This is a genomic window from Bradyrhizobium sp. 45, from assembly GCF_023073155.1.
In the GTDB taxonomy this organism is placed as follows: domain Bacteria; phylum Pseudomonadota; class Alphaproteobacteria; order Rhizobiales; family Xanthobacteraceae; genus Bradyrhizobium; species Bradyrhizobium canariense_D.
The window spans coordinates 684,475-906,940 of record NZ_JADPIX010000122.1 but is presented as its reverse complement, the minus strand read 5'-3'; the positions used below and the strand labels follow the sequence as shown (position 1 = coordinate 906,940).

Sequence of the window (222,466 nt, the reverse complement as noted above, 5' to 3'; positions counted from 1 at the left end):
AACGCGGCGAAGCTCGACGCGTTACGCGCACGCGCTACGTCACTGCCGCTGGAGCAGTTCGATCCGGGCGACCCAGAGCTGTTCAGGACCGATACGTTCTGGCCCTATTTCGATCGCCTGCGCCGCGAAGATCCCGTGCACTATTGCAAGGACTCGATGTTCGGGCCGTATTGGTCGGTGACGCGCTACAACGACATCATGGAGATCGAGACCAATCATTCGGTATTCTCCTCGGCCTCCTCGCTCGGCGGCATCACCATCCGCGACATCGATCCGGAACTGCGCCGCGAGAGCTTCATCTCGATGGACCCGCCGCGCCATGCGGCGCAGCGCAAGACCGTGGCGCCGATGTTCACGCCGACGCATCTGGACAATCTCGCGCTCAGCATCCGCCAGCGCTCGGCCGAGTGCCTGGACAATCTGCCCCGCGGCGAGGTGTTCGACTGGGTCGACCATGTCTCGATCGAGCTCACCACGCAGATGCTCGCGGTGCTGTTCGACTTTCCCTGGGAGGATCGCCGCAAGCTGACGCGCTGGTCGGACATCGCGACCACCATTCCCGGCCCCGACGGCCTCGTCGCCACCGAAGACGAGCGTCAGGCCGAGCTGACGGAATGCGCGGGCTATTTCACGCGACTGTGGAAGGAACGCATCGAACAGCCGCCGAAGAGCGACCTGTTGTCGATGATGGCGCATGGCGCCGCGACGCGCGACATGGACGCGAAGAACTTCCTCGGCAATCTCATCCTTCTGATCGTCGGCGGCAACGACACCACCCGCAACACCATGTCGGGCTCGCTCCACGCGCTGAGCCAGCACCCGGAGCAATATCGCAAGCTGCGCGAAAACCCAGCGCTTCTCGACAGCTTCGTGCCGGAAGTGATCCGCTGGCAGACGCCGCTGGCCCATATGCGGCGCACAGCGCTTGCGGACTTCGAGTTCCGCGGCAAGCAGATCAAGAAAGGTGACAAGGTCGTGATGTGGTACGTCTCGGGCAACCGCGACGCCGATGCGATCGAAAAGCCTTACGAATTCATCATTGACCGCGCGCGGCCGCGCACGCATCTCTCGTTCGGCTTCGGCATCCACCGCTGCGTCGGCTTGCGGCTTGCCGAACTCCAGCTCAAGATTATCTGGGAAGAGATCCTCAAGCGATTCGACCATATCGAGGTGGTCGGCGAACCCAAGCGGGTCTATTCGAGTTTCGTGAAGGGTCTTGAAACCTTGCCGGTGAAGATCGCGGCTTAGATTCGCAAAGATGAGTTCGACACGTCCACAAGGAAGCTGTGCCCCCTCTCCCGCACGCGGGAGAGGTCAAGCAAGCAACTGGAGCAAACCACCATGAACATCCAAGCGCCGGTTCAAGTGGACAAGGCCGAACGCATGCGCAGGGCGCGCGAGGAGGCCTATGCGACGCCGCTGGCGCAATTCCACCCGGGCGCGCCCAGGCTGTTCCAGGACGACACCCTGTGGCCGTGGTTCGAGCGGCTGCGCAAGGAAGAGCCGGTGCATTACTGCACCAATGCGCCGATCGAGCCGTATTGGTCGGTGGTGAAGTACAACGACATCATGCATGTCGACACCAATCACGGCCTGTTCTCCTCGGATTCAACGCTCGGCGGCATCGGGATCCGCGACGTGCCGGAAGGCTATGACTGGCCGAGCTTCATCGCCATGGACCAGCCGCGTCATTCGTCGCAGCGCAAGACGGTGTCGCCGATGTTCACGCCGACGCATCTGGACGAACTGGCAAAACTGATCCGCCAGCGCTCGCAGACCGTGCTCGACAATCTGCCGCGCAACGAGACCTTCAATTTCGTCGAGCGCGTCTCGATCGAGCTGACGACGCAGATGCTAGCCACCCTGTTCGACTTCCCCTGGGAAGAACGGCGCAAGCTGACGCGCTGGTCCGATGTCGCGACCGCGCTGCCCAAGAGCGGCATCGTGGCCTCGGCCGAAGAGCGCCGCCGCGAGATGGACGAATGCTACGCCTACATGTCCAAGCTCTGGAACGAGCGCGTCAACTCCGCGCCGCGCAACGACCTGCTGTCGCTGATGGCGCACAACGACGCCACGCGCTTCATGGACCCCGATAATCTCATGGGCAACATCATCCTGCTCATCGTCGGCGGCAACGACACCACGCGCAACACCATGACCGGCTCGGTGCTGGCATTGAACGAGAATCCGGAGCAGTACGACAGGCTGCGCGCCAACCCGGAACTGATCGATTCCATGGTGCCCGAAGTGATCCGCTGGCAGACCCCGCTCGCGCATATGCGGCGCACCGCGCTGCAGGACACTGAAGTTGGCGGCAAGCACATCAAGAAGGGCGACCGCGTCGTGATGTGGTACGTCTCCGGCAATCGCGACGAGGAGATGTTCGAAAAGCCGAACGAGTTCATCATCGACCGCCCGCGGCCGCGGACCCATCTCTCCTTCGGCTTCGGCATCCACCGCTGCGTCGGCATGCGCCTCGCCGAACTCCAGCTCAAGATCGTCTGGGAAGAGATGCTGAAGCGCTTCGACCGCATCGAGGTAGTCGGCGAGCCCAAGCGGATCTATTCGAGCTTCATCAAGGGGTACGAGTCGCTGCCGGTGAGGATTCCGGGGTAGAGTGCTCGCTATACGGCAGGTGTTTCTCAACCTCAGCTGTCATGCTCCGCGACCCGGCTACGCCAAGGCTTCGCCGGGCTGAGGTCCAGGGGCGCCGAAGCTTTAGCGTAGGCGGCAAGCGGGGCATCCAGTACGCCGCGGCTTCTCGGCTCAAGCACTGCGGGCTCTGGAATACTGGATTTGCCCACCTTCGCGGGCAATGACACGCGGGGGTGGATTGAGAGCGGGCGACTCCACCCCAGCTATAAAATTCCGGCATGACAGCTCGCGCAACATGCGATGGGTCGCATACGGCCTTCTGTCCTAAACCGCACCGCCACATCTAACTCAACTTGATGTCCCACACGCCGTCCTTGCGGCAGGCGGCGACTTCCTCGCGCAGGAGGGCGGTGACGGCAAGCGAGGCCGTCGAGACCGGACGGTCGATCGGAGAGGCGAATATGAGTTCGCGCGTCATCGGCTTCGAGACGACAGCCGTTTCCAGCCGCCCGTCCGCGACCTCGCCGTGGACCGACGAGGGCGGCAGCAGCGCGAAGCCGAGGCCTTCCTCGACGAGGCTCGTGAGCACGCGGAACGAATCCGCCTCGAGCTGGACGTTGAGCTTGATCTTGCGCTGGGCCGCCGCATGCTCGATCAGCGCACGGAGACCGTGGGAATGACTGGGCAGCACCAGCCGTTGCCGCAGCAGCCAGCCGACATCGACGCTCTTCTTGCGCGCGAGGCCACAACCGCGCGGACCAACCGCGACGATGTTGTCGCGCCCCAAGCTCTCCACGTTGAGATGCAGATCGGCGGAGCGGCCGTAGAGGATGGCGAGATCCATCTCGCCGCGATGCAGCCATTCGACGAGATGGCCGCTGTAGCTCTCGACGATGCGCAGCGAAATGCCGGGAAATTTTTCGACGCAGCGCCGCGCGAAGCGCGCCGACAGCACGCAGCTCACGGTCGGGACCAGGCCGAGCACGACCTGGCCCGATGGCGGCCCCTTGGACGACTGGATGTCGTCGCGGATCTGGTCGATCTGCCGCACGATACCGGAGGTGCGCGCCAGCAAGAGGCGGCCGGCATCCGTGAGCACCATGCCGCGGCCGTTGCGGGTGAACAATTCCGTGCGCAGCTCGTGTTCCAGGAGCTTGATCTGCCTGGAGAGCGCCGGCTGCGCCACGCGCAACGTATCGGACGCCTTGGAGAGGCTGCCGAGCTCCGCCACGCAACTGAAGGTCCTGAGCTGACGGAAATCCATGCTTGCCAATCCTGGAAGGCTACTCCATACGCTATAGCAAATGAGCATAGGGGGCTGGCAGTGTTTTCACAACGCCAGAGGATCGGCCGGCGTTATCTTAACTGCCGCACATACGGGAAACCCCATGAGTGAAGAACACCACACCGAAGATCACGCCGACATCCGCGAAGCCGTCGCAAAGCTCTGCGCGCAGTTTCCCGGCGAATACTGGCGCAAGCTCGACCGTGAGATGGCCTACCCGAAGGCCTTCGTCGACGCGCTGACCGAGGCCGGCTATCTCTCGGTGCTGATCCCCGAGGAATATGGCGGCGCGGGCTTGAAGCTTTCAGCGGCCGCGGCGATCCTCGAAGAGATCCAGCGCGCGGGCTGCAACGGCGGCGGCTGCCACGCCCAGATGTACACGATGGGCACCGTGCTGCGGCACGGCAATGACGAGCAGAAGGCAAAATATCTGCCGAAGGTCGCGAGCGGCGAATTACGGCTGCAGGCCTTCGGCGTCACCGAGCCGACCAGCGGCACCGACACCACTTCGCTGAAGACCTTCGCGCGCAAGGACGGCAACGCCGGCTACGTCGTCAACGGCCAGAAGATCTGGACCAGCCGCGCCGAACATTCCGACCTGATGCTCCTGCTGGCGCGCACCACGCCGAAGGACCAGGTCAAGAAGCGCACGGATGGACTTTCGGTGTTCATCGTCGACATGCGCGAGGCCAAGAACAAGGGCCTCGAGATCCGCCCGATCCGCACCATGATGAACCATGCCACCACCGAAGTGTTCTTTACCGACATGAAGGTGCCGGCGGAAAATCTGATCGGCGAAGAGGGCAAGGGCTTTCGCTACATCCTCTCCGGCATGAATGCCGAGCGCATTTTGATTGCTGCCGAATGCGTCGGCGACGCCAAATGGTTCATCGCCAAGGCCACCAGCTACGCCAAGGAGCGCAGCGTTTTCGGCCGGCCGATCGGCCAGAACCAAGGCATCCAGTTCCCGATCGCCAAGGCCTACGCCGCGATGCGCGCGGCCGAACTGATGGTGAAGGAAGCGACGCGCAAATACGAGGCCGGGCTCGACTGCGGCGCGGAGGCCAACATGGCCAAGATGCTCGCGGCCGATGCGTCGTGGGAAGCGGCGAATGCCTGCGTCCAGACCCATGGCGGCTTCGGCTTCGCCGAGGAGTACGACGTCGAGCGCAAATTCCGTGAGACGCGGCTCTATCAGGTCGCGCCGATCTCGACCAACCTCGTGCTGTCCTTCATCGCCGAGCACGTCCTCGGCATGCCCCGCTCGTACTGAGGCAGCCATCATGGGAGCACTTGACGGGATCAGGGTGATTGCGGTCGAGCAGGCGGTGGCGGCACCGTTCTGCTCGTCGCGGCTGGCGGATGCCGGCGCGGAAGTCATCAAGATCGAGCGGCCCGAGGGCGATTTTGCCCGCGGCTATGACGCGGCGGCCAAGGGCCAGAGCAGCTACTTCGTGTGGCTCAACCGCGGCAAGCAATCGGCGGTGGTCGATCTCGCCACCAGGGAAGGCTGCGCCGAACTGGAGCGACTGATCGCGAGCGCCGACGTGCTGATCCAGAATCTCAAGCCCGGCTCGATGGACAAGCTCGGCTTTTCGCGGGAGCGGCTCTTGAAGGATTATCCCAGGCTGATTTCATGCACGATCACCGGCTATGGCGACGACGGCCCCTATGCGCACCGCAAGGCCTATGATCTCCTGATCCAGGCCGAGAGCGGCCTTGCCTCGATCACCGGCAATCCCGACGGCGCCTCGCGCGTCGGCATGTCCATCGTCGACGTCGCGACCGGTGCCACCGCGCATGCGGCGATCCTGGAGGCGCTGATCGGGCGCGGACGCACCGGCAAGGGCGCCGACATCCGCATCTCTATGTTCGACGTGATGGCGGACTGGTGCACCGTGCCGCTGCTCAATTCCGAAGCCGGTAATCCGCCCAAGCGCATGGGGCTGCGCCATCCCTCGATCGCGCCCTATGGCGTGTTCACGTCTAGCGACGGCAAGGACATCCTGATTTCGATCCAAAGCGAGCGCGAGTGGAAGACGCTTTGCGCAAAAGTGCTGGACCAGCCCGATCTGCCCGCCGATCCGCGCGTGGCCAACATGGTCGAGCGCGTGCGCAACCGCGACTTCACCGACAAGACGGTCGCGGATGCCTTCGGCAAGATGACGCGCGATGAGCTATTGAAGCGGCTGTCCGAGGCCGACATCGCCTTTGCCGAGGTCAACACCATGGCGGACCTCACCAAGCATCCGCATCTGCGCCGCATCGAGGTGGACACGCCGCAGGGACGCGTCAGCTATCCCGCGCCGGCGCCGATCATTGTCGGCGAGACGCGCAGCTATGGTGCTGTACCGGCGATCGGCGAAAATCCCCAATCCAAGAAATAACAAGAGCGAGGCGTCATGACCGAGAAGCTCGACATCGATCATCTCAGGCAATGGATCGGCCGCAGCGAAGAGGCCACCGACACCGTCACCGCGCAGCTCGTGAAGGGCCTGCGTGCGACGCTGTTCCAGGAGGTCGGCGCGCCCAAGCCGGGCGACGCGGCGCCGTTCACGGTGCATTGGTGCCTGGCGCAGCCGGTGTTTCCGATGTCGATGCTCGGCCCCGACGGCCACCCCACCCGCGGCGGCTTCCTGCCTCCGGTGCCGCTGCCGCGCCGGATGTGGGCCGGCGGCGAGATCGAGTTCCTGCAGCCGCTGCGCGTCGGCGACGAATCGACGCGGAGCTCGCGCATCGCGGACGTACAGGTGAAGACCGGCTCGACCGGCACGCTGTGCTTCGTCTCGGTCGAGCACAGCATCTCCTCGCCGCGCGGCATCGCCATCCGCGAGCGGCAGGACATCGTCTATCGCGAGATGACGACGACGTCCGCGCCGGCAAAGGCGCCGCCTCCGCCGCCGAAGGCGCAGCATCGCCAGACGCATGTCTCCGATCCCGTGCTGCTGTTTCGTTATTCCGCGCTGACCTTCAACGGCCACCGCATCCATTACGACCGCGACTACGTCACCAAGGTCGAGGGATATCCGGGCCTGATCTTCCACGGGCCGTTGCAGGCAACCTTCATCATCGAGATGGCGGCGAAGCTGCGCGGCGGCAAGCCGCCGAAGAAGTTCACCTATCGCGGCCTCCAGCCGCTGTTCGAGGGCTCGGAGTTCTCCATCAACGCCAACGAGACCGCTGATGGCATGGAGCTGTGGACCGCGAACGCGGAGGGGCAGCCGACGATGAAGGGGACCGCGGTGTGGTGATGGTCTCTCCTCGTAATTGCGAGGAGCGAAGCGACGAAGCAATCCAGACTGTCGCCGCGGCGGCATTCTGGATTGCTTCGCTGCGCTCGCAATGACGGGTGAGGTAGCAGCGCCGATGGACAACAGGGAACGGCAACCATGGTGAAGAACGGCAAAGCCACAACCAAATCCGTCACCGTCAAGCAGGCGACGCTCGACCTGCTACGCTCCTTCGGCATCAAGAAGGTATTCGGCAATCCCGGCTCGACCGAGCTGCCGTTCCTGAGCGACTGGCCCGACGACATCGACTACGTGCTCGCGCTTCAGGAAGCCTCCGCCGTCGGCATGGCCGACGGCTATGCGCAGGCGACGCGCAATGCCGGCTTCGTCAATCTGCATTCGGCCGCCGGCGTCGGCAACGCGCTCGGCAACATCTATACCGCGCATCGCAACCAGACGCCGCTGGTGATCACCGCGGGCCAGCAGGCACGCTCGATCCTCCCCTTGCAGGCGTTCCTCTATGCCGAGCGTGCGTCCGAATTCCCGCGGCCTTATGTGAAGTACAGCGTGGAGCCGGCGCGGCCCGAGGACGTTCCGGCCGCCATCGCGCGCGCCTATTACACCGCGATGCAGCCGCCATGCGGGCCGACCTTCGTCTCGATCCCGGTCGACGACTGGGCGCATGCGGCCGCTCCCATCGAAGCACGCAAGGTCAGCCGCGAGATCGGGCCCGAAGCTGACGCGATGAAGGCGCTGGTCACCGCATTCAATTCAGCCAAGCACCCTGCCCTCGTCGTCGGCCCCGGCGTCGATCGCGCCGGCGCGGTCGACCTGATGGTGCGCGTGGCCGAGAAGGCCAGGGCCAGCGTCTGGGTCAGCCCGTTTTCGGCGCGCTGCTCGTTCCCGGAACGTCATCCCCAATTCGCGGGTTTCCTGCATGCCTCGCCGGCGCAATTGTCGGACGCGCTGCGCGAGCACGACCTCGTCGTCGTGATCGGCGCGCCGGTGTTCACCTTCCACGTCGAGGGCCATGCCGCGATCTTCGACGGCGGCGCGACGATCTTCCAGATCACCGATGACCCGGATGCCGCGGCGGTGACGCCGGTCGGCACCAGCATCATCGCGACGATGAAGCCGGCGCTCGCAATGCTGCTCGACCTCTTGCCGGAGAGCAAGCGCGCGGCACCGAAGGGGCGAACGCTGCCGCCGGCCCTGCTAGCCGGCGATCCGTTGCCGGTCGAATTCCTGCTGCATTCGCTGTCGCAGGCGATGCCGGACGGCGCGTCGCTGGTCGAGGAAATCCCCTCGCACCGGCCGGCCATGCAAAAGTTCATGCCGATGCGCGGCCAGGACAGTTTTTACACCATGGCGAGCGGAGGCCTCGGCTACTCGCTGCCGGCCGCGGTCGGCATGGCGCTCGGCAAGCCGACGAGCCGCACGGTGTGCCTGATCGGTGACGGCTCGGCGATGTATTCGATCCAGGCGCTGTGGACCGCCGCGCAGCGCAAGCTGCCGCTCACCATCATCGTCATCAACAATTCCGGCTACGGCGCGATGCGCTCGTTCAGCCAGGTGATGCAGGTGAGGAACGTGCCGGGACTCGAGTTGCCGGGGATCGATTTCGTGCGGCTGGCCGAGGGCATGGGCTGCCATGCGGTGCGGGTGAGCAAGGCGGCCGAACTGGGCGAGGCGCTCAAGCGCGGGATGGCATTCGAAGGGACGAGCCTGGTGGAGGTGGTCGTGGATTCGGCGGTGCCGGTGCTGTACGGGCAGAAGCATTGAGGGCCGACCGTCGTCCTGGCGAAAGCCAGGACGACACCGGAGGTCGTGGCAGGCCCCTTCCTACGTCCCGAAATCTTCCCGCATCTTAGCCTGGATCTTGGCCATGCCGCCGATCCAACGGTCGTAATTCTCGGTCTTCTTGCGCATGTAGCCGAGCACCTGCGGGTGCGGCAGGATCAGGAACGTCTCCTGATCGAGACCGGCGAGCACGTCCTTGGCGACCTGCTCGGGCGAGAGGTCGCCGTCGCCGGATTGCGGGCCTTTGGGGATCGAACGCAGCATGTTGGTGTCCACGCCCTGCGGGCAGAGGATCGAGACACGGATGTTGTGCGCCTTGTGCGAGATCGCGAGATTTTCGGCAAAGCCGACCGCGGCATGCTTGGTGGTGGAGTAAGCCGGGCTGCCGACCTGCGACAGCAGGCCGGCGGCCGAGATCGTGTTAAGGAAATAGCCGCCGCCGCGCGCCTTCATGCGCGGGATCAGATGCCGCGCCGCATAGACATGCGCCATGACGTGGATCGCCCAGCTGCGCTGCCAGGGCTCATCCGAGGCGCCGCCGGCATTGACCGACATCGGGTCGAAGCCGCCGCCGATGCCGGCATTGGAGCAGAACAATTCGATCGGGCCGAACTGACGCTCGGTCTTCTCGATGACGTGGGAAATATCCTTTTCCTGCGCGACATCGCATTTGAAGGCCGCGCCATCCACCGTGGCCGCGACCGCCCGCGCGTTGTCCGCGTCCATGTCGGCGACGACGACCTTGGCCGCACCCGCCTTGTGAAAGGCTTCGCACAGCGCCTTGCCGATGCCGTTGGCGCCGCCCGTGACGACCACGACCTTGCCGGTCACCTGCATGCGACGTCTCCTCTTGTCTTGTACCGTTTTGGCTTATTGCGCTTCGCGGAGCTTGCTCAGCTCAACACGAGGTCGAGCACCGCGGTATAATGGCACGCCGCGCCGGCCAAGACAAAGCCGTGCCAGATCGCATTCTGGAAGCGCAGCCGCCGCCAGGCATGAAAGATCACGCCGAAGCTGTAGAGCAGTCCACCCGCAAGGACGAAGCCCAGCACCAGCGCAGGCAGCGCCTTGACCACGGAATCGTAGAGCATGATGCCGCTCCAGCCCATCGCTAGGTAGATCCCGACCGCAACGCGGTCGAACCGGCCGGGGTAGAGAAGTTTCAGCACGATGCCGAGGAGCGCCACGCACCAGACGCCGGCGAGCAGCACCAGCGCGAACCCACTGTCCTTCACCTCCAGGATGAACGGCGTGTAGGTCGCCGCGATCAGGAGATAGATCGCCGAATGGTCGAAGCGCCGCAGCAGCCATTTGGCCGGCGAGACTGGCCACAGATTATAGGTCGCCGACAACACCAGCATCGAAAGCAGGCCGGCGACGTAGATCGAGACGCCGACGATGTCGGTCGCGTCGGCAAAGAGCACCGTCAGCACCACCAGCACGGTCGCGGCAATGATGCCGCAGAGCACGCCGATCGCGTGGATCACGCCGTCGGCGATCAACTCGGCGCGGTCGTAATGCCAGCCGACCGCGTCGGCGGCTGCGTGGACGGAGGAGGATGCGAGCTGTTTCAATTGGAAGACGGTCATGGCAATCCGCAAGGTGAGTTAATACCCTCTTGTATGGGTGTTTCGGGATCGGCGCGTCGTTCAAACGGCTGATTTGCCGACAAAGACGGTGGAAGTATGAAGCTTGATTTTCCTCAGGCAGTTGCCACTTTTGTGATTAGTCCTTTTTGCCTATCCGCCCTCGCCCGGGATTCCCAACGTTCATATGGCATTTAGTTTCCAGGATATGATCGAGGAGGCGCGCCTGTCGGCTCGGGCGCTGATCGACTACGGCGAGCATTTCTTCAATCCGACGGTACGATTGGGGGTTACCGGCCTGTCCCGGGCCGGCAAGACGGTGTTCATTACCGCGCTGATCCACGGCCTCACCCGTGGCGGCCGGTTTCCGGTGTTCGAGGCCTATTCATCCGGGCGGATCGCGCGGGCGCATCTGGCGCCGCAGCCGGACGACGCGGTGCCGCGCTTTGCCTATGAGAGCCATCTGCGCGCGCTGATCGAGGAGCGGCGCTGGCCGAACTCGACTGTCGACATCAGCGAGCTCAGGCTCGTCATCGACTACCAGCGCCAGAACGGCGCCGACCGCACGCTGACGCTCGACATCGTCGACTATCCCGGCGAGTGGCTGCTCGACCTGCCGCTGCTTCAGAAGAGTTTTGAGCAATGGTCGGCCGAAAGTCTCGCCTTGTCACGCGAGGCGCCGCGCGTCCATCTTGCCGCGGATTGGCACGCGCATCTCGCAACGCTCAAGCCCGAGGCGCGCGAGGACGAGCAGGCGACGCTGACGGCCGCAAAGCTCTTCAGGGGCTATTTGCAAGGCTGCCGCGACGAGCGGTTTGCGATGAGCCTGCTGCCGCCCGGCCGCTTCCTGATGCCGGGCAATCTCGCCGACACACCGGCGCTGACCTTTGCGCCGCTCGACGTACCCGCGGGTGGCCAGGCGCCGGAGGGATCGCTGTGGGCGATGATGGTGCGCCGCTATGAGGCCTACAAGGACGTCGTGGTGCGGCCGTTCTTCCGCGATCATTTTGCTCGGCTCGATCGCCAGATCGTACTGGCCGACGCGCTCGCCGCGTTCAACGCCGGCCCCGAAGCGCTGCACGATCTCGAAGCCGCACTCGCGGGCATTCTCGACTGCTTCAACATCGGCCGCAGCACATTCCTCTCCGGCCTGTTCCGGCCGCGGATCGACCGCGTGCTGTTCGCGGCGACCAAGGCGGATCATCTGCATCATTCCAGCCATGACCGGCTCGAGGCCGTGCTGCGCCGCGCGGTCACCCGCGCCGTTGCGCGCGCGGAAAATACCGGTGCGGCGATCGACGTCGTCGCGCTCGCCGCCGTCCGCGCCACGCGCGAGGCGCAGGTCGCGCATGGCCGTGACAAATTGCCGTCGATCTTGGGAACGCCCGCCGCGGGAGAAAGCGCCGGCGGCGAATTCTTCGACGGCAGCACCGAGGTGGCAACCTTTCCGGGCGACCTGCCCTTGGATCCCGAGCCGTTGTTCAACGGCACCGACGCATTCCGCGGCCTCTCGACCGAGGCCGCCGGGAAGAGCGATTTTCGCTTCCTGCGCTTCCGTCCGCCGAAGCTCGAACGTGAGGGGGCCGACCACCCGGCGCTGCCTCACATCCGCCTCGACCGTGCCTTGCAGTTCCTGATCGGAGACAAATTGTCATGAACGACCGATCGAAGCCACGGCGACCGGCGACGTTCCGGCTCGACGACCCCGGCGTCGTCGTCACCGAGGCCGACGAGACGACCCGGCTCGGCCGTACCACCATCCAGATCACGCCGGAGCCCGATCCGGCGAATTTGCCGGTGCCAATCGCAGCGACGCTTCCGGCGCGGCGCGGCTTTCCCTGGGGCCCAATGTTCTGGTCCGGCGTTGCCGGGCTGACGCTGCTCGGGGTCGGACTCGGCGTCGTCCGTCTGATCGAGGATCTGTTTGCGCGCAGCGACAGCCTCGGCTTCGTCGGAGTGGCCCTTGCCTTCATCACCGCGCTTGCGCTCGCGGTGGTGACCGGACGCGAGGCTTTCGGGCTGGCGCGGCTAGCAACCATCGAAAAGCTGCATCAGCGCGCAGCCGCTGTTCTTGCCAGCGACGATCGCAAGGAGAGCCGCATCATCGTGCAGGATCTGCTCAAGATAGCGCATCAGAACCCGCAGCTCGCGCGCGCCCGTGCCGCCCTGGAGAGCCACGCCGGCGAGATCATCGACGGCGCCGACATGATCCGGCTCGCCGAGCGCGAATTGATGTCGCCGCTGGACATCGAGGCGCGGCGGCTGGTGTCGTCAGCCGCGCAAAAAGTCTCAATCGTCACGGCGGTGAGCCCGCGAGCGGCGATCGACGTGATGTTTGTGTTCATCGTGTCGCTGCGCCTGATCCGCCAGCTCGCTTTCCTCTATGGCGGCCGGCCTGGCGCGCTGGGCATGATCCGCCTGCTCCGCCATGTCATCGCCCATCTCGCCATCACCGGCGGCATGGCGGCGAGCGACAGCCTGGTGCAGCAGATGCTCGGCCACGGCATTGCGGCGAAGCTGTCGCAGCGGCTGGGCGAAGGCATGCTGAATGGATTACTGACGGCGCGGCTCGGCCTCGCCGCAATCGACGTCACACGGCCGTTGCCGTTCGCCGCACTGCCGCCGCCGAAGCTGTCGGACCTCGCGACGGATCTGCTGCGGAAGAAGGACGAGGAAGAGTAGAACGCCATCTTGCGCGGCGGACTCGTTTTCCCCTCTCCCCTTGCGGGAGAGGGTGGCTCGCCGCAGAGCGGCGAGACGGGTGAGGGGTTCTCTCCGCGCGCGCCTCTCGCAGTCGTCTTAGCGGATAGAGACCCCTCATCCGGCGCTTCGCGCCACCTTCTCCCGCAAGGGGAGAAGGAAGAAGGCCGCCTTGCTAGGCGAGCGTACGCCGCTCAAACTCGCCCGCCAGCACGCGCCACCGGAACAGCGGCGAGTCTTTCGGCGGCGACAGCTCTGGGGTCCAGCCGGTGAGCTTTTCCAGCGTGTACGTGTCCATCACGAGACCGCGCCAGCGGCGCTCGACCTGACCGAGCGGCTCGCGCTTGGCGGGGATGTTCTCCCACAGTGATGAGCGATTGTCCGGCTCGCGCCCGACATAGATGCCGACGTGGCCCTTGATCCGGTCCATGCCCGGATCGCGAAAGTCCTGGAAGCGGCCGCGCTCGTTGATCTCGATCACCGGCACCCGGCCCCTGAACAGCCAGCGCATCATGGCATAGGTGCGGTAGTCCGTGGTGGCGATCCAGGTCGCGCCAGTCTCGTCCAATGCGGCCTGTGCGCGCGCGGCGACCTGCTCGTAACCGGACTCGGCACCGATCGGATCGATCTTGCCAAGTAAATTCCAGGGCGCGGCGACGTAGTAGAGGAACACGATGACGACAAAGGCGGTGCCGGAGACCACCGCCGTGTTGACCCAGAACAGCGACGATCTGATCATCCGCGCCGACCATTTTTCACGCGACAGCATGGTGAGGTTGACAGCGGCGGCGGCGAAACCGACCGGCCACATGAACATCGGCCAGGTGTCGCCGACGCGGAGGGTCAGCGATTTCGCCAGGAAATAGAGAAACGGCACCAGGACCGCGGTCGACAGCAAAATCGCGACCGGCTCGCGCGTGCTATAGCCGCGCCACGCCGTCAGCACCACCCCCGTCAGTACCACCGGCAGCATGACGAAGCCGACCAGTCCGAATTGCAGGCCGATGTAGTCGCCGAATGTGCGGAGCGAGATGCCGTAGCTGGTGGTGGCGCGCACACCCTGGAAGCGAATCGCGGCCCAGTCGTGCTGCACGTTCCAGATCAGGACCGGCGAGAACACGGCGATTGCGATCAGGACCGCGAGATAAGGATAGGGGCTGCGCAACCAGCGCCAGCGCCAATCCGGCACCAGCAGAAAGGCGGCAACCGCCGGTGCGAACATGATCACGGTAAATTTCGACAGCATCGCGAGCCCGGCGAACAGGCCGGCCGCGAGCCACCAGCGGCCGTCGCCGCCCTGCGCGAGCCGCACCAGGCACCACATCATTGCCACCGCAAACGGGATCATGGCGACATCGGGCGCGACCTTGGCCATCAGCAGTCCGTAATAGAGCGCGGCCTCCGGCATCAGCACCGCGAGCACGACGGCGCGCACATCATGAGTGAGGCGGCGGACGATGTCCGCGAGCAGGAGCTGCGTCACCAGCATCGCGACGATGCCGCCGAAGCGCACACCGAGTGTGGTGTCGCCGAAGATCGCAGTACCGAACCGGATCAGCCAGGCGATGCCGGGGGGATGATCCAGGAAGCTGAGCGCCGTCTCCTGCGACCAGGTCCAGTAATAGGCCTCGTCCGTGCGCAGCTCGATGACCGAGGCGTAGACGATGCGCAGCAGCGTCATCGCGGCGATGATCGCCGCGGCCATGACGAGCGGCCGGCGCGCCGCGCCGGCGGGGAGCATCGTGATGTCGGGAGCTGTCCTCACGGCGGCGCTTTTCGCCAACCTGGGAGGGGGAGTCAATGTTGGGTACCGTCGTCCCGGATCCGCGTGCGCCCCCGGGGGTGCTTGTCCAGGACGACACGGAGATTGCGGCCGCTTGCCGCGCATGTGATCGGGCGCGCTATCCACCCCCGGAATTAAACGCGACGCTGGCTGTTCTCCTTCATGAACTGATACAACAGAATCATGGCCGCAACCGCATCCACACGATTTTCCGATCTTTCCCGCGCCATCAGCGTACGCCAGGTGCGGCTGGTTTGCGGTGTCATCCTGTTCGCCTATGTGGTCAGCCATTTCCTCAACCATGCGCTCGGCAACATCTCGGTCGATGCCATGGAGATCGGGGTCTACTACCACATGCTGTTCTGGCAGTTCCTGCCGGTTGCGATCGTGTTCTACACGGCGGCGCTCACGCATATGGGGCTCGGCATCTACGCGTTGTATCAGCGCCGGCAGTTCCGTTGGCGGACGGTCGAGCCGCTGCAGCTCGTGCTGGGCTTGAGCATCCCCGCGCTGGTCATGGCGCATGTGATCGGGGTGCGGCTCGGTCAGACGCTTTACGGACACCAAAAACTCTATCCGCAGGAACTCTATCTGTTCTTCGTCGCGTCGAACCGTATCTGGACCATGACGATCCTGCTTCTCATCGCCTGGGTGCACGGCTGCATCGGCATCTATTTCTGGCTTCGCCTCAAACCGTTCTTCACGCGCGCGGCGCCCTATCTGCTCGCGGCTGCCGTGCTGATCCCGACGCTGTCGCTGCTGGGTGTCTACCAGGGTGGCCGCAGCGTCGAGGTCGAGGCCGACGACGGGGAATGGCGGACGCACAATCTCACGCGCCGCCAGCTGGGCACCACGGCAGAGGCCGCGATGCTCGACCGCATCACCGGCGGCCTCACCGCCGGCTATCTCGGACTGCTCGCTTTGGCGCTGCTGGCGCGTGGCGCGCGCGCCCTGTGCGAGCGGCGCGGCGGCATGATCGCGCTGTCCTACGGCAACGGCAAGACGGTGCGCGTCCCCAAGGGCCTCTCCGTGCTGGAAGCGAGCCTGCGCCACAATGTGCCGCATGCCAGCGTCTGCGGCGGCCGCGCCCGCTGCTCGACCTGCCGCATCCGCATCATCGGCGATCATGGCGCCCTGCCCGAGCCGTCGCAGCGCGAGGCGTTCGTGCTCACCCGTGTCGGCACCAGTGACCCCTCGATCAGGCTGGCCTGCCAGCTGCGGCCGACGTCGGATCTCTCCTTCTTCCAGCTCTTCACCGCGCATACGCTTTCGGCGAACACACAGGCCTCGACGCCTGCCAGAATCGGCCAGGAGCGCTATCTCGTCAGCCTGTTCGTGGATATGCGCGGCTCGACGCAGCTGGCCGAGAAGCGGCTGCCGTTCGACACCGTGTTCATCGTCAACCGCTTCCTCGGCGCCGTCTCGCAGGCTGTGATCGAGAATGGCGGCCAGCCGAACCAATTTGTCGGCGACGGCATGCTGGCGCTGTTCGGACTGAGCGCCGATCCGCAAACCGCCTGCCGGCAGGCGCTGAAGGCCGCCGCCGGCATCGCCAGGCATATCGATGAGCTCAACGAGCTCCTGTCCCACGATCTACGCCAGCCGATCCGCTTCGGCATCGGCATCCATGGCGGCGAGGTCATCATCGGTGACATCGGGTATCGCGATCACATCGTCTTCACGGCGCTGGGCGATGCTGTCAACGTCGCGGCCCGCCTCCAGGACATGACCAAGACGCTGGCCTGCGAAGCGATCGTCTCGGAGGAAGTCCGCCGGACCGCCGGCCTTGCCGACGATGCGCTGCCGCAGCAGGAGGTCGCGATCCGCGGCCGCGACGAACCGATGGCCGTGCGTGTGGTTGCGGACGCGAGGGAGCTGTCGGCGCTCGTCGATCCCGGCGAACGCGTCGCGGCGTAACACCGGCTTGCTGCAACGCAGCGGCATGGGCCTGCTGCGAAAGCACGAATTGACTTCATCTGAGTCGTTGCGACAGATGAGTGAGAGATCGCGGTGATGACCGTGATCCAACGAAAAGCTCCGGGAGGAGACCACATGTTCGATCGACGCGACCTGCTCAAAGGAGCGGGCCTTGCCGCTGTTGCGACTGCACTGAACTCGACCAAAGCGCTGGCACTCGACACCGTCGCCCTGCCCTTTGCCAATGGCGAACGGCCTTTGGTGAAATATCCGCAGAAGCGGCCGATGATCGGCCTGACCAGCCGCCCGCCGCAGCTCGAGACGCCGTTCGCGGTGTTCAACGACGGCCCGATCACGCCGAATAACGCGTTCTTCGTGCGCTATCACCTTTCCGACCTGCCCTACAGTCTCGACCCCGACAAGTTCACGCTCGAGGTCAAGGGCAAGGTCGACAAGCCGCTCAAGCTGTCGCTGAAGGATATAAGGAAGATGAAGGCGACCGAGATCGTCGCCGTCAACCAGTGCTCCGGCAACAGCCGCGGCTTCCTGGATCCGCGCGTGGCCGGCGGTCAGCTCGCCAACGGCGCGATGGGCAATGCGCGCTGGCGCGGCGTGCCGCTGAAGGCCGTGCTGGCGATGGCGGGCGTGCAGAGCGGCGCCAAGCAGGTCACCTTCAACGGCATGGACGGTCCGGTCAGCGACAAAACGCCCGATTTCGTCAAGGCGCTCGATATCGATCACGCCAACGACGGTGAGGTGATGCTGGCCTATGGCATGAACGGCGAAGACCTGCCGTTCCTCAACGGCTTTCCGCTGCGCCTGATCGTGCCCGGCTATTTCGGCACCTATTGGGTCAAGCACCTCAACGAGATCACCGTCGTCGACAATGTCTATGACGGGTTCTGGATGAAGTCGGCCTATCGCATTCCGGACACGCCGAACAATGCGGTCGAGCCGGGCACCGCGCCGAAGGCGACGATCCCGATCAACCGCTTCACCATCCGTTCCTTCATCACCAGCGTCCCGGACGGAGCCAAGCTGAAAGCAGGCGGCACGACGCTGCGCGGCATCGCCTTCGACGGCGGCAAGGGTATCAAGGAGGTCGCGGTCTCCACCGACGGCGGGAAGACCTGGACCAACGCCAGGCTCGGCAAGGATCTCGGCAAATACTCATTCCGTGAATGGACGCTGCCGGTGAAGCTCGCGGCGGGCTCCCACGAGCTCAAGGTGCGCGCCACCGGCAATGGCGGCGAAACCCAGCCGGATACGCCGCGCTGGAATCCGGCGGGTTACTTGCGCAACGTCGTCGAAACCGTCCGCGTTACCGTGGCTTGAGGGGAATGATCATGCAGCGCACCGTTTTCCTCGCCATCACGCTCGCCCTCGCCGCCGTGGTGGGTTCGGCACTTGCAGCACCGGTCAATTACAAGACCCCCGATGAGGTCGCGGCGTTCAAGCTCGGGCCCAATCTCGAAGTCGTGCAGGGCAATTGCAGCGCCTGCCACTCCGCCGACTACATCAACACGCAGCCGCCGATGAAGGACAAGAAAGGTTTCTGGCAGGCCGAGGTGACCAAGATGATCAAGGTCTATGGCGCCCCCATCGACGATGCCGATGTCAGCAAGATCGTCGATTATCTGGCCGCGACTTATTGACGGATGGCGCGCGGCGCGCCGACCAAGTGACCGCGAAAAGGGCAAATCCGGCAAAAACGCCGCGAAGTTGAGCGGAATTCGCCGAAATGCCGATGTGGTTTGAGCTACCAAGCCAGCCACATTCCGCGTATCGTATTAGGACCGAACCGGCCGGTTGGCGGGGACTGGCGGTTCGAGATCTCGGAGGAAGACCCGCGGAGAAGTCGTGATGGCTAAAGGTACGGTCAAGTGGTTCAACCCGACGAAGGGTTATGGATTTATCCAGCCTGCGTCGGGCGGCAAGGATGTGTTCGTGCATATCTCGGCAGTGCAGAAAGCCGGTCTGTCGTCCCTGAACGAAGGACAGACGGTTGAATATGAAGAGATCGCAAACCGAGGCAAAAGCTCCGCAGAGAACCTCAAAGTATAAGCCCGCCGGCTTTTGCTAACTCCCGGATCGATCCGGGAGCCGGGCCAAGAAATTTTAGAAACGGTCAGTGCACTCGACGACAGGCGTTGCGATTGCACAGGGAGAACTATTTGCCCGCGAAGACCGCCCATTGGACGCCACAGCAATGACAATCGCGACGGCACTTCGTTAGTCCACCGGCAATGGTGCGTCGCGCTTGATCTCCTCCATCACCGCATAGGTTCGCGTTTCGCGCACGCCGGGCATCGACAGCAAGGTCTCGCCGAGGAAGCGCCGATACGCAGCCATGTCTGCCAGCCGCGCCTTCACAAGATAGTCGAAGCCGCCGGCGACCATGTGACACTCCAGCACCTCGGGCGCCAGCTTCACCGCGCGGGCAAAACGCTCGAAATTGTCGGGCGTGGTCTTGTCGAGCAGCACTTCGACAAACACCAGGAGGCCGAGGCCGAGCCGGTGCGGGTTTAGCCGCGCGCCATAGCCCTCGATAAAGCCCTCTCGCTGCAAACGCTTCAGCCGTTCGCCGATCGAGGTCGGCGACAGCCCAATGCGCTCCGCGAGCTCGACATTGGCGATTCGCCCGTCCTGCTGCAAAATCGAGAGGATCTTCCGGTCGGTTCGATCTAATTCCATATTCCGTAAGGTCAAATGACTGGGCGACTTCATTTTCTAAGCCGAATGAGCTAAATTGTCTATCGAGCTAAGGTAGCGTGGGCATTATCCTGAATTGAAGCCACAGGACACGCCATGCCGAACATTCCGCCTCCCTTCTCCGCCGCCTACGCGCCCGATGACGCCGATATCGCCGCGCGCCTTTTGCCATCTGTGCATCTCGGCCCGCCGCAGGAGGCGCGGATCGATCGCACCGCGACGCGGCTGATCGAAGCCATCCGCAAGCGCGACGACCGGCTTGGTGGAGTCGAGGATATGCTGCGGGAATTTGCGCTCTCGACCAAGGAAGGGCTGGCCTTGATGGTGCTGGCCGAGGCCCTGTTGCGCGTGCCGGACGCGCGCACCGCCGACCAGTTCATCGAGGACAAGCTCGGCGAGGGCGACTTCATCCACCACGAGACCAAGTCCACCGCCTTCCTGGTCAACGCCTCGGCCTGGGCATTGGGCCTCTCGGCGCGGGTGATCCAGCCCGGCGAGACGCCCGATGGCACCATCGGCCGGCTGGTGAAGCGGCTGGGCGCACCCGCCGTGCGCACCGCCACGCGCCAGGCGATGCGGCTGATGGGAAATCATTTCGTGCTGGGGGAGACCATCGCGCAGGCCTTGGAGCGGGCCCGGCCGCGCTCCGGCGAGAGGCAGCGCTATTCCTTCGACATGCTCGGCGAAGGCGCCCGCACCGCCACCGACGCAAGGCGATATTTCGACGCCTATGCCAGCGCGATTCTGACTATCGGCAAGGCGGCGGGCAGCCATCCCCTGCCCGATCGGCCCGGCATCTCCGTCAAGCTGTCGGCGCTGCATCCGCGCTTCGAGGCAATCAGCCGCGACGGTGTGATGGCCGAGCTGGTGCCGCAACTGCTGGACCTGGCGCAGCGCGCCAAGGTCCATGATCTCAACTTCACCGTCGACGCCGAGGAAGCCGACCGGCTGGAATTGTCCCTCGACGTGATTGCGGCAACGCTCGCCGATCCCTCGCTTGCCGGTTGGGACGGATTTGGCCTCGCGATCCAGGCCTATCAGAAGCGCGCCGGCGACGTGATCGACTATGTCGATGCGCTCGCCCGGGCGCACGACCGCAAGCTGATGGTGCGGCTGGTCAAGGGCGCCTATTGGGACACCGAGATCAAGCGCGCGCAGGAGCGCGGGCTCGACGGCTATCCCGTGTTCACCCGCAAGGCGATGACGGATCTGAACTACGTCGCCTGCGCTCAAAAGCTGTTGAGTCTGCGGCCACGCATCTTCCCGCAATTCGCCACCCATAACGCGCTGAGCGTCGCGACCGTGCTGGAGCTTGCCGGTGCGAACGGCGGCTTCGAATTCCAGCGCCTGCACGGCATGGGCGAGGCGCTCTACGAGCAGCTCGCCAAGGATCACCCGGACATCGCCTACCGCACCTACGCCCCGGTCGGCAGCCATCGCGACCTGCTCGCCTATCTGGTGCGGCGACTGTTGGAGAACGGCGCCAACTCCTCCTTCGTGGCGCAAGCGTCCGATTATCGCGTGCCGGTTACGGCGCTGTTGCAGCGCCCGGCGGATGCCATCGTCCGGCCGCAGCACGCGGCCCATCCCAAGATTCCGTTGCCGGGCGACCTGTTCGCGCCCGAGCGGCGCAATTCGCGCGGCGTCGAATTCGGCGCGCGCGCCGCGCTCGACCGGTTGCTGACGGAGGTCAAAGCCGAGACGATCGACCTCAAGCCGATCGCGGACGCAACGCCGGATCAGGCCAATGCGGCAGTGGCTGCGGCGCGCGCCGGCTTTGCCGCCTGGAGCCGGACACCCGCAGCCACGCGCGCGGCGGCGCTGGAGCAGGCCGCGCATCTTCTGGAGAACCGCGCGCCCCATTTCATAGCGCTGCTGCAACGCGAGGGCGGCAAGACGCTCGACGATGCGCTGTCGGAGCTGCGCGAGGCCACCGACTTCTGCCGCTATTATGCCGCGCAGGGTCGCAAGCTGTTCGGCAACGATGTGGCGATGCCGGGCCCGACCGGCGAGAGCAATGCGCTGGCCATGCGCGGCCGCGGCGTCTTCGTGGCAATCTCGCCATGGAATTTTCCGCTGGCGATCTTCCTCGGCCAGGTCACGGCGGCGCTGATGGCCGGCAACAGCGTGGTGGCCAAGCCCGCAGAGCAGACCCCGCGCATCGCGGTCGAGGCGGTGCGGCTGCTGCACGAGGCCGGCATCCCCGCAAGCGCATTGCACCTCGTCACTGGCGACGGCCGCATCGGCGCCGCACTGGCCGCGCACCCCGATATCGGTGGAATCGTCTTCACCGGATCGACCGAGGTCGCGCGCAGCATCAACCGGGCGCTGGCAGCCAAGGACGGGCCGATCGTGCCGCTGATCGCGGAGACCGGCGGCATCAACACCATGATCGCGGATGCGACCGCGTTGCCAGAGCAGGTCGCGGACGACGTCGTCACCTCGGCGTTTCGTTCCGCCGGCCAGCGCTGCTCGGCGCTGCGGCTGCTGTTCGTGCAGGAGGACGTAGCCGACCGCATGATCGAGATGATCGCGGGCGCGGCGCGCGAGTTGAAGATCGGCGATCCAAGCGACGTCGCGACCCATATCGGGCCGGTGATCGATGTCGAGGCCAAGCAGCGCCTCGATGCGCACATCGCACGCATGAAGAGAGAGGCGCGGCTGCACTTTGCCGGCACCGCGCCGGAGGGCTGCTTCGTGGCGCCGCACATCTTCGAGCTTGGGGATGCCGGCCAGCTCACCGAGGAGGTGTTCGGCCCGATCCTCCACGTCGTGCGCTATCGTGCGGAAAATCTCGAACGCGTCCTGCAAGCGATCGAGCGCACCGGCTACGGGCTGACGCTCGGCATCCACTCCCGCATTGACGATACGATCGAGGCGATCGTCGACCGCGTCCAGATCGGCAACATCTACGTCAACCGCAACATGATCGGTGCCGTGGTTGGCGTGCAGCCGTTCGGCGGCAACGGCCTGTCCGGAACCGGCCCGAAAGCCGGCGGCCCGCACTACCTCGCGCGCTTTGCGACCGAGCAGACCGTGACGATCAACACCGCAGCAGCCGGCGGCAATGCTGCCCTGCTCGCAGGGGATGAGTGAGGCGCGGCGAGGAGCGTTGCATCCCGCCGAAACATCGGTCTAATGCTGCCGTGACGTGGCCCTCGCCAATTCCAGCGCGCGGGATACAACACGAGTGAGGGAGCAACGCCGCAATGGAAAAGGGCATTTTTGCAGGGCTCAAGGTGCTGGATTGCGCGAGTTTCATCGCAGCACCAGCGGCCGCGACCGTGCTGTCGGATTTCGGCGCCGAAGTCGTCAAGATCGAGCCGCCCGGCGCCGGCGATCCCTACCGCAATCTGCCCAACATTCCGGGCTATCCGACCAGCGAGCACAATTTCGCCTGGCTGCTGGAGGCCCGCAACAAGAAGAGCATCGCGCTCGACCTCGCAAAGCCCGAGGCGCAGGCCGTGCTCTACAAGCTGGTCGAAGAGGCCGACGTCTTCATCACCAACATGCCGCCGCCGGTGCGCACCAAGCTCGGCATCACCTATGACCATCTCGCCCATCTCAATGATCGCCTGATCTACGCCTCGTTCACCGGTTATGGCGAGAAAGGCGAAGAGGCCAACAAGCCCGGCTTCGACAGCAACGCCTATTGGGCGCGCTCCGGCCTGATGGACCTCGTCCGCGCCGACACCGACACGACGCCAGCCCGCTCGGTCGCCGGCATGGGCGACCATCCCTGCGCCATGGCATTCTACGGCGCGATCGTCACCGCGCTGTACCAGCGCGAGAAGACCGGCAAGGGCTCGCACGTCGCCTCCAATCTGATGGCGAACGGCGTGTGGGCTGCGAGCGTGCTGGCGCAGGCAAAGCTCTGCGGCGCCAAGTTCGCCGAGCGGCGGCCGCGCGAACGCGCGTTGAACGCGGTCGCCAACCACTACCAGTGCAAGGACGGCCGCTGGCTGATCCTGTCACTGCTGAGCGAAGAGAAACAGTTTCCGACGCTGGCCAGGTGTCTCGGCCGCGAAGATCTCATCACCGACCCGCGCTTTGCCACCAAGCCCGACCGCCACGCCCGCTCCGTCGAGCTGATCAAGATCTTTGACGAGACCTTTGCGACCAAGGATCTCGCCGAATGGCGCAAGATCCTCGACGGCAACGGTCTCGTGTTCGGCATCGTCGGCATCCTGGACGACATCCCGAACGACAAGCAGATGCTTGACAACGAAGTTCTAGTGCCATTCGAAAACGACACCATGCTCACCATCTCCAGCCCGATCTGGATCGACGGCGCCAAGAAAGTGCAGCCGCGCAAGCCGCCCGACGTCGGCGAGCACAGTGACGAAATTTTGCGCGGCGCGGGATACGATGACGCCGCGATCAAGCAGCTGCGGTCGCAGGGGGCTGTGGGGTAAGGAGCCGACAGCGGTCATACATCCACGCTGTCGTCCCGGCGAAGGCCGGGACCCATATCCCAGAGAGGAAGAGGTCGAACGAAGCTGATAACTCCAAATCTTCGCCAAACTGCGTTCGGTGGTTATGGGTCCCGGCCTTCGCCGGGACGACGACGTAGATCGCTTCAACAATCACAGTCATCGCGAGGTCCCATGCCCAGCTACCGCCTGCACTACTTCCCCGAATCCGGCAACAGCTACAAGCTGGGGCTGATGCTGACGCTTTGCGGCGAGAGGTTCGAGCCGGTCTGGACCGATTTTGGCGGCGGCGTCACGCGCACGCCGGAATGGCGCAAGAGCGTGAACGAGATGGGTGAGATTCCCGTGCTCGAAGTCGACGGTGTGAAGATGACGCAGACCGCGCCTCTCCTGCTCAAGCTTGCCGAGCAGCACGGGCGTTTCGGCGCCGAGACCGAGGAGGAAAAGTTCGAGCTGCTGCGCTGGCTGTTCTGGGACAACCACAAGCTCACCGGCTACATGGCGACCTACCGCTTCATGCGCGCCTTCACGCAAAGCAACGATCCGCAGGTGCTGAAACATTTTCGCAGGCGGCTCGAAGACTTTCTCGGCATTCTCGACGGTCATCTCCAGCACAACGAATTCGCGATCGGAACCAGGCCGACCGTCGCCGATATCTCGATGATGGCCTATCTGCATTATCCGAGCGACGAGCACGGCTTCGACTTCGCGGAAAGCTATCCCGCCATTCACGCCTGGCTTGGCCGCATGGCCACACTGCCCGGCTGGCAGCCGGCCTACGAGCTGCTGCCCGGCAAGCGGATGACGAATTACGCGAAGTGAGGGCGCGGCTACTTCAGCGCCAGCCAGCCGAGCGTGAACAGGATTCCGCCGATGATGACGACGACCGCGACCGCCCAGGTGCTGACGCGGATGCTGCCGGTAACCTGCTTGGCCTCTTCATTCTGCGCGATCTCGCGATTGCGCTCCTTGTTGGCTTCGCTGGAGTCCGTCATGGGTCATCCAAACCGGTTCGAGACAGCCTAACGCGTCTTGATGAAGCACATGCCGATGCGGCGCGAAGCCGCGGCAGCCTGACAGGTCAATCCTTTAGCACAGCTCCATGACGTAAAACTCCTGTCGGTCGATCGCGATCCCGCATTTTCCAGGGAACAATGCGCGCCCCAGCCGTCCTGATATTCGGTCCCCGCCAGCTCAGTGCTGCCGCGGGTCTGCGGCCGGCTGGCAAATCCACGTGAGAAATCAGGACGTTTGCCTGCGGCCATCGCGGTCAGGATGTCACGGCGGCGGACCTGGTCGCCAAGAAAATGCGGCGAGGCCGGCACGATGGTCAAGTTGGACGGCTTGTCCGCAAGCCAATCAACGCCCGGGAAGTGAAAGCCGCCGATGCCGCGGGTCTGGTGGCAGCCGGCGCAGGTGACGTCATTGAGGCGGCGCTGGAAGCCCGCGACCGAGCGGACGTTCTGGATGTCCCCGCGCGCAGCAGCTTGCTTCAACGCACCAACCACATCGTTGTCGGAGAAGACCGGCTCGCCCTGTCCCTCTCCGTTGCGCTCCCCTTGCACCATCCCGAACTCCGGCTGCAACGGAGAAGCATCGAGGCCGGCTGGCGTCGGCACGATTGCAGCCTTGGCCAGGAATTTCTCGGGGATCAGCACCGTACCGCGATCGAAGTCGCGAAGATGATCGGGCGCGAGCAGCCAATCCCTGAAGTCGCGCCGGAGATCATTGTCAGCGAGAATGCGGTCGCGGTCGATCTGGTTCTCCAGCGTCGATTCCTCGAACGTCTTCGAGGCGGCGTCGTACTTGAACACCTTGAGCAGATAGTCGGAGCGGAAATCGTGCAGCGCCGATTTCGCCGCAACTGAGATCTGAATGTTGGTCTCGATGCGATCGAGCATCGCATCGTAAGGGAAGAAGTCGCTGCCGATCAGCCCCTGCCAGTCGCCATTGCCGAGCCAGCGTCGCGCGACCTCGGCGCAGGTGATCGGCTTGCCGTTCCCGTCCATCTGGCGCACGTCGCGCGCCTTCATCACCAGATTGAGCGTCATCGGCAGCCGCGTGGCTGTCCTGCCGCCATCCGGTTTGGTCTCGAAACGCACAAGACGATAGATCAGCCTGATCTCGCCGCAGGAGTCTTCCGAGACATAGGCCCGGTCCATGCGGTTGACGATGCCGGCCAGCACGAAACGGGTGTCGCGGGATTTCAGATTGGCGCGATCGAACAATTGTACGTCGAAGCCCTCGCCGACGCCGATGGTCTCGGTCGGATATGCCGCCTTCTGCTGGGCGACGTAGCGATCGATCTCCGCCTCGATCGCGGGAGGAATCTCCTTGAGCTGCGACAACCACGAAAACATCAGATCGGTCGTCAGCGGAAAGTTCGCGTTCCGCTCCGGCCACAACAGGCGCGAGATCGTGAGCGCATCGTGCTGGTCGAGCTCGCGCAGGAGATCGGGATCGGTGATCGCCGTGCCGCGTGCCAGTTGCGCGTTCTCCGCGGCCAACAACGACACGATGCCGCCGAAAAATACGGCGGCGGCAACGAGAATTCGCAAGGCGCGGCTCATGCCTCAGGTAACACCGCGCAGGGACGGCTATTCAAGCAAAAAGGCGCTTCACATCGTGGTGAAGCGCCTTTTCGGAAATCGGATATGGGCCGCTCAGCGCGCGACGATCAGCCCCTTGCTGGTGACGACGACCCAGCGGCCGTCCTGACGGCGGATCGCATCGACACGGCCAACCCCTGGGATGGGGTCACCGGCATACACCTCGTAGAGGCCACCGCGGCCCTCGACCAGTGCGCCGCCGTTGGAGACGTCGCGCAGCACCCAGCCTTCGACCGTCGGCAACCGGCCGACCTCGGTCTTGGGTGCGACGGGAGCCGGCGCAGCTGCGGCGGTTGCAACCTGGGTCGGTGCGATCGAACCAGTGGTCTCCTTGGCGGGCACGGCGGCTGCGGCCTGGACGGGCGCCGCGGGCGGGGTGGCGCGGAGCTTGTCGACCGTCTCGGACAGCTTTGCGATCTTGGCCATTGGCTCGGCCTGCGCCTTCTCGAGCTTGTCGAGGCGGTCGTTGGTCCGGTTGAACTGGCCGAGGCCGGTCTTGGAGGTATGCTCGACGTTGGCTTTGAGCGCGACGACATCGGCATCAATCCGGGCGACCGAGGATTCCAGCGCGCTGGTGTCGGCAACCTGTGCCGGCGCGGAGCTTGCGAAGTGCATCATCCCTGCGGTCGCGAGCGCGCCGCTGATGGCGCCGACACTGGCTGCAATCGCCACTACCGCGGCCATCGCCGACAGGCGGCGCGCGCCGCCGCTCTCGCGCGGCTCGTCCGCCTTCACATGCGGCGCAAACTCCTCACGGTCCCAGGACCGCTCTGCGGGTGCCATGACGATGAGCTTGCCGGGCTTTGGCTCGGACTTGGTCTCGGCTTTGGGCTCAACCTGGGCCTCGAACTTCGGCACCTCGATCCGCGGCGGCTCAATCTCGATCGGATCAGGCTTGGGCGGCGCCTCGTGGTCAGGGGCAATCGAAGGGGCCTCGATTCCCGCAGACTCGACGGCCTGCGGCGCGGTCGCGGCGGCTTCGACGACGCTCGTCTGCTCACCGGTCGTTTGGGCAGCCTGCTCAGCCATTGGTTCGCTCACAGCTCAAATACTCCACTCTGGATTGACCTTTTGGTAACTTTCATTGCTTGCGAAATCCTTACTTCGGGACCCGCTTACCGAAATTTTAGGGAGTCATCCGGGGCCGAATTGGGCCGGGAACGTGGAACCGGTGTGGCGGGTATGAAGCAATTTGTAACCGGGCGAAGATGAACGGCCGCGCAACGGACAGGGTCTGCCGCCCCCACGTGGTCAACGACGGGAGTGGATGACGCCCGCTCTGTCCACATCACTGTCCGTCACATCAGCACCGGTGCATCCGGCAGCTCGTTGGGGTGCGGGCCGCTTGACGGAAAGTGCTTTGTCAGCTCCCGGGACACCGCCTCGATGCCGCCGATCACGCCGCGCTCGAACTGCCCCGACCTGAACTCGACTTCCATGGCGCGGCAGATGCTCTCCCAACGCTCGCCACCAACCTTCGCATCGATACCGCGGTCGGCGATGATCTCGACATCGCGGTCGGCGAGCAGGAGATAGATCAGGACACCATTGTTGTGCGCGGTGTCCCAGATGCGCAGTTGCGAGAACACGTCAAGCGCGCGCTCGCGCGCCGGCTGGTTGCGAAACAGCGGGCCGCCGTCGAGCGCGCCTTCCACCACGAAGCGGAGCTGGCCGGAATGGCTGGCTTCGCCGCGCTTGATCGCCTGCTCGATGCGGCCGAGCACGCCCTTCGGGAACACCTGCTTGGCACGCCAATGGTGCTGGAGCAGATGCCGGGTGATGCGCCTGATGCTCATGACCTACCAGCTCCCCGAGGCGCCGCCGCCGCCAAAACTGCCGCCACCACCGCTGAAGCCGCCGCTCGACGACGACCCGCTGCTCCAGCCGCCGGATGACGAGCCGCTCGACCACGAGCCACGACGCGAGGACCCCGTGCCCGATCCCGCCCCAAACAGATCGGCGATAAACGTCAGGACAGCGCCGAGCACACCGACGCCCAGTCCGATGACCGCTGAGCCGATCACGAACCAGGCGAGGACACCAACGATCGCTCCCGTTATTCCCGAACCGAACAGCCGCCCGAACATGGAGCGCAGGATGCCTCCGATGACCAGCGGGCCGAACAGCAGGAAGTAGAAAAGCGGCTCGACGTCGTTCCAATCGCCGAAATTCACGCTGCGCGAGGGCGTCGGCAGCGGCTCGCCGTCGATGACGCGGATCATGCGGTCGACGCCCGCCGTGATGCCGCCGGCGAAATCGCCGCTCCTGAATTTCGGCGTGATGGCTTCATCGATGATGCGCCGCGACGTGACGTCGGTGAGCGCGCCCTCGAGGCCGTAACCGACCTCGATGCGCAAATGCCGGTCGTTCTTGGCCACAACGAGGATGGCGCCGTCGTCGACCTTCTTGCGTCCGATCTTCCAGGCCTCCGCGACGCGGATCGCGAATTGCTCGATGGTCTCCGGGTCCGTCGTCGGCACGATCAGGACGGCGATCTGGCTGCCCTTGCGCATCTCGAAGTCCTGCAGCTTTTGCGACAGCGCGGCGATGTCGCCGCTGGAGAGCGTGCCGGTCTGATCGACCACGCGGCCGGTCAGTTGCGGCACGGCGACATCGGCTGAGGCGGGGAGCGCAAAGGTGAACAGGAGCGCGAAGACGAGGACGAATGCTGAGAAGCCCAAAACGGCACGCCACAACATCGTTGTCATCGCCCGCGAAGGCGGGCGATCCAGTATTCCAGAGGCAGCAGTGATTGAACCGTGAAGCCGCGGCGTACTGGATTCCCCGCTTTCGCGGGGAATGACGGTGGTGGGTGGGGCATGCATCGGGGTCGAAGGCACTTACTTCGACGGCGCGGGCGCCGGATTGAAATCGACCTTCGGCGCGGTCGAGATTTCCTTCTCGTTCGCGACCGTGAAGTTCGGCTTTTCCTTGTAGCCGAACATCATCGCCGTGACGTTGCTCGGGAACGAACGGATGGTGACGTTATAGTCCTGCACCGCCTTGATGTAGCGGTTGCGCGCCACCGTGATGCGGTTCTCGGTGCCTTCGAGCTGCGACATCAAATCCTTGAACAGCGCATCCGACTTGAGCTGGGGGTAGTTCTCGGTGACCACGAGCAGCCGCGACAGCGCGCCGGAGAGTTCGCCCTGGGCGGCCTGGAATTTCTGGAATGCGGCGGGATCGTTCAGCACCTCGGGCGTCGCCTGGATGCTGCCGACCTTGGCGCGGGCATTGGTGACGCCGAGCAGCACGTCCTTCTCCTGCTGCGCAAAACCCTTCACCGAGTTGACGAGGTTGGGCACGAGATCGGCGCGACGCTGATACTGGTTCACGACCTCGGACCAATTGGCCTTGATCTGCTCGTCCTCGCTCTGGATCGCGTTATAGCCGCAATTGGTGAGGCTCAACGAGGCCAGCGCCGCCAGCACGGTCAGGATCTTGCGCATCAAATTTCTCCCGGTGGAATCGGGCGCAAGCTACCAGATTGCGCGCGCGAGATGCCAGACATCTTGCGTCCCGGCCGTGGCCTGTGAAAAGCAGCCGATGTACGCAAGCCTCTTGCTTAATCCTGGCTGTAATAGTCAACTTGAGGGAACAATAATGCCAGGTCGGGAACGCCAGGGGAACGCGATGAGCTCGTTCGAGACCATCCTCGTGGAGAGGCCGGAGCCGGCGATTGCCCGGGTCGTGATGAACCGGCCCGACGCGCGCAACGCGCAGAACCTGCAAATGACCTACGATCTCAACGCCGCCTTCGACGAGGCGGTGCAGGACGACGCGGTCAAGGTGATCATTCTCGCCGGCAATGGTCCGCACTTCTCCTCAGGCCATGACCTGCGACCCGGCAGCAAGAATGAAGCGGGCGTGGATTTTCCGCCGATCGGAAATTGGGGCGGCTTCGCCGAAGCAAACGCCCATGGCCGCTTCGCGCGCGAGCAGGAGATCTATCTCCAGATCACCCGGCGCTGGCGCAACCTCGCCAAGCCGACCATTGCAGAGGTTCACGGCAAGTGCATCGCCGGCGGCCTGATGCTGGCCTGGGCCTGCGATCTCATCATCGCGAGTGGCGATGCGCAGTTCTGCGATCCCGTGGTCACCATGGGTGTCTGCGGCGTCGAATGGTTCGTGCATCCCTGGGAGCTCGGCCCGCGCAAGGCCAAGGAATTTCTGTTCACGGCCGACGCATGGAGCGCGCAGGAGGCGCATCAACTCGGGATGGTCAACCGGGTCGTGCCGCGCGCAGAGCTGTCATCCGCCGTGCTGGCGCTGGCGCGCAAAATCGCGTCAAAACCGTCCTTTGCGCTGAAGCTGACCAAGGAAGCCGTGAATCGTTCGGTTGACGTGATGGGCCAACCGGCTGCAATCGACCAGGCCTTTGCGCTGCATCAGCTCTGTCACGCGCATAATCTTCAGGAATTCGGCATGATCGTCGATCCATCGGGCCTACACCCCTCCGTCCGCAAGCCGCCGGCCGCCGCGGAGTAGACGGATGGATCTCAATCTCAGCGACGAGCAACGCCTGCTGCGCGAAAGCGCGGAGCGCTTCGTGGCCGAAAGCTACGATGCCGATCACCGCCGCAAGATGGCGAACGATCCGCTCGGCTTCAGTCCGGCGGTGTGGAAACAATTCGCAGAACTGGGCTGGCTGGCGCTGCCGATCGCGGAGGAGTGTGGCGGGCTCGGCGGCAGCGCGGTCGAGATCGGCATTTTGATGGAAGCCTTCGGCCGCGGGCTTGTGTCGGAGCCGTATATCGCGTCGGTCGTGCTTGGCGCCGCGTTGATCGAGCGATGCGGCAGCATGGCGCAGAAGCAGGCCATCCTGCCGAAGATCGCGGACGGATCGTTGAAGCTCGCGCTCGCGCATTCCGAGCGCGCGGCGCGGTTCGATCTTGCCAAGGTCGCAACCACCGCCCACAGCACGGCGCAAGGCTGGCGCCTGGCCGGTCGCAAGATTGCCGTGCTCGATGGCCACGCCGCCGACGAGATCATCGTCTCCGCGCATATCCATGATCATCAGGGCTCCTCCGGCCGCATCGGCCTGTTCCTGGTGCAGGCGACAACTCCGAGTGTTGCGATCTCCGACTACGAGCGCCTCGGCGGCGGGCGGGCCTGCAACATCGAGCTGTCGGACGTGCAACTGCCGGAGGATGCCTTGCTCGGCAACGGGCATGACGCGCTGCCGGCAATCGAATGGGCTGTTGATCGCGCCATGGCTGCGCTTGGCGCCGAGACCGTCGGCATCATGCAGGTACTGCTGGATACTACGCTGGAGTACACAAAAATCCGGAAGCAATTCGGCCGGCCGCTCGCCGCCAACCAGGTGATCCGCCACCGCCTTGCCGACATGGCGGTGCAGGTCGACGAAGCGCGCTCGATGGCGTTGCGCGCCGCGCTGAAGCTCGACGCCGATCCGGTCGAGCGCGCGCGGGCCGCGTCGGGCGCGAAGGCGAAGATCGGCAGATCTGCGCGCTTCGTCGGCGAGCAGTCGATCCAGCTTCACGGCGGCATGGGCGTCACCGAGGAGCTCGAGGTCGGCGCCTATTTCAAGCGGCTGGTCGCGTTCGACACGCTGTTCGGCGGCAGCGCCCACCATTATGGCCGCCACGCCCGGCTTGGCCGCGCCAGCGTGCCGGCCTGATACAAGGAGCGCATCATGGACCTGTCGTTCAATGCCGAGGAGCGCGCCTTCCAGGACGAGGTGCGCGGCTTCATTGCCAGAAACCTCACCGAGGAGATGAAGCGCGCGACGGCGCTGACGCCGTCGGTGTTCTCCGATCCCGATATCGGCATGGCCTGGCAGCGCACGCTGCACAAGCAAGGCTGGGGCGCGCCGGGCTGGCCGGTCGAGCATGGCGGGCCGGATTGGACCCCGGCGCAGCGCTGGATCTTCGAGACTGAAAGCGCGCGGGCCGGCGTGCCCAATGTCAATGTGATGGGCGTGAAGATGGTCGGGCCCGTCATCATCGGCTTCGGCTCGGCGGAGCAGAAGAACTTCTACCTGCCGCGCATTCTGTCCGGTGAGGATTATTGGTGCCAAGGCTATTCCGAGCCGGGCTCCGGCTCCGATCTCTCCTCGCTGAAGACGCGCGCGGTGCGCGATGGCGACGACTACGTCATCAACGGCACCAAGATCTGGACCACGCATGCCCACCACGCCAATCGCATGTTCGCGCTGGTGCGCACCAGCGACGGGCCACGGCAGCAGGACGGCATCAGCTTCATCCTGATCGACATGAAGACACCGGGCATCACGACGCGTCCTATCCTCACCATCGGCGGCGACCACGAGGTTAACCAGGTATTCTTCGACGACGTGCGCGTTCCCGTGGCGAACCGCGTCGGCGAGGAAGGCAAGGGCTGGACCTACGGCAAGTATCTGCTCGAGTTCGAGCGCGGCTCCGGCATCGCCTCGGCGAAGCTGCGCGAGGGGCTGAAGGCGATCGCGGAGCTTGCCGAGTCCGATCTGACGGGCCGCGCGATCGACAGTCCCGACATCGCGACGCGCATCTCCGAAGTCGAGGTCGACATCGACGCGCTGGAGATGACCGAGCTGCGCGTGCTGTCGGCGCTGCAGACCGGACAGAATCCCGGTGCGGTGTCGTCGATCCTGAAGCTGCGCAACAGCGAGATCCGCCAGGCCGTGACCCGGCTCGGCGCCGACGTGATCGGCCATGACGCCCTCGCGGTCGAGCCGATGCGCCCGCTCTACAAGCTCAACCACGAGCCGGCGATGCCGGAGGAGATGCTGACGGTGATGCCGGAATATCTCAACGGCCGCGCCTATACGATCTTCGGCGGCACCTCGGAGATCCAGCGCGATATTATTGCGAAGATGATGTTGGGGATCTGAGGGGCACTGGCGCTACATTCTCACTGTCGTCCCGGTCTCACTGTCGTCCCGGCGAAGGCCGGGACGACGAGTTGGATTTGTGGCGACAGCCAGCACGACAATGGCCGCTAACCGCCCACCTTCGCATCCCGGATCGCCTGCCAGATCTTCTGCGGCGTCAGGGGCGTGTTGAGCTGGGTGATGCCGAGCTCGGCGAGCGCATCCATCACGCCGTTGGTGACGCAAGGGGGGCCACCGATGGCGCCGGATTCGCCGCAGCCCTTGGCGCCGAGCGGATTGGTGCGACAGGGCGCGGAATCGTCGAGCGTCACCACGATCGGCGGAACGTCGTCGGCGCGCGGGATGCAATAGTCCTGGTAGCTCGCGGTGAGCAGCTGGCCGTCGGCATCATAGGACACCCCCTCATACAGCGCCTGGCCGATACCCTGCGCCACACCGCCATGGATCTGTCCCGTCACCAGCATCGGGTTCACCGCGACACCGACGTCGTCGACCGTGGTGTAGCGCACGACCTTGGAGACGCCGGTCTCGGGATCGATTTCGACCTCGCAGATATGGGTGCCGTTCGGCCAGCTCGGACCGTCCACCTCGCCTTCGGAATCGACGCTGAGCTTTGCGCCGCCTTCTTTCTCGGCAATGTCGAACAGGCTGATGCGGCGGTCGGTGCCGACCACGGTGAGCATGCCGCCCTGATATTCAATGTCCTCGATCGAGGTCTCCAGCACGTTCGCCGCCTTCTCGCGCGCCTTCTGGATCAGATCGTTGGATGAGACCGCGACCGCCGTGCCGCCGACGAACAGCGAACGCGAGCCGACGCTGCCGAAGCCCGTCGCCAGATCGGTGTCGCCCTGGACCACGTCGATCTTGTCCATGGGGATGCCGAGCGTGTCGGAGATCATCTGGGTGTAGGTGGTCTGCAACCCCTGCCCCATCGCCATGGTGCCGGAATGCAGGACGACGCGGCCCTGCGCGGTCGCATGCAGGCTGACCTTCTCGGTGTGGGCGCGGCCGCCGGTCCATTCGATATAGGAGGTGAGCCCGCGGCCGTAGAGCAGGCCCTTCTTCTTCGCCGCCTTCTTGCGCGCGGCAAAGCCGTCCCAATCCGCAAGCTTCACGGCACGATCGAGCATGTGCGCGAAGGCGCCGGAATCGTAAACCTGCCCTGCAGCGTTGGTGTAGGGCAGTTGCGCCGGCTTGATGTAGTTGGCTTTCCGGATCGCGCGCGGGTCCATGCCGATTTTTCGCGCGGCCGCGTCGAACAGGCGCTCGACGATGAACACGGCCTCCGGGCGGCCCGCACCGCGATAAGCGCCGACCGGCGCGGTGTGGGTCATCACCGACTTCACCTCGAAATGTACCAGCGGCAAATCGTAGACGCCGGTCTGCACGAACGGCCCCAGCACCAGCGGGATGATGTTGGCCGCGCCTGAGGAATATGCGCCGGTGCAGCCGATCGAGCTGACGCGGTAGGCCAGCACCTTGCCCTTCTCGTCGAGCGCGAAGGAAGCTGTCGAGGTAAGATCGCGGCCGTGGGTGCCACCGACGAATTCGTCGGTGCGGTCGCCGCGCCAGCGGATCTTCCTGTTCAGCTTGGTTGCGGCATAGGCGACGATGCCGTCCTCGGGATAGAGGTTGGTCTTCTGGCCAAAGCCGCCGCCGATATCGCCGACCAGCACGCGAACGCTGTCCTTCGGACGCTTCAGCACGGCCTCGGCCAGCACGTCGCGGGTCGAGGCAGGCGTCTGCGACTGCACATGCAGCAGGAGGCGGCCGGACGTCTTGTCGATCTCGGCAATGGTCGAGCGCGGCTCCATCGCCGACGGCACCAGGCGCTGGCTGACGAGATCGAGCTCGACGGTATGCGCCGCCCTGGCAAAAGCCTCGTCCACCTTGGCGGCATCGCCGTAAGCCATCGCGCCGACGATGTTGTCGGGGGCCTCCGGCCACACCACGGGCGCGCCGGGCCTGACCGCCTCGACCGGATCGACCACCGCCGGCTGCACGTCATATTCGACCACGATCGCTTCGGCCGCGCCCTGCGCGTCGGCACGCGAGGAGGCCACCACGGCGGCCACGGCCTCGCCGGCATAGCGCACGACTTCGTGCGCCAGCAGGCGGCGTGGCGGCACCGTCATCGGCTTGCCGTCGGGGCGCTTGAAGATGCTCAAGGTCGGGATGACGCCGATGTCGTCCTTGACGAGGTCGGCGCCGGTATAGACCGCGGTCACGCCGGGCATCGCCGTGGCGGCGCTGGTGTCGATCGAGACGATCTTCGCATGGGCATGCGGCGAGCGCAGCAGGTACAACCACAGCGCGCCATCTTCCGGCTTGTCGTCGATGAACTGCCCCTTCCCGGTGAGCAGTCGCTGGTCTTCCAAACGCTTGACGGGCTGCCCCGCTCCGAAACGCAAATTGCCGGGAAGAATGTTCATTCCACCATGTCCTTGAAACCCAGAAAACGACCGCGGGGGTTTTAGCCGATTTTGCGGTCGATACAACCGAGCCGCGGCACATCTGCATTGCGTGTCACGCCCGCTTTGGCCGCAGATTGCCGGGTCAGGAGCGCTCTATGTCGATGATGCCCACATTGATATCACGGGTGTCCGAATCCCGCTTTACCGTGAGGCGAACGGTCTTACCGGCACCGGCCTGCTCGAGCGCATCAGTCAGGTCGGAGAGCCGCCGCACCGGCTTGCCTTCCACCGCGGTGATGATGTCTCCGACCGTTCCAGTCGACAAGTTGACACCGCGAATCCCCGCCTGTTCCGCAGGGCTGCCGGGGGCTGTCCGGACCACGATCACCCCTTGGACGCCAAGCCGCGTCGACACATCCTCGCTGGCGGCGACGATGCCGATGCCGGGCGTCGGCACGCGGCCATTGCGAATGAGCTCGGGGACAATCCGGTTCACGACGTCCACCGGCACCGCGAAACCGATGCCTGCATTCGAGCCGGACGGCGATATGATCGCAGTCGTGACGCCGATCAGCCGGCCGGCGGAGTCCAGCAGCGGCCCGCCTGAATTGCCCGGGTTGATTGCGGCATCCGTCTGGATGACATTGGCAATCTCCCGGCCGCCATGGGTCGGAAGCCTCCGCTTGAGGGCACTGATGATGCCGCTCGTCATCGACTGATCTAGCCCGAAAGGATTGCCGATCGCAAACGCGGATTGCCCGACTTTCAGGTCGGTCGAGCTGCCGAGAGCCACCTGCGGTGGAAGCTCGCGCACGCTGCGGATCCGCAGGACCGCAAGATCGTAATTGGGGGCGGTGCCGATCAGATCAACCCGAGCCACCTCTCCCGACGCAAAGCGCACCGCGAGCTCGCCGCCATTGGCCACGACATGGTTGTTCGTGACGAGATGCCCGTCGCGGTCCCAGACAAATCCCGTGCCGGAAGCGCCGCCCTGCCCCTCCTCTCCCATGACAGGAGTAGCGGCCGATCTCACCGCAACCTGGACAACCGAGGGCGACACTCGTTCGAAGATGTCGATGGTGGCCCTTTCGGCCTCGGACAGCGGACCACGTTGCTCGACGGCGCGCGCGGAGGGGGTTGTCCATGGCGCATGCTGGACCTTCACGGCAGTTACCACGAGCAGCAGGGCGGCAAAAGCCGCCGCAATGATTGCGTAGCGACGATTCATCAGTGATCACCGTGTCGTATGCTGAAGACGATCTCTCGAATGCACATGCCGGGAGGTGACAGAGCCAGCTCACGCAGCAACGTCGAAAATGAATGGAAGTTTCTCGAATCGGGCAGCTAAGGACGGTTCCGCTGCCCGTGCCGGGGCCCATTGCCGCGTGACAAACCGCTACGCCAGCTCCCGCAATGCCGCTTCTACGACCTTGCGCGCATCGGCGGTGAGAGCGGCCTGCGGCGGGACAGGATCGCCGACGTCGTACCCCTGGATGGCCAAGCCGGCCTTGATGCAGGCCGCCAGGTTGAAGCGGGCAAAAGCTTCGTTGATGCGCCACAGCCTGCGCTGGAGCGCCATCGCCTCGTCCCAGCGGCCGGCCTTGCAGAGGTCGTAGAGCGCGACGCTCTGGCGCGGAATGATGCAGGCGGGGCCCGCCATCCAGCCGAGGCCGCCGATCAGCATCACCGCGGCCGGGATATGGGCGGAGGCGGAGAACACCCGCAAGGCATCGCCGCAGCGGTTCATGATCGAGAGCAGCCGGCCGGTGTTGGTCGAGGCGTCCTTGATGTAGCCGATGCGCGGATGTTCGGCGAGGCGCGCGATGATTTCGAGGGTGAGATCGGAGCGCTGGAATTGCGGATTGGTATAGATGACGACGGGGATGTCCACGGCATCCGCGATGGCGCGGAAATAGGATTCGATCTGGGCGTCGGCGAGCGGGAAATACGCTTCCAGGATCGCCAGAATGCCGTCGGCGCCGAGCTTCTGATACGCCTTCGCCTGCGCCACCGCATCTGCCGTCGAGGTGGAGGCGACGCCCGCGACAACAGGCACACGTCCCCTTGCCGCCTCGATCGTGGTCTGCACGACCGCGGTGCGTTGGGCGGCGTTGAGATAGGCGAACTCGCCGGTCGAGCCGAGCGGGGTCAGACCGTGGACGCCCGCGCCGATCAGATCGTCGCAGAGCTTTGCGAGGACGTTCGTCCGCACCGCGCCATCGGCAGCGACGGGAGAGACGAGATAAGGGAAGACGCCGCGAAAATCGGACATGTCAGGTGTGAATCCCGGAAACTGGCTAGCGCCTGACGGTCTTACCAACGCTCGTGCCGGCGATCAAATCCTGATCAGCCGCACCCGCGTGCCCCAGGGATCGATCGCCTCAACGCCGTCCGCTAGCGCCGTGACTTTCGCGCCGCCCTTGCGCAGGCGCTCTTCCTGTGCGGCGAGCAGATCCTGCTTAGCTGTCACCAGCGAGAACCAGGCGAGCCCCGTTGTCTGATCGTCGCGTTGGCCGGCGCCCTCGCTCTGCCACACGTTTATGCCGAGATGATGATGGTAGCGTCCCGACGACAGGAACGCGGCGCCGTTGCGGCTGCGGGTCGGGTCGAGTCCGATCGTGCCGTGGTAGAAATTCTGCGCCTGCGCGAGGTCGCCGACGCGCAGATGCATGTGGCCGATGCGCATTCCGTCCGGTGCCTTGGCATAATCAGGCACGCGCGTATTGGTCAGCGACAGCAGGTCGGGAATGTCGAGCTCGTCGGCCGCCATCTTCACGCTGCCTTCGCTCCACTGCCATTGCGAGGGATCGCGGTCGGCATAGACCTCGATGCCGTTACCTTCGGGATCGTCGAGATAGACGGATTCGCTGACGAGATGATCGGCAAAGCCCGACAGCGGCACGCGATGCGAAGCGGCTGCTACCAGCCAGCGGGCCAAGTCCTTGCGGGTCGGCATCAGGAAGGCGGTGTGATAGAGGCCGGCGGCGTTGCGCGGCTCGATCTCGGCATCAGGACGGGCCTCCAGCACCAGCAGCGCGATGCCGGCCGTGCCGAGCTTGGCGGCGCTCGCCGAGCGTTCCATCACGGTGAGCCCGATCACGTCGCGGTAGTAGTTCGCAACCTTGTCGAGATTCTTCACCCGGAGCGTCACCATGCCGACGCGCATCGGCGTGCGGCTGGCATAGGTCGGACCGCCGCCCTGCGGTGTGCCCTCGGCGCGCGCCGCGCCCGCAGCCGCCATTGCGAGCGAGCTGGCGCCGGCGAGTTGAAGCAGGGTGCGGCGGGTAAGGTCGATGGTCATCAATCAGGGCTCGCAAAAAGGCTTGAGGCCGTACGGCACAAGGTCGAGCCGATTGCTACACGTTCCCGTGAGCGGCTCCAATCACATGTTCGTCGGCCGTGCTCTTACGGACCAGCTTCCCTGCTTATTTCCTGGCCATGCGGCCAGTTACGCGATCGCCCGCGACATCCCAGATTGAGGACAGCTTTACAGGAGCCTGCCATGACCGACTCAACTCCCCTGACTTCGCTGTCGTCCGCGCTCGCGGATATGGTGTCCCGCACCGCGCCGTCCGTCGTCGCCGTCCATTCGCATCGTTCCCGCGCCACCGGCTTCGTCTGGAAACCCGGCCTGATCGTCACCGCCGACGAGGCGCTGGCCGACGAGGGCGACGTCGAGATCGGCCTCCCCGACGGCAGCACCGCGGCCGCCACGATCGCCGGCCGCGACCATACGACGGATATCGCACTGCTGCGCGCCGATACGGCGATTGCCCCGGTCAAGCTGGCCACAATTGTGCCGCCCCTTGGCGCGTTGTCGGTCGTCGTCGCCACCAACCGCGATACGCCGAGCGCCGCGCTCGCGATGGTGTCGCAGTCCGGCAAGAGCTGGCGCTCCCTGCGCGGCGGCGACATCGACGCGCGGATCGAGCTCGACGTCCGCTTGCGCTCCAGCCAGCAGGGCGGCCTCGCGCTCGACGCATCGGGCGAAGCCTTCGGCATGGCCGTGCTCGGCCCGAGGCGTGTGCTGGTGATCCCGACAGCGACGATCGAGCGGGTCGCGGCCCAGTTAGAGGCGCGCGGCCGCATCGCACGCGGATATCTCGGCCTCGGGCTGCAGCCGGTCCGGCTCGACGACGGCGTCGGCGCGATGGTGATGAATGTCGACAAGGCCGGCCCTTCGGCGGCGGCCGGCATCCGCCAGGGCGACGTCATCGTCGCGGTCAACGACCAGAAGCTGTCCGGCGTGCGCGCGCTGTCGCGGACGCTGGGTCCGGCGAGCGTGGGCGCGGTGGTCGATATCGCGGCGCGCCGCGGCGGCGAGCCGGTCAGCTTCAAGGTCACGATCGGCGAGAGGCCGGCGGCGTGAGCGAGGACATCGCGCCCGAGATCGTGTTGGCTTTGGAGATCGACGATCCCGCCCTCGCCGATCGCCTGGCTGCTCTGCTCGGCAATATCGCCGGGCTTCGCCTCGCCGAACCCGGCGAGAAAGCCGCCGCGACGATTGTCACTCGCGATCCGCGCATCATGCCTGAGGACATTGCGCTGACGCAACGTGAGCTCGACGTGCTGGCGTTGATGGCGGAAGGCGGCTCCAACAAGATGATCGCGCGTCAGCTCGGCATTTCCGTCCACACGGTGAAATTCCATGTCGGCTCGCTGCTCGACAAGCTCGACGCTACCGGCCGCACCGATGCGGTGGCACATGCGGCCCGCCGCGGCGTGATCGAGCTCTAGGTCGGGTGCGGCGGGAAGCTGAGCTGGACCGTCAGGCCCGGCGCGTTGTCGTGCAGGGCAATCTCGGCACCATGGAGGCGAGCGACCGCGGCGACCAGGCTTAAGCCAAGGCCGTTACCCGGGGTGTAGCGGCTCTGCTCGAGCCGGTAGAAGCGTTTGAACACGTGATCGCGCTGATCCGCCGGAATGCCCGGGCCGTCGTCGGCGATCGCGATCGTCGCACCGCCGTCGGTGCTGCTGCAGGTGACGGTCACCTGCCCGCCTTTGCAGCCGTGCTTGATCGCGTTGTCGACGAGATTGGCGATAGCGTCGAACAGCAGGTCGCGATCGCCAATAATCGCCACCTCGCGATCGCCGCCGAGGCTGAGCCGCGTCGCAACCTGTTCGGCGGCGGCATCGTAGAGCTCGACGACCTCGCCGGCGATTTCGGCGAGATTGAGGGTGCGAAACGCACTACGGCGGGCGCGGGTCTCGATCTCCGAGATGCGCGTGATGGAGGCGAACATGCCGAGCACGGCGTCGAGATCGGCGATGGTGTCACCGATCAGCGCCGCGTCGGCCTCGCCATTGCGCGAGGCGTGATAAGCCTTTTCCAGCCGACCCCGCATGCGCGTCAGCGGCGTACGCAAATCATGGGCGACGTTGTCGCTGACCTGCTTGACCTCTCCCATCAAAGTCTCGATGCGGTCGAGCATCTGGTTGAGGTTTTCGGCGACCCGGTCCCATTCGTCGTGACTGCCGCGCAAGGGAATGCGCTGGTCGAGGCCCGACATCATGATGGCGCGGCTGGTGGCGTTGATCTCCTCGATCCGCCCGACCGTGCGGCGCGTCACCAGCACCGCGGCGAGCCCGGCGAGCACCAGCATCAGCACGGCGACAGCGGCCATTGCGAGCTCGATCATCGCGGTGAAGCCGCTGTGGTCGCCGGCATCGCCGACACGGCTCTGCACATAGGCGATCGTGCCGAAATAGACATAGGCCATGATCGCCGCGACGATCAGCCCGAACGCCGCGATCGCGATCAGCGCAAGGCGGAAGGTCGAGGAGCGGAGCGTTTTAGCCAGGAGCACGGAGACAATATCCGATGCCGCGGATGGTGTGGATCAGCGGATAGGCCTGGGCATCATCGACCTTGCGACGGACGCGTCCGACATAGACGTCGATGATGTTGGTGGAGGGATCGAAATGCAGATCCCAGACATGCTGGAGCAGCATCGCACGCGAGACGACGCGGCCCTCGTTGCGGACCAGATATTCGAGTAATTGGAATTCCCGCGGCAACAGCGGAATCTTCCGGCCGCGGCGGCTCGCGCTGCGTGCGATCAGGTCGATGGCGAGATCGCCGACCCGCAGGATCGTCTCCTTGGCGACGGTGTCGCTGCGCCGGCCGAGTGCCTCCAGCCGCGCCAGCAATTCGGTGAAGGAGAACGGCTTGACGAGATAATCGTCGCCGCCGGCCCGCAAGCCGCGCACGCGGTCGTCGACCTCGCCAAGTGCGGAAATGATTAGGAACGGCGCGGCGATGCCGTCGTCGCGCAACTGGCGCATCACGCTGATGCCGTCGATATCGGGCAGCATGCGGTCGATGGTGATCACGGCATAGTCGCGCGCGGCGCCATGGCTGAGCGCTTCGCGCCCGGTGGCGGCGAGATCGACGTCGTAGCCGGAAGTCGTCAGCTCCTCGACGAGCTGGCCTGCGGTTTCCGCGTCGTCCTCGACGACCAGAATGCGGCGGTGAGCTTCGGTCATGACAAACTCCGCGCGACGATCGCCACCAGACTATCCCGTTCCGGGGCTGAGCGGAACCGTCCGATGACGATCGCGACAATGGTGCGGTACGGCGATGCTAGTACCAAGAGTCTCCGCACACATTGACCCATTGCCACCCATAGGGCGTCAAGCTCCTGCGCCAGCAGCCGTCATAGTAGCCGGCATAGATGAAAGGTGCTCCGAAGAAGAAGCGATGGTGTTGCCGGAAGAAGGCATGGCGGCCGATGAAGGGCCTGCCGTGCCAGCCGGAGCCAGCGAAGCGCGGCCCGATCGCCGCATGCGCGAAACGTGCACCGCCAAAGCCCGGGCCGCCGAAACGGGCGCCGCCCATGCCGCCGACGCGCATACCACCGAAGCCACCGGTGTGCATGCCGCCGCCGAAGCCTCCCGTGTGCATGCCGCCGCCACCGAAATGCCCACCACCGCCGAATCCGCCATGACCGCCACCGCCACCGCCACCGCCTCTGGCAAGCACCGGTGAAGCGAGCGCCATCACCGCTGCGATCGTCACCGCGGTGAGGCCTTTGAGAATCCTGTTGTCCATCGAAGCATCCTCCGTGCTGCGCGACAATATTCTGCCGCGCGAGGAGGATCAGATGAGAGGAAGGGACAGGCGCCTTCAACTTACAAACGCGCCAGATTCTGACGCGGAAGTTAGGGAGACGCTGCTCTCTCACTCGCTCGCCCCGTTCTTGCGGGGAGAGGGTGGGGTGAGAGCGGGGAGAGGTTAGAAGCTACGCCCGCTTGCCGCCGTTTTTCTCGGCCGCGCGGCGCAGCGCTTCGGCGAGCGCACCGCCGCCGGAAGACTCCTGCTGGCGCGGGGCCGACGACGTCATGCGGGACGGGTTACGTGAGCTGTTATCCCGCTGCATGCCGGGCGCGTCCTTCTTGGCGCCGACCTCGTCGTCGAGCCGTAGTGTCAACGAGATACGCTTGCGCGCGACCTCGAAGTCTAGCACCTTCACTTTGACGATGTCGCCGGGCTTCACCACTTCACGCGGATCCTTGATGTAGGTCTTGGACATCGCCGAGATGTGCACGAGGCCGTCCTGGTGCACGCCGATATCGACGAAGGCGCCGAACGCCGCGACGTTGGTTACGGTGCCCTCGAGGATCATGCCCTTCTTGAGGTGCTTGATCTCCTCGACGCCGTCCATGAACACAGCTGCCTTGAAGGCCGGACGCGGGTCGCGACCGGGCTTCTCGAGCTCGCGCAGGATGTCGGTGACGGTCGGCAGACCAAACGTCTCGTCCACGAAGTCTTTCGGCTTCAGCGTGCGAACGATGTCGCTGCTGCCGATCAGCGCCTTGATGTCGCTCTTGGTGGCGCTGAGAATCCGGCGCACCACCGGATAGGCTTCCGGATGCACACCGGAGGCGTCGAGCGGGTCCTCGCCGCCGAGGATGCGCAGGAAGCCCGCGCACTGCTCGAACGCCTTGGGGCCGAGCCGCGGCACGTCCTTCAACGCCTTGCGCGACTTGAACGGCCCGTTGGCGTCGCGGTGTGCCACGATGCTCGAGGCGAGGCCGGAGCCGACGCCCGACACGCGCGCGAGCAGCGGAGCGGACGCGGTGTTGACGTCGACGCCGACGGCGTTCACGCAGTCTTCGACCACGGCGTCGAGGGATTTGGCGAGCTTGGCCTGGCCTAGGTCGTGCTGGTACTGGCCGACGCCGATCGCCTTGGGTTCGATCTTGACGAGCTCGGCGAGAGGATCCTGGAGCCGCCGCGCGATTGACACCGCGCCGCGCAGGGTGACGTCGAGGCCCGGCAACTCCTCCGAGGCGAACGCCGAGGCCGAATAAACCGACGCGCCGGCTTCCGACACCACGATCTTGGTCATCTTCAAGTCGGGCAGGCCCTTGACGAGGTCGGCCGCGAGCTTGTCGGTCTCGCGCGAGGCGGTGCCGTTGCCGATCGCGATCAGCTCGACACGATGTTTCAGCGCGAGCTTGCCGAGGATCGCAAGCGCCTCGTTCCACTGCCGCTGCGGCTCGTGCGGATAGATCACGGCGGTATCCACCACCTTGCCGGTCGCGTCGGTGACGGCGACCTTGACCCCGGTGCGGAAGCCGGGATCGAGACCCATGGTGACGCGGGTGCCGGCGGGCGCCGCGAGCAGCAAGTCGCGCAGATTCGAGGCGAACACGCGCACGGCCTCTGTCTCGGCCGCATTCCACAGCCGCATGCGCAGGTCGATGTTGAGATGCACCTGGATCTTGGTGCGCCAGGCCCAGCGCACGGTATCGATCATCCAGCGGTCGCCGGCGCGCTTAAGGTCGGCGATGCCGAACCGCTTCATGATCTTCAGTTCATAGACGCTCGGCACGCCGGGCGGCGATGGTTCGGCCTCGGCCTGGATCTGGAGATCGAGGATTTCTTCTTTCTCGCCGCGGAACATTGCGAGGATTCGGTGCGAGGGCAGCTTGGTCAGCGGCTCGGAGAACTCGAAATAGTCGGCAAACTTTTCGCCCTCGGTTTTCTTGCCGTCGCGCACCTTGGAGGTCATGCGCGCATTAGTCCACACCTCCTCGCGAAGCGCGCCGATCAGGTCGGCGTCTTCGTCGAAGCGCTCGACCAGGATGGCGCGGGCGCCATCGAGTGCCGCAGCGGCATCGGCAACGCCCTTCTCGGGATTGACGAAGGCTTCAGCGACCACCTTCGGATCGTTGTTGGGCTCGGCCATGAGCTGAAAGGCGAGCGGCTCGAGCCCGGCTTCCTTGGCGATCTCGGCCTTGGTGCGGCGCTTCGGCTTAAACGGCAGATAGATGTCTTCGAGGCGCGCCTTGCTGTCGGCAGCGAGAATGGAGGCCTCCAGCGCGGCATCGAGCTTGCCCTGCTCGCGGACCGATTCGAGGATGGCCTTGCGGCGGTCCTCGAGCTCGCGCAGGTAACCCAGGCGCTCCTCCAGCGTGCGCAATTGTGCGTCGTCGAGCGCACCGGTCGCTTCCTTGCGGTAGCGGGCGATGAAGGGAACCGTGGCGCCGCCGTCGAGCAGCGCCACTGTCGCCTCGACCTGCTCCGCCCGAACCCCAAGCTCCTGCGCAATTTTCTGGTTGATATTTACCACGCGAGAACCCCTCTATCCAAGCACGCATCGCGGAGGCGAACCACCGGCTGCGGGACGCCGCTTATGGACCAATCGGGGTTGATTCATCAAGGTGCGGCGGACGACCGTCGACAAGGGATTTTTTGTCGAAGCGATGCGATCTCGCCACAATCGTGGGTGCTACGCAGACGGCGCACGTCCTGCTGTCGTCCTGGCTTTCGCCAGGACGACGACGGGGATTGCCTCGACACCTTGACAGGCGCCCCGGTTCAGCGGCTGTTTTGTCTGCCGGACTCCTGAACTTCATGTGAGGATTATAATGCGGACGACATCGGTCGGCGTCTTCAAGGTCGCCACCAGAGGCCCCGGCGACGTCTCCGGATTGATGAGCATGATCGGCTCCGGCGCGATCGATCCGGCATCCATCCTGGCGATCCTCGGCAAGACCGAAGGCAACGGCGGCGTCAACGACTTTACCCGGGAATATGCCGTTGCCGCGCTGTGCACGGCGCTGGCGCCGCAGCTCGGGCTGTCGCCGCAGGAGGTCGAGCAACGCATCGCCTTCGTGATGTCGGGCGGCACCGAGGGCGTGCTCAGCCCGCACATCACGGTGTTCACGCGCCAGGACATTCTACAGCGCCCGGCAGGCCTCTCCGGCAAGCGCCTGAGCATCGGCATGGCGCACACGCGGGATTTTCTCCCTGAAGAGCTCGGCCGCTCCGCTCAGATCACGGAGACAGCCAAGGCCGTGAAGGCCGCGATGGCGGATGCCGGGATCGCCGATCCCGCCGACGTCCATTTCGTGCAGATCAAATGCCCGCTGCTCACCAGCGAGCGCGTCGAAGCGGCGAATGCGCGCGGTCACAAGACAGCGACGACCAGCGCCTACAGTTCGATGGCCTATTCGCGCGGCGCTTCCGCACTCGGCGTTGCGGTCGCGCTCGGCGAGATCGCAACCGGCGTTCGTGATGAGGACGTGCTGCGACGCTACGATCTGTTCTCGAACGTCGCCTCGACCTCGTCCGGGATCGAGCTCATGCATAACGTCGTCATCGTGCTCGGCAATTCGATGTCCTCGACGAGCGAATTCGAGATCGGGCATGCCGTGATGAGCGATGCGATCGACACCGCGGCGGTGCTTGCGGCGTTGGAGAGCGTTGGGCTCCGTGCCGGGCAACAGACGACGACCGGCAGCAAGCTTGTCAACATCTTCGCTAAGGCCGAGGCCTCCCCTGATGGCTGCGTGCGCGGCTTCCGCCACACCATGCTCGAAGATACCGATATCAGCTCGACACGCCACGCCCGGGCTGCCGTTGGCGGGTTGATTGCCGGCCTCGCCGGCACTGGTGCGGTCTACGTCTCCGGCGGCGCCGAGCATCAGGGCCCAGCCGGCGGCGGCCCGGTCGCGGTGATCGCAAAGTTCTCCAATTGATGCGCGCGCATGCAATTCGGGATTACCTCTCCATCCGGCGCAACCCTGCCCTTCGCGCCGCTCAGTTGATTAAAGTGTTCCTGTGCGAAACTAAGGTGGCGCCGCACGAAGAGGTTTGGATCGCATGACTTTCCCGATGAGCTGGAACGAATGGGCGCAGCACGATGGCGTGGGGCTGGCCGCGCGCGTCCGCAAGGGCGAGCTCACGGCAAAGGAGTTGGCGCGCCAGGCCGCCGCGGGCGTCGCCAAGGTCAATCCGGCACTGTCGGGCGTGGTCGAGCTGTTCGATGACGTGATCGCCGATCCGGCCAAGGACGGCGCCAATCTCGCCGGCCCGTTCGCAGGCCTGCCCTTCCTGATGAAGGACCTCGGCCCGACCATGAAGGGGCGGCTCCAGGAGATGGGCTCGCTGTTAATGCGCGGCAATCGCGCCAGCGCCGACACGTTCCTGACCGGCAAATTCCGCCAGGCCGGACTGAACCTGATCGGACGCACCACGACACCGGAGTTCGGCGTCTGCAGCTCGGCCGACAATCCGGCCGTCTATGTCACGCGCAATCCCTGGGACACCGACTACACCACCTGCGGCTCGTCGGCCGGGAGCGCCGCAATGGTCGCGGCCGGCGTGGTGCCGATCGCACACGCGACTGACGGCGGCGGCTCGATCCGCATTCCCGCCGGCGTCAACGGCAATATCGGCTTGAAAGTCTCGCGCGGCGTGTTCTCGCTCGCACCGCACATGTCCGATCTCACCGGCCTCGTCTCGATCCAGGGCTGCCAGTCGCGCTCGGTGCGCGACACCGCCGCCTTCGTCGACCATGCAAGGGGAGCGGCGCCCGGCGAATTCATGCCGTTCTGGACCACGGCGCAGCCTTATTCCGAGATGATCAAGCGCGACCCGTCAAAGCTTCGTATCGCGCTGTCGCACAGCTGGGGCGACTACACCGCGACGCCCGAGATCGCGGCCGAGCTGGCGAAGGCCGGCCGCTTCCTCGAAGGCCTCGGCCATCACGTCGACTACGCCCTGCCCGAACTCGAGTTCCGCGCCGCGTTCGAGGCGCAGACCACCTGCTACATCTCGAATTTTGCCGTGGTGATCTCCAACATGCTCGCCGCGCGCGGACTGGAACGGCCGCCGGAAGATCTCATCGAACCCATGAATATCCGGATCTGGGAAGCCGGCCGGCATACGAGCTTCGCCGAGCGGGCGAAGATGCAAGGCGTGTTCAACACGACCTCGCGCGCCTTCGGCGCCTTCTTCGAGCAGTGGGACGTGATCTTGACCCCGATCACGGCGCTGCCGACGCCGAAGGTCGGCACCCGGGAATATCTCACCATCTCCGACAACCCCGACGTGCTCGACTGGTTCGGCAATCTTTGGCGCTTCTTCGCCTTCACGCCGCTCGCCAATCTCTGCGGCATGCCGGCGATCTCGATGCCGATGGCCACGCAGGACCACGGCCTGCCGCTGGGCATCCAGGCGATTGCGAAGCAGGCCAATGACGGCCTCCTGCTGCAACTCGCCGCCCAGATCGAGCGCGCGCTCGACGGCAAGTGGAACGACGGCAGGAAGCCGAAGGTGCATGTGAGCTGAGCGAGTTGATCGCATTAACTTGCGATCCGCGAACGGCCTCAGTTCTTCACCGAGGGAATTTCCTCCGGCCGGGGCTGCTGCTGGCCCTGCTGGTACATTGCCAGCGCCTTTTCGAGCGCTTCGCGCAGAGCCAGCGCCGCGGCCACGCTGCAACGCAGATGCGCGGTCTGGACCACATCAACCCTGACGGCGGCGCCGACCGGCATCAGAAGGTTCGCCGCAAGCTCGATTTGAATCGCGCCGTTGTGGTGGCCGAAGCAGGATGCACCGTCGAAATAGATGATCGGCGCCCGCTCCGAGCTCGATGTCGAAATGATGACGGGCCCCTGGCTGGTGACGGGCGTTTCGGGATCGGCCATGGGCACTCCTTACGGCTGGTCGAACGAACGAGGCGCCCACCATCGTTGCTTCGGCCCGCCCTGTCGAGGCCAAACCGCCCCCGGCACCCACCGTGGGACGCGCATTCGGGGTTTTGCGCCGCGCCCGCCACTGGTCTAGAACGTCCTCATGTCCAGCTCACCGACCACACTTTCGTTCGAGGACCTCGCCGAGGCGATCAAGGGTCGCCGCTCCGATTACGGCCAGATCAGCGGGCTCCAGCTCGACCGCTTCGCACCGCGCGAAGCCTGGTCCAGCCTGCCCTACCGGCCGGTCTTTGTCGGTGACACCGAGACCGGCGTCCTGCATGGCGGGGTCGTCACCGCGATGCTGGACGAGAGTTGCGGCATGGCGGTGCAACTCGCGCTGGACGGCACAAGCGCGATCGCGACGCTCGATCTGCGCATCGACTATCAGAAGCCGGCAACGCCGGGCCTCGACATCAAGGCGCATTCGGTCTGCTACCGCACCACGCGTTCGATTGCCTTCGTGCGCTCCACCGCCTATCAGGAGTCCGAGGACGATCCGGTCGCGACCGCGACCGCCTGTTTCATGATCGGCGCCAACCGCACCAACATGCTCGCGGATCGCAGGATGGATTCGCCCGGCATCCCGAGGCTGGAGGCGCCGGACGATCCGGAAGGCCCGTTCGCCAACAGCCCGTTCGCACGCTGCCTCGGCATTCGCGTCAACGACGACGGCACACTGACGATGCCGTTCTCGCCAAAGATCATCGGCAATCCGATTCTGCCTGCGATCCATGGCGGCATGACCGGCGCCTTCCTCGAAACCACCGCGATCTTCGGAGTGGCCCGTGAACTCGGCGCCACCGCACTGCCCAAGCCGATCGGACTGACCGTCAACTATCTGCGCTCCGGCCGCGCGCTCGACACGTTCGCCAACGTCTCGATCGTGAAACAGGGCCGGCGCATCGTCGCCTTCGAGGCACGGGCCTGGCAGGACGATGCGAACAAGCCGATCGCCACAGCCTTCGGCCATTTCATGCTGCGGCCGACGCCCGGAAACGACGAGGAATAGGCGCATTTTCCCTTGACGGCCAAGGTCTGGGCCACAACGATAGCGCGTCCCCTCACGAGAGGTATTGGCTTGCGGCATCCGCTCGACATCATCGCCATGTTCGCCGCGCTCTGGCTGCTGGCAGCGATGGTGCTCGACGCGCTGACGCCGAAGGAGCTGACGACGGTGATGATCGGCATCGCCATCGGACCCGCCGTCGTCATCACCGCCGTGTTCTACTATCTGCGCTGCCCGCGCACCGATTTCGCGGTGATGTTCGCCGCGCTTTGGCTGATCTCCGACATCGGCATCGCGTTCATCTCGCCAACGCAGCTGCCCCACTTTCTGATCGCGCTCGGCTTCGTGCCGGCGCTGCTGATCGGGATCGTGCTGCACTGGCAACGCTTCCAGCGCCGCCATGAGCGGCTGCCCGTGCCATCGGTCAAGCGCGGCTAGCGCGGCAGCAAATTGGTCTTGGCGAGATCGACGACCTCGTCGCCGCGGCCGTTCATCACGGCGCGCAAGACCCAGAGGCTGAAGCCCTTGATCTGTTCGGGCGTGATGGTCGGCGGCATCGACAGCTCCTGCTTGGCGGTGACCACATCGAGCAGCGCCGGTCCGTGGTGGGCCAGCATCTCCTTCATCGCACCTGGAAGCTCGCCGGGATCCTCGACCCGCCTTGCGAAGATACCCATCGCGCGCGCCATCGCCGCGAAGTCCGGATTCTCCAGATCGACATTGGTGTCGACGAAACCGGCCGCCTTCATCTCCAGTGCGACGAAGCCGAGCACGCCGTTGTTGAAGATGACCACCTTCACCGGCAGCTTCATCTGCGTCAGCGTGATCAGATCGCCCATCAGCATGGTGAAGCCCCCGTCGCCGGAGAGCGAGATCACCTGCCGGCCGGGCTGCGCGGCCTGCGCGCCGATCGCCTGCGGCATGGCGTTGGCCATCGAGCCGTGCACGAACGAGCCGATCAGCCGGCGGCGTCCGTTCATCTCGAGATAGCGCGCGGCCCACACCGTCGGCGTGCCGACATCGGCGGTGAACACCGCATCATCGCTCGCATGGTCGCTGATGACCTTTGCCAGGTATTGCGGATGGATTGGTTTGCTGCCCGGCGTGCCCTTGGCGAGCGAGTCGAGGCCTTCGCGCGCCTTCTTGTAATGCGCGATCGCATCGTCGAGGTGCTTGCGCTGCGTCTTGGATTTCAGAAGCGGCAGCAGCGCCTCGAGGGTGAGCTTGACGTCGCCGACCAGGCCGAGGTCGATCTTGCAGCGGCGCCCGAGATTTTCCGGACGGATGTCGATCTGCGCGATCTTGGCATCGGTCGGGAAGAACTGCTTGTAGGGAAAATCGGTCCCGAGCATCACCAGCGCGTCGCAGGCGTGCATGGCGGCATAGCCGGAGGAGAAGCCGATGAAGCCGGTCATGCCGACATCGTAGGGATTGTCGTATTCGACATGCTCCTTTCCGCCCAGCGCATGCACGATCGGGCTCTTCAAGGCTTCCGCAAGCTGCATCAGCGGCGCATGCGCGCCGGCGCAGCCGCGACCGCAGAACAGGGTGATGCGTTCGGCGCCGTTCAGGAGATCCGCAAGCGCCTTCAACTCATCCGCCTGCGGCACAACCTTCGGCGCCGACAGCGCAAGGCCACGCGCCGTCGACAGCGCGCGCTTGGGTGGGCTGCGGAAGGCGACGTCGCCCGGCATGGCGACAACGGCGACGCCGCGCATGCCGACCGCCGCGCGGATCGCGTTTTCCAGCACGTAGGGAAGCTGACTCGGATCGGAGACCAGCTCGCAATAATGGCTGCACTCGCGGAACAGGTTTTGCGGATGCGTCTCCTGGAAATAGCCGCTGCCGATCTCGGCGGTCGGAATTTGCGCGGCGATCGCCAGCACGGGAACGCGGCTGCGATGGGCGTCGAACAGGCCGTTGATCAGATGCAGATTGCCGGGACCACACGAGCCCGCGCACACCGCAAGGCTGCCCGTCATTTCCGCTTCCCCGGCGGCGGCGAAGGCCGCGACCTCCTCGTGCCGGACATGGATCCATTCGATCGTGCCGCGCCGCCGCAGCGCTTCGGTCAGCGCATTCAGACTGTCGCCGACGATGCCGTAGATGCGCTTGACGCCAGCCTGTTCGAGCGTTGCCACGAACAGATCGGCTACATTGTTGATCGCCATGTCGGTCTCCTGATCTCGCTGGTGCAGCAAGATAGGATAACGTGCGACCGTGACGACATCACGGCTTGTTTATTGCCGCTTCAGTCTTTCGCAATCGCCCGATCGTAGGCCGCGATCGTCAATTTTGCGCGAGCGGCAACGTCCGTTACCGTCATGCCGGGCTTGTAGAGGTTGGAGCCCAGCCCGAACGCCGTCACGCCACCCTCGATGTACTCCGCGAAATTCTGGTCGGAGACGCCGCCGACGGCGGCGATCATCACGCCGGCCGGCAGCACGGCGCGGATCGCGGCGATGCCGGACGCGCCGAGCACGCTTGCCGGAAAGAACTTCAGGCCAGAGGCGCCGGAGCGCGCGGCCAGCAGCGCCTCGGTCGGCGAAAACACGCCCGGCAACGTGACCATGGCGTATTGGTGCGCACGCGTGAGCACCTGCGTATCGACATTCGGCGAGACCATCAGCTTGCCGCCGACATCGTTGAGCCGATCGACATCCGCTGTGGTCAGCACCGTGCCGGCGCCGATCAGCACGCCGGCCGGCGCGAGCTTGACGGCGGTGGCGATGGAGCGGAACGGATCGGGCGAGTTTAGCGGGATCTCGATCGCGGTCATGCCGGCCTCGATCAGCACGCCGACGATGGCCTGCGTTTCCTCGGGCTTCACGCCGCGCAGGATCGCAAGCAGTGGCCGCTTCATCGCCGGAAAGGGAACGCTCATTTCAACAGTCCTCTCATTTCGTCCAGATCGCGGCAGCCGCCATCGACAGACCGCGGCGGACCGCTTCATCGGCATCGACGGGGTTCACGGTGACCGACAACGCATCGAAAGCCAACGTGTACAGCATCGCGAGCCGCCCCGAGGCAATCAACGTAATGCCTGCTTTCGGCACGGCGCCGGAGAGCCCGGCGGCCAGCTCGATGCCGATCAAAGTGCCCGACAGCGTTTCGCGCGCCGCGGCCGGTGTGCTCCCGAACAGAAGCTGACGCGAGCGCGCGCCGAACAGAAAATTGGCCGCGAACGACGGCGCCTCATACGCAGCTCTCACCGCCGCCTTGAAGCTCGCGACGTCCTCGGCGTCTTCGGCGCCTGCGACCGCAAGCGACAAGATCGTCTCGCGCGACACAACGCTGAAGAGCTCGCCGGTCATGAAGGTGGAGAAATGCGCGATCGTATCGTCCTTCAGGCGTACCCATTTCGAATGCGTGCCGGGCATGCAGACCAGCGCCTCACCTGCGGCATCGAGACCAAGCGCGCCGAGCAGCTGTGTCTCCTCGCCGCGCATCACGTCCGGCGCTCTTGTATCGCGCTGCGCGATACCCGGCAGGATGCGGATATCGCGTGCTTCGCCCGGCACGTGCGCGGCCTGCTCCAGGACGGCCGCGAGCGGCGCGGGTGTATCGACATATCCGGCTTCGACCCAGCCCGTCTTGGCGCCGGCCATGCCGCAGACCAGAACCGGCAGATGAGCTGGTGCTTCGACGGCGGCAAGATGGGATTGCAGCACGGCCGCGAAGCCGGTCTTTGCCGCCGCCAGCATGCCCTCGCCGCTGCGGCGTTCGGCCAGCACTACGCCGGTACGATCGATCAACCAGAGCCGGAAGCTGCTGGTGCCCCAGTCCACCGCGACGTAAGCGGGTTCGGTCATCTCGGTTCTCGTCCTCGTCTCACCGGCAAGACGCCGTCTCGCGACAATGAGACGACGGCCCGCAAATTCGCCACGGGATATCGGCTATTGCCGCCGCAAACCAGCGTTTTCTCGCGGGACTGAGCCGCTGTAGCGCTGGCACACCGCTTGCGGAGCGGTGGCACACCGCTTGCTCAAGCAACCCTGCTCACGTCCGTGAACCGCGCAATAAGACGCGTCAACATCAGATGAGGAAACCCATGGAGATCGGCTATTTCACGATGCCTTCGCACCCGCCGGAGTGCGGCCTGAAGGAAGGGAACGACTGGGACCTGCAGGTCATGCGCTGGCTCGACGAGCTCGGCTATCAGGAGGCCTGGGTCGGCGAGCACCATACCGCGCCCTGGGAACCCAATCCCACGCCCGATCTGCTGATCGCGCAGGCGCTGATGCAGACCAAGAATATCCGTATCGGGCCGGGCGGCTTCCTGCTGCCCTATCACCACCCGGCCGAGCTCGCCAACCGCGTCGCCATGCTCGATCACCTCTCGGGAGGTCGGCTCAATTTCGGCGTCGCGGCGAGCGGCCTGCCGAGCGACTGGGCCATGTTCAATGTCGACGGCATGAGCGGACAGAACCGCGACATGACGCGCGAGGCGCTGGAGATCATTCTGAAGATGTGGAGCGATCCCGCGCCCTGGACCTACAAGGGCAAATTCTGGACGGTGACCAAGCCGGACACGATGTTCGACTTCTTGAAACCCCACATCAAGCCGTTGCAGACGCCGCACCCGCCGATCGGCGTCGCTGGGCTCTCGAAGAACTCGGACACGCTGAAGCTCGCCGGCGAGCGCGGCTTCATTCCAATGAGCCTCAACCTGAACCCGGCCTATGTCGGCAGTCATTGGGATTCGGTTGTAGCCGGTGCCGCCAAGACCGGGCGCAAGCCGGACCGGGCCGATTGGCGGCTGGTGCGCGAGGTGTTCGTCGCCGATACCGACGAGGAAGCGTGGCGGCTCTCGACCGGCGACATGATGGGCCGGATGATGGGCGAGTACTTCCTGCCGCTGCTCGGCCATTTCGGCTTCAAGGACTATCTGAAGCACGCGCCCGACGTGCCCGATAGCGACGTCACCGTCGAATATTGCGCCAAGCGGAACTGGATCGTCGGCTCGCCAGCGACCGTCGCCGAGAAAATCGAGAAGATCTACGAGGAGGTCGGCGGCTTCGGCGTGCTGCTGGTGTTCGGCTTCGACTACAAGCACAAGGCTGAAGCCTGGCATCACTCGCTGTCGCTGCTGAAGAACGAGGTGATGCCGCGCCTGAAGCATCTCGGCTCCGCGAAGAAGGCGGCTTGACCCGACGCGGGTGCGGCGCGATCGTGCCGCACCCACATCCATTTCGGAGATTTCCGCGTGACGGTGGACGCCAGTGCTTTCGACGCTAAGAATTTCAAGCAGGCGATGCGCCAGTGCGCCGGCGCGGTCGCGCTGGTGACGGTCGGCGCCGAGCACGGCAAGCGCACGGGGCTGACGGTGACCTCGGCCTGCTCACTGTCGGACTCGCCACCATCCCTGATCGTGTGCGTCAACCGCAACGCCAGTGCGCACGCGCGCATCCGCGAGGAAGGCGCGTTCGCGATCAACTTCCTGCACGAGGACCACGCCCTCCTGGCGCTTACCTTCAGTGGCCAGAAGGGCGTCAATGGCGACGACCGTTTTGCGTTCGGGGAGTGGACGCGTGGGGTGACCGGCGCGCCGGTGCTGAGCGATGCGGTCGCCGCATTCGACTGCGTGCTGGCGCAGGAATTCGAGACCAAGACGCATTCGATCTTCGTCGGCGAGGTGCGCGGCGCATCGCATTCCGACGGGGCGGCGCCGCTCGTGTATCTGCGCAGCAGCTTCCACGCCCCGCGCGAAATCCGCGGCACCGTGACAGTCGGCGACCTCGACTCGCGACATCTGAGCTGGAGCGATTTTTCGTAGAGAGCGGCGGCAGGCTCGCTGCCGCTCCCGTCTCCCCTTGCGGGAGAAGGTGGCGCGAAGCGCCGGATGAGGGGTATCTCTCCGCGGACTCAGAAGCAAGAGAGTCAAGTGCGGAGAGATACCCCTCGCCCGTCTCGCCGCGTTCGCGGCGAGCCGCCCTCTCCCGCAAGGGGAGAGGGAAGAAAGATCGCTACTGCGTCGTCTCGATCTTCAACTGCTTGATCTTGCGATACAGCGTGGCGCGGCTCAGCTTCAGCGCGCGCGCTGTTTCCGTCACGCGGCCGCCGTGTTTGCGCAAGGCTTCGACGATCGCCGCGCGCTCCGCCGCTGCGAGATCCGGCTCCGCCCTTCCACCAAACGGCGGCAGATCGAGGTCGGCATCGGTGATGACGTCGTCCTCCGCCGTGCAGCCGGCGAGCCGCAGCACATGCCGAAGCTGGCGCATGTTGCCGGGATAGGGATAGGCCGCGAGCCGCGCCCAGGCCTCGTCCGAGAGCGAGCAATTCGGCGCCTCCTCGTGAGCGATCTGGCGGATGACGTCGTCGCGGTCGGCGCGCTCGCGCAAGGCCGGCAGCCGCACCTCCATGCCGCGCAGACGGAAATATAGGTCGGTGCGGAAGGTGCCCTCCTCGGCCATGCGGCCGAGATCGCGATGGGTGGCGCTGATCAGGCGAATGTCGACCGGCACGGGCTTCAGCGCGCCGAGCGGCCAGACTTCGCGGTTCTCCAGCACCCGTAGCAGCCGCGTCTGCAGCGCGATCGGCATGTCGCCGATCTCGTCGAGGAACAGCGTGCCGCCGTCTGCCTGCACGATCAGGCCCTTCGAGCCGTCGCGGCGTGCGCCGGTGAAGGCGCCGGCCTCGTAGCCGAACAGCTCGGCATCGATCAGGCTTTCCGGCATCGCCGCGCAGTTCAGCGCGACATAGTTGTGGCGCGCGCGATTGCCGGCTGCGTGAATGGCACGGGCGAACACATCCTTGCCGACGCCGGTCTCGCCATGCAGCAGCACCGGCAGATTGCGATCGCCGATGCTTCTAAGTCGCTTCACGCTCCTGATCAGGCTGGGATCGCGTCCGGCGAGCCGCTGCAGCGCATCGAAGCGATCGACCGGTGCATCGCGGCGCGGCGCGAGCGGACGGGTCGAGGCCCTCGCCCGCAGCGGCGGCGCGACATGGCCGTGCCCTAGTGAACTGCCATCGGCCCGGCGCAGTTCGACGAGATCGTCTGCGTCGCGCGCGGCGGGATGGTCGAATTTGACATAGCGCGACAGATCGATGCCGGCTGCGATCAAGCCGTCGGTGAGACCCAGCAGTGCGCGCGCCGAACGGCAGGCGCCGACGATGCGGCGATCGTCGTCATAGGCGAGCAGGCCGCCGCCGCCGTCGCCCGGCACGGTCGCGATCCAGGCGTTGCGGAAATGACTGCGGAAGATCGCGCCCTCCATGCGCCGCGTTGCCTCCATCGTCACCGCGAGCGCAAGCTGATGCGCGGTGCGTTCGAGGTCCTCGCGGCAGGAGGTGATGTTCACGGCGCCTGCGAGCCGTCCCGCCTGGTCAAACAGCGGCGTCACGGCGCAGGAAAACATGTGCCACTGCGCGCGAAAATGCTCGTCGCGATGCACCAGGATCGGCTTCTGCTCGGCGAGCGCGGTGCCGAGCCCATTGGTGCCTTCGGAGGCCTCGGAAAAATTCGAGCCTGTGTAGATCTTCCAGTCCATGAATAGTCGTGCGTCGGCCTCGCCGGGCAGGCGGCTGAACAGCATGGTTGCGTTCACGTCTGCCAGGTTGACGCAATAACCGGCACCGCGCAGTACCCGGGCGAGGTCGTCGAGCTCCGGTGTTGCAAGCCGGATCGTCTCCTCCATGGGTTCGGCGACGTGACGGATCTCGGCTTCGGTGAGCGTCTGCGGCGGCCCCTGACGGCCGGGATCGAGCTTGTGGCTGACCAGGCAGCGCCGCCAGGAATTGGCAATGCGCGAAGAGGCATCGACGTCGGCCAAGCGGTCTATAACCTGATTGGCGACGGACAAGACACGGGCGACATGGTTCGAGGCCGAAAGGCTGGCCATCGCGGACGTCTCCACCCTGCATTATTGTGCAAAGTCTGGCACCGCAGGCGGGGATGTCAATCGGGAACCGGGAACGCGGCGAAGCGCAATCAGAATTGCTGCACCGCCCTCACCACGTATCAATACAGGGCCGCTTCTTCCCAGTCCGCGCCGGCGGCTTCGGCACCGAGCGCAGGCCCGCCATGATCCAGCGCCTGGTCTCGGCGGGGTCGATGACGTTGTCGATCTCGAACACGGAGGCGATCGAGACCGCCTTGCCGTTGGCATAGAGCTCGGCGACCTTGTTGCGATAGTAAGTCTCGCGCTCGACGGGGTCGGCGATCGCCTCCATCTCCTTGCGGAAGCCGAGGCGGACGTAACCCTCCAGGCCCATGCCGCCGAACTCGCCGGTCGGCCAGGCCGCGGTGAAGAATGAGGCGTGGAAGCCACCGCCAATCATCGACTGTGCACCCAGCCCATAGCCCTTGCGCAGCACGATGCCGAACAACGGCACAGTCAGGCTCGCGCCTGTCACGAACATGCGCGAGACGTGGCGCACGATTGCCGTCTTCTCGGCTTCCGGACCGACCATGAAGCCGGGCGTGTCGCACAGCGAGACGATCGGCAGATCGAAGGCGTCGCAGAGCTGGAGGAAGCGCGCGGCCTTGTCGCCGGCATCGGCGTCGATCGCACCGCCGAGATGCCGCGGATTGTTGGCGATCAGGCCGAACGGCTTGCCCTCGACACGGATCAACGCCGTGATCATGCCGACACCGTAGTCGCGGCGCAGCTCCAGCACGGACTCCTTATCCGCGACGAGGTCGATCACGCTGCGGATGTCGTAGACGCGCAGGCGGTTCTCGGGGATCGCGCGGCGCAGCAGGCGCTGGTCGGCGGCCTGCCAGTCCGTCACCGCACCCTGGAAATAGGATAGGTATTTTTGCGCAACGGATGTTGCCTCTTCTTCGTCCTCGACGAGGATGTCGATCACGCCGTTCGGCGACTGGAACGTAACAGGACCGACCTCGGCCGGGTGATAGACACCGAGCCCGCCGCCTTCGATCATCGCGGGGCCCCCCATGCCGATCGAGGCGTTTTTGGTTGCGATGATGACATCGCAGCAGCCGAGCATCGCGGCATTACCGGCGAAGCAATAGCCGGAGACGATGCCGATAACCGGCACCAGACCCGAGAGCCTTGCGAACTGCACGAAGGACGGACCATCAAGCCCGGTCATGCCGAGCCGGTCGGTATCGCCGGGGCGGCCGCCGCCGCCCTCGGCATAGAACACCAGCGGCACGCGCCAGTCTTCCGCGAGCGTCAGCATGCGGTCGATCTTCTTGTGGTTCATGTGGCCTTGCGTGCCCGCGAGCACGGTGTAGTCGTAGGCCACGACGATGCAGCGCCCGCCTTCGGGACCGAACTTCTCGGCGTTCACGGTCGCGACGCCCATGACGAGGCCGTCGGCCGGCGTGTTCTTGACGAGATCGTCGAGCTTGCGCCGGCGCCGCTGCGCCGCAATCGCAAGGCTGCCGTACTCCATGAACGAGTCGTCGTCGACGAGCTGCGCGACATTCTCGCGCGCGGTGCGCTGATTGGTGTTGCGGCGGCGCTCGACGGAGGCAGGGCGATTTTCGTCGAGCGTGTTGGCCTGGCGGGCGATCAGTTCGGCGAGATCAGGACGGATGTGGTCGAGATCGACATCGGTTTCCGTTGCCGACGCGTCCGCCGCAACGTCGAGCGGCTCCAGATACATGATCGGCTCGCCATGCATCAGCGTGATACCGTCGCCGGCGAGTAGCTTCGTGACGCGGCCGCCCTGCTCGGCCATGACCAGATGTTCCATTTTCATGGATTCGATCACGGCGAGCTGCTGGCCCGGGCGCACGACCTCGCCTTCCTTCACCTGAATAGTGACAATGGTCCCCTGCAAGGGTGCCGCGACCATCACTGTGCCTTCGGGCACGGTCTGTGCCGTATGCGCCTCGGTGCCGGGACCGCCGTTTCGCTCCGTCGCTGCAAAATAAAGTGGTTTGGCCGCGCCATCCGCGGCTTCGACGAGCTTGCCCATGTTGCAATCGATGAAGTCGGTCGCGATGCGGTTGGACCTGAAGTCGGGATGCGCCAGCACCGCCTGGAGGAAGGCGATGTTGGTGATGACGCCGTCGATCCGAAACTCGCGCAAGGCGCGCGAAGCCTTGGCGACCACGTCGTGCCAGGCTTCACCGGGCGTATGCACGATGACCTTTGCCAGCAGCGAGTCGAAGGCGGCGCTGGTCTTGTAGCCGGCATAACCGAAACTATCGACGCGGACGCCGGGGCCCGACGGCGGTTCGAACACGGCGAGCACGCCGCCGGTCGGGTGCGTCGCGCCTAGCTCGTCCAGTGTCTCCATGTTGACGCGGAGCTGCATGGCATAGCCGCGCGGTTTCGGGATCGAGCCTTGCGCCAGGCCGAGCGAGGCAAGCGAGGCACCGGCGGCGACCGCGAGCTGGGCGCGGACGAGATCGAGGCCGAGCACCTCTTCCGTCACGGTGTGCTCGACCTGAAGCCGCGGGTTGGCCTCGATGAAGGCAAAACTGTCTTCGGCGGCACCGTCGACCAGGAACTCGAACGTGCCGAGATTGTCGTACGACGCGGCCACGGCGAGTTGCTTCGCCGCCGCGATGATACGGCCACGCAAGCCGTCGCTGAGCGACGGGCTCGGCGCCACCTCGATCAGCTTCTGGTGTCGGCGCTGAATGGTGCATTCGCGCTCCCAGAGGTGGGAGATCGCGCCGTCGCGATCGCCGATGATCTGCACCTCGATATGGCGCGCCTGCCGGATCAACCGCTCGGCATAGACGCCGTCGAAGCCGAACGCGGCCTTGGCCTCGGACTGGCAGCGCGCATAGGCCTCCGCGAGATCGGCAGCGCGCTCGACCACGCGCATGCCGCGCCCGCCGCCGCCGGCCATTGCCTTGATCACGATTGCCGCGTTGCTGCCGAGCGAGGTGAAGAACGCCGCGATGTCCTCCAGCGAGGACGGCCCGCTGGTGCCGGCGATGATCGGGACGCCGCAGCGCTTTGCCAGTTGCCGTGCCGCCACCTTGTCGCCGAACAACTCGAGCGCCGCGGCCCGGGGCCCGACGAAGGCGATGCCTGCATCGGCGCAGGCCTTCGCGAACGCAGCGTTCTCGCTGAGGAAGCCGTAGCCGGGATGCACGGCGTCGCAGCCTGCGCTCTTCGCCGCCTTGACCACGGCCTCGATGTCGAGATAGGCCCGCGCGCCGCGACCGGGGATTTCGACGGCCTCGTCGGCAACCCGCACATGCAGCGACATCGCATCGTCCGCGGGATGGATCGCGACCGTCGCGATGCCGGAATCGGCTGCGGCGCGCGCGATGCGGATGGCGATCTCGCCGCGATTGGCGATCAGGAGCTTCTTGAACGACATGCAGCGTCTCCATGCCCGCGTGCCCAAGCGCGGGTCGGCAGGTCCCATGGTTCTGCTTCGTCACTTTAACCGAGGCCGTCAAGGGCAAGAACGCGGTCCCGACGACCGTTCCCGCGGGCCGGAATTTCAATCGGTCGCGCGCGCCGTGATGAGGCGAATAATCCGCGCCACGGCAGACGGGATCGGCGCGATGATCGGCACGGTGAACATCGGCTGAAGCTCGCACGCAGCTTCGCCCAGCGGGCCGCCACCGATGATGACCGCCTCCGCGCCATCCTGTGCGATGCAGGCCTCGACCGCGCCGGCAAGCGCCGCACGCAATCGCGCCGGATCGCCCATCAGGTCTTGCGGATCGCCTTTGGCGAAGCGGGCGCCGGTATAACGCGATCGCAACCCCAGCGCGTCCGGCACGGCGTCGATCTTCGATTCCAGCAGCGGCGTCGTGGTCGCCACGCCGAAGCGACGGCCGTTCTCGGCGGCTGCCAGCATGGAGGACTGACCGATACCGACCGCGGGCCGTTTAACCGCGGCTTTGATCCCGGCCAACCCGGGATCGCCGAACGCCGCGACGATGATGCCGTCGCATGCATGCCGGTTCGACTGCGCGATCTCCAGAACTTCGATGGAAGCTGCATCCAGCGCATCCGGCGTCACGATCATTTGCGGCGCGCGCGTTGCGGTCGCGCCGTCGATGTCGAAGCCGTCCACGGCGGCCGACCTCGCGATGGCGACCATCATCTCAGTGGTCGCCACAGAACTGTTCGGATTGATCAGGAGAATGCGCGCGCTCATTCTCCTGCTATACTAGGCCGCCCGTACCCCCGCAACGAAAGCACTGACCTCGTCTTCCAGCGATTGCAGCTTCTGCGACAGCCGGCCGCTCGATTGCAGCACGAGGCCGGCGGCCTGGCCGGTCTCCGCCGTCGCGTCGGTCACACCCGAGATGTTCTGCGAAACCTGGTCGGTGCCGGAGGCGGCCTCCCGTACGCTGTGCGCGATCGCCGCCGTCGCGGCGCCCTGCTCCTCGACGGCTGCGGCGATCGACGAGGAAATTTCGTTGACCTCCATGATGGTCTTGCGAATGCTGTCGATGTTGCCGACCACCTGGTTGGTCTCGGCCTGGATCGCCGATATCTGCGCGCCGATCTCGTCGGTCGCCTTCGCGGTCTGGCTCGCCAGCGACTTCACTTCGCTTGCCACCACTGCAAAACCCTTGCCGGCCTCGCCGGCGCGCGCCGCCTCGATGGTGGCGTTGAGCGCGAGCAGATTGGTCTGCGAGGCGATCTGGTTGATGAGGTCGATGACCTCGCCGATCTTGTGCGCGGCTGCAGCAAGTCCCTGCACGGTGTCGTTGGTGCGTTGACCGTCGGCGGCGGCCTTGTCGGCCACGCTTGCAGCCTGCGCGACGCGCTGGCTGATCTCGGCGATCGAGGACGACAGCTGCCCGGCGGCGGAGGCCACCGTCTGCACGTTGCTCGAGGCCTGCTGGCAGGCGGTGGCGACGAGGCTCGCACGGTCGGTCGCCTTGTCGGCGGTCTCGGACATGCCCTGCGCGGCCTGCTGCATCGCGCGCGCCTCCTTGAACACGTCGCGGACGACGGCTTGAACGTTCGCTTCGAACTTGCCGGCGAGGTCGGTCATCGTCTTGCGCTTCTCCTCGTCGGCCTTCTGCTTCGTCTCCTGCTGTTCGGCGTGCATGCGGCCGACCGCCGACGCATTGTCCTTGAACACGGCGAGCGCCTTGGCGAGCCCGCCGATCTCGTCGCGACGATCGGTATGGGGCACGTCGAACGCGCTGTCGCCGGCGGCGAGGCGGTCGGTCAGTGCCGTGATCTTCGCCAGCGGCCGGGTCACGCTGCGGCCGATCACGAAGGAGGCGCCGAGCACGAGCACGAACACGACCAGGCACACCAGGGCGAAGGTCATCGCATTCTGGCGGAAAACGGCGTCGACGTCGTCGAGATAGATCCCGGTGCCGATGATCCAGCCCCAGGGCGCAAAGCCCTTCACATAGGAGATTTTCCCGACCGGCTGGTCGAAGCCGGGCTTCGGCCAGAGGTAGCTGTAGAAGCCCGCGCCCTGCTTTTTGACGACGTCGACGAAGCCGACGAACAGCGCGTTGCCGGACGGATCCTTCATCCCGGAGAGATCCTTGCCGTCGAGTTCGGGCTTGATCGGATGCATGACCATCTTGGGGGTCATGTCGTTCAGCCAGAAATACTCGACCTTGTCGTAGCGCAGGCTCTTGATCTCCGCGATCGCGCCGGCCTGGGCCTGCTCGCGCGGGAGTTTTCCTTCGCTCTCGAGCTTCTGGTAGTGCGCCAGGATGCCGTAGCCGACGTCGACCAAGTGCTGCGTCTTGGCCTGACGATCGGCGATCATCTGCGCGCGCAAGGTCGAAAGCGCGATCGGCGCCAGCGCGATCATGCCAAGGAGGCTGATGCCGACAATCAGGACCAGCTTGAAACTGATGCGGGAGAAAAACATTGGTGCTCGCAAGATTTGGAAGGCTGATATGCCAGTTTATCCCGCGCCCCTTAGCAAAGCTTTAAGCATTCGGGTTCCCCCACCCCGCAAAACTCCATGCATCCTACCGGCATGCCGCAGACGGCTCGCAGGCTCGCGAGGCTGGCTGCATCCGAGATGCGAACTCTTCAAAACTAGAAGACCTCGACATCGCCCCTCCGAGCGTTGACTTGCAGGGGGCTCTGACGGAACGATCGGCGCAGATCATCGGCGCCAGCCGGGGCATGGGCGCAGCCGGAGGCCAGAGGCTCAATGCACCAATCGACATCGACAGGGTCTCTCGACCTTCCGGCGCTGAGCGCAGCGGAGCGGCTCTTCATTTGGGGATTTCGGGCCAAGGCGCGCAGCGGAAGCGCCGTTCCGACCGCGGCCGACATCCAGCAAGTGACGACCATTTTGGCGTGGGCGACGCCGTGCCTTCGCTGGAATCCATCATCGAGATCTTTGCCTGCACGGCGCATACGGCCATCGCGGTGCACTGCCCGACCTGCCCCCGCATGTCCGACAGCGAGCACAGCATGTTACGGGCGATCGCGGCCGCGCAGAAAGAGCGCGACGATATCGCGCGCGAGCAGTTCGAATGCTGGCTGCCGCCAGTCGGCGCCGATTGGGCTCTCGCACCCGTGCGGGGGCTTGCAACGATCTTCCGCATGGCGGGTCTCATCCTGCCCGACCGGCACGTTCCGTCTTTGGACCATGACCAGACGATGGCGATGAAGAGCTGGCTGGTCGGAAGCCCCACGTTGCACTGACCGGGATCGCGCATGATGCAGGATAGTTGCGGCTCTGTGCCTGCCACGGAAGCCGGCGAGGCGCGGCTCTGTCCGCTTCAGGCCGCGCTTGCGACGCGGCCTGACGTCGAGAGCTACGATGATTTTGGCCGCGTCACGCTCTCGCTGTTCCGGTTCATCGCTGCCGCCTATACGACCGGCGCGTCCGATTGCTGGGAGGCGGCCTATCGCTTGCCGACGAGGCGCCTGGCATCACCGACAGCCCGCTGCTGGTCGCACGCGTTGCCGCGCTCGTCAGAATCCTGCGCAGCGGCCGGCCCTGCCAATTGTGCTTCATGCCGCCGTCGTGCCGACGCCTGTCGAAGGACGAGGCGGAATTGATGCGACTGCTGGCGGTGGCACGCGGCAAGCAGCCGGGCGAGCTCCAAACTGTCGTCTGCCAGTTCGTCGGCAACGAGAACGAGACCGTGACGACGCGGGCGGTCAACGCGCTCGCGGTCTGCTGACACCTAGCCGCCCTTCCTGCCGAGCACGAGATCGATGGTGTGGGACGCGATCTTGCGCAGCTGCGCCTCGTCGCCGAAGGCACGTTCGAGCACGGCGAGGCCGCGCGTCACCGTGATGATGTGCAGCGCCGCGGCCGCGGAATTGCCGTTGAATTCACCGCGCGCCGCACCTGCCGACAACGTCTCCTGAACCAGAACGGTGATGCGCGAGATGAGGTTCGCGAAGGCCTGCCGCGCCTCCTCGTCCAGCCCCTCGCCTTCGGCCGCGCCGAGCTCCATCAGCCCGCGCGTCGTCGGGCATCCGCGCGGCGGCGTGCCGGCGCGGAAGTTGCTGATGGTCAGGTCGAAGAACGCGGTGAGGCGCTTTCGCAATGAGCCCGCGCCGAGCGCCTTTTGCAGCGCAAGGAGATAATCGGCCGCATAGCGCTCATAGGCCTGCAGGAACAGCGCCTCCTTGGTGCCGAAGGCGTTGTAGAGGCTGCCGCGCTGGACACCGGCGTCGCGCGCGATGTCCGACAGCGAGGTGCCGCGCACGCCCTTGCGCCAGAACTGGTCGAAGGCGATACGCAGGACATCGTCGTGGTCGAACTCGCGCGGCCTCAAGCTTTGCCCCTATCAAGCATATTTGACACGATGTCAAAAACATGATTTCTTGACGCCGCGTCAAAAACAAACTGGGGCCGATGCGCCCTTTCGTCAATGAGGATTTCGCGATGCCTCTCCTCCACATCTCGATGCGCGCCGGAAAGCCGGAAGCTTACCGGAAGGCAATCCTCGGCGGCCTCTACCGCGCCATGCGTGAGGCCCTGAACGTCCCTGAAGGCGACGAGTTCATGACCATCAGCGAGCATTCGCCCGCGAACTTCCGCTGCGGCAATGCCTACAGCGTCACGCGCAGCGACGATGCCGTGCTGATCCAGATCACCGTGTTCGCCTCGCGCACCCCCGAGCAGAAGAAGGCCCTGTACCGGCGGATCGCGGACCTGCTCGGCGAAAACCCGGGCCTCCGCCCCGAGGACGTGTTCGTCAACGTCCTCGATGCGCCCGCGGAGAACTGGTCCGTTGGAAATGGCATCGCGCAATTCGCCTGAAGCGGCAGCTTCACCGATCCGCAACGCAGGTCTCCATGATCCCGTCGAGCTCCGCCTTCGAGAGCACGCCTAGCTCGACGATGAAAACAATCCGCGCGCACGGCAGAGCCGGGGCATCGCCAACGGCGAGCGCGGCATCGCTAACGGCGAGCGCGGCATCTGCAGGGGCGAGCGTGGCGCGGCCGGCCGCGAATTGAAACACCATCTGGCGCCCGGGCTGCTCGACGGTCTCCAACAGGCCTTTTGCCCGCGCGAGTTTTGGCGCGAGGCGGCCGATGGCCTGCTGCAAGCGGGCGAGCGAAAGTGGCTGGTCCGAGGTCCAGCTCAGGGTTTCGAAGCGTTGCTCTGCCGGACGTTTCGGTCCTGGTTTGCGCGGCGCGGGCGCACGATCGACGGTCGCGGGAAACAGCAGCGCGGACGGAATCTCGCCGTGCTGCGCGTCGACCACCACGGCAGGAACGCGCTGTGCGCGGATGGCCTCGCGGATACGCCCGCCCGCACCCTCATCCGCCAGATCCAGCTTGCTCAGCGCCACGATGTCGGCGACGCGCAGCTGCGAGCGGTGCAGCGCGTCGTCGAGAGCGGCCGGCGGTGTCGCCGTGTCCATCACGCAGAGCACCGTTTCCAACGGCGCTTCGCGCAGGATCACGGGATCCATCAAATTGCGGACGATCTCGGCGGGATCGGCGACGCCGCTGGTCTCGATGACGATGTATTCCGGCTTCGGATCACGCCGCAGCAGCGTCGCAAGCGTGCGCAGCAGGTCGCCTTCGAGCGAGCAGCAGATGCAGCCATTGGCGAGGCTGACCACGCCGTCGCTCGCGCCGGCGATCAGCTCGGCATCGATGTTGATCGCACCGAAATCGTTGACCACAGCGGCGATCCGCCGCCCCTCCGCATGCGCCAGCAGATGGTTCACGACAGTGGTCTTGCCGGCCCCCAGAAAGCCCGTCACCAGGAGAATGGGGACCGGCATGTCTCAGCTCCCGACGACGGGACGGCGCACGGGACGGCCGGGCCGCACCGCGACGTCCAGCACACCATCTGTGATTAACGGCTGGCCGCTGACGATCAGATGCCGCACGCCTTCGGAGGGACGGTTCATCGCCGTGAAGGTCGCGCGGTCCGAGAGCTTCTCGTAGTCGAACACGACGATGTCGGCATCGGCATCCTTCGCGAGCCGACCTTTTGCGCGCATCGCGGGCGTGCTCTGCGACAGGATCTCCGCCGGGATCAGCGCGCATTTGCGCACGCCTTCGAGCAGCGACACGGTCTTGCGCTCGCGCACCCATTCGCGGATGAATTTCGTGAAGCAGCCCGCCGAGCGCGGATGCGAGGTGGCGTCATTCGGCAGCGGCCAGGCATCGCCGGTGTAGGTCTTGCCGTCCGACGTCGTCCACGGCATCGCGTCGGAGGCGATCGCGCCGCCGGGATAGAGCACCGACATGTCGAGGAGGTCGCGGTGATGCGCATTGTTCTCGGTGTCGAGGATGTGCCACAGCACCAGCGAGGACGGCTCTTCCGCCTGCGCCTTCAGGAGCTCCTCGCGATCGCTGAAGCGATGGCCGTCGGTGACCCGCTGCACGGAATCGTAACCGGTGCCGTTGCGCTCGACGAATTCGGGGTCGCTGAAGAAGGCGGCCGCCAGCACGGTCGAGCCGGTGCCGTAGGGATAGGCCTCGACCGTGATGGGCAGGCCCTGCGCCTGCGCTTTCGCGATCAGCACGCGGCAGCGCTCGACGTCGGTCTTGCTCGACGAGTTGAAATGGCAGATGTGCATGTGCGCGCCGGTGGCTCCGGCATAGCCGATCAGGCGGATATAGGCTTCCGCCGCGCTCTCGGGATCGATGCGCGACATGTAGGCGACATGGGTGAAGGTCGGCACGTCCTGCGCGGCCGCGAGCTGGCAGACCGCGGTCAGCTCCTGCACGCCGGCGCCCGGCGCATAGGCGTTCAAGATCCCGATGCCGATGCCGCCCTCGTTCAGACCGCGCGAAAGGCGCTCGAGAATGCCGGCAACCTCCGCATCGCTGGCCACATTGTCCATCCAGCGGCGATCGCGCATGGCGTTGCCGAACGCCTCCAGCGAGCTCTCCGCATTGGAGCCCGTCATCGCGCCGATACGCGCGAAAGCCCAATTGGTGGCCGCGCCGTAGTTCAGCACGCGCCCCTTCCGCGCCTGGCGCTCATACCAGGATCCGACCGGCAGCACGCCCGCTTCGAGATCGAGCGTGGTCGTGACGCCGTCGAACGCCTGCATCCGATCCGCGGGGAGCGACTGGCCATGCGCATGAAGGTCGATGAAGCCGGGGGCGACCACGAGCCCGGTCGCGTCGATCGTCCGCTCGGCGCTTCCGAGCGAGGCGCCAATCGCGGCGATCCTGCCGTCCACGACCGCCACATCACCAACCGCGTCCATTCCGCTGGCGGGATCCACCACCCGGCCGCCAGAGATCACCAAGCCGCTCATATCAAAATTCCTCCGCGCTGAATTCGCATCAAGGCAGATTCCGGGAGGGACGACCACCTCCACCGATGCTGACGCATCATGCTCGCAAGGAAGGCTCGAAAGGGAGGCTCGAAAGGGAGGCTCGAAAGGGAGGTCAGTTTGCATGCGGGTTGCGGATACGCGCTCGCAGCCTCGCGGCATGTTTTGCCCGAGCTATGCTTCTCGCTTCACCCCCTCGAAAAGAAAGGGCGCAGGGAAGACCGGGCGCCGGCTGGCACCCATAAAAACCCCCATGCGAACTGATTGCACACGCAATGCATAGGGGAGACACAGGGCAGCCGAGACCAGGCCTTCCCTGCGCGATGGTTTGACGGCCTATGCCGCGCTCTCCCCGGAGACGAGTTCCTTTTTGTCTCCGTCACCCCCGCGAAATGCACGGCACCGCGCCGGTTGACGCGCTGACGCCTTCGCAAAGGCTTGACCGTAGCAACGACGGCCAGGACCACACGGTTTCGCCGTACGCAGGCTGACCCTGCTTCGCCAAGAGGCTTCGCAGGACATGCCTGCTTCGCCAGAGGCTTCGCGAGGTCTGGGCGCCGTCCGTCGATGCGGTTCGTGCCGTGCTCACGAGGTTCATCTCGCCCTGCACGCAACAAGCCCGCCTTTAACGCCGCCCGCGTCCACCGCAACTCCCAGCCCGCGTTCGTGACGACGTACGACCGCCCCTTTTGTGGGCTGGGATGGCCGACACATACGATATTTCCGAATTTCGGTAAACTGGAATATTTTTGCGGAGAGGGATTGACTTGCGTTTGCGGCTGTTTCGCCCAACCGGCGGAGACGACGGACTGCACGACCATGCAATGGACCGCAGAGCAGCTCCGCCGTCTTCTCGCCCCCATTATCATTCAGAGATTAGCGGGGCGCTACGGTGGGCAAAGTTCCCAAAGGTTTTGTGTGATCGCTCGACGTCTCCTGCAACGCGACCCTCGTCATTCTATTTCGCGCCGCGCTCTCCTCGGCGGATTTATGTCGGCGGGGACCGCCCTCGCGCTTGGCGGATGCGCCGGCTTGGGTGCGACCGGGGCGCGTTTCGACGCGTCATCGTTATCCCTTGACCCCACATTGCTCGTCACCACCACGCGCAAGCCGGTGAACGGCGGTCGCACGAAGCCCTGGTTCGGGCCGGAGCGCGCGACGACCATGACAATCGCGCGGGCGAAGCTGGGGGCGCCGGACGAGAGCCGCCTTTCTCTGGCCTCGGTTGGACTTGGCGATTGGCGCCTTGACCGGGTCGAACCGGTGTCGGCCGACGTTGGCGATCTCGTTGCGCAGGCCGGCGGAGGAGACGTGCTGATCTATGTGCACGGCTTCAAGCAGACGTTCGAGACGGCGGTGCTGGATGGCGCCCATCTCTCCGATGGGATCAAGTTCCGCGGCCGGACCATGGTGTTCTCCTGGCCCTCCAAGGCAGGACTGTTCGACTATGCCTATGACCGCGACAGTGCGATGTGGTCCCGCGACGAGTTCGAGCGCGTGCTCTCCACACTCGTGTCGGCGCCAGGCACCGGCCGCGTGAACATCGTTGCGCACAGCATGGGAACCATGCTGTCGCTCGAAAGCCTGCGTCAGCTCTATGCGCGATACGGCGACACAGTGACGAGCAAGATCGGCGCCGTGGTGTTTGCCGCGCCCGATATCGACATGGACGTGTTCTCGTCAGCGATCCAGCGCATCGGTCCGCTTGCGGGCAAAATCACCGTGATCGCCGCGACGAACGATCGCGCACTGGCGTTGTCGGGACAGATCGCAGGTGGAATGACCAGGGTCGGCGCCGCCGAAAAAGCCGTCATCGCGCGCCTCGGCGTACGCGTGGTCGATGCGTCAGCGGAAGGCTGGGGCATCATCAACCACGATCTTTTTCTGTCGAATGCCGAAGTGCAGCGGGTGATCCGCCGCTCGATCGACGGCACGATCGCTTAGGAGAGCGCCTGCGCGGCATGAGTTTGATGCGTCGCGATCAATGACACCGAAGCGACAACCAACTACAATGGCAATTTTCGCTCGGCGATGATCCGCACAGGCGGAAAGGCGACGCAATCCACCACGTCGAACAACACTTCAATGTTGCGGTCAAACGCGTGCGCGAAGTCCATCGCATCATCGCGGCGTTCATCGGCAATAGCAGTGCCGAGCGTGCAATGGGGCGTCCAAGCGCCGGGCCGGTAGTGAGGACGACAATGCGCTGGATCGATTGCCGCGCTGATGATGCCGTGGATGCGAGCCAGGGATTCGTTGGCCTCCGGCTCCGCCCAGAGGACAAGCGGAGAAGCTTCGAACCAGCGAATTCGTTTGAACCTGATCCGCAGTTGCCTCTCGCCAGAACTAGCTGCCAGCATTGCATCGCACGCAGCCTTCTCGTGAGCCGCCGGGGAATCGTAGATGGCAAACGTAAAATGAGGCCGGTAGCCAAGGGCACGCATCGAGGGCTCGGCCTCGAAGACGGCAACCTGATGCCACAGCCGCACGATCTCGCCTGCTGAATCGTTGTCAGACCGGATATTGATCGCCAATGCCACAGGCGCACCCAAGGGGCGGAACAATCAAATCGAGATCAGGGGAAAGGCTGGCTTCAAGACAATGGCGCTCCCTAGGGGAATCGAACCCCTGTTTCAGCCTTGAGAGGGCCGCGTCCTAACCGCTAGACGAAGGGAGCGTTGAGGGAGAGGACATAGCCTCGAATTTTGCCGGCGGCAAGCGGGGATCGAGGGGTTTCGGATGCTCGCTCTCCGCTGTCGTCCTGGCGAATGCCAGGACCCACCAGTCCCCGCAACCACACCAGCCGGTGTTATGGGTCCTGGCCTTCGCCAGGAAGACGATGGCGGCGAGTTCCGAGGCCGTACTCACGGCTCATTGGCGAATTTCAGCTTTCCAGCCGGCTTCAACGTGTGGGCATCGAAGGTGCGGATCTCGGTGACGCCGCCGATGTCGAGCGTGATCACGAGCCGGTCGCCGGCGACGCCGCTCGAGACGATTTTGGCGCCCTTCGGGAGAGTCGCGGTGACGTCGCCTGCCGGCTCGGGCGCCCTTCCCTCGGACTTGAAAAGGCGGTAGCCCACCGCGATCAGCACGGCGCAGATTGCCAGCGCCGTGGTCAACCCCGCGACCAGCATCATCCGCCGCACCCGCGCGAACAGCGCGGCCTGCTCGGGGCTCGGTTCGGGAACAACGGTATCAGACGTCGTCATGGAAAATTCTGGCTCTGCGCAAAGGTTGGAGGTTGTCGTCGAAGGCTCCGAGGGCTCGACCCGGCTCGACCGCGTGCTGGCGCTGCACCTTGCCGAGCTATCGCGATCGAGGCTGAAAGCCCTGATTCTGGGGGGCGCGGTGAGCCTCAGGGACGCCGCGATCCGGGACCCCGCTTATCACGTCGCCTCCGGCGATACGATCACAATCGACGTGCCGGAAGCGGCCGCGCCGGAGCCGAAAGGCGAGGATATCGCCCTCGAGATCGTGTTCGAGGACGACGACATCGTCGTCCTCAACAAGCCGAAGGGGCTGGTGGTGCATCCCGCGGCGGGCCACGAGACCGGTACGCTGGTCAATGCGCTGATCGCCCATTGCGGCGGCTCGCTCTCCGGCATCGGCGGGGTGCGCCGGCCCGGCATCGTGCACCGGCTGGACAAGGACACCACCGGGTTGATGGTGGTCGCCAAGAACGACCTCGCGCATGCCTCGCTCACCGCGCAATTCGCCGATCACGGCCGTACCGGGCCGATGCGGCGCGGCTACATGGCCTTCGCCTGGGGGCTGCCGGGCCGCCATCGCGGCACCGTGGACGCGCCGATCGACCGTCACCCGCATGCGCGCGAGAAAATGGCGGTGCGCCAGGGCGGCCGCGAGGCCGTGACGCATTGGGAGCTTCTGGAGAGTTTTGCCGGACGCGACGGCAAGCCGATCGCGACGCTGCTCGCCTGCGAACTCGAGACCGGACGCACCCATCAGATCCGCGTCCACCTCGCCCATATCGGCCACCCCCTGATGGGCGACGCCGTCTACGGCCCGCATTTCAAGACCAAGGCGAACCAGCTGGGCCCCGAGTCGCAGGCCGCCCTCGCCGCGCTGGGGCGGCAGGCGCTGCACGCCTACCTGCTGGTATTGGAGCACCCGAGGACTGGAGAATTACTTCACTGGGAGACGCCTCTGCCGGAGGATTTGCTTCTCCTTCAGGGGGCCCTCAAGGCGGCGCTATGACGCAGGCCGCTTCAGAAATGCTTTACATTACAAAAAGTTATAGCTGCCACACGGGGACGTGACGTCAGCAATCCTTCCCTTTTTGCCTTCCGATGGAGTATATTGCGCTTGCGTTGAAGACCAACGCGGAACATCGCAGCACCGATCGGCTTTAACCAAGCGGTCGTCTGCCTGGCCCGCCGCTATCGGGGGCCTGAACCTGTTTGGAGGGCGCACTATGGCCCGTACAGCTACCCTGCCGGTCCTTAATGGCGAATCCGGCCTTTCCCGTTACCTCGGCGAAATCCGCAAGTTTCCGATGCTGGAACCCCAGCAGGAATACATGCTCGCCAAGCGTTGGCGCGAGCACGATGATCGCGACGCCGCGCACCAACTCGTCACCAGCCATCTCCGTCTCGTGGCCAAGATCGCCATGGGCTATCGCGGCTACGGCCTGCCGATCTCCGAGGTCGTCTCAGAAGGCAATGTCGGCCTGATGCAGGCGGTGAAGCGGTTCGAGCCCGAGAAGGGCTTCCGTCTCGCAACCTACGCGATGTGGTGGATCAAGGCCTCGATTCAAGAGTACATCCTGCGTTCGTGGTCGCTCGTGAAGATGGGCACCACCGCGAACCAGAAGAAGCTGTTCTTCAACCTGCGCAAGGCGAAGAGCAAGATTTCCGCACTGGACGAAGGCGATCTCCGCCCCGACCAGGTGGCCATCATTGCCAAGCGTCTCGGCGTCACGGCTCAGGACGTGGTCGACATGAACCGCCGCCTCGGTGGCGACGCGTCGCTCAACGCTCCGATCCGCGACGACGGCGAAGCCGGCGAATGGCAGGACTGGCTGGTCGACAATTCGCCCAACCAGGAAGCCATGCTGGCGGAGCACGAGGAGTATGATCACCGCCGTGACGCCCTGAACGGCGCCATGGGCGTGCTCAACCCGCGCGAACGCCGCATCTTCGAGGCGCGCCGCCTCGCCGATGAGCCGATGACGCTGGAAGACCTGGCTGCCGAGTTCGGCGTGTCGCGCGAGCGCGTCCGCCAGATCGAGGTCCGCGCCTTCGAGAAGGTGCAGTCCGCGGTCAAGGGCACGATCGCAAAGGCCGAACAGGCCGCGCTGGAAGCCGCGCTCTAAGCGCCAGGTTTTTAGCGCCAGAGTTTGGCGGATCGACAAGTGACAGAAAGCCGGCGGCAACGCCGGCTTTTTTGTTTGGACGCAACTCTCGCCGTCATGCCACGCGAAGGCGGGGCATCCAGTACGCCGCGGCGCTTGTTGCAAGAGCGAGGTCTCCAATGCAGGCCTCCGGAATACTGGATCGCCCGGCTAAACCGGGCGATGACAGCGGGGTTGTGGCTCTGCCTTGAACCCGCGCTGCCGGTCGACCGACCAAAAGCATCGGGCCGACAGCATCAAGAGAACGGACACGCACCGTGTCGATCATCCTGCAATCCACCGTCGGCGGTTTCTCCGCCCAGTTCATGCGGAAGCTGCCGCTGGTCGAGCAGGCGATGCGCGACCACGGGCTCGAGCCGTCGGAGTTCGTGATCTCGAAGGACTACGCCTCGACCGCGACGATCCCGCTGATGGGTCCGTTCTTCTTCAACTACAGCGTCTACTTCGGCGACGAGACATTCACCGTCACCGAGCCGAACGACATGGTGTTCCTGGACTACTTCTTCAAACGCGTGCTGGCGGCGGATGACCCGCCGGAACTGCCGCGGCGGCCGGGCTTGATCCGGCGGCTGTTCGGCTGGATGTCGCAACCGGTGTAGCTCGTCACTCCCCCCAAACCCGCGCCAGCGTCGCGAGCCAGCAGCCTTCGCAATAGCGGGCGTCCTTGTAGTCGATCCAGTTGTGCGCATAGACGCGGTCGAGCGGGATGCCGTAGCGCGCGCGCAGGATCTGGACGAGGATCTTCCACGCCGCGACCTGCGCCGCGGTCGGGCCCGTCGTGACGTCGGGATAGTTGCCGGCGAACTCGACGCCGATCGAATTGTCGCGCACCACCTGGCGATAGGTCGGCTTGTTGTCGATGTACTTGTTGTCGTTGCGGTTGGCACCATCGCCGTGGGTCGGCACCAGGTTTTCCGCGACCGCCCAATAGACGGTGCCGTCGGTCTCGACCCACAATGTGACGCCGCGACGCGTGGGGTTCTTCGCTTGCACCTCGGCACCGCCCCGCGCCGAGCCGGCCGGTCCCTCGGTCTGGTGCACGATGATGTTGCGCCACGGTTTTGCGTTGCCGACGTCACCCCATGGCGCCAGCCACACCATCTTCAGGCCGGGAATGTCGGGCGTGCCGGAGGCGCGCGCGAGCTTTGCGAGCTCGGCGTCGGTCGCAGCGGCAGGTGCGATCAGAGTGAGAGCGGCGAGAACGGCCGCGAGCAGGCGAGAGATCATCATGCGGGTCCAATGCGGACCTGACGTTAGCACGCCCTTACGCGAATTTGCGCAAGGCCTCGCCTGGACCGATCGGGTCAGGCATGAGCGGCGGCGCCGGATCGTGGACGGCAAAGTCGTTCTTGCCGTTCTTCTTGGCCGCATAGAGCGCGTGGTCGGCATGCGCGATCAGGCGGTCCGGAAACTGGCCGACGCCGCGGTCCCACTGCGCTACCCCGATCGAGATCGCGATCGGAATGTCGACGCCGGTGCAGGTGACGGCATCCTGGCGGCAGACCTCGAGCACGCGGCGGGCGATCGCAGCCGCCTCGCGCAAGGTCGACGAGGGCAGCACGACGCAGAATTCGTCGCCGCCGGTGCGGGCGAGCATGTCGCCGGGCCTCAAGCGCGTCTGCGCCATCAGGGTGAAGTGCTGGAGGCAGGCATCGCCCGCGGCATGGCCATGGGTGTCGTTGATGGTCTTGAAGCCGTCGAGATCGATGACCAGCAGCGAGAACGGCTCGCTGCTGCGCTCCGAGCGGGCGCATTCTTCGCTCAGCCGCTGCAACAAATGCCGCCGGTTGGCGACGCCGGTGAGATCGTCGAGTAGCGCGAGGTCGGCGACCTCGTTGCGCAAGCTGTCCATCGCCATCAGCAGGAAGCCGAAATTGAGCGTCATGGACAGGAACAGGAGACCCAGCACCATGACGCCATGAGCCTGGCCGCCGGCGCTTGCCGAGAAATCGCCGCCGAGCAGATTGCCCACCGTGCGGACGACGAGGATCGCGATAATGGCGAGGATGACGATGCCGGACAGCCGGGCGCCCGGACTGACGCGGCCTTCCGGCGGCGACAGCAACAGACGCAGCGCCAGCACCAGCGGCACGGCCTGACCGAGCGTGTAGCAGAGCATGCGCAGCTGCATGTTGTCGAAGCCGACCACGAAGAACACGACGCCGGCGAGGCTTAAGCCTGCTGTTGCGATCATGACGCGCCATGAGACGGGCCGGTGATAGAAGCGTTGAATGCCCATGGCGGCAAGGCAGCTCGCCGCGATGACGCCGGCAGCGCCAAGCAGGAGCGGCAACGGAGACGCGACGAACAGGCGCAGCAGGGCCGTCATCGCGCCGGTCGCGCCGATAAAGGACGATGCCATCCAGAACCGCGCGGCCGCGAATTTCGGATAGGTGCGCATCACGTAGGCCCAGATCAGGCCGAGCGCCAGGAAGTTGACGACGAACACGGTCCAGAGTGTCGGCACGTTCAGCATGGCGCACGCGGCGCGCGCAGCGTCGCGCCCTCCGTCCCTGCCAGCTGACCGTCCATGATCCCGTCCCCGTTTTCTTTGGGGGGACAATGCCGCCGCCGCGCTTAACGGAGTCTCACTGCGATCCGCGAAAGCATGACTTTGGTTTTGGATTCATGAACGGCTGGCGCATTGTCGGATCGTTAGGCATGCCGGCGATGCGGATTCGTGAGCTAAAATCACCCGAAAATGCATCTGAGCTGTGGATAACGCGATGACACGGATGTGACAGCGCGGGGCAGAAGCGCGCGAATCTGCTGAGCTTGTCATCGAGGATGTTGCGAGGCTGGCCCTCCGCCGAGCATCCCTCGTGTCGCGTTTCACCATTAACCCTGAAGAGGATCCTATGGCTAAGAAAGCGAAGAAGGCGAAGAAGGCGACGAAGAAGAAGGCCAAGAAGGCAGCGAAGAAGAAGTAGCGAGGCTTCTTATTCTTTGCCCGGGTGGAGCACGCTCCGCCCGGGCGTCGGGTGGGAGTTCTGAGTTGGAAGATGGCGGGCGCAAGGCCCGCTTTTTTGTTGGCTGGAGAAGCTATCGCTCCGCGAACGCCAGCTTGGCGCCGAGCGCGGCGAAGCCGGCGGCAAAACTCCGGCGCAGCCAGGCCATGACACGCGGGCGGGAGATGACGCGCTCGCGCACCGATGCCGCACAGAGGCCGTAGACCACGAACACCGCAAACGTCATCGCCATGAAGGCGCCGCTCAATTGCAGCATTCGCGCCAGCACATGGGCTTCGTCCGCGGCGATGAACTGCGGCAGGAAAGCCAGGAAGAAGATCGACAGCTTCGGATTGAGGATGTTGATCAGGAAGCCGGTCACGATCACCCGACCGACCGAACGCTCGCGGATCTCGCCGTCGACTGCCAGCGCCCCGGTCTCGCGCAGCGCCTGCCAGGACATGTAGAGCAGATAGGCGACACCGCACCATTTCAGCGCGGCGAAGGCGAGCGCGCTGGTGTGGAGCACGGCGGCGAGCCCCAGCATCGCGGCCGTCATGTGCGGCACGATTCCGAGGGTGCAGCCGAAGGCAGCGGCGATGCTCGCGCGCGAGCCGCGGGTCAGCGCGGCCGCCAGCGTGTAGAGCACGCCGGTGCCGGGCGAGGCGACGACGATCAGCGAGGTGAGCAGGAAGGACAAGGTCATGGACCGACCTTATCACCGCGCCGCGGACCACGAAAGCCGGCCTGCCGGATCGACCCTCAGGACAGCTGCGCGATCTCGGCCTCGCGGAGCACGTCGAGCGGCGCCCATGGCTTGGCCCAGAACTTCGCGCCGTTCGGCAAGGCCTGCATCAAGGGCCGGCCGGAGGTGACGACGACGTCGAGCTTCGGGTTGCGGTCCTTGGCGACATGCGCGAGCTCGACGCCGTTCATGCGGCCGGCAAGCTGAACGTCGGTCATCATCAGGCAGAGCGCGCCGGCGCTCTTCTCCAGCACAAGCTCGGCCGCCTCGGCGCTCTCGCATTGAATGACGTCGTAGCCGCTTTCTTCGAGAAGAAGACTGAGCATCTCCCTCTGCATGAGGTCGTCTTCCACGATCAGTGCGGTGGCTCGAAACGGCTTTGCTTGTCCCATCGGCGGCTCCCAATGCTGCCTGTCTTCATCAAGTAACGTAGGTTAAGGTGGGAACCGCCATGCGGTTCGGTTCCAATATGAAAAAATGTAAATCATAGTTCCGCTCAAGTGGCTCGACGGGGGAATCATCATGACTGCAATCCGCGGCGCCGCCGCTATCACCGGAGCGGCAAGCGGCATCGGCCGCGCACTGGCGATCGAGCTTGCACGGCGCGGCTGCGATCTCGCGCTCGCCGATCGCGACGAGCCCGGGCTGAAGACGCTCGCGGCCGAGATCGGCGCCGCAAGCAAGCTCAGCCTGCATCGCGTCGATGTCAGCAAGCCCGACGACATCGCGCAATTCGCGCGTGAGGCGGCCACCGCGCATCCCGCACTTGGCATCGTCGTCAACAATGCCGGCGTTGCACTGATGGGATCGTTCGAGGAGATCGACCAGGCGCAGATGGACTGGCTGTTCGACATCAATTTCTGGGGCGTGGTGCACGGCACGCGCGCCTTCCTGCCGCATCTGAAGACGCTGGGCGAGGCACACATCGTCAATTTGTCCTCGATCTTCGGCATCATCGCCCCGCCGGGACAGTCGGCCTATGCCGCGGCGAAATTCGCGGTGCGCGGCTTTTCCGAGAGCGTGCGGCACGAGCTGGCCATGGCGGGCAGCCCTGTCAGGCTGTCGGTCGTGCATCCTGGCGGCGTCGCCACCGCCATCGCCCGCAACTCGCGCACCGGGGTCGGCGTCACCGACAACGCACGCCGGTCGCAATCGATCGAGCGGTTCGAGAACGCGGCAAGGACCACGCCCCGGGACGCCGCGCTGCGCATCATCAAGGGCATCGAGAGAAACGAGCCGCGCATCCTGATCGGCAACGACGCCCGCTTCATGGATCTCCTGCAGCGCTTCCGCCCGGCAACGTACTGGGCGCCGTTGCAGCGCAAGCTGGAGAGGATGGCGAAGGGGACGGAGTGAGGGGCGCCGTCGAATTAAACCGTCGTCCTGGCGAGCGTTCACGGACCTCTCCGTTGTCACTCCCCGCGAAGGCGGGGAATCCAGTACGCCGCAGCCTCTCCGTATTCTCGCGCGGTCTCTGGAATACTGGATCGCCCGCCTTCGCGGGCGATGACACCAAGTATGTGCGCGAGTACTCCGTCTCTTTGGCTCCCCTCACTGCCCCGCCAGCCGATCGGCAAAATACCCGATCGTCTTGCGATAGATCACCGCCCTATTCCATTCGCGCATGGCCTCGAAATTGGCGGTGCCTTCGCCGTAGGGCTGGCCCATCTTGAAGCCGCTGGTGTGGAGCAGGTTCGCGGTCGAGGCGAGCACGTCGGGGACGCTGTGGCGGAGATCGACGTGGCCGTCGCCGTCGAAATCGACGCCGTACTTGATGTAGGAGGACGGCAGGAACTGGGTCTGGCCGATCTCGCCGGCATAGGCGCCGATCAGGTCGCGCAGCGGCAGGTCACCGCGCTGCACGATCTTCAGCGCCGCGAGCAGCTCGCCCTGGAATAGCTCGGTGCGGCGGCAGTCATGCGCGAGCGTCGCCAGCGTGCGGACCACCGGCAGCTTGCCGATGTCGCCCTTGCCGAAATCGCTCTCCAGCCCCCAGATCGCAACCAGGATATAGCGGGGCACGCCGAACTGCTGCTCGATGCGTGAGAGCAGCGCGGCATGGCGCTGCAACAGCGCCTTGCCGCCATTGATGCGGCCGGGGCCGACGCGGGTCGAGACATACTGCTCGAAGCTCTTGTTGAAGGTGTAGCGCTGGCGCCGGTCGAAGGCGAGCACCGCGCCGTCCTGCTGCACGCCGCTGAGCGCCGCGCTGGTCACGCTCGCCGAGACGCCGGCGGCCTGCGCTTCCGAGGCCATGCTGGCGACAAAGCTGTTGAAGTCGCCGCCGCAGCGCGCGGCTTGCGCCGATCCGCCGGCCAGACAGGCGATGAAGGCGATGGCCAAGGCGTATTTCGACATTCGGATGAATCCTACAGGGAATGGGCGGGAGAGCGGCGCGCGATCATGCCCGGGAACCAGATTCGCGTCAAAGCGGCAAATCCTCACCAGAACCAATCGCATCCTGGCTCGACGAATGAAGTCCGATGTCGCGACCACTGCATATCTCATGCGCTCGCTGCGGCATCGCAGCGCCAGCGATTTGCCTTGCCATGGCATGGCGCCGGTTATAACATTCTATTCTAGGTTGTCGCCCCGCCAGCCCCGGGCGACGCTGAAGACCAAAATAAACGGCGGGCTTCGCGGCCCGCCGTTTGTTGAGGCAAGGGTGAGGCAAGGATCTCCTAAGGAGCGCATCGGGTTTTACGAAGCGTTGGACTCTTCCGCCCGACATCGAGGCGCCTCGTAAATGGGTTCGTCGATCGATCGCGCAGCTGGTTCTGCCGCTGCAGGGTCCGCGCCCAGCCACCGGAAACCTGCCAAAGTCATTTGACTATGGCCCCCTGATCGACGAAAAGCCGGCCATGGCCAAAAAACCCGGAACCAATCCCAAGGGCGAATTCGCCTTTTTCAACGTCTTCTATGAAGACGGCTCACAACGCTCCAACCGGCGCGTGCCCGCCGAATTGCTCGGCGGCCTCGACGGCGACGAGCCGGCCCGCGCCTATATCATGGAGCAGGACCGCGAGATCGCCGAAAAATCCGGCCGCCCGGCGCTTGAGATCAAGAACCTCGAGCGGGTCGGCGCGAAGAAGAAGTAGGTCAATCCAGGCAGGCGCTCACCAGCGTCCGCTCCGCCTGTTCCAGGCAAACAGCAGATCGGCAAACCGGTCATAGAAGAACCGGGTGAACGGCAGCGCCACGCGATTTCCGAACAACCCCGCAAGCCACCCCTCCCTCGGCGTCAGCCTCCACAGCGCAATCGCGACATCCGCGCCGACGATGAGTTGGCCGGCCTCATCGGTCGCATGCAGGCGGCGCCTGATGTCGCCGAGCGTGGCGCCAAAGCACGCCAGCGCCTCGGGCTGCTCGTTGATATCCCTGAATTCGATCCTACCCGCGCGCACCAGCGCCAACAGCTTGTTGCGCTGCCAGTCGATGCCGGCATTGCAGACAGGGCAACGGGTGTTGTACCAGACGGTGAGGTGAGCCGGCATCATCAAAGCATAGATGTCGATCCTTGCGACGTCGAGGCTGGAGCCATCCACCCGGAATTCCAGAATCGATGCGCCTCTCTGGTCGGGTGTATATTCGATTGGAAAAGCATGAGCCTCTATTGGGCTGAACGCTGTCGAAGTAGGCGTGAACGAAAACGGCGGGCTTTCGCCCGCCGTTCTTGTTTCAACAGACCACCAAGTGGCGGCGTTTGAACTAGTTATCCAGGAACGACCGCAGCTTCCTTGACCTTGACGGATGCTTCAACTTTCGCAGCGCCTTCGCCTCGATCTGTCGAATACGCTCTCTCGTCACCGAGAACTGCTGGCCGACTTCTTCCAGCGTGTGGTCGGTGTTCATGCCGATGCCGAAGCGCATGCGCAGCACGCGTTCTTCGCGCGGGGTGAGCGAGGCCAGCACGCGCGTGGTGGTCTCGCGCAGGTTGGACTGGATCGCGGCGTCGATCGGCAGGATCGCGTTCTTGTCCTCGATGAAATCGCCGAGGTGTGAATCCTCTTCGTCACCGACGGGCGTCTCCAGCGACAACGGCTCCTTGGCGATCTTGAGGACTTTTCGGACTTTCTCCAGCGGCATGCCGAGCTTCTCGGCCAATTCCTCAGGAGTGGGCTCGCGGCCGATCTCGTTGAGCATCTGGCGCGAGGTGCGCACGATCTTGTTGATCGTCTCGATCATGTGCACGGGGATGCGGATGGTACGCGCCTGGTCGGCGATCGAGCGGGTGATCGCCTGCCGGATCCACCACGTGGCGTAGGTCGAGAACTTGTAGCCGCGGCGATACTCGAACTTGTCGACCGCCTTCATCAGGCCGATGTTGCCTTCCTGGATCAGGTCGAGGAACTGCAGGCCGCGATTGGTGTATTTCTTGGCGATCGAGATCACGAGACGGAGGTTGGCTTCCACCATCTCCTTCTTGGCCTGGCGGGCTTCGCGCTCGCCCTTCTGCACCGAGTGCACGATCTTGCGGAACTCGATGATCTCCAAGCCGGTCAGCGCAGCTAACTGATGCACCTCGTGGCGGAGGTCCTTGATGCGGTCCTTCTCGTGATGGACGAAGTTCTTCCAGCCCTTGGCCGACAGCTTCGAGACACGGTTGAGCCAGCGCGGATCGAGCTCCGAGCCGGTGTAGTTGCGCAGGAAGTCTTCGCGCGCGACGCCATGGCTGTCGGCAAGGCGCATCAGGCGGCCCTCATGCGAGACGAGGCGCTTGTTGATGTCGTAGAGCTGCTCGACGAGACTGTCGATACGCGCCTGGTTCAGGCGCAGCGACTTCACCTCGACGATGATCTCGTCCTTGAGCTTGCGGTATTTGCGCTCTTGGTGCGGCGAGAGCGAGGGCCCGTGCGAGGTGCTCTCGAGCTGGTTCTGGATGTCCTGCTCTTGCAGCTTGCGCAGCTTCTTGTAGCTGTCGGCGATCTTGTCGAAGATCTCGACGACCTTCGGCTTGAGCTCGGCCTCGATCGCCGCAAGCGACATCTGGTTCTCGAACTCGTCGTCCTCGTCCATGTCGGCTTCGGCGGCGGATTCCGCCGGATCCTTCGCGGCGTCGCCGACATTGCCGGGCGCAGGCGCGGCGCGGAACGGGGTCGGCGCCGGCGGTGCGGCCGGCGGCGCGACATGCGCGGGCGCGGCGCCGGTGGCCTGGCCGCCTTCGGCCGTCGCTTCACCGGTCTCGCCGTTCGGACCGGCGATCATCGCATTGTTCATGCCGGCCTTGGCATCGGGCCCGGCATAGGTGGCTTCGAGATCGATGATGTCACGAAGAAAGATTTTTCCTTCGTTGAGCTCGTCGCGCCAGATGATGATGGCCTGGAAGGTCAGCGGGCTTTCGCACAGACCTGCGATCATCGCCTCGCGGCCGGCCTCGATGCGCTTCGCAATCGCAATTTCGCCTTCGCGCGACAGCAGCTCGACGGTGCCCATCTCGCGCAGATACATGCGCACGGGATCGTCGGTGCGCTCGCCCGGCTCGCTCTTCTTGACCTCGGTGACGGCCTTCTGGGTGACTTCGACGAGCTCGTTGTCGGTCTCGTCCTCGCCGCCTTCGTCCTTGTCCTCCTCGCCTTCGCTATCGTCGGCTTCGGTGACGTTGATGCCCATGTCCGAGAGCATGGACATGATGTCCTCGATCTGCTCGGGAGAGGTCTGGTCGGACGGCAAAACTTCGTTGAGCTGATCGAAGGTCACGAAGCCGCGCTTCTTGGCCTGCTTGATCATCTTCTTCACGGCCGCGTCGGACAGATCGAGCAACGGCGAGGGCGCGTCCTGGGAGTCCTTCTCCGGCGCGTCCGCTGCCTTGTCGTCTTTTTCCTTGTCCTTCGCCTGCAGCGTCTTTGCCTTGGTGGCCATCCATTGCTCCTAAACGCGTTTCACACAGACGTTCGCCGCGCCCGCGCAAAATCACTTGAACCTGTTGCTCGATGCTCTCGCTTCGTCAGATCTCGACACGGAAAGGGCGGCGCGGACCTCTTGTCGCCACCCCCGACCTTTCACTCGCCGGATTTGCCTAACGCTTCGTAGAGCCTCTTTGTCGCAGCGGATACAGGTGTAGTGCCAACAGCAATTGCGCGGATTCATTCCTGACGCGTCTGTTCTGCCTGCGGCCGCCTGGTGGCCAAAGTGCTACAAGACCGTTAAGCCTCGATTAACCCTGTTTTTGCCGCCAAACCTCGGATTTGGCGAGTCTTTTAGCGGTTCCGGTCCCGGCCGTCCGCATGATTCTTTCATCACACGCTCTTCTGGAACCGGCCCGACAGCTCGCCAAAACCCTCGATCAGGGCCTCGGTGCCGTCGACTTCGCCTATCCGAGCCTTGACGTCGCGCAGCCACGCCATGTTGGCCTCGCTGGGATCATCCCCCAAGGCCAGCTCGGCGTCTTTCAGCTCTCTAAGTAGTGAATGGTACTGCCGATGCAAGGCGACCAGCTGATGCCAGGTGGAGAGAACGTCGTCCCGTGCGGCGCCCTCACGGGCGCCCCACACCGCCGCGGTCGTGATACCGCTCTCAACCCTTTGAAGAGCCTGCGAAAATCCGCCCTTCTCGAGATCGCTGCGCATCTTCTCGGCGAGCTCGCCGGGGTCCGGCGAATGGTGATGGTCGTTGGCAAAGGCGGCGATGATGCCGGCCCGGAGCTTATGGACCTCGGGATGGGCGAGCTCCAGGGCCGCGACTTCCTCGAGATGATCGTGCAGCAGCCAGGGGTGATTGATCAGGATTTGCAGGATCAGGGCCTCCCGGCGGGAGATGGCGCTGCGCTGGCCGCGCATGATCGGGCTTGCCGCGAGCTGCGCGCTCGCCGCCTGGTAGGGTCCGGAGGGCAGCTGGATGGGCCCGGGTGGGCCGCGGCGGCCTCCAAATCCCTGACCGCCGAATCGATTCGCGCCTCCCCCACCGCGGGGCTGGAACTGACGGCCGGCCGAGCCGGGGCGGAAATTGCCACGGCCGCCGCCGAAGCCGCCGCGTGCGCCTTCGGGGGCAAAGGCGCGCTGAAGCCGCTCGGCAAGATCCTGCCGGTAATAGCGCCGCACCACCTCGTCGCGGATGCCGTTGGAGAGCTCCTTGATGCGCGCCTCTAGCGCGGCGCGGCGCTCGGGCGTGGCGAAATTGCCGCCTTCGAGCTCGCGCGACCAGATCATCTCGGCGAGCGGACGCGCCGCCGCGATCACCTCCTCGATCGCGCCACGACCGCCGGAGCGCACGAGATCGTCGGGGTCCTGCCCTTCCGGCAGCAGGGCGAAGCGCAGACTCTTGCCGGGCGCGAGGAAGGGTAAGGCGAGATCCGCGGCACGATAAGCGGCTTTCTGGCCGGCGCGGTCGCCGTCGAAGCAGAGGATCGGCTCGTCCGCCATTTTCCAGAGCAGCGCGAGCTGGTTTTCAGTGAGCGCGGTGCCGAGCGGCGCCACGCTGCCGGCAAAGCCCGCGGTGACCATGGCGATGACGTCGACATAGCCTTCGACCACGATGAGGGGGCTGCCGTCATGGGTGGCTTTGCGCGCGGTCTGGTGGTTGTACAGATTGTCGCCCTTGTGGAAGAGCGGCGTCTCCGGCGAGTTCAGGTACTTGGCCGGAACGTCCTTCTCCAGCGCGCGCCCGCCGAAGGCGATGACGCGGCCGCGCAGATCCATGATCGGAAACATCACGCGATCGCGGAAGCGATCATAGGGCACCGGGATGTCGTTGCCGGCCACCAGCATGCCGGTTTCGACCATGTCGTCGACGGAGACGCCGAGCTTGCCGAGATGCTCTTTCAGCGCAAAGCGATCAGGTGGCGCATAGCCCAGCCGAAACTGCAATTGCGTCGCCGGCGAGATCGCGCGGTCGGCGAGATAGCCGCGCGCCTTGGCGCCGACGCGCGAGGCCAGCGTCTCGGCAAAGAACTTGGCGGCGAGATCCATGACGTCATGCAGCGAGCGGCGCCGCTGCTCCTGACGCGCTGCATCCGGCGTCACCGCTGGCAGCGGCAGGCCCGCCATATTGGCGAGCCGCTCCACGGCCTCCGCGAACGGCAGGCCGTCGGTCTCCATCATGAAGCTGATGATGTCGCCGTGCTTGCCGGAGGAGAAGTCGTGGTAAAAGCCCTTCTGGTCGTTGACGTAGAAGGACGGCGTCTTTTCCTGCTGGAACGGCGACAGCCCCTTCCACTCTCGCCCCGCCTTCTTCAGTTTGACGCGCTTGCCCACGACTTCGGAGACCGAAAGCCGGGCCCGAAGCTCGTCGAGGAATTGGGGCGTGAAGCGCATCAGGTTGATTTCTGGGGTGAGTCGGGCGTTTTGCCAACGAATAGGCATATAAGGATGCCCCCGGGAAATACGATGCACTTAGGGCTTCTCCCGGCTATTCACAGGTCGAAGATTCGACGGAAAGCTTGAACCCGGCCCGGTTCCACGCTTCCATGGGGGCCATGTTCAGGACCTTCCGAGGCGGCCAGAGCGGGGGTTGGCGCATCACCTCGATTTCGCCGGTGACGGGCGAGCCCCTCGCCTTCATGCCAACGCTGTCGGTCACCGACAGCGAGGCCATCGCGTTGCCGCTGGTGCCCTCGCGCAATGCTTGGCGCCTGGTCGGTGTCGCGAGCAGCTTGCGCTACACCGAGCGCCCGGAGAAGCAGCAGCTCACTGCCGTGCAGGCCGGCCTCGGCCGGCTGGAAGCAACCAGTGGGGCGCTGATCCCGATCCGCAAGTCGCAGGCCTGGTGGGATCTGACCCAGGAAGAGCGCCGCAGGATCTTCGAGGACAAGTCGCATCACATCGCGAACAGCCTGCGCTTCCTGCCTGCGATTGCGCGGCAGCTCTATCATTGCCGCGACCTCGGCGGGCCCTTCGACTTCCTGACCTGGTTCGAATTCGCGCCTGCGCACGCCTCGCTGTTCGAGGAGCTGGTCGCGATGCTCAGGCGAACCGAGGAGTGGAGTTATGTCGAGCGCGAGGTCGACGTGCGCGCAGTGAAGGAAGTGCTGTCGGGCTAGAGCCCAAGAAAGCGGCCGGATTCGATGCGCGGCAGATCGGTGACGGGCCAGTTGTAGATGTAAGTCCAGGCCGGTGCCGTCACCCCGTCTGCACCTGTCACGTCGACCAGCTGGCGCAGATATTCGGTCGGCTCCGGAAAGCCCTCGCCGCAGGCCTCGTACATGTCGAGCTCGCGCAAGAGTTCGTCGGGCACGCGCAGGTGAAAGAGTTCGCCGTGGGCGCGGTCGGACGGCACATCGGAGAGCAGCAGCCCCGGATAATGCGTCACCAGAACGAGCCGGCCGCGGCAGGTCGCTTCACCCAGAAAATCCGCGTGGCCCGCAAGCAACCGCGCCATCGGATGGTCGAAGCCGCGCATCAGCGTGCCGTAGACGAAGAGACGATTGGAGGTCATGGCCTTCTATAACCATCAATCGGCAGCGTGCAAATCGCAGCGGATCTACAAAACCTCCGCCTCGAGTGTCTCGCCGCTGCATTGCTCGTCCGACACCACCCTGATGGTCACGTCCATGGCGTCGAACGCGCCGGCAGGGCCGATATAGACGCCGTGCAGCGGGATTGCCTGGCGCGGATCGCGGGCGACCGCGACGCGGATGAGGTCGCGGGTGCCGACGATGCCGTTGGTCGGATCGAACTCGATCCAGCCCGCGCTGGGCAGGTAGACCTGGACCCAGGCATGCGTCGAACCGCCGCCGACATGGCGCTGCTCGATATCCTCCGGCAGGAAGATGTAGCCGGAGACGAATCGTGCGGCGATTCCGAGATGACGCAGCGCCTCGATCATGAACAGAGCGTAGTCGCGGCAGGTTCCGCTACCGGACTGCAAGGTGTCGAGCGGATGCTGCGTGCCCAGCTCGTGGCGCTTGCGGTACTTGAACCGCTCGCGGATACCGTGGGTCATGCCGCTCAGGATCTTGAAGGTCGGCGTCGGCGCGTCCTCGTCGAGAAAGCCGCGCGCCCATTCCGCGATCTCGCCATCGGGATCGGTATATTGCGGCGTGATGTAGTGGACGAGGTCGGGAAACTCCTCATCGTCATACGCGAAAGGATAGAAATAGGCCGAGTCGTCCGGCGTCAGCGCGAACTCCTCGACCGGATTGTGCTCGACGGTGACGTGCCAGTCGAAGATCAGCGCGTCCGCGCGCTCGTCGAAATTCGCGATCGCGACGGAATTGCCGAACACGTCGTGGATCCAGTGCAGCGACATCGGCTCGGGCGATATCTCGAGCCTGGAGTCGAGCACGCGCAGATCATGCCCGTCGCGCGGCCGCAGCATGATCCTGTGTTCGCCGAACGCCACGGGGCGGGTGTAGCGATATTCGGTCTTGTGATGAATCGTCAGCAACGGCATCGTCAGGCAATCATGGTGATGTCGGGCGGACCAATCTATAGCAATCCCGCCCGATTCTTCGGGGTGACTGCTGTTTCATTAGGCAATCAGGATGGCTTTAGACACAATCGGGGCGACCAATCAACTCCTCAGCGAGGGTGACGTCCCCCCGGTGCACGAGGTGAATGCGCAAGGGACATCGCCTTTTTTGCTCACCTCGGACCACTACGGAAGGGTCCTGCCGGCTGCGCTTGGCGATCTTGGCGTCGCCGAGAACGAGCTGACGCGGCATATCGCCTGGGACATCGGCATTGGGGGCGTCGCCGACCGGCTGGCAGAGATGCTGGGCGCACATCTGATCGCCCAGCGCTATTCGCGGCTGGTGATCGACTGCAACCGCCCGCCCGCCGCCGTGAGCTCGATTCCCCTGATTTCCGAAGCAACCGCGATCCCGCGCAACGAGGGAATTTCGGAGCAGGAGCGCAAAGCGCGCCGCCGCGAGATTTTCGAGCCCTATCACCGGCATATCCATGCCGCGATCGACCGCCGCGTGCACGACAAGCGGCCGACGGTGCTGGTGTCGCTGCACAGCTTCACGCCCGTTTACGCCGGCGTCGCGCGTCCCTGGCACATCGGCGCGCTCTACAATCGCGACACCGTGCTGCCGCAGCTGCTGCTCAGGCATCTCCGCAGCGAGAGCGATCTCGTCGTGGGCGACAACGAGCCCTATGCGGTGAACGACCTCACCGACTACACCATCCCCGTGCACGGCGAAGCTCGCGGCCTCGTCAATACCGGCATTGAGATCCGCCAGGATCTGATCGCCGACCAGTCTGGCCAGCAACAATGGGCCGAGCGGCTGGCGCGGATTTTTGCAGAGATCGAGGTTGAACTGCGGGCGGAAAGGCTGGTCGATTAGCCCGACGGCGGTTATTTCGCCCTGGTCAGCGCCAGCCAGATGCCGCCGCCGATCATGAAGCCGCCGGAGATGCGCGACATCATGCGGGTGCGGCGAGCCGAGAAGAACTTCCGGGCCCGCCCCGCGGCGATGGCGTAGAGCGCGTCCGTCATCACCGCAGTGACCATGAAGGTGGCTCCCAGCAGCGCGACCTGCGGGAAGTGGTCGCGGTTCATGTCCATGAACTGCGGGATGAAGGCGCCGAAGAACACCAGCACCTTCGGGTTCGACAGCAGCACCAGGAAACCTTGCAGGAAGAATCCGCCGCGCGGCGGCGCCGGCGGCTCATCCACATTGACGCCCTCGACCGGCGCCCAGATCAGCTTGATGCCGAGCCAGACCAGATAGGCGGCGCCGGCAAAGCGCACCCAGTCGAACCAATACCCCATGGTCGCCATCAGCGAGGTCAGTCCGACCGCGACGATGCCGATGACGATGGCGAGGCCGGCCTGCGCACCGGCCACATTGGTCAGCGCCGCGCGCGTGCCGTGGCGCAGCCCGTTGGCGATAACGAGGGTGACGATCGGCCCCGGCAACAGCGCGAGCGCGATGCAGGCGGCAAGGAAGGCGAGATAGGCTTGCAGAGACATCATGGGGAGGACTCGCTGGGAGCGGTTTGCGGCATTAATGCATGGCGAGGGCGGGAACGGAAGTCACGACCTTGCGCTTGACATGCAATCATTTGGTTGCCTATTATCGCCGCCATGGATGAGGTCTTCAAAGCGCTCGCCGATGCGTCACGACGGTCGCTGCTCGACAGACTTCACGCCAGGAACGGCCAGACGCTGAACGAACTCTGTGAAGGCCTCGCGATGACGCGCCAGGCCGTGACCAAGCACCTTGCCATTCTGGAAGAGGCCAATCTGGTCACGACCATCAGGCACGGCCGCGAGAAGCTGCACTATCTCAATCCGGTTCCGATCCATCAGATCGGCGAACGCTGGATCAAGAAATTCGAGCGCGGCAAGCTCGCCGCACTCGGCGAGTTGAAACGCCAGTTGGAGAAGCGTGATGAGTAAGCCGCAATTCGTCTATGTCACCTACATCGAGACAACGCCAACGAGGCTGTGGGAGGCGCTGACATCGAGCGAGTTCACCAAGCAATACTGGTTCGGCGCCGAGGTCAGGTCCGACTGGAAAATCGGCTCCCCTTTCGCGCTGCTGCTGGACGGCGAGACCACCGATTCCGGCGAGATCCTCGAAGCCGATCCGCCGCGGCGGCTGTCTTACAGCTTCAAGCACCAAAAATACGAGGAGCTGCGCGGTGAGCCGATCTCGCGGGTGGTCTTTACCATCGAACCGTTCGGCTCGCTCGTGCGTTTGACGGTGCTGCATGACGGCTTCGTCGAAGGCGGCAAATATTTCGGCGCCGTTTCCAACGGGTGGCCGGCGATCCTGTCCGGGCTCAAGAGCCTGCTGGAAAGCGGCAAGGTGCTGGCCATTCCGCACGCAGCCCTCAACAAGGGATTCGATGAAAGATGAACCTCGATCGGTTCAAGCCGCTCACCGTCTACACGATTTACATCGCCGCGACGCCGGACCAGGTGTGGGAGGCGCTGACCTCCGCCGAGTTCAGCCGCCAATATTTTTCCGGCTTTGCGGTCGAGATGGAGCCAAGACTCGGCGGCAAATTCGTCGTGCGCGCGCCTGATGGCTCGGAACACATTTCGGGCGATGTGTTCGAATACGATCCGCCGAACAAGCTGACGGTGACGTGGAACGTCAACTGGCCCGACCTCGTCGCAAAGCTCGGCGCGACGCTTGTCACTTACGAGATTGAACAAGCCGGCGAGGCCGTCCGCCTCACCGTGAGCGAACGCCACGACCGCCCGCTCAGCGACGACATCCTTTCCGGCGGCCGCACCGGCTGGCCCGCAATCCTGTCGGGGCTGAAGAGCCTGCTGGAAACGGGCAAGGCGCCGCAGATCAAGATGGCGCCGCCGGCGCAGATGCTGGAAGCGTTGAAGGCGATGGGTATCAAGACGCCGTAGCGGGCGAACTCCGTGTCGTCATCGCTTCTTCTTCACCGGAGGCGGATTGATTTCGTCGATCTTGCGACTGCAATCCGCTTCCGAGTCGTGCGGGCCCGAGACAAAGGTCCCACTGACCTTGATCGCGTACCAGCCCGACTCGACGCCGAGCCGGAGCGCTTCTTCTGTCTTGACGTGCCGTGGCGAGAGAGCTTGCATCGGTTGAGTTTGCATCGGGTGCTTTCGGTTGGCGTTCGATCTCATGATCGATCGCGGTGAAACCTTCAGGTGTCCGCGGCACGCGCCTGCCGCGTCCAACTCACCGCTGGAGTGGGCAATATGCGCGACGACCGCTGTTACGACGTCGCTACGAGTCGGCTCCGCCGCTGCGAGGGAATGAGGCGCTTCACGTCGCGCGAATAGTCGTGGCGCTGCATAGGCGCAGAAACGACAGATCTTTCGACATTCCCGCACCGTGCGCGCAATCGCCGCAATTAGCTATCATTTTCTCGCCCGTGCCGCACTTTTGAGGCGCCAATTGCCGCCCGCGACCGAATAAGCCGTCAAAGCCTTGTGATCGGCCGCTTCGTAGCCATGTTACGAGCTTAGCCAAGGGAAAATCGTATGAAGCTCCGCGTCGGGTTTGAGATGCTGTACGAATTCCCGCAGCCCACGCCTATGATCATGGTGCTGGGCACGCACTTCACCCGCGCCTCCGATGTCATCGTGCCCGACCTGCTGACCACCAGACCCTCGGTGCCGATCACTCCCTATCGCGACCTCTTCGGCAATTGGTGCAGCCGCATCGTGGCGCCGGCTGGCGCCTTTCGCCTTGCCGGCGACGGCGTCGTGAGCGACAGCGGCCTGCCCGATCCAGTGTTCCCGAACGCGGCTCAGCACGCCGTCGAGGCGCTGCCGACCGACACGCTCGTCTATCTGCTCGGCAGTCGCTACTGCGAGACCGATCGCCTGTCGGATATCGCATGGAAGTTGTTCGAGCACACGCCGCCCGGCTGGGCGCGGGTCCAGGCCATCTGCGATTTCGTTCATCGTCACATCGCCTTCGGCTATGAGCACGCGCGCGCGACCAAGACGGCGCGGGAAGCCTACGACGAAGGCAAGGGCGTGTGCCGCGACTATGCTCATCTTGCCATCGCGTTCTGCCGCTGCATGAACATCCCGGCGCGTTACTGCACCGGTTATCTCAGCGACATCGGCACGCCGAAGCCCTGGGCCGTGGGAGATTTCGCCGGCTGGTTTGAGGCTTATCTCGGCGGAAGCTGGCACATGTTCGATCCGCGCAACAACACGCCGCGGATCGGTCGCGTGTTGATCGCACAAGGACGCGATGCCGCGGACGTCCCGATCACCCAAACCTTCGGTCCGAATACCCTTGTCAATTTCAAGGTATGGACCGACGAGGTTGCCTGATGACAGACAGCAGCGTTGCACTCAGCGCCGATGAATTTGCGTCCTTGGCCGAGATCGGCAAGGGCAAGGCGCAAGGCGAAATCCCGCAAGCGCACGGCGAGCGCCTGACCAACCTCGGTTATGCAATCAGGCGCCTCGGCGAACTCGAACTGACCTCATCCGGCGAACGCCGGCTGGCAACCGGCGAATAGCTCGCTGCCGTTGCGTCCGGCTTCCCGCTACGCCACCGGCACCACGATCCGCCGATAAAGATGCCAGGTCGCGTGCCCGAGCACGGGCAGCGTCACCACCAGCCCCAGAAAATACGGCAGCGCCGAGACGATCAGGACCATCACGATCACCGCGGCCCAGCCAATCATCGGCAGCGGGCTGGCCACGACCGCGCGCACGCTTGTCACCATCGCCGTGACGAAATCGACCTCGCGGTCGAGCAGCAGCGGAAACGACACGACCGTCAGCGAAAACAGGATCAGCGACAGCACCGCGCCGACCGCGTTGCCGATGCCGAGGAACAGCAGGCCCTCGTTCGTGGTCAGCACCACCGTCATGAACTCCTGCAGGCTCGAGAACGAGGCATGCAGGCCAAGCAGCAGCGCGATCAGAAGCCGCACCTGATACATCCAGACCACGAACACGAACAGCGTGACGAAGGCCATCCAGCCGATCTCGCTGCGCGCGCGCACAGCCGACCAGATCGCGCCGAGCGAGACGGGCTCGCCGCGCTCGCGACGGCGGCTGACTTCATAGAGCCCGATCGCCACGAATGGCCCGAGCAGCGCGAAGCCGGCGGCCAGCGGATAGACCAGATAGACCATGCCGAACGCAGTGAAGCACAGCATGATGGCGATGCCGCCGGCGGCGTAGAGCGTACCGAAGCAGAGGCCGTAAAGCGGCAGCGCCTGGAAATCCCGCAGGCCTTCGACCAGCGCCTCGGCGATGTCGGTCGCCGCGACGGGACGCACCACCGGGTCGACCTTGCCCGAAATGGACATCAGCTTCCTCCTCGTTCGCCGGCGCGATCTCCGTCGCACGCGGATTGACTCGATCTTAGCGTCCCCGCGGCAGGTGCGCACGCGCGAGTTGTTGGCTGGACGACAGTATCCCGAAGCCGCCGGCGCAGACCCGGGAAAACCACCGCGCCGACGGCGCGCGTCCTTCGGGAAGCTCATCCGTCCTGCCCGCGGCTCGAAATCTTTCCCCGTCGGGGACTTTTTCGACCCGATGCCTATGGACTGAGCGGCGGGTGGTGCCGCAAATTGAGTCTTTGAACGAGCGCGATGACTCGAATGGACCGTCCGACCGATGAGCTTGCGTACCCGACTACTGATACTCGTCATCGCGGCCATGCTGGTGCCGGCGAGCCTCGTCGGGCTGCGTTTCGTGCAGAACCGGAGCAGTGAAGTCAACGCCGCCCTGGCCAATCTGTCGGCCTCGGCCGACGACATTGCGAGCGATCTGGGTGGGAAGATTCAGGGCACCGCTCAGCTTCACTATGGTCTGGCCCGCGCGCGCGACCTCGACACGCGCGACAAGGCGGCGTGCTCGGCGTTTCTGTCGGACGTGCGCGAGGAATACCCTCAGTTCACGGGAATCCTGACCATCGATCCGGACGGCAGCCTGTTCTGCGACTCGCTGCGGACCAACCGCACCCTCGATCTGAGGGATCGCGCCTATTTCAAGCAGGCCCTGGTCTCGCGCAACGTCGTGGTTGAGCCGGTATTCGGCCGGCTGACCGGAATATCGGTGCTCCAGATCGCATATCCGGTGCGATCGGAGGCGGGCGCGCTGAAGCTGGTGCTGCTTGCCTCGTTCAACCTGCGCAAATTCGCCGAGTATCACCACAAGCGGCTGCTCGCCGAGAAGGATATTCTGCTCATCGACGGCAAGGGCACCGTTCTCGTCGCTCCCTTGGGAGCCGGCTGGACCGCGCCCGTGGGCGCGTCGATCGCGGGATCCGACCTGCTCGGCTTCGCGACGGCTCCCGATCAAAAGGCATTTCAGGAAGTGACCGATCGCGACGGCCGCACGCAGGTCTGGGCCGTCGCCCACTCACCTTCGATCCGTGATGCCGGCCTCTACATCCTGGTCGGACGGTCCAAGGACGGATTGGTCGCGGCGGCGAATCGCCGGCTCTATGAGGATATGGCGATCCTCGCGGTGGCCTTGCTGCTGCTGCTGGCCGGCGTATGGATCCTCGCGACCGTGAGCGTCGGGCGCCAGGTCGGGCGGCTCGCCAACATGGCGAAGAGACTCGGGCTCGGCGATCTCAACGCGCGAATTCCTCCTCCCCATCCGCGCGGCGAGCTGGGCGGATTGATGACCCTGCTCAACGACACTGCCGAATCGCTTGAGCAGCAACGGGCGGCCATCGCGGACCTCAACCAGAAGCTCAGCCAATCCCAGAAGATGGAGGCCATGGGTCAGCTCACCGGCGGTGTGGCGCATGACTTCAACAATCTCCTCACCGTCATTCTCGGCAATTCGGAGCACCTTGCCGACAGGCTGGCGGGGAACAAGGAGTTGCACCGGATCGCCGGCGACATCGCGACAGCTGCCGAACGCGGCTCCGACCTGACGCGGAGCCTGCTCGCCTTCGCGCGCAAGCAGCCCCTGAGGCCGCGAGACATCGACATCGGCGAAAAGATTAAGGAGGTGGAGCACTTGTTGCGCCGCCCCTTGGGCGAGCACATCGAATGCACCTTCGCGCTCGCACCGGACCTGTGGTTGATCAGCGTCGATCCCGGCCAGCTCACGACTGCGCTGCTCAATCTCGTGCTCAACGCGCGCGATGTCATGCAGTTGGGCGGCAGGCTGACCATCGAGGCGCGCAACGTCTCGCTCGGTGAATCCGACTTGGACATCAATGGCGAACCGCGACCAGGCGACTATGTCATGGTGGCCGTGATCGACACCGGCAGCGGCATGACCGCCGAGGTGGCGAGCCGGGCGTTCGAGCCGTTCTTCACCACCAAGGAGGTCGGCAAGGGGACCGGGCTCGGCCTGAGCATGGTCTACGGTTTTGTGCGGCAGTCCGGCGGGCTGGTGCAGATGCAGTCCGCACCGAGACAAGGCAGCACCGTCAGGCTGTTCTTTCCCCGCCTGGCAACACCGCCAAACGAGGACGCCTCACCCGCCGAAGGGATCGTCACGCGCGAAGGAAGCGAGACCATTCTCGTCGTCGAAGACAACGACATGGTTCGGACTTATGTCGAAAGCGAGCTGAAGACGCTCGGCTATCGCGTCATCACGGCCGCGAGCGGCCCGGCGGCGCTCGACTTGTTGCGCCAGTCCGGGGATATCGACCTGCTGTTCACCGACGTCGTGATGCCCGGCGGCATGTTCGGGCCGGAGCTTGCCCGGCAAGCAATCCAGCTGCGACCCGGGCTCAAGGTGCTCTTCACCTCCGGCTACAGCCAAAATCCGGTCTCGGCGCCCGACGCAATCGGCGATGCCCGCATCCTGACCAAGCCGTTCCGGCGGCGAGACCTCGCCGCCATGCTGCGATCTGCGCTGTCGACGCCGTCGCGGTAGTCAGGAGCGCGACGCGAGGAGAAGCGCCGCACCCAGATTGGCCACGAACAAGGCCGCGTCGATGACGAAGATCCTGAGCATCGGGCCTTTCAACACGGGCCAATAAGCGACCCCGACGCGTCCTCCGCGCAGCAGGACCGGAAGGTTGTAGGCGAACTGGCTGAAATGGCAGGCGGCAAAGAACAGGAACAGCACCAGCTGCGCTTCGACCGGCTGGAAGAAGACCGGACGGGCTGCCAGAAGGTAGAGCGACAGAAGGCCGATCGGCAGATTGATGCCGCCAAGGAATGCCACGCTGGCCGACAATGTCGGCGCGATCGGATTGGTGCGCTCTTCCCGCGGCAGGAGAATCTTCAGTGTATTGGCTTGCGCAATGCTGAACTGGATGAAGGCGCCGCCGAACCAGAGCGCGTTGAGGAGCAGCACGATATCCGAAAGACGCATGGCGGAGCCCTCCCACGGCTCGTTGGCCAGGAAAGTGGCAAAGCCCGCTCCTCATGTCAACCATGTTGACTTCAGGAATCGTCAGTTGGTGTCGGCGATCGCCTCCATCACGCCCATCCACGCAGCCGCACCTGTCGCTCCGACGCGATCGAACGCCTCGCGCAGCACCTTGCGCTCGTGGTCCGATGCGCGCTGCTCGATGCGCTGCCCCGCGGCCGTCAGGCGCAGCAGCTTCGAGCGATGCTGCTCGGGCGAGCGTTTTGAGGTCAGGAGCTTGCGCTCAAGCAACAAATTGAGCGGCCGGTTCAGGGCCTGCTTGGAAATGCCGAGGATCTCGATCAGCGAGCCGATCGCGATATCGGGCCGGCGCGCCACCACGTAGAGGATGCGATGGTGCGGGCGCGACAGTCCTTGCTTGGCGAGATATGCGTCGGCTTCGAGTGTCATGCCGCGCCAGCCGTAATACATGAGCTCCAGCGCCGCATCGAGTTCGCTCAGCTTCGCAAGTGAAGCGCGGTGAAGCCCCGCGGCTTGAGACGTCTTTGCCATTGCAGGAAGCTAACCCCTCGTCCGCAGCTCGCGCCGCAGCACCTTTCCGGTGGCGGTCATTGGAAGTGTCTCCGCGAACTCCACGAACCGTGGGTATTCGTGGGCGGCGAGTTGCACCTTGACGAACTCCTGGATCTCGCGCGCGAGTGCGTCGCTGGCGGCAAAGCCCGGGCGCAGCACGATCCAGGCCTTGATCGATTCAGTGCGGATCGGATCGGGAATGCCGACCACCGCCGCCATCGCCACCGCCGGGTGCTTCATCAGCGTGTGCTCGATTTCGGACGGGCCGACACGATAGCCGGCGGTGGTGATGACGTCGTCCTCGCGGCTGACGTACCAGAAGTAACCGTCCTCGTCCTGCACCCCGAGATCGCCGGTGAGCAGGAACTCGCCGGCATATTTCTTCGACGTTGCCTCCGGATTGCGCCAGTATTCGAGCATCGTGCAAGGACAGGGTTGGCGCACCCCGATGATGCCGCGCTGGCCACGTGGCTGCTCCTCGCCTCTGTCATTGACGATGCGGACGTCGAAACCCGGCGTCGCCTTGCCCATCGAACCGGGGCGGATCGGAAACAGATTCGCGTTGCTGCCGATCACGAGATTGCATTCGGTCTGGCCAAACACCTCGTGCGCGTCGACGCCGAAGGTCTCGCGCACCCAGCCGAGCAGCTCGCCGCCGAGGGACTCGCCGCCGGTAAAGATGCTGCGCAGCTTGATGCCGGAATGCGTCACGCCGGCCTGCCGCATCAGCTTCAGCGCGGTCGGCGGCAGGAACACATTACGCACGCCGAGATCGGCCATCATCTGCATCGCCGCTTGCGGCTCGAACTTTCGCGCGCGGTGACCGACCAGGGGAATGCCGTGGTACCAGAACGCGAACAGGCCGTTGATGAGGCCGCCGATCCAGGCCCAGTCCGCCGGCGTCCACATCAGATCGCCGGGGCGCGGCAGGAAGTTGTGGCACATCTCGACATTGGGGAGATGTCCGAGCACGACGCGGTGGGCGTGCAGCGCGCCCTTCGGATTGCCCGTCGTGCCCGAGGTGTAGATGATCAGCGCGGGATCGTCAGCAGACGTGTCCACCAGCCTGAAGTCGGGCGATGCAGCCTTGACCGAATTCCAGAACGATGTCGTACCCGCCGGCGTTCGTTCGCCAACGATGTAGACCTTCTTCAGCTCCGGCAGACGGTCGCGAATCTTCGAAAGCTTCTCCCAGCCACCCTCGTCGGTGACGATCGCCCTCGCTTGCGAGTTCGACAGGCGGAATTCCAGCGCGTCTTCGCCGAACAATGCGAACAGCGGAATAGAGATCATCGCCGAACGGAACGCGGCCATGTGCGCGATCGGCAGCTCCAGCGACTGCGACAGGAACACCGCGACGCGGTCGCCGCGGACAAGGCCATCCGCCCTCAGCACATTGGCGAAGCGGCGCGACATCTCCGCGACATCGTCGAAGGATGTGCGCGTGATGGCGCCGTTCTCATCGAGATAGACCAGCGCCAGCCGGCCGGTGCCGTCGGCGTGGCGATCGCAGCAGGCCTCCGCCAGGTTGAAGCGCGCCGGGATCTCCCAGCGGAAATTGCCGTAGAGTTCGTCATAGGTGCTGGCTTCGGTGAGCATGGTCGTTTCCCGGCAGCGTCGTCTGACCGGACTTGTCCCGGCCATCCACGTTCTTGTTTGACCTGAGTTTAAGGGCGCGGATGCCCGGGACAAGTCCGGGCCTGACGGAGAATGCGTCTCAGCGCACCGTCCGGAAGAACTTTCTGACCTCGCCGACATACAGCTCCGGCTGCTCGAATGCGGCGAAATGGCCGCCCTTCTCCATCTCGCTCCAATGCGTGATGTTGCGGAAGTTCGGCTCCATCCAGCGCCGCACCGGCGTGATGATCTCCCTGGGAAAGACAGCCACGCCCGTCGGCACCTTGACGACCGGCGTGGTCCGGCGCTTGCCAAAGCTTTCCCAATAGAGCCGCGCCGACGAGGTCGCGGTCTCCGTCGCCCAGTAGAGCATGACGTTGTCGAGCAGCTCGTCCTTGGTGAAGATGTTCTCGGGATGACCGTTGCAATCGGTCCAGGCCCAGAATTTTTCCAGAATCCAGGCCGCCTGCCCGCTCGCCGAATCCGTCAAGCCGTAGCCGAGTGTCTGCGGCCGCGTCGATTGCTGCTTCGAATAGCCGGAGTCGAGGTCGACGTAATGCTGGAGGCCGGCGAGCGCGCGCTTCTCTTCCGGCGTCGGTTCGCCCTCGACTTTCGGCGCGGCGTTGAAGGCGAGCGTGATGTGGATGCCGGCGCAATGCTCGGCGTCCTGCATGCCAAGCGAGGTCGTCACTGCCGAGCCCCAGTCGCCGCCCTGCGCGCCGTACCTGATATAGCCGAGCCGGTCCATCAGCTGGGCCCAGGTCGCGGCGATACGATCGACGCCCCAGCCGGTGGTCTTGGGTTTGCCGGAAAAGCCAAAGCCCGGCAGCGACGGGCAGACAACGTGGAAGGCATCGGCAGGATTGCCGCCATGCGCGACAGGATCGACCAAGGGCGCGATCACCTTCTGGAATTCGACGATCGAGCCGGGCCAGCCATGGGTGATGATCAGCGGCAGTGCCGACGGCTCCTTCGAGCGCGCATGCAGGAAGTGGATGTCGAGCCCGTCGATCTCGGTGGTGAACTGCTCGAAGCAGTTGAGTTTCGCTTCGCGCGCGCGCCAGTCGTAGCCATCAGCCCAATAGGTGCAGATTTCCTGGATCCATGCCAGCGGCGCGCCCTGGCTCCAATCATCGACCAGCTCCGCCTCCGGCCAGCGCGTGCGGGCGAGGCGCGACTTGAGGTCGGTGAGGACGTCGTCGCTGATGGCGATGCGGAACGGCTTGATGGCGGTCATGGGAGAGGCCCTGCTCATCGGAGGTTCTCGTCATGGCCGGGCTCGTCCCGGCCATCCACGTTCTTTCTCTCCATTTTGAAGAACGTGGATGCCCGGCACAAGGCCGGGCGTGACCAGGATGATAGTCTGTCAGCTCCTGGCAAACCTTCGGCGCGGCCGCCTAGCCCGTCAGAGCAGCCTTCACCAAACCAGAGGCCTTGCCGAAATCCATCTGGCCGGCGTACTTGGTCTTCAACACGGCGATCACCTTGCCCATGTCCTTCATGCCGGCGGCGCCGGTCTCGGCGATCGCGTCCGAGATCACCTTCTTGACGTCGTCATCCGACATCTGCTTCGGCAAGTACGCGGAGATCACCGCGATCTCGTCGCGCTCCTGCGCGGCGAGTTCGGCACGGCCGCCCTTCTCGTAGAGCTCAACCGATTCCTGGCGCTGCTTGATCATCTTCTGAAACACGCCGAGCAAGTCCGCGTCCGAGAGCGGCGGCTTGCCGTTGCCGCGCGCCTCGATGTCGGCGTTCTTGATGGTCGAGTTGACCATGCGCAGCGTGGACAGCTTGCGCTCTTCCTTGGCCTTCATGGCCTCCTTGACCGCATTGTTGATGTCGTCGCGCAGCATGATCGTGATCCCCTAGACTATCCGACGCCTGATCTAGGCCGTTCGCAGCCCGGAGACAACCGGGGTTCCCAGCCATTCGACCAGCGCCCGCACCGTCGCCGCAGGCTGCTCCGGTTGCGGCAGGTGTCCGCAATTCTCCAGAACGACGAGCCTTGCGCCGGCAATGCCCTCCGCCATCTCCTTCGAGAATGCGTTGGGAATCGTGTTGTCCTGATCGCCCGTCAGCACCAATGTCGGGCATTTGATCGTCGCAAGCGTCGGCCGTGAATCCACCCGCGATGATCGCGGTCTGCTGCCGCAGATAGCCTTCGACGCCGACGTCATCGCCCTGCTCGTGTACGAGCTGGCGAATGCCTGCATCGTCGCGGCGCGACGGATGCACCAGTTCGGGAAACATCTCCTCGCGCGCGGCACGCAGCTCCCCGCGCCGGGCCAGCTCCATCAGGCCGCGGCGGCGTGCGGTCGCCTCCTCCGTGTCGGGCCGCGCCTGAGTGTTGATCAGCGCGAGCCTGGCCACCCGCTCGGGCGCCTGGCGCATGATCTCGAGGGCGATGTAGCCGCCCATGGAATGGCCGGCGAGCGCGAAGCGCGGCGGCGCCCCGCTCAGCACCCGCCGGGCGATCGCCGCCATGCTGTCATCGCGAATATGGTTGGCGACCATCACCGGGCCGAACTGCCACAGCGACGGGATCACCGGTGCATAGATCCGGGCCGAGGAGGCTAATCCCGGAACCAGCAGAATCGGCGTCGTCTGGTCCATTATTGCCTCCCGAGCCCCGGAATTTGCCGGAAATTATGCTGCGGAGCTTAGGGGCCCAAGCCGACCTGTCAAATATGCAAAAACGCATGTGAATCGGCGCATCTCCGCTTTGACGGCAGCGCCCGCGGGGACTATGAACCGGGCTCATGACACAACATGATAACGATCACGCTTGGCCGGACCACAAACCGACCGCGCTGTTGGTGCTTGCCGACGGCACGGTGCTCGAAGGCTTTGGCCTCGGCGCCGAAGGCCAAGCCGTCGGCGAGGTCTGCTTCAACACCGCGATGACCGGCTATGAGGAGATCCTCACCGATCCCTCTTATGCCGGCCAGCTCATCACCTTCACCTTCCCGCATATCGGCAATGTCGGCACTAACGACGACGACATCGAGACGGTGAACATGGCCGCGACGCCCGGCGCGCGCGGCGTGATCCTGCGCACCGCGATCACCGATCCCTCGAACTATCGCGCCACCAAGCACCTCGACCAGTGGCTGAAGGCGCGCGGCATCATCGGCCTCTCCGGCATCGACACCCGCGCGCTGACCGCGCTGATCCGCAACAAGGGCATGCCCAACGCCGTAATCGCGCACGCCAGGGACGGCGAGTTCGACCTGCACGGCTTGAAGGAAGAAGCGCGCGAATGGCCCGGCCTCGAGGGCATGGACCTGGTGCCAATGGTCACCTCAGGCCAGCGCTTCACCTGGGACGAGACGCCCTGGCTCTGGGACAAGGGCTTTGGCCGCCAGGACAAGCCTGAGTTCAACGTGGTCGCCATCGATTACGGCATCAAGCGCAACATTCTGCGCCTGCTCGCCGGCGTCGGCTGCAAGGTAACGGTGGTGCCGGCAACGACGTCGTCCGAGGATATCCTGGCGATGAAGCCGGATGGCGTGTTCCTGTCGAACGGTCCCGGCGATCCGGCCGCGACCGGCAAATATGCCGTGCCCGTGATCCAGGACGTGATCAAGTCGGGCACGCCGACATTCGGAATTTGCCTTGGCCATCAGATGCTCGGCCTCGCCGTCGGCGCCAAGACCAAGAAGATGCACCAGGGCCATCACGGCGCCAATCATCCCGTGAAGGACGAGACCACCGGCAAGGTCGAGATCACCTCGATGAACCACGGCTTTGCCGTCGACGAGAGCACCCTGCCGACGGGCGCGACGCAGACCCACATCTCGCTGTTCGACGGCTCCAATTGCGGCATCCAGCTCGACGGCAAGCCGGTGTTCTCGGTGCAGTACCACCCCGAGGCCTCACCGGGTCCGCGCGACTCGCACTATCTGTTCCAGCGCTTTGCCGATCTGATGCGGCAGAACAAGAGCGTGTAGGGCGCGCGCTCTCCTGCAACTGCTTTGACGACATCGAGCCCGGGCCTTCGCCCGGGCTCTTGTCGTTCCGGGCGCAGCGCAGCGCGAATCCGGAATGACAGCGGAACGAGGAACGCCGCTTAACTCCCTTCGTTGATCACTGCTACGCTCACGCAGGAGCCTCTTATGTCTGTCGTCCGCGACAATGCCGAGCCGCTCGCCATCGTATTTGAGGATGACGGGCTCGTGCCCAACAATATCCTCCCCTTCCTGGTCTACCAGGCCGCGGTGAAGCTCGATTCCAGACAGCCGGAAGAGACGATCGAACGCTTGTTCGAAGCGAACGGCTGGGGCGGCACGTGGCGCAATGGCGTGTTCGATTATCTGCATTATCACGCAACGGTGCACGAGGTGCTCGGCGTTGCGCGTGGCAGCGCGCGCGTCCGCTTCGGCGGCGACCACGGCCAGGAGCTGGAGATCAAGGCCGGCGACGTCGCGATCCTGCCCGCCGGCACAGGTCACCAACGCATCAAGGCCAGCGCGGATTTCTGCGTGATCGGCGCCTATCCGCCGGGCGCGAAGATGGAGGTCACCCGCGCAACACCGGAGAACCACGCCAAGGCGCTGAAGACGATTCCAAACGTCGCGCGGCCGCCGGCCGATCCGGTGACGGGCAAGAACGGGGCGTTGATGCGGTTGTGGCGGTAGCTACAAAGACGGTGCAGTAGGGTGGGCAAAGCGAAGCCTGCCCACCAAACAGTTTGAACTGCGGAGAGATAGTGGGCACGGCGCGCGAAGAGCGCGCCTTTGGCCACCCTACGACAGTGTGCCCCTACGCCTCGTTCGCGCCTTCCTGTCTTGTGGCTTCGAACAGGAACCAGGTGCGGCGCTCGGTCTCGTCGATGAAGTTCTCGAGGATGCTGGCGCTGGCGACGTCGCCGGCGTCGTCGCAGACCTCGTGCGCCTTGCGCATTGCGGCGGCGACATGCTTGTTGTCCTGCATCAGCTCGCGCAGCATCTCGCGCGGCGGGACATAGTCTTCGTTGTTGTCCTTGATGGTCTGGAGCTTGGCGATCTGCCCGATCGATTTCAGCGTGGTGCCGCCGATCTTGCGGACGCGCTCGGCGAGCTGGTCGGTGGTGGCGAAGATCTGGTCGGACTGCTCGTCGAGCAGCAGATGATAGTCGCGGAAATGCCGGCCGCTGATGTGCCAGTGGAAATTCTTGGTCTTCAGATACAGCGCGAACGCGTCGGCCAGAAGCACGTTGAGTGCCTCCGAAACCTTGTTGACCGCCTGGGACGACAGATCGGTGGGCGTGTCGAGGTCGGGCGAGACCTTTTGTGGAGCTTTGCTCACGGGAAACCTTCCTGTTAGGACGCAGACATTGACGGCGCGCCGCCGCACCCCTAACGCAGGCGGGCAGCGCCGGTTCCTGCAACGGAACCGTTTGGCCGGGGCCCTCGACGACCATGGACGATTGGATCGATTATTACGACTCGACGCACACGATCTATGTCAGCAAGCTGCATCGCGACTTGCACTTCCAGATCATCGCGCGGGACATCATCGGCTACATCTCTTCGCCCGAGGCGACCGTGCTCGACTATGCCTGCGGCGAGGCGCTGTCGGCGAGCCAGGTCGCGGCGGCCTGCGGCAAGCTGATCCTCGCCGAGCCTGCGCCCGGCGTACGCGGCCGGTTGATCGCGCGGTTTGCCCCGAACACGAAAATCCGCGTCCGCTCGCTCGACGACGTCCGCAAGATGCAGGAGCAGTCGATCGATCTCGTCGTGATGAACTCGGTCGCGCAATACATGACGCCGGACGAGCTCGACGCCGCGCTCCTCAACTTCTCCCGTATCCTGAAGCCCTCGGGCAAGCTCGTGCTGGGCGATATCCTCCAGCCCAATGTCGGCATGTTCAGGGACGTTACGGCGCTGCTCAGCTTCGGCCTGCGTCACGGCTTTTTGAAAGATGCACTGATCGGGCTGATCAGCACCGCACTGTCGGATTACCGTCAGCTGCGAACGCGCATCGGGTTACAGCGCTACAGTGAGGAGGAGATCACCGCCACGCTCAAGGGAGTCGGCTTCGCGGTCCAGCGTGCTCACCGCAATATCGGCCACAATAGCTGGCGCATGACGTTCGTCGCGCGGCCGCCGCTGGTCCGTTGAGCTTGGTGGATCCGTTAAGCATAACGTCTGCCTGAGGTGGCTTGTCGCACCCCGATCGGTAATGATCGCCGCGGCCCGGTGGCGGAAGTGTCTACGCGAGGGCGATGCATCGCTCTTTATCCTGGTTCAAATCCAGGCCGGGTCTCCACGCTTCGCCCCTCACGGGGCTACGCGTGGCGCAGCCACGCGAGGCCCGAAGGGGGCTAAGCGTGTCCGGCGTAGCTGGAGCGAAGGGCAAGCGTAGAGGGACTGGCCGCCCAATCCTCAATCAGCCTCAACCACTTCACATTCCGACACAAGCCGCAGCCGGTCGGCATCTTTTGCCGCGGAGGTGATGACAGCATCGAGCAGGCCCGGAAAGCGTGCGTCCAGATCGTCGCGGCGCAGGCGCACGAAGCGGTTGGTGCCGGCGACGCGGGTCTGCATCAGGCCGCATTCGCGCAGCTTGGCGAAGTGATAGGCAAGATTCGACTTGCCGCTGAGCCCGTTGAAATCGCCACAGCACAGCTCGCCGCTGACACGTTCCTGCTGCGCGAGCTGGTACACGATCGCCAATCTGATCGGATCGCTCAGGCAATCCAGAACCATCGGCAGTTCGATCTGCTCGCGGGTGGGGTGGGGTGGGGTGCGGCTCATCGTCCGAAGAGCATAGCGAAATGACCTGGATGTTCAATAGTTCTTGAACCAATTGACTCCTGACCCGGTCCCATCAATAGTTCAATAAACGTTGAACATAGGGATTTCTCCGATGAGCGTATTCTGGTTGGCCTTGGGAGCCTTTGCGATCGGCACGGAAGGCTTTGTCATTGCTGGGCTTTTGCCGTCGATCGCCACGGACCTGGCGATTTCCGTCCCCGCCGCCGGGCAGTTGGTCACAGCCTACGCCCTCACCTATGCGGTCGGCTCGCCGATCTTGGCGGTGACACTGAACAATATCGACCGCCGCACCGTGCTGGCCTTGGCGCTATCGACCTTCATCGCCGGAAACCTCGCGGCGATGGTGGCGTCGAATTACGCCCTGCTGCTGGCCTCGCGCATGCTGATGGCGCTGGGCTCCGGGCTGTGCATGCCGACCGCGCTGGCCGTATCCGTGGCCGTCGCCGCGCCGGAGCGACGCGGCCGCGCGGTGGCGCTGGTTACCTCGGGCCTCACGGTTGCGACCGTCATCGGCGTTCCCCTCGGCAATCTCGTCGGCAGCCTGCTCGGCTGGCGCGCGACCTTTGCCATGGTCGCCCTGATCGGTGCCGTTGCGCTCGCCGGCCTCCTGCTCGGTCTGCCCCGCGGCCTGCCACGCAACACGGCCTCGCTCAGCGATCGGCTGGCAGTGGCGCGTCACCGCAATGTCCTGACGGCGCTTCTGATCACGATTTTATGGGCGCTCGGTGGCTTCACCGTCTTCACCTATTTCGCGGTCCCGCTGCGCGGCCTTGGATTCGATGCGTCGCAGATCAGCCTCGCGCTGCTGGTGTTCGGCGGCGCCGCCGCGATCGGGAACATGTTCGGTGGCGTCCTGGCCGACCGGCTCGGCACGCTCGCCACAGCAGGTCTCGGACTTGCCGGCATGGCCAGCGCGCTGATCCTGCATTCGCTGGTCCTGAAGCTGATGCCGGAACAGGCGCATTACGCGGTGCTAGGTGCGATCTTCCTCTGGGGCATCTCGGGATGGGCGTTCTACCCGGCCCAGGTCGCCAGCATCATCCGGATCGAGCCACAGGCCTCGATGATCGCGCTCTCGCTCAACGCCTCGGCCATGTATCTCGGCTTTGCGATCGGCGGTGCCTTGGGCGGCGCCGTGCTTGCGGCGTGGAGCCCCGCCGATCTCGGCTGGGTCGGCGGATTAAGCGTTTCGGCGGCTCTTCTGGTCCATCTCGCCCGCGGTTGGCAGGCCCGGCCAAAACCGGTCAAAATTGCCGGTTGATGGGCGTTTTTCGGGGTTTCGCCGCCCGGAAAACTGGTCTAAGACCCACCCCGCGCGCGAGGGGGGACCACCGCGCTCTCGGCCAAAGGGACGCGCAGCAGGCGCGCCCTTTTTTTGTGCCCAAATTCCACTTCGGCGAGAGTTGATGCCCAAACGTACAGACATCACCACCATCCTGATCATCGGCGCCGGTCCCATCGTGATCGGCCAGGCCTGCGAGTTCGACTATTCGGGCACCCAGGCGGTGAAGACGCTGAAGGAAGAGGGCTATCGCATCGTCCTCGTCAATTCCAATCCGGCCACCATCATGACCGATCCGGAATTGGCTGATGCGACCTATATCGAGCCGATCACGCCAGAGATCGTCGCGAAAATCATCGAGAAGGAACGTCACGTCATTCCCGGCGGCTTCGCGCTGCTGCCGACCATGGGCGGACAGACCGCGCTGAACTGCGCGCTGTCGCTGCGCCAGCAAGGCACGCTCGACAAGTTCGACGTCGAGATGATCGGGGCCACCGCGGACGCGATCGACAAGGCCGAGGACCGCCAGCTGTTCCGCGAGGCCATGACCAAGATCGGGCTCGAGACGCCTAAGTCGCGGCTCGCCAACGCCTCCGCCCTGAAGAAGTCGTTCCGCGACAAGTACCAGGCCGAACGCGCCAAGGCATCGGGCGCTGCACTCGAAGAACTCGAGCGGCAATGGACACTCGGCGAAAGCGACCGCCGCAAGCGCTACCAGGAATATGCGCTTGGCCAGGCGCTGATGGCGCTGTCCGAGATCGGCCTGCCCGCGATCATCCGCCCCTCCTTCACCATGGGCGGCACCGGCGGTGGCATTGCCTACAACAAGGAAGAGTTCCTCGACATCATCGAGCGCGGCCTGGATGCGTCTCCCACCAACGAAGTGCTGATCGAAGAATCCGTGCTCGGCTGGAAAGAGTACGAGATGGAGGTGGTGCGCGACAAGAACGACAATTGCATCATCGTCTGCTCGATCGAGAACCTCGATCCGATGGGCGTTCACACCGGCGATTCCATCACGGTGGCGCCGGCGCTGACGCTGACCGACAAGGAATACCAGATCATGCGCGACGCCTCGCTGGCGGTGCTGCGCGAGATCGGCGTCGAGACCGGCGGCTCCAACGTGCAGTTCGGCGTCAATCCCGAAGACGGCCGCATGGTCGTCATCGAGATGAACCCGCGCGTGTCGCGTTCCTCCGCCCTGGCTTCGAAAGCCACCGGCTTTCCGATCGCAAAGGTCGCCGCCAAGCTTGCGGTCGGCTACACGCTCGACGAAATCGCCAACGACATCACCGGCGGCGCCACGCCGGCCTCGTTCGAGCCGACGATCGACTATGTCGTCACCAAGGTGCCGCGTTTCGCTTTCGAGAAATTCCCCGGTGCCTCCACCACGCTGACTACGTCGATGAAGTCGGTCGGCGAAGTCATGGCGATCGGCCGCACCTTCCAGGAAAGCCTTCAGAAAGCATTGCGCGGGCTCGAGACCGGCCTCACCGGCCTCGACGAGATCGAGATCGAAGGTCTCGGTCGCGACGACGATAAGAATGCGATCCGCGCTGCGCTGGGCACGCCGACACCGAACCGGCTGCTCCAGGTCGGGCAGGCGATGCGGCTCGGCTGGTCGGACGAGGAGATCTTCAATTCCTGCAAGATCGATCCGTGGTTCCTCAGCGAGATGCGCGGCATCGTCGAGATGGAAGCGAAGGTCCGCAAGAACGGCCTGCCGGGCAACGCCTTCGGCATGCGCACGCTCAAGGCCATGGGCTTCTCCGATGCCCGGCTCGCGGTGATCGCAGAGACGACGGAGGCCGAGGTCACGGCGAAGCGACACGCGCTCGGCGTTCGCCCGGTCTACAAGCGCATCGACACCTGCGCGGCCGAGTTCGCTTCGCCCACCGCCTACATGTACTCGACCTATGAGGCGCCGTTCGCGGGCGCGCCTGCGGACGAGAGCTCGCCGTCCGACAAGAAGAAGGTCATCATCCTCGGCGGCGGACCGAACCGCATCGGCCAGGGCATCGAGTTCGACTATTGCTGCTGTCACGCCTGCTTCGCGCTGCACGACGCCGGCTACGAATCCATCATGGTGAACTGCAACCCGGAGACGGTGTCGACCGACTACGACACCGCCGACCGGCTCTATTTCGAGCCGCTCACCGCCGAGGACGTGCTGGAGATCATCGCGAAGGAACGCACGAACGGCACGCTGCACGGCGTGATCGTGCAGTTCGGCGGCCAGACCCCGCTCAAGCTCGCGCGCGCGCTGGAAGCCGCCGAAGTGCCGATCCTCGGCACCTCGCCCGACGCCATCGACCTTGCGGAAGACCGCGACCGCTTCAAGCGGGTGCTCGACAAGCTGCGGCTGAAGCAGCCCAAGAACGGCATCGCCTATTCGGTCGAGCAAGCGCGCCTGGTCGCAACCGATCTCGGGCTGCCCCTGGTGGTGCGCCCGTCCTACGTGCTCGGCGGCCGCGCGATGCAAATCATCCGCGAGGAAAACCAGCTCAGTGATTACCTGCTCGGCACGCTGCCGGAGCTGGTGCCGGGCGACGTCAAGGCGCGCTACCCGAACGACAAGACCGGCCAGATCAACACCGTGCTCGGCAAGAACCCACTGCTGTTCGACCGCTATCTGTCCGATGCGACCGAGATCGACGTCGACTGCCTCTGCGACGGCAAGGACACCTTCATCGTCGGCATCATGGAGCACATCGAGGAAGCCGGCATCCATTCCGGCGACAGCGCCTGCTCGCTGCCGCCGCACTCGCTGGACGACAAGATGATCGAGGAGCTGGAGCGGCAGACCCGCGAGCTGGCCCTCGGCCTCGACGTCGTCGGCCTGATGAATGTGCAATACGCCATCAAGGACGGCGAGATCTACGTGCTCGAAGTCAATCCGCGGGCCTCGCGCACGGTGCCCTTTGTCGCCAAGGTGGTCGGTACGCCGGTGGCGAAGATCGCGGCGCGCATCATGGCCGGCGAGAAGCTCGCCGATTTCAACCTGAAGAAGGCGAACCTCGATCATGTCGGCGTGAAGGAATCGGTGTTTCCGTTCGCCCGCTTCCCCGGGGTCGATACCGTGCTCGGCCCCGAGATGCGCTCGACCGGCGAGGTCATGGGCATCGACCGCTCCTTTGCGGTGGCGTTCGCCAAGAGCCAGCTCGGCGGCGGCACGCGGGTGCCGCGCAAGGGCACGGTGTTCGTTTCGGTTCGCGAGAGCGACAAGACGCGCATCACCGAGGCCGTTCGCGAGCTGCATTCGCTCGGCTTCAAGGTGCTGGCGACGTCGGGCACGGCCCGCTTCCTGACCGACCAGGGGATCCCGACCGAGAAGGTGAACAAGGTGCTGGAGGGCCGGCCGCACATCGTCGATGCCATCACCAATGGCGACGTCCAGCTCGTCTTCAACACCACCGAAGGCCCGCAGGCGCTCGCCGACAGCCGTTCTCTGCGGCGCGCGGCCCTCTTGCATAAAGTGCCGTATTACACCACTCTTTCCGGGGCCGTGGCGGCCGCGCAGGGCATCCGCGCCTATCTGGGCGGGGACCTTGAGGTTCGGACCCTGCAGAGCTACTTTTCGGAAACCTGATCGCGAGCGGAAGGCCCAACCTTCTGTTAGTGATTGGCGGTGAAGCCACTATGGCCGGAGGAACTGTCCGGCCATATGGTTGTTCTGTTCCGGTGCCAAGCCCATATGAACGTTCGGCGGCACGCGCGTTGAGCCCCCGGACAGACTGACGAATCAAGTTGCGTGCGCGCTGACTTTTCAGGGCGCGCGCGACCGAAGGACGAGAGAAGAGATGGAAAAGGTACCGATGACAGCGGGCGGCTTTGCCGCGCTCGGGGAAGAACTGAAGAAGCGCCAGTCGGAGGACCGTCCGCGGATCATCGAGCATATCGCCGAGGCGCGCTCGCACGGAGACCTTTCGGAGAACGCGGAATACCACGCCGCGAAGGAAGAGCAGTCCCACAATGAAGGCCGCATCGCCGAGCTCGAGGACAAGCTGGCGCGCGCCGACATCATCGACATCTCGAAGCTGTCCGGCGACACCATCAAGTTCGGCGCGACCGTGACACTGGTCGACGAGGACACCGAAAAGAAGACGGTGTGGCAGATCGTCGGCGAGGTCGAGGCCGACGCCAAGAAGGGCCGCATCTCCATCACCTCGCCGCTCGCGCGCGCGCTGATCGGCAAGAAGAAGGGCTCAACCGTCGAGGTCAACGCACCCGGCGGCGCCAAGGCTTATGAGATCACCAAGGTGGAGTGGCGGTAACGATTTGCCGTCGCGCGTGATTTGAAAAGGCCGCGCGATGCGCGGCCTTTTTATATCTAGTGTTGCCGAGGGGGTGCGGCTTACTCCACCTCGCTCCGCCTGCGGGGAGAGGACGAACTACCTTCTTCCTCTCACGTCGAGCGGCACGGCCGCCTCGTATTTCGAATTGTGCAGCACCAGCGAGGTCCGCACGTTGCGGACGTGCGGGGCGGCGGTCAGGTGGGTGACGAAATCCTGGAAGGTGGCCATGTCGGGTGCGACGCATTTCAGGATGAAATCGACTTCGCCCGACAGCATCCAGCACTCGCGCACCAGCGGCTCGGCGCGGACGAACTCCTCGAAGGCGCGCAAATCGGCCTCCGCCTGGCTGGAGAGGTGCACTGCGGCAAACACCGTGACGTCGAAGCCGAGCTTGCGTGCATCCAGAAGCCCGCGATAGCCGTGGATATACCCCTCCTCCTCCAGCGCCCGCACGCGGCGCAGGCAGGGCGGGGGCGAAATGCCGACGCGCTTGGCCAGCTCGACATTCGTGATTCGACCGTCGGCCTGAATCTCGGTGAGAATCTTCAGGTCGATCTCGTCTAGGTTCCGCGACACGTGATTGGAACTCCTGGTCTTGCGGCGGTATCGGTGGCTTTGTCGCAATCCTCATAGCCCAGACCGCACGACCGGCGCAATTTTATTGCGCGTGCAGCGCAATCGACTTTTGTTCCCTGTTGGAAAAATCCGCCGATAGGGAATGCAATTCTTGCATAGCTCACCAGAAGGCTTAGATTACCTCTGATATTTCAGCGCCTCCGCGAGGCCTCCCGGCACGTTCCGCGCCCGCGCTGCAGTCCCCCGTGAAAGGCATCTGTCGAAATGTCCGCCGCTGTCCATGCAAAGGTCGTCATCATCGGCTCCGGCCCCGCAGGCTACACGGCGGCGATCTACGCCGCGCGCGCGATGCTCGAGCCGATCCTGATCCAGGGCATCCAGGCAGGCGGCCAGCTCACCATCACCACCGAGGTCGAGAACTATCCCGGCTTCGCCGACGTGATCCAGGGCCCCTGGCTGATGGAGCAGATGGAGAAGCAGGCGCTGCATGTGGGCACCCAGATCAAGACCGATCTGGTGACGAAGCTCGACACCTCGCAGCGACCCTTTCGCCTCACCTGCGATAGCGGTGACGTCTATCTCGCCGACACCGTGATCCTCGCCACCGGCGCCCAGGCGCGCTGGCTCGGGCTGCCGTCCGAAGCGAAATTCCAGGGCGGCGGCGTGTCGGCCTGTGCCACCTGTGACGGCTTCTTCTACCGCAACAAGCAAGTCGTGGTGGTCGGCGGCGGCAATACCGCGGTCGAAGAAGCCCTGTATCTCACCAACCATGCCTCGCAGGTCACCATCGTGCATCGTCGCGATCACTTCCGCGCCGAACGCATCCTGCAGGAGCGTCTGTTCAAGCACCCGAAGATCAAGGTGGTCTGGGACTCAGCCGTCGACGAGATCTGCGGCACCGAGAACCCGAACAAGGTCACCCATGTGCGACTCAAGAACGTCAAGTCCGGCGCGTTGACCGATGTGCCGACCGACGGCGTCTTCATCGCCATCGGGCATGCCCCGGCGACCGAGCTCGTGGCTGGGCAGGTCAAGCTGAAACCGTCGGGCTATGTCGAGGTCGCCCCGAACTCGACCGCGACCTCGGTCCCCGGCCTGTTCGCCGCCGGCGACGTCGCCGACGAGACCTATCGTCAAGCGGTCACGGCGGCCGGCCTCGGCTGCATGGCGGCGCTCGAGGCGGAACGATTTTTGGCCCTGCGCGCCAGCGAGCGCGCGGCAGCGGAATAGACATCATGGCAAGAACACGCGACGGATTTACGGATATGGACTGGGACAAGCTGAAGGTGTTTCACGCCGCGGCGGAAGCGGGCAGCTTCACGCACGCGGGCGAGCAGCTCGGCCTGTCGCAATCGGCGGTGTCACGCCAGGTCTCGGCACTGGAGCAGGAGCTCTCGGTCTCGCTGTTCCACCGCCACGCCCGCGGCCTGATCCTCACCGAACAGGGCGACCTCCTGTTCCGCACCGCCCATGACGTCTTCATGCAGCTGCAGGCGGCGCGCGCGAAACTGACCGACAGCCGCGAGCGGCCGAGCGGCGATCTCAAGATCACCACCACGCCCGGCGTCGGCATCAACTGGCTGATCCCCAGGCTCGGCGAATTCACCGCGCTCTATCCGGAAATCCGGATCTCGCTGATCGTCACCGACGAGGAGCTCGACCTGTCGATGCGGGAGGCCGACGTCGCGATCCGCACCCGCAAGCCGACGCAGCCGGATCTCATTCAGCGCAAGCTGTTCGCGATGGGCTTCCACGCCTATTGCTCGCCTGATTACATCAAGCGCTTCGGCACGCCGCGCACGCTGGAGGAGCTCGACTCCCACCGCATCATCACGCTCTCTGACGGCAACTTCGCCCCGCATCTTCAGAACCGCAACTGGCTGGTCGAAGCGGGGCGCAACGGCTCGGGTCCGCGCGAAGCCTATTTCAGGGTCAACAACATTCTCGGCCTCGTCCGCGCCTGTCAGCAGGGCCTCGGCATCGCGGCGCTGCCGGACTATCTGATCGAAGAACAGAGCCGCCTCGTGCAGCTGTTCGGCGAATCGGATTCGATCCAGCTCGATACGTATTTTGTTTATCCGGAAGAGCTGAAGACGGTCGCGCGCGTGCAAGTGTTCCGCGACTTCGTGGTGAGCAAAGCGCAGCGCTGGCCGTCCTGATTTCCGCATGTCTGACATGCGGCTTGGACGCTTGATGCATGGCGCGAGGCTAGCCCATAATGTTTCTACGCTGAGCCTTCGCGTTGCGCATTTGTCCCCCTCCTCCAGTGGCGCGGGAGTTCAGTAATCCCTCTTGGAAGGTGATTGTGTCGGCCTCACGTGGCCAATACCTTAAGCCGGGCTCGATCGAGCCCGGCTTTTTTTTGGCAATCCGGCCATCGCCCTCCGCGTGTATTGACAGTTCCATGCTTACCCCGCATCATTTGCGAATGATCACGAAGTCGTGCGCAATCTCCTCGCAGGCAGTCGCCTCGAAAAAAGGCCCCCATCTGGGGACCTCGGATTTTTGCGCGCGCTAACAGCCTTCGTCATCGCGAGCCGAAACTTCGAAAACCCCGCCGCCTGGACGGGGTTTTTTCATGTGCCCCGTCTCAGGATTTTTCCCGAGAAGGAGATGGAACATGACCGGACTACAGGAACAATTGCACGGGCTCTGGCTGCCGCTGATAACGCCGTTTCGCGACGGCGCTCTCGACGAGAGGTCGCTGCGCCGGCTGACACGGCATTACAGCGGGCAGGCCGTCGACGGCTTCATCCTGGGGGCGACCTCCGGTGAAGGCATGACGCTGCGCGAAGCCGAACTCGAACGCCTCGTCGCCATCGTGCGCGACGAGCTGACCACCGCCCACAGCAAGCTTCCGATCTGCCTCGGACTTTCAGGCGCGGACACCTCGCGGCTGAAGGAGCGTCTCGACGAGACCGCGGACTGGCCGATCGACGGTTATCTGATCGCGAGCCCGTATTATGTGCGGCCGTCGCAGCGGGGGCTGCTGGCGCATTTCGAGGCGCTCGCCGATCACGCCGCCTGGCCGTTCGCGCTCTACAACATTCCCTATCGCACCTCGGTCAACATCACCAACCAGACGCTGCTGCGGCTCGCCGGGCATCCGAGCATCATCGGCCTGAAGGATTGCGGCGCGAGCCGCGAGCAATCCATCGCGCTGCTGCGCGACCGCCCTGCGGACTTTCGCGTGCTGACCGGCGAGGATGCGAATTATTTCGAGGCGCTCAGCGACGGCGCCGATGGCGGCATCGTGCTGTCAGCCCATCTCGAGACCGCGACGTTCGCGGCTGTCCATGCCGAGCTGAAGCGCGGCAATCACGATGCAGCGCTGGCGCGCTGGCAGGAGGTCGCGGACCTGACGCGCCTGTTGTTCACCGAGCCCAGTCCCGCCCCGGCAAAATACTGGCTGTGGCGCGCGGGCCTGATCGACAGCCCCGAAGTGCGCCTGCCGATGGTCGAGATCGGCAGCGAACTCGCCGTGCAGCTCGATTGCGAGATCGAACGGCGGATGCAAGTCGCGGCTTAGATGCTTCACCTCTCCCGGCAGGCTTCCCTTCTCTCTTGCGGGAGAAGGGAAGACGCACCGTGGTTAACCCCGCCCCAACGGCCTTCGCTGCTGCCGCATGGCGCATCCACGGCTCGTTTACGCAAACGCGCCTATCGTCTTCATTCAAAGTCTTTTCAAATGGGGGAATGATCATGGGGCAACGCATCCGCCCGACGGCGGCAGACATGTTCGCGTCGGCTGATTTCTTGCGGGGAATTGTGGTGGTGTCGTCGTTCGGCTTCTGGGCGGTGATGCTCGGCCTGATGCCGGTGCTGGTGTTTCGAGTCTGGCTGGCGTGATGCCAGCGCGCCGCGATGGTTAACTCGTGGTAGCAGCTGTGTTCAAAAGCGCGCGAAACTGCGACCCGGAATTTTAAAATATCCCGTGTAGCGTTCATGCCCATAAGCGAAGAAATCGCGGGGGCGTTTGTGAATAGTCATAACGAGATGGCGTCGCATTACGACGCTGGACAGCAGGGCTTTACCACCGAGGACATTCTGTGGGCCGCCGGCATCTGGTCGGTGATCCTCACTCTGTCGCCGGTGATCGTGTTCTACATGCTGATGGTGGCGTAACTTCCATCCACTTTCTTGAGCACGATCTTATCGGAAAACCGCTTCACACTTTTCCGGATCGTGCTCGCCCAAAAACGCAAAACGCGCGGATGTCCGCGCGTTTTTCGTCCGGGGAATGATTTATGAAAATTACGCCGCCTGCTTGTGCATTGCGCCGGACGCCGACGCCGTGCCGCGAATAGCCTTTACCGAACGTTCGATCGCCGCCCACAGCCTTGCGATTTCCTGCGCCGCACGGCTCTCGGCCTGATATTCCCGCGCGCCCTCGCCGTGGCTCAGCGCCATCAGCAGATCCGAACGGTTGGTGATCTGGCCGCCCCACACCGGAGCACGGAACTTCGCCAACGCCTCGCGGGCGATGGTGACGATCGGGCTTTCGGACTCGTCGCGGCGCGCCGGCGCACCGTTGAGCACGACCGCGTAGGGCTTGCGTGCCGCACGGCACATCTGGATGGTTTCCTGCACCGCGTTGACGTCGAACACGCCGGGACGGGCGGGAATCACCACCATGGTGGCGTTGCGGATGGCGTCGTCGACGACGGCCGACAGGTTCGGCGGCGTGTCGATCAACACCCATTCATAACCGTCGCGCTTGGCCGCGGAGACGATGCCGCTGACCGAGTTCACCGCGGACTTGATCGGCGGTTCGTTGGTGCCACGCAGCTTGTGCCACAGCGTGAGCGAGCCTTGCGGATCCGCATCGACGAGCAGGATCGGCTTGGTCGCCTTGATCTGCGCGGCGAGATGTGCGGCCAGCGTACTCTTGCCTGAGCCACCTTTACGCGATGCAAAAACAATAACGTTCATACCTCTGCCTCCAGATTGACCCCAGGCGGCGAAAATGAATCACCGCGGTGATTCGGGAAAGAAAAATTTATCATAAGTTATGCTGGCGCCATGAAATAACAAAGCGCGTTGGCTTTTGAGTCACACTACTGCGTGCGACGACGGGTGCGAGCTGCATCGCAACACCTTCACGCCAGCAATCGTGCGTTTTTTGAGCAGCCTTGGCAGGACGAAGCGGAATGCAACCTCGCCGCGCAATCCGTTTCGCTAGCCGTTTCCGTCCTGCCTTATCGCAAGCTTCCGCACGCCGAGGCGAACAAAAGGAGTCCGGTGGCTGGTGTGGGGCTGATGCCTGGGTCAGTTTGACTCAAGGGGCGAGCGAACGAGGGCTGGACACGCAAATGCCCGGGACATCAAACGCACTGCGCGCTGTGGCCCGGGCATGATCGAGTTTCAAAAAGGGAACGCGGCGCCCGCGTTCAGCCTTCGCTGGCTTTCTTCTTCTTGGCCGGCTTGGTGCTCTTCTTCGCCGTCCGGCCCGAGCTCCTGGGCGCGATGCTGGTCGGCTTGCCGGCGCGGGGCGCGGCCGCCATGCCCGGCTCCGGTCCAGGCCGGAAGAACGCGCGGCACTGCGGCGAGAGCTGCGACTTCTTCTGGATCATGCAGGCGGTGATGGCGTCGACGTTCGGAACGAACTCGCCGCACAGCCGCATCGCATCCGGCGTGCAGGCCTGCTGCTCCTCCTGGGAGTAGGCAAAGCCTTCACCCGGCTGGATCAGGACGGCCAGGGCGATCCCCGTGATCGCGGCAGCCGTGTATGTCTTCACGGATTTCTTAAAGCGGAACGCCGGCATCGATCCCCCAAATGTCGAGTCGGAGACGATAGTGGGTGAACGGGGGTTCGTTGGCAACCGAGGGGAGATGCGAAAGGCGGGACGTGTGCGGTCTCGGCAACAGGGACCCCCAAAACAAAAAACGCGAAAACAACCCCATGCACAGTAGCCAAGTCCATGTGGCGATTGAACTTTGCGGATCGCGATTTGCGGATTTTACGAAATGAGGTTTGACTCGTCGGGCAAAACAGGAGCATGATGCCATCATCACAGAACGTGCGTGGGGTGGTCGGCTTGTCTCCTGCGCTGGACAAAAGCGTGAGCGGGAGCGGAGACGATTGCATGGAGCGACATGAGGCGGAGCTGCCGCTGTCCGGCGTGACGGTGGTCTCGCTCGAGCAGGCGATCGCGGCTCCTCTTGCCAGCCGGCATCTTGCGGACTGGGGCGCGCGCGTCATCAAGATCGAGCGGCCGGGCGACGGCGATTTCTGCCGCGACTACGATCACGTGATGAACGGGATGTCCAGCCAGTTCGTCTGGACCAACAGGTCGAAGGAAAGCCTCGCCATCGACATCAAGAGCCCTGAAGGCCAGGAGGTGCTCAAGGCCCTGCTGCCGCAGGCCGACGTCTTCATCCAGAACCTGGCGCCCGGCGCGGCGGAGCGGCTGGGCCTCGATGCCGCATCGCTGCTGCGGAAGTATCCCCGGATCATCGCCTGCGACGTGTCGGGCTATGGCGCGGGCGGTCCCTACAGCGACAAGAAGGCCTACGATCTCCTCGTGCAGTGCGAGGCCGGCGTTCTCGCCATCAACGGCACCGAGGCGGAGCCCGCCAAGGTTGGGCTGTCGGTGGTCGATATCGCCACCGGCATGTACATCCTCAACGGCGTGCTGATGGCGCTATATCGCCGCGAGCGCACCGGCAAGGGCACCGCCTTCCAGGCCTCGCTGTTCGATTCCATCACGGACTGGATGAGCTATCCCGCCTTCTATACGCAGAGTACGGGCCGGCCACTGCCGCGAACCGGGGCAAGGCACGCAACGATAGCGCCGTATGGCCCGTTCCGCGTCGGAGACGGCAACACGATTTTCTTCGGCATCCAGAACGACCGGGAATGGCGATCGCTGTGCGCCGTCGTGCTTGGCGAGGCGGCCCTTGCCGACCACCCCCGCTTCCGCAGCAATCCGCTGCGCATGCAGAACAGGGACGATCTGCAGGTCCATATCGAGCAGCGTTTTGCAGCGATGACCAGTGACGAGGTGCTGCGGCTGCTCGACGAGGCCTCGATCGCCAACGCGCATCTGAATTCGGTCGAGGCTTTCCTGGAGCACGAGCAGCTCCGCGCCCGCTCCCGGGTGCAAACGGTGGGATCTCGTTGCGGCCCGGTGATGAGCTTCCTGCCGGCTCTCACCATTCCCGGCCTGTCGCCCCGGATGGATCCCGTGCCTGACGTCGGGCAACACAACCAATCCATCCTCAGCGAACTCGGTCTCGCAAAGGAGACATGACGATGGCCCCTCAGCGGCCGACGCGGGTCTATCTGGCCGTTCCGGCGCATCGCTCCCGTCTCGTCGCCAAGGCGGCTGCCTCGGCCGCGGATGCGGTGTTTATGGATCTCGAGGACGCCGTCCCGCCCTCCGAGAAGAGCGCGGCGCTGGAGGAAGCTGCGCGGGCGCTATCCTCGCTGGATTGGGGCAACAAGGTCGTCGCCGTCAGGCTCAACGCCGTCGACAGCCCCTTCATCGCGCAGGAAATCGGCACGCTCGCTGCGCTTCCCAGATTGGATTCGGTGATCGTGCCGAAGGCGGAGCGCGCGAGCGACATCGCCGCCATTGCCGATCAGCTGCGCGCCGCCGCGCCGGATCGCCCCTCGCCTGTGGCGCTCGAACTGCTGATCGAGACTGCGCTCGGTCTCGTCAATGTCGACGCGCTCGCGGCCGCGCACGACAGCGTCGCCGCCCTTCATCTCGGCGTCGGCGATTTCGCGGCGTCGATCGGCGCCCGCTCCTCGGAAATCGGCGCGTCGCCGGACGACTACCGCCATGTCGGCTCCATCCAGAGCGGCTATGCCACCGCCCCGCTCGATCTGTTCGCCTATCCGATGATGCGCCTGCTGGTGGCGGCGCGCGCGTTCGGCCTGCGCGCCATCGACGGTCCGTGCGGCGCGTTCCGGGATGGCAGACTGACGGAAAGCAGCGCGCTCAAGGCGGCTGCGATGGGTTTTGACGGCAAGCAGGTGATCCATCCCGACCAGATCGAGCCGACGCTGCGGGCGTTCGTCCCGTCCGACACCGAGCTCGCGCACGCGCGGCGGGTGGTCGCGGCCATGGAGCACGCCGAGGCGCAGGGCCAGGGCGCGGTGACGCTCGACGGCAAGATGATCGACTATGCCAATGTGCGGATGGCGCGCCGGATCATCGAGATGGGGTCGTAGCGGCGCATGACCACGGTGCTGATCGTCGCGCCGGTGTTTGCGCTGATCGCGGCCGGCTATGCCGCGGTGCTGTTTCGCTTCGTCTCGGAGACCGCGCACAAGGGCATCAGCGAATTCGCCTTCAGCATCGCGATTCCCGCGCTGCTGTTCCGCACCATCGTCGTCTCGGAATTTTCCGGCGTCAGCCCGTGGCGGATGTGGGGCGCCTATTACGGCGCGCTCGCGCTGACCTGGATCGCGGCGCTCCTGCTCTCGGCGCTGCTGCGGCAGCGGCGCGAGGACCGCGAGGACGGCGTCGTGTTCGCGATCGGCTCGGTCTACGGCAACATCGTGATGCTCGGCATTCCCCTGACGCTCTCGGCGCTCGGCAATGAGGCGGCAGGCCCGATGGCGCTGATCCTGTCGGTGAACACGCCGCTGCTCTGGCTCTGCGGCACGCTGCAGATGGAGCTGGTCGACCGCAAGCAGACCGCCTCTGCCGCGTCGCTGATCCTGCCGGTGCTGCGCGATCTCGCCCGCAACCCGATCATGCTCGCGATCGGCTTCGGCCTCGTCTGGCGCCTCACCGGCCTCGGCCTGCATCCCGTCGTCGACCGGACCGTCGAGCTGCTGGCGCAGGCGGGATCGCCGGCGGCGCTGATCGCGCTCGGCATCAATCTGTTCAGGTTCGAGGTCAAGGGCGAGATGTTGAGCGTGGTCGTGATGAGCGCGCTCAAACTGCTGGCGATGCCGGCGGCCGCCTTCGCGCTGGCAAGGATGCTCGACCTGCCGCCACTCGCGGCCGGCGTCGTCGTGCTGTTTGCGGCGATGCCGACCGGCGCCAATGCGTATATCTTCGCGGTACAGTATCAGCGGCTGGTGAACCCGGTATCGGGCGCGGTGGCGCTGGGCACGCTGCTGGCGGCTGTGACGTTGCCGGTGGTGGTGTGGGTGGTGGCGAGGTGAGGCAGGCTGTGCGCGATAACTCGCTTGGAGCAAAACTTCTTTGATGTCATCCAGCTGTTGGCATCGAACGCAATCCGCATATCAGCGTTCGTGGCGACACCTTGTCGTCGCTGTCCAAAGCCGTGTGATCTGCGTGGAACCCCTGACAGCACACGCGTGATAAATCCATTTCGGCGCATTGAACCGGTCCAAACGCTCAACTGACCAAAAAGAGATCTGCAATAAAGGAGCAGTTCCATGGGCATTCCCAAAGATGGGACGGTTTCGGTCCGCATCACATGCGTTGGTCACGCCAGCCGACGCTGGAGAGGTGCCCGCACGAAGGCGGCGGCATCCGCACTGAACCAACGCCTATCGGAATTCAGGGCGAAAACGATCTTCGACCAGGTCGATCCCATCGTCAAAATGCAGCTGCCGGGATTGCCCGTCGCGCTTGGCCAAAAGGCAGTCGGGAGCACGGAACCGTTTCCGACGGCCGGCGAAGATAACGCCGCCATCGATCGCAGTGTCGTCCTCATGGTCGACCTGGTTTGGACAGGTACGGGCGGTTACAAGAAGGTGCACCGTCCGCCTCGGCTTGTTTATGCGCCGAGCACCTTCTGGGAGATGAAAATCGCAGCGCTCTTTGGCGCCTCGGGTATCGGCGTCAAATCGAGCTTGCTCCGCGTGAAGATCAAGAACTTGAGTACAGGGCGCGAACTTTCGCTTTTTGGGCCGATTATCGGCGGTGATCTGACCATCGGTGCCGGCATGTTCAAGAAGGTGCCCAAGGTGTCGCCCGTGAGCTTCGACAAGTTCGATCCCAAACAATTGCGGGATGCGCAAGTGGGCAAGCCGGTCGTGTTCACGACGCCGCTCATGGACTTCGAAGACTGGATCAACGGATCGGAAGGCCAGCTCGTGCGGGTCGTTCACGGTCATCTTAAAACCGGCGTGACCAAGTCGCAGACCAGCTTTCTCCAGTTCGTCAGCGTCGATACTCATCCCGGCTCATTGGTCTTCGATCTGAAGGCGCTCGGTTTCTCGTTGGGTATTCCCGAGGTATCCAATCAGGTGCAATCCGGAACACTCAAAGCCGAAAATCATCCGTCAGACCAGTATCTCGTCGACACACCTGATGACGTTGTTCCTGTCCAAGTCGCACAGCACCGCAGCGAAGGCCTTCTGATCAGCTTCCCAACTGAAAAACATCACTGGACGGATTTGAGTTCGAGCCAGCAAGAGGAAGTGAAGCGATTTGTGTTGAACAGAACGGCAGCCATTCGCGCTTTGTCTGACTTCAAGGATGTGGTCGCCCCGACGCCGTGATGGGGCGGGTAGCTGGCAGACTGATTTCCCGACGGAGCTGTGGCTTCGTGCTTCGAGGGGGCGAGAAGCCGAGCATCCTGGTGGTATGCGCGCTCGACCCAATGCAGGTGCCGACCTGCGCGAATACGTACATCTTCGCCGTGCAGTATCAGCGGCGGGTGAACCCGGTGTCAGTTGCGGTGGCTCCGGGCACGCTGCTGGCGGCGGTGACGTTGCCGGTGGTGGTGTGGGTGGTGGCGAGGTGAGGTGGTCGGCGGCTTGGCGAGTGCGCCGCACCACCTCCCAAATACAATCAGCGCAGGCCCAGGAACGAGAGCACCACACCAATCACGACGACGAGTCCGACCAAATAGATAATGCCGTTCATGTCTGAGCTCCTCAGCGTTGTCAGTCCTGCCGCAACACAAACACTCCAGGTCGTGAAAAGGTTCGGCGTTGCCCGACGCCGATTTCTCCTGAAATGGGGGAACGAAAGCGACCGATCCTGCTTCGTGGCGTGCTGAGCCTTCGCCCCCCTCAACTGATGATTTTGCGTTTACACGCAAAGGTCGCTAGGCTGACTTGATACGTCCTGCAGGGAGGGTGATATGGGACAGCGTGAAGAGAGACTGGCAGTGATCAGAAGCGCTTACGCAGCACGCGATGGCGGTGACGCCGAGGGCTTGGTGACAGCCTTTCATCCCGAGGGCTTGTTCACCTTGATGGGCGACAAGAGCGCGCTCGCACTGACAGGGAGCATGCAAGGGCACCCGACCCTGCGTGGAGCTTTCAGTAGATTGATTGATGAATTCGGCTTCGAAGGTCGCGAAATCCTGGCTGAGCTGGTCGACGGAGATCGCGTCGCCGTCCATTCCCGCCTCGTCGTTCGATACCGCCCGACCGGGCAGGCTTCAAGCACCGAGATCCTGGATCTGTTCAGATTTAAGGACGGCAAGATCATCGAGCTGATCGAGTTTGCGGACACTGCGCAGATCAAGGCGATGATTGCGTGACGCGTGGTGAGGTTCTGTTAGTGTCGCCTGACGTTGGTGAGTTTGGTGCACTGTCATAGTAATTCGAATTGTATGACGTTCAGGCTGTGAACCTGACTGCCGAAAGAGTTATTGAACACGCTGGCCCGCGCGCCAGGCCATCTGCCAGAAGTCCGCCTCGAGTCGGGTGGCTTCCTTGAAGATCGCAATCAGCTCTGCCTCGCGGGCCGGTGTGGCGTAGAGATCGGCGAGATGCTCCATGTGCGCCTGCGCTTTGGCAGCGACCTCCTGGTACGGCGCGCCGGCATACTCGGCGATCCAGACGCGGTAGGCGTTCGTCGCAGCGTCCGCGAGGGGGAGCGAGGCGAGCCGCGTTGCGATCTCCGCGTACCCGATCACGCAGGGGGCAAGCGCCACCTTGAGCGCCAGCAGATCGCCGCGCATTCCTGCGTCGAGCACGTAGCGTGTATAGGCCAGCATCTCGGCCGCCGGCGGGGCCTGTTCAAGGTCGGCCGGGGACAGACCCCAATCGGCGCAGAGCTTCACATGCAGGTTCATCTCGACATCGAGGATAGCCGAAAGGCCGGCCGCGGCTTCACGCATGTCGGCAAGTCGGGGCGACTTGTAGACCGCGAGCGCGTAGGCGCGAGCAAACTCGATGAGGAACAAATAGTCCTGAACGAGGTAGTGACGAAACGCCGCTTCGGGGAGCGAGCCGTCTGCCAATCCGCTCGTGAAGGGATGCTCGGTGTAAGCCCGCCACTCAACGGATGCTGCTGTCTTGAGACGCTCGAAGAAACTCACGATCTTTTTCGCCCGGCTTGCTTGTCCATGAACGTCTTTTGGCTCGCTACCGATAGCGCATTGCGAACGGGGGAGCTACGGTGACCGCGCACAAAACTCACTTTAAGCAGCGTTGCGGATGGGCACTCCCCGCATCGGGAGTTTTGCGTCACCGTAACCCCAAGAGTTTTAAAAGGAACGGCTGGCCGACTTGTCCGGCGCCGCACTGCCCCAGCACTGTATGAGCGGGCTTCAAGTACAGGCTAACTGAGCGCCGAATTTCAAGGTCGGCATGCGTGCAACAGCTCGATGCCGAATCCAGCTAACCTGTAGTAGTCGGTTTGACCAGAAAGATGCCGCGACAAACAGCGAGCAATTACCAAATTTTCGATCGAAACAGCCGCTAGAGTCTCGCGAATACTCAATCGGTCCGCAAAGATTTTTGGATCAACAGTTGCCTGATTGGGGTTTTGGACGAGCGCGCGAGCCTCTTGCAATAGAAGTGCATCAAGCGGCTGCAGCTTCTGGAGAGCAGCAACGAACTCGGGTCGGACATCCGCGGCACGATCGGTGTCCATCGCATTAGCTAAAAGTCTTGCCCAAATCTCCTGCATCTCCGTGCGAGATTCTTGCTGGGCTGCTTCCAGCAACGGTATAGCGATTTGCTCTGGCAGTTCGGTCGTCTTAGCGTCGCGCTCCCGCAATATCTCCTGTGTTCGCCGGGTTATTGCATCCAGTCGCCGGTGCCGTGCAGCGTGGAGCGGGTCTCCAATCAGAATACCGTAAACATCGGCGATTTGCTGAGAACTGGCCTTCACAAGGTCCAGCGCCTTGCTGGCGGCTTTTGCGCTTTCTTCAATCGCGCCTTCGTACGGTGCCTTGTCGGTCATTCGCTTATTCCCCGAGCTTAAAGCCAGCGATAGGCGGCCCAGCCGACCTTGACGAGAGCAAATTGCAACCAAGGACTAAGATTGCCAACTCCCAACTTTTTGATGCGCCTGAATGTAGGGGCCAAACAGCTTGGGAGCAGTCCGGTAATACTCGTTCAGCTCATTCATTCGATCATAGTGCAGCTTCGGGCCAGCCGGGTCGTGTAGTTTGATTGCAGAGTTCGAGTCCATCAGATCGATGATCACAATTCGGATGCGCTCAAGATATTCGTTGACGTCTGGTCCAAAATAAAACGGCGCTTTTTCGATTGCCTCCGCGTACTCATAAAGTGTGCCATCGTCTGGTTGTCCGGAGGACATGGTCTTGGCTACCACATGTCTTATTGCTTCAAAGATTGCTATACGGCAGTCGAACAGCTCTAGCACGACGCGCTCATTCTCGGTTTGCCAGTTTTGTTTGGCAACTTCTGCCTGGAGGCGAGCCGCCTCAGCTTGGGAGCTTCCTAGGCGATAGGCGACGAAAGCCGCAGCTCCGGCCGCGATGACACCGGCGCTTCCTTACGTGAACAACGATAGACGGCCCAGCCAGCGAGAAACGCGACGGCGAGCAGCACCGCGTTGCGGCGGGAGGCGAGCCATCCGAAGGTTCTAACAGAAGGCGCGCGCCAAGGCGCCCCGAAAGGGGCTTGGCAGATTAACGCTTCGGTGTTCGGATGTCCGTGGGCGTGAAATTAGGACCTGGGCTATTGCCGCGTCTTCACACACGCGTCCACCGCGTAAGCGCACTGCTCCCCGGCAGTTAGGAGACCGCCAGTTGGGCCGGTGTAGTTCATTGAAGAGACCTGGCCGCCGGCAAACACCACATTGATCTTGCAAAAGCGACGTGAGCTGACCGCGGTGGCGCCGTACCGATCGCCGCTGACGCTGGCGACCTCCATGCCATTGCCGGAATCATAGCCCCAGACCTCGGTCGCGCCCTCGGCCGCTTTGTTGGCCGGTGCGCCCATACAAGAGAGCACCTGCTCCTTTGACATGCCTACCATTTGCGTTCGTGCATCTTGGGCGATTTCGGCGCGCTGAAAAGCGCAACCACATAGCGCGACGCCAAGCGCTACGATTCCCAAAACTCGCATGTTCTATTCCCCCAGCCGTGCATCCAACCGCAACGTACGGGGAAGCGCAACCTAAACGCGCTGCAACAAAAGAGATTCCGGTTACAGTGCGTGAAATTGGGATTACAGAAAACGAGTGCCCTGGGATCGAGAGGTTAGTGCACTGTTATGGGTAACCTGGCAGGTCGACTAACCCCACGTCTCAAGCGGCAATCTGCTATTGCGGCGTTTTGTCTATGTGCCCCTCTGTCCGCTTGTCGCCTCGCTTGCAGGCTGTGGTACGGCGCAATATGCGTTCACGCCGATCCGACAAGCTACTGCAAGTGCAATGCCGACCACAGGAACCAAGACAACTGCCGATAAACCAACGACAGAGCCAATTCCAGCGGCTATGGCGCCTACGACTTCAACCTTATGCTTGTTAGTGAGGCTCTCGATCTTTTTTGCGCAAGTCCTTGTAAGAGGGGTCTCCGCAATGAACTTGCGCACCTCTTCCATCACTCGACGGAAAAAACTATGCGACCCGCTACTTGCTCCAAAAGGGAAGGTGTTCTCGGGACCGACCCTGGACAGCCAATTCTGACCGATTTCCTCTAAGCTCGTTTCCATTGGAGAGCATCGCTTCTATAGTCTTTGCATGAGCGGCCGGAAGCGCTCCTATCCAATCAAGTGACGTAGAATTTTCGAAATCGAAGGTCATGACTGCAACTCGCGAATGTACTCAGCGGAAATCGCGTGGGTGGTCTGATGCAAGGTATGAGGGTCAACACCGCCCAAGCTGATGCCGCCACCTGCCCTAGGAGCGTAACTGCCGATTATCATCGCTGCGATGGTTCGCCCATCGCTGAGCAAAACTGGGCTCCCGGACTGCCCCGGACGCGCTTGAACGTTCAAGATAATGAGCAACGATAGTGATCTTTGTCCCGGTCGGATCTGCATCGGTCTTCTCAAGACGCAAATGTGCCGGGGCTTAAGGTGTCTGAGAATTGCACCGCTGGTACAGTTGGGTGGGCTCGAACCACCGACCTCCTGTTCCACAGACAGGCGCTCTAACCAACTGAGCTACAACTGCATCCTTGCGAGCCGCCCGAGGGGCGCCCTTGATAGGGCCGGTCACCGAGGGGGGCTGGACGGGGCGGAAACTAGGTGCAACGGGCGTTTTTGGCAAGGCCGCAACACCCTCAAAACGTCCCGCAAACGAGGTTATTTCCAAAGCAAAACCCGGGCTCTAGGCCCGGGTTTCTTAATTCAAACGACCCGGCCAGATCAGGCGGCGGGGTAGAGCTTCGCGGCGGAGGCCTTGATCGGCTCGGCGGCGGCAGTGGCCGCGCGCTGGGTGATCTCGGCGAGCTCCCGGGCCTGGGCCTGGAAGGTTTCGAGCTGCGTCTTGGAATGGTTGGTCCACAGCGCGAACGCATCCTGCGGCGCCTTCACGCTGAACAGCTCCTGGGTGAAGTCGAGATGGGCCTTGGTGTTGGCCTTCGCGAACTCCATCAGCTTGGCGGTGTATTCGCTGACGCCCTTGTGGGCGGACGCGAACACGGCCTCGACGGTGCCGTTGTGGGTTTCGGCGGCGTCCTTGAACTTGGCGTAGTTCTCGCGGGCCTGCGACACGCCCTTTTCGGCGAACGCACGCATCTGCTCCGGAACCTCGAACGGAATGACGGAGGCGGAGAATGGATCAGTCGTACCTGTCATGCTTTGTCCCTCACACTAATGAAAAAACGGAGTGAGCCTTCAGGCGCGCCCGCCGGCCAACCGGGTGACGGGTGCGAAGACTGGAAACACAAAACGAATGATGGCTCGCCCAGCGCGGAGACCATGCCTGCCTAAGATGTCAACATTGTGCAACGCAACGGGTTTTGGGGTGCATTGCGCAAATTTAATCGCGGGGAGGATGAGGTTCCCGGTATGGGGAACCGGTGGTTGAGGTAATCAGGTGGTGCCTGAGCGCGCGCCTCGTCCTTTGAGACGACCGCTGCGCGATCTCCTCAGGATGAGGCTGGGCGGCATGGGTATCTGCGGACGCGGGGATCTCGAAGAATGGGGATGCGAACGGGCTACGGCTTGCGGGGTCAGGGACATTAAGGTTATCGCGGCTTTAGGCCTTGGCGCATAGGCTTCGGCCGTGGACCTGCCCGGCCCTGCGGGCGATACTAACCCTTTCTTAAGGCTGTCATTCCCGGCAGCCTGATGCGCACAAGCGGGACGCGAAGCCGGTCGGATGACGAGTTCGGATTTCCAGTTGCGAGGCGTGGGCGATCCCCGGCTGGCCGTGCACGCGACCTCGCCGCTGCCCGTCTGGCTGTGGTCGATCGACGGCACGCGCGTGCTCTGGGCCAATCCGGTCGGGGCAAGACTGTTCGGCGCGGCCCATGCCACGGCGCTCGCAGACAAGACCTTCGGGCCCGCCGACAGCCACCGCCGCCAGATCATCCGGCTTGCCGGCCGGCTGCCTCCGAACGGCGCGATCCGGCTCGAACGGCTGCGCGGCTTCGGCGCGCGGTTGGGCACTCTGATGACCTGCGCCTGCGCCCGGCTCGACTTCGCCGATGGCGGCCGCGCCGTGCTGGTCACCGCGATGGACCCCGGCTTGCGCACCATGCCGCTGGTCGAGCGGCTGCTTCGTCTGGTCGACGGCGCCAAGACGCCGATGGCGGCGTTCGCACCCGACGGCCTGTTCGTCGGGGCCAGCGAAACGGCCCGCACCCTGCTCGGCTTCCGCGATCTCACCGAGGGCGGCCTCGAACAGGCGCGCAGCGATGCGCTCAGCCTTGGCCGCGCCGAGACGCCGATCGGCATCGGCCAGATGGTGCTGCAGCGGGTCGGCAGCGGGGCCGATGTCGGCCTGGTCGCGCTGATCGAGCCTGCCGTGCAGCAGGCGGCGGCTGCGACTGATGAGGTCGAGTCCGAGGCCGCCGAAGAGGTCGCGCGCGAAGAGATCGCCCGAGAAGACATCGCTCAGCATGAGGCTGCGCCGTCCGCTGCTCCAGCCGCCGTACCGCAGGATGTGCAAGCGGCGCCGTCGCACGAGGCGCCATCAGAGATCGCGCTGTTCGACGCCTTCGCCGAGCCGGTCGACGCGCCGCAAGCAACGATCGCGCACGAACCGCCCGTAAGCGAGCCGGCGACCGAGATCGTCTCGATCCAGCAAGCCGTCGAGCAAGCGGCCGAAGCGCGCGCCGAGGTCGAACCGAAGACTCCGGTTGAAAACTCGGCCGAAGCCATGGTGTCGCCGCAGGCCGCGCCGACCGTAACCGGCATGGTCGAGCCGCCGTCGGGCCACGAAGAGCCGCCCGCACCGCGTCAGCATCCGCTGCGCTTCCTCTGGAAGGCGGATGCAGAGGGCCGCTTTGTGCTTCTGTCCGACGAATTCATCCACCTGATCGGTGCGCGCACCGCCGCCGGCTTCGACCGCCCCTGGCGCGAGATCGCCGACGCCTTCGCGCTCGATCCTGAGAGCCGCGTGGCGCAGGCGCTTGCGAGCAAGGACACCTGGGCCGGGATCACCGTGAACTGGCCGGCCGATGGCGGCGAGCATCTGCCGGTCGAGCTTGCCGGACTTCCGGTTTATGACGGCGAGCGCAATTTCGCGGGCTTCAGGGGATTTGGCGTCTGCCGCGATCTCGACGGCCTCAACCGGCTCGATGCGCTCAGGCGTTTTGAGCTTTTGGCCGAACCGGCGGCGCCGCAAAGCCTGTCCGCCAATGTGGTCGAGCCGGAGCCCGAGCCAGAGCCGCCGCCTCCGCCGATCGAGCCGCCCGCACCTGAGCCTGAAGCTGAACTGCCCGAACCCACACCCGACGCGAATTCACATCCAACCGATCCGGAACCGCCAGTGGAAACGCCTCCCAATGTCCTGCCGTTCCGAGCGCCCGGCGACACGCGATCGCCGACGCTGACGCCGGTCGAGAACAGCGCGTTCAACGAGCTCGCCCGCCAATTGTCCGAGCGCCTCGAACGCGACAAGGAAACCATCGCGGCATCGTCCGAGCCGCCGGATGCCGAGATCACGCCTGAGGCGGCGACGCCGGAGCCCGAGCCTGAGACGCCGCACGCGCCGGCCGAATGGCTGACCGCGCCCGCGCCGCCCGCGCACGGCCACAGCCCGCGCGACCGCGCGCTGCTCGACCTGCTGCCGACCGGCATCCTGATCTACCGGCTCGACCGCCTGCTCTACGCCAACCCCGCGTTTCTCGCGCGCATGGGCTATGCCAGCCTGAGCGCACTGGAGAATGCCGGCGGGCTGGATGCGCTCTATGTCGAGCCGGGCGTGTCCGCGGCCAGCAGCACGTCGCAAGCCGGCACGCCTGTCACGATCAGCGCGACGCTCGCCAATGGCGAAGCGCCGCTGCCGACCACCGAGGCGCATCTGCACGCGATCGACTGGGACGGCGAGAGCGCGCATGCGCTGATCTGCGCGCTGCCGCAGGCTGCGCCCGTCATCGCCGAGACCGTCACCGCCGAGACCATTGTCCCCGAGACCTTCCCCACCGCGCCGGAGCCCGACGCCGGCGAGGCGGCCGCGGAAGATCTCGCCGCGATCCTCGACACCACGGCCGAGGGCATCGTGATGTTCGATGCCGAAGGCAACATCCACGCCTGCAACCGCAGCGCCGAGGCGCTGTTCGGCTATGACGGCGAGACGCTGATGCAGCAGAATCTGGTGACGCTGTTCGCGCCGGAGAGCCAGCATGTCGTGATCGACTATCTGGAAAACCTCAAGAGCCAGGACATCGCGAGCCTGCTCGACCACGGCCGCGAGGTGCTGGGGCGCGAGAAGAAGGGCGGCGTCATTCCGCTCGCGATGATCATGGGCCGCACCCGGCCCGACGGCCCGAACTTCTTCGCCGTGTTCCGCGATCTCTCGCACAGCAAGCAGGGCGAGAGCGAGCTGACGCAGGCGCGACGTCTGGTCGACGGCGCGGCCAATGCCAAGGCCGACATGCTGGCGCGGATCAGCCACGAGATCCGCACGCCGCTGAACGCCATCATCGGCTTCTCGGAGGTGATGATCTCGGAACGCTTCGGCACGCTCGGCAACGAGCGCTACGGCGAGTACATGAAGGACATCCGCGCCTCCGGCGAGCGCGTCATCGCCATCATCGACGACCTGCTCGAGCTGTCGCGGATCGAGACCGGCAAGCTCGACCTCAACTTCGCCAACCTCAACCTCAACGATCTCGTCGAGGCCTGCGTGGTGGTGATGCAGCCGCAGGCCAATCGCGAGCGCATCATCATCCGCACCTCGCTCGGCCATGCCCTGCCGCAGGTGAGCGCGGATGCGCGCGCGATGCGGCAGATCACCATGAACCTGATCTCGAACTCGATCCGGCTCGCCAGCGCCGGCGGCCAGGTCATCGTCTCGACCGCGCTCACCGACCGCGGCGAGGTCGCACTTCGCATCCGCGACACCGGTCACGGCCTCAGCGAGCGCGAAGTCGCCGCCGCGATGGAGCCGTTCCGCACGCCGCCGCCCGGCGACGCCGAAGACAGTTCGGCGCTGAGCTTGTCGCTGACCAAGGCCCTGGTCGAAGCCAACCGCGCCCGCTTCAACATCAAGAGCGCGGCGAACTCCGGCTCGCTGATCGAGGTGGTGTTCGCACCGGCACTGGCGCAGGCGTAAGCGGCGAACGCGATTTCCTGCCCGCGGTGCACGGGCGGCTTCGGCCGAGCCGCGCCCCGCGAAGGGCGCCAGCTCATTGCGACTTCTTCCCGAGCGGAACCGAAGCCCCTCGTTGCGGCTTGAAGCCTGGACCCAGCGTTTCTCCTGCTGATCAGTTCGACACTGCAGCTCCGCACTCCAGCGACTTCAAATGACCGAACGAGCGAAATCCGTGGCATCGAAGCAGCGTCCGCCCAAGCGGAGCGAGGCGGTGCGGAGCGACAGAGGCCCGACCACGACTGAGCGAAAGCCGCTGCCTACCGGCGCAGGCGCGCGCATGAACGCCCGAGTCGTGCTTGCCCTTGCGCTGGTCGCACTCGCGTTGTGGACGGCGGCGGGCTTTCTGCCCGCGGTGATCTGGGCCGCGATACTCGCAACCAGCCTGTGGCCGCTCTACACCAAGTTTGCGGCACGCGTGACCTCCGGCCGCTCCAGCCTGGCCCCGCTGGTCTTCACGCTCGTCGTCGCCCTCATCCTGTTTACGCCGATGTCGCTTGCCGTCTATCAGATCGCGCAGCAAGGCGATCTGCTCGTGGGCTGGATGAAACAGGCCGGAGAGAGCGGGATCGAAGTGCCTGATTGGCTCGCCCGCCTTCCGATCGCCGCAGAGAGCATCGAGCAGTGGTGGCGCAGCAATCTTTCCGATCCCAAAGCCGCGACCGCATGGCTGAAAAGCGTCAACGCAGACAACGCATCGGAACTGTTTCGAACGTTCGGCGGACAGCTGCTTCATCGCCTGTTTCTTCTGTTCTTTTCGCTGATCGCCTTGTTCGTCTTGCTGCGCAACGGCCGGTCGATCTCGGACCGCGTGCTGGAAACTTGCGATCGGCTTTTCGGTGAGGCGGGAGAGGGTCTCGCCGAGCAAATGGTCGATGCGATCCGCGGCACCGTGAACGGTACGGTGCTGGTCGCCGCAGGCGAGGGATTATTGATCGGCGTGGCCTATTTCGTCGCGGGCGTGCCGCATGCCATCGTATTCACAATATTGACCACGGCCTTCGCCATGCTTCCGTTCGGCGCCTGGCTCGCTTTCACCGCTGCGGCGGTGGTGCTGGTCTCTGGCGGAGGCAGCGGCTTCGCAGCCGCGGGCGTCTTCTTCTGGGGCGCGATCGTCATGTTGGCCGGCGATCATTTCGTCTGGCCGACCCTGGTCGGCGACTCGGCGCGGCTGCCGTTTCTGTTCGCGTTTGTCGGGATCTTCGGAGGCTTGGCTGCCTTCGGCCTTCTGGGCTTGTTTCTCGGCCCGGTGATCATGTCGGCGTTGCTGGTGGTCTGGCGCGAGTGGGTGTTCCGACCTGTCGCGCCCGAGAAGAACGGTTGAGTTGCCGCGGGCGTATCCCCAAGCACACGCCAGAAAGCAAAAGGCACGGCGCTTGCGACGCCGTGCCTTCCGCATTCATGAGGCTCGATCTCAGCTGTAGATTTCGAACAGTCCCGCGCCGCCCTGGCCGCCGCCGATGCACATCGTCACGACGCCCCACTTCGCCTTGCGGCGCTTGCCTTCCTGGAGGATGTGGCCGGTGAGCCGCGCGCCGGTCATGCCGAACGGATGGCCGATCGGCGCTGGCGAAGGCATAAGGCGAGATCAGGCTGGGACTGGACTGGCGGCTGCCTTTACGTAGTGGCGCAACCCGCTCGGACATGTAGTATGGCCCTGCCGGAGCGGGGTACCAAATTGGACGGAATCAATCTTCACGATCCCCTCTTCGCCACCTATGTCGTTGCCGCCAGCTTGATCATCCTCAAGGCCGTGGCGATGTCGTGGCTCACCGTGGTCCGGATGGTGAGGGCCCAGGGCGGCTACCGTTCGCCGGAGGACATCAAGAAGACACCACTGAATCCCGCACCCGATCCGGCGCAGCTTCTTCCCAACGAAGATGTGGAGCGGATCCGCCGGATCCAGATGAACGATCTCGAGAGCCTGCCGTATTTCCTGGCCGCGGGCTTTCTTTATGTTCTCACAAAGCCGTCGCTGCTTCTCGCGCAATGCCTGCTCTACGGCTACGTTGCCTCACGCCTGCTGCATTTTCTCGCCTATCTCACCGGGCAAATTCACGACATTCGCGCAATGCTGTGGACCGTCGGCTCGGTCATCCTGGTCTTCATGACCGTGCGCACGCTGCTCGTTGCACTCGGCGCTTGAGGCTCAGTCGGCCACGCCGGCGATCTGCTGGGCCGAAAGGTAGCGTTCAAGCGCCTCGTGCTGCTTGAAAAAGCGCATGGCGCGCAGATCGCGGATCGTCGTTTTTTGTGCCGCATCGCGAACCCGGGTGACCTCGCGGGCTTCCTCCAGCCGGCCGACCCCGACCAGGTTGGCCGCGAGCATGCGATGTCCGGTGCCGTTGCTCGGATTGTGCCGAACCGACTTGCGCGCCCAGGCAACGCCCTCCTCGTACTGCCCGAGGGCAAAGTAGGACGCGGTCAGTCCCGTCATCCACATATGGAGCATGCTGTCCTCGGGGCTGAGGACGAGAGACCGATGCAGGCATGCGAGTGCGTTGGCATAATCGCCTCCCATGCTGTCGATCATTCCGAGTACACCCCATGCGAAAGCCGAACTCGGATTGAGCCTTGCGGCTTCGCTGGCGTGAATGCGCCCCTGATCGTTGTCGCCGGCGGGCCCAAACAGCGTGAAGCCATAGACAGCGTGGGCGAAAGCGTCCCCACTATCCTGCTCGACGGCGCGGCGCGCCAGACCGACCGCCTCGGACGCGGCATCCGCAGACATGTTGGCGCCGAGCGGCGGAGCCATCACGAGTCCCCAAGCCAGCGCCGCCAGCGTCGCCGTTCGCTCCTGATCGAGGCTCAGAGACCGCCGAAGCAGATCGATGGCCTTGACGATACCTTCGCGGGTGCCGCCCCATAAATGATGAAGGCCGCGCAAATACAGATCATAGGCCGAAAGATCAGTTGGCGGCTTGCGGCGTGCGCGTTCGATCTCGGCGCTACGAACGGCGGGATCGACGACTGCGGCAACACTGCTGCTGACGTCGTCCTGCAGGTCGAAGATGTCGACCAGGGGGCGATCGTAGCGATTGGACCAGACCTGGGCCTCGCTTCCGGTATGAGTGAGCTCGGCCGAGACGCGAATGCGGTTGCCCGCCTTGCGAATATGACCGCTCAGGACGTATTGCGCACCGAGTTGCTGCGCAATCTGCCGGCTGGTCATTCCCTTGTCCCGAAGGGCAAAGCTCGATCCGGCCGCGATCACCACCAGCTCGCGAAAGCGCGATAGAGCGGTGATGATGTCTGCAGTGACGCCATCGGCGAAGTAGTCCTGTTCGGTTTCATCACCCATGTTGCGGAACGGAAGCACCGCCACGGAGGGCCTGTCGTTGCCGAACACGTGCTCCGCCTGGTGCGAAAGGTCTGCCGTCGGCTCCGCTGCCGGCAGAACGATCTTCTGCTCCTGGACCTTGCGCAATTCCGCAGCCAGCGCGCTGGTTGTGGCATCGGGCGCGGTGCCGAGCTCTTGCTTCAGAAAGGCAACGACGGCCTGATAATATTTGAGCGCCTCGGCGTTGCGGCCGGCCGCGGACAACGCGCGCATGATCAGGCGGTGCGCATCCTCGCGCATGCTGTTGAGTGCATTGGCGCGCTGGCCGGCGAGCAGGGCATCGCCGGCACGTCCGTCGGACAGTTCCTGGTCGCCGAGCGCTACCATCGCGCCGACAGCCAGCTCCGATAACCGCTCGCGTTCGCCGGCCACCCACTCGCTCCAGCCCTCAGCGTTGACCGCGATGTCATCGACGAGGCGCCCGCGATAGAGATCTGCCGCCGCGGTCAGCGCGTCACGGCTGCCCTTTCTGACAAGCCGCTCGAATTGCGGCACATCGCAGGTGATCACAACGGCATTCAACGAAATGAATTCGCCGTCACTCCTGAGAGCACTCTGACCAAGAACTTGACGCAGCTTGAACAGGGCCTGTCGCAGGTTTTGCTTCGCCTGCGCTTCGAAGTGCGATCCCCACAGCAAGGTCGAGAGTTTTTCGCGGTGCTGAGGCTGAGGTGCCGTGTAGGCCAGATAGGCCAGCAATCCCGCGAGCTTCTTGTTCGGTAAGCTGACGGCACCGTCCGGCCCGATCAGTTCAAAACGTCCAAGAAGTGCGAGAGTAAAACTTGGGCTGGGCGCGGGTGCAGTTTCGGTCATTCCGCCTCAAAAATAAGCAGATGCGCTCACGGATATACATCCTACACGAATTGCCGCCTTAGCGAACAATATTAACGCTGCAGTGACGGCCGAGTGACGCCGGCGACGACGACAGTGGGTTCAGATCGCATCGCGACGAGATGCCGGTTGGTTGATCGACGCGGAGCAATTTCATCCGGAAGTCAGCGTGCGCGCGCATCACCTCATCATGATCGTCGTTGGCTTGTTCGTGGTTCTCGCCGGATTCGACGCAGCGTTGACGACCTTTGCACACCCGACACTCAGGGCCGCTTCGCAGTCGGCGCCGCCCGTCGCACCGCTCCTTTTCGGAGGCGACTGATCGCACGCCGGCATCACAACAGCCATCAAACAGGAGGTCGCATTGACCGACATCGCACAGCAGGGATGACAATCGCAGAGGTTTCTCGCGTCCGACCAAGAACAGCGATTGGTTGCGATGTGGAGACTTGGAGTGGTCGCCTTCTATGGCTCGCTCCTGGCGCTGGTGATTGCCTTCGCGGCAATGAGCAAGGCGCCCCGAGAGCGCCAAGCCAACCTCGCCTCCGACGATTTCGTTACCCACTACATTTCGAACCCGCCGGCGCCGTAGGCGATCGGGACGAGCGACAGCAAAGCATATGAGGACAATCGTGAACAATCACAACCGTGCTGCGTCTCCAATTCGGGCCAGATCTCCGGCATCGCACGACAGAAAGCGAACAGGCGGCGAGACGCGCCTGATGATCCTCGTTCTGCTGGGATTCGGCCTCGTTCACGTGATCGGCGCGATCCTGATTCAGCGCGCGTCGACCGAGCCAGGTGATCCGCCCCTGATCCTCGCTTCGCACACCGACTGACGGCCGCCACATGCAGCCGGTTCATGGGATTTGAAAAACCAGGAGGCAACATGCCAGCAATCATACGCACGATTTCCCGCACGGTCCTCTCGGTCATCGGTGCCGAATTGGCGAAGCACGCCCTCCTGTTGTGCGCAGCGTGCGCCTTTGTGTTCGTGCTCTCACGAACCTACGGCCTGGATTTGAGCGCCGGATTCTTCTGACGTTCGCAATGGCGGCCGACATGACTGAAATCTGAAGACGCATCGTCGTTGATGCGTAAGTCCAGAGGAGCTGATATGTACGTTGGCCGGATATTGTCCACGCTTGGCGGACAAGGACCCATGCTCCTGGTGATCTCGCTTTGCGCAGGGCTGGTGATCACTCCCTTCGCTCATCTCGGCTACGATCTTTTGCCTTTTTCGGCATTTCTTCTGACGCTGGGCTCGTTTCTTACGGCGGGTCTTGCCCCCTCTGAAGCCAGCATTCGTCCGCTCCTGATGGGCGTGGTGCTTGCCTGGGTTGGCCTGGTGCTGCCATTCGCTGCTGCGATTCTGCTGTCCTTTGCTCCGCTTGATCCTGCGCTGCGGGCCGGCGTTCTGCTTTCATTGCTGGCGCCGCCGGTCGGAAGCGCCGCTGCGATCGCCGGAATGCTCGGTTTGCGACCACGTCTCGCACTGCTCGTTTCCATCGCACTGACCTTGCTCACGCCGATCTCGATTCCGAGTTTTGCCACGGTGCTCGGACTTGGAATTGCATTCGACATGGGCAGGCTGGCGATCCGGCTCTTCAGCATTATCGGCGCTGCAGGCCTGGTGGCCTTCTTAGCCATGAGGTTTCGTCGTCATGTGATTCCTGTTCTGCCCGATCAAAGCGCCGCCACCGGGATCGCCGTTGTCGGGCTCATGATCGTGGGGCTTGCCACCTCGCAAGGCATACGGGCGCAATGGACCAGCAACGCCCTGCGTTTCGACGTGATGCTCGCCGCGGCGATCGTGTTCAATTTCGGTCTGTGCGTCCTCGCTGCCATGACGTTCGCGAGACTGGGGTGGCAAACCGCCGGTACCATCGGTCTCGTGAGCGGAAACCGCAACGTCACGCTCGTGTGGGCAGCGGCGAGCTTCGGTCTGCCGTCGCTGGCGGAAGATTATGTCGCTGCGTGCGTCATCCCGGTCCTCGCGCTTCCCCTCATCATCAAGCTTTGTCTTAGACTACCATCCTTCAGCCGCTTCATCCCACAAAACCGATGACCCAAAGAGTACACGCCTGACCTGGTGCTCAAACAACAAGGCACGGCGCTTGCGACGCCGTGCCTTCCGCATTCATGAGGCTCGATCTCAGCTGTAGATTTCGAACAGTCCCGCGCCGCCCTGGCCGCCGCCGATGCACATCGTCACGACGCCCCACTTCGCCTTGCGGCGCTTGCCCTCCTGGAGGATGTGGCCGGTGAGCCGCGCGCCGGTCATGCCGAACGGATGGCCGATCGCGATCGATCCGCCGTTGACATTGTACTTGGCGGGATCGATGCCGAGCTTGTCGCGCGAATAGAGACACTGGCTGGCGAAGGCTTCATTGAGCTCCCAGAGATCGATGTCGTCGATCTTCAGGCCATGACGCTTCAACAGCTTCGGCACGGCAAAGATCGGGCCGATGCCCATCTCGTCCGGCTCGCAACCCGCGGCCGCCCAGGCGACGAAGCGGCCCATGGGATTGAGGCCGCGCTTCTCCGCGTCCTTGGCTTCCATCAGCACCACGGCCGCGGCGCCGTCCGACAGCTGGCTGGCGTTGCCGGCCGTGACGAACTTGCCGGGGCCCCTGACGGGCTCGAGCTTGGCGAGACCTTCCAGCGTGGTCTCGGGCCGGTTGCACTCGTCGCGGTCGACGACGTAATCGACGATCGACTCGGCCTTGGTCGCCTTGTCGACCACCTTCATCTTAGTCTTCATCGGGACGATCTCGTCCTTGAACTTGCCGGCCTGCTGCGCGGCGGCCATGCGGCGCTGCGACTCCAGCGAATACTCGTCCTGATATTCACGGCTGAGATTGTAGCGCTCGGCGACGATATCGGCGGTGTCAATCATCGCCATGAAGATCGCCGGTGCCGTCTTGAGCAGTTCGGGATCGATCGATTCCTTCGGCGTGCCGCCGCCCGGCATCGAGATGCTCTCGACGCCGCCTGCGACGATGCAGTCGGAACCGTCCGAGCGGATCGAGTTGGCGGCCATCGCGATGGTCTGGAGACCGGACGAGCAGAACCGGTTCACCGAGACGCCCCCGGTCGATTTCGGCATTCCCGCCAGCAGCGCGGCCTGGCGGCCGATGTTCGGCGCGCCATGAGCGCAATTGCCGAGATAGCAATCCTCGACATAGTCCTTCTCGACGCCGGCGCGGTCGACTGCGTGGTGAATGGCGTGGGCCGCGAGCGACATCGGCGGGGTGATGTTGAACCCGCCGCGGCCGGATTTCGCGAGGCCCGTGCGTGCATAGGAAACGATGACGGCTTCACGCATTGTTTTCTCCCTTTCGAACGATTTTGACCGGAGCATCGGTCGAGGTTTCTCGGCGCCATTGGTACACAATGTCCGGCGGTCGCGGGAGAAATAAAAACGCCGCCCTCGCGAGAGGGCGGCGTTGTTCCGCGGGTCGGAATATGTCGGCGGATCAGAACGTCAGCGCCTTGACCTGCTTGACCTGCGGCAGAGCCTGCACCTTGGCAAGCAGATCGGCCGGCACCGCGCCGTCGACCTCGATCAGCGCGATGGCATCGGAGCCCGGCGCAACGCGGCCAAGATGGAAGGTCGCGATGTTGATCTTGGCATCGCCGAGCAGGCTCGCGAACTTGCCTATGAAACCCGGCTTGTCCTCGTTGGTCACGTAGATCATCGACTTGCCAAATTCAGCGTCGACGCGGATGCCCTTGATGTCGACCAGGCGCGGCTTGCCGTCGGCATAGACCGTGCCCGAGACCGACCGCTCCTGCCGCTCGGTGGTGACGGTGACGGTGATCAGGCTTTCATAGTCACTCTGGGCGGCGCGGACGATCTCGTCCACCACCATGCCGCGCTCCTTGGCGACGACGGGCGCGGAGACGACGTTGACCTCACCCAGCATCGGCCGCAGCAGGCCCGACAGCACGGCGGAGGTGATCGCCTTGATCTTCATCTCGGCCACGTGGCCCTCATAGGTGATCTCGACCTTGAGGATGCCGCTCTCGGTGAGCTGTCCCGCGAACGAACCGAGCTTTTCAGCGAGCGCGATGAACGGCTTCAGCTTCGGCGCCTCTTCCGCCGTGATCGAGGGGAAGTTGACGGCATTCGAGATCGCGCCGGTGAGCAGGTAATCCGACATCTGCTCGGCAACCTGGAGCGCGACGTTCTCCTGCGCCTCGGTGGTGGACGCGCCGAGATGCGGCGTGCAGATCACGTTGGGATGACCGAACAGCACATTCGCGGTGGCGGGCTCCTCGACAAAGACGTCGAAAGCGGCGCCGGCGATGTGCTTGGAATTCAAAGCGTTGACCACGGCCTGCTCGTCGACGAGACCGCCGCGGGCGCAGTTGATCAGGCGCACGCCCTTCTTCATCTTGGCGATCGCGGCTGCGTCGATGATGTTCCTGGTCTTCTCGGTGAGCGGGGTGTGCAGGGTGATGAAGTCGGCGCGCTTGAAGAGGTCGTCGAGCTCGACCTTCTCGACGCCGATGTCCCTGGCGCGCTCCGGCGACAGGAACGGATCGAACGCGATCACCTTCATGCGCAGGCCGAGCGCGCGGTCGGCGACGATCGAGCCGATGTTGCCGCAGCCGACGACTCCGAGCACCTTGCCGGTGATCTCGACGCCCATGAAGCGGTTCTTCTCCCACTTGCCGGCCTGGGTCGAAGCGTCCGCCTGCGGAATCTCGCGCGCCAGCGCCAGCATCAGGGTGATGGCGTGCTCGGCGGTCGTGATCGAATTGCCGAACGGCGTGTTCATCACGATGATACCCTTGGCCGTGGCGGCAGGAATCTCGACGTTGTCGACGCCGATGCCGGCGCGGCCGATCACCTTGAGGTTGGTCGCCTTCTCGAGGATCTTCGCGGTCGCCTTGGTCGCGGAGCGGATCGCGAGGCCGTCGTAATTGCCGATGATCTCGGCGAGCTTGTCCTTGTCCTTGCCGAGATTGGGCTGGAAGTCGACCTCGACGCCGCGGTCTTTGAAGATCTGCACGGCAGCGGGAGAGAGCGCGTCGGAAATGAGAACTTTGGGTTTGGTCATGGAGATGTGTCCTTCGCCGTCCCTAGAGGGAGATCGGCCTGAGGGCCGGAATGGGGAATTGCTCGGAAGCTCTTTGCTCTCCCTCTCCCCGTTCTTACGGGGAGAGGGTCGGGGTGAGGGGCAGCCACAGGCGAGGTGCTCGCGGAGAGAGCCCCTCACCCGGATCGCTGCGCGACCCGACCTCTCCCCGTAAGAACGGGGAGAGGTAAAAACTACGCCGCCTTGGCGAGCGCGGCCTTGGTCTCGGCGAAGGCCCAGTCGATCCACTGGGTCAGCAGCGCGACATCACTGGCCTCGACGGTGGCGCCGCACCAGATACGCAGGCCGGCGGGCGCATCGCGATAGTAGGCGAAGTCGTAGCCCGCGCCCTCTTTCTCGACCAGCGCCACCAGCTTCTTGCTGAACTCGGCCTGCGCGTCCTCGGAGAGTGAGGTGATCGCGGGATCGGTGAACTTCAGGCACACCGAAGTGTTGGAGCGGATTGCGGCGTCCTTGGCGAGGAAGTCGATCCAGGGCGTCTTAGCCTTCCAGTCGGCGAGCACCTTGGTGTTGGCGTCGGCGCGCGCGATCAACGCCTTCAGGCCGCCGATCGACTTGGCCCAGTTCAGTGCGTCGAGATAATCCTCGACGCAGAGCATCGACGGCGTGTTGATGGTCTCGCCGACGAAAATGCCTTCGTTGATCTTGCCGCCCTTGGTCATGCGGAAAATCTTCGGCAGCGGCCAGGCCGGCTTGTAGGTTTCGAGCCGCTCCACCGCGCGGGGCGACAGGATCAGCATGCCATGCGCGGCTTCGCCGCCGAGCGCCTTCTGCCAGGAGAAGGTGACGACGTCGAGCTTGGCCCAGTCGAGGGGTTGCGCGAACGCGGCCGAGGTGGCGTCGCAGATGGTCAGGCCTTCGCGGGTCGCGCTGATCCAGTCGGCGTTCGGCACGCGCACGCCCGAGGTGGTGCCGTTCCAGGTGAAGACGACGTCGGACTTCGGATCGACCTTGGAGAGGTCGGGGATCTCACCGTAAGCCGCGTTGAGCTTGGTGACGTCCTTGAGCTTCAATTCCTTGACGATGTCGCTGACCCAGCCCTCGCCAAAGGATTCCCAGGCGAGCGTGGTGACGGGCCGCGCACCCAGCATCGACCACAGCGCCATCTCGACCGCGCCGGTATCGGAGGCCGGCACGATGCCGATGCGATAATCAGCGGGCACTTCGAGCACTTCGCGCGTCAAATCGATCGCTAGCTTGAGCTTGGTCTTGCCGACCTTCGCGCGATGCGAACGGCCGAGCGCTGCGTCCTTGAGATTTTGGGCATTCCATCCGGGGCGCTTGGCGCAGGGGCCGGAGGAAAAATGCGGCATGTTCGGCCGCGAAGCGGGCTTCGCTACAGTCATCGTCTACCCTTCCAGATAGTAAGCCTCCCGTTGGGGGGAGGTGTCCCGCCGCGGCTGATACGGGAATCGGGAAGACCAGTCAAGGAAGTTCCGGCGCCTCACGCGCGGGTGATGGCGCCTCCGGTGCGATCTTGGGGGAATCGACCACCGCCAGCGCGTTCAGCAAGCCCGTGGCATCGCTGATCAATTGCGCGGCGCGGCGGCGGCTGCCGACTTTCAAAATGCATTTGTCATTGGCCTGCACGACGTAGTCGTTGCCGACCTTGATCATCGAATAGCTTGTCATCGAAATCCCCGAACCGATCGAGCCCGGTTTCGACGTCCCGTAGCACCGTTCGTTCCTTCACCAACGTGAACGCCGTGACGGTGGTTTATCAGCTCTTAATATGAACGTACGCGCGATCCGATTTCGCTGATCGCGCAAGGCTCATAGCGTGCTGCGTCAAAAGCGGACAGTCATGCCGACGTGACTCGCCGTGAACCCAAGCCGCTTGTAGAAGCGCTGCGCATCTGTTCGCGTCTGATGCGTCAGCAGTTCGACGAGATTGCAACCGCGCGCTTTCGCTTCCGTCACCGCCCATTGCACCAATTGCTCGCCGATGCCGCGGCTGCGGCAATCGGAAGCGACGCGGACGTCTTCGAGCAGACCGCGCAAGCCGCCTTGCGAGCTGAGACCCGGCAGGATCGCGAGCTGCAGGCAGCCGACCACCCTGCCCTCACTCTCGACAACCACAAGCTGGATATTTTGATCGCGCTCGACCCGCGCGAATGCCTCGTAATAGGACGCATGCAACGGGTCTTCCACGCGCTCGCGTGCGCTCCCGAGATGATCGTCGGCGAGCATCGTCACGATCGCAGCAACATCTTCGCGGCGCGCGGGACGAATGGAGACAGATTCGGCGTTCATAAAGTTACTCCTGCCTCAAGCGCGCCTAACGCACCTTGGGTAGCCCGAGAAAGGTCTCGGCTTCGCCGATCCAGCGGCGGATGGCGGCATAGCGACCGAGATCGAAGCCGCCTTCATGCGCGACGCGCGTATAGGCAAGCAGCGAGACGTCGGCAAGCGAAACGTCATCACCGGCGAAGAAGCGGTTTGCCGCCAGATGCTGCTCCATGCGATCGAGCGCCGCGTAGCCGCGCTTGACCTTTTCAGGATCGAGCTCGGAGGCGTCCTTGCCGAGATAGACGAGCTGGAAGCGGCACACCGCGATATAGGGCTCGTGGCTGTATTGTTCCCAGAACAGCCATTCGTCCATCTTGGCGGCAGTGAAGGCGTCGCCCGGAATGAGCGCACTGTCGCGCGCGAGATAGCGGATGATGGCATTGGACTGCGCCAGCGTGCGACCGTCGTCGAAAGCGACGGTGGGCACCTGGCCGGCACCGTTCATCTGGAGGAATTGCGGCGTACGGGTCTCGCCCTTGCGGGTGTCGATCTCGATCCACTCGTAGAGCACCGCGAGCTTGTCGCAGACCCACTTCACCTTCAGACAATTGCCGGAATTGCTATCGCCGTAGATCCGCATCGGTGCCCCCGCGCATTCGGCGACAGAGCATCAGGACGGAAGGAATCTGTCAACAGGAAGCGGGCGACTCAGAACTGGTAGCCAATGCCGACGCGGAAGTTATTCAGGCCGACAGTGATGTCCTTCACGTCCGAGAAGCCGACATGCTCCCATTCGCCGCGAACCAGGATGTTGTTGCAGATCGCGTACTCGACACCGATACCGGCCGTCCATCCGTACATGAAGCTGTTGGTGCGCAGCTCAGTCTTGTTAAACGTACCCGTGTCAATCGTGTCCTGTCGATGGATCGTCGCCGTAACACCGCCCAGGACAATCGACTCGTCATAGTCGTCATGCTTGATGTAGGACACCGTCGCGAATCGCGAAACTTCAGCGCGCCCAATCGCCAGACCGGCGAAGGCATAGGGCATGAAGTCGCCGCCGTCCCAACCGACCCGACCGCGGAAGGTGGCGTAATCCTTCAGCTTTAGCGCAGCACCACCACCGAGTGAAGTGACGTAGGTATAGGTATGGCCCGTTGGCGCCGTCTCACCGTCGAGAATGCGTGTCATGGAATCACTTGCCGAGCTCGATATATTCTTCATGTAGCTGTAATTGGCCTCGACGCCGAACACTGCATCGTAGAGCTGCCAATTGCGGCCGACATAGGCGCCAAACCCGGTCGACTGCACGTGGTTACTCGGCAGCAGCGACCAGCCGCCGACTGGCGCCTCAAGGATGCTGTTGCGAAGCATGAAGTCGGTCATCGTCTTCGGAGCATGACTGAAATCAACATCGGTCGTGGCAAACCCGAACTGGCCGCCAACATAAAAACCGTCCCAGTTGTGGGACGTCTTTGACAGCCCGTCGGTGAAGCTGCCTCGGAGGATGGGAAGATCGGAGAGATCGGCCGCGTGCGCCGCAGAGACCGTCCCCAACATCGCCACCGCCAACAAAAGCCTACGCATCGAACGCTCCATCGAACTCGAACTTTCGCTCGTGATCATGGCCCGTTAACCTTAACCAATGGTTGCGCCGGAGGCTTTCGTCGCCGCCCGCCATGAAAAATACGCAAAGCAAAACGGCGCGGGATGATCCCGCGCCGTTAAGAGAGATTAAGCGATGAGGCTGACGATCAGCCCTTGGTGACGAGCGGCGGCATGTAGGCCGGCGGGCTGTCGAGATTCCAGCGCACGCCGAGCTTCAGGTCGTGCGAGGTAATGTCCTTGAACTTGAAAACGTTGCCGGTGGTTGCCCCGGTGTAGGTCGACAAGACACCGGTTTGCCCCTCACCCATATCGACATAGCTGTAGGCCAGTTCGAGAACGAGGTTGGGATTGACCTTGTACGCGAGACCCGCATGGGCAGCCCACGCCAGGTTCCACTTCGAACCGGCTGGTGCGCTCGAGAAGCTCGCCGTCGAGAACGCAAGATCGTTGATGCCGGTATCGGTAAAGTTCGAGATGGAGACGCGTGCGCCGCCAACGCCGGCACCGATGAACGGCGTGATGCACCACCAGGTGCCCAGGTCGACATACGCGTTCGCCAAGACCAGCCATTCGGACTTGGATGCGCTGTAATTATCGATCCCGCTGTAGGGCACGCCGCCCGCGGTTCCGGTGAAACGATCCGTTCCCTTGAAATTCGAATTGCCGCGATACTGCCCGGTCACGTCCGCGCGGAACCAATTGTTGAACCGGTAACCCGCGCCGAGGCCAAAGATGCCGGCGGTGTCGAACGACGACTGCTGATTGAACGAGGTGAGCTGCGAATAGGCGGACTCGCGACCGTAGTGGAGATCGCTCGTCTTCTGATTGCTGAAGCCGACGTCGCCGCGCAGGTACCAGCCACCGAAGTCGGCGGGCGGAGCCGGGGGCGCGTACATCGGAGGGGGCGCCGCGATCGGCATGTCGGCGGCGAACGCCATCGAGGAGATCAGGGTTGCCGCACCCGCGGCAAGGAGAGACTTAACGCTACGCATTGGCTTCGTCCTTTTGGCCGGTGAGGCAATACGGCGCCTCACGTTCTGGAAACTCACGGCCCGGACGATGCCAGCAAATGCTTAAGCGCCACTTAACCCTAATTTTTAAGGTTGATTTTTTCTCAACTCGCACGCGCGGGCGTCGCGAGCGTTGCAAAAATGCAGCGCCAAATGCGACGCCGTCGCCGCATTTCCTAACGATGTATGAAGCCGCGTTGCAGCAAGTCAGGATATGTTAACGCGCGTGCCGCGGCAGCTTGGGCAGGAATACCGCAAGCAGGCCGATCGCCGGCAGATAGGCGCAAACCTGGTAGACGAACGCGATCGAGGTGTGGTCGGCGAGCTTGCCGAGCACGGCGGCGCCCAGGCCGCCGATGCCGAAGGCGACACCGAAGAATACGCCGGAGATCATGCCGAAGCGGTGCGGTACCAGCTCCTGCGCGAACACGATGATCGACGACGTCGTCGAGGAGATGATCAGGCCGATGAGCACGGACAGCACCGCGCTCGCATAGAGCCCGGCATAGGGCAGCGCCAGCGTGAACGGCAGCGCCCCCAGGATCGAGATCCAGATCACGATCTTGCGGCCGAAGCGATCGCCCAGGGGACCACCGAGAAAAGCGCCGACCGCGTTCGCTGCGAGGAAAATGAAGAGATACATCTGCGCGGCTTGCGTCGATACGCCGAAGCGGTCGATCAGATAGAAGATGTAGTAGCTCGACAGGCTCGAGACGTAGAGCTGCTTCGAGAACAGCAGCGCGACCAGCACGAGGAGCGCAACGACGACGCGACGCGAATTCGGCGCGTCGGGATGGGCTTGATCCACCACCGCCTTCTTCGCCTTGATCTGCGGTTCGTACCAGCGGCCGATGCGCCAGAGGATGAGGATCGCGAGGAAGGCGATCGAGGAGAACCAGGCGATGCTGCCCTGCCCGAACGGCACGACGATGAGCGCGGCGAGCACCGGTCCCATCGAGGTGCCAAAACTGCCGCCGAGCTGGAACACCGATTGCGCAAAACCGTAACGGCCGCCGGAGGCGAGCCGCGCGATGCGCGCCGACTCCGGGTGAAACACCGCCGAGCCGAGGCCGACCAGAGCGGCGGCGACGAGGATGACCAGATATTGGTGGGCGGCACTGAGCAGCAACAGACCGAAGAAGGTCGAGGCCATGCCGATCGACAGCGAATAGGGCTGCGCCTTCTTGTCGGTGTAGTGGCCGACCACCGGCTGGAGCAGCGAGGCCGTGAACTGGAAGGCCAGCGTGATCATGCCGATCTGCGCGAAGTCGAGCGCGTAGGTGTCCTTCAGGATCGGATACACCGAAGCGATCAGCGACTGCATGGTGTCGTTGAGGAAGTGCGAGAAGCTGATGCCGGCCAGCACGACATAGGCCGGCCCCGCGGCACTTTTGGCGCCGGGTGCGACGTCGCTGACGAGGACGGGCTCCGTCAGTGTTTCCTCTGAGACGACGACAGGCTTGTTCACTGGAGCATCCCGGCGGGCGCGGCAGATTGCCGCGACAAGCTAGTTACGATGCGCGCGGCGACCGATCCACCGCCAAACGCCCATGGCTGGAATGCGCTTCGCCAGATTTCGCGGCCAAACTGCGGCCTGCATGGTTCGAGACGCCCGCCTGTGGCGGGCTCCTCACCATGAGGGTCTACGTCTTCGCCTGGAAACAAAACCTCATCCTGAGGAGCCCGCGAAAGCGGGCATCTCGAAGGATGGCTGCGAGTTCAGGCCGCGGCGTTCCCGAGCGCCGAGACGATGGTATCGACGACGTCCTCGACCAGGATGCGATCCTCGCCCTCGCCCATGACGCGGATCACCGGCTCGGTGCCGGAGGAGCGGATCAGCAGGCGGCCGTGGCCGTTGAGCCGCTGCTCGCCGTCGGAGATCGCCGATTTGACGTCGGAATTGTCGAGCGGCTTGCCGCCCTTGTGACGGACGTTCTTCAGGATCTGCGGCAGCGGATCGAAACGGTGGCAGACTTCCGACACCGGCCGGCGCAGCTTCTGCACCACGGCAAGCACCTGCAATGCGGCCACGAAGCCGTCCCCGGTGGTGGCGTAGTCGGACAGGATGATGTGGCCGGACTGCTCGCCACCGAGATTGTAGCCGCCGTTCAGCATCTGCTCGAGCACGTAGCGATCGCCGACCGGCGTGCGCACGAGATCGAGCCCCTGCGCATTAAGGAAGCGCTCGAGCCCGAGGTTCGACATCACGGTGGCGACGATGCCCGATCGCGACAGCCGACCGTCTTCCTTCCAGCTCTGCGCGATAACCGCGAGCAGCTGGTCGCCGTCGACGATGTGGCCGCGCTCGTCGACCAGGATGACGCGATCGGCGTCACCGTCGAGCGCGATACCGATGTCGGCGCGCATCTCGCGCACCTTCTTCGACAGCGCTTCCGGCGAGGTGGAGCCGCATTCCTTGTTGATGTTGAAACCGTCGGGCTCGACCCCGATCGGGATCACGTCGGCGCCCAGCTCCCACAGCGCTTCCGGCACCACCTTGTAGGCGGCGCCATTGGCGCAATCGACCACGACGCGCAGGCCGTCGAGTGACAGATCGCGCGGCAGCGTGCGCTTGGCGAATTCGATGTAGCGGTCATGCACGCCGTCGATGCGGCGGGCGCGGCCGAGACTGGCGCTCTGGGCGAGACGCTTGTCGATGGGCTCATCGAGCAGCTGCTCGATCTGCTTCTCGACGTCGTCGGAGAGCTTGAAGCCCTGCGGCCCGAACAGCTTGATGCCGTTGTCCTCGAACAGATTATGCGAGGCGGAGATCATCACGCCGAGATCGGCGCGCATCGACTTGGTCAGCATCGCGACCGCGGGCGTCGGCATCGGGCCGACCAGCAGCACGTCCATGCCGACCGAAGTGAAGCCCGCGACCATCGCGTATTCGATCATGTAGCCGGACAGGCGGGTGTCCTTGCCGATCACGACCCTGTGGCGGTGGTCACCGCGCTGAAACGCCAGGCCTGCGGCCTGGCCGACCTTGAGCGCGAGCTCCGGCGTGATCAGTCCGTTGGCGCGGCCCCGGATCCCGTCCGTCCCGAAATATTTGCGGCTCATATCGTCCCCCACGCAACAACCAGGGATCCCCAGCGCAACCTCCGGGTGCCCAAGCGGGACCCGCATCCCTGATTTGCTGAGGTCTTATAGAGCCATCACGGCTAACTTGGCTTCAAAAAATATGATGAATCATTACGGAACCGGGCGGCTCCCGGCCCCGATAACGTCTTGTTAACATTATATTCCGTTGAAGATACTGGAACAGGGCGGAACCGGCACCTAGTCCGAGCGCTTCACATGGCCGTCGGCGCGGCTCGGCGCCGGCTGGGTGACACTGACGGGATCGGAGCCCGGAAAGGTCTCTTCCAGACCCTCCTCCAGCGCTTCCTCGAGATCATGCTTCTCCTTGATCTCCTCCGGCGTCGGTCCGGTGTGCGGCCTGGTCATGGCGCCCTCCTCTTGCAAACGATTTGGCTGTGCATCCAACCATGCTAGATGACCCCTCGATCTTCCGATGCAAGAGTCTTCCCATACAAGACTCTTCCGACAAGACGGGCCGGGAAACGTTCATGAAGCACATCACCTGTATCGACGATCTTCGCACACTGCATCAGCGCCGCGTGCCGAAGGCGTTCTTCGATTATTGCGACCGCGGCTCCTACGCCGAGGAAACGCTGCGCGCCAACCGCGAAGACATGCAGGCGATCAAGTTCCGCCAGCGCATTCTGGTCGACGTCTCCAAACGCGACACCGCGACCACGATCCTCGGCGAGCCCTCGACCATGCCGCTAATCCTCGCGCCGGTGGGCCTGCTCGGCATGCAGCATGGCGATGGCGAGATCCATGCCTGCCGTGCCGCGCAAGCGGCCGGTATCCCGTTCACGCAGTCGACGATGTCGATCTGCTCGATCGAGGACATCGCGGCCAATGTCGAGAAGCCGTTCTGGTTCCAGCTCTACGTGATGAAGGACCGCGGCTTCATCAAGGAGTTGATCCAGCGCGCGATCGCGGCGAAATGCTCCGCGCTGGTGCTGACCGTCGATCTCCAGGTCATCGGCCAGCGCCACCAGGACATCAAGAACGGCATGACGATCCCCCCCGAGTGGACGATGTCTAAATTTCTGGATTTCGCCACAAAGCCCGCGTGGGTCTCCGGCGTGCTGCGGGGCAAGCGCCGTACCTTCGGCAACATCGCCGGCCACGTGAAGAACACCGAGGACCTCAATCGCCTCGCCGAATGGACCGCCTCGCAGTTCGACACGTCGTTGAACTGGAAGGACGTCGAGTGGGTCCGCAGCATCTGGCCGGGCAAGCTGATCATCAAGGGCATTCTGGACGTCGAGGACGCCGAGGAAGCCGCCAAGACCGGCGCGCAGGCTCTCGTCGTCTCGAACCATGGCGGCCGTCAGCTCGACGGCGCGCCGTCATCGATCGAGGTGCTGCCCGAGATCGCCGAGGCGGTCGGTGACAGGATGGAGATCATGTTCGACGGCGGCATCCGCTCCGGCCAGGACGTGATGCGCGCGCTCGCGCTCGGCGCGAAGTCCTGCATGATCGGCCGCGCCTACGCCTATGGCCTTGGCGCCGGCGGCCAGGCCGGCGTCGCCAAGGCGATCGACATCATCCAGAAGGAGCTGCTCACCACCATGGGCCTGTGCGGCGTCAACCGGATTGACGAAATCGACGAACATATCATCGCGATGTGAACCGCAGCGGCAGTGCCGTAGGGCGGGCAAAGCGAAGCGTGCCCACCAATTCGCAAATCGTAGGGTGGGCACGGCGCTTCGCGCCTTTGCCCACCCTAAGATTTCAGCGTTCGCCCTCACATCGGCGGCGTCACCCCGTCGCGGCCGACATTCACCCGGTTGGCCTCAAGCGAACCATCGTCCTTCTTCACCGCGCCGAAAATGATCAGCTTGGCGCCGGGCTTGAGCTCGGATTTGTCGCTGGCGACGAAGGTGACGATCGGCGTGTCCGGCGGCACCACGACTTTCTTCTCGCCGTCCTTGTACTTGACCGTGATGTTCTGGCCGTCGGTGCCCTTCACCGTCTGCGCCACGGTGGCGTTGGTCATGGTCGAGTTGGCGCGCGCGTCCCAGGGACGAAAACCTTCGGCCGCGCCGCGCTGGTTTTCGGGGAAGATGTGCACCGCGATCGCCTTCTGGGTGCCGTCGGGCTCGGGCAGGCCGGTGACGCCGATATAGGAGCCGTCCTTGATCTCCGACAACGACGTCTTCACCACCGCGAAGACGGCGACGTTGTCGGTCATGCGCACCTTCACGTCGGTTCCTTCGCGGGTCTTGATGCCGAGCGTGTTGCCGTCGACGCTCTCGATGGTGCCGCGGATGCGGACCGTCGGCGTCTGCTGCGCCAGGGCGGATGACGTGACGATGCAGGCGGCGAACGCGGCCACGCCGAGGCGTGATATCCAGGTTCTCTTCGACATGTTGTTATTCTCCATTTACATCGGCGGCGTCAGGCCGTCGCGGCCGACGCTGACGCGGTTGGTTTCGAATGAGCCGTCCGGCAGCTGCTTCATGAAGGCGATCACCTTGGCGCCGGCCTTCAGATCGGATCTGTCGCCGGGGACAAAGGTCACCACCGGCGTATTGTCGGCGACGAACACCTTCTTCTCGCCGTCCTTGTACTTGACCAGCAGCGTATGGCCGTCATTGCCGACCACGCTCTCCGACACGGTCGCATTGGTCATGCTGGAATTGGGCTTGAGGTCATAGGGTCGCGAGCCCTCGCCGGTGCCGCGCATGCTCTCCGGAAACACGTGCACCTCGACCGCGTTCGCGCCTCCGTCCGGTCCCGGCACGGTGGTGGCGCCGACGAAGGAGCCGGGCTTGATGTCGGCAAGTGAAATCCTGGTAATGCCCGACACGTTCACGTCGGAGGCGATGTGCAGCTTGACATCCTCGCCGCTGCGCGCCTTGACCTGCATCGTGTCGCCATTGACGCTTTCGATCGTGCCTCGCACGCGCGTCGGCACCGGCGCCCTTTGCGCAAGGGCCGAGAGGGTCGAGACGGCCACCATCGCGACGGCGATGAGCGGACGTGTGAAAGTTGCACGTTGAACAGACATGATGGTCTCCGATTGCGCCCTATTGTCCCTACGGACATAGAACTCCGGAGATTACGCGCTATTCTCTCAAGTCTTTGTGAGATCGGCCTCGACCAGCGCACGCAGCTCGGCCGTGACCTGCGGCCGCTGGCCGAACCACAGCTCGAAGCCGCGGACCGCCTGATGCAGCAGCATGCCGAGCCCGTCGGCGGTCTTCAACCCGCGCGCCTGTGCGGCCGCCAGCAGCGGCGTCACCAGCGGGACATAGACGAGATCGGCGATCACGGCGCCATCCGGCAGGCGCGCCACTTCAAGGTCGAGTGAAGGCTGACCGTGCATGCCGAGCGAGGTCGTGTTCACGAGAAGTTTTGCACGCGGCAGAATGTGGTCGATGCCATCCCACGCAACAGGATGCACCTTCGGCCCGAACTGCCTTGCAAGCATCTCGGCCCGGCCGACGGTGCGATTGGCGAGATGGACGCGCTTGATGCCGCGTTCAAGCAACCCGAACACGATGGCGCGCGAGGAGCCGCCGGCGCCGAGCACCAGCGCCTCTTCGGCTGCGTCCCAGCCGGGCGCGCTGGCATCGAGATTGCCGATAAAGCCCTCGACGTCGGTGTTGGTCGAGCGCAGCTCGCCGTCTGCAAACCAAAGCGTGTTGGCCGCACCGACCGCTCGCGCGCGGGCATCGGGCGTCGACAGCTCGAGCACGCCTTCCTTGTGCGGGATGGTGACGTTGGCGCCGACGAAGCCGCGCAGCGACAGCCGCAGGACGAAGTCACGCAAATTATCGGGTGGAACCGCCTCGATGACATAGCCGCCCTCGATCCCGAGCGTGCGCAGCCAATAACGATGGATCAGCGGCGAGCGCGAATGCGCGGCCGGCCATCCGATCAGGCAGGCTGCGGGAGCCTTGGTCACGGTCGTCCTCCCCTGGGGTGGTTTCGGAGGCGATCCATTTCGCGTCCCGCAGGCGCTGTCAAGCGCGCGGGGCCGTCTCGGGAGAGGCTCGACGTCAGGTCGTGCCCGCCTCACCACCCGCGGGCAGCGCCGCGCCGCCCTTGATGTCGGCGACCGCACGCGCGATGGTCTCGCGATAGCGCGCGCGTGGCGGCGTGACGCCATGGGTGAGCAGCGCACGGCGGACCGCAGGCGACGCCCCTGTGATGAACAGCCGGATGCCCTGGCGGTGGGCCTTGGCGGCGACGCGGCCGAGCACGTTGGCCGCGGTCGAATCCAGGAACGGCACGTCGGCGAAATCGACCATAAAACCCTTGCGCTTGTCGGCGATGCCGTCGAGCACGCTGCCGATCGCCGAGGCCGCGCCGAAGAAGAACGCGCCGGTGATGCGATAGACCAGCACGTCGCGATCGACCGCGAGTGCGGGGTCGTAAGGCACGCGCCCGCCATTATCGTCATCGGGACGATCGGCGGCCACCAGTGGCGATCGTTCCTCGATGCCCGTCATTTCCGCCATGCGATGGATGAACAGGACCGCGCCAAGCGCGAAGCCAACCAGAATGCCCTCGGTCAGATCGCGGAAGATGGTGAGCAGGAAGGTTGCGAGCAGCACGACGGCATCGCCCCATGACGAGCGCAGGAGCGTCGCGAATTCGTGCTTCTCCGCCATGGTCCAGGCCACCACGACGAGCACGGCGGCGAGCGCGGCCAGCGGGATGTAGCTCGCGAGCGGCGCTGCGATCAGCATGAACAGCAGCAGGAAAACCGAATGCAGCATGCCCGCGAGCGGCCCCCGCGCGCCGGCGCGGATGTTGGTCGCCGTGCGCGCGATCAGCCCCGTGACACAGATGCCGCCGAACACCGCCGCGCCGACATTGGCGGCACCTTGCGCCACCAGCTCGCAATTGGAGCGGTGACGGCGTCCGGTCATGCCGTCGGCCACCACCGCCGACAGCAGCGATTCGATGGCGGCGAGCAGTGCGAAGGAGATCGCATCGGGCAGCACGGCGGTCGCCTTCGCGAGCGAGAATGCAGGCAAGGCTGGCGAGGGCAGTTCCCGCGGAATGCCGCCGAAGCGCGATCCGACGGTCTCGACCGGCAGCGACAGCACGGCACATGCGACCGCCGCGAGCACGACCGCGATCAGGATACCGGGCCAGGACGGCAGCCAGCGTCGCAGGCCGGCGATGATGGCAATGCTGACGATCGCAACCGCGACGGCCGACGGATTGACGGTGTGCAGGCCCCCGGCAAGCGCGACGAGTTTCGGGACGAATTCGCTGGGCTCCTTCGCGAGGAGCGTGATCCCGCCGAGATCGCGCAGCTGGCTGGCGAAGATGATGACGGCGATGCCGGCCGTGAAGCCAACCGTCACAGGATATGGAATGAACTTGATATAGGTGCCGATCCGCAGGAAGCCCGCAGCGATCAGGAACAGGCCCGCCATCAGCGTGGCCAGGACCACGCCGTCAACCCCGTGACGGTCGGCGGTCGCCGCAACCAGCACAATGAAGGCGCCGGCCGGACCGCCGATCTGGAATCGGCTGCCGCCGAGCAGTGACGCAATGAAGCCGCCGACAACAGCGGTGTAGAGTCCGCGGTCCGGCGTCACGCCCGAAGCGATCGCGATCGCCATCGACAACGGCAACGCGACGATCGCGACCGTGAGGCCCGCGAACACATCGGCACGGAAATCCGATAAGCCATAGCCCTCGCGCCATACGGTGACGAGCTTTGGCAGATAGAGTTCGGTAAAGGTCGGCCGACGAGGCTGGTGCAGCTTGCCTGCGTGTTCGCCTGTGATGCTCATTTCAGCAAAATGCTCCGCTGCCCACAACGCTCCGATGCATCGTGCGGCCGCGTATCGGGGCGCGACGGTGCGTTAGTTAAGACTGCTCCCGAGCATGATCATTGCGGGATCATGCTCCCACCCGACGCGGCGGCCCCGGCTCCTTGAGCCGAACGCCGCGTCCGCCGCCTTCGCTGCGCGCCTGTTCGCCGATCAGCTCGACGCCGGCGCGATCAAAGGCTTCGACCACTTTCATCAAGGTCTCGACCACGCCGCGGACATTGCCGGTGCTCGCCTCCATCCGCTGAATGGTCGGCAGCGAAACGCCTGCGAGCTCCGCCAAGGCCCTCTGGTCAATGCCGAGCAGCGCACGCGCTGCCCGCATCTGGAACGACGTGATCACCTTGGCCTCACGTATGAAAGATTATAAATGATGTCTGGAGCATGCACAATGATGTAAAATACATCATAAACGACCGAACGCAAGGGGAAGCTCGCCATGCGAGCCATCCGTCTCCACCGTCATTGCGAGGAGCGAAGCGACGAAGCAATCCAGAATTCCTCCGCGGAAAGACTGGATTGCTTCCGCCTTCGCTAAAGCTTCGGCGGACAAGTCGCTGCGCTCACACTGACGGTTGGGAGGAGCAGCGTGAGTCCAACCTTCGCCACGCCCATTGTGAAGCCCGTCACCCCACCCCTCTCCCCGTAAGAACGGCGAGAGGGAGTGAGACAGTGATGCGTCCCTTACTTCGGCAGACCGATCACGCCGCGTGCTGATGCGCTGCGATGATCTGGTCGGCGGCGCGCCCCGTGACTTCGGCCATGTGGTCGAACTGGCGGGTGAAGCTGCCGGCGCCTGCCGTGGCCGAGCGCAACTCAACGATCAATTCGCCGATCTCGGCTTCCGGCATCATGGCGCGGACGCAGTCCCATCCGCTCCAGCCGTCGCGGGTGTCAAAGCCGAGGATCTGGCCGCGCCGTGCCGACAGAATCGCATTGATCTTGGCGGTGGCGTCGGTCGGGCAGACGATCTCGACCACATGGATCGGCTCCAGCAGCACCGACTGGCATTGCGGCAGGCCCTCGGTGAGCCCGACCCGCGCCGCCGTGCGGAAGGCGAGGTCGGAGGAATCGACGCTATGATAGGAGCCGTCGGTCAGCGTCACCTGCAAATCGGTGACCGGGAAACCGAGCGGGCCGCGGGCGAGCCCGTCGATGACCCCCTCTTCCACCGCGCCGATGTAGTTGCGCGGGACCGCGCCGCCGACCACCTTCTCGGCGAACTTGAAGCCCTCGCCGCGCGGCAGCGGCCTGATGTCGAGCACGACATCGCCGAACTGGCCATGCCCGCCAGACTGTTTCTTGTGGCGGCCGCGCTGGACGATCGGCTTGCGGATGGTTTCCTGATAGCCGATCGCGGGGGGATGCGAAGCGACCTTGACGCCGAAACGATCGCGCAGCCGCTCGCTCGCGACGCGCAAGTGCATCTCGCCCTGACCCCACAGCACGGTGTCGTGGGTCTGCGCGTTCATCACGAAGACGAGCGAGGGGTCCTCCTCGTGCAGCCGCATCAGCGCCTGGCCGAGCTTGACGTCGTCCTTGCGGTCGGTGGCCGCAACCGAGATCGCGAGCACCGGCGGAGTGGGTTCTACGGCGGTTAGCGCTGCCGGCTGGATCTTGCCGCTCGAGACCGTGTCGCCGGTCTTGATCGGGTCGAGCTTGGCGAGCGCCACCGTATCGCCGGCTTCCGCCGCGGTACGCTTGGTGTCGTAGGCCCCGGTGACGGCGAGGATGCCGGAGATGCGGCTGGCCCCTCCGGAGGAGGCTTGCAGCGTGGCACCGTCGTCGAGATGGCCAGCGAGCATGCGCGTCAGCGACAGCTTGCCGCCGTGCTGCGAATGCAACGTCTTGAAGACGAAGCCGAGGGCGTCCCTCGTTTCGGGAACGCCGAGACGTTTTGCCGTTTCCGCGATACCGGGCGCCTCGTGGCGCAACGCTTTCATCAAACGCAGCACGCCGTTTTCGCGTGCGGCGGCGCCCAGCAGCACGGGGCAGATTAGCCCGTCGCGCAATTCGCGGGCGAGATCGTCGAACACGGCATCGCGCGGCGGCTGGATGTCCTCGAGCAGCTGCTCCATCAGCGCATCGTCGTGATCGGCGAGCTTCTCCAGCATCGAAAAGCGGGCCTCCTTCTCGCGATCGAGATCGCCGCCTTGGAGCGCGACCACTTCGGAGGCCTTGTGCTCGCGGTAAATGAACGCACGCTCCAGCGCGAGATCGACGAAGCCCTCGATCAGTTCGTCCTTCCAGATCGGGATCTGGCGCAGCACCAGCGGTACGCGCGAGGCGGGCTGGAGCATCTCGAGCGTCTCGCGGATGCGCTTGTTGGCGCGGTCGATCTTGTTGAGGAACAGGAAACGCGGGATCTCCAGCTCCTCCAGCTCGCGCAGGATGATCTGAAGCTGCGGCAGCTTCTTCTCGTCGGCTTCGCAGACCACGATTGCGGCATCGACCGCAGGCAGCGCGGCGCGCATGTCGTGGGCAAATTCGACGGAACCGGGACAATCGAGGAAGGTGTAGCTGTCGCCCATGAAACTCGTGGTGACGGCAGTCAGCCCGACGGTCATCTTGTGATGACGGGCCTCTGGCGTGGCGTCGCCGACGGAGGTTCCGGCATCGACGCTGCCGGCGCGCGGGATTGCGCCCGTTCGCGCCAGGATGGCTTCGAGAAGTGTGGTTTTACCGCTTTGGAAAGGGCCCACCAGCGCGATGCACCGTGGACCTCGGGGACTTCTGACGTCTTGTCCCATTCGCCGCCTCCTTGGTGTGGAGCTCGGCCCATGATTGGGTCGGCAAACGCTGATGCTCTGCCCGTCCCCGAGATTTGGCAAGCATCAAAAATCGCTGCGGTGCGTCGTCGGTATTTCCTCCTCTCCCGGAGAGAGGTTGAGGAGGAGCGCTTCGGCTGGCGCCGAGTCTCAACGTCCCGGGCGGAGTTCCAGGCTCTCGAGGCCGGCGGCGACGTTGAGGCCGACCTGGCCCTGCACGCTGAGCGGCTGGAGCGCGATCGAATTGTTGGAGCCGCCGACCAGCACGTTGCCGCCGAGACCGACACCGACCGAGGCGCTGCCCTGCGCACCGGCGTAGTTGCCGGCGAGGTCGCCCGGGCCGAGCCGGTTCACCGGCGCGAACACGCCCCACGCCAAAGCCGTCTCCTGTGTGATGCCGATATCCAGACCGACCTTGCGGATCGTCGCAACGTAACGGTCGTCCGGCAAACCATCGACGCGCAGCACGCAACCGAGATGGGTCACCGATCCCACGATGAAGCCCACGCTGGCGCCGCCGCGGCATTCGAGCACGCCCACCTGCACCATCCGCGATTGCGCGCTGGCGCCCGTAACGGAGGCGACGAGGCTCGCAACGGCAAGCCCGGCGAGGAGGAGTGAACGGCGCATGAATATCTCCGGCGATGAATGTGATGCGAGCATGGAGGCGCGGCACACGCCGCGCGATGGTCTATGCCACAACAGTTCCGGTGGCGCCAGATCGTGCAGACTTGAAAGAAAAAGGGCCCGCATTGCGCGGGCCCTTTGATGTCACTTCATGTCTGTGAGTTCAGCGCAGATTGCCGCAGAAGCGCTGGATGCGCTTGCAGGCGTCTTCGAGGTCCGAGGTCTTGGTCGCGTAGGAGATGCGGAACGCGGGGCCGAGGCCGAAGGCCGAACCCTGCACCACGGCGACGCCTTCGGTCTCCAGCAGTTCGGTGACGAACGTCTCGTCATTGTCGATCACCTTGCCCGACGGCGCGGTCTTGCCGATGGTGCCGGCGCAGGACGGATAGACGTAGAAGGCGCCCTCGGGCCGCGGGCACTCGATGCCCTTGGCCTGGTTCAGCATGGAGACGACGAGATCGCGGCGCTCCTTGAAGACCTTGTTGTTGGCGGGGATGAAGTCCTGCGGACCGTTCAGCGCCTCAACCGCGGCCCATTGCGCGATCGACGACGGGTTCGAGGTCGACTGCGACTGGATCGTCGACATCGCCTTGATGAGCTGCGCCGGACCGCCGGCATAGCCGATGCGCCAGCCGGTCATGCAATAGGCCTTCGACACGCCGTTCACGGTGAGCGTGCGGTCGTAGAGTTTCGGCTCGACCTGCGCGACCGTGGTGAACTGGAAGTCGTCATAGACGAGGTGCTCGTACATGTCGTCGGTCATCACCCACACATGCGGATGCTTGACCAGCACGTCGGTGAGCGCCTTCAGCTCGGTCCTGGTGTAGGCAGCTCCCGTCGGGTTCGACGGCGAGCACAGGATCACCCATTTGGTCTTCGGCGTGATCGCGCGCTCGAGTGCCTCGGCCTGGAGCTTGAAGCCGGTCGCGGCGGTGCAGACCACCGGCACCGGCTCGCCGCCGGCGAGCGCCACCATCTCGGGATAGCTGACCCAGTACGGCGCGGGGATGATCACCTCGTCGCCCGGATTGATGGTTGCCATCAGCGCGTTGTAGAGCACCTGCTTGCCGCCGGTGCCGACGATGATCTGGTTCGCCTTGTAGACGACGCCGTTCTCGCGCTGAAACTTGGCGATAATGGCTTCCTTCAACTCGGGAATGCCGTCGACCGCGGTGTACTTGGTCTTGCCGGCTTCGATGGCGTGGATCGCGGCCAGCTTGATGTTCGCGGGCGTGTCGAAGTCGGGCTCGCCGGCGCCGAGACCGATGACGTTGCGGCCCGCCGCTTTCAGCGCACGTGCTTTATCCGTGACCGCGATGGTCGCGGACGGCTTCACACGGTCGAGCGCAGCGGCAAGGAAGGACATCGTCATCTCCTGACAAGCGTCGTGAGCCCTTTGGCTTCACGACTCCGATTGTGGGAATGAACCACCCTAAAACGAGTGCCGTTGCACCGCAAGAAACTTCGGTCCGATCCCGCAAAAGTTTACGTGTCTGGCGTTTCGAGCCGCGATTTCCCGCAATATTCCGTAACTTTGCCGCGCAAACCCCTTATATCCGACAACGCGTGCCCTCGGAGCAATTTTGCGGGCCATGACGATGCGGAAGCTTCAGTGCCCAAGACGCGACCGCGGTGCTCGCACACGATCGCGTCGAGCAACGCACTTGCGCGTTGACGCAAGCGTGAACTGAGTTGGATGGTCGCACGGAAATGATCTTCCGCCGCATTGCAATGCGGTAGGGTTTTCGAGTTTTTCTATTGGCCGGGTCTTGCGGCGGATTCGCATCGGCATCATTGTTTAGCCGCGTTGCGGGGCAACAAGCGCCGCGCCCTCCCGTCGTCCGGAATCATCCCCAGAATGTACAAGCTCTATTCGATGCAGCGCTCGGGCAACAGCTACAAGGTCCGCCTTGCGCTGGCGCTGCTGAACTTGCCGTACGAAGCGGTCGAGGTGGACATTCTGCGCGGCGAGAGCCGCACCCCGGACTTCCTGGCCAAGAACCCATCCGGCCAGGTGCCGCTGCTCGAGGTCGGCGACGATCGCTATCTCGCCGAGTCCAACGCCATTCTCTGGTACGTCGCCGTCGGCACGCCGCTCGCGCCGGAGAACCGCATCGATCGCGCCGACGCGCTGCAATGGATGTTCTTCGAGCAGCACGCGCTGGAGCCGAACATCGGCGCGGCCTATTTCTGGCTGTCGCTGGTGAGGGGCGGCCGCGACCTCCAGACTCATTCGCTGGAGGACTGGATGGAGCGCGGCTATGGCGCGCTCCAGGTGATGGAGAATCATCTCAGGACCAACGCCTATTTCGCCGCCCGCCAGCTCACGGTCGCCGACATCGCGCTGTACGGCTATACCCACCTCGCCGACCGCTGCGACTTCGACCTCTCGACCTTCCCGGCGATCCGGGACTGGCTGAAGCGCGTGGAAGCGGCGCCTGGCTACGTCGCAATGGACTGGCGGCCGGCCGACATCGAGGACCCCGCCAGCATCGCCGCTGGTGCCTGAGGGGCGAGCTCTGGCAAATAGCGGGCATAAAGGTCACCATTGCCGCAATCTCGCCATTTTCGCTCGATTGGCCGCCGCAATATTGCCGATTGCAACAGTGAAATTGTTCGATGTCGCGGGTGATTCGCTCGCGCGTTGAAGGATTTAGACCATAATTCGGGCGTCCGGCACGGCAGGCTTTCAGGGCCCACCCGCTACCGTTTCGTCTTCCCGGCTGACCAACGCGGTCGCGGCCTCGCTCGCCGTCGCCGCGCTCTCGTTGTGCCTGATCGTCACCCTGACGGTGCTGTCGACCAAGGCGACCATGGCGATGGGCCTGCCGGTCTGATTCCCGCTTCATCCTGGACCCGCCTTCAAGGCGCCGCATGGCCCGCGCCGACCGGCATCGCGACAGGACGTCGATGAAATCACCTGTGGTCATCGTTGCAATCACCCTGACCGCGGCCATCCTGGTCGCGGCATCGCTGTTGATCTTCGTCGGCACGCGCAAGGGCCAGGGGACGTCGAAGCTGAATGCGCCCGCGCTGCAACAACGTCTCAAGCACGCGCACTTGGTCTAAAATCATCCGAAAGCTTTGCGCGAGACCCAAAGCGCACCTTAAGCACACCGCGCGAAACCGCATCGCAATGGCGCAATGTACGGTCAGTGTTGCCGCCTTACCTCGTTCAGGAAGGAGCGAGACAGCCCCATGCGGTTGGGATGGCGTGCGATCTCCGGTCCGGCGCTGACGGCAGCGACTTTGCTGCTGACGGTGTTTTTCGATCGCTTCGTCCCCACTCCCTGGCCCGCGCCGCTGCTCGTCTGCATCGTGGCGCTCGCCGGCGCGCTCTCGGGTCCCGCTTCCGCCGTCGCCAGCGCAGCCATCGCCGTCATCGGCGCGGCACTGCTGCTCCTCAGCCGGCACGGCGTTGCAGGCCTTACCACGGCGGATATGATCCAGCTCGGCCTCCTGGCCGCGACGGCCGCGGGCACCGCAGGCATCACCGGCCTGATGCGCCAGCGGCTGCTCGGCACGTTTGCCGCCGAGCGTCGGAGTCACGCCATCGCCGCGCGGCTGTCGGCCGCGCTCGACCAGGTCGATATCGGCATCGTGCTGCTCGATGCCGAGACGCGCGCCGAATTCATCAACCGCGCGTTCCGCGATTATTTTGCGGTGCCGGACGACATCGCCGACGGCAAGCCGCCGTTCGTCGCGCTGATGTATCACGGCCGCGACACCGGCGCGTTCGAATTGCCCGAGGACGAACTCGGCACCTTCATCGCTCAGCGCATGGAGATGGTCCGGATCGGCGATGCCACGCCGATCAACATCGCCTTGCGCAATGGCGAGGTGTTGCGCTTCGTCTGTGCCGCGCTGCCCGACGGCGGCCGCATGCTGAGCTACACGCCGGTGACCGACCTCGTGCGCCACACCGATGCGCCGTCCCGCGCCGACTACTACCGCTCGCTGCGCGATCCCGCGGGCCGCAAGCTGATCCGGTATCTGCGCGTCGCGGAGTGATGCGCGATTGATCAGCACGTCCATCATCACGTATGAAGGACGCCTCATCGATCGCGGGAATTTCATATGTCGCTCACCATTCGCCCCGTCACCAGGCAGGACTACGATCAATGGCTGCCGCTGTGGGACGGCTACAACGCCTTCTACGGCCGCTCCGGTCCGACCGCGCTCTCGCCCGAAATCACGCGCGTGACATGGCAGCGCTTTTTCGATGCCTATGAGCCGGTGCACGGATTGGTCGCCGAGAGTGACGGCCGCCTGCTCGGGATGACGAATTACCTGTTTCACCGCAGCACCACCGCGATCGAGCCGTCCTGCTATCTGCAGGACCTGTTCACGACCGAGGCCGCGCGCGGCAAGGGCGTCGGCTCGGCGCTGATCCACGGCGTCTACGAGCGCGCAAAGCTCATGGGATCGCCGCGCGTGTACTGGCAGACGCACGAGACCAACGTGACGGCGCAGCGCCTGTACGACAAGGTCGCCGAGCGTTCCGGGTTCATCGTCTATCGCAAGATCTTCTGATCCTCGCGATCGCGCCGCCTGTGGATAACTCTGTCTGTCACCTGCGCGTAACATAGCGGGACTAGGCTGCAGCTGCGTCTGGTCAGCCCCCCGTCACCGATCAAGCGCCCCAAAGCGGTCCCCGTCAGTCGCCGCGTCTGACAGGGGCCGCATTTTTTTGTCGGCAGTCCTTGTCGGCAGCCTTGTCAGCATGGCAGCAACGCGGCGCACGGCTTGCTGCGGCGGGGCACCGCGGTCACAATGCGCCCCTGCCCATCTCCGACGGGGATCTCCCATGGAAATTCGCAATCTCGGCGCCTCCGGCCTGCGCGTGTCTGCGGTCGGGCTTGGCTGCAACAATTTCGGCCAGCGCACGGACCTGGAGACCTCGCGCAAGGTGATCCACGGCGCGCTCGATCTCGGCATCACGCTGTTCGACACCGCCGACATCTATGCCGGCATGGGCGGTTCGGAAACGGTGCTCGGCACCGTGCTCGGCGACCGCCGCAAGGAGATCGTGCTCGCCACCAAATTCTCCAAGCCGATGGCGGCCGACGGAACCAAGCAGGGCGCTTCGCGCCGCTACATCATGAACGCAGTCGAGGCGAGCCTGACGCGGCTCAAGACCGACTACATCGATCTCTATCAGCAGCACGATTACGACCCGCTGACTCCGATGGAGGAGACGCTGCGCGCGCTCGACGATCTCGTCCGTCAAGGCAAGGTGCGCTACATCGGCAATTCCAATTTTCCGGCCTGCGCCTAGCGGAGGCCGAGTTCACCGCGCGCGCGATGAATGTCAGCCGCTTCGTCTCTTGCCAGGACGAATACAGCCTGCTGGTGCGCGACATCGAAAAGGATCTGCTGCCGGCGGCACAAGAGTACAAGCTCGGCCTGCTGCCGTTCTTCCCGCTCGCAAGCGGGCTGCTCACCGGCAAGTACCAGCGCGGCGCGGCCGCCCCGACCGATACGCGCTTCGGCAAGGTACCGGCATTACGCGACCGCTATGTCACGCCGCGCAACGAGGACATCGTCGAGAAGCTCACGGCATTTGCGAAAGCGCGCGGGCACAGCATGCTCGAGCTCGCCTTCTCCTGGCTCGCCGCGCGCCCGCAAGTGTCGAGCGTGATTGCCGGCGCCACCCGCGTCGCGCAGGTCGAGGAGAACGTGAAGGCGATTGCGTGGAAACTCGGTGCGGAGGAGATGGCGGAGATCGACAAGATCACGCTGGGCTGATCTTTGCGGCGGCGCGCGCTACTTGGCGCCGCGCCCCACCGTCTGCATCACCTCGAAGCCCTCGAACTGGGGATGGCCGAGATAGGTCGGCTTGGTGTCGCCGGCCCGCGCGTGCGCGACACGAAAGGCATCCGATTTGGTCCAGGCCTCGAACGCCGCATGGTTCGCCCACACCGTGTGCGAGGCGTACAGCGTGTGATCCTCGAGCTCGGGGCCACGCAGCAGATGAAACTCGACGAAGCCCGGCACCTTGTCCAAATGAGTATTCGCGAAAGCCAGACCTGTTCGAAAGCAGCCTCGGAGCCCTTGGCGACGCGGAAGCGGTTCATGGCGATGTACATGGGTGATGGTCTCCTGACGTTCGGCCGATCATGTCGTCATTCCGGGACGCGCCGCAAGGTGCGGGCCCCGGAATCGTAGGTTAAGCAACCAACCCCTTCATCGGACGTGCGCTTGCGCTATCTGGAAACACCGTCTCGGCCAGCACGCGATCCGACAGGCCGAACTGGCCCTGCAGCACGCCCTTGATCACGGAGCGCAGATCGGTGGTGGGCTTGAGGTCGCGGGCCTCGAAAAGGTTGGCGGGCTTGAGGCCGGGCCAGTCGGCGATGACGCGGCCGCCCTTCACCGCGCCGCCGGCGAGCAGCGCGATCGTTCCCGTGCCGTGATCGGTGCCGTCTGTGCCGTTGATGCGCGCGGTGCGGCCGAATTCGGTGGCGACCACGACGACGGTGTCGCGCCAGCGTTCCCCTAAGCCGCTTTCGAACTCGGCGAGCGCACCGTCGAGCCCGCCGAGCAGGAATGCGAGGCGACCGACAGGGCCGCCTTCATTGGCGTGCGTGTCCCAGCCATCGAACGCGAGCGCCGCGATGCGCGGGCCGTCGTCGGACGCCATCAGTTTTGCGGCGCCGCGCGCGACCTGCCGCATCTGCGCGACCGCGTTGCCCGGCTTCGGCTTCATGTCGTCGCCGCTCGCGGCCTTTTCCAGCGCAAGGCCCTGCGACAGCACAGCCGCCAGCGCGGGATCGCGGTGACGATAGAGCTCGACCAGACGCATTGCGGTGTCGTCATCGGCTTGCGGCAGCGCCACCGGCGCCCAGCCGACGGTCGGCGCATTGCCGCGCAGCACCAGCGGCGTGGTCGGGCCGACGGCAAGAGCACTCGACACCCGCTCGCCGCGCGGCAGCGCTTCCAGCGCGCGGTTGAGCCAACCGGATTGCACGCGCCCCGGGCCGGCATAGCCGCTTTCGAGCACGTCCTGGCCGTCGAAATGCGAGCGGTCGCGATAGGGCGTCGCGACCGCGTGGATCACCGCGGCGTGCCTGTCGCGATACATGCGTGCGAACTCAGGCATCGCCGGATGCAGCGCAAAGAAAGTATCGAGCATGATCGCGGGATGCGCACCGTCCGCCGTGAGCGCGATCGCCCCGTGCAGGCCGGCATAATCGGGATCGCCGACGGGCGCGACGGTCGAAAGCCCATCAAGCGCGCCGCGCAGGATCACCACGATCAGGCGAGGATCGCGGCCATCCGCGGCGCGCGCGAATTTCGGCAAGTAAGCCCAGGCCGCGAACGAGGCGCCGCCAAGCAGGAGGCCGCGCCGCGAGGTGAGGAGCCGGTTCTCGACGCAGTCGATCATCATCATCTCCTCTGCATTTCGGGCGACAGTGCTGCGATCGCGACGGCCGCGAGCACGGGATCGAGCGTCGCCGCCTGGTCGATCACGCCGCCGAAATAGATCAGCTTGCTGAAATGGCTGACGAGCTGGCACATCGCCTTGGTCGCCACCTTCTCGCGCCGGCCGAAATCGCCGCCGAGGAAGAAGGTGTCGAGCAGCGGCCCCGACACGCCGGTCATCAGCATGAGGCCCATGCAGATCGTGCCGTAGACGGTGCCCTGCCAGAGACGGTCGGGATCCGGCTTGATGTTGGCGGGCAGCAGCCGGGCCATGAACGGCGTGATCCCGAGCAGCAGCAGCGCGACCGGCTTGTCCGGTACGTAGCGCGTGAGCGACCACGCCGCGAGCGCGACGGCCGCGCCGACCATATAGTTCGCGACCGGGCGCCAGCGGATATGCGTCCGCCAGAGAAAGGCGCGCCAGCCGTTCGAGGTCATCTGCGTGATCGCATGCAGCACCATCGCGGTCGGCAGCGGCATCAAGGCCAGCAGCACGCCGATCAGGATCAGCCCGCCCGCCATGCCGAACAGCCCCGACAGGAACGCGGTGCCGACCATCAGCAATCCAAGGGCAGCGATCATGATGGGCGTCACGTAAAAATCTCCCGACCTTCTCCCCGCTCGCGGCGCGAAGCGAAGGAAACGTGCCCCGCTTGCCCCGTCTACGCAAACTGAGTTATCTTGGCCTGGCATCAGCTTTCCTGAGGGTCGGGCATTTGCGGCGCTTGCTGTTTCTCAACGGCATCAAGGCATTCGAGGCCGCGGCGCGGGCCGGCAGCTTTGCCGCGGCCGGCCTCGAGCTGAGCGTATCGGCAGCCGCCGTGAGCCGCATGGTGCACATCCTGGAAGAACGGCTCGGCGTCGCGCTGTTCGAGCGCAAGGCCAACAAGCTGCTGCTGACGCAGGCGGGCCGCGCCTATCAGAGCGGGCTGACGCCGATCTTCGATGCGCTCGCAAGCCTCACCGCGCAGGTGACGGCGCCCTCGAGCGTCCGCGTGCTCACCATCGGCATCGGCCACACCTTTGCGATGCGCTGGCTGATCCCGCGCCTGTCGGAGTTTCGCAGCGAAGAGCCCGACATCGAGGTGCGCTTCACCACCGGCGGCGCGTCGGTGCCGTTCGGCGAGGACTGGAGCTGCGGCATCCAGCTCGGCACCGGCGACTGGCCGGGGCTGGTGGCCGAGCCGCTGTTCGCCGGCGACCTCACGCCGGTCTGCGTGCCCCGCCTCGCCTCCTCGCTGAAGCGCCCGGCCGATCTCAAGGCACCGAGCCTGATCCGCGTCGCGCATTCGCCCGAGGACTGGCCGATCTGGCTCAAGGCCGCAAACCTCGCGCGCGTCAACGCGCGGGGACCGGAGTTCCAGTTCTACGGCCAGGCGCTTCAGGCTGCCGCCGACGGGCTCGGAATCGCCATGGGCATCCGACCCTATATCGACGACGACCTCGCCGCCGGCCGGCTGGTGGCGCCATTCGAGCTCTCGGTGCCCAAGGGCATGCGCTGGTACCTGCTCTATCGCAGCTTCCAGACCGAGCAGCGCGACTTTGCCGCGTTCCGCCGGTGGATCATGCGCGTGGCGTCGGAACCCGCCGCCCGTCCCGTCCGGCGGCCCGGCCGCACCAGCGCGCGGAACTGACGCTGCTATCGGACTTTGGCAAAAAAGCCCGCCGCTTGTGAACGGCTTCACATCCCAGAATCCGCAAACGTGGTCCCCTGACCCTCCAACAAGGCGCTCGAATAAAACATTTTGGGGACTGCAATGACGACCCTTTACGACGGCTTTGACATCGAATCCTTCGAAGCTGGCCAGGGGCTGTGGCACGCCCGGATCCGGCGTGCCGATTTCAGCCCGGTTGCCATCGACGGCGTGCTGTTTCCGGCCATGGAAGTCGGCTTCGCCTGGCCTGATCCCGATGCCGCGATTGCCCATGCCAAGCACCACATCGATCGCTTCCGCCGGCGGGCCGACGACAGCGACGACGAATAAGCGAGCGGGACTGCAGGCGAACCAAGGAACGGCGCAGGGTCAAAGGGGGAAATCGGTCATGTCAGTCATCGAATTCGAAGACACGCCGCGGCCGAGGATTTACACCCGCAATGTGTTGTCCAGCTGCCCGGAATGCGAGGGCGATCTCACGGTGCTCCGCGTGATCGGCGGCCGTGCCGGATGCGAGTATTGGACCATGCGCTGCACCGATTGCGGCGGCATCCATCTCGACATCCTCGAGCCGCGTCAGGCAGCCGGGGACGATGAGGGACCGCTGCCGGCGGCCTGATCGCAAGATCCCAAGGCCTGCTGCCAACCTGCTGTCAGCAGTCTGAGCATTGCCGGGCATTCGCTCTTTATTGCGAGGCGGACTCGCCCCATATTCGGAGCATGGCGAAGAAACCTGCATCCTCCGAAAAATCCGGCAAATCCCCCAAGGCCAAGGCTCCGAACGCGAAGGCGCCGAATTCCAAGGCGTCTCGCCCCGACGTGCAGCCGATCGGGCCGGCGTTGGCCGAGTTGCTCAATCCCGCGATCAATCGCGGCGGTGCCGGGCTCGGATCGGGCACCGGACTGCAGCCGCCGCCGGACAATTCGCGCGATCGCCGCTCCGGAGGCGAGGCCGCCGCGCATCGCGCGCGGGCCTCGACGCCGAAAGAGTTTCCGCAGGACAATACGAGGCCAATGCCGCTGCGGCCCAATCCGCAGCCGCCCGGCGCCCGCGACGCGGGCTTCGACGAGGCGCCGCAGGCCAATTACGGAACCGCGGCCACGATACCGACGCTCGATCCGGAACTGGCGCGTCAGCTCGGCCTCCCGACGGAAGAGGACGATGCCGAAGCCCTGGCTCGTCCGCCGCGCAGCAAGATGGAGGCGCTCGGCGTCAAGGCCACCGCCGACGCGCTGGAATCGCTGATCCGCGAGGGCCGGCCGGAGTTCCGCAAGGACGACGGCTCCACCAGGGTGTGGACCCCGCATCGGCCGCCGCGCCCGGAAAAGTCCGAAGGCGGCGTGCGCTTCGAGATCAAGTCGCATTATGAGCCGCGCGGCGACCAGCCAACCGCGATCGCCGAGCTGGTCGAGGGCATCAACCGCAACGACCGCTCGCAGGTGCTGCTCGGCGTGACCGGCTCCGGCAAGACCTACACCATGGCCAAGGTGATCGAGGCGACGCAGCGGCCCGCCATCATCCTGGCACCGAACAAGACGCTCGCCGCCCAGCTCTATGGCGAGTTCAAGAGCTTCTTCCCCGACAACGCGGTCGAGTATTTCGTCAGCTATTACGACTATTACCAGCCGGAAGCGTATGTCCCTCGCACCGACACCTACATAGAAAAGGACTCCTCGATCAACGAGCAGATCGACCGCATGCGCCACTCGGCGACGCGCGCGCTGCTCGAACGCGACGACGTCATCATCGTTGCCTCGGTGTCCTGCATCTACGGTATCGGCTCGGTCGAAACCTACACCGCGATGACCTTTGCCCTGAAGAAGGGCGAGCGCATCGACCAGCGCCAGCTGATCGCCGACCTCGTCGCGCTGCAGTACAAGCGCACCCAGGCCGATTTTACCCGCGGCACATTTCGCGTGCGCGGCGATGTCATCGACATCTTCCCGGCGCACTATGAAGACCGTGCCTGGCGCGTGAACCTGTTCGGCGACACCGTCGAGACCATCGAGGAGTTCGACCCGCTCACCGGCCACAAGCAGGACGAGCTCGAATTCATCAAGATCTACGCCAACTCGCACTATGTGACGCCGCGCCCGACGCTGGTGCAGGCGATCAAGTCGATCAAATCCGAATTGAAGATGCGGCTGGACCAGCTCCACGACCAGGGCCGCCTGCTGGAAGCGCAAAGACTGGAGCAACGCACCACCTTCGACCTCGAGATGATGGAGGCAACCGGAAGCTGCGCCGGCATCGAGAACTATTCGCGCTATCTCACCGGGCGCCTGCCCGGCGAGCCGCCGCCGACGCTGTTCGAATATGTGCCCGACAACGCGCTGGTGTTCGCCGACGAGAGCCACGTCACCGTTCCCCAGATCGGCGGCATGTTCCGCGGCGACTTCCGCCGCAAGGCGACGCTCGCCGAATATGGCTTCCGGCTGCCCTCTTGCATGGACAACCGCCCGCTGCGCTTCGAGGAATGGGACATGATGCGGCCGCAGACCATCGCGGTCTCCGCGACGCCCAGCGCCTGGGAGATCAACGAGAGCGGCGGCGTGTTCGTCGAGCAGGTGATTCGCCCGACCGGTCTGATTGATCCGCCGGTCCACATCCGCCCGGCCCGCACCCAAGTCGACGATCTCGTCGGCGAGGTCCGGGCCACGGCGCAGGCCGGCTATCGCTCGCTGATTACGGTGCTGACAAAGCGCATGGCGGAGGATCTCACCGAATATCTGCATGAGCAGGGCATTCGCGTTCGCTACATGCACAGCGATATCGACACCATCGAACGCATCGAGATCATTCGCGATCTGCGGCTCGGCGCGTTCGACGCGCTGGTCGGCATCAATTTGCTGCGCGAAGGCCTCGACATTCCCGAATGCGCGCTGGTCGCGATCCTCGACGCCGACAAGGAAGGCTTCCTGCGCAGCGAAACCTCGCTGATCCAGACCATCGGCCGCGCCGCGCGCAACGTCGACGGCAAGGTGATCCTCTATGCCGACCAGATGACGGGATCGATGGAGCGCGCCATCGCCGAAACCGACCGCCGCCGCGAGAAGCAGGTCGAGTACAACACGGCGCATGGCATCACGCCGGAGAGCATCAAGAAGTCGATCGGCGACATCATGAACAGCGTCTACGAGCGCGATCACGTGCTGGTCGAGATCGGCGGCCACGACATGACCGACGACGTCATCTCGATCGGCCACAATTTTGAAGCCGTGCTCGGCGATCTCGAGACGAGGATGCGCGAGGCCGCCGCCGATCTGAACTTCGAGGAAGCCGCGCGCCTGCGCGACGAGGTCAAGCGCCTGCGCGCCACCGAGCTCGCGGTGGTCGACGATCCCACCGTCAAGCAGCGCACGGTGCAGGGCAAGGCCGGAGCCTATGCGGGCGCGAAGAAATACGGCGACGCCGCCAATTTGCCGGTCAGCGCGCTGAAGAACAAGAGCGCCGCCACAGCGCTCAAGGCCAGCGGCAGCAAGGGCTCGCGAATCCACAAGCCGCATCTCGACGAGATGCACGGCCCGGAATCGTTGCCATATCGGGGCGACCGCGCGCTGCCGTCGAAGCCGTTCGGTGGCGAGAGCCGCATCATCCAGCCGACGGATTCAAGGCAGTCAGGGCCGGAGTTCGGGCCATCGCCGAGGTCGAGCGGTGGGGCGCCGGGGCATAGGGGTGGGTGGAAGAAGAGGTAAGGGGGCGCGGAGCGCCGGCGCCGCCCATGGTTGTTCATGGCGGCGTCGGAGAATCATGAGAACGCGAACTCACCCCAGGCTCGCCGTCACCACCGCCATCACCGACAGCAGCAGCACGGTGGTCATCAGTTGCAGCGAGGCGACCGCTGGGTGCGCCATGCCGTGATCTTGTCGGCGAGCGACAGATGGGCCTCGAAGAACTTCGGTTCGTAGACGGTCTTGAACAAATGCGGGAAGCTCACCGCAAGCAGCGCATGGGCGAGCGAGGCGATGGCGACGAAGATGGCGACGCCGGGATCGCCGACCAGGTCGTGATTGCCGACCAGCTTGAGCAGGAATGCGGCGGCGGCGAAGGTCGGGAAGCTCTGCAGCGTCGCGGTCAGCGCGAGGCCTTCGAGCGCGTTATGCAGGCTGGACTTTCTGACTCTGGCGATGGCGGCCATGGCACGTCTCCCTGAGGACATGCGGATGAATCCAGCCGCCATCAGGGGGACCTGATGTGAGATGCGTCACGCCCATTTCCTCTGCGGGAACAAGGCGCGCGCCCCCCGAATGACCAGGGGTTACAGCTTGCCCTGCCCGTTCACCTGGCTCTGCTGTTGCCGCTGTCTCTCCTGCTCTTGCTGTTCCTTGGCATGGTGGCGGCCGTAGAGGCAGCCGGCGGCGGCGCCGAGGACGCCGTGATGGCCAGCATAGTGGCCGGCGACGCCGCCGACGACGGCGCCCTTGATGCAGCCCTTGGCGTTGGCGGCGGACGTCGCGCCACAGATGAGAAGTACGGCGATGGCGGCGAGGGATTTCATGGATCAATGTCTCCGGATGCGGTGTCGCACTCTCAACAGGCACGGGCCCGTCCCGGTTCCCGCGCGCGCACGCGATGCTTCGCTAGACCATGCAGCCGAACGCCTGCACGAATTCGTGAAGGCTCGCGCTTGCTCAACCATAAATTGCAGTCATGAACCTGGCATTACGCTGGCGCGTCATACGTCAGCAATATCCCCTGTGGTTTGCGGATTGCCGGTGTCCGAGGCAGCGCGTTAGCCTTGCGCGAACTCCACACGGCCGATGAGGGCGGGCGGAATGACGGTCGAGAAGCTCAATCGCCAGCGCGTGCTGCATCTGCTCGACGCCATCTCGCGCAGCGATCTCGCTGCCGCGCTGTCGTGCTGCACCGACGACGTCGACTTCCTCACCCACGCGCCGATCGATGTGCTGCCGCACATGGGCCCTGCCACGGCAAGCAGGAGCTCGGCGAATTCTGGCGCACCGTGCAGGAGCGATACGCCGAGATCCGCTACGAGGTGCCGCAGATCGTCGCCGAGGGGGACACGGTCGCGGCCTATCTGCGCGTGTTCTTCAGGAAGCGCAGCAACGACCGCATCATTCAGGTCGACATGGCCGTCTTCTACACTTTTCGCCGCGGCAAGGTGGCGCAGATCCGCGAGATCATCGATTCCTACGACCTGGTGCAGCAGGTGCTGGAACGTGAGATCGGCCCCCTGATCGTGGGCGAGCGGGTGGACGGGGGCTAGCTCTCTCCCAAACCGGCCCGGACCGGGAAAATACGGGGTTCTATTGTAAATCTCACACGCCGGAATCAATTGTGCATTGCGAAAACGTGAATTGCGTTTTGGCCGAATTGACGTATTTTGTTCGTATACAAATGAGTTGAGCGACCCCGCGGCATCTTTCCTGTGCGCTTGGGGTTGTTTTTCGCTTTTTCGCAAGCCAGCTTCAGGACTGCCCAAGATGACAGAGCACAGCCTCTGGCGTTTCTCGCGTGCGTTGCACCGCGCGATCAACGACCGGCATTTCGAGGACATCGAGGCCCTGATCGACGAGGACGTCGAGTGGGCGCTCAATGGGCCGATCGACATGTTTCCGTTCCTCGGCGCGCGCCAGGGCAAGGACGCCGTGCTCGACGTCATCCGCCAATTCGCCGACAATTTCCAGGTCCGCCGCTTCGACCGCGAGAGCATCATGCTCGGTGTCGATTCCGCCGCCTCGATGCTGCGCTATTCGCTGACCGCACTGGATTCCAGCAAGCCGATCAGCTTGCGGGTGGCGCAGTTTGCCCAGTTCAGGGCGGGCAAGCTCACCAGCATGCGCGTGCTGATCGACACGTTTGATCTGGTCGAGCAGGCACTTGGCCGCGCCATTCATCTGCCGAAGATGACCAGCGTCGGCTGAACGGAACACCAACGGGCCCCGCACTTCGGGACCGATGGCTGAGCACCCCACGACGCGTCCTGGCCTCCAGCCCCGCCGATGCAATCGTGGAGAAGCTCGTCATCGGGCGCGCGCCTTTCGCGCGGCCCGTTGGTTCGCGTCTGATGGAACCGCCACAATTTCGCAATGATGGTTCCGCATCCTCGGCGGGAACTGGGCTGACGGGCAGGACGATGGAATTCGCGACAGGGTTTGGCTGGACCAGGCTGCCGATGCTGGCGGCCGCTTTGATCTTGGGATCGGTGCTGACGGTTTCGGCGCAGATCATTCCGCCCTTCTCCCCCGGCCCGGCCGCAGCGCCCGACGACGACGCCGAAGCGGCGGAGGCCCCCGACGTCAACGACCCCGACGTGCTGAGCGGCATCGACGTTGACAAGCTCGACTGGGGCCAGCTCGCGATCGACGCCGGCACGCTCAACGACATCATCGCCGCCAAGAAGCGCGCGCAGGCCGCCGCCAAGGACGGGCTGAACTGGGCGACGAACGCCAACGCCAACGGCTCCTCGGCGGTGACGGTGAAGCAGTCGGTATCCTCATTCTGGGACGCCCGCATCGGCGCCGACATGACGGTGACGAGCGAGCCGCGGACGATGTCCGAGCTGCTGGCACAGAAGGCCAGCAATGGCGGCAGCGTGCCTCAATCGTCCGGCAGCGCCTGGGCGGCCGCGACCGCGCCGGGCGCCGGCGCGATCTGGGACAAGACCGCGGTGGAGGCTCGCGTCGATCCCGGCGCGGAGCAGAGCAAGCTCGGGGCCTCGCTGATCAAGTCGGTGCCGCTGTCGGGCGACACGTCGCTGACGCTGCAGAACGGCTACAGCGTCAACCAGCAGGGCACCACGGCGCTCCCCGGCGTCGGCGGTCACGTCACGCGCAATTACGAGACCGAGCAGTCGGCCAAGGTCACTCTCACCGATACCGGCACCAGCATCACCGCGGGCCAGTCGCTGTCGACCACGGACGACAAATGGCTGCGCAAGGTCGGCGCGGAACAGAAGCTGTTCGACAACGTCACCGTCTCCGGTTCCGTCGGCGAAACCTCGCAAGGGGCGATCAACAAGAGCCTGACGGCGGGTTTCAAGAAGAGCTGGTAGCTGTTTTCGCCTCTCCCCCCTGCGGGGCGAGGGAGTCGAGCACCGACCGGCCGCGCATTCACTTCGGCGCGGCGGCCGCGTTCAGACTCCGGTAACCATACGCCACGGCAAAGCCCCCGAATGGACCGCCCTTGCCGCACCTCGGCCAAGTTGCGGCCAAAATCCGGCGCCCTAGTCCCAGACCGACGTCGTCGTGCGGGGGACACTCGCGCTGCGCTCAACGCGAACAGGGGAATAACGATGAACGCCATGCGTCCGGAAAAGACCGAAGCCACCGAGACCGAGACCATCGACACCAACCTTGCCGCAGTGACGGAAGTCGAAGCCGGCATCCGTGACTTCGTCCGCAACGACATCGCCTATCTGCGCCGTCCGGCAGCGACCGCCGCGGACGCGCCGCCGCTCGATCCGAGCGCGGAGGCCACCGTCACCAACGTCAACTCGCTGATCCAGCGCGTCGCCGGCACCTCCCTCGCCGAGATCGAGAATTTGATCTCCGAGCTCGAGAGCCTGCGCGACCTGCTCCACGCCGAAGGCCAGCGCGTCCAGCGCGAGATCTCCGGCTACGCCCAGCTCAGCCAGGCCGCGATGAAGTCGACCCGCATGATCGCCGACAACGTCTCGCAGTGGAAGCGCGCCGCCGACGGCCTGCGCAACAGTTGATCGCTGCATCCCGCATCACCAGCCGCCGCGTTCCGAAAGGGGCGCGGCGGTTTTGATTCGTGGGGTGTGTGACGGTGCGCACGCGCCCCACGAAAAGTGTCATCACGCGAAAGCGGGTGATCCAGTATTCCAGAGGCAGCGAGGCTAGAACTGTGACGCGCGGCGTACCGGATGCCCCGCTTTGGCGGGGCATAACAGCGGAGGGGTTTGAACTTCCCGCATCCATCCGGCGACTAACGCCAAGCGCTCTTGCCATCGCGGCCGGGCCTGGGGACTTTTCATGGAAAGCATTCGGCCCGACACCACCGACCCGATACCGCTGCGGCCCGCGCCGAACCAGTTCGGCACGATCATGCTGCGTTTTGTCGGTTTGCTGGCGGTTGCGATCGCGACATTGGCGTTCGTCTATAGCCGCTGAGGGCGGAGGCCGCGGAGTTAACGAAATCTTACCGGGCGGCTTCCACGGTCGAAGCTTCCAGGGTGTAGGCGCCGTCGGCATAGCCCTTCACCACCATGCCGGCCACCAGCATCACGGCCAGCGTCGCGGTAGCAAAGATGAATCCGACCAGCTTGAGTGCGCCGCGGTCTGCCATGGTCCTCGTCCCCTGTACTCTGCCCAGTTCGTTCAAATAGACAGCGACAGGTTCATAATTGGTTAGCAACTCGATGGTTCCGCGCATTGCTTCGCGGGAAAACCATGTTGCGCAGGCTTATGGCAGCCACCCGGAATCGCGTCCATAGCGCGGGGGCAACACTCGCGCGCTGTTTTCGCCGTTCATCCTGGAACGAATCTAACCGCCGTTCACACGCATCGGCACGAAGGCGGTTGCGGTGATGGCGTAGACGTCCTCGCCGCGCTGGTTGGTGCCGGTGGTGCGCGCGGTCAGGATGCCCCAACCGGGTCGCGAGGCGGAGCTGCGCTTGTCGATGACGACGTTGACGTAGGTGACGATGTCGCCGGCGAGCACCGGCCTGATCCAGCGCAGGTCGCGAAAGCCCGGCGACGGGCCCCACACCGCGACCTCCTCGCCGCGCGAAGCGGCTTCCCGCGCCAGGCGCTGGCCGTCGGCGACAAGCAGGCTCATGCAGGCCGACCCGACGTGCCAGCCCGAGGCCGCGAGCCCGCCAAACAAGGAGTTCTTGCCCTCCTCCTCGTCGAGGTGAAAACGCTGCGGATCGAACTTTGCGGCGAATGTCTTGATCGACTCGGCCGTGAACGTATAGGCGCCGATCTCACGGCGATGCCCAATCTCGATCTCCTCGAAAAACGGCATCAGACCGCCCCTTCGCGCCGCTTGATCAGGATCGGCGACGTCATCTCGCACAGCGCATCACCCCCGGCGTTGCGCACGGTGCATTTGAATTTGACGATGCCGAGCTCCGGGCGGCTCTTCGAGGTGCGGGCCTCCACGACGTCGACTTCGAGCATGAGATCGTCGCCGGGTCTGAGCGGCGACAGCCACCGCACTTCGTCGACGCCGGGAGATCCCAGCGAAGCGGCGCGGGTGATGAAACCGTCGGCCATCATCCGCATCATCAGCGAACAGAGATGCCAGCCCGAGCCGGACAGGCCGCGCAGCATGCTTTTGCTGGCGGCGTCCTCGTCGAGGTGCATCGGCTGCGGATCGAACTCGGCGGCAAAGGCCACGATCTCGTCGCGCGTGACATGGCGCGGGCCGAATGTTCCGAACCGGCCGGGCGGGAAATCTTCGAAGGTCAGGGTCATCTTGGGAAAGGTTTGAGGGAACGACAGATTGTGGCCGCACTTTGCGGCAATCTCAACCCGCCGGCCCGCATGGCTCGTGCTACATTCGGCGCGCCGGCGTCGGTCTTGAGTCGGATCGAGCAGGGGCCACGATCCATTTGCAAGGCCCGACAACACCTGAATTGCCCTGGGGAGAGCAATGTTTTCATTCAGCGACCTGTTTCAATGGGACCGCTTTATCACGCCGACGATCATCAAGACCTTCTACTGGCTGGTGATCGCGCTGATCTGCCTGTTCGGCCTCTCCGGCATCTTCTCCGGCCTCGCAATGATGGCGATCAGCCCGTTCGGCGGCTTCCTGATGCTGCTGTCGTCGATCGCGAGCGTCGTCGTCGGAATCGTGTTCTCGCGCATTCTCGCCGAGCTGATCCTGATCATCTTCCGCATCAACGAGCATCTTGGCGCGATCAGGGATCAAGGCGGCGGGGTGCGGTAGGGCGCTTCCGGGGCACGAACTCCAGCGTCTTACGTGTTGAACCTGAAATGCATCACGTCGCCGTCGGCGACGACGTATTCCTTGCCTTCGAGGCGGAGCTTGCCGGCATCGCGGGCGCCGGCTTCGCCGTTCAGCGCGACGTAGTCCTCATACGCGATGGTCTCGGCGCGGATAAAACCCTTCTCGAAGTCGGTGTGGATCACGCCGGCCGCGCCCGGCGCCTTGGTGCCGCGATAGATGGTCCAGGCGCGCGCTTCCTTCGGGCCCACCGTGAAATAGGTGATGAGGTCGAGCAGCGTGTAGCCGGCGCGGATCAGGCGATCGAGGCCGGCCTCTTCGAGACCCAGCGTCTCCAGGAAGTCGGCGCGTTCGTCGCGCGAAATGGTGGCGATCTCGGATTCGATTTTTGCCGAGATGACGACCGCAATGGCGCCTTCCTTGGCAGCCTGGTCCTGCACCGCCTTCGAGAACGAATTGCCTGATGCGGCCGAGCCTTCCTCGACGTTGCAGACGTAGAGCACGGGCTTGGACGACAGCAGGCCGAGCATCCCGAAGGCGCGCTCCTCCTCCGCCTTGCGCTCGACGAGGCGCGCGGGCTTGCCTTCGCGCAGCAGCACCAGCGTGCGATTGACGAGGTCGAGCTGCTCCTTGGCGTCCTTGTCGTTGCCCTTGGCCTTCTTGGACAAATTGTCGACGCGCTTCTCGAGGCTGTCGAGATCGGCGAGCATCAGCTCGGTCTCGATGGTCTCGATATCGGCGAGCGGGGCGATCTTGCCTTCGACATGGGTAATGTCGGAGTCCTCGAAGCAGCGCACGACATGCGCGATGGCGTCGACCTCACGGATGTTGGCGAGGAACTGGTTGCCGAGGCCTTCACCCTTGGACGCGCCGCGCACGAGGCCGGCGATGTCAACGAAGGTCAGCCGGGTCGGGATGATCTGGCCCGACTTGGCGATCGCTGCGAGCTTATCGAGCCGCGGATCCGGCACCGCGACCTCGCCGACATTCGGCTCGATCGTGCAGAACGGATAGTTCGCCGCCTGCGCCGCGGCCGTCTCGGTCAGCGCGTTGAACAAGGTCGACTTGCCGACATTGGGCAACCCGACGATCCCGCATTTAAATCCCACGAGCGTTATTCCTTGCCGTTGTCGTCCTTGGTCAAAAATCCCTTCGCCTGCATGGCGAGGTGCACCCTGTTGGCGAAGGTCGCGTCCGTGCCTTTGGCAACCAATGCCGCGTGCTCGGCCACCGCGTCGCAGAGCGTCGCCACCCAGTCGTTGTCCGCTTTGGCGAAGTCCGACAGCACATGGCCGTGCACCAATTCCTTGACGCCGGGATGACCGATGCCGAGCCGCACCCGGCGGTACTCGTTGCCGATATGGGCGGAGATCGAGCGCAGGCCGTTGTGGCCGGCGATGCCGCCGCCGATCTTCACCCGCACCTTGCCCGGCGGCAGTTCGAGTTCGTCATGGAATACGGTGACGTCGCCCGGCGCGATCTTGAAGAAGCTTGCCGCTTCCTGAACGCTGCGGCCGGAATCATTCATGTAGGTCATCGGCTTGAGCAGGATCACGCGCTCGGTGCCGAGCGTGCCTTCCGAGGTCTCGCCCTGAAACCTGCGGCGCCAGGGTGCGAAACCATGACGCCGCGCGATCTCGTCGACGGCCATGAAGCCGACATTGTGCCGGTTACGTGCGAATTTCGGGCCGGGATTGCCGAGCCCAACAAACAGTCGCATGACGCGGCGCGCCCCTCGCTCGGCGCGCGATCAGGGACCGCGCGCCAGCTTTGAGAGATTACTTCTTCTTGTCGCCGCCGGCGGGAGCCTTGGCAGCCGGGGCCTTGGCAGCCGCTGCCGGAGCAGCAGCACCCGCAGCCGGAGCAGCACCAGCCGCCGGAGCAGCAGCACCCGCGGCAGGAGCAGCAGCAGCAGCCTTCAGCTCTTCGGCGTAGCCGGACGGCGGCACGATGGTGACGAGGGTCGCGTCCTCGGAGGTCAGCGCCTTCACGCCGGCCGGCAGCTTGATGTCGGAGAGATGCAGCGAGTGGCCGATTTCGAGCGAACCCACGTCGGCCTCGATGAACTGCGGGATGTTCTCCACGCCGCACTCGAGCTCGATCGCATGCGCAACGATGTTCACGGCGCCGCCGCGCTTCACGCCGGGCGAACCTTCGGCCTTCACCACGTGCAAGGGAACGCTGATGCGGATGGTGGCGCCTTCGCCGAGCCGCATGAAGTCGACGTGGATCGGGAAGTCCTTGACCGGATCGAGGTGGTAGTCGCGCGGAATCACGCGGTGCTTGTTGCCTTCGAGGTCGATGTCGACCAGCGTGGTCAGGAACCGGCCGGCGAGGATGCGCGAGCGCAGTTCGCGATCGTCCACCGAGATGGTCAGCGGGGGCTGGTTGTTGCCGTAGATCACTCCGGGCACTCTCCCGGCGCGACGCTCAGCCCGGGCGGCCCCCTTGCCGCTCTTCGGACGTGCGGTCGCCTTCAATTCCTTGACGGTCGCCATAACGTTAAGTCCTTGTTTTTGCAAAAGTTAATGGGCCGCAACGCGGCCCATGGCATACGCCGCAGCAAGCCTCCAGGGGTGCGGGGGCTGCGGACGTGGCGGGCTTTTACCCGGAAGACGCGGAAATAACAAGGAGAATGGGCGGCCGGAAGGAACCGGATCGCCCGGAAGGAGCCGGCGGAGTTACCCGCCGAGCTTGGCCTCCAGCGCCGCGATGCGCGCCTTCAGGGCCTCGTTCTCCTCGCGCGCCAGGCGCGCCATATCCTTGACCGCCTCAAACTCCTCGCGCTTGACCAGGTCCATGTCGCGCAGGAATTTTTCGGCTTGGGTGCGCATCACCGTGTCGAACTCGCGCTTGACGCCCTGCGCGGCGCCGGCGGCATCGTTCATCAGGCGGCCGATCTCGTCGAAAAACCGGTTGTTGGTCTGGGTCATGTCGGTCTCCTGGCGGCTTTCGATGAACTCTGCGCGAACGCGCGGGGAGACAATGGCAATCCGATTGGGCGGGTTCAAGGGCCGATCGGCGGTATCCTTGTCATGCCCCGGTTTCCTTGCAATCGTATTCAACGTCCCTGCATAAGAAGAATCACAAAAGGCGCTCGAGATGATCGATCAGCAGATCGCGATCCCCACCAAGGACGGTCACACCGCAACCTTCATCAGCCATCCCGAACGCGGCGGGCCGTTTCCGGTCATCCTGTTCTACATGGACGCGCCGGCGATCCGCGAAGAGCTGCGCGACATGGCGCGCCGGCTCGCAACATCGGGCTATTACGTGATGCTGCCGAACCTCTATTACCGCTCCGGCGTGATGGAGCTCGGCGCGCTGCCGGCCGATCCGAACGCCCCGGAACGCAAGCGCATGTTCGCGCTGATGGGATCGCTCACGATCCCCATGATCATGGACGACACGCGGGCGTTGCTCACCTATGCCGAGGGCCAGGCGGCCGCGAACACCAAACTGATCGGTACAGTCGGCTACTGCATGAGCGGCCGCTACGCCGTCAACGCCGCCACGCATTTTCCCGATCGCGTCAAGGCCGCCGCTTCGGTCTACGGCACCCAGCTCGCAACCGACCAGGACGACAGCCCGCATCTGGCGGCAGCCAAGACCAAGGCCGAACTCTACTTCGCCTGCGCCGAGACCGACATCTACGCGCCCGCCGAGATCATCGAGAAGGTGAAGCAGGGCATGAGCGGCGCCAAAGCCGAAGTCGAGATCTATCCCGGCACCCATCACGGCTTCGCCTTCCCCAAGCGTCCGGCCTATCACCGCGACGCCGCCGAGCGGCATTGGGAGCGTCTGCTGGCGCTCTATCGCCGCAATCTCGTCCAGACATAGAAGGCGCGATGCAACTTCTGCTCATCGACTTTCCCGCCTTCAAGCCGATCGCGATCGAGATCGGCCCGTTCGCGATCCGCTGGTATGCCCTGGCCTATATCTGCGGCATCGTGTTCGGCTGGCTCTATGCGCGCTCGCTCCTGAAAAGGGAGCGGCTGTGGGGCGGCCCGGCGCCGATGTCGCTGGTGCAGATCGACGACTTCATTCTGTGGGTCACGCTCGGCATCATCCTCGGCGGCCGCACCGGTTATGTGCTGTTCTACAACCTGCCCTTCTTCATCGACCATCCCGCCGCGATTTTCAGGCTGTGGGAAGGCGGCATGTCCTTCCACGGCGGCTTCCTCGGCTGCGTCGTCGCGGTGATGTGGTTCGCCTATCGCAACCGCATCTCGATCCTGTCGCTCGGCGACATCACCACCGCCGTCGCTCCGGTCGGGCTGCTGCTCGGCCGCATCGCCAATTTCATCAACGGCGAATTGTGGGGCCGCGCCGCCGACCCGGAGCTGCCCTGGGCGATGATCTTCCCCAATGATCCCACCCAGCTGCCACGCCATCCGAGCCAGCTCTACGAGGCCGGCATGGAGGGCATTTTGCTGTTTGCCGCCCTCGCGATCATGATCCGCTTCGGCGCCCTGAAACGGCCGGGCATGATCCTCGGCGCCTTCATCCTGATCTATGGTTTGAGCCGGATCGCCGGCGAGCATTTCCGCGAACCGGACGTCCAGCTCGGCTTCCTCTGGGGCGGATTAACCATGGGCATGCTGTTGTCGATCCCGATGCTTATTGTAGGCCTCATACTTATTGTATTGGCAGTGAGGCGCGGTGCGCCCGAGCCCGTAGGGGCTATTCGTTAATTCCTTTTGAGAAGATAGGCCGTGACCGACCAGCCGTTACTCGACGAGATCAAGGCGCTGATCAAATCCTCGGGCCCCATGCCGGTCTGGCGGTACATGGAACTGTGCCTGATGCATCCGCGCTATGGCTACTACGTCTCGCGCGATCCGTTGGGACGAGAAGGCGACTTCACCACTGCGCCGGAGGTCAGCCAGATGTTCGGCGAGCTCTTGGGCCTGTGGACCGCCTCGGTGTGGAAGCAGATGGGCTCGCCGCAATTCCTGCGGCTGATCGAGCTCGGCCCCGGCCGCGGCACCATGATGGCCGACGCCCTGCGCGCGCTCCGCGTGCTGCCGCCGCTCTACCAGGCGCTCCACATCCACATGGTCGAGGTCAATCCCGTCCTCCGCGAGCGGCAGAGTGCGACGCTGTCGGGCGTGCGCAACATCGCCTGGCACGACAGCATCGACGACGTGCCCGAGGGACCGAGCATCATCCTCGCCAACGAATATTTCGACGTGCTGCCGATCCACCAGATGGTCCGACACGAGAACGGCTGGCACGAGCGCGTGATCGAGGTCGACGCCAACGGAAAACTTCAATTCGGCGCGGCGGCCGAGCCGACGCCGCGCTTCGAGGTGTTGCTGCCGCCTCTGGTGCGCGCCGCGCCCGTCGGGGCCGTGTTCGAATGGCGGCCCGATGCCGAGATCATGAAGCTCGCCAGCCGCGTGCGCGACCAGGACGGCGCGGCGCTGATCATCGATTACGGTCATCTGCGCAGCGATGCCGGCGACACCTTCCAGGCGATCGCGCGCCACACCTTCACCGATCCCCTGAAGGCGCCGGGCCAGGCCGACGTCACAGCCCATGTCGACTTCCAGGCGCTCGCGCGCGGGGCGGAGGACGTCGGCGCCCGCGTGCACGGGCCGGTGACGCAGGGCGATTTCCTCAAACGCGTCGGCATCGAGACCCGTGCAGCCGCCTTGATGCAGAAGGCGGCGCCTGACGTCGCCACCGACATTTCGATCGCGCTCAAGCGCCTGACCGAAACCGGGCGCAGCGGCATGGGTTCGATGTTCAAGGTGCTCGGCATCTCCGAGCCGCGGCTGACGGGCCTTGCGGGACTCAGCGATCTCGAACGCGCCGGAGACGATTCATGACGCTTGCCTCCTCGCTGCTGTCCGCGGTGCCCGGCCTGCGCCACGCCTTCTTCACCCGCGAGGGCGGCGTCTCGGGCGGCATCTATTCCGCGCTGAACGGCGGGCTCGGCTCCAATGACGACCAGGCCCTTGTTGCGGAGAACCGCCGCCGCATGGCCGAGCATGTCGGCGTCGCACCCGAACGCTTTCTCAGCCTGCACCAGATCCATTCGCCCGACGTGCTCGTGGCCGAAGCTCGGTGGCCGAGCGGGCCGCGGCCGAAGGGCGATGCGCTGGTGACGAAGGTGCCCGGCATCGCGCTCGGCGTCTCCACCGCCGATTGCGGACCGGTGCTGTTCGTCGATCCCAATGCGGGCGTGATCGGCGGCGCGCATGCCGGCTGGAAGGGTGCGCTCACCGGCGTGCTGGAGCAGACCATTTCGGCGATGGAAAAACTCGGCGCCTCGCGGAGCCGCATCATCGCCGCGATCGGCCCGCTGATCCGCCAGGACAGTTATGAAGTCGGCAACGAGTTCGTGGCGCGCTTCATCGAGGCGGATGGAGACAACGCCATGTTCTTCATCCCGTCGGTGCGCGAGGGACACGCGATGTTCGACCTCGCCGGCTTCATCCGCAAGCGTCTGGAAGCCGCGGGCATCCTGATGATCGACGATCTCGGTCTGGACACCTACGCCGACGAACGCTTCTTCAGCTACCGCCGCTCGGTACATCGCAAGGAGCCGGATTACGGCCGCCACGTTCACGCGATCGCGCTCGAAGCGTGAACACAAAGGCAACCCCGTGTCATTCCGGGGCGATGCCTGCGCGCGATGATAGTGGCCTGTGGCGCCCCCGCCCTAGACGTTAATGCGTTTTAACGATATCGCTGCCCTCCATAATGAGGGACGCGTCATTCATCTTGCGCCGCGCGGGTTCGCGCGTGCTCGCGGTCATGCTGCTGACGGCCGCGCTTGGCGGCTGTGCCGGTGGCGGTGGCGCCGCGAACTCCTATGCGATGGCGCCGAGCGCCGGCTCGGGGGCGACAGTCGCGTTCGAATCGATCGACGGGCCGCCGCCGCAAGTGTTCGACCGCATGGTCGGCGTGCTCGACAGCGAATCCAAGCTGCGCAGCCTGTCCGTGGTCTCCCGCGAGGGGACGGCTGCCTACCGCGTGCGCAGCTACCTCTCCGCCCAGATCGTTCGTGGCAAGACCGTGATCGCCTGGGTCTGGGACGTCTACGACGCCAACCAGCAGCGGGCGCTGCGCCTTTCCGGCGAGGAACCGACCGCGGCCAAGGGCGGCCGGGATCCTTGGGGCGCTGCCGACGACCTCGTGCTGCGGAAGATCGCCCAGGCCGGATTCAGCGGACTTTCCAACATGATCAACGGTACACCGGATGCGCCGAACTCGGCGCCCGGCTTGCGCGGGCCGGCCGTGGCGAGCGTGATCCCGGAGGCTCCATTGGCCGACATGCCGGCCTCGGCGCTGGGCTATGCCGAGCGCTAACCCCCGCGAAACCACGGCCCCGTTTTCCGGCCAAACCGTTGGCCGGACTCGGGATTTCGCAGGGAAAACGTAGTGCCCCGGGTTGCCATTGCAGCCCCCGGCCTGATATTTCCTCGCCCGTCGTAACCGTGCTTCCAGTGGGTATTGTTTGATGTTGAACATCGTGTCCAGCAAAGCGCGGGAGGAAGCGTCCATGTCGGCCAAGAACGGCTCCATCAAGCTCGTCGCCGGCAACTCCAATCCGGCTCTCGCTCAGGCCATCGCGCAAGGTCTCGACCTGCCGCTGACCAAGGCGGTGGTACGGCGCTTCGCCGACATGGAGATCTTCGTCGAGATCCAGGAGAACGTGCGGGGCTCGGATGCCTTCGTCATCCAGTCGACCTCGTTTCCGGCGAACGACCATCTGATGGAATTGCTGATCATCACCGACGCACTGCGCCGCTCCTCGGCGCGCCGCATCACCGCGGTGTTGCCCTATTTCGGCTACGCCCGGCAGGACCGCAAGTCGGGTTCGCGCACGCCGATCTCGGCAAAACTCGTCGCCAATTTGATCACCCAGGCTGGCGTCGACCGCGTCATGACGCTCGACCTGCATGCCGGCCAGATCCAGGGCTTCTTCGACATCCCGACCGACAATCTCTACGCAGCGCCGCTGATGGTGCGCGACATCAAGGACAAGTTCGACCTCTCCAGGACAATGGTGATCTCGCCCGACGTCGGCGGCGTGGCGCGCGCACGCGGCCTCGCCAAGCGCATCAACACCCCGCTCGCGATCGTCGACAAGCGCCGCGAGAGGGCGGGTGAATCCGAGGTCATGAACGTCATCGGCGACGTCGCCGGCTACACCTGCATCCTGATCGACGACATCGTGGATTCCGGCGGCACGCTGGTGAACGCCGCTGACGCGCTGATCGCCAAGGGCGCCAAGGACGTCTACGCCTACATCACCCACGGCGTGCTCTCCGGCGGCGCGGCGGCCCGGATCACGAACTCCAGGCTGAAGGAGCTGGTGATCACCGACTCGATCCTGCCGACGGATGCGGTGAGCAAGGCCCCGAACATCCGCACGCTGCCGATCGCCAGCCTGATCTCCGACGCGATCGCGCGCACCGCGGCGGAAGAGTCGGTGTCGAGCCTGTTTGACTGAGGTTTTCGCCTCTGGCCGCTTGCGGAAAATCGTAGGGTGGGCAAAGGCGCAACGCGCCGTGCCCACCTTTTTTGTGGCCATGAAGACGGTGAGCACGCTTCCGCCTTCGCTCGTCGAGTTCCGGCGGACAAGTCGCTTTGCCCCCTACGGCCTCACGCGCCGCCGCCCCCCGGGTTGTTGCCAACGAGCGCCCATGACATCATCCGAATCCCGAGTCATCTCTGCCCTCTGGATGCCCGATGCCACGCCGGAAATTTGCCTGGGAGAAGCTGTCGGATGATGAGTTGCTCAAGCAACGCCTCTCCAGCCTGAGGGTTACGGTCGAAGGCACCTGGCTCGAGGATTGCGTCAGCGCGCTGTACGAGGAGCTCCAGGAGCGCGGCATCCGGCTGCGGCCGCACACCTGGATGTCGAGCGAATGGTTCAGTCCGGGCGGCGTTCCCGGCATCGCCATTCCGTTCTATCTCGCTCATCCCCGCCTGATGAAGCTCGAGAAGAAGATGATGTTCGACGTCGAGGGCGGAACCTGGCGTGAATGCATGGCCATCCTCCGTCACGAAGCGGGCCACGCCATACAGCACGGCTACCAGTTGCAGCGCCGCCGGCGCTGGCAGCAACTGTTCGGCCCGTCGTCGAAACATTATCCGCGCTATTACCGGCCCAATCCGGCCAGCCGGCGCTATGTCCAGCATCTGCGGCTCTGGTACGCGCAGAGCCATCCGGACGAGGATTTCGCCGAGACCTTTGCGGTGTGGCTGCGGCCCCGTTCGAACTGGCGGACACGATACGCCGGCTGGCCGGCGCTGAAGAAGCTCGAATATGTCGACGAACTGATGGGCGAGATCGCGGGCAAGCGACCGCTGATCACGACGCGGGAGCGTGTCGATACGCTGGGTCGGCTGAGCCAGACGCTCGAAGAGCACTACAAGAAGAAGCAGGCGTTCTACGCCTTCACGCCCCCCAAGACCTACGACCGCGATCTGTCCCGGCTGTTTTCAGCCGATCCACGGCATCACCGCTCGAAGCCGGCTTCGGCCCTGATCCGGCGGCACCGCGCCCATATCAGGCAGCTGGTGGCGCGATGGACGGGCGAGAATCAGCTTACACTCGATGCCGTGCTCGACGAGATGATCTCTCGCTGCCGCGAGCTCGATCTGCGTGCCGTCGGCCCCGAACAGAAGCTCGTTCTCGACTTCATCGTCCTCGTGACCGCCAAGACGATGCACACGATGTTTGGCCCGTCTCAACGAAAATGGATCGCGCTATGAGACGTCTGCGCATTCTGGTGCTCATGCATCCGGACTTCGTGCCGCCGGACTCCAGCGACGGACACACCGTGCAGGAGATCAACGCGTGGAAAACCGAATACGACGTCGTGAGTACCTTGCGCGCAGCCGGCCACGAGGTTCGACCACTCGGCGCGCAGGAGGAAATCAAGCCGGTGCGCGAGGCGATCGAGGAGTTCAAGCCGCACGTGGTGTTCACGCTGCTGGAGGAATTCCACAACAACGTCGCCTTCGACCAGCACATCGCGAGCTATCTCGAGCTGATGAAGGTCCCTTATACCGGGTGCAATCCGCGCGGCCTGACCCTGGCCCGCGGCAAGGATTTGTCCAAGACGCTGGTGCATCACCGCCGGATCGCTGCGCCGGCCTTTGCGGTCTTCCCGATGCGCCGCAAGGTGAAACGCCCGACACGCCTTGCGCTGCCGCTGATCGTCAAGAGCCTGAACATGGATGGCTCGTTCGGCATCTCGCAAGCCTCCATCGTCGACACCGACGAGAAGCTGGCCGAGCGGGTTGCCTTCATCCACGAGCGGGTCGAATCCGCCGCCATCGCCGAGCAGTTCATCGAGGGGCGAGAGCTTTACGTCGGCGTGCTCGGCAACAATCGCTTGCGCGTTCTGCCGGTCTGGGAGCTGAAATTCGGCAGCATGGGTGGCCGCTCGTCACGGCATATCGCCACGGAGAAGGCCAAGCACGACACCGACTATCAGGAGAAGGTCGGCATCGTCGACGGGCCTGCGAAGGATCTGGCGCCGGAAGTGACCGCCAGGATCCAGCGGGCCGCGAAACGCATCTACCGGGTGCTCGGCCTCGACGGCTATGCGCGCATCGATTTTCGTCTCACTGCCGACGGCACGCCATATTTCATCGAAGCCAATCCCAATCCCGAGATCGCCAAGAGCCAGGAGTTCGCCACGGCCGCTCTACATGACGGACTGAAATATCCGGCTCTCCTGCAGCGCATCCTGACGCTTGGGATCAGCCGCGCCAAAGCGGGGGTGTCACTGGGGTGATGACGGCGGCGATCGCCCTCATCCTTCGAGACGCGTTTCGCGCCCCTCGGGATGAGGGATGGTCGTTGCGCTGCGTTACACGATTCCCGCGGCGACCTGGCCGCGCAGGCGTTCGAGCCCGAGCAGTGTCTCCGCGCAGGCGGCTGCCACTTCGACGCCCTTGATGGCAAAATGCTTGCGGAAGAAATCGTAGTGCACCTCGGTCTCGTGGAATTGCTGCGGCGTCAGCACCGCGGAGAACACGGGCACCTCGGTGCGCAGCTGCACGTCCATCAACGCCTTGATCACGGTATCGGCGACGAACTCATGGCGGTAGATGCCGCCGTCGACGACGAGGCCGGCCGCGACGATCGCGGTGTAGCGTCGTGTCTTGGCCAGGATCTGCGCATGCAGCGGGATCTCGAACGAGCCCGGCACCTCGAACACGTCGACATGATTGAGGTGGCGCGCTTCTGCCTCCTTCGCGAAGGCGATGCGGGCCTCCTCGACCACGTCGCGGTGCCAGCAGGCCTGCACGAAGGCCACCCGCTGCGGTTTCGCGAAGCGCGGATGGTCGGGCACCGGATCTTGCGGAACCGGCGGTGGCGTTTGAGTTGGTTGGGACGTTTCGGCTTGGGGATCTTGCAACATCTGATTCATGGCTTTCCTCAGTTAAGGACCAGAATCAGGGCACACGGAACGACAAACAGCCGCATCCTGCGATGCGTCTGCCACCGACCGTTCTCTTTCATCCGGACTTTAACCGTCGGCTTCGGAGTTGCACCGAATCTGCTGACCCTTCCCCTCAGCAAGGCTTTGAGGAAGGCGCTCGCGGGCTTAGGCCTTACGGCCCTTACCGCCGGTGGGGACTTTCACCCCGCCCTGAGAACATCGGCCGCCCGGGATGAACGGCCTGACCGGAATATGACGCCGGTTCGGGGCCGCGGCAAGCGGGTTCCGCATGGGAAAACCGCATGGTCCCATGCCGCCATGGCGGTCCAGGGGGCACGCGACGGAATTAGCGATTGGCAGGCCTTTGGCGAATCCGATTCCGGTTTGTTCTTCTCCATCCGGTTCGGCCTCACCGGCGTTAATAATTGTGGCGGAGATGAGCTGTGGACGAACGAGTCCTGACTTGTGGACGGACTCGGCAGCCAGTTGCGCAGATTCCGCAAATCACATCAGTTGATCCGCGACAAGCCCGCGCTGATCCGAATGGATCGCCTTAGCAAGATTTAAGGGAGCGCGCGCCGGACCAACCGCGTGCGTATCAAAGACAACAAAAAGGCAAGAGGTCGAGACGGCATGTCCCTGCTCGAAGGCACCATCGATTCCAAAAACCATCCGCTCGCGGTGGTCGAGGATATCGCTGCCAGCAACAACTGGCCGTTCGAACGCTCCGGCGAAGACGAACTCACGATTGTCTCCAAGGGACAATGGACCGACTACCAGATCTCCTTCACCTGGATGGGCGAGATCGAGGCGCTGCATCTGGCCTGCGCGTTTGACATGAAGATCCCGGTTGCGCGGCGACCGGAGGTCCAGCGGCTCGTGGCCGCGGTCAACGAGCAATTGTGGGTCGGGCACTTCGACCTGTGGACCACCACCGGCATGATCATGCACCGGCAGGCCCTGGTGCTGCCGGGCGGGCTCATCGCCTCCACCGGCCAGTGCGAAGCCATGCTCGCAGGCGCCATCCACGCCTGCGAACGCTATTTCCCGGCGTTCCAGTTCGTGGTGTGGGCAGGCAAGTCCACGACGGAAGCCATGGACGCGGCCATGTTCGACACGGTGGGCGAGGCGTAAGCGCACTCAGCTCTCCAGCGCGTGAGGAAGGCGTCGCTCCCTGCTCGCCGTCGTCCCGGCGAAGGCCGGGACCCATACCGCGTGATTTCGCTTGTGGCACGCTGCTTGTTGCCAACACCTCCATCCATTAAAACCAGTTGTGGTTATGGGTCCCGGCCTTCGCCGGGACGACACTGAGTTTGTGGCAACGGCTATGACGAGCAACAACACTCTCGAGAACATCACCGGCACCATCCTGCTCGCCGGTGCCGGCAAGATGGGCGGCGCGATGCTGACCGGATGGCTTTCGGGCGGGCTCGATCCGCGCCGCGTCGCGGTGATCGATCCGCACATCTCGGCCGAGATCACCGCACTTGCCGCCAAGGGGATTGCGCTCAATCCTGATGTGACGACGGCAGGCCAGGTCGAGACGCTCGTCGTCGCGGTGAAGCCGCAAATGTTCCGCGAGGCCGGCGCCAAGCTGAAGCCATTCGTCTCCGACAAGACCGCGGTGGTGTCGATCATGGCGGGAACCACGATCGCCTCGCTCGAGGAGGTCTGCGGCGGCGCGGTGGTGCGCGCGATGCCGAACACGCCGGCCGCGATCGGTCGCGGCATCACGGTGGCTGTCGCCGCGAACAATGTCAGCGCACAGCAACGCGCGGTGGCCGATGCGCTGCTACGCGCCACCGGCTCGGTCGAATGGGTCAACGATGAGAGCCTGATGGACGCGGTCACTGCGGTGTCCGGCTCGGGTCCGGCCTATGTGTTTTTGCTGGCCGAGGAACTCGCGCGCGCCGGTGTCGAGGCGGGATTGCCCGAGGCGCTCGCGACAAAACTCGCGCGCGAAACCGTCGCCGGCTCGGGTGAACTTCTCCACCAGTCGGAGCTTGCCTCCGGCACGCTGCGCCAGAACGTCACCTCGCCCGGCGGTACCACGGCCGCGGCACTCGGCGTGCTGATGGGCGAGCCCGGCCTGCGCGATCTGATGATCCGCGCCATCGCGGCGGCGACGAAGCGGTCGAAGGAATTGGCGAAGTAAGAAAGTGTGCCGTAGGGTGGGCAAAGCGAAGCGTGCCCCACCCATTCGAATGCAATCGCGGAAAGATGGTGGGCACGGCGCTGCGCGCCTTTGCCCACCCTACGATTTCGAGCCTGCGGCTAGCCGCTTGTTGAACATCTCGACATTGACGAGCCCGCGCGCGTGGCGCCCTTCGCCGAGTTTTCGCGGGCCTTCGAAGGCCTCGACCTCGAAGCGGATGACGCGGCGCTCGACCGCGAAAACCTTCGCAGTGGTCCGCACCGTCGCACCGACGAGGGCTGCTGCAAGATGGCGGATATCGACCTCGGTGCCGACGGTGACCCAGCCCGGCTGAAGCGCCGCACGAATCGCATCGCCCGACGTCATCTCCATTTCCAGGATCATCATCGGCGTCGCATAGACCATCGGCATGCCGGGCACGAAATGCCCGACCGTGCGCTCCACCGGCACCACCAGCGTGCGCTCGGCGCTCATGCCGACCTTGATGAAGTCGCGTGCGTCCATGGGGCCTCCCCCCGTCGTCCTGGACAAGCGCAGCGAAGCGGAGCGCCGATCCAGGACCCATTACCCCGACCCAACATTGTCATGCGCGGTCTAAACCACGACCTGCTGCGACAACTGCCGCTTGGGGTAATGGGTCCTTGGCTTTCGCCAGGACGACCTTTGTGGTTGCCGAACCAGCGCCGGCTACTTCTTCGCAGCCGCCGCGCGCTCCACGAACGTCTTGCCGCCCTTCATCTTGTGGCGGAGCGGGGCTTCATTGATCTGGATGACGACGGCGTCGGCATCGACGCCGAGATTCTTCACCAGTGCCTGGGTGATGTCGCGCATCATGCCGGCCTTTTGTTCGTCGGTGCGGCCTTCGGCCATGCTGACAGTGATCTCAGGCATTTTTCTCTCCCTTGGGGCCGGACACCGGCCATTGACGGGCGCCATCAAACAGGAGGTAGATGTCCGGGACAAGCCCGGGCATGGCGACGTCAGCGAATGGCTAGCCCCAGCTCACGTCATGCCGCGCCAACACCTCGCGCACTTTGGCGACGAGGTCGGCCTCGCTGCACGAGAACTGCGCCGGGCGGCTCTCGCGCCATTCCTGGTTGGAAGCGATCGCGGCCGCCGCCTTCGCGCCCTCGATCAGATCCTTGATCTGCACCTCGCCACGCGCTTTTTCATCCGAGCCCTGGATGATGACGCAGGGCGCATTGCGGCGATCGGCATATTTGAGCTGGTTGCCCATGTTCTTGGGATTGCCGAGATAGAGTTCGGCGCGAATGCCGGCGGTTCGCAACGATGCGACCATCTTCTGATAGTCGGCGACGCGGTCGCGGTCGAACACGGTGACGACGACGGGGCCGAACTCGGGCCGCGTGTCGAGCTTGCCAAGCAGAGTCAGCGCGGCCTGAAGCCGCGACACGCCGATCGAGAATCCGGTCGCCGGCACCGGCTCGCCGCGAAAGCGCGAGACGAGACCATCATAGCGGCCACCACCGCCGACCGAGCCGAAGCGGACCGGGCGGCCCTTGTCATCCTTGGTCTCGAGCAGCAATTCGACCTCGTAGACGGGGCCCGTGTAATATTCGAGACCGCGCACCACGGAGGGATCGATCTTGATGCGGTCCGCGCCGTACCCCGACGCCGTCACCAGTTTCGCGATCTCTTCCAGCTCGCTCACGCCGGCCTGACCGACTTCGCTCTTGGCGAGATAGACCTCCGCCGCGGCGATCGCCTCTTTCCAATCGTCGCGCGGTTTGGTGATGGCGAGAACGACGTCAGCCTCCGACGCGCTCAAATTGGCGCCCTTCGTGAAGTCGCCCTTGCCTTCTTCGCCGCCATCCCATCTACCGGGACCGAGCAGTTTGCGAACTTCCTCGGCGGGAAATTTGTCGAGCTTGTCGATCGCGCGCAGCACCGTCAGTCTGCGTGCTGCGTTCTCTTCGCCGCCGAGCCCGATGGCTTCCAGAACGCCGTCGAGCACCTTGCGATTGTTCACCTTGACGACATACGAGCCGCGCGCAATGCCTAGCGCTTCCATCGTGTCCGCGGCCATCATGCAGATCTCCGCGTCCGCCGCCGGCGTGGCCGATCCCACCGTATCCGCATCGAACTGCATGAACTGGCGGAAGCGGCCGGGGCCGGGCTTCTCGTTGCGGAAGACGTAGCCGACGCGGTAGCTGCGGTAGGGCAACACAAGACCGTCGGTCCCGTATCGCTCGCCGACATAGCGGGCGAGCGGCGCGGTCAAATCATAGCGGAGGCTGATCCACTGCTCGTCGTCGTCCTGGAACGAGAACACGCCCTCGTTCGGACGATCCTGGTCGGGCAGGAACTTGCCGAGCGCGTCGGTGTATTCCATCGCCGGCGTTTCCACCGGCTCGAACCCGTAGAGTTCGTACACGGTCCGGATCTTTTCCACCATCTCGCGCGTCGCCCGGATCGCGGCGGGATCGCGATCCTCGAGCCCGCGCGGCAGGCGCGCCTTCAGTTTCTGGGATTTTTTGGGTTTTTCGGCCATGCGCGGCATTTACCAGCCGACGCGTGATGCGGCAACTGCCGGGTAATCGCTTACGGCTGCTCCATCCGCGCCCGGAGCGCGTCGGCATCCGCTTTCGGCAGCGACTTCAGCGTTGGCTTGATGGTTTCGCCGCCGACGATCTTGCCGTTGCGCATGAACATCCAGTCCGAGATGTCGGCTTCAGTGAATTCGACCTTATCGCCTGCCCGCTTGCCGGCCAGATCGCGTGGCTCGTTGGCGAAGAGGCCGGAATAGGCCCCATTGGGTAGCTTCTTCACCTCGGCCATCCAGATGTGCTCACCGCCTTTGCGGGTCGAAAAGTGCACCTTCAGGGCATGCCCTGTCTCCGACGGCTTCGGCGCCTCGTAGGAGGCCCAAAAGGTCGGCAGCGTGCCGCGGGCGCGCGCGATCGCGGTGTTCATCTCCGGATCGGTGGTGCGCACGTCGACGACGGGCGAACGGCCCTCAGCGGAGACGTCCGGCTTGGGGCCGATGGTCAGAATGCCGAATACGGTGATGCCGGTGACCGCGGCAAGAACGACCCATTTCAGGGACTGGGGAAGAGTGGATGTCATGATCGCGATGTCCGGATGACTCGATGTCTGGGTATGCGAGGTCTTGGACTTTGTCGCACGATCATGGTGTCGCGTTCATGGCGAGAAAAGCCAACCAGCGATGCCCTTTTCCCCTCTCCCCTTGTGGGAGAGGGTGGCTCGCCGCGTAGCGGCGAGACGGGTGAGGGGTTCTATCCGCGAGTCCAACTGACCCTTGAACTCGCGGATAGAACCCCTCATCCGGCGCTTCGCGCCACCTTCTCCCACAAGGGGAGAAGGAAGAAGGGCCTCAATCCACCTTCCGGATCCAGTTGTGCGGATCGTTGGTGCGGCCGTACTGGATGTCGACGAGCTGCTTGCGCAGGCCCATGGCGACGGGGCCCGCGGCACCGCCGCTGATCTCGAAATCGCCGCTCACCGAGCGCACCGTGCCGATCGGCGAGATCACGGCGGCGGTGCCGCAGGCAAACGCTTCCTTCAGCTTGCCGCTGGCCGCATCCTTGCGCCACTGGTCGAGCGAGTACGGCTCCTCACGCACGGTCTTGCCGGCGTCTTTGGCCAGCGCAATGATGGAGTCGCGGGTGATGCCGGGCAGGATGGTGCCCAGCGGCGGCGTCGAGAGCGACCCGTCGTCGAACACGAAGAACACATTCATGCCGCCGAGCTCTTCGATGTAGCGGCGCTCGATTGCATCGAGAAAGACGACCTGGTCGCAGCCGTGCTGGATCGCCTCGGCCTGCGCACGCAGGCTTGCGGCATAGTTGCCGCCGCATTTGACGGCGCCGGTGCCGCCGACGGCAGCGCGCGTGTAATTCTCCGACACCCAGATCGAGACCGGCGCGGGGCCGCCCTTGAAGTAGGAGCCGACCGGCGAGGCGATCACCGCGAAAATGTATTCGGACGACGGCTTGACGCCGAGGAAGGTCTCGCTCGCGATCATGAAGGGGCGCAGGTAAAGGCTGCCCTCGCCGCCCGGCATCCAGGCGCGATCGATGCGCACGATTTGCTCGACCGCCTCGATGAAGACGTCTTCAGGGAGCTGCGCCATCGCCATGCGGTCCGCCGAGTCCTTGAAGCGCCGGGCATTGGCATCGGGGCGAAACAGGTTCACGCCGCCGTCGTCGCGCTTGTAGGCCTTGAGGCCTTCAAAAATTTCCTGGGCGTAGTGCAGGACGGCGCCGGCCGGATCGAGCTGGAAATTGGCGCGGGCCTCGACACGCGCCTCGTACCAGCCACCCTTGGCCTGGTTGTAGCGGACCACTGCCATGTGGTCGGTGAAGACCCGCCCGAAACCGGGGTCGACCAGCTTGGCGACCCGATCCTTCTCGGAGGTCGGATTGGATGCGGGCTGGATGTCGAATTTCATGCTCATGTCCTTGCCTCCCGCTGCCGGTAGCGGCGCCGTTGTGGCACCCGCCTGCCCCGATTTGGGCCCGGCTGGCTCGATTGGTTTCTGGCCGGACCGCCGCCAGCCTTGTTACGGCCGGTTTCCGTGGCCAGCATGTCACGGAGGACATGCTTTTGCGGAAGACGGAAGTCCAGTATGTTTTGCCGAAATGCCGTTCGACATCGCACGGTAGATCTGCTCCGGCCGTTGCCGCCTGTCCGGCCCACTGCGGCCGCCTTGCTTCGACGCCCACCCGACGCGAAACGATCTAAAATTTCGTGCGGGCTGATCGTTTTGTAACATTGAGACCAAGATACGTCAATATGCCTGACATAAATTTCGCGACTCCTTCTCAAGACGCAGCCGGGCCGCGGCCGGCCGCAGACGACGGAGGCAATTTGCGCTGGGATATCATCGAACTGCTGTTCTTCGCCTATCGCGATTTTGTCGGCGATCCCGACCAGGAGCTGGAGGCGTTCGGCTTCGGCCGGGCCCATCACCGCGTCATGCACTTTGTCTATCGTTATCCCGGCCTCAAGGTCGCCGACCTCCTCGACGTCCTGCGCATCACCAAGCAATCGCTCGGCCGGGTGCTCAAGCAGCTCCTGGACGAGGGCTATATCGTGCAGAAGACCGGCGACAATGATCGCCGCCAACGCCTGCTGTTTGCGACACCGAAGGGCGAGGCGCTGGTGCAGAAGCTCGCCGGCCTCCAGACCACGCGCATCACCAAGGCGCTTGCCGAGATGGCGCCGCAGGATGCCGAGACCGTCAAGCGCTTCCTGCGCGCGATGATCGACCGCGACGATCCGGACAAGGTGCTCGAGACGATCTTTGCCACCGTCAATCAGGACAAGGAGTGACCGTGCCGCTCGCTGCCACGCTCGCACGCCCGCCGGCACGTCCCGCAGACGATGCCCCGCATCTCCTGCTGGTCGATGACGACCGCCGCATCCGCGATCTGCTCTCGCGCTTCCTTGCCGGCGAAGGTTATCGCGTCTCGACCGCCGCGAGCGCTAGCGATGCCCGTTCCAAGCTTTTGGGCCTGCACTTCGACCTCTTGATCCTGGATGTCATGATGCCCGGCGAGACCGGCTTCGATCTCGCCCGTTTCATCCGGACCTCGTCCTCGGTGCCGATCGTGATGCTGACGGCGCGGCATGAAGCCGAAGCGCGCATCGAGGGCCTGCAGATCGGTGCCGACGATTACGTCGCAAAGCCGTTCGAGCCGCGCGAGCTTGCGCTGCGCATCAACAACATCCTCAAGCGCGCCGCGCCGCCGCCACAGGCCGCTGCGGTCGAGAAGATCGCGTTTGGCCCGTACATCTATCACCTCGACCGCGGCGAATTGCGCCAGGGCGAAGACGTCATTCACCTCACCGACCGCGAGCGCGAGATGCTGCGGATTTTGTCGGAGACACCGGGCGAGACCGTGCCGCGCAGCGCGCTGACCGGCAATGGCAGCGTCAACGAGCGCGCCGTCGACGTGCAGATCAACCGCCTGCGGCGCAAGATCGAGACCGATCCCGCCAATCCGCTGTTCCTCCAGGCCGTGCGCGGCATCGGCTACCGGCTGGTAGCCTCGCCATAAAGAGTGAACCGCCACCGATGAGCACGATCGATACCGGCCTGACGCTTTTGAAGAGCGCCGCCGGCCGCGTCTCCGCCGCCAATGGCTGGATGGGCAATGCGTTCAAGGGCTGGATGCCGACCGGCCTTTATGCGCGTGCGCTGCTGATCATGATCGTGCCGATGGTGATCCTGCAATCGGTGGTCGCCTTCGTGTTCATGGAGCGGCACTGGAACACGGTGACACGCCGCCTGTCGGCCGCGGTGGTGCAGGACATCGCCGCGCTGATCGACGTCTACAAGGGCTACCCGCAAGACAAGGATCGCGACCAGATCCGCCGCATCGCGCAGCAGCGCCTGGGCCTCGTCGTCGATTTCCTCCCGGCCGGCGACATGCCGCCGCCGGGACCAAAGCCGTTCTTCTCGCTGCTCGACCAGACGCTGTCGGTGCAGCTCGGCCGCCAGATCGGGCGCTCCTTCTGGATCGACACGGTCGGCCGCTCCAACCTCGTCGAGATCCGGATCCAGCTCGACGACGCCGTGATGCGCGTGTTCGCGCAGCGCAGCGCCGCCTATGCCTCGAACTCGGAGATCTTCCTGTTCTGGATGGTCGGCACGTCCTCGATCCTGCTGATCGTCGCGGTGCTATTCCTGCGCAACCAGATCAAGCCGATCCTGCGACTTGCCGACGCCGCCGAAAGTTTTGGCAAGGGCCGCGAGGCGCCGAATTTCCGCCCGCGTGGCGCGCGCGAGGTGCGGCGCGCGTCGGTCGCCTTCCTCGAAATGAAGTCGCGCATCGAGCGAACGATGGAGCAACGCACCGCGATGCTAGCCGGCGTCAGCCATGATCTGCGCACGATCCTGACGCGGTTCAAGCTCGAGCTGGCGTTGATCGGCGACAGCCCCGAAATGGAGGGCATGCGCAAGGACGTCGACGAGATGTCGATGATGCTCGAGGACTACCTCGCGTTTGCCCGCGGCGATTCCGGCGAGCAGTCGCAGCCGACCGACATGGCCCAGGCGCTCGAGGAGCTGCGCAGCGACGCCGAGCGCCACGGCCACACGGCGACCGTTGCGTTCAACGGGCTGCCCGTGGTCACGGTGAAGCCGGCCTCATTCAAGCGCTGCCTCGCCAACCTCGTCACCAACGCCGCCCGCTACGGCAAGAGCATCGCCATCACCGGCCAGCGCGATCACCGTTATTTGACCGTGACGGTGGACGATGACGGGCCGGGCATTCCCGCCCATCTGCGCGAAGAGGTGTTCAAGCCGTTCCTGCGGCTCGACAACGCCCGCAACCAGGACGAAGGCGGCACAGGTCTTGGCCTCGCGATCGCCCGCGACATCGCCCGCTCGCACGGCGGCGACATCACGCTTGGCGACAGTCCGATGGGCGGATTAAGGGCGAGCGTGCGGATACCGGTGTAGCTGCCTCTTCCCTTCTCCCCCTGTGGGAGAAGGTGGCGCGAAGCGCCGGATGAGGGGTCTCTCTCCGCGAATTCAAAGCGAAAAGAGTCACACGCGGAGACAAACCCCTCACCCGTCTCGCCGCTGCGCGGCGAGCCACCCTCTCCCACAAGGGGAGAGGGGAAGAGCCTTACTTCGGCAGCAGCGCCTTCAGCTTGTCCATGTCACGCACGTTCATCTTGAAGCCGCCGGGCATCACGATGTCGCCGGGCTTCTGGTCCGGCTTGCAGGCTCCCAGCCATTTCGCTTCGAGCTGCACGGTCGTGTCGCGGCCTGCCGCGCCGGCGGCGCCGCCTTGCGCGTGCGACGACGTCTTCACCGTATAGGCCGAATTGAAATCGCCGGTGATCTCAGCATGCGAAGTCGTGCTGATGCCGGCGACATTGCACTCGGAATCGCTGACATAGCCGGTCGCGGTCTTCTTGATGTCCTGCTTGGCGCAGATCTGCTTGGCCATCGGCGAGACGTTGTTGTTCATTTCCTTGTCGACGGTCTCGTCGGTGCAGTGCTGCATGGTCATCTCGGGCACCGGCGTGCCGGTCCGGACCATCTTCAATTCCCACAGCCCTGCCTTACGCACCGGCAGGTCGTCAGCGCGAGCGCTGCCTGCCGACAACACGAGGCAAAGGGCGGAGCCGAGCAAAGCGAGTTTGCGCGTCATGTGGGAAGTTCCCGGCTGAGAGGTAGCGGCGTGCGAAAGCGCCTCAGTAGAGCGTGCGGATCGGCTGGTCGGCGGCGCCATAGGGCACCCAGCGGCAGGAGAACGAGATGTAGCCGCCCTCATAGGCCTGCACCGCCAGGAATTTGGCGACTTTGCCATAGCGCGCGCAGTGATCGACCGCGACCTGCCGCGCATCGACCTGGGTTGCCATCGAATAGGCGATGATGCCGCCGGTGTCGTTGCCCTTGAACGGAGGCACCGGAAGCAGATCGGCATGCGCCGACTGGCTCGCCATCATACCCAAGGCAAGTAGGCCCGCGGCCGCAATGATTCGCATTCCCGTCACTCCGATTGGTTGGCGGCAGTTTACGGTGTCGGCGCGGCGGTGGAAAGAACGGATGGCCGGTCCAACGCAGCATTGCGGTCAACTCGTCGGCAAGTGTTGCCGCGCTGCACTTGACCTCCCCCGGCCTTCACGGCACCGTCCGACCCTTGCAGATCATGCTGTCTGGATCATCCATGCGCGCCTCGACCTTCCTGAAATCGCTCCGCTTTGCCGCCGTGCTCGGCCTCCTGTTCGGGGCGCTGTCGCTCGGCGAGGCCAGGGCCGCCAATCCGCTGGAGCTGAATTTCTGGCTGAGCGGGCCGCGCTATGACGGCAACGTCTCCGAGTGCGACAGGGCGCTGCCGACGATCGCGACCCAGTTCTGGGAGAAAGAAAGCGCGTTCTGGAATTCTTCGTTGAAGATCACCGGCTTCGCCGCAGTTCACGAGACCGCGTTCCGGCCTTGGGCATCCGACAACATCCCGCGCCGCTATTGCACCGGCGAGGCCATGCTCACGGACGGCAAGATGCGCAAGGTGCATTTCTCGATCGTGGAGGATGGCGGCTTCGCCGGCTACGGCCAAGGCGTCGAATGGTGCGTGGTCGGGCTCGACCGCAACTGGGCCTACAACCCGGCCTGCCGCGCCGCCAAACAGTAATTGAAACGTTCTGATCCGGACCGATCAGGCGGCCGAACGACGGTCACCCGCATTTTGTTCTTGAAATGTTCTTATCGCCTGCTAGGCTTGTCTGCACAGTCTAGTTGAGGGGCGTCGCCATGTTTCATTCCAGATTGCATTCGTTCTCCCGCCTGATGATCTCGCTGACGCTTGCGGCCGGGCTGGCTGCGCTGGCCGATGGCGCAAAGGCCCAGGACAAGCGGCAGAACACGCCCGGCGAATTCGATTTTTATGTGCTGTCACTGTCTTGGTCGCCCTCTTTCTGCGAGGAGGCGGCGGAGCGCGGCGGCCGCTCGCAGACCCAGTGCAGCGGACGGCCCTACGCTTTCGTGGTGCATGGTTTGTGGCCGCAATATGAGAGCGGATTTCCGGAATATTGCCAGCGGCCCTCGCCGCGGCTGAACCGCAGCATCGTCTCCTCCATGCTCGATCTGATGCCGGCGCCGGGGCTGATCTTCAATGAGTGGGACAAGCACGGCACCTGCTCGGGGCTCGCTGACCGCAGCTATTTCGAGACGATCCGCAAGGCGCGCGCCGCGATCAAGATTCCAGCCGAATATCTCGATCTATCGCAGGCCAAGACCGTGGCGCCGGCGGAGGTGGAGGAAGCCTTCATCAAGGCCAATCCGGGCCTCAGCAATGCCGCCGTCTCGATCACCTGCAACCGGACGCGGCTATCGGAAGTCCGCATCTGCCTCAGCAAGGACCTGCAATTCCGCGCCTGCGAGGAGATCGACGGCCGCGCCTGCCGCCGCGACCAGGTGACGATGCCGCCGATCCGGGGTGGCTAGCCCAGGCGTCGTGCCTCTTTGCTCGGGCCGTCACGTGGCGTAGTGCTCTTGCATGAATTACCGCCACGCCTTCCATGCCGGCAACTTCGCCGATGTCATCAAGCACATCGTGCTGACGCGCATCATCACCTATCTCCAGGACAAGCCGGGTGCGTTCCGCGTCATCGACACCCATGCCGGCGCTGGCCTCTACGATCTCGAAAGCGACGAAGCGCGCCGGGGCGGCGAGTGGCTGACGGGCATTGCGCGGCTGATGCAGGCGCGGTTGTCGAACGACGCCATGGCGCTGACCAAGCCCTATCTCGACATCGTCCGCGCCTTCAATCCGAAGGGCGAGCTCAAGGCCTATCCGGGCTCGCCGCTGATCGCACGCGGCCTGCTGAGGCCGCAGGACCGCCTCTTGCTCTGCGAGCTCGAGCCGAAGGCGCGCAAGGCGCTGATCGGCGTACTGCGCCGCGACGAACAGGCCCGCGTGGTCGACCTCGACGGCTGGATGGCGCTGCCGGCTTTCGTGCCGCCGAAGGAACGGCGTGGGCTCGTTCTGATCGACCCGCCCTTCGAGGCAAAGGACGAGTTCGAAAAGCTCGCAGAGGCCTTCTCGGCGGCTTTCGCGAAATGGCCGACCGGTATCTATGTAATCTGGTATCCCGCCAAGAGCCGACGCGCCACCGACACGCTGGTGCAATCAGTGGCGCGGCTCGCAGCCGCAGCAAAACCGCCGGGAAAATGCCTGCGCCTCGAATTCAGCGTGGCGCCGCAAGCCGACGGCGCAGCCCTCACCTCCAGCGGGCTCTTGATCGTCAATCCTCCTTACACGCTGCACGGCGAACTCAAGACGATCCTGCCGGAGCTGGAAATGCCGCTCGGCCAGGGTGGCGCTGCCAGATTCCGGTTAGAGGTGCCGAGACCGTAACACTCCGGCATTCTTGGGAAAAATATGCAGGAGCGGTAGTCAATCTGCAGAGAACCGTATTATGCTGTTGCAGTGACTGGCTTTACGTTCCGCTTCCGCGAATGGTTGCGGCGGAGTGAAGGCCTAAGAAAGATCCAGTCGGACCGAATGGTCTGCCGAAGGATGGCCAGCTCCCGGGCTTCGTAAGGCCCGGTCATGTCGTGACGCGCGTCTGCGTCACGACGGAGGAGCAATGAGGGGGAGTTTCCCGATGGCCATGACGGGAACGGTCAAGTTTTTCAACGGTGAGCGCGGCTACGGATTCATCAAACCGGACGACGGGGGCCGCGACGTCTTCGTACATATTACTGCTGTGGAGCGGGCCGGACTGAAGGACCTTGCCGAAGGACAGCGTATTACTTTCGAAGTCGAACCGGACAAGAAGGGCAAGGGGCCGAAGGCGGTCGATTTGGTCATCCTTCCCTAGCGAGCCAAGCGTCAAAAAAATCCCGGCCGCAAGCGGCCGGGAGGTTGGTCCGGTATTTTCTTCTTTAGCTATCAGAAGTGATAGTTCACGCCTGCGCGCACAACGCTGGCGCTATAGCCGTTTGACACGCCCGTAATCGCGAACTGACTCGTCGAGAGATCGATATAGAGATATTCGAGCTTGGCGCTCCAGTTCGGCGCGAACATAACTTCCGCGCCGGCACCGATGGTCCAGCCGGCGCTGGTGTGCGACTCGGTCCAGCCGAACGTCTGCGCGCGCAGCTCGCCGAAGGCGAGGCCCGCCGTGCCGTAGAACAGCACGTTGCTGAAGGCGTAGCCGGCGCGGCCGCGCAGGGTTCCGAACCACGGATTGGAGAACTTCCACGGCGCGAAGGTGTCGTCGGCACCGGCGGCCTGGATGTCGCCCTCGACGCCGAACACCCATGGGCCGTTCTGGAAATTGTAGCCGGCCTGAACGCCGCCGACGAAGCCCGACGGTTTTGCGGGATTGTTGTTCACCGAACCCCATTCATAGCCAAGATTGCCACCGAGATACGGACCGGCCCAGCTATAGGCGTTGAGCGGCTGATTGACCGTGTAGGGCGCTCGCTGCCCGTAATTGAGATCGGCGGCCTCTGCCGAAGCCGTCCAGCCGACTGCAGCCAATGCGGCTGCGCCCACAACGAGCCTCTTCATCACACACTCCAACGCAACTCCCGTCACCGCTGCGATGCCCGCGTCGCCGCGCGAGGCAAAACCGCATGGTTACGGAACCACCATTTTTCGCGTAAGATTTATCGAGAGTTTTAAGTTAAAGGCCTGTTAAGCCGGGTTACTGCGCTGTTAACAGGCTTAAGCAAGCGTTACCGGGAACTGCGCCGCCATCCTGTGCGTGCCGCTCGGCCGGAACTTCAAATCGACACCCGCAGCGCTTAAATTCGCACCATGGTTCACGATTCCCCCGACAATCCGGACGACGCACGCGTACGCAAACCCGTGCGCGGCAACGCACCCGACGTCCCTCCCCAGGAAACGGAAGCCGCGCCGCCGGACCTCGATCCCGCCACTGCGAATGGCGACGACGAGGACGATGCGCGGCTGCCGGACATCCTGGAAGAGAGCGGCACCGTCGGCGAAGAGCCGCTGGCGACCGGCCACGAGGCGATCGAACGCGCGGTGCGCCTCGCCCCCACCTCGCCCGGCGTCTACCGCATGCTCAATGCGAATGCCGACGTGCTCTATGTCGGCAAGGCCAAGAACGTCAAAAAGCGCCTGTCGAACTATGCGCGCCAGAGTGCGCCGCAGCCGGCGCGCATCCTGCGCATGATCGCCGCCACGGTGACCGTGGAAATCATCTCGACCCACACCGAGACCGAAGCCCTGCTGCTGGAGGCCAACCTCATCAAGCAGCTTCGGCCGCGCTTCAACGTGCAGCTGCGCGACGACAAGTCGTTTCCCTATATCCTGATCACGGGCGACCATTGGGCGCCGCAGATCCTGAAGCATCGCGGCGCGCAGACGCGGCCGGGTCGCTATTTCGGCCCGTTCGCCTCCGCCGGCGCCGTCAACCGCACCATCACCGCACTTCAGCGCGCGTTCCTGATCCGCTCCTGCACGGATTCCTTCTTCGAGAGTCGCTCGCGGCCCTGCCTGCTCTACCAGATCCGCCGTTGCGCCGGCCCCTGCACCCGCGAGATCGACTTCCCCGGCTACACGACCCTGGTGCGCGAGGCGAGCGACTTCCTGTCCGGCAGGAGCCATGCGGTGAAGCAGGAGCTTGCCGCGGAGATGGAGAAGGCCTCCGGCGAGCTCGAATTCGAGAGCGCCGCGCTCTACCGCGACCGCCTCGCTGCGCTGTCCGCGATCCAGTCGCAGCAGGGCATCAATCCGCGCACGGTGGAAGAAGCCGACGTGTTCGCCATCCACCAGGAGGGCGGCTTCTCCTGCGTCGAGGTGTTCTTCTTCCGCACCGGGCAGAACTGGGGCAACCGCGCCTATTTCCCGCGCGCGGAGAAGACCTATACGCCGGAAGAGGTGCTCGGCTCCTTCCTCGCCCAGTTCTATGACGACAAGCCGCCGCCGAGGAATATCCTGCTCTCGCACGAGATCGAGGAGAGCGAGCTGCTCGCCAACGCGCTGTCGATCAAGGCCGGCCGCAAGGTCGAAGTGTCCATGCCGAAGCGCGGCGAGAAGAAGGAGCTCGTCACCCACGCGCTCACCAACGCGCGCGAGGCCCTGGGCCGCAAGCTCGCGGACACCGCGACGCAGAGCCGCCTGTTGGACGCCATGGCCACGACCCTGAGCCTGACGCATGCGCCGAAGCGGATCGAGGTCTACGACAACAGCCACATCCAGGGCACCAACGCAGTCGGCGCCATGATCGTCGCCGGCCCGGACGGTTTTGTGAAAAACCAGTACCGCAAGTTCAACATCAAGTCGGAGGGCCTGACGCCCGGCGACGATTACGGGATGATGCGCGAGGTGCTCGAACGCCGTTTCAAGCGCTTGATCAATCCACCCGAGGACAATGCGGCCAAAGCCAAGGACGACGACTTCCCGCAATGGCCCGATCTCGTGATCATCGATGGCGGCCGCGGCCAGCTCAACGCGGTCCGGGACATCTTTGCAAATCTCGGCCTGACCCAGGTGGCGCTGATGTCGGTGGCCAAGGGGCCGGACCGGGATGCCGGCCGCGAGACCCTGTTCATGCCGGAGCGCGAGGCGATCAAGCTGGAGCCGCGCGACCCCGTGCTCTATTTCATCCAGCGGCTGCGGGACGAGGCGCACCGTTTCGTCATCGGCTCGCACCGCAAGCTGCGCAAGAAGGACATCCGCGAGGCCGGCTTGCAGGAGATTCCTGGCATCGGTCCGTCACGCAAACGTGCCTTGCTGCATCATTTCGGAACCCTGAAGGAGATCGAACGGGCCTCGATCACCGATCTCGGTAAGGTTCCGGGGGTGAGCGCCGAGAGCGCCCGCAGGATTTTCGAGTATTTCCATCCCCAGCCGGGGTGAAATAAAAGGGGGGCCGCGGTCATATGGTCGTCGCATCCCGCACCCCATTTGGGGAGCGGAACGGTTGACCTTCAGGCTGCAGCGGTATTGGTAGGACGGATGAACATCGCCACGACACGAGGGACGACCAGCCGCGCGATGTCCCTCCCGAACATCCTGACCTACGGCCGGATCGCCGCGATCCCGGTCGTGGTCGGGTGCATCTACGCACAGTCGATCATGGACGGCCCGCTGTGGCTGCGCTGGGTCGCCGTCGCCATTTTTATCGCGGCTGCGGTCACCGATTACCTCGACGGCTATTACGCACGGATCTGGAATCAGCAATCGGCGTTCGGCCGCATGCTCGATCCGATCGCCGATAAGCTTCTGGTCGCCTCGTGCCTGCTGATGCTGGCCGCCGACGGCATCATTCACGGCTGGTCGCTGTGGGCCGCCATCGTGATCCTGTGCCGCGAGATCCTGGTCTCGGGCCTGCGCGAATATCTTGCCGCGCTGCGTGTCAGCGTGCCCGTGACCAAGCTTGCGAAATGGAAGACGACGGTTCAGCTCATCGCCATCGGCTTCCTGCTGGCTGGTCCGGCCGGCGATGAGGTCGTGCCCATGGTCTCGATGATCGGGCTGGCGCTGCTCTGGGCCTCGGCGATCCTCACCATGTACACCGGCTACGACTATTTCGGCGCCGGCATCCATCACCTCATCAAGGAGGATGAGGGATGAAGGTGAAGTACTTCGCCTGGGTGCGCGAGCGCATCGGCAAGGCCGAGGAGACGATCGAGCCGCCTGCGACCGTGCGCACCGTGGAAGAGCTGATCGCCTGGCTGTCCGGCCAAGGCGAAGCCTACGCCTATGCGTTCGAGAAGCCGAAGGTGATCCGCACCGCGATCGACCATGCCCACGTCAAGTCGGACGCCGCGATCGCGGGCGCTCGCGAGATCGCGTTCTTCCCGCCGATGACCGGCGGCTAGGCCATGCCCGTCACCACCTGCCCCGTCACCATCCGTATCCAGCAAGACGATTTCGACATCGCACGCGAGATCGCGGTGCTGACCGGGAACCGCACCGACATCGGTGCGGTCGTGAGTTTTTCCGGCATCTGCCGCAGCGACGAAGACAGCGCGAAGATCGCCGCGCTCTCGCTGGAGCATTATCCCGGCATGGCCGAGGAAGAGATCAGGCGCCATGCCGACGAGGCCATCTCGCGCTGGCCTCTCAGCGGCGTCACGGTGATCCATCGCGTCGGCCGTTTCATGCCCGGCCAGAACATCGTGCTGGTGCTGACCGCCTCGCAGCACCGCCAGGCAGCGTTCCAGGCAGCCGAGTTCCTGATGGATTATCTCAAGACCAACGCGCCGTTCTGGAAGAAGGAAGAGAGCGCCACCGGCACCGGCTGGGTCGAGGCCCAGGCCCGCGACGACGAAGCCGCCGCACGCTGGACCCGATCCTGATGGCAACAACATCCAAAAAGGCCGTGCGCGGCCACGCCGCGCCAAAGCTCGCGAAGGTGGGCCGCGGCGAGCTTCTCACGCTGATCGATTTCGTCCGCTATGCAGTGAGCCGCTTCAATGAGGCCAAGCTCGCCTTTGCCCATGGCACGCCCGATCCGGTCGCGGAAGCGGCTTTCCTGGTCTGTGAAGCCCTGCATCTGCATCCCGAGCAGTTCGAGATTTTTGCCAACGCGCGCGTCACGACCGCCGAGGGCAGGACCATCATCGATCTCGTTCATCAGCGCGTCACCACGCGCAAACCGGCCGCGTATCTCGTCAACAAGATCTACATGCGCGGCCTGCCGTTTTATGTCGACGAGCGCGTCATCGTTCCGCGCTCCTTCATCGGTGAACTCTTGGAGTCGCATTTCGGCGGCGACGGCGAAGCCGGCTCGCTGATCGACGATTCCAGCGCCGTCGAGCGCGTGCTCGATCTCTGCACGGGATCGGGATGCCTCGCGATCCTCGCCGCGCATCATTTCCCGAACGCCACGATCGATGCCGTCGATATCTCGAAGGGCGCGATCGACGTCGCCAGACGAAATGTCGGCGAATACGGGCTCGATGGCCGGATCAGCCTGCATCGCGGCGACCTGTTCGCCCCACTCGGTAACACCAAATACGACCTGATCATCACCAACCCGCCTTATGTCGACGCCGAAGGCATGGCGGCGCTGCCGCCCGAGTGCCGGGCCGAGCCGAAGCTCGCCTTCGACGGCGGCGCCGACGGTCTCGATGTGGTGCGCCGGATCCTGCGCGATGCGCCCGGCCATTTGACGCCGCATGGCGGGCTGATCTGCGAGATCGGCCGCGGCCGCGAATTGGTTGACGAGGCCTTTCCTGAATTGCCGCTGCTCTGGCTCGACACCGAGGACTCCGAGGGCGAAGTGTTCTGGATCGCGGCAGCCGATCTCGGCTGATCCATCACGGCGGGCAGACCTCGTCGGAACAAGTCAAATACCGCCACGTTCATCCCCCGACGAATTTTCTCGCACTCGGAGGATAACTGCATGCTTGCGCCATCGGGCGAATTGCTGCGCGCCGGCGTCGCGCTCAAGCTCAACCATCTCAAGCGCGCCGCCCAGTCCTATGCCCGCGACCGGAGCAACCAGGCCACAGGGCGCATGACGTCGTACGCGGCTGCGGCCGGACTGCTCGCGGTTGCGGGCTTGTTCGTCGTCGCAGCCTTCTTCGTCGGCCTGATCGCCCTGTACCGCTGGATTGCAATCCATTACGGGCAATTCTGGGGGTTCGGCGCCGTCGGCGCTGTGCTCCTGGTCCTGGCCGCCGCCTGCGCCGGCGTGGCCATGGCCCAGATGAAGCGCAAGACCAAGCCGATCGTGCCGCTCGCCAGCCGCCTACGGGTGGCTATCGCCACCCCGCGCATCCCGCGCGGAACGGTGAAGGAGGCGGTGAAAGAGGTCGCGACGACAATTCCCCTGGCGCCGCTCGCGCCGGGCGAACGAGGACATGAGTCAGGACATGGCGGCAGCACGTGGCCGGCTCGGTCCAACCGGCCCGTGCAACTCGGGCTGATGCTCGCGGCCGTTGGGCTGGTCGGGATCACGGCCGCGCGCAGGCGGCGTCACGGCCACGGAGCGGATACCTGAAAATGCGTATGCGGCGCGCCGAGCAATTCGACAGCTGGCTGTTAGTCGCAGCCACGACCGTGTTCGTGCTCACCGCGGAACGGTATTTCCAGGATTCTGGCCTGATCCGGCCGGGACCTCCGCAAGACCACCGCAACGGCGAGGCGAATTCGCCGGAAACGAGCCCGACGGGCGCAGCCTCGCAGCCCGGCCGCGGCCGCCGCGCGAAAAGCCCGTTCGCGATCCCGTGGGCAGGCTGGAAGGACATCCTCTGGCGCACCTATCAGCGCATCGACGAGGATCGCCTGCTCGCGACCGCCGGCGGCGTCGTCTTTTTCGGACTGCTCGCGATCTTTCCCGCTATCACGGCGCTGGTTTCATTCTATGGCCTGTTCGCCGATCCCTCGACGATCAGTTCCAACCTGCAATCGCTCGCGATGATGCTGCCCGAGGGCGCGTTCCAGATCGTCGAGGACCAGGTGGCGCGCGTCGTGTCGAACGGCGGCGCGACCCTTGGTTTCACTTTCCTGTTTGGACTCGTGCTCGCGATCTGGAGCGCCAATGCCGGCGTCAAAGCCATCTTCGACGCCCTCAACGTCGCCTATGAGGAGCGTGAAAAGCGCAGCTTCATCCGGCTGAACACGGTCTCGCTGGCTTTCACGGTCGGTGGCATCGTTGCCCTGCTGCTGATGGTGGGCGCCGTCGTCGCCTTCCCGCTCGCGCTCAACCACCTCGGCATGGCGCCCGAAAGCAAGCTGATCGTGGCGCTGGCGCGATGGCCGGTGCTGTTCGTCATTCTCCTTGCGGCGCTCGCCGTCCTCTACCGCTTCGCGCCCAGCCGCGACGCCCCGCGCTGGCAATGGCTGAGCCCCGGCGCTGTGACGGCCGCGATCCTCTGGATCGCCGGCTCGGCGCTGCTGTCCTGGTATCTGTCCGAATTCGCAAATTACAACGCGACCTACGGCTCGCTCGGCGCTGCGATCGGCTTGATGATGTGGATGTGGATGTCGGCCATCGTCATCATGTTCGGGGCTGAGCTGAATTCGGAGATCGAACGGCAGACCTTGCGCGACACGACCACCGGGCCGCCCAAGCCGCTAGGCACCCGCGAGGCCGTCTCGGCCGACACGGTCGGCGCCGCGGCGCCGTCCTGACTCTGCGATTGGGCCGCTATCCCCTCGAATCAACAATGATGTTAAGGTCATGCCGCTTGGGGGAGCATGCGGCGTGACGGGTTCGAAACGCCACCCGTGTTTTCCCGGTCAGGCAGTCAGCTCTTGAGGCGTAACGCGCGGCATGATTCGTATTTCGACGATCTTCATCGCGATCTGCATGGTTCTGGTCGCCGCCTCGCTCGGGCTCCTGCTCTACGCGGTCGCCGGCATCAGCGGAACCGAATCCGCGATCGTGGCGCTGACGGCGCTGACCTTCCTGATCCTCTACAATGCAGTGTCGATGCGACTGCGCGACCGCAGCGACGTCGGCGGCCAGATCGCCGATCTTTCGCGCGGCACCGCCGACCTCGCCCGTCAGGTCGCCGAATTCGGCCGCCGGCTCGCCACGATCGAAGCACGCATCGCCTCTTCCAATTCGGCCAACTCCGACCGCATCCAGTCGGTGGTCGGCGAGATCAACGAACTCGGCGGACTGGTCAGGCAACTCGCCACCACCGTGTCGGCCCATGAGGATCTGATGGCCGGCAACGCGCCAGTGTCGGCCCCCGCGCCGGTCGCAAGGCAGGAGCCGGACGCGCCGCTCGACCTGATGGCCACGTTCGAGGAGGAACGGCCGGCTGCCCCGGCGCCCGCGCCGCCGCCAATGCGGCCGGCAGCACCGGCGATCCAGACCCAGACCGCCAATCCGGTTCAGACCGCCAACGGCCGCAACCAGACCCAATTGCTGGCGACGCTCCGCAACGCGATCGACGAGAACCGCATCGACATCTTCCTCCAGCCGATGGTGTCGCTGCCGCAGCGCAAGGTCCGGTTCTACGAGGCCGTGACGCGCCTGCGCGACGAGCGTGACCAGCTGGTCGCGGCCGAGGAGTTCATCAGCATCGCGGAGGCCTCCGGGTTGATCGGGCGCATCGACAACATGGTCATGCTGCGCTGCGTGCAGGTGCTGCGGCGCCTGATGGTACGCAACAAGGAAGTCGGCGTGTTCTGCAACGTCGCGGCTTCCACGCTCGGCAATTCCACGACCTTCGCGCAATACCTCGATTTCCTCGAAGCCAATCGGGCGCTGGCGCCCTCGCTGGTGCTGGAATTCAAGCAATCCACCTTCCGCAATCTCGGCCCGGCCGAAACCGAGAATCTCGCGGCGCTCGCCCAGCGCGGCTTCCGTTTCTCGATCGACCATGTCACCGATTTGCGCATCGAACCGCGCGAGCTCGCCGATCGCGGCGTGCGCTTCATCAAGGTGCCGGCCTCGCTCCTGCTCGACCCCAGGCAGGCTTCGGCCTCGGACATCCACCCGTCCGATCTCTCCGACCTGCTCGGCCGCTTCGGCATCGATCTGATCGCCGAGCGAATCGAGGGCGAGCGCGCCGTGATCGACCTGCTCGATTATGACGTGCGGTTCGGCCAGGGGTTCCTGTTCGCGCCGCCCCGGCCATTGCGGCCGGAGGGGTCATCTGCTACCGCCGCGCCGAACCAGGCACAGGACATTCAGGGATCCAATGGCTCCGGCATATCCAGCTCAGGCGCGACGTCGGCTGCGTCTGCGCCACAGCGCGTCACCGGCAACGCCGCGCTCGCGCGACGTATCTGATCGGCCGCACGCATCATGACCACACTGCATTTCGCCGAAAGCCTGCGTGAACTCGTGGCGGGCGTGGACGTCGTGCTCAGCGACATCTGGGGCGTGGTCCATAACGGTCTTGAATCCTTCCCCGAAGCCTGCGAGGCGCTGCACACCTACCGCAGCCGCGGCGGTACGGTCATCCTGATCACCAACGCGCCGCGCCCGGCCGACTCCGTGCAGCGGCAATTGCGCAAGCTCGGCGTCGCCGACGAGACCTATGACGCGATCGTGTCTTCAGGCGACCTGACGCGGCTCTATGTCGCCGACCATCCCGGCCGCAAGATGTTCTGGCTCGGCCCCGAGCGCGACAACTCGATCTATCGCGGCCTCGATGCGGTGACCGCGCCGCTGGAAGAGGCGGATTACATCGTCTGCACCGGCCTCTATGACGACGAGACCGAGACGGCGGAAGACTATCGCGGCATGATGCTGAAGGCGCGCGAGCGCAAGCTGACGCTGGTTTGTGCCAACCCCGACATCGTGGTGGAACGCGGCGACCGCCTGATCTATTGCGCCGGCGCGATCGCGGAGCTCTATCGCGAGCTCGGCGGCGAGGTGATCTTCTACGGCAAGCCGCACCGGCCGATCTACGAGCGCGCGATGGCGCTCGCCGGCGAACGCCAAGGCCACCAGATCGACCGCAAAAAGGTGCTCGCGATCGGCGATTCCGTCCGGACCGACCTCACCGGCGCGCGCGAGTTCGGCATCGATTGCCTGTTCGTGACCCGCGGCATCCATGCCGAGGAGTTCGAGGGTCTCGACCAGCTCGACCCGGCGTCGGTGCTGGAATTGTTCGGCCATCCCCCGAAGGCGCTGATGCGCGAACTGAAGTGGTAGCGAGTTGATCGTCATTCCCGGTTGATGTGGGGCGTCGATTCCGGAACGACGAACCCGACGCAGAAAGCCCGGGACAATCGCCCGGGCTTTCCGAATTCAACTGATGGCTTCGATCGCGCCTTACGCGCTCGCCATGTCCGGGAAGACCGCCTCGATCTTGGTCTTCAGCGTCGCCGCGTTGAACGGCTTGACGATGTAGTTGTTCACGCCGGCCTTCTTGGCCGCGATCACGTTCTCGGTCTTTGATTCGGCCGTGATCATGATGAAGGGCGTGGTGGCGAGGTTCGGATCCGCGCGCACTTCGCGCAGCAGGTCGTAACCCGTCATCGGCTCCATGTTCCAGTCGGAAATCACGAGCCCGTACTTCTTGCCACGCATCTTGTTCAGCGCTGCCGAACCGTCGCTTGCATCATCGATATTCTCGAAGCCAAGCTGCTTCAGGAGGTTCCTGATGATACGGATCATGGTGCTGTAGTCGTCAACCACCAGAACCGACATCGACAAATCAACCGCCATCTCGACTCCCCCAACGCAAACCCAGGAAATATTACGATCGGACCTGCCGGGCCGGAGCCCCGCGGTTCCACGCCCAAGGACTAGCACCAAGGCGTTAAACAGCGCGTTAACTGGGAACGCCCCCGGTGGACTGAAATCGCACTCGATGCGGCCGCCCCCTCCTGCTTGACTTCATCCGGCCCGTCGCGCCACGGTCCCGGCCGGTCCCGCCGGTTCGAGATTCCCCTGATGGCCCCGCATTTTACCGTTATCCGCGACACCACGCCGGACTCCGCCATTGCAAGGGGTGCCGTGGTCGCCATGGGCAATTTCGACGGCGTTCATCTCGGCCATCGCGCCGTAATCGCTGCGGCGCTGGAAATGGGCCGGCTACATGGCCGCCCTGCGCTGGCATTGACCTTCGAGCCGCATCCGCGCCGGTTTTTCAGCCCCAACACCCCGCAATTCCGCCTGACGGACGAGCGTGCCAAGCTGCGGCTTCTGGCCGGCACCGGACTTGACGGCGCCGTGGTCATGACCTTCGACAAGTCCCGCGCCGGGACCAGCGCGCAAGACTTCATTCACCACGACCTGATCGGGCGCCTGGGCATCGGCGGAATCGCCGTCGGCTACGACTTCCACTTCGGCAAGGGTCGGGTCGGCTCGCCGAGCCTCCTCGTCAACGAGGCGCCCCGGCTCGGCATCGAGGTCGACGTGCAGCCGCATGTCGATATCGACGAGCGGCCGGTCTCGTCCAGCGCGATCCGAATCGCGCTCGCCGAAGGCCAACTCGACGAGGCCACGGCCATGCTCGGCGCGCCCTGGTTTATCACCGGCGAGGTCATCCACGGAGAGAAGCGCGGCCGCGACCTCGGTTATCCCACCGCCAATATCCGCCTTGATGCCAATTGCGGCCTCAAGCACGGCATCTATGCGGTGCGGGTCGGCCGCGGCGCGGAGCGGCTGGATGGGGTCGCAAGCTTCGGCCGCCGCCCGACGTTCGACAATGGTGCGCCGCTGCTGGAAATCTTCCTGTTCGACTTCAAGGGGGATCTCTACGGGCAGACGCTCGACTGCGCCTTTATCGGCTTCATCCGCGAGGAGCTGAAATTCGAGGGCCTGGATGCCCTGATCCGCCAGATGGACAACGATTCCGCCCGCGCCCGCGCCATGCTCGCCGCCGCCCCGGACGCGTTTCCGCGGCTTGGCGTCATCGATTGAGGCCGGAAACCGGCCCGCCGAACCTTTTGCGCTTCCCCCGCCCCCCTGCTATGGAGAGCCCATGTTTGCGCGGCGCATCATAGGGATTAGCGGCCCGGCTTCCGCCTGAGCCTTCGGCTCGGCGCAAGACCGGGATGTCGTCGTTTCACCCGCGATTCCGCATCGCCATCCGTTCCCGCGCCCTTCCGAGCCAGTCAGCCTCATGTCCGACAAGCCACAAAAGTCCCAAAAATCCGAAGCCAAAGACTATTCGAAAACCCTGTTCCTGCCGCAGACCGAATTCCCGATGCGGGCCGGCCTGCCGCAGCGCGAGCCGGAGCTGCTGAAATACTGGAACGACATCGGCCTTTACGACAAGCTCCGCCAGGAAGCCCAGGGCCGCGCCAAATTCGTGCTGCATGACGGCCCGCCCTACGCCAATGGCAACATCCATATCGGGCACGCGCTGAACAAGATCCTCAAGGACGTCGTGACCAAGAGCCAGCAGATGCTCGGCTTCGACTCCAACTACGTGCCCGGTTGGGACTGCCACGGCCTGCCGATCGAATGGAAGATCGAGGAAGAGAACTACCGTTCCAAGGGCAAGCAGAAGCCCGACTTCCGCGACTCCGCTGCGATGGTGGCGTTCCGCAAGGAATGCCGCGCCTATGCGACACACTGGATCAACGTGCAGCGCGAGGAATTCAAGCGGCTCGGCATCATCGGCGACTGGGATCATCCCTATCAGACGATGAGCTATCCCGCCGAAGCGCAGATCGCCCGCGAGCTGATGAAGTTCGCCGCCAACGGCACGCTGTATCGCGGCTCCAAGCCGGTGATGTGGAGCGTGGTCGAGAAGACCGCCCTCGCCGAGGCCGAGGTCGAGTACGAGGACTACACATCCGACATGGTATGGGTGAAGTTTCCCGTCACGTCCCCGGCACATGGTGCGCTCGCCAATGCATCGGTCGTGATCTGGACCACCACGCCCTGGACGCTGCCCGGCAATCGCGCGATCTCGTTCTCACCGAAGATCGCCTACGGCCTCTACAAGGTGACGGATGCGGCCGCGGACAATTGGGCGAAGACCGGCGATCTCCTGATCCTGGCCGATGCGCTTGCAGCAGAGGTGTTCAAGCAGGCGCGCGTCACGGCCTATGAGAAGCTGCGCGACATTCCCGGCGATACGCTGGACGCCGTGGAGTGCGCCCATCCCTTGCGCGGCCTCGATGGCGGTTACGCGTTTATCGTGCCGCTGCTCGCCGGCGAGCATGTCACCGACGATACCGGCACCGGTTTCGTGCACACCGCGCCGAGCCACGGCCGCGAGGATTTCGACGTCTGGATGGCCAATACCCGCGAGCTCGATGAGCGCGGCATCTCGACCGCGACCCCCTACACTGTCGACGAGAACGGCGCCTATACCGCGCAGGCCCCCGGCTTCACCGGCAAGCGCGTGCTCAACGACAAGGGCGAGAAGGGCGATGCCAATGAAGCCGTGATCAAGGCGTTGGTCGAGGCCGGCAAGCTGCTCGCGCGCGGCCGCCTCAAGCACCAGTACCCGCATTCCTGGCGATCGAAGAAGCCGGTGATCTTCCGCAACACGCCGCAATGGTTCATCGCGATGGACAAGGACATCAGCGAAGATGGCCACGCCAGGAAGGGCGATACGCTGCGGGCTCGCGCGCTGCATGCTATCTCGGTCACGCAATGGGTGCCGCCGTCAGGTGAGAACCGCATCAACGGCATGATCGCCAACCGTCCGGACTGGGTGATCTCGCGCCAGCGCGCCTGGGGCGTTCCCATCGCCGTTTTCGTGCGCGAGAACAGCGACGGCTCGGCCGAGATCCTGCAGGACGAGATCGTCAACCAGCGCATCACCGAGGCCTTCATGGAGGAAGGCGCCGACGCCTGGTACATGGAAGGCGCCCGCGAGCGCTTCCTTGGATCCCGCGCGAAGGAAGACTGGAAGAAGATCGACGACATCTGCGACGTCTGGTTCGATTCCGGCTCCACACATGCCTTCGTGCTCGAGGATCGCCAGAACTTCCCGCAGCTCGGCAACATCGTTCGCAAGGTCGACGGCGGCGACGACACCGTGATGTATCTCGAAGGCAGCGACCAGCATCGCGGCTGGTTTCATTCGTCGCTGCTGGAGAGCGCCGGCACGCGCGGCCGCGCGCCCTACGACATCGTGCTCACCCACGGCTTCACGCTCGACGAGAACGGCCGCAAGATGTCGAAGTCGATCGGCAACACCGTCGAGCCTCAGAAGGTGATCAAGGATTCGGGCGCGGATATCCTGCGCCTCTGGGTCTGCGCCACCGACTATGCCGACGACCAGCGCATCGGCCCGGAGATCCTGAAGAACACCATCGAGACCTATCGCAAGCTGCGCAACACCGTACGCTGGATGCTGGGAACGCTGGATCACTACAAGCCGGCCGACGCAGTCGCGCCCGCCGACATGCCCGAACTCGAACGGCTGATGCTGCACGAGCTCGCGGTCCGTGCTGCCGTCGTCCGCAAAGCCTATCAGGAGTTCGACTACAAGACCGTGGTCGCAACCTTGTCCGCGTTCCTGAACAGTGAGCTCTCCGCGTTCTATTTCGACATCCGCAAGGACACGCTGTATTGCGATCCGCCGTCCTCGCCGACGCGCAAGGCGGCGCTGACCACGATCGACCTGTTGTGCAGCTCGATCCTGAAATGGCTGGCGCCTATCCTCAGCTTCACCGCGGAGGAGGCCTGGCGGATGTACAGGCCCGACGCCGAGCCCTCGGTGCACCTGACGCAGTTTCCCGACGACCTCGAAAGCCTGCGCGACGACAAGCTCGCCGCGAAGTGGGAAGCGATCCGCAATGTCCGCCGCGTCGTCACCGGTGCGCTGGAGCTCGAACGCGCCGCCAAGAACATCGGCTCGTCGCTGGAGGCATCACCGGTCATCTATGTCGCCGACCGCGACATGCTTGCGACGCTGTTCGACACCGATCTCGCCGAGATCTGCATCACCTCGAACTACGAGGTGCGCGAGGGCGAGGTGCCGGCTTCCGCATTCCGTCTCGATGCCGTTCCAGGCGTCGCTGTCGTGGTGGAGAAGGCGGTCGGCACCAAATGCGCCCGTTCCTGGAAGATTTCGCCGACGGTGGGTGAAGACCCCGAATATCCCGACGTCACCCCGCGCGACGCCAAGGCGCTGCGCGAATGGAAGGCGCTGGGGGTCAGCATCTAGGTCTCACCGTCGTCCTGGCGAAAGCCAGGACCCATTCCACGGCCGCCAATTGCGACGAAGGCTGATGACCGCAAGTCTTTCAAACAACGACCGCCTCGGACTATGGGTCCTGGCTTTCGCCAGGACGACGACGGAGCGTGTTGTGGCCGACTGCCCATGACCCCGCTCCGCGCCGGCATCCTCGCGGCCCTGCTCACGCTCGTGGCCGACCAGGCTTCAAAGCTCTGGCTGCTGAACGTGTTCGACCTCGCCCGTCGCGGCGCGGTCGAGGTGACCCCGTTCTTCGACCTGGTGCTGGCCTGGAACATCGGCATCAGCTTCGGCTGGCTCCAGAACGACGGTCAGGCGGCGCAAATGGCGCTGATGGCCGTGAAGGTCGTCGCGGTGGTTGCGCTGGCGATCTGGATGGCCCGCTCGCACACCCTGCTGGCAACCATCGCGCTTGGCCTGATCATTGGCGGCGCCATCGGCAATGGGATCGATCGCCTCGCCTATGGCGCGGTGGTCGATTTCGCCCTGTTTCACATCAATATCGGCGAAAATACCTATAATTGGTACGTGTTCAACCTCGCGGACGTGGCCATCGTTGCTGGCGTGGCGGCGCTATTGTATGATTCCTTCCTGGGGGTACCCGCCGCAAAAGCGCCCTGATCCCGGCCGATACGGACCGGCAGGCGGAACCTTGCTTTTGCGAGGGATTATGCCGCGCGAGAGCGGCAAACTGCCACATTTTGGAACAGGTACAGTGATGCGCAGCTCGAAGACCAGCGGTTCGATGGTTGAAGACCCCCGGCAGGGGTTCTGGCGGGCGTTGAAATTGTCCGCTGTCGCGCTCGGCATCGGTCTCGTCATGTCGGCTGGCGTCGCTCGCGCCGGTGACGACGGCGAGGACGACGACGACATGACCTTCGAAGAGAAGCTCATCGACAATCTGATGTCGGGCATCGGCGCCAAGAGCATGGAGAAGAAGGGTATCGAATACCGCGAGCGGTCGCCGCTGGTGGTGCCGCCCAAGCTCGACCTGCCGCCGCCCGCCGGCGTTGAAGCCAAGAACGCGCCGAACTGGCCGAAGGACCCTGACGAGAGACGCCGCAAGGAGGCCATCGCGCAGCGGAAGAAGGCCGTCAAGGCCACGGAGAGCTGGCAGGCAGGCCGGGCGTTGTCGCCCGCCGAGATGGAGGTCGGCAGGACAGCCGCACCCGAGCGCACGAGCAATGATCCTATTCAGCCGGGCACCAACGGCAATCCGTCGCTCAGCCCGGCCCAGCTCGGTTTCTCCGGCGGTCTGTGGGGCATGATGTCGAACAACAAAGGCGAGGCCAAGCAATTCACGACCGAGCCGCCGCGCCAGTCGCTGGTCGAGCCGCCGCCGGGCTACCAGACACCGTCACCGAGCTATGCCTATGGCGCCGGAGAGGACAAGACCCGGCGGACCTATTTCGACATCATGTCCGGCAAGGACAAGGAACAATAGCGCTCCTGTCCCTTCGCGATATCGCGACAGACGCGGTCCCGCGCCGGCGGCTCGTGCGCGCCGGACGCGGTCTTTAATTGCTGATCAGTAACTTGCGCCCGAGTTGAGTTCTCTGCTTCGTGACGCGAAGCGTTTGCCGCACGGTGTACCATGCCGTGCCTCCGAGCCGGACATCCGGGCTCGGCCTTTCATAAGGATCATGATGTCCTCTTACCGATCGGCTGCCCGCCTCCTTGCCGCGCTGCTTTCGACGAGTGTCCTCACGGCCGGCGCATCCCTTGCGCAGACCACGGTGACATCGGCTCCGCCCGCCAGCTTCACGCTTGGAAACGGCATGCAGGTCGTGGTGATTCCCGACCACCGCACGCCCGTCGTCACGGAAATGATCTGGTACAAGGTCGGCTCGGCGGACGAGACGCCCGGCAAGTCCGGGCTCGCGCACTTCCTCGAGCACCTGATGTTCAAGGGCACATCGAAGCATGCGGTCGGCGAATTCTCCCAGACCGTGCTCCGCGTCGGCGGCAACGAGAACGCCTCGACTTCGGTCGACTACACCAACTACTACCAGCGCGTGCCGCGCGAGCAGTTGCCGACCATGATGGAATTCGAGGCCGACCGCATGACCGGCCTGATCCTCAAGGACGAGAACGTGTTGCCCGAGCGTGACGTCGTGCTCGAAGAATACAACATGCGCGTCGCCAACAATCCGGACGCGCGGCTGAACGAGCAGATCATGGCCGCGCTCTATCTCAACCATCCCTACGGCCGGCCGGTGATCGGCTGGCACCAGGAGATCGAGAAGCTCGATCGCGAGGATGCGCTCGCCTTCTACCGCCGCTTCTATGCGCCGAACAACGCGATCCTGGTGATCGCCGGCGACGTCGAGCCCGCCGACATCCGCCCGCTGGTCGAGCGCAATTTCGGCGCCATCCCGGCGCAGCCCGCGATCCCGGCGCGCCGCGTCCGCCCGCAGGAGCCGGAACCCGCGGCGCCGCGCACCGTGACCCTGGCCGATCCGCGCGTCGAGCAACCCGGCCTGCGACGCTATTACCTAGTGCCCTCGGCGACCACGGCTGCGGCCGGCGAAAGCGCGGCCCTCGACGTGCTGGCGCAGCTGATGGGCAGCGGCAGCAATTCCTATCTCTACCGCGCGCTCGTGGTGGACAAGCCGCTCGCGGTCTCCGCCAGCGCCAGCTATTCGAGCATCTCGCTCGACCCGACCCAGTTCGCGATCTCGGCTTCGCCCAAATCCGGGGTCAGCTTCGCCGAGGTCGAGCAGGTGGTCGACGGCGTCATTGCCGACATCGCGCAGAATCCGATCCGCGCCGAGGATCTCGAGCGGGTCAAGACCCAGCTCATCGCCGAGGCGATCTACGCCCAGGACAACCAGGCGGTGCTGGCGCGCTGGTATGGCGGCGCACTGACCACGGGCCTGTCGATCGAGGACATCCGGAGCTGGCCAGATCGCATCCGCGCCGTCACCGCCGAGCAGGTCCGCACCGTCGCGCAGAAATGGCTCGAGAAGAAGCGCTCGGTGACGGGCTATCTGATCAAAGACACCGCGACCACCAAGCGCGAGGAGAAGCGTTCGTGACCTATCCCTTCCTTCGACGCGTTGCATTCTCCTTTGCCACCGGCGCGGCACTCGCGCTCGCTACCGTCTCGCCGTCACAGGCGGCGGCGAAGATCCAGCATTTGACCTCGCCGGGCGGCATCGAGGCCTGGTTCGTGCAGGATGCGACCGTGCCGCTGATCGCCATGGAATATTCCTTTGCCGGCGGTTCGGCCCAGGATCCCAAGGACAAATCGGGCGTCGCCAATCTGGTCGGCGATCTCCTCGACGAAGGCTCCGGCGATCTCGATTCCAAGACCTTCCATGAGCGGCTCGATCGCCGTGCCATCGAGCTCTCTTTCAGCGCCACCCGCGACACGTTCCGCGGCAGCCTGCGCATGCTGCGCGACAACAAGGACGAGGCCTTCGACCTGCTGCGGAGCGCGCTGACCTCGCCGCATTTCGAAACTGCCGACGTCGAACGCATTCGCTCGCAGGTGATCTCGGGCCTGCGCCGCGAGACAACCAACCCGACCTCGCTCGCGAGCCGCAAATTCCTGGAGGTTGCCTTTGGCGATCATCCCTACAGTCGGCAGTCCAACGGCAACCTCGACAGCGTTCCGACCATTACGGTTGCCGACATGAAGGATTATGTCGGCCGCGTGCTCGCCAAGGACACGCTCAAGATCGCGGTGGTTGGCGACGTGGATCCCGATACGCTCGGCAAGCTGCTCGACCACACATTTGGTAGCCTGCCGGCCAAGGCCAATCTCGTGCCCGTCCCCGACGTCGAGGCCGCCAAGCCGCCGCAACGCGCCTTCGTGACGCTCGACGTGCCCCAGACCGTGATCACCTTCGGCGGTCCCGGGGTGAAGCGCAGCGATCCGAACTTCATGGCGGCCTATGTCGTCAACCACATCCTCGGCGGCGGCGGGTTGTCCTCGCGGCTCTATCGCGAGGTGCGCGAGAAGCGCGGGCTCGCCTATTCGGTGTTCGAATCACTGCTTTGGATGGAGCATTCGGCGGTTTTCATCGGCAATACCGGCACCCGCGCCGACCGTGCCGGCGACACCATCGATGCCATCGACAAGGAGGTGCGCCGGATCGCCGAGGAAGGCCCGACGCAGAAGGAGCTCGACGAGGCCAAATCCTACCTCAAGGGCTCGCAGATGCTGGCGCTCGACACCTCCTCGAAGCTCGCGCAGGCGCTGCTGCAATATCAGCAGGACGAGCTGCCGATCGACTATATCGAGAAGCGCAACGCCGTCGTGGATGCGGTCACCATGGACGACGCCAAGGCGGCCGCAAAGCGCCTCTGGGGCCAGGGCCTCCTGACCGTCGTCGTCGGCCGCGCTCCGCAGGCCGCGGCGCAACCGGCAGCCGCACCGGCGACGAAGTCGAACTGACGTCTTCCATACCCTTCTGAAATGGCCGGGCTCGCCCGGCCATTTGCATTTGGGGGCGCCATTGCCGAACTTGGGCGTCCGGGATATGTCCGGGCATCACGAATGGTGCCACCATGCTGCGGATATCCCGCGATCTTGTCATCGACGAGGACGACATCGAGATCGGCTTTGTCCGCGCCTCCGGCCCGGGCGGGCAGAACGTCAACAAGGTCGCGACCTCGGCGCAATTGCGCTTCGACACCCGGAAGCTGACGCTTCCGGAGGATGCCGCGTTGCGCCTCGCCCGGCTCGCAGGGCAGCGCATGACCAAGGACGGCGTCATCGTGATCCAGGCCCAACGCTTCCGCACCCAGGAGCGCAACCGCCAGGACGCCATCGACCGCCTTACGGAGATGCTCGGCGAAGCCATGATCCGGCCGAAGCCGCGGCGCGCGACAAAGCCGACCTTTGGCTCCAAGCAGCGCCGGCTCGAGGGCAAGAAACACCGCAGCGACATCAAGTCGAAGCGCGGGCGCGGTTTCGACGACTAGCAGAGACTGCAAAAGAACTCCGGCCGCAGGGCGACCGGAGTTCTGCCGTCTCACTCCATTGGCTAGTAGCGCTTGCCCGTGGCTGCACCGCCCGTCGCGGAATCGTCGGCGGTCCCTTTGTGTGCAGCACTGCCCGTGGTGCCAACCGTGCCCCTGGTGCCCTTCGTCGGCTTCATGCCCGTCGTCTCGCCCGCCGCGCCCGGCTGGGCGCTCATCTCCTCGTCGCCGCTGCCCATTGTGCTGCCTTGCATGGGTTTGCTTTGCACGGCGCCGCTAGGCCTCGCGCCAGACGACGTACCTTGCGCGAGAACCGGTGTCACAATGAGAGCCGAGACGGCGCATGCGATTGCGGAGGTCTTCACCAACTTCATCCATTTCTCCTGGATTTTCGCGATGATCGGTTCGGCGGCTTGATGCGCCGTCCGTCTGAGCCGAACCAGTCCATCGCGTTACGAGCTCGAACGGCGCGACCGCAATGCAACCTGTCTCGTGTGGTGATCGTTTAGGGATTTGACGGCGGTTTCGCGGAATTGTCCTCCGCATATACGGCAGCGCGGAACAACGCACCCGCGTGCACCTCCGCACGCAGCGAAACAGCCCGCTACTACCACCGCATGTTTTGCCGCGCCTAGAGTTTGCGCACGCTGAATTGACGTCGACGGGCGGACTTTTGACGATGCGCGCGATCGTGCTGGGATTGTGCACCGCGGTGGTGCTGGTGGTGCGGGTGGCCGAGGCGCAGATGCCCTTGCCGGCTGCAAAGCCGCCGGATGGCGCAACACTGTTCAAGCAGCAATGCGCGGTGTGCCACACCACGAACCTGTCAGAACCGGTGCGGCAGGGTCCGCCGCTGGTCGGGATCGTCGGGCGGCCCGCCGGCAAGGTCGAAGGCTTTCACTATTCAGAGCCCCTCGCAAAAGCAGCCTTCGCCTGGGACGAGACGAAGCTCGACGCATGGCTGACCAATCCGCAAGCCGTGATTCCCGGCGTGGTCATGGTCTACCGGCAGGCGAAGCCGGAGACGCGCGCCGCCATCATCGCCTTTCTTAAGGAGCAGAACTGAGTGGCAAAGCCGGTCCATTCCATGATCCGCGCACTCGACGAGGCGCGCTCGCTCGACTTCTACAGACGGGCCTTTGGCCTGGAAGTCACCGACCGTCTGAAGTTCGCAGACTTTGCCCTGATCTATCTGCGTCACCCCTCCTCACCCTTCGAGTTGGAGCTGACGGTCAATTTCGATCGCAAGGAGTCGTATGCGCTCGGCGACGGCTACGGACATCTCGCCGTGGTGGTCGAGGATCTCGATGCCGAACATGCCCGCTTCGAGCGTGAGAAGCTCGCACCGGGTCCGCTGCGCGACTTCAAGCACGACGGCAAAACGCTGGCGCGCTTCTTCTTCGTCAGCGATCCC

216 protein-coding genes, 2 tRNA genes, 7 pseudogenes and 1 riboswitch (2 of these 226 running past the window's edge) are annotated in these 222,466 nt (G+C 64.5%); of the genes and pseudogenes, 118 read left to right on the top strand and 107 right to left on the bottom strand.

What is annotated here, in order from left to right:
- On the top strand, positions 1-1,248 hold the 3' portion of the coding sequence (locus tag IVB42_RS24725) for a cytochrome P450 (protein WP_018453688.1). Its footprint begins 18 nt before the window's first position; 1,248 of the gene's 1,266 nt are visible here — the last part of the coding sequence; the start codon falls outside the window, past its left edge; it ends in the stop codon at positions 1,246-1,248.
- Positions 1,249-1,341: 93 nt separating this feature from the next.
- Positions 1,342-2,616 (top strand): cytochrome P450, encoded by a 1,275-nt coding sequence (locus tag IVB42_RS24720; protein WP_018453687.1) that lies wholly within the window; start codon positions 1,342-1,344, stop codon positions 2,614-2,616.
- Between the two features lie 322 nt (positions 2,617-2,938).
- Here IVB42_RS24720 and IVB42_RS24715 read toward each other — a convergent pair whose 3' ends face one another.
- Complete coding sequence (locus IVB42_RS24715) at positions 2,939-3,859, bottom strand: LysR substrate-binding domain-containing protein (RefSeq protein WP_085349559.1); 921 nt, start codon at positions 3,857-3,859, stop codon at positions 2,939-2,941.
- Between the two features lie 124 nt (positions 3,860-3,983).
- Here IVB42_RS24715 and IVB42_RS24710 point away from each other — a divergent pair, with 124 nt between their 5' ends.
- From IVB42_RS24710 to mdlC, 4 genes are all read left to right on the top strand, one after another.
- Entirely contained in the window at positions 3,984-5,153 is a 1,170-nt protein-coding gene (locus IVB42_RS24710; protein ID WP_018453685.1) for an acyl-CoA dehydrogenase family protein, read from the top strand.
- Between the two features lie 10 nt (positions 5,154-5,163).
- Positions 5,164-6,267: a CaiB/BaiF CoA-transferase family protein gene (locus tag IVB42_RS24705; RefSeq protein ID WP_026232572.1), complete on the top strand. Its 1,104-nt coding sequence runs from the start codon at positions 5,164-5,166 to the stop codon at positions 6,265-6,267.
- Between the two features lie 15 nt (positions 6,268-6,282).
- Positions 6,283-7,131 (top strand): MaoC family dehydratase N-terminal domain-containing protein, encoded by an 849-nt coding sequence (locus tag IVB42_RS24700; protein WP_018453683.1) that lies wholly within the window; start codon positions 6,283-6,285, stop codon positions 7,129-7,131.
- Between the two features lie 138 nt (positions 7,132-7,269).
- Positions 7,270-8,892, top strand: a complete 1,623-nt coding sequence (gene mdlC, locus IVB42_RS24695) for a benzoylformate decarboxylase (RefSeq protein ID WP_247296115.1) — start codon at positions 7,270-7,272, stop codon at positions 8,890-8,892.
- Positions 8,893-8,952: 60 nt separating this feature from the next.
- Here the strand turns inward: mdlC and IVB42_RS24690 are convergent, their stop codons facing one another.
- Entirely contained in the window at positions 8,953-9,747 is a 795-nt protein-coding gene (locus IVB42_RS24690; protein ID WP_247395358.1) for an SDR family oxidoreductase, read from the bottom strand.
- A 56-nt stretch (positions 9,748-9,803) separates the two neighbouring features.
- A complete protein-coding gene (locus IVB42_RS24685; protein ID WP_018453680.1) occupies positions 9,804-10,499 on the bottom strand; it encodes a hemolysin III family protein in 696 nt (231 codons plus the stop codon).
- 184 nt (positions 10,500-10,683) lie between these two features.
- Between IVB42_RS24685 and IVB42_RS24680 the strand changes: the two genes are divergently transcribed.
- A complete protein-coding gene (locus IVB42_RS24680) occupies positions 10,684-12,153 on the top strand; it encodes a YcjX family protein (protein ID WP_026232571.1) in 1,470 nt (489 codons plus the stop codon).
- Positions 12,150-13,178, top strand: a complete 1,029-nt coding sequence (locus IVB42_RS24675) for a TIGR01620 family protein (protein ID WP_018453678.1) — start codon at positions 12,150-12,152, stop codon at positions 13,176-13,178. Before IVB42_RS24680 ends, IVB42_RS24675 begins: the two co-directional genes overlap by 4 nt.
- 193 nt (positions 13,179-13,371) lie before the next feature.
- Here IVB42_RS24675 and IVB42_RS24670 read toward each other — a convergent pair whose 3' ends face one another.
- Positions 13,372-14,937 carry a glycosyltransferase family 39 protein gene (locus tag IVB42_RS24670; protein ID WP_018453677.1) on the bottom strand — a complete coding sequence of 522 codons (1,566 nt, stop codon included), beginning with the start codon at positions 14,935-14,937 and terminating at the stop codon, positions 13,372-13,374.
- A gap of 225 nt (positions 14,938-15,162) precedes the next feature.
- On the opposite strand from IVB42_RS24670, the gene IVB42_RS24665 reads away from it, so the two are divergent.
- The 4 genes from IVB42_RS24665 to IVB42_RS24650 all read left to right on the top strand — a co-directional run bounded on the left by IVB42_RS24665 (position 15,163) and on the right by IVB42_RS24650 (position 18,960).
- The gene (locus IVB42_RS24665) at positions 15,163-16,896 is read left to right on the top strand and encodes an adenylate/guanylate cyclase domain-containing protein (protein WP_018453676.1); all 1,734 of its coding nucleotides are present in this window, start codon (positions 15,163-15,165) and stop codon (positions 16,894-16,896) included.
- A gap of 135 nt (positions 16,897-17,031) precedes the next feature.
- Positions 17,032-18,231 (top strand): molybdopterin-dependent oxidoreductase, encoded by a 1,200-nt coding sequence (locus tag IVB42_RS24660; RefSeq protein WP_018453675.1) that lies wholly within the window; start codon positions 17,032-17,034, stop codon positions 18,229-18,231.
- 11 nt (positions 18,232-18,242) lie between these two features.
- Positions 18,243-18,551, top strand: coding sequence for a sulfite:cytochrome C oxidoreductase subunit B (locus tag IVB42_RS24655; protein WP_026232570.1), 309 nt, complete (start codon positions 18,243-18,245; stop codon positions 18,549-18,551).
- Positions 18,552-18,759: 208 nt separating this feature from the next.
- Positions 18,760-18,960 carry a cold shock domain-containing protein gene (locus IVB42_RS24650; RefSeq protein ID WP_007596519.1) on the top strand — a complete coding sequence of 67 codons (201 nt, stop codon included), beginning with the start codon at positions 18,760-18,762 and terminating at the stop codon, positions 18,958-18,960.
- 168 nt (positions 18,961-19,128) lie between these two features.
- Here the strand turns inward: IVB42_RS24650 and IVB42_RS24645 are convergent, their stop codons facing one another.
- The gene (locus tag IVB42_RS24645; RefSeq protein ID WP_018453673.1) at positions 19,129-19,590 is read right to left on the bottom strand and encodes an Lrp/AsnC ligand binding domain-containing protein; all 462 of its coding nucleotides are present in this window, start codon (positions 19,588-19,590) and stop codon (positions 19,129-19,131) included.
- A 114-nt stretch (positions 19,591-19,704) separates the two neighbouring features.
- Here IVB42_RS24645 and putA point away from each other — a divergent pair, with 114 nt between their 5' ends.
- The 3 genes from putA (at position 19,705) to IVB42_RS24630 (ending at position 24,863) form a co-directional block, all read left to right on the top strand.
- Positions 19,705-22,704 carry a bifunctional proline dehydrogenase/L-glutamate gamma-semialdehyde dehydrogenase PutA gene (putA, locus tag IVB42_RS24640; protein ID WP_018453672.1) on the top strand — a complete coding sequence of 1,000 codons (3,000 nt, stop codon included), beginning with the start codon at positions 19,705-19,707 and terminating at the stop codon, positions 22,702-22,704.
- Positions 22,705-22,817: 113 nt separating this feature from the next.
- Positions 22,818-24,023 (top strand): CoA transferase, encoded by a 1,206-nt coding sequence (locus IVB42_RS24635; RefSeq protein ID WP_018453671.1) that lies wholly within the window; start codon positions 22,818-22,820, stop codon positions 24,021-24,023.
- Positions 24,024-24,215: 192 nt separating this feature from the next.
- Positions 24,216-24,863 carry a glutathione S-transferase family protein gene (locus IVB42_RS24630; protein WP_018453670.1) on the top strand — a complete coding sequence of 216 codons (648 nt, stop codon included), beginning with the start codon at positions 24,216-24,218 and terminating at the stop codon, positions 24,861-24,863.
- Between the two features lie 8 nt (positions 24,864-24,871).
- Here IVB42_RS24630 and IVB42_RS24625 read toward each other — a convergent pair whose 3' ends face one another.
- The 6 genes from IVB42_RS24625 to IVB42_RS24600 form a co-directional block, all read right to left on the bottom strand.
- Positions 24,872-25,036, bottom strand: a complete 165-nt coding sequence (locus tag IVB42_RS24625; RefSeq protein ID WP_007596528.1) for a hypothetical protein — start codon at positions 25,034-25,036, stop codon at positions 24,872-24,874.
- A 27-nt stretch (positions 25,037-25,063) separates the two neighbouring features.
- Complete coding sequence (locus tag IVB42_RS24620; RefSeq protein WP_247296117.1) at positions 25,064-26,611, bottom strand: hypothetical protein; 1,548 nt, start codon at positions 26,609-26,611, stop codon at positions 25,064-25,066.
- A 93-nt stretch (positions 26,612-26,704) separates the two neighbouring features.
- A complete protein-coding gene (locus IVB42_RS24615; protein WP_018453668.1) occupies positions 26,705-27,679 on the bottom strand; it encodes a hypothetical protein in 975 nt (324 codons plus the stop codon).
- 269 nt (positions 27,680-27,948) lie between these two features.
- Positions 27,949-28,446, bottom strand: a complete 498-nt coding sequence (locus IVB42_RS24610; protein ID WP_018453667.1) for a TPM domain-containing protein — start codon at positions 28,444-28,446, stop codon at positions 27,949-27,951.
- Positions 28,447-28,449: 3 nt separating this feature from the next.
- Entirely contained in the window at positions 28,450-29,358 is a 909-nt protein-coding gene (locus tag IVB42_RS24605) for a YgcG family protein (protein WP_085349575.1), read from the bottom strand.
- A 132-nt stretch (positions 29,359-29,490) separates the two neighbouring features.
- On the bottom strand, positions 29,491-30,099 hold the full coding sequence (locus IVB42_RS24600; protein WP_018453665.1) for a LemA family protein: 609 nt from the start codon (positions 30,097-30,099) through the stop codon (positions 29,491-29,493).
- 184 nt (positions 30,100-30,283) lie between these two features.
- On the opposite strand from IVB42_RS24600, the gene IVB42_RS24595 reads away from it, so the two are divergent.
- The 3 genes from IVB42_RS24595 to IVB42_RS24585 are packed head-to-tail and all read left to right on the top strand — an operon-like array spanning position 30,284 to position 33,503.
- Positions 30,284-31,138, top strand: coding sequence for an enoyl-CoA hydratase (locus tag IVB42_RS24595; protein WP_204512297.1), 855 nt, complete (start codon positions 30,284-30,286; stop codon positions 31,136-31,138).
- A 4-nt stretch (positions 31,139-31,142) separates the two neighbouring features.
- Entirely contained in the window at positions 31,143-32,291 is a 1,149-nt protein-coding gene (locus IVB42_RS24590; protein WP_247395359.1) for an acyl-CoA dehydrogenase, read from the top strand.
- A gap of 15 nt (positions 32,292-32,306) precedes the next feature.
- Complete coding sequence (locus tag IVB42_RS24585) at positions 32,307-33,503, top strand: acyl-CoA dehydrogenase family protein (RefSeq protein ID WP_204512298.1); 1,197 nt, start codon at positions 32,307-32,309, stop codon at positions 33,501-33,503.
- A 107-nt stretch (positions 33,504-33,610) separates the two neighbouring features.
- Here the strand turns inward: IVB42_RS24585 and IVB42_RS24580 are convergent, their stop codons facing one another.
- From IVB42_RS24580 to IVB42_RS24565, 4 genes are all read right to left on the bottom strand, one after another.
- A complete protein-coding gene (locus IVB42_RS24580; protein ID WP_085349579.1) occupies positions 33,611-35,935 on the bottom strand; it encodes a xanthine dehydrogenase family protein molybdopterin-binding subunit in 2,325 nt (774 codons plus the stop codon).
- Positions 35,936-36,059: 124 nt separating this feature from the next.
- Complete coding sequence (locus IVB42_RS24575) at positions 36,060-37,145, bottom strand: trypsin-like peptidase domain-containing protein (protein ID WP_247296122.1); 1,086 nt, start codon at positions 37,143-37,145, stop codon at positions 36,060-36,062.
- Between the two features lie 168 nt (positions 37,146-37,313).
- Entirely contained in the window at positions 37,314-38,189 is an 876-nt protein-coding gene (locus IVB42_RS24570; RefSeq protein ID WP_018453659.1) for a dihydrodipicolinate synthase family protein, read from the bottom strand.
- Between the two features lie 63 nt (positions 38,190-38,252).
- Positions 38,253-39,218, bottom strand: coding sequence for a VOC family protein (locus IVB42_RS24565; RefSeq protein WP_085349580.1), 966 nt, complete (start codon positions 39,216-39,218; stop codon positions 38,253-38,255).
- Positions 39,219-39,419: 201 nt separating this feature from the next.
- On the opposite strand from IVB42_RS24565, the gene IVB42_RS24560 reads away from it, so the two are divergent.
- Both IVB42_RS24560 and IVB42_RS24555 read left to right on the top strand, forming a co-directional pair.
- Entirely contained in the window at positions 39,420-40,286 is an 867-nt protein-coding gene (locus IVB42_RS24560; RefSeq protein WP_018453657.1) for a S1C family serine protease, read from the top strand.
- Positions 40,283-40,654 (top strand): helix-turn-helix transcriptional regulator, encoded by a 372-nt coding sequence (locus IVB42_RS24555; protein WP_007614569.1) that lies wholly within the window; start codon positions 40,283-40,285, stop codon positions 40,652-40,654. Before IVB42_RS24560 ends, IVB42_RS24555 begins: the two co-directional genes overlap by 4 nt.
- Here the strand turns inward: IVB42_RS24555 and IVB42_RS24550 are convergent.
- The 4 genes from IVB42_RS24550 to IVB42_RS24535 form a co-directional block, all read right to left on the bottom strand.
- Positions 40,651-41,724: a HAMP domain-containing sensor histidine kinase gene (locus IVB42_RS24550; protein WP_018453655.1), complete on the bottom strand. Its 1,074-nt coding sequence runs from the start codon at positions 41,722-41,724 to the stop codon at positions 40,651-40,653. The two genes, IVB42_RS24555 and IVB42_RS24550, sit on opposite strands and share 4 nt — an antisense overlap.
- Positions 41,711-42,403 (bottom strand): response regulator transcription factor, encoded by a 693-nt coding sequence (locus IVB42_RS24545; protein WP_247471285.1) that lies wholly within the window; start codon positions 42,401-42,403, stop codon positions 41,711-41,713. Before IVB42_RS24545 ends, IVB42_RS24550 begins: the two co-directional genes overlap by 14 nt.
- 97 nt (positions 42,404-42,500) lie before the next feature.
- Complete coding sequence (locus IVB42_RS24540) at positions 42,501-42,968, bottom strand: hypothetical protein (RefSeq protein ID WP_085349581.1); 468 nt, start codon at positions 42,966-42,968, stop codon at positions 42,501-42,503.
- Between the two features lie 190 nt (positions 42,969-43,158).
- Positions 43,159-45,495 carry a Tex family protein gene (locus tag IVB42_RS24535; RefSeq protein ID WP_247296124.1) on the bottom strand — a complete coding sequence of 779 codons (2,337 nt, stop codon included), beginning with the start codon at positions 45,493-45,495 and terminating at the stop codon, positions 43,159-43,161.
- 298 nt (positions 45,496-45,793) lie between these two features.
- Between IVB42_RS24535 and IVB42_RS24530 the strand changes: the two genes are divergently transcribed.
- Together IVB42_RS24530 and IVB42_RS24525 are read left to right on the top strand one after the other, a co-directional pair.
- Positions 45,794-46,906 carry a ring-opening amidohydrolase gene (locus tag IVB42_RS24530; RefSeq protein ID WP_247296127.1) on the top strand — a complete coding sequence of 371 codons (1,113 nt, stop codon included), beginning with the start codon at positions 45,794-45,796 and terminating at the stop codon, positions 46,904-46,906.
- A 124-nt stretch (positions 46,907-47,030) separates the two neighbouring features.
- Entirely contained in the window at positions 47,031-48,500 is a 1,470-nt protein-coding gene (locus IVB42_RS24525) for an amidase (RefSeq protein ID WP_247296130.1), read from the top strand.
- A 38-nt stretch (positions 48,501-48,538) separates the two neighbouring features.
- On the opposite strand, the gene IVB42_RS24520 is transcribed toward IVB42_RS24525, so the two are convergent.
- Positions 48,539-48,859, bottom strand: coding sequence for a hypothetical protein (locus IVB42_RS24520; RefSeq protein ID WP_204512303.1), 321 nt, complete (start codon positions 48,857-48,859; stop codon positions 48,539-48,541).
- 148 nt (positions 48,860-49,007) lie between these two features.
- On the opposite strand from IVB42_RS24520, the gene IVB42_RS24515 reads away from it, so the two are divergent.
- Both IVB42_RS24515 and IVB42_RS24510 read left to right on the top strand, forming a co-directional pair.
- On the top strand, positions 49,008-49,916 hold the full coding sequence (locus tag IVB42_RS24515) for a PaaI family thioesterase (RefSeq protein WP_204512304.1): 909 nt from the start codon (positions 49,008-49,010) through the stop codon (positions 49,914-49,916).
- Positions 49,917-49,985: 69 nt separating this feature from the next.
- Positions 49,986-50,351 carry a hypothetical protein gene (locus tag IVB42_RS24510; protein ID WP_166517536.1) on the top strand — a complete coding sequence of 122 codons (366 nt, stop codon included), beginning with the start codon at positions 49,986-49,988 and terminating at the stop codon, positions 50,349-50,351.
- Here IVB42_RS24510 and poxB read toward each other — a convergent pair.
- The 3 genes from poxB to IVB42_RS24495 all read right to left on the bottom strand — a co-directional run bounded on the left by poxB (position 50,348) and on the right by IVB42_RS24495 (position 53,725).
- Positions 50,348-52,084, bottom strand: coding sequence for a ubiquinone-dependent pyruvate dehydrogenase (poxB, locus tag IVB42_RS24505; RefSeq protein WP_204512305.1), 1,737 nt, complete (start codon positions 52,082-52,084; stop codon positions 50,348-50,350). The two genes, IVB42_RS24510 and poxB, sit on opposite strands and share 4 nt — an antisense overlap.
- A gap of 80 nt (positions 52,085-52,164) precedes the next feature.
- On the bottom strand, positions 52,165-52,797 hold the full coding sequence (locus tag IVB42_RS24500; protein ID WP_204512306.1) for a 2-dehydro-3-deoxy-6-phosphogalactonate aldolase: 633 nt from the start codon (positions 52,795-52,797) through the stop codon (positions 52,165-52,167).
- 13 nt (positions 52,798-52,810) lie between these two features.
- Entirely contained in the window at positions 52,811-53,725 is a 915-nt protein-coding gene (locus IVB42_RS24495; protein WP_018453643.1) for a 2-dehydro-3-deoxygalactonokinase, read from the bottom strand.
- Between the two features lie 239 nt (positions 53,726-53,964).
- Between IVB42_RS24495 and IVB42_RS24490 the strand changes: the two genes are divergently transcribed.
- Both IVB42_RS24490 and IVB42_RS24485 read left to right on the top strand, forming a co-directional pair.
- A complete protein-coding gene (locus IVB42_RS24490) occupies positions 53,965-55,062 on the top strand; it encodes an LLM class flavin-dependent oxidoreductase (RefSeq protein ID WP_018453642.1) in 1,098 nt (365 codons plus the stop codon).
- A gap of 57 nt (positions 55,063-55,119) precedes the next feature.
- A complete protein-coding gene (locus IVB42_RS24485; RefSeq protein ID WP_204512308.1) occupies positions 55,120-55,689 on the top strand; it encodes a flavin reductase family protein in 570 nt (189 codons plus the stop codon).
- Positions 55,690-55,879: 190 nt separating this feature from the next.
- On the opposite strand, the gene IVB42_RS24480 is transcribed toward IVB42_RS24485, so the two are convergent.
- The 4 genes from IVB42_RS24480 to IVB42_RS24465 all read right to left on the bottom strand — a co-directional run bounded on the left by IVB42_RS24480 (position 55,880) and on the right by IVB42_RS24465 (position 63,659).
- A complete protein-coding gene (locus IVB42_RS24480; protein ID WP_247395360.1) occupies positions 55,880-57,757 on the bottom strand; it encodes a sigma-54-dependent Fis family transcriptional regulator in 1,878 nt (625 codons plus the stop codon).
- Between the two features lie 109 nt (positions 57,758-57,866).
- Entirely contained in the window at positions 57,867-61,172 is a 3,306-nt protein-coding gene (locus tag IVB42_RS24475) for a carboxyl transferase domain-containing protein (protein ID WP_247296135.1), read from the bottom strand.
- Positions 61,173-61,298: 126 nt separating this feature from the next.
- Entirely contained in the window at positions 61,299-61,964 is a 666-nt protein-coding gene (locus IVB42_RS24470) for an aspartate/glutamate racemase family protein (protein WP_247296136.1), read from the bottom strand.
- A gap of 12 nt (positions 61,965-61,976) precedes the next feature.
- Positions 61,977-63,659, bottom strand: a complete 1,683-nt coding sequence (locus IVB42_RS24465) for a cache domain-containing protein (RefSeq protein ID WP_018453637.1) — start codon at positions 63,657-63,659, stop codon at positions 61,977-61,979.
- Between the two features lie 440 nt (positions 63,660-64,099).
- On the opposite strand from IVB42_RS24465, the gene IVB42_RS24460 reads away from it, so the two are divergent.
- Both IVB42_RS24460 and IVB42_RS24455 read left to right on the top strand, forming a co-directional pair.
- Positions 64,100-64,450 carry a hypothetical protein gene (locus IVB42_RS24460; protein WP_018453636.1) on the top strand — a complete coding sequence of 117 codons (351 nt, stop codon included), beginning with the start codon at positions 64,100-64,102 and terminating at the stop codon, positions 64,448-64,450.
- Between the two features lie 12 nt (positions 64,451-64,462).
- Positions 64,463-64,935, top strand: a pseudogene (locus tag IVB42_RS24455) (hypothetical protein).
- A 3-nt stretch (positions 64,936-64,938) separates the two neighbouring features.
- Here IVB42_RS24455 and IVB42_RS24450 read toward each other — a convergent pair.
- Entirely contained in the window at positions 64,939-65,538 is a 600-nt protein-coding gene (locus IVB42_RS24450) for a TetR/AcrR family transcriptional regulator (protein WP_247296142.1), read from the bottom strand.
- 110 nt (positions 65,539-65,648) lie between these two features.
- Here IVB42_RS24450 and IVB42_RS24445 point away from each other — a divergent pair, with 110 nt between their 5' ends.
- Positions 65,649-66,026 carry a tautomerase family protein gene (locus IVB42_RS24445; protein ID WP_247296144.1) on the top strand — a complete coding sequence of 126 codons (378 nt, stop codon included), beginning with the start codon at positions 65,649-65,651 and terminating at the stop codon, positions 66,024-66,026.
- A gap of 10 nt (positions 66,027-66,036) precedes the next feature.
- On the opposite strand, the gene IVB42_RS24440 is transcribed toward IVB42_RS24445, so the two are convergent.
- Together IVB42_RS24440 and IVB42_RS24435 are read right to left on the bottom strand one after the other, a co-directional pair.
- Positions 66,037-67,002, bottom strand: a complete 966-nt coding sequence (locus IVB42_RS24440; protein ID WP_247296146.1) for a GTP-binding protein — start codon at positions 67,000-67,002, stop codon at positions 66,037-66,039.
- Positions 67,003-67,005: 3 nt separating this feature from the next.
- Positions 67,006-68,496: an amidohydrolase family protein gene (locus IVB42_RS24435; protein WP_247296148.1), complete on the bottom strand. Its 1,491-nt coding sequence runs from the start codon at positions 68,494-68,496 to the stop codon at positions 67,006-67,008.
- Between the two features lie 936 nt (positions 68,497-69,432).
- Here IVB42_RS24435 and IVB42_RS24430 point away from each other — a divergent pair.
- Positions 69,433-70,458 (top strand): alpha/beta hydrolase, encoded by a 1,026-nt coding sequence (locus IVB42_RS24430; protein ID WP_085349595.1) that lies wholly within the window; start codon positions 69,433-69,435, stop codon positions 70,456-70,458.
- A 62-nt stretch (positions 70,459-70,520) separates the two neighbouring features.
- On the opposite strand, the gene IVB42_RS24425 is transcribed toward IVB42_RS24430, so the two are convergent.
- The 3 genes from IVB42_RS24425 to IVB42_RS24415 form a co-directional block, all read right to left on the bottom strand.
- Positions 70,521-71,054, bottom strand: coding sequence for a 2'-5' RNA ligase family protein (locus IVB42_RS24425; RefSeq protein WP_085349596.1), 534 nt, complete (start codon positions 71,052-71,054; stop codon positions 70,521-70,523).
- Between the two features lie 62 nt (positions 71,055-71,116).
- Positions 71,117-71,191, bottom strand: a tRNA-Glu gene (locus IVB42_RS24420).
- Between the two features lie 187 nt (positions 71,192-71,378).
- Positions 71,379-71,723: a hypothetical protein gene (locus IVB42_RS24415; RefSeq protein ID WP_247296153.1), complete on the bottom strand. Its 345-nt coding sequence runs from the start codon at positions 71,721-71,723 to the stop codon at positions 71,379-71,381.
- Here IVB42_RS24415 and IVB42_RS24410 point away from each other — a divergent pair.
- The 3 genes from IVB42_RS24410 to IVB42_RS24400 all read left to right on the top strand — a co-directional run bounded on the left by IVB42_RS24410 (position 71,722) and on the right by IVB42_RS24400 (position 74,484).
- Complete coding sequence (locus IVB42_RS24410) at positions 71,722-72,729, top strand: RluA family pseudouridine synthase (protein WP_247296155.1); 1,008 nt, start codon at positions 71,722-71,724, stop codon at positions 72,727-72,729. The two genes, IVB42_RS24415 and IVB42_RS24410, sit on opposite strands and share 2 nt — an antisense overlap.
- 217 nt (positions 72,730-72,946) lie before the next feature.
- Positions 72,947-73,846 carry an RNA polymerase sigma factor RpoH gene (gene rpoH, locus IVB42_RS24405; RefSeq protein ID WP_007596598.1) on the top strand — a complete coding sequence of 300 codons (900 nt, stop codon included), beginning with the start codon at positions 72,947-72,949 and terminating at the stop codon, positions 73,844-73,846.
- A gap of 296 nt (positions 73,847-74,142) precedes the next feature.
- Entirely contained in the window at positions 74,143-74,484 is a 342-nt protein-coding gene (locus tag IVB42_RS24400) for a hypothetical protein (protein WP_027520274.1), read from the top strand.
- Between the two features lie 4 nt (positions 74,485-74,488).
- On the opposite strand, the gene IVB42_RS24395 is transcribed toward IVB42_RS24400, so the two are convergent.
- The 4 genes from IVB42_RS24395 to IVB42_RS24380 form a co-directional block, all read right to left on the bottom strand.
- Positions 74,489-75,115, bottom strand: a complete 627-nt coding sequence (locus IVB42_RS24395) for a peptidoglycan recognition family protein (protein ID WP_247296157.1) — start codon at positions 75,113-75,115, stop codon at positions 74,489-74,491.
- A gap of 34 nt (positions 75,116-75,149) precedes the next feature.
- Positions 75,150-76,361, bottom strand: coding sequence for a GGDEF domain-containing protein (locus IVB42_RS24390; RefSeq protein ID WP_247296158.1), 1,212 nt, complete (start codon positions 76,359-76,361; stop codon positions 75,150-75,152).
- A 566-nt stretch (positions 76,362-76,927) separates the two neighbouring features.
- The gene (locus tag IVB42_RS24385; protein WP_247296161.1) at positions 76,928-77,539 is read right to left on the bottom strand and encodes a LysE family translocator; all 612 of its coding nucleotides are present in this window, start codon (positions 77,537-77,539) and stop codon (positions 76,928-76,930) included.
- A gap of 56 nt (positions 77,540-77,595) precedes the next feature.
- Positions 77,596-77,970: a response regulator gene (locus tag IVB42_RS24380; RefSeq protein WP_018453620.1), complete on the bottom strand. Its 375-nt coding sequence runs from the start codon at positions 77,968-77,970 to the stop codon at positions 77,596-77,598.
- A 130-nt stretch (positions 77,971-78,100) separates the two neighbouring features.
- Between IVB42_RS24380 and IVB42_RS24375 the strand changes: the two genes are divergently transcribed.
- The gene (locus IVB42_RS24375; protein ID WP_247361002.1) at positions 78,101-78,934 is read left to right on the top strand and encodes an SDR family oxidoreductase; all 834 of its coding nucleotides are present in this window, start codon (positions 78,101-78,103) and stop codon (positions 78,932-78,934) included.
- Between the two features lie 195 nt (positions 78,935-79,129).
- Here IVB42_RS24375 and IVB42_RS24370 read toward each other — a convergent pair whose 3' ends face one another.
- Entirely contained in the window at positions 79,130-79,936 is an 807-nt protein-coding gene (locus tag IVB42_RS24370) for a lytic murein transglycosylase (protein WP_085360517.1), read from the bottom strand.
- 503 nt (positions 79,937-80,439) lie between these two features.
- Between IVB42_RS24370 and IVB42_RS24365 the strand changes: the two genes are divergently transcribed.
- Positions 80,440-80,676, top strand: a complete 237-nt coding sequence (locus IVB42_RS24365; RefSeq protein ID WP_007614643.1) for a hypothetical protein — start codon at positions 80,440-80,442, stop codon at positions 80,674-80,676.
- 18 nt (positions 80,677-80,694) lie between these two features.
- Here IVB42_RS24365 and IVB42_RS24360 read toward each other — a convergent pair whose 3' ends face one another.
- The 3 genes from IVB42_RS24360 to dnaG all read right to left on the bottom strand — a co-directional run bounded on the left by IVB42_RS24360 (position 80,695) and on the right by dnaG (position 85,827).
- The gene (locus IVB42_RS24360; protein ID WP_247296247.1) at positions 80,695-81,072 is read right to left on the bottom strand and encodes a DCC1-like thiol-disulfide oxidoreductase family protein; all 378 of its coding nucleotides are present in this window, start codon (positions 81,070-81,072) and stop codon (positions 80,695-80,697) included.
- A gap of 214 nt (positions 81,073-81,286) precedes the next feature.
- Positions 81,287-83,437 carry an RNA polymerase sigma factor RpoD gene (gene rpoD / locus IVB42_RS24355; protein WP_247296166.1) on the bottom strand — a complete coding sequence of 717 codons (2,151 nt, stop codon included), beginning with the start codon at positions 83,435-83,437 and terminating at the stop codon, positions 81,287-81,289.
- 377 nt (positions 83,438-83,814) lie between these two features.
- Positions 83,815-85,827 (bottom strand): DNA primase, encoded by a 2,013-nt coding sequence (gene dnaG, locus IVB42_RS24350; RefSeq protein ID WP_247296168.1) that lies wholly within the window; start codon positions 85,825-85,827, stop codon positions 83,815-83,817.
- A gap of 161 nt (positions 85,828-85,988) precedes the next feature.
- Between dnaG and IVB42_RS24345 the strand changes: the two genes are divergently transcribed.
- Complete coding sequence (locus IVB42_RS24345; protein ID WP_018453613.1) at positions 85,989-86,552, top strand: chlorite dismutase family protein; 564 nt, start codon at positions 85,989-85,991, stop codon at positions 86,550-86,552.
- Here the strand turns inward: IVB42_RS24345 and IVB42_RS24340 are convergent.
- Both IVB42_RS24340 and IVB42_RS24335 read right to left on the bottom strand, forming a co-directional pair.
- Positions 86,549-86,947, bottom strand: a complete 399-nt coding sequence (locus tag IVB42_RS24340; RefSeq protein ID WP_247296171.1) for a gamma-glutamylcyclotransferase family protein — start codon at positions 86,945-86,947, stop codon at positions 86,549-86,551. The genes IVB42_RS24345 and IVB42_RS24340 overlap by 4 nt on opposite strands.
- Before the next feature lie 45 nt (positions 86,948-86,992).
- Positions 86,993-87,904 (bottom strand): transglutaminase family protein, encoded by a 912-nt coding sequence (locus IVB42_RS24335; protein WP_018453611.1) that lies wholly within the window; start codon positions 87,902-87,904, stop codon positions 86,993-86,995.
- 91 nt (positions 87,905-87,995) lie between these two features.
- Here IVB42_RS24335 and IVB42_RS24330 point away from each other — a divergent pair, with 91 nt between their 5' ends.
- The gene (locus IVB42_RS24330) at positions 87,996-88,802 is read left to right on the top strand and encodes an N-formylglutamate amidohydrolase (RefSeq protein WP_247296173.1); all 807 of its coding nucleotides are present in this window, start codon (positions 87,996-87,998) and stop codon (positions 88,800-88,802) included.
- Positions 88,803-88,813: 11 nt separating this feature from the next.
- On the opposite strand, the gene IVB42_RS24325 is transcribed toward IVB42_RS24330, so the two are convergent.
- Positions 88,814-89,434, bottom strand: coding sequence for a LysE family translocator (locus IVB42_RS24325; protein ID WP_085384410.1), 621 nt, complete (start codon positions 89,432-89,434; stop codon positions 88,814-88,816).
- Between the two features lie 111 nt (positions 89,435-89,545).
- Here IVB42_RS24325 and IVB42_RS24320 point away from each other — a divergent pair, with 111 nt between their 5' ends.
- The 3 genes from IVB42_RS24320 to IVB42_RS24310 are packed head-to-tail and all read left to right on the top strand — an operon-like array spanning position 89,546 to position 90,832.
- Positions 89,546-89,860 carry a metalloregulator ArsR/SmtB family transcription factor gene (locus IVB42_RS24320; RefSeq protein WP_007614659.1) on the top strand — a complete coding sequence of 105 codons (315 nt, stop codon included), beginning with the start codon at positions 89,546-89,548 and terminating at the stop codon, positions 89,858-89,860.
- Positions 89,853-90,323, top strand: coding sequence for an SRPBCC family protein (locus IVB42_RS24315; RefSeq protein WP_247471281.1), 471 nt, complete (start codon positions 89,853-89,855; stop codon positions 90,321-90,323). The genes IVB42_RS24320 and IVB42_RS24315 overlap by 8 nt, the downstream gene beginning before the upstream one ends.
- Complete coding sequence (locus IVB42_RS24310; RefSeq protein WP_247361000.1) at positions 90,320-90,832, top strand: SRPBCC family protein; 513 nt, start codon at positions 90,320-90,322, stop codon at positions 90,830-90,832. The genes IVB42_RS24315 and IVB42_RS24310 overlap by 4 nt, the downstream gene beginning before the upstream one ends.
- Before the next feature lie 18 nt (positions 90,833-90,850).
- Here the strand turns inward: IVB42_RS24310 and IVB42_RS24305 are convergent, their stop codons facing one another.
- On the bottom strand, positions 90,851-91,075 hold the full coding sequence (locus IVB42_RS24305) for a hypothetical protein (RefSeq protein ID WP_007614662.1): 225 nt from the start codon (positions 91,073-91,075) through the stop codon (positions 90,851-90,853).
- A 360-nt stretch (positions 91,076-91,435) separates the two neighbouring features.
- Between IVB42_RS24305 and IVB42_RS24300 the strand changes: the two genes are divergently transcribed.
- Together IVB42_RS24300 and IVB42_RS24295 are read left to right on the top strand one after the other, a co-directional pair.
- Positions 91,436-92,242, top strand: a complete 807-nt coding sequence (locus IVB42_RS24300; protein ID WP_018453605.1) for a transglutaminase family protein — start codon at positions 91,436-91,438, stop codon at positions 92,240-92,242.
- Positions 92,242-92,433 (top strand): hypothetical protein, encoded by a 192-nt coding sequence (locus IVB42_RS24295; RefSeq protein ID WP_018453604.1) that lies wholly within the window; start codon positions 92,242-92,244, stop codon positions 92,431-92,433. Before IVB42_RS24300 ends, IVB42_RS24295 begins: the two co-directional genes overlap by 1 nt.
- A gap of 27 nt (positions 92,434-92,460) precedes the next feature.
- On the opposite strand, the gene IVB42_RS24290 is transcribed toward IVB42_RS24295, so the two are convergent.
- Positions 92,461-93,234 (bottom strand): DUF2189 domain-containing protein, encoded by a 774-nt coding sequence (locus tag IVB42_RS24290; protein ID WP_018453603.1) that lies wholly within the window; start codon positions 93,232-93,234, stop codon positions 92,461-92,463.
- A gap of 310 nt (positions 93,235-93,544) precedes the next feature.
- Here IVB42_RS24290 and IVB42_RS24285 point away from each other — a divergent pair, with 310 nt between their 5' ends.
- Positions 93,545-95,773 carry an ATP-binding protein gene (locus IVB42_RS24285; RefSeq protein WP_247296177.1) on the top strand — a complete coding sequence of 743 codons (2,229 nt, stop codon included), beginning with the start codon at positions 93,545-93,547 and terminating at the stop codon, positions 95,771-95,773.
- Here IVB42_RS24285 and IVB42_RS24280 read toward each other — a convergent pair whose 3' ends face one another.
- The 6 genes and pseudogenes from IVB42_RS24280 to IVB42_RS42315 form a co-directional block, all read right to left on the bottom strand.
- Positions 95,774-96,217, bottom strand: a complete 444-nt coding sequence (locus IVB42_RS24280) for a hypothetical protein (RefSeq protein WP_018453601.1) — start codon at positions 96,215-96,217, stop codon at positions 95,774-95,776.
- A gap of 81 nt (positions 96,218-96,298) precedes the next feature.
- Positions 96,299-96,766 (bottom strand): MarR family transcriptional regulator, encoded by a 468-nt coding sequence (locus IVB42_RS24275; RefSeq protein WP_018453600.1) that lies wholly within the window; start codon positions 96,764-96,766, stop codon positions 96,299-96,301.
- 9 nt (positions 96,767-96,775) lie between these two features.
- Positions 96,776-98,386: an acyl-CoA synthetase gene (locus IVB42_RS24270; protein WP_204512330.1), complete on the bottom strand. Its 1,611-nt coding sequence runs from the start codon at positions 98,384-98,386 to the stop codon at positions 96,776-96,778.
- A 118-nt stretch (positions 98,387-98,504) separates the two neighbouring features.
- The gene (locus IVB42_RS24265) at positions 98,505-99,641 is read right to left on the bottom strand and encodes an epoxide hydrolase family protein (protein ID WP_247296249.1); all 1,137 of its coding nucleotides are present in this window, start codon (positions 99,639-99,641) and stop codon (positions 98,505-98,507) included.
- A gap of 160 nt (positions 99,642-99,801) precedes the next feature.
- Positions 99,802-100,257, bottom strand: a complete 456-nt coding sequence (locus tag IVB42_RS24260) for a GatB/YqeY domain-containing protein (protein ID WP_018453597.1) — start codon at positions 100,255-100,257, stop codon at positions 99,802-99,804.
- 33 nt (positions 100,258-100,290) lie between these two features.
- Positions 100,291-101,017: pseudogene (locus tag IVB42_RS42315) on the bottom strand (alpha/beta hydrolase).
- Positions 101,018-101,163: 146 nt separating this feature from the next.
- Here IVB42_RS42315 and carA point away from each other — a divergent pair.
- Complete coding sequence (gene carA / locus IVB42_RS24250) at positions 101,164-102,354, top strand: glutamine-hydrolyzing carbamoyl-phosphate synthase small subunit (protein ID WP_026232561.1); 1,191 nt, start codon at positions 101,164-101,166, stop codon at positions 102,352-102,354.
- 165 nt (positions 102,355-102,519) lie between these two features.
- Positions 102,520-103,041 (top strand): hypothetical protein, encoded by a 522-nt coding sequence (locus IVB42_RS24245; protein WP_247360997.1) that lies wholly within the window; start codon positions 102,520-102,522, stop codon positions 103,039-103,041.
- A 124-nt stretch (positions 103,042-103,165) separates the two neighbouring features.
- Here IVB42_RS24245 and IVB42_RS24240 read toward each other — a convergent pair whose 3' ends face one another.
- Positions 103,166-103,690: a DNA starvation/stationary phase protection protein gene (locus tag IVB42_RS24240; protein WP_007596666.1), complete on the bottom strand. Its 525-nt coding sequence runs from the start codon at positions 103,688-103,690 to the stop codon at positions 103,166-103,168.
- Between the two features lie 113 nt (positions 103,691-103,803).
- Between IVB42_RS24240 and IVB42_RS24235 the strand changes: the two genes are divergently transcribed.
- Positions 103,804-104,505, top strand: coding sequence for a class I SAM-dependent methyltransferase (locus IVB42_RS24235; protein ID WP_247296182.1), 702 nt, complete (start codon positions 103,804-103,806; stop codon positions 104,503-104,505).
- Positions 104,506-104,769: 264 nt separating this feature from the next.
- Here IVB42_RS24235 and IVB42_RS24230 read toward each other — a convergent pair whose 3' ends face one another.
- On the bottom strand, positions 104,770-105,141 hold the full coding sequence (locus tag IVB42_RS24230) for a helix-turn-helix transcriptional regulator (RefSeq protein WP_247296184.1): 372 nt from the start codon (positions 105,139-105,141) through the stop codon (positions 104,770-104,772).
- 112 nt (positions 105,142-105,253) lie between these two features.
- Between IVB42_RS24230 and IVB42_RS24225 the strand changes: the two genes are divergently transcribed.
- The 3 genes from IVB42_RS24225 to greA all read left to right on the top strand — a co-directional run bounded on the left by IVB42_RS24225 (position 105,254) and on the right by greA (position 110,718).
- Positions 105,254-106,423, top strand: coding sequence for an MFS transporter (locus tag IVB42_RS24225; RefSeq protein ID WP_247296186.1), 1,170 nt, complete (start codon positions 105,254-105,256; stop codon positions 106,421-106,423).
- A 145-nt stretch (positions 106,424-106,568) separates the two neighbouring features.
- Positions 106,569-110,033: a carbamoyl-phosphate synthase large subunit gene (gene carB / locus IVB42_RS24220; protein ID WP_085348771.1), complete on the top strand. Its 3,465-nt coding sequence runs from the start codon at positions 106,569-106,571 to the stop codon at positions 110,031-110,033.
- Between the two features lie 211 nt (positions 110,034-110,244).
- Complete coding sequence (gene greA / locus IVB42_RS24215; RefSeq protein ID WP_007596674.1) at positions 110,245-110,718, top strand: transcription elongation factor GreA; 474 nt, start codon at positions 110,245-110,247, stop codon at positions 110,716-110,718.
- Between the two features lie 117 nt (positions 110,719-110,835).
- Here greA and IVB42_RS24210 read toward each other — a convergent pair whose 3' ends face one another.
- Complete coding sequence (locus IVB42_RS24210) at positions 110,836-111,315, bottom strand: Lrp/AsnC family transcriptional regulator (protein ID WP_007596676.1); 480 nt, start codon at positions 111,313-111,315, stop codon at positions 110,836-110,838.
- Between the two features lie 264 nt (positions 111,316-111,579).
- Between IVB42_RS24210 and trxB the strand changes: the two genes are divergently transcribed.
- From trxB to IVB42_RS24185, 5 genes are all read left to right on the top strand, one after another.
- Complete coding sequence (gene trxB / locus IVB42_RS24205; protein ID WP_247296188.1) at positions 111,580-112,545, top strand: thioredoxin-disulfide reductase; 966 nt, start codon at positions 111,580-111,582, stop codon at positions 112,543-112,545.
- A 5-nt stretch (positions 112,546-112,550) separates the two neighbouring features.
- Positions 112,551-113,474, top strand: coding sequence for a LysR family transcriptional regulator (locus IVB42_RS24200; RefSeq protein ID WP_007614700.1), 924 nt, complete (start codon positions 112,551-112,553; stop codon positions 113,472-113,474).
- 461 nt (positions 113,475-113,935) lie between these two features.
- A complete protein-coding gene (locus tag IVB42_RS24195) occupies positions 113,936-114,844 on the top strand; it encodes a 4-hydroxy-tetrahydrodipicolinate synthase (protein WP_247296191.1) in 909 nt (302 codons plus the stop codon).
- A 173-nt stretch (positions 114,845-115,017) separates the two neighbouring features.
- On the top strand, positions 115,018-115,164 hold the full coding sequence (locus tag IVB42_RS24190; RefSeq protein ID WP_166517545.1) for a hypothetical protein: 147 nt from the start codon (positions 115,018-115,020) through the stop codon (positions 115,162-115,164).
- A 96-nt stretch (positions 115,165-115,260) separates the two neighbouring features.
- Positions 115,261-115,440, top strand: coding sequence for a hypothetical protein (locus IVB42_RS24185; RefSeq protein WP_007596684.1), 180 nt, complete (start codon positions 115,261-115,263; stop codon positions 115,438-115,440).
- Between the two features lie 129 nt (positions 115,441-115,569).
- On the opposite strand, the gene IVB42_RS24180 is transcribed toward IVB42_RS24185, so the two are convergent.
- Entirely contained in the window at positions 115,570-116,247 is a 678-nt protein-coding gene (locus IVB42_RS24180; protein WP_007596685.1) for a ParA family protein, read from the bottom strand.
- 458 nt (positions 116,248-116,705) lie between these two features.
- Positions 116,706-117,080: a hypothetical protein gene (locus IVB42_RS24175; protein ID WP_247296193.1), complete on the bottom strand. Its 375-nt coding sequence runs from the start codon at positions 117,078-117,080 to the stop codon at positions 116,706-116,708.
- 321 nt (positions 117,081-117,401) lie between these two features.
- Here IVB42_RS24175 and IVB42_RS24170 point away from each other — a divergent pair, with 321 nt between their 5' ends.
- From IVB42_RS24170 to IVB42_RS24145, 6 genes are all read left to right on the top strand, one after another.
- Complete coding sequence (locus IVB42_RS24170; protein ID WP_247296195.1) at positions 117,402-118,568, top strand: CaiB/BaiF CoA-transferase family protein; 1,167 nt, start codon at positions 117,402-117,404, stop codon at positions 118,566-118,568.
- Complete coding sequence (locus tag IVB42_RS24165; protein WP_247376394.1) at positions 118,565-119,494, top strand: CoA ester lyase; 930 nt, start codon at positions 118,565-118,567, stop codon at positions 119,492-119,494. The genes IVB42_RS24170 and IVB42_RS24165 overlap by 4 nt, the downstream gene beginning before the upstream one ends.
- A gap of 6 nt (positions 119,495-119,500) precedes the next feature.
- On the top strand, positions 119,501-120,439 hold the full coding sequence (locus IVB42_RS24160; protein ID WP_247296200.1) for an AEC family transporter: 939 nt from the start codon (positions 119,501-119,503) through the stop codon (positions 120,437-120,439).
- A 237-nt stretch (positions 120,440-120,676) separates the two neighbouring features.
- A complete protein-coding gene (locus IVB42_RS24155) occupies positions 120,677-121,747 on the top strand; it encodes a hypothetical protein (RefSeq protein WP_204512338.1) in 1,071 nt (356 codons plus the stop codon).
- 101 nt (positions 121,748-121,848) lie between these two features.
- A complete protein-coding gene (locus IVB42_RS24150; RefSeq protein WP_247296202.1) occupies positions 121,849-121,992 on the top strand; it encodes a hypothetical protein in 144 nt (47 codons plus the stop codon).
- 342 nt (positions 121,993-122,334) lie between these two features.
- Complete coding sequence (locus IVB42_RS24145) at positions 122,335-122,739, top strand: nuclear transport factor 2 family protein (protein ID WP_247296203.1); 405 nt, start codon at positions 122,335-122,337, stop codon at positions 122,737-122,739.
- 108 nt (positions 122,740-122,847) lie between these two features.
- Here the strand turns inward: IVB42_RS24145 and tenA are convergent, their stop codons facing one another.
- The 6 genes from tenA to IVB42_RS24115 form a co-directional block, all read right to left on the bottom strand.
- Positions 122,848-123,522, bottom strand: a complete 675-nt coding sequence (gene tenA / locus IVB42_RS24140; RefSeq protein ID WP_247296205.1) for a thiaminase II — start codon at positions 123,520-123,522, stop codon at positions 122,848-122,850.
- 260 nt (positions 123,523-123,782) lie between these two features.
- Positions 123,783-124,391 (bottom strand): Abi-alpha family protein, encoded by a 609-nt coding sequence (locus IVB42_RS24135; protein ID WP_247296207.1) that lies wholly within the window; start codon positions 124,389-124,391, stop codon positions 123,783-123,785.
- A gap of 75 nt (positions 124,392-124,466) precedes the next feature.
- Positions 124,467-124,817 (bottom strand): hypothetical protein, encoded by a 351-nt coding sequence (locus tag IVB42_RS24130; RefSeq protein WP_247296209.1) that lies wholly within the window; start codon positions 124,815-124,817, stop codon positions 124,467-124,469.
- Positions 124,818-125,134: 317 nt separating this feature from the next.
- A complete protein-coding gene (locus tag IVB42_RS24125) occupies positions 125,135-125,434 on the bottom strand; it encodes a hypothetical protein (RefSeq protein WP_247296211.1) in 300 nt (99 codons plus the stop codon).
- Positions 125,435-126,498: 1,064 nt separating this feature from the next.
- Positions 126,499-126,575, bottom strand: a tRNA-His gene (locus IVB42_RS24120).
- Positions 126,576-126,769: 194 nt separating this feature from the next.
- Positions 126,770-127,201: a phasin gene (locus tag IVB42_RS24115; RefSeq protein WP_018453573.1), complete on the bottom strand. Its 432-nt coding sequence runs from the start codon at positions 127,199-127,201 to the stop codon at positions 126,770-126,772.
- A 526-nt stretch (positions 127,202-127,727) separates the two neighbouring features.
- Here IVB42_RS24115 and IVB42_RS24110 point away from each other — a divergent pair.
- Together IVB42_RS24110 and IVB42_RS24105 are read left to right on the top strand one after the other, a co-directional pair.
- On the top strand, positions 127,728-131,129 hold the full coding sequence (locus IVB42_RS24110) for a PAS domain-containing protein (RefSeq protein WP_247360985.1): 3,402 nt from the start codon (positions 127,728-127,730) through the stop codon (positions 131,127-131,129).
- Positions 131,130-131,445: 316 nt separating this feature from the next.
- Positions 131,446-132,489, top strand: coding sequence for an AI-2E family transporter (locus tag IVB42_RS24105; protein WP_063745866.1), 1,044 nt, complete (start codon positions 131,446-131,448; stop codon positions 132,487-132,489).
- A 90-nt stretch (positions 132,490-132,579) separates the two neighbouring features.
- Here IVB42_RS24105 and IVB42_RS24100 read toward each other — a convergent pair.
- A pseudogene (locus IVB42_RS24100) lies at positions 132,580-132,726 on the bottom strand (acetyl-CoA C-acyltransferase); the annotation flags it as partial.
- Between the two features lie 90 nt (positions 132,727-132,816).
- Between IVB42_RS24100 and IVB42_RS24095 the strand changes: the two are divergent.
- A complete protein-coding gene (locus IVB42_RS24095; protein WP_143273320.1) occupies positions 132,817-133,311 on the top strand; it encodes an MAPEG family protein in 495 nt (164 codons plus the stop codon).
- Between the two features lie 3 nt (positions 133,312-133,314).
- Here IVB42_RS24095 and IVB42_RS24090 read toward each other — a convergent pair whose 3' ends face one another.
- Complete coding sequence (locus IVB42_RS24090) at positions 133,315-135,318, bottom strand: BTAD domain-containing putative transcriptional regulator (RefSeq protein WP_247296216.1); 2,004 nt, start codon at positions 135,316-135,318, stop codon at positions 133,315-133,317.
- 151 nt (positions 135,319-135,469) lie between these two features.
- On the opposite strand from IVB42_RS24090, the gene IVB42_RS24085 reads away from it, so the two are divergent.
- The 4 genes from IVB42_RS24085 (at position 135,470) to IVB42_RS24070 (ending at position 137,404) form a co-directional block, all read left to right on the top strand.
- Positions 135,470-135,658, top strand: a complete 189-nt coding sequence (locus tag IVB42_RS24085; RefSeq protein WP_018453567.1) for a hypothetical protein — start codon at positions 135,470-135,472, stop codon at positions 135,656-135,658.
- A gap of 132 nt (positions 135,659-135,790) precedes the next feature.
- On the top strand, positions 135,791-135,928 hold the full coding sequence (locus IVB42_RS24080; RefSeq protein WP_018453566.1) for a hypothetical protein: 138 nt from the start codon (positions 135,791-135,793) through the stop codon (positions 135,926-135,928).
- A 297-nt stretch (positions 135,929-136,225) separates the two neighbouring features.
- The gene (locus tag IVB42_RS24075; RefSeq protein WP_018453564.1) at positions 136,226-136,378 is read left to right on the top strand and encodes a hypothetical protein; all 153 of its coding nucleotides are present in this window, start codon (positions 136,226-136,228) and stop codon (positions 136,376-136,378) included.
- Positions 136,379-136,498: 120 nt separating this feature from the next.
- On the top strand, positions 136,499-137,404 hold the full coding sequence (locus IVB42_RS24070) for a hypothetical protein (protein ID WP_247296219.1): 906 nt from the start codon (positions 136,499-136,501) through the stop codon (positions 137,402-137,404).
- An 87-nt stretch (positions 137,405-137,491) separates the two neighbouring features.
- Here IVB42_RS24070 and IVB42_RS24065 read toward each other — a convergent pair whose 3' ends face one another.
- From IVB42_RS24065 to IVB42_RS24015, 11 genes are all read right to left on the bottom strand, one after another.
- On the bottom strand, positions 137,492-138,664 hold the full coding sequence (locus tag IVB42_RS24065) for an acetyl-CoA C-acyltransferase (RefSeq protein WP_007596708.1): 1,173 nt from the start codon (positions 138,662-138,664) through the stop codon (positions 137,492-137,494).
- Between the two features lie 151 nt (positions 138,665-138,815).
- Complete coding sequence (gene serA, locus IVB42_RS24060) at positions 138,816-140,405, bottom strand: phosphoglycerate dehydrogenase (RefSeq protein ID WP_247337608.1); 1,590 nt, start codon at positions 140,403-140,405, stop codon at positions 138,816-138,818.
- Positions 140,406-140,617: 212 nt separating this feature from the next.
- On the bottom strand, positions 140,618-141,790 hold the full coding sequence (locus IVB42_RS24055) for a phosphoserine transaminase (protein WP_247296226.1): 1,173 nt from the start codon (positions 141,788-141,790) through the stop codon (positions 140,618-140,620).
- 79 nt (positions 141,791-141,869) lie between these two features.
- Entirely contained in the window at positions 141,870-142,061 is a 192-nt protein-coding gene (locus tag IVB42_RS24050) for a hypothetical protein (RefSeq protein ID WP_240543165.1), read from the bottom strand.
- A 171-nt stretch (positions 142,062-142,232) separates the two neighbouring features.
- On the bottom strand, positions 142,233-142,697 hold the full coding sequence (locus IVB42_RS24045) for a GNAT family N-acetyltransferase (protein WP_018453559.1): 465 nt from the start codon (positions 142,695-142,697) through the stop codon (positions 142,233-142,235).
- 25 nt (positions 142,698-142,722) lie between these two features.
- Entirely contained in the window at positions 142,723-143,313 is a 591-nt protein-coding gene (locus tag IVB42_RS24040) for a glutathione S-transferase family protein (protein WP_018453558.1), read from the bottom strand.
- Between the two features lie 68 nt (positions 143,314-143,381).
- Complete coding sequence (locus IVB42_RS24035) at positions 143,382-144,272, bottom strand: outer membrane beta-barrel protein (protein WP_240544152.1); 891 nt, start codon at positions 144,270-144,272, stop codon at positions 143,382-143,384.
- Between the two features lie 155 nt (positions 144,273-144,427).
- A complete protein-coding gene (locus tag IVB42_RS24030) occupies positions 144,428-145,273 on the bottom strand; it encodes an outer membrane beta-barrel protein (protein ID WP_240543166.1) in 846 nt (281 codons plus the stop codon).
- Between the two features lie 235 nt (positions 145,274-145,508).
- A complete protein-coding gene (locus IVB42_RS24025) occupies positions 145,509-146,759 on the bottom strand; it encodes an MFS transporter (RefSeq protein WP_247296232.1) in 1,251 nt (416 codons plus the stop codon).
- A gap of 251 nt (positions 146,760-147,010) precedes the next feature.
- Positions 147,011-148,354 (bottom strand): phosphoglucosamine mutase, encoded by a 1,344-nt coding sequence (gene glmM / locus IVB42_RS24020; protein WP_018453554.1) that lies wholly within the window; start codon positions 148,352-148,354, stop codon positions 147,011-147,013.
- 219 nt (positions 148,355-148,573) lie between these two features.
- The gene (locus tag IVB42_RS24015; RefSeq protein ID WP_018453553.1) at positions 148,574-148,741 is read right to left on the bottom strand and encodes a hypothetical protein; all 168 of its coding nucleotides are present in this window, start codon (positions 148,739-148,741) and stop codon (positions 148,574-148,576) included.
- A gap of 122 nt (positions 148,742-148,863) precedes the next feature.
- Between IVB42_RS24015 and IVB42_RS24010 the strand changes: the two genes are divergently transcribed.
- Complete coding sequence (locus tag IVB42_RS24010; protein ID WP_018453552.1) at positions 148,864-150,000, top strand: alpha-hydroxy acid oxidase; 1,137 nt, start codon at positions 148,864-148,866, stop codon at positions 149,998-150,000.
- Positions 150,001-150,116: 116 nt separating this feature from the next.
- Here IVB42_RS24010 and IVB42_RS24005 read toward each other — a convergent pair whose 3' ends face one another.
- From IVB42_RS24005 to IVB42_RS23970, 8 genes are all read right to left on the bottom strand, one after another.
- Positions 150,117-150,740, bottom strand: coding sequence for a hypothetical protein (locus IVB42_RS24005; protein WP_026232553.1), 624 nt, complete (start codon positions 150,738-150,740; stop codon positions 150,117-150,119).
- A 15-nt stretch (positions 150,741-150,755) separates the two neighbouring features.
- A complete protein-coding gene (locus IVB42_RS24000) occupies positions 150,756-151,382 on the bottom strand; it encodes a hypothetical protein (RefSeq protein ID WP_085348798.1) in 627 nt (208 codons plus the stop codon).
- 66 nt (positions 151,383-151,448) lie between these two features.
- Positions 151,449-152,282, bottom strand: coding sequence for a shikimate dehydrogenase (locus tag IVB42_RS23995; RefSeq protein WP_204512354.1), 834 nt, complete (start codon positions 152,280-152,282; stop codon positions 151,449-151,451).
- A 94-nt stretch (positions 152,283-152,376) separates the two neighbouring features.
- Positions 152,377-154,131: a SulP family inorganic anion transporter gene (locus IVB42_RS23990; protein WP_247296238.1), complete on the bottom strand. Its 1,755-nt coding sequence runs from the start codon at positions 154,129-154,131 to the stop codon at positions 152,377-152,379.
- Positions 154,132-154,240: 109 nt separating this feature from the next.
- Entirely contained in the window at positions 154,241-154,513 is a 273-nt protein-coding gene (locus tag IVB42_RS23985; protein ID WP_007614761.1) for a helix-turn-helix transcriptional regulator, read from the bottom strand.
- Positions 154,514-154,871: 358 nt separating this feature from the next.
- Positions 154,872-156,920 carry an elongation factor G gene (locus IVB42_RS23980; protein ID WP_026232552.1) on the bottom strand — a complete coding sequence of 683 codons (2,049 nt, stop codon included), beginning with the start codon at positions 156,918-156,920 and terminating at the stop codon, positions 154,872-154,874.
- A gap of 168 nt (positions 156,921-157,088) precedes the next feature.
- Positions 157,089-157,568: a DUF992 domain-containing protein gene (locus tag IVB42_RS23975; RefSeq protein ID WP_026232551.1), complete on the bottom strand. Its 480-nt coding sequence runs from the start codon at positions 157,566-157,568 to the stop codon at positions 157,089-157,091.
- Positions 157,569-157,728: 160 nt separating this feature from the next.
- Positions 157,729-158,931: a pyridoxal phosphate-dependent aminotransferase gene (locus IVB42_RS23970; RefSeq protein ID WP_007596745.1), complete on the bottom strand. Its 1,203-nt coding sequence runs from the start codon at positions 158,929-158,931 to the stop codon at positions 157,729-157,731.
- A gap of 492 nt (positions 158,932-159,423) precedes the next feature.
- Between IVB42_RS23970 and IVB42_RS23965 the strand changes: the two genes are divergently transcribed.
- The 5 genes and pseudogenes from IVB42_RS23965 (at position 159,424) to IVB42_RS23945 (ending at position 163,313) form a co-directional block, all read left to right on the top strand.
- Positions 159,424-160,074, top strand: coding sequence for a glutathione S-transferase family protein (locus IVB42_RS23965; RefSeq protein ID WP_018453545.1), 651 nt, complete (start codon positions 159,424-159,426; stop codon positions 160,072-160,074).
- 365 nt (positions 160,075-160,439) lie between these two features.
- Complete coding sequence (locus IVB42_RS23960; protein WP_018453544.1) at positions 160,440-160,634, top strand: hypothetical protein; 195 nt, start codon at positions 160,440-160,442, stop codon at positions 160,632-160,634.
- A gap of 129 nt (positions 160,635-160,763) precedes the next feature.
- Entirely contained in the window at positions 160,764-161,576 is an 813-nt protein-coding gene (locus IVB42_RS23955; protein ID WP_018453543.1) for a PAS-domain containing protein, read from the top strand.
- 66 nt (positions 161,577-161,642) lie between these two features.
- Positions 161,643-162,098, top strand: coding sequence for a GNAT family N-acetyltransferase (locus IVB42_RS23950; protein ID WP_018453542.1), 456 nt, complete (start codon positions 161,643-161,645; stop codon positions 162,096-162,098).
- Positions 162,099-162,372: 274 nt separating this feature from the next.
- Positions 162,373-163,313 (top strand): annotated as a pseudogene (locus IVB42_RS23945) (aldo/keto reductase).
- 18 nt (positions 163,314-163,331) lie between these two features.
- Here the strand turns inward: IVB42_RS23945 and IVB42_RS23940 are convergent.
- The 3 genes and pseudogenes from IVB42_RS23940 to IVB42_RS23930 form a co-directional block, all read right to left on the bottom strand.
- Positions 163,332-163,654 (bottom strand): annotated as a pseudogene (locus IVB42_RS23940) (antibiotic biosynthesis monooxygenase).
- Positions 163,655-163,734: 80 nt separating this feature from the next.
- Positions 163,735-164,952: a DUF1501 domain-containing protein gene (locus tag IVB42_RS23935; RefSeq protein ID WP_026232550.1), complete on the bottom strand. Its 1,218-nt coding sequence runs from the start codon at positions 164,950-164,952 to the stop codon at positions 163,735-163,737.
- Between the two features lie 35 nt (positions 164,953-164,987).
- Positions 164,988-165,584: pseudogene (locus tag IVB42_RS23930) on the bottom strand (TSUP family transporter); the annotation flags it as partial.
- Positions 165,585-165,706: 122 nt separating this feature from the next.
- Here IVB42_RS23930 and IVB42_RS23925 point away from each other — a divergent pair.
- The 4 genes from IVB42_RS23925 to uvrB all read left to right on the top strand — a co-directional run bounded on the left by IVB42_RS23925 (position 165,707) and on the right by uvrB (position 170,341).
- Positions 165,707-166,624, top strand: coding sequence for a LysR substrate-binding domain-containing protein (locus IVB42_RS23925; RefSeq protein WP_247369030.1), 918 nt, complete (start codon positions 165,707-165,709; stop codon positions 166,622-166,624).
- Between the two features lie 123 nt (positions 166,625-166,747).
- Positions 166,748-166,975: a hypothetical protein gene (locus IVB42_RS23920; protein ID WP_007596778.1), complete on the top strand. Its 228-nt coding sequence runs from the start codon at positions 166,748-166,750 to the stop codon at positions 166,973-166,975.
- 58 nt (positions 166,976-167,033) lie between these two features.
- Positions 167,034-167,264, top strand: coding sequence for a hypothetical protein (locus IVB42_RS23915; protein WP_018453534.1), 231 nt, complete (start codon positions 167,034-167,036; stop codon positions 167,262-167,264).
- Positions 167,265-167,365: 101 nt separating this feature from the next.
- A complete protein-coding gene (uvrB, locus tag IVB42_RS23910) occupies positions 167,366-170,341 on the top strand; it encodes an excinuclease ABC subunit UvrB (RefSeq protein ID WP_018453533.1) in 2,976 nt (991 codons plus the stop codon).
- 125 nt (positions 170,342-170,466) lie between these two features.
- Here uvrB and IVB42_RS23905 read toward each other — a convergent pair whose 3' ends face one another.
- Complete coding sequence (locus IVB42_RS23905) at positions 170,467-170,784, bottom strand: hypothetical protein (protein ID WP_245288369.1); 318 nt, start codon at positions 170,782-170,784, stop codon at positions 170,467-170,469.
- A gap of 120 nt (positions 170,785-170,904) precedes the next feature.
- On the bottom strand, positions 170,905-171,144 hold the full coding sequence (locus IVB42_RS23900; RefSeq protein WP_018453532.1) for a hypothetical protein: 240 nt from the start codon (positions 171,142-171,144) through the stop codon (positions 170,905-170,907).
- 277 nt (positions 171,145-171,421) lie between these two features.
- Here IVB42_RS23900 and IVB42_RS23895 point away from each other — a divergent pair.
- From IVB42_RS23895 to IVB42_RS23875, 5 genes and pseudogenes are all read left to right on the top strand, one after another.
- Positions 171,422-171,873: pseudogene (locus tag IVB42_RS23895) on the top strand (nuclear transport factor 2 family protein).
- A gap of 217 nt (positions 171,874-172,090) precedes the next feature.
- Positions 172,091-172,531 (top strand): nuclear transport factor 2 family protein, encoded by a 441-nt coding sequence (locus tag IVB42_RS23890; RefSeq protein WP_247369080.1) that lies wholly within the window; start codon positions 172,091-172,093, stop codon positions 172,529-172,531.
- A gap of 212 nt (positions 172,532-172,743) precedes the next feature.
- A complete protein-coding gene (locus IVB42_RS23885; protein WP_026232548.1) occupies positions 172,744-173,661 on the top strand; it encodes a hypothetical protein in 918 nt (305 codons plus the stop codon).
- 240 nt (positions 173,662-173,901) lie between these two features.
- Complete coding sequence (locus tag IVB42_RS23880; protein ID WP_018453528.1) at positions 173,902-174,324, top strand: hypothetical protein; 423 nt, start codon at positions 173,902-173,904, stop codon at positions 174,322-174,324.
- A gap of 280 nt (positions 174,325-174,604) precedes the next feature.
- A complete protein-coding gene (locus tag IVB42_RS23875; RefSeq protein ID WP_018453527.1) occupies positions 174,605-174,742 on the top strand; it encodes a hypothetical protein in 138 nt (45 codons plus the stop codon).
- 28 nt (positions 174,743-174,770) lie between these two features.
- On the opposite strand, the gene IVB42_RS23870 is transcribed toward IVB42_RS23875, so the two are convergent.
- The 3 genes from IVB42_RS23870 to IVB42_RS23860 all read right to left on the bottom strand — a co-directional run bounded on the left by IVB42_RS23870 (position 174,771) and on the right by IVB42_RS23860 (position 176,050).
- The gene (locus IVB42_RS23870) at positions 174,771-174,917 is read right to left on the bottom strand and encodes a hypothetical protein (protein ID WP_007596790.1); all 147 of its coding nucleotides are present in this window, start codon (positions 174,915-174,917) and stop codon (positions 174,771-174,773) included.
- 198 nt (positions 174,918-175,115) lie between these two features.
- A complete protein-coding gene (locus tag IVB42_RS23865) occupies positions 175,116-175,598 on the bottom strand; it encodes a MaoC family dehydratase (RefSeq protein ID WP_018453526.1) in 483 nt (160 codons plus the stop codon).
- A complete protein-coding gene (locus IVB42_RS23860; RefSeq protein WP_018453525.1) occupies positions 175,598-176,050 on the bottom strand; it encodes a MaoC family dehydratase in 453 nt (150 codons plus the stop codon). Before IVB42_RS23860 ends, IVB42_RS23865 begins: the two co-directional genes overlap by 1 nt.
- 178 nt (positions 176,051-176,228) lie before the next feature.
- Here IVB42_RS23860 and IVB42_RS23855 point away from each other — a divergent pair, with 178 nt between their 5' ends.
- Positions 176,229-176,525, top strand: a complete 297-nt coding sequence (locus IVB42_RS23855) for a DUF4282 domain-containing protein (protein ID WP_018453524.1) — start codon at positions 176,229-176,231, stop codon at positions 176,523-176,525.
- 29 nt (positions 176,526-176,554) lie between these two features.
- Here IVB42_RS23855 and ychF read toward each other — a convergent pair whose 3' ends face one another.
- The 4 genes from ychF to IVB42_RS23835 all read right to left on the bottom strand — a co-directional run bounded on the left by ychF (position 176,555) and on the right by IVB42_RS23835 (position 179,476).
- The gene (ychF, locus tag IVB42_RS23850) at positions 176,555-177,652 is read right to left on the bottom strand and encodes a redox-regulated ATPase YchF (protein ID WP_026232547.1); all 1,098 of its coding nucleotides are present in this window, start codon (positions 177,650-177,652) and stop codon (positions 176,555-176,557) included.
- A 5-nt stretch (positions 177,653-177,657) separates the two neighbouring features.
- The gene (pth, locus tag IVB42_RS23845) at positions 177,658-178,263 is read right to left on the bottom strand and encodes an aminoacyl-tRNA hydrolase (RefSeq protein WP_018453522.1); all 606 of its coding nucleotides are present in this window, start codon (positions 178,261-178,263) and stop codon (positions 177,658-177,660) included.
- 58 nt (positions 178,264-178,321) lie between these two features.
- Positions 178,322-179,041, bottom strand: coding sequence for a 50S ribosomal protein L25/general stress protein Ctc (locus IVB42_RS23840; RefSeq protein WP_018453521.1), 720 nt, complete (start codon positions 179,039-179,041; stop codon positions 178,322-178,324).
- 183 nt (positions 179,042-179,224) lie between these two features.
- A complete protein-coding gene (locus IVB42_RS23835; RefSeq protein ID WP_007596812.1) occupies positions 179,225-179,476 on the bottom strand; it encodes an accessory factor UbiK family protein in 252 nt (83 codons plus the stop codon).
- A 169-nt stretch (positions 179,477-179,645) separates the two neighbouring features.
- On the opposite strand from IVB42_RS23835, the gene IVB42_RS23830 reads away from it, so the two are divergent.
- The 8 genes from IVB42_RS23830 to IVB42_RS23795 all read left to right on the top strand — a co-directional run bounded on the left by IVB42_RS23830 (position 179,646) and on the right by IVB42_RS23795 (position 187,309).
- On the top strand, positions 179,646-180,383 hold the full coding sequence (locus IVB42_RS23830; protein ID WP_018453519.1) for a dienelactone hydrolase family protein: 738 nt from the start codon (positions 179,646-179,648) through the stop codon (positions 180,381-180,383).
- Positions 180,384-180,391: 8 nt separating this feature from the next.
- Positions 180,392-181,237 (top strand): prolipoprotein diacylglyceryl transferase, encoded by an 846-nt coding sequence (lgt, locus tag IVB42_RS23825; protein ID WP_018453518.1) that lies wholly within the window; start codon positions 180,392-180,394, stop codon positions 181,235-181,237.
- Between the two features lie 21 nt (positions 181,238-181,258).
- Positions 181,259-182,377, top strand: a complete 1,119-nt coding sequence (locus IVB42_RS23820; protein WP_018453517.1) for an SAM-dependent methyltransferase — start codon at positions 181,259-181,261, stop codon at positions 182,375-182,377.
- A complete protein-coding gene (gene pgeF, locus IVB42_RS23815; protein WP_018453516.1) occupies positions 182,374-183,141 on the top strand; it encodes a peptidoglycan editing factor PgeF in 768 nt (255 codons plus the stop codon). The genes IVB42_RS23820 and pgeF overlap by 4 nt, the downstream gene beginning before the upstream one ends.
- Before the next feature lie 113 nt (positions 183,142-183,254).
- A complete protein-coding gene (locus tag IVB42_RS23810) occupies positions 183,255-183,863 on the top strand; it encodes a hypothetical protein (RefSeq protein WP_018453515.1) in 609 nt (202 codons plus the stop codon).
- A 193-nt stretch (positions 183,864-184,056) separates the two neighbouring features.
- On the top strand, positions 184,057-185,010 hold the full coding sequence (locus tag IVB42_RS23805; RefSeq protein ID WP_007614838.1) for a ribose-phosphate pyrophosphokinase: 954 nt from the start codon (positions 184,057-184,059) through the stop codon (positions 185,008-185,010).
- A gap of 239 nt (positions 185,011-185,249) precedes the next feature.
- A complete protein-coding gene (locus IVB42_RS23800; protein WP_018453513.1) occupies positions 185,250-186,278 on the top strand; it encodes a putative zinc-binding metallopeptidase in 1,029 nt (342 codons plus the stop codon).
- Positions 186,275-187,309: an ATP-grasp domain-containing protein gene (locus tag IVB42_RS23795; RefSeq protein WP_018453512.1), complete on the top strand. Its 1,035-nt coding sequence runs from the start codon at positions 186,275-186,277 to the stop codon at positions 187,307-187,309. The genes IVB42_RS23800 and IVB42_RS23795 overlap by 4 nt, the downstream gene beginning before the upstream one ends.
- 75 nt (positions 187,310-187,384) lie before the next feature.
- Here IVB42_RS23795 and IVB42_RS23790 read toward each other — a convergent pair whose 3' ends face one another.
- Positions 187,385-187,948: a 6,7-dimethyl-8-ribityllumazine synthase gene (locus IVB42_RS23790; RefSeq protein ID WP_026232546.1), complete on the bottom strand. Its 564-nt coding sequence runs from the start codon at positions 187,946-187,948 to the stop codon at positions 187,385-187,387.
- A 76-nt stretch (positions 187,949-188,024) separates the two neighbouring features.
- Positions 188,025-188,182, bottom strand: a riboswitch (FMN riboswitch).
- A 411-nt stretch (positions 188,183-188,593) separates the two neighbouring features.
- Between IVB42_RS23790 and IVB42_RS23785 the strand changes: the two genes are divergently transcribed.
- Positions 188,594-189,094: a YbjN domain-containing protein gene (locus IVB42_RS23785; RefSeq protein WP_018453509.1), complete on the top strand. Its 501-nt coding sequence runs from the start codon at positions 188,594-188,596 to the stop codon at positions 189,092-189,094.
- A gap of 193 nt (positions 189,095-189,287) precedes the next feature.
- Positions 189,288-190,115, top strand: coding sequence for a pyrroline-5-carboxylate reductase (proC, locus tag IVB42_RS23780; RefSeq protein ID WP_018453508.1), 828 nt, complete (start codon positions 189,288-189,290; stop codon positions 190,113-190,115).
- 99 nt (positions 190,116-190,214) lie between these two features.
- On the opposite strand, the gene IVB42_RS23775 is transcribed toward proC, so the two are convergent.
- The 5 genes from IVB42_RS23775 to IVB42_RS23755 form a co-directional block, all read right to left on the bottom strand.
- Positions 190,215-190,619 carry a hotdog domain-containing protein gene (locus tag IVB42_RS23775; protein WP_018453507.1) on the bottom strand — a complete coding sequence of 135 codons (405 nt, stop codon included), beginning with the start codon at positions 190,617-190,619 and terminating at the stop codon, positions 190,215-190,217.
- Between the two features lie 183 nt (positions 190,620-190,802).
- Entirely contained in the window at positions 190,803-191,051 is a 249-nt protein-coding gene (locus tag IVB42_RS23770; protein ID WP_083926322.1) for a tautomerase family protein, read from the bottom strand.
- A 55-nt stretch (positions 191,052-191,106) separates the two neighbouring features.
- A complete protein-coding gene (gene hisS, locus IVB42_RS23765) occupies positions 191,107-192,627 on the bottom strand; it encodes a histidine--tRNA ligase (RefSeq protein WP_026232544.1) in 1,521 nt (506 codons plus the stop codon).
- A gap of 50 nt (positions 192,628-192,677) precedes the next feature.
- The gene (locus IVB42_RS23760) at positions 192,678-193,202 is read right to left on the bottom strand and encodes a DUF2314 domain-containing protein (protein WP_018453504.1); all 525 of its coding nucleotides are present in this window, start codon (positions 193,200-193,202) and stop codon (positions 192,678-192,680) included.
- Positions 193,203-193,470: 268 nt separating this feature from the next.
- The gene (locus IVB42_RS23755) at positions 193,471-194,553 is read right to left on the bottom strand and encodes a branched-chain amino acid aminotransferase (RefSeq protein WP_026232543.1); all 1,083 of its coding nucleotides are present in this window, start codon (positions 194,551-194,553) and stop codon (positions 193,471-193,473) included.
- A gap of 338 nt (positions 194,554-194,891) precedes the next feature.
- On the opposite strand from IVB42_RS23755, the gene IVB42_RS23750 reads away from it, so the two are divergent.
- The 3 genes from IVB42_RS23750 to IVB42_RS23740 are packed head-to-tail and all read left to right on the top strand — an operon-like array spanning position 194,892 to position 197,565.
- Positions 194,892-195,431, top strand: a complete 540-nt coding sequence (locus tag IVB42_RS23750; RefSeq protein ID WP_007596846.1) for a MarR family transcriptional regulator — start codon at positions 194,892-194,894, stop codon at positions 195,429-195,431.
- The gene (locus tag IVB42_RS23745; RefSeq protein WP_018453502.1) at positions 195,428-196,159 is read left to right on the top strand and encodes a response regulator transcription factor; all 732 of its coding nucleotides are present in this window, start codon (positions 195,428-195,430) and stop codon (positions 196,157-196,159) included. The genes IVB42_RS23750 and IVB42_RS23745 overlap by 4 nt, the downstream gene beginning before the upstream one ends.
- Before the next feature lie 17 nt (positions 196,160-196,176).
- Positions 196,177-197,565, top strand: coding sequence for an ATP-binding protein (locus IVB42_RS23740; RefSeq protein WP_018453501.1), 1,389 nt, complete (start codon positions 196,177-196,179; stop codon positions 197,563-197,565).
- Positions 197,566-197,734: 169 nt separating this feature from the next.
- Here IVB42_RS23740 and IVB42_RS23735 read toward each other — a convergent pair whose 3' ends face one another.
- Positions 197,735-198,265, bottom strand: a complete 531-nt coding sequence (locus IVB42_RS23735) for a DUF3617 family protein (protein ID WP_018453500.1) — start codon at positions 198,263-198,265, stop codon at positions 197,735-197,737.
- Positions 198,266-198,308: 43 nt separating this feature from the next.
- Complete coding sequence (locus tag IVB42_RS23730) at positions 198,309-198,602, bottom strand: hypothetical protein (protein WP_026232542.1); 294 nt, start codon at positions 198,600-198,602, stop codon at positions 198,309-198,311.
- 182 nt (positions 198,603-198,784) lie between these two features.
- On the opposite strand from IVB42_RS23730, the gene IVB42_RS23725 reads away from it, so the two are divergent.
- The 4 genes from IVB42_RS23725 (at position 198,785) to IVB42_RS23710 (ending at position 201,440) form a co-directional block, all read left to right on the top strand.
- The gene (locus IVB42_RS23725) at positions 198,785-199,249 is read left to right on the top strand and encodes a hypothetical protein (RefSeq protein WP_018453498.1); all 465 of its coding nucleotides are present in this window, start codon (positions 198,785-198,787) and stop codon (positions 199,247-199,249) included.
- A gap of 119 nt (positions 199,250-199,368) precedes the next feature.
- Positions 199,369-200,061, top strand: a complete 693-nt coding sequence (locus tag IVB42_RS23720; RefSeq protein ID WP_247395366.1) for a ribonuclease T2 — start codon at positions 199,369-199,371, stop codon at positions 200,059-200,061.
- Between the two features lie 52 nt (positions 200,062-200,113).
- A complete protein-coding gene (rlmJ, locus tag IVB42_RS23715; protein ID WP_018453496.1) occupies positions 200,114-200,974 on the top strand; it encodes a 23S rRNA (adenine(2030)-N(6))-methyltransferase RlmJ in 861 nt (286 codons plus the stop codon).
- Positions 200,975-201,224: 250 nt separating this feature from the next.
- A complete protein-coding gene (locus IVB42_RS23710) occupies positions 201,225-201,440 on the top strand; it encodes a cold-shock protein (RefSeq protein WP_007614865.1) in 216 nt (71 codons plus the stop codon).
- Positions 201,441-201,511: 71 nt separating this feature from the next.
- Here the strand turns inward: IVB42_RS23710 and IVB42_RS23705 are convergent, their stop codons facing one another.
- Positions 201,512-202,135 carry an outer membrane protein gene (locus IVB42_RS23705; protein ID WP_018453495.1) on the bottom strand — a complete coding sequence of 208 codons (624 nt, stop codon included), beginning with the start codon at positions 202,133-202,135 and terminating at the stop codon, positions 201,512-201,514.
- A gap of 249 nt (positions 202,136-202,384) precedes the next feature.
- On the opposite strand from IVB42_RS23705, the gene uvrC reads away from it, so the two are divergent.
- The 9 genes from uvrC (at position 202,385) to IVB42_RS23660 (ending at position 211,166) form a co-directional block, all read left to right on the top strand.
- Positions 202,385-204,454, top strand: coding sequence for an excinuclease ABC subunit UvrC (gene uvrC, locus IVB42_RS23700; RefSeq protein WP_018453494.1), 2,070 nt, complete (start codon positions 202,385-202,387; stop codon positions 204,452-204,454).
- Positions 204,455-204,553: 99 nt separating this feature from the next.
- Positions 204,554-205,171 carry a CDP-diacylglycerol--glycerol-3-phosphate 3-phosphatidyltransferase gene (gene pgsA, locus IVB42_RS23695; RefSeq protein WP_007596859.1) on the top strand — a complete coding sequence of 206 codons (618 nt, stop codon included), beginning with the start codon at positions 204,554-204,556 and terminating at the stop codon, positions 205,169-205,171.
- On the top strand, positions 205,168-205,419 hold the full coding sequence (gene moaD / locus IVB42_RS23690) for a molybdopterin converting factor subunit 1 (RefSeq protein WP_018453492.1): 252 nt from the start codon (positions 205,168-205,170) through the stop codon (positions 205,417-205,419). Before pgsA ends, moaD begins: the two co-directional genes overlap by 4 nt.
- A gap of 3 nt (positions 205,420-205,422) precedes the next feature.
- On the top strand, positions 205,423-205,899 hold the full coding sequence (locus IVB42_RS23685; protein ID WP_018453491.1) for a molybdenum cofactor biosynthesis protein MoaE: 477 nt from the start codon (positions 205,423-205,425) through the stop codon (positions 205,897-205,899).
- Positions 205,899-206,858 (top strand): 50S ribosomal protein L3 N(5)-glutamine methyltransferase, encoded by a 960-nt coding sequence (gene prmB / locus IVB42_RS23680; protein WP_018453490.1) that lies wholly within the window; start codon positions 205,899-205,901, stop codon positions 206,856-206,858. The genes IVB42_RS23685 and prmB overlap by 1 nt, the downstream gene beginning before the upstream one ends.
- Before the next feature lie 90 nt (positions 206,859-206,948).
- Positions 206,949-207,548, top strand: coding sequence for a hypothetical protein (locus tag IVB42_RS23675; RefSeq protein WP_018453489.1), 600 nt, complete (start codon positions 206,949-206,951; stop codon positions 207,546-207,548).
- A gap of 2 nt (positions 207,549-207,550) precedes the next feature.
- The gene (locus IVB42_RS23670) at positions 207,551-208,681 is read left to right on the top strand and encodes a YihY/virulence factor BrkB family protein (RefSeq protein WP_026232540.1); all 1,131 of its coding nucleotides are present in this window, start codon (positions 207,551-207,553) and stop codon (positions 208,679-208,681) included.
- Positions 208,682-208,823: 142 nt separating this feature from the next.
- Positions 208,824-210,296, top strand: coding sequence for an EAL domain-containing protein (locus IVB42_RS23665; protein WP_018453487.1), 1,473 nt, complete (start codon positions 208,824-208,826; stop codon positions 210,294-210,296).
- 15 nt (positions 210,297-210,311) lie between these two features.
- Positions 210,312-211,166: a TIGR01459 family HAD-type hydrolase gene (locus IVB42_RS23660; protein WP_018453486.1), complete on the top strand. Its 855-nt coding sequence runs from the start codon at positions 210,312-210,314 to the stop codon at positions 211,164-211,166.
- Between the two features lie 120 nt (positions 211,167-211,286).
- Here IVB42_RS23660 and IVB42_RS23655 read toward each other — a convergent pair whose 3' ends face one another.
- A complete protein-coding gene (locus IVB42_RS23655) occupies positions 211,287-211,682 on the bottom strand; it encodes a response regulator (RefSeq protein ID WP_007596883.1) in 396 nt (131 codons plus the stop codon).
- A gap of 228 nt (positions 211,683-211,910) precedes the next feature.
- Here IVB42_RS23655 and IVB42_RS23650 point away from each other — a divergent pair, with 228 nt between their 5' ends.
- The 7 genes from IVB42_RS23650 to arfB all read left to right on the top strand — a co-directional run bounded on the left by IVB42_RS23650 (position 211,911) and on the right by arfB (position 221,055).
- Entirely contained in the window at positions 211,911-212,882 is a 972-nt protein-coding gene (locus IVB42_RS23650) for a bifunctional riboflavin kinase/FAD synthetase (protein WP_018453485.1), read from the top strand.
- A gap of 202 nt (positions 212,883-213,084) precedes the next feature.
- Entirely contained in the window at positions 213,085-216,093 is a 3,009-nt protein-coding gene (ileS, locus tag IVB42_RS23645; protein ID WP_247299163.1) for an isoleucine--tRNA ligase, read from the top strand.
- A gap of 156 nt (positions 216,094-216,249) precedes the next feature.
- A complete protein-coding gene (gene lspA / locus IVB42_RS23640; RefSeq protein WP_026232539.1) occupies positions 216,250-216,744 on the top strand; it encodes a signal peptidase II in 495 nt (164 codons plus the stop codon).
- A gap of 97 nt (positions 216,745-216,841) precedes the next feature.
- Positions 216,842-217,567, top strand: coding sequence for a hypothetical protein (locus IVB42_RS23635; RefSeq protein WP_018453482.1), 726 nt, complete (start codon positions 216,842-216,844; stop codon positions 217,565-217,567).
- 199 nt (positions 217,568-217,766) lie between these two features.
- Positions 217,767-219,161 (top strand): pitrilysin family protein, encoded by a 1,395-nt coding sequence (locus tag IVB42_RS23630; protein WP_018453481.1) that lies wholly within the window; start codon positions 217,767-217,769, stop codon positions 219,159-219,161.
- Positions 219,158-220,525, top strand: a complete 1,368-nt coding sequence (locus IVB42_RS23625; RefSeq protein WP_247369078.1) for a pitrilysin family protein — start codon at positions 219,158-219,160, stop codon at positions 220,523-220,525. The genes IVB42_RS23630 and IVB42_RS23625 overlap by 4 nt, the downstream gene beginning before the upstream one ends.
- Before the next feature lie 113 nt (positions 220,526-220,638).
- Complete coding sequence (gene arfB, locus IVB42_RS23620; protein WP_018453479.1) at positions 220,639-221,055, top strand: alternative ribosome rescue aminoacyl-tRNA hydrolase ArfB; 417 nt, start codon at positions 220,639-220,641, stop codon at positions 221,053-221,055.
- Positions 221,056-221,117: 62 nt separating this feature from the next.
- Here the strand turns inward: arfB and IVB42_RS23615 are convergent, their stop codons facing one another.
- Positions 221,118-221,306: a hypothetical protein gene (locus tag IVB42_RS23615; protein WP_240544164.1), complete on the bottom strand. Its 189-nt coding sequence runs from the start codon at positions 221,304-221,306 to the stop codon at positions 221,118-221,120.
- 425 nt (positions 221,307-221,731) lie between these two features.
- Between IVB42_RS23615 and IVB42_RS23610 the strand changes: the two genes are divergently transcribed.
- Entirely contained in the window at positions 221,732-222,118 is a 387-nt protein-coding gene (locus IVB42_RS23610; RefSeq protein WP_018453476.1) for a c-type cytochrome, read from the top strand.
- On the top strand, positions 222,119-222,466 hold the 5' portion of the coding sequence (locus IVB42_RS23605; protein ID WP_018453475.1) for a VOC family protein. 48 nt of this gene lie beyond the right edge of the window; only the first 348 of its 396 coding nucleotides appear in the window; the start codon lies at positions 222,119-222,121; its stop codon lies off the right edge, out of view.

What these genes read in the sequence shown, in the direction of transcription:
- glmM (WP_018453554.1), bottom strand. Translation starts at nt 148,354, where the DNA reads ATGAGCCGCAAATATTTCGGGACGGACGGGATCCGGGGCCGCGCCAAC.
- IVB42_RS24000 (WP_085348798.1), bottom strand. Translation starts at nt 151,382, where the DNA reads ATGTCTGTTCAACGTGCAACTTTCACACGTCCGCTCATCGCCGTCGCG.
- IVB42_RS24275 (WP_018453600.1), bottom strand. Translation starts at nt 96,766, where the DNA reads ATGGCAAAGACGTCTCAAGCCGCGGGGCTTCACCGCGCTTCACTTGCG.
- IVB42_RS23980 (WP_026232552.1), bottom strand. Translation starts at nt 156,920, where the DNA reads ATGGGACAAGACGTCAGAAGTCCCCGAGGTCCACGGTGCATCGCGCTG.
- arfB (WP_018453479.1), top strand. Translation starts at nt 220,639, where the DNA reads ATGCTGCGGATATCCCGCGATCTTGTCATCGACGAGGACGACATCGAG.
- IVB42_RS23880 (WP_018453528.1), top strand. Translation starts at nt 173,902, where the DNA reads ATGAACGCCATGCGTCCGGAAAAGACCGAAGCCACCGAGACCGAGACC.
- IVB42_RS24410 (WP_247296155.1), top strand. Translation starts at nt 71,722, where the DNA reads ATGGAAAATTCTGGCTCTGCGCAAAGGTTGGAGGTTGTCGTCGAAGGC.
- IVB42_RS23785 (WP_018453509.1), top strand. Translation starts at nt 188,594, where the DNA reads ATGTCCCTGCTCGAAGGCACCATCGATTCCAAAAACCATCCGCTCGCG.
- IVB42_RS24515 (WP_204512304.1), top strand. Translation starts at nt 49,008, where the DNA reads ATGTCCAGCTCACCGACCACACTTTCGTTCGAGGACCTCGCCGAGGCG.
- IVB42_RS24180 (WP_007596685.1), bottom strand. Translation starts at nt 116,247, where the DNA reads ATGAACGTTATTGTTTTTGCATCGCGTAAAGGTGGCTCAGGCAAGAGT.
- pgeF (WP_018453516.1), top strand. Translation starts at nt 182,374, where the DNA reads ATGACGCTTGCCTCCTCGCTGCTGTCCGCGGTGCCCGGCCTGCGCCAC.
- IVB42_RS23935 (WP_026232550.1), bottom strand. Translation starts at nt 164,952, where the DNA reads ATGATCGACTGCGTCGAGAACCGGCTCCTCACCTCGCGGCGCGGCCTC.
- IVB42_RS23685 (WP_018453491.1), top strand. Translation starts at nt 205,423, where the DNA reads ATGCCCGTCACCACCTGCCCCGTCACCATCCGTATCCAGCAAGACGAT.
- IVB42_RS24310 (WP_247361000.1), top strand. Translation starts at nt 90,320, where the DNA reads ATGAACCTCGATCGGTTCAAGCCGCTCACCGTCTACACGATTTACATC.
- IVB42_RS23805 (WP_007614838.1), top strand. Translation starts at nt 184,057, where the DNA reads ATGTCGGCCAAGAACGGCTCCATCAAGCTCGTCGCCGGCAACTCCAAT.
- IVB42_RS24055 (WP_247296226.1), bottom strand. Translation starts at nt 141,790, where the DNA reads ATGACTGTAGCGAAGCCCGCTTCGCGGCCGAACATGCCGCATTTTTCC.
- IVB42_RS24335 (WP_018453611.1), bottom strand. Translation starts at nt 87,904, where the DNA reads ATGCCGTTGCTGACGATTCATCACAAGACCGAATATCGCTACACCCGC.
- IVB42_RS24690 (WP_247395358.1), bottom strand. Translation starts at nt 9,747, where the DNA reads ATGCAGGTGACCGGCAAGGTCGTGGTCGTCACGGGCGGCGCCAACGGC.
- IVB42_RS23800 (WP_018453513.1), top strand. Translation starts at nt 185,250, where the DNA reads ATGCCACGCCGGAAATTTGCCTGGGAGAAGCTGTCGGATGATGAGTTG.
- IVB42_RS24175 (WP_247296193.1), bottom strand. Translation starts at nt 117,080, where the DNA reads ATGCCGGCGTTCCGCTTTAAGAAATCCGTGAAGACATACACGGCTGCC.
- IVB42_RS24330 (WP_247296173.1), top strand. Translation starts at nt 87,996, where the DNA reads ATGGCTTTAGACACAATCGGGGCGACCAATCAACTCCTCAGCGAGGGT.
- IVB42_RS24170 (WP_247296195.1), top strand. Translation starts at nt 117,402, where the DNA reads ATGGAGCGACATGAGGCGGAGCTGCCGCTGTCCGGCGTGACGGTGGTC.
- IVB42_RS24560 (WP_018453657.1), top strand. Translation starts at nt 39,420, where the DNA reads ATGACCGACTCAACTCCCCTGACTTCGCTGTCGTCCGCGCTCGCGGAT.
- IVB42_RS24665 (WP_018453676.1), top strand. Translation starts at nt 15,163, where the DNA reads ATGGCCGCAACCGCATCCACACGATTTTCCGATCTTTCCCGCGCCATC.
- IVB42_RS24605 (WP_085349575.1), bottom strand. Translation starts at nt 29,358, where the DNA reads ATGACAACGATGTTGTGGCGTGCCGTTTTGGGCTTCTCAGCATTCGTC.
- IVB42_RS24585 (WP_204512298.1), top strand. Translation starts at nt 32,307, where the DNA reads ATGGACCTGTCGTTCAATGCCGAGGAGCGCGCCTTCCAGGACGAGGTG.
- uvrB (WP_018453533.1), top strand. Translation starts at nt 167,366, where the DNA reads ATGGCGAAGAAACCTGCATCCTCCGAAAAATCCGGCAAATCCCCCAAG.
- IVB42_RS24685 (WP_018453680.1), bottom strand. Translation starts at nt 10,499, where the DNA reads ATGACCGTCTTCCAATTGAAACAGCTCGCATCCTCCTCCGTCCACGCA.
- IVB42_RS24300 (WP_018453605.1), top strand. Translation starts at nt 91,436, where the DNA reads ATGAAGCTCCGCGTCGGGTTTGAGATGCTGTACGAATTCCCGCAGCCC.
- IVB42_RS24650 (WP_007596519.1), top strand. Translation starts at nt 18,760, where the DNA reads ATGGCTAAAGGTACGGTCAAGTGGTTCAACCCGACGAAGGGTTATGGA.
- IVB42_RS24320 (WP_007614659.1), top strand. Translation starts at nt 89,546, where the DNA reads ATGGATGAGGTCTTCAAAGCGCTCGCCGATGCGTCACGACGGTCGCTG.
- IVB42_RS24680 (WP_026232571.1), top strand. Translation starts at nt 10,684, where the DNA reads ATGGCATTTAGTTTCCAGGATATGATCGAGGAGGCGCGCCTGTCGGCT.
- IVB42_RS24645 (WP_018453673.1), bottom strand. Translation starts at nt 19,590, where the DNA reads ATGGAATTAGATCGAACCGACCGGAAGATCCTCTCGATTTTGCAGCAG.
- IVB42_RS24005 (WP_026232553.1), bottom strand. Translation starts at nt 150,740, where the DNA reads ATGTCGAAGAGAACCTGGATATCACGCCTCGGCGTGGCCGCGTTCGCC.
- IVB42_RS24655 (WP_026232570.1), top strand. Translation starts at nt 18,243, where the DNA reads ATGCAGCGCACCGTTTTCCTCGCCATCACGCTCGCCCTCGCCGCCGTG.
- IVB42_RS24365 (WP_007614643.1), top strand. Translation starts at nt 80,440, where the DNA reads ATGGCCAAAAAACCCGGAACCAATCCCAAGGGCGAATTCGCCTTTTTC.
- ileS (WP_247299163.1), top strand. Translation starts at nt 213,085, where the DNA reads ATGTCCGACAAGCCACAAAAGTCCCAAAAATCCGAAGCCAAAGACTAT.
- IVB42_RS24065 (WP_007596708.1), bottom strand. Translation starts at nt 138,664, where the DNA reads ATGCGTGAAGCCGTCATCGTTTCCTATGCACGCACGGGCCTCGCGAAA.
- IVB42_RS23770 (WP_083926322.1), bottom strand. Translation starts at nt 191,051, where the DNA reads ATGGCGCCCGTCAATGGCCGGTGTCCGGCCCCAAGGGAGAGAAAAATG.
- IVB42_RS23720 (WP_247395366.1), top strand. Translation starts at nt 199,369, where the DNA reads ATGTTTCATTCCAGATTGCATTCGTTCTCCCGCCTGATGATCTCGCTG.
- IVB42_RS23755 (WP_026232543.1), bottom strand. Translation starts at nt 194,553, where the DNA reads ATGAGCATGAAATTCGACATCCAGCCCGCATCCAATCCGACCTCCGAG.
- IVB42_RS23960 (WP_018453544.1), top strand. Translation starts at nt 160,440, where the DNA reads ATGGCCCGCGCCGACCGGCATCGCGACAGGACGTCGATGAAATCACCT.
- IVB42_RS24465 (WP_018453637.1), bottom strand. Translation starts at nt 63,659, where the DNA reads ATGTTTTTCTCCCGCATCAGTTTCAAGCTGGTCCTGATTGTCGGCATC.
- IVB42_RS24070 (WP_247296219.1), top strand. Translation starts at nt 136,499, where the DNA reads ATGCTCCTGGTGATCTCGCTTTGCGCAGGGCTGGTGATCACTCCCTTC.
- putA (WP_018453672.1), top strand. Translation starts at nt 19,705, where the DNA reads ATGCCGAACATTCCGCCTCCCTTCTCCGCCGCCTACGCGCCCGATGAC.
- IVB42_RS23970 (WP_007596745.1), bottom strand. Translation starts at nt 158,931, where the DNA reads ATGTCCTTCCTTGCCGCTGCGCTCGACCGTGTGAAGCCGTCCGCGACC.
- IVB42_RS23670 (WP_026232540.1), top strand. Translation starts at nt 207,551, where the DNA reads ATGCGTATGCGGCGCGCCGAGCAATTCGACAGCTGGCTGTTAGTCGCA.
- IVB42_RS24580 (WP_085349579.1), bottom strand. Translation starts at nt 35,935, where the DNA reads ATGAACATTCTTCCCGGCAATTTGCGTTTCGGAGCGGGGCAGCCCGTC.
- IVB42_RS24160 (WP_247296200.1), top strand. Translation starts at nt 119,501, where the DNA reads ATGACCACGGTGCTGATCGTCGCGCCGGTGTTTGCGCTGATCGCGGCC.
- IVB42_RS24295 (WP_018453604.1), top strand. Translation starts at nt 92,242, where the DNA reads ATGACAGACAGCAGCGTTGCACTCAGCGCCGATGAATTTGCGTCCTTG.
- IVB42_RS23830 (WP_018453519.1), top strand. Translation starts at nt 179,646, where the DNA reads ATGATCGATCAGCAGATCGCGATCCCCACCAAGGACGGTCACACCGCA.
- IVB42_RS23795 (WP_018453512.1), top strand. Translation starts at nt 186,275, where the DNA reads ATGAGACGTCTGCGCATTCTGGTGCTCATGCATCCGGACTTCGTGCCG.
- IVB42_RS24380 (WP_018453620.1), bottom strand. Translation starts at nt 77,970, where the DNA reads ATGGGACAAGCAAAGCCGTTTCGAGCCACCGCACTGATCGTGGAAGAC.
- IVB42_RS24190 (WP_166517545.1), top strand. Translation starts at nt 115,018, where the DNA reads ATGGGGCAACGCATCCGCCCGACGGCGGCAGACATGTTCGCGTCGGCT.
- IVB42_RS23855 (WP_018453524.1), top strand. Translation starts at nt 176,229, where the DNA reads ATGTTTTCATTCAGCGACCTGTTTCAATGGGACCGCTTTATCACGCCG.
- IVB42_RS23750 (WP_007596846.1), top strand. Translation starts at nt 194,892, where the DNA reads ATGCCTGACATAAATTTCGCGACTCCTTCTCAAGACGCAGCCGGGCCG.
- IVB42_RS24590 (WP_247395359.1), top strand. Translation starts at nt 31,143, where the DNA reads ATGGATCTCAATCTCAGCGACGAGCAACGCCTGCTGCGCGAAAGCGCG.
- prmB (WP_018453490.1), top strand. Translation starts at nt 205,899, where the DNA reads ATGGCAACAACATCCAAAAAGGCCGTGCGCGGCCACGCCGCGCCAAAG.
- IVB42_RS24445 (WP_247296144.1), top strand. Translation starts at nt 65,649, where the DNA reads ATGCCTCTCCTCCACATCTCGATGCGCGCCGGAAAGCCGGAAGCTTAC.
- IVB42_RS24720 (WP_018453687.1), top strand. Translation starts at nt 1,342, where the DNA reads ATGAACATCCAAGCGCCGGTTCAAGTGGACAAGGCCGAACGCATGCGC.
- IVB42_RS24095 (WP_143273320.1), top strand. Translation starts at nt 132,817, where the DNA reads ATGGCCCTGCCGGAGCGGGGTACCAAATTGGACGGAATCAATCTTCAC.
- IVB42_RS23990 (WP_247296238.1), bottom strand. Translation starts at nt 154,131, where the DNA reads ATGAGCATCACAGGCGAACACGCAGGCAAGCTGCACCAGCCTCGTCGG.
- IVB42_RS24260 (WP_018453597.1), bottom strand. Translation starts at nt 100,257, where the DNA reads ATGCTGCGCGACGACATCAACAATGCGGTCAAGGAGGCCATGAAGGCC.
- IVB42_RS24520 (WP_204512303.1), bottom strand. Translation starts at nt 48,859, where the DNA reads ATGGCCGATCCCGAAACGCCCGTCACCAGCCAGGGGCCCGTCATCATT.
- IVB42_RS24090 (WP_247296216.1), bottom strand. Translation starts at nt 135,318, where the DNA reads ATGACCGAAACTGCACCCGCGCCCAGCCCAAGTTTTACTCTCGCACTT.
- IVB42_RS24545 (WP_247471285.1), bottom strand. Translation starts at nt 42,403, where the DNA reads ATGACCGAAGCTCACCGCCGCATTCTGGTCGTCGAGGACGACGCGGAA.
- IVB42_RS23665 (WP_018453487.1), top strand. Translation starts at nt 208,824, where the DNA reads ATGATTCGTATTTCGACGATCTTCATCGCGATCTGCATGGTTCTGGTC.
- IVB42_RS24345 (WP_018453613.1), top strand. Translation starts at nt 85,989, where the DNA reads ATGTTCAGGACCTTCCGAGGCGGCCAGAGCGGGGGTTGGCGCATCACC.
- IVB42_RS23865 (WP_018453526.1), bottom strand. Translation starts at nt 175,598, where the DNA reads ATGCCGTTTTTCGAGGAGATCGAGATTGGGCATCGCCGTGAGATCGGC.
- IVB42_RS24265 (WP_247296249.1), bottom strand. Translation starts at nt 99,641, where the DNA reads ATGACCGCCATCAAGCCGTTCCGCATCGCCATCAGCGACGACGTCCTC.
- IVB42_RS24105 (WP_063745866.1), top strand. Translation starts at nt 131,446, where the DNA reads ATGAACGCCCGAGTCGTGCTTGCCCTTGCGCTGGTCGCACTCGCGTTG.
- IVB42_RS24135 (WP_247296207.1), bottom strand. Translation starts at nt 124,391, where the DNA reads ATGACCGACAAGGCACCGTACGAAGGCGCGATTGAAGAAAGCGCAAAA.
- IVB42_RS24225 (WP_247296186.1), top strand. Translation starts at nt 105,254, where the DNA reads ATGAGCGTATTCTGGTTGGCCTTGGGAGCCTTTGCGATCGGCACGGAA.
- IVB42_RS24500 (WP_204512306.1), bottom strand. Translation starts at nt 52,797, where the DNA reads ATGAGCGTTCCCTTTCCGGCGATGAAGCGGCCACTGCTTGCGATCCTG.
- IVB42_RS23900 (WP_018453532.1), bottom strand. Translation starts at nt 171,144, where the DNA reads ATGAAATCCCTCGCCGCCATCGCCGTACTTCTCATCTGTGGCGCGACG.
- carA (WP_026232561.1), top strand. Translation starts at nt 101,164, where the DNA reads ATGACACAACATGATAACGATCACGCTTGGCCGGACCACAAACCGACC.
- IVB42_RS24110 (WP_247360985.1), top strand. Translation starts at nt 127,728, where the DNA reads ATGACGAGTTCGGATTTCCAGTTGCGAGGCGTGGGCGATCCCCGGCTG.
- proC (WP_018453508.1), top strand. Translation starts at nt 189,288, where the DNA reads ATGACGAGCAACAACACTCTCGAGAACATCACCGGCACCATCCTGCTC.
- IVB42_RS24495 (WP_018453643.1), bottom strand. Translation starts at nt 53,725, where the DNA reads ATGACCGAACCCGCTTACGTCGCGGTGGACTGGGGCACCAGCAGCTTC.
- IVB42_RS24675 (WP_018453678.1), top strand. Translation starts at nt 12,150, where the DNA reads ATGAACGACCGATCGAAGCCACGGCGACCGGCGACGTTCCGGCTCGAC.
- IVB42_RS24145 (WP_247296203.1), top strand. Translation starts at nt 122,335, where the DNA reads ATGGGACAGCGTGAAGAGAGACTGGCAGTGATCAGAAGCGCTTACGCA.
- IVB42_RS24370 (WP_085360517.1), bottom strand. Translation starts at nt 79,936, where the DNA reads ATGTCGAAATACGCCTTGGCCATCGCCTTCATCGCCTGTCTGGCCGGC.
- IVB42_RS24540 (WP_085349581.1), bottom strand. Translation starts at nt 42,968, where the DNA reads ATGGACAACAGGATTCTCAAAGGCCTCACCGCGGTGACGATCGCAGCG.
- IVB42_RS23860 (WP_018453525.1), bottom strand. Translation starts at nt 176,050, where the DNA reads ATGACCCTGACCTTCGAAGATTTCCCGCCCGGCCGGTTCGGAACATTC.
- IVB42_RS24305 (WP_007614662.1), bottom strand. Translation starts at nt 91,075, where the DNA reads ATGAGATCGAACGCCAACCGAAAGCACCCGATGCAAACTCAACCGATG.
- IVB42_RS23630 (WP_018453481.1), top strand. Translation starts at nt 217,767, where the DNA reads ATGATGTCCTCTTACCGATCGGCTGCCCGCCTCCTTGCCGCGCTGCTT.
- IVB42_RS23810 (WP_018453515.1), top strand. Translation starts at nt 183,255, where the DNA reads ATGAGGGACGCGTCATTCATCTTGCGCCGCGCGGGTTCGCGCGTGCTC.
- IVB42_RS23655 (WP_007596883.1), bottom strand. Translation starts at nt 211,682, where the DNA reads ATGGCGGTTGATTTGTCGATGTCGGTTCTGGTGGTTGACGACTACAGC.
- IVB42_RS24480 (WP_247395360.1), bottom strand. Translation starts at nt 57,757, where the DNA reads ATGGCCAGCCTTTCGGCCTCGAACCATGTCGCCCGTGTCTTGTCCGTC.
- IVB42_RS24375 (WP_247361002.1), top strand. Translation starts at nt 78,101, where the DNA reads ATGACTGCAATCCGCGGCGCCGCCGCTATCACCGGAGCGGCAAGCGGC.
- IVB42_RS23870 (WP_007596790.1), bottom strand. Translation starts at nt 174,917, where the DNA reads ATGGCAGACCGCGGCGCACTCAAGCTGGTCGGATTCATCTTTGCTACC.
- IVB42_RS23920 (WP_007596778.1), top strand. Translation starts at nt 166,748, where the DNA reads ATGACGACCCTTTACGACGGCTTTGACATCGAATCCTTCGAAGCTGGC.
- rpoH (WP_007596598.1), top strand. Translation starts at nt 72,947, where the DNA reads ATGGCCCGTACAGCTACCCTGCCGGTCCTTAATGGCGAATCCGGCCTT.
- IVB42_RS23885 (WP_026232548.1), top strand. Translation starts at nt 172,744, where the DNA reads ATGGAATTCGCGACAGGGTTTGGCTGGACCAGGCTGCCGATGCTGGCG.
- IVB42_RS23775 (WP_018453507.1), bottom strand. Translation starts at nt 190,619, where the DNA reads ATGGACGCACGCGACTTCATCAAGGTCGGCATGAGCGCCGAGCGCACG.
- IVB42_RS24040 (WP_018453558.1), bottom strand. Translation starts at nt 143,313, where the DNA reads ATGCGGATCTACGGCGATAGCAATTCCGGCAATTGTCTGAAGGTGAAG.
- IVB42_RS24390 (WP_247296158.1), bottom strand. Translation starts at nt 76,361, where the DNA reads ATGCTGAACGTGCCGACACTCTGGACCGTGTTCGTCGTCAACTTCCTG.
- IVB42_RS23790 (WP_026232546.1), bottom strand. Translation starts at nt 187,948, where the DNA reads ATGAATCAGATGTTGCAAGATCCCCAAGCCGAAACGTCCCAACCAACT.
- IVB42_RS24620 (WP_247296117.1), bottom strand. Translation starts at nt 26,611, where the DNA reads ATGAGCCGCGCCTTGCGAATTCTCGTTGCCGCCGCCGTATTTTTCGGC.
- IVB42_RS24315 (WP_247471281.1), top strand. Translation starts at nt 89,853, where the DNA reads ATGAGTAAGCCGCAATTCGTCTATGTCACCTACATCGAGACAACGCCA.
- IVB42_RS24185 (WP_007596684.1), top strand. Translation starts at nt 115,261, where the DNA reads ATGCCCATAAGCGAAGAAATCGCGGGGGCGTTTGTGAATAGTCATAAC.
- trxB (WP_247296188.1), top strand. Translation starts at nt 111,580, where the DNA reads ATGTCCGCCGCTGTCCATGCAAAGGTCGTCATCATCGGCTCCGGCCCC.
- IVB42_RS24395 (WP_247296157.1), bottom strand. Translation starts at nt 75,115, where the DNA reads ATGATGATCTCTCGCCTGCTCGCGGCCGTTCTCGCCGCTCTCACTCTG.
- IVB42_RS23660 (WP_018453486.1), top strand. Translation starts at nt 210,312, where the DNA reads ATGACCACACTGCATTTCGCCGAAAGCCTGCGTGAACTCGTGGCGGGC.
- IVB42_RS24155 (WP_204512338.1), top strand. Translation starts at nt 120,677, where the DNA reads ATGGGCATTCCCAAAGATGGGACGGTTTCGGTCCGCATCACATGCGTT.
- pth (WP_018453522.1), bottom strand. Translation starts at nt 178,263, where the DNA reads ATGCGACTGTTTGTTGGGCTCGGCAATCCCGGCCCGAAATTCGCACGT.
- IVB42_RS24165 (WP_247376394.1), top strand. Translation starts at nt 118,565, where the DNA reads ATGACGATGGCCCCTCAGCGGCCGACGCGGGTCTATCTGGCCGTTCCG.
- moaD (WP_018453492.1), top strand. Translation starts at nt 205,168, where the DNA reads ATGAAGGTGAAGTACTTCGCCTGGGTGCGCGAGCGCATCGGCAAGGCC.
- IVB42_RS24230 (WP_247296184.1), bottom strand. Translation starts at nt 105,141, where the DNA reads ATGAGCCGCACCCCACCCCACCCCACCCGCGAGCAGATCGAACTGCCG.
- IVB42_RS24195 (WP_247296191.1), top strand. Translation starts at nt 113,936, where the DNA reads ATGACCGGACTACAGGAACAATTGCACGGGCTCTGGCTGCCGCTGATA.
- IVB42_RS24290 (WP_018453603.1), bottom strand. Translation starts at nt 93,234, where the DNA reads ATGTCCATTTCGGGCAAGGTCGACCCGGTGGTGCGTCCCGTCGCGGCG.
- IVB42_RS23915 (WP_018453534.1), top strand. Translation starts at nt 167,034, where the DNA reads ATGTCAGTCATCGAATTCGAAGACACGCCGCGGCCGAGGATTTACACC.
- IVB42_RS24635 (WP_018453671.1), top strand. Translation starts at nt 22,818, where the DNA reads ATGGAAAAGGGCATTTTTGCAGGGCTCAAGGTGCTGGATTGCGCGAGT.
- IVB42_RS24700 (WP_018453683.1), top strand. Translation starts at nt 6,283, where the DNA reads ATGACCGAGAAGCTCGACATCGATCATCTCAGGCAATGGATCGGCCGC.
- IVB42_RS24115 (WP_018453573.1), bottom strand. Translation starts at nt 127,201, where the DNA reads ATGACAGGTACGACTGATCCATTCTCCGCCTCCGTCATTCCGTTCGAG.
- IVB42_RS23975 (WP_026232551.1), bottom strand. Translation starts at nt 157,568, where the DNA reads ATGCGCCGTTCACTCCTCCTCGCCGGGCTTGCCGTTGCGAGCCTCGTC.
- pgsA (WP_007596859.1), top strand. Translation starts at nt 204,554, where the DNA reads ATGAACATCGCCACGACACGAGGGACGACCAGCCGCGCGATGTCCCTC.
- IVB42_RS24570 (WP_018453659.1), bottom strand. Translation starts at nt 38,189, where the DNA reads ATGTCCGATTTTCGCGGCGTCTTCCCTTATCTCGTCTCTCCCGTCGCT.
- IVB42_RS24715 (WP_085349559.1), bottom strand. Translation starts at nt 3,859, where the DNA reads ATGGATTTCCGTCAGCTCAGGACCTTCAGTTGCGTGGCGGAGCTCGGC.
- IVB42_RS24630 (WP_018453670.1), top strand. Translation starts at nt 24,216, where the DNA reads ATGCCCAGCTACCGCCTGCACTACTTCCCCGAATCCGGCAACAGCTAC.
- IVB42_RS23740 (WP_018453501.1), top strand. Translation starts at nt 196,177, where the DNA reads ATGAGCACGATCGATACCGGCCTGACGCTTTTGAAGAGCGCCGCCGGC.
- IVB42_RS24075 (WP_018453564.1), top strand. Translation starts at nt 136,226, where the DNA reads ATGCCAGCAATCATACGCACGATTTCCCGCACGGTCCTCTCGGTCATC.
- IVB42_RS24125 (WP_247296211.1), bottom strand. Translation starts at nt 125,434, where the DNA reads ATGGTAGGCATGTCAAAGGAGCAGGTGCTCTCTTGTATGGGCGCACCG.
- serA (WP_247337608.1), bottom strand. Translation starts at nt 140,405, where the DNA reads ATGACCAAACCCAAAGTTCTCATTTCCGACGCGCTCTCTCCCGCTGCC.
- IVB42_RS24435 (WP_247296148.1), bottom strand. Translation starts at nt 68,496, where the DNA reads ATGAGCGGCTTGGTGATCTCTGGCGGCCGGGTGGTGGATCCCGCCAGC.
- IVB42_RS24565 (WP_085349580.1), bottom strand. Translation starts at nt 39,218, where the DNA reads ATGACCATCGACCTTACCCGCCGCACCCTGCTTCAACTCGCCGGCGCC.
- IVB42_RS23835 (WP_007596812.1), bottom strand. Translation starts at nt 179,476, where the DNA reads ATGACCCAGACCAACAACCGGTTTTTCGACGAGATCGGCCGCCTGATG.
- IVB42_RS24475 (WP_247296135.1), bottom strand. Translation starts at nt 61,172, where the DNA reads ATGTCGTTCAAGAAGCTCCTGATCGCCAATCGCGGCGAGATCGCCATC.
- carB (WP_085348771.1), top strand. Translation starts at nt 106,569, where the DNA reads ATGCCCAAACGTACAGACATCACCACCATCCTGATCATCGGCGCCGGT.
- IVB42_RS24600 (WP_018453665.1), bottom strand. Translation starts at nt 30,099, where the DNA reads ATGCGCAAGATCCTGACCGTGCTGGCGGCGCTGGCCTCGTTGAGCCTC.
- IVB42_RS23610 (WP_018453476.1), top strand. Translation starts at nt 221,732, where the DNA reads ATGCGCGCGATCGTGCTGGGATTGTGCACCGCGGTGGTGCTGGTGGTG.
- IVB42_RS24280 (WP_018453601.1), bottom strand. Translation starts at nt 96,217, where the DNA reads ATGCGTCTTTCGGATATCGTGCTGCTCCTCAACGCGCTCTGGTTCGGC.
- IVB42_RS23615 (WP_240544164.1), bottom strand. Translation starts at nt 221,306, where the DNA reads ATGCAAGGCAGCACAATGGGCAGCGGCGACGAGGAGATGAGCGCCCAG.
- IVB42_RS24245 (WP_247360997.1), top strand. Translation starts at nt 102,520, where the DNA reads ATGTCTGTCGTCCGCGACAATGCCGAGCCGCTCGCCATCGTATTTGAG.
- IVB42_RS24150 (WP_247296202.1), top strand. Translation starts at nt 121,849, where the DNA reads ATGCAGGTGCCGACCTGCGCGAATACGTACATCTTCGCCGTGCAGTAT.
- IVB42_RS24030 (WP_240543166.1), bottom strand. Translation starts at nt 145,273, where the DNA reads ATGCGTAGCGTTAAGTCTCTCCTTGCCGCGGGTGCGGCAACCCTGATC.
- IVB42_RS24045 (WP_018453559.1), bottom strand. Translation starts at nt 142,697, where the DNA reads ATGAACGCCGAATCTGTCTCCATTCGTCCCGCGCGCCGCGAAGATGTT.
- IVB42_RS23905 (WP_245288369.1), bottom strand. Translation starts at nt 170,784, where the DNA reads ATGGCCGCCATCGCCAGAGTCAGAAAGTCCAGCCTGCATAACGCGCTC.
- dnaG (WP_247296168.1), bottom strand. Translation starts at nt 85,827, where the DNA reads ATGCGCTTCACGCCCCAATTCCTCGACGAGCTTCGGGCCCGGCTTTCG.
- IVB42_RS24340 (WP_247296171.1), bottom strand. Translation starts at nt 86,947, where the DNA reads ATGACCTCCAATCGTCTCTTCGTCTACGGCACGCTGATGCGCGGCTTC.
- mdlC (WP_247296115.1), top strand. Translation starts at nt 7,270, where the DNA reads ATGGTGAAGAACGGCAAAGCCACAACCAAATCCGTCACCGTCAAGCAG.
- IVB42_RS24595 (WP_204512297.1), top strand. Translation starts at nt 30,284, where the DNA reads ATGAGCTCGTTCGAGACCATCCTCGTGGAGAGGCCGGAGCCGGCGATT.
- IVB42_RS23650 (WP_018453485.1), top strand. Translation starts at nt 211,911, where the DNA reads ATGGCCCCGCATTTTACCGTTATCCGCGACACCACGCCGGACTCCGCC.
- uvrC (WP_018453494.1), top strand. Translation starts at nt 202,385, where the DNA reads ATGGTTCACGATTCCCCCGACAATCCGGACGACGCACGCGTACGCAAA.
- poxB (WP_204512305.1), bottom strand. Translation starts at nt 52,084, where the DNA reads ATGGCGATCAACAATGTAGCCGATCTGTTCGTGGCAACGCTCGAACAG.
- IVB42_RS24705 (WP_026232572.1), top strand. Translation starts at nt 5,164, where the DNA reads ATGGGAGCACTTGACGGGATCAGGGTGATTGCGGTCGAGCAGGCGGTG.
- IVB42_RS23730 (WP_026232542.1), bottom strand. Translation starts at nt 198,602, where the DNA reads ATGCGAATCATTGCGGCCGCGGGCCTACTTGCCTTGGGTATGATGGCG.
- IVB42_RS23875 (WP_018453527.1), top strand. Translation starts at nt 174,605, where the DNA reads ATGGAAAGCATTCGGCCCGACACCACCGACCCGATACCGCTGCGGCCC.
- IVB42_RS23840 (WP_018453521.1), bottom strand. Translation starts at nt 179,041, where the DNA reads ATGGCGACCGTCAAGGAATTGAAGGCGACCGCACGTCCGAAGAGCGGC.
- IVB42_RS24660 (WP_018453675.1), top strand. Translation starts at nt 17,032, where the DNA reads ATGTTCGATCGACGCGACCTGCTCAAAGGAGCGGGCCTTGCCGCTGTT.
- IVB42_RS24285 (WP_247296177.1), top strand. Translation starts at nt 93,545, where the DNA reads ATGAGCTTGCGTACCCGACTACTGATACTCGTCATCGCGGCCATGCTG.
- IVB42_RS24490 (WP_018453642.1), top strand. Translation starts at nt 53,965, where the DNA reads ATGGAGATCGGCTATTTCACGATGCCTTCGCACCCGCCGGAGTGCGGC.
- greA (WP_007596674.1), top strand. Translation starts at nt 110,245, where the DNA reads ATGGAAAAGGTACCGATGACAGCGGGCGGCTTTGCCGCGCTCGGGGAA.
- IVB42_RS24625 (WP_007596528.1), bottom strand. Translation starts at nt 25,036, where the DNA reads ATGACGGACTCCAGCGAAGCCAACAAGGAGCGCAATCGCGAGATCGCG.
- IVB42_RS24270 (WP_204512330.1), bottom strand. Translation starts at nt 98,386, where the DNA reads ATGCTCACCGAAGCCAGCACCTATGACGAACTCTACGGCAATTTCCGC.
- IVB42_RS24415 (WP_247296153.1), bottom strand. Translation starts at nt 71,723, where the DNA reads ATGACGACGTCTGATACCGTTGTTCCCGAACCGAGCCCCGAGCAGGCC.
- IVB42_RS24530 (WP_247296127.1), top strand. Translation starts at nt 45,794, where the DNA reads ATGCGGACGACATCGGTCGGCGTCTTCAAGGTCGCCACCAGAGGCCCC.
- IVB42_RS24200 (WP_007614700.1), top strand. Translation starts at nt 112,551, where the DNA reads ATGGCAAGAACACGCGACGGATTTACGGATATGGACTGGGACAAGCTG.
- hisS (WP_026232544.1), bottom strand. Translation starts at nt 192,627, where the DNA reads ATGGCCGAAAAACCCAAAAAATCCCAGAAACTGAAGGCGCGCCTGCCG.
- IVB42_RS24710 (WP_018453685.1), top strand. Translation starts at nt 3,984, where the DNA reads ATGAGTGAAGAACACCACACCGAAGATCACGCCGACATCCGCGAAGCC.
- IVB42_RS24575 (WP_247296122.1), bottom strand. Translation starts at nt 37,145, where the DNA reads ATGAATCGTCGCTACGCAATCATTGCGGCGGCTTTTGCCGCCCTGCTG.
- IVB42_RS24325 (WP_085384410.1), bottom strand. Translation starts at nt 89,434, where the DNA reads ATGATGTCTCTGCAAGCCTATCTCGCCTTCCTTGCCGCCTGCATCGCG.
- IVB42_RS23965 (WP_018453545.1), top strand. Translation starts at nt 159,424, where the DNA reads ATGTACAAGCTCTATTCGATGCAGCGCTCGGGCAACAGCTACAAGGTC.
- IVB42_RS24670 (WP_018453677.1), bottom strand. Translation starts at nt 14,937, where the DNA reads ATGCTCCCCGCCGGCGCGGCGCGCCGGCCGCTCGTCATGGCCGCGGCG.
- IVB42_RS24615 (WP_018453668.1), bottom strand. Translation starts at nt 27,679, where the DNA reads ATGGCTGAGCAGGCTGCCCAAACGACCGGTGAGCAGACGAGCGTCGTC.
- IVB42_RS24525 (WP_247296130.1), top strand. Translation starts at nt 47,031, where the DNA reads ATGACTTTCCCGATGAGCTGGAACGAATGGGCGCAGCACGATGGCGTG.
- IVB42_RS23890 (WP_247369080.1), top strand. Translation starts at nt 172,091, where the DNA reads ATGACAGAGCACAGCCTCTGGCGTTTCTCGCGTGCGTTGCACCGCGCG.
- IVB42_RS24610 (WP_018453667.1), bottom strand. Translation starts at nt 28,446, where the DNA reads ATGAGCATCAGGCGCATCACCCGGCATCTGCTCCAGCACCATTGGCGT.
- IVB42_RS23705 (WP_018453495.1), bottom strand. Translation starts at nt 202,135, where the DNA reads ATGAAGAGGCTCGTTGTGGGCGCAGCCGCATTGGCTGCAGTCGGCTGG.
- IVB42_RS24015 (WP_018453553.1), bottom strand. Translation starts at nt 148,741, where the DNA reads ATGACCAGGCCGCACACCGGACCGACGCCGGAGGAGATCAAGGAGAAG.
- IVB42_RS23635 (WP_018453482.1), top strand. Translation starts at nt 216,842, where the DNA reads ATGCGCAGCTCGAAGACCAGCGGTTCGATGGTTGAAGACCCCCGGCAG.
- IVB42_RS24010 (WP_018453552.1), top strand. Translation starts at nt 148,864, where the DNA reads ATGAAGCACATCACCTGTATCGACGATCTTCGCACACTGCATCAGCGC.
- rpoD (WP_247296166.1), bottom strand. Translation starts at nt 83,437, where the DNA reads ATGGCCACCAAGGCAAAGACGCTGCAGGCGAAGGACAAGGAAAAAGAC.
- IVB42_RS24050 (WP_240543165.1), bottom strand. Translation starts at nt 142,061, where the DNA reads ATGATCAAGGTCGGCAACGACTACGTCGTGCAGGCCAATGACAAATGC.
- IVB42_RS23675 (WP_018453489.1), top strand. Translation starts at nt 206,949, where the DNA reads ATGCTTGCGCCATCGGGCGAATTGCTGCGCGCCGGCGTCGCGCTCAAG.
- lgt (WP_018453518.1), top strand. Translation starts at nt 180,392, where the DNA reads ATGCAACTTCTGCTCATCGACTTTCCCGCCTTCAAGCCGATCGCGATC.
- IVB42_RS23725 (WP_018453498.1), top strand. Translation starts at nt 198,785, where the DNA reads ATGCGCGCCTCGACCTTCCTGAAATCGCTCCGCTTTGCCGCCGTGCTC.
- IVB42_RS24035 (WP_240544152.1), bottom strand. Translation starts at nt 144,272, where the DNA reads ATGGAGCGTTCGATGCGTAGGCTTTTGTTGGCGGTGGCGATGTTGGGG.
- IVB42_RS24235 (WP_247296182.1), top strand. Translation starts at nt 103,804, where the DNA reads ATGGACGATTGGATCGATTATTACGACTCGACGCACACGATCTATGTC.
- IVB42_RS23710 (WP_007614865.1), top strand. Translation starts at nt 201,225, where the DNA reads ATGGCCATGACGGGAACGGTCAAGTTTTTCAACGGTGAGCGCGGCTAC.
- IVB42_RS23950 (WP_018453542.1), top strand. Translation starts at nt 161,643, where the DNA reads ATGTCGCTCACCATTCGCCCCGTCACCAGGCAGGACTACGATCAATGG.
- lspA (WP_026232539.1), top strand. Translation starts at nt 216,250, where the DNA reads ATGACCCCGCTCCGCGCCGGCATCCTCGCGGCCCTGCTCACGCTCGTG.
- IVB42_RS24440 (WP_247296146.1), bottom strand. Translation starts at nt 67,002, where the DNA reads ATGCCGGTCCCCATTCTCCTGGTGACGGGCTTTCTGGGGGCCGGCAAG.
- IVB42_RS24385 (WP_247296161.1), bottom strand. Translation starts at nt 77,539, where the DNA reads ATGACCTTGTCCTTCCTGCTCACCTCGCTGATCGTCGTCGCCTCGCCC.
- rlmJ (WP_018453496.1), top strand. Translation starts at nt 200,114, where the DNA reads ATGAATTACCGCCACGCCTTCCATGCCGGCAACTTCGCCGATGTCATC.
- IVB42_RS23760 (WP_018453504.1), bottom strand. Translation starts at nt 193,202, where the DNA reads ATGACATCCACTCTTCCCCAGTCCCTGAAATGGGTCGTTCTTGCCGCG.
- IVB42_RS23955 (WP_018453543.1), top strand. Translation starts at nt 160,764, where the DNA reads ATGCGGTTGGGATGGCGTGCGATCTCCGGTCCGGCGCTGACGGCAGCG.
- IVB42_RS24470 (WP_247296136.1), bottom strand. Translation starts at nt 61,964, where the DNA reads ATGAGCGCGCGCATTCTCCTGATCAATCCGAACAGTTCTGTGGCGACC.
- IVB42_RS23735 (WP_018453500.1), bottom strand. Translation starts at nt 198,265, where the DNA reads ATGACGCGCAAACTCGCTTTGCTCGGCTCCGCCCTTTGCCTCGTGTTG.
- IVB42_RS24360 (WP_247296247.1), bottom strand. Translation starts at nt 81,072, where the DNA reads ATGCCGGCTCACCTCACCGTCTGGTACAACACCCGTTGCCCTGTCTGC.